Source organism: Xylophilus sp. PBN-3R (assembly GCF_057747805.1).
On sequence record NZ_CM173225.1, the window covers coordinates 4,622,959 to 4,843,912 of the forward strand.

Genomic DNA, 220,954 nt, shown 5'->3' on the forward strand with positions numbered 1-220,954 from the left:
CACCAGGCCGCCGCCCCAGGTCAGGGCGGTCAGCCCGACCAGCATCAGCAGATAGGGCGGGCTCCACCATCCGTAGAAGATCCAGCTGCCCGCCAGCAGCGTCCCGTTGCGCAGGCTGTTCGGTGTGAGCGCATAGGCGATCAGGAACAGCGGGAAGAACAGCAGCAGGAATTCGAGCGATGCAAAGACCATGGGCGATGGAGTCCAGCGCCGCGGGCGCCTGCGGATGGAAACGCGCGTCAGCGCGCGATGCTGTCGGCGGTGAATACGAGTTTGGATACGCCCGGCGCGGTCGGCACCAGCAGCAGGCTGTAGCGTTCGCCGGCCTTCAACGTGCCCAGGTCCACCGGAGCGCCGCGCGGCTTGCCTTCGCAGGTGGGCTGCACGGCGAGTGCGATGGGGTTCACCATGCGCCGCTGCACCGTCTTTTCAGCCACGCCCTTGAACATGGAAACCGCCTTGCCGGCCGTTTCCAGTCCGGCGGCCTTGCATCCGTTGTCGAAGTTGTAGAAGGCGACAGCCGACTTGAGTGCGTTGAAGTCGTCCGGCGATTCGCTGATCACCGCCGTCGAGATGCCCTTGCCGCCTGGGCCCGGCAGTGCGACCAGGGTCGAGAAGGCGCCGGGTTTGGTCTTGACGCTGACCTTGCCGGTCTGGCCGCCGCCTTCGAGCTTGCCGCCGATGTCGGTATTGGGTTTGACCGACAGGTATTCGGATACCGGCGCGCTCAACGGCAGCGGCAGCCGGGCCTTGCCGGACACCACTTCCAGCGGCTGCTCGGTGGCGTTGACGAAACGCACGAATGCGGCGTCCTGTCCGGGGCCTGTGTCGTAGAGCGCGGTGCCGGCAGCTTGGGCGGTTACGCAGCCGGTGGCCGCCAACGCGATCAGGGCGAGCTTTTTCATTTCTTCTTGTTCAGGTCGGGAGCTTCCTGGAGGGCCTTGACGATGGCGGTGCCCCAGGACTTGTAGCCTGAATCGGTGAAATGCTGGCCGTCCACCGTGCGCCATGCGCCGGGCTTCGAGAAGGTGGTCGAGTCGATATAGGTGCAAGGCGCGACGTTGCTCGACAGGAAGGTGTTGACCGTCTTGACGCCTTCGAACGTCTTGCCGAACTTGCCGCCTTCGGTGCCCCAGGCCGGTCCGATCCAGGCGCAGGCGGCGCCGGAGGACGCGATGTCCTTGGTCAGGGCCGACACCTGCTGGTAGGCCCAGGCGCGCGGGTACGGCGACTGCTTGTAGCCGCCGATGGTGTCGCCCTGCACCACGATGATGAGGTCGATCTTTTCCTTGGCGATCACCTCCTTGACCGGCACGGTGGCAGCGGCCGCGCCGATGAAGGTGATGGGGCCTTCGTTCACCCGGTCGGCACCGCCGCAATGGCTCTGCACGACCTTGGTCCAGTCGCCCGGCACCGAGCCGCAGACGCCCAGGCTGTGCACCTTGGCACCGGCCTGCACCAGCGGGACGTGCAGGCTGTCGACCAGGTAGCCGGCATTGGACATGTGGCTGTCGCCGATGATGAGAATGCTGAGTCCGGCGAGGGTGGCGAGCATGGGGATCCTTCAGTTCGTTTCAGCGCGTGGTGCGCGCAGGTGGCAATCCGAAACCGGACGTGTCCGGTGTTTCAGTGGATCGTACCGAACGAGCCGATGCTGCGAAAGGGTTGTCTGCTGACACGGGGGCCGTGCCGGTCGATTGCGGGCGCTCCGGCGGTGGCGCGCTCAGCACCGGGTCGCGTGCCTTCACGGCCTCTGCCGCCCTGGTCAGGTAGGCCACGGCCTGGCCCGGTTTGCCCTGGGCGCGCAGCAGGCGGCCGCGGCCCGCCAGCACGTCGGGGTTCTGAGGTGCCAGCGTTTCCGCCCGGCCGAGGAGCTCGTCGGCGCTGCCGTAGTCGCGCTGCAGGGTGGACAAGCCGGCGGCGCCCACCAGGGTGTTCACGTCGTCCGGGTTGCGGGCCAGCATGTCGCGGTAGATGGCACGCGCCTGCTGATGCTGGCCGGCGTCGTCGTACATGCGGGCCAGAACACCCAGCAGCACCGGGTCCTTCGGCGACGCGGCAAGTGCGGGCCGCAGCACTTCATAGGCTTCGGGCAGCCGTTTTTGCTTGCGCAGGGCTTCGGCCTGCCGGCCGATATAAGCGGTGCGCAGTGCCTGGTAACGGGTCAACTGGTCGCCCACCAGCGGGCTGGCCTGCGAACGGGCCTGCAGTTGTCGGAGCACGTCGGCCAGGCCGCGGTCGTCTTCGACGGCCAGCAGCACGCTGCCATAACGCAGCTGCAGGGCGATGGTGTTGGCGCTGTCGGCCGGGTTGCGTGCCGAGCGCTCGATGGCACCGCGCAGCAGTTCACGGGCGCGGGTGAAGTCGCCCATGTCCACATGACCCTGCGCCACGATCCCCAGCAGGTCGGCGTCGTCGCCCACCCGCGAGGCCGCCTGCGCCAGCAGGGCGTCTGCATCGGCGCGCCGGCCGTCGTGGGCCAGTGCCAGCGCCTGATCGGTCTGCACATGCACCGCGGCGGCGCGCTGCAGGGTGGCGTGGGCCCTGGTGCGGTCGGCCGGCGGAATGCGCTCCAGCAGTTCCAGAACACCCGCCCAGTCGCGTACATCGCCGCGGAACAGGGCGGTGGTGTAGAGCACGTTGACGTCTTTCGGCTTGCGCTCCAGCAGGGACTCCATCTGCCGGCTGCCGCTGGAACGGGCGCCGTTGCGCAATTCAAGGCGCGCCAGTTCGAGGTTCATCCAGCCGTTGTCGGGCTGCAGCTCGACCGCCTGCTGGAATTTCTGCCGGGCATTAGGGTCCTGCCCCTGCGCCGCGAAGGTCCGGCCTTCGGCCAGCGCCACTTCGGCACGCAGCCGGGCGACGTCCAGGCTGGCGCGCTGTTCGGCCGACATGTCGTCGATCATGGCCAGCGCCTCGTCGGGCCGGCCGGTCTTCGACAGGGTGCCGACCAGTCCGCTCAGCGCCTGCATGTCGTCGGGCTCACGCTGCAGCACCTTGCGGTAGATGCGTTCCGCCTCTTCCGGCCGGTCCATGTCGTTGTAAAGACTGGCCAGGCGGTTCTCGGCGTTGCTGTCTTCTTCCTCGAGCTTGATCGTGAGCGCCTGCTTGAGCAGGCGCTCGGCCTCGTCGAAGCGGCCGGCGCTGCGGGCGGTTTCGGCCTGGCCCAGCAGTTCCCAGTAGGTCACGGTGTCGAGCAGGATCTTCCAGCCTTCCTGCCCGTCCAGGTCATACACCCGCTTCAGCAGGACCTTGGCTTCCGAGAAACGCTCCTGCTTGAAACGCAGCAGGCCCAGGCCGCCCACCGCGTCGGCATAACGCGGGTTGATGCGGATGGCTTCAGTGAACTCGGCGTCCGCCTCGGCGTATTTGTTGTTGCGTACCAGCGCATAACCGTCGGCGGTGTGCAGGGCTTCCGGTGCCAGCTTCTTCTCGACGGCGACGGCCGACCGCGCGTTCTGACCGCCACGCGCAGAACCTGTGCGCCCAACGCCCTGTCCGGGGAGCTTGGGCCCCCGGCCGGCCAGCTGTTCGCGCAGTTCGGTGTCGTCCGGGTTGGCTGCCAGGTATTCGCGGAAGATCGGCTGGTAGGCGGCGGGTGGCGGAGAACCCAGCCAGCCCATGGACTGGCGCAGCTGTTCGCCGGCGGCGCCGCCGTCGGGCTTGCGGGATTCGGCCAGCAGGATGCGCATGGCTTCGAGCCGGGTCTTTTCGGTCAGCAGGCGCATGCCGGCCAGGCTGGTGCGGGCCTGGGTATCGTTCGGCGAAGTCCGCAGGATGCGTTGCAGGCCGGCGATCGCCTCGTCGCGCCCGCCGGTCGAATAACCCAGCACCGAGTAGTACTCCACCGCCAGCGGGCCGACCGGCTCGCGGCCCTTGAACAGGGACTTGTATTTGGCGACCGCGTCTTCCATGCGTTTCTGGCGCACCAGCAGGCGGGCATCGTCCAGCTCGGCCTGGCCGGTCGCCGAACCGGTGTCGATGTCCATCTCGAGCGTGGCGAGTTGCGGGCTGTCGGGATGGGCCGCGCGCAGCCGGTCCAGGTAGCTGCGGGCTTCGGCCGGTTTTTTGGCGATGACCGCCAGGCGGCCGAGACCGGCCAGTGCCTCGGCGTTGTTGGCGTCGATCGACAGCAGTTTCTTCCAGGCTTCGGTCGCGCGGTCGGCCTGGCGGGCCTGCCAGTAGCGGCCCTGCTGGACAAGCGCCGATATGGCGGCCTCCGATTGCGGCGGCGGCGCCGCCTGCGCCGATGCCACGCCATGCGCGGACATCAGCAGGGAAACCGCGGCAGCGGCGATCAGTGAACGGGTGTGGCTCTGCATGGCTTTGTCCAGGCCGGCTCGAGTGCGCCGGATCGGGTGAATTGATAGCGCCCATCCAGCCATCCCTGGCCGAACAGCGAGAGCACGACGTCGTAGTACGGCGGCTGGCGTTGCTGTGAGTTCTGCGGCAGCAGCGCTTGCTGGAGACCGTCGATCACCCGCTGGCGCTGGATTTCCAGCGCCCTGGTGGCGCCTGCGGCTCGCAGCATGGGCAGCATGGCTGCGGAGAAACCGAAGGGGCCGGTGCCCTTCGGCACGCCGGTCGAGACGGCGACGGATTCGGGCGGCTGGCCGTTGGCGACGGTCGCCTTCAGCTGGCCGGCGAGTTGCGAGCGCAGCGGTGCAGACAGGGCGTCGGACGGATGCGTGATGCCGGCCCACAGGTAGGTGCGGATCGCGTCGTAGCTGCCGACATCGCCCTTTTCGGGGTGGATGCCGAAGCTGCCCTTGCCGGTGTCGTCGAGCGTGAAGGCGGTCCAGTCGGGCGCGAAGCCCGACGGCCGGGTGATGTTCTCGTACAGCGTCGCGGTGTTGCGCGCCACGGCACCCCACGGCCCCAGTGGCGATGCGGACACCAGGCGGCGCAGCACCGGCGGCGGCTGGTAGCTGGGGTTGAAGGTCCAGCGCTCGGGGTTGTGGTGCACGAAGCCCAGTTCACCGGGCAGCAGCATCGGACCCAGGCCGGGCACGTTGGCGATCTCGCGTTTCTCGACCTCGGCCAGCAGCAGGCGGGCGTCACGTTCGTAGGCCGGCTCTTTCCAGAGGCGTGCGGCCTCCAGCAGCGAATAGGTGAACCACAGGTCGGCGTCGGAGGCCGAATTGGTGTCCAGCACACGCCAGGTGTTGTCCGGTGCCAGGCCCCAGAACCAGGCCGGCAGGCGGCCCTGCACCTGGCCGCCCATCAGGTTGCTGACGGTCCAGCGCCAGAGGCTGTCGAAACGCGGCCGGTCGTTGGCGATCAGCGCAAACAACATGCCGTAGGACTGTCCTTCGGAAGAGCTGTGTTTCTGCGGCGTGCTGGCGTCGATCACACGGCCGTCGGCCTGCACGAAGAAGCTGACGAACGCCTTCCACAGCGGCCAAGGCGCCGTGCAGTCGGGCGCTGCCCAGGCCGGCGCGGTGGCGGCGGCAGACAGCAGCGCAAGACAGTCACGACGCATCACGGCCGGTCAGCTCCCATACGGGGAACGAACCGGGTTGACCGGCATGACCTGCGGGCCCTCGTGCGGACGGAAGGCGTAACGCACGTACAGGCTGCCGGCGTACTGGCGGTAGTCGCGCGAGTTGTCGATGCCGAGGCGGCCGCCCAGGAACCACTGCGGTTCCAGCTGGTATTCGAGTGCGGCGGACAGGCCGTACCCGAGGCCGGTCTTGCTCTGCGCGGCATAGGTGGTGCCGGCGGCGGCCTGCTGGCCGGCGTCGGTCGGGAAGTAGTCGGATGCGTCCTGGCGCAGGTGCTGCACACCCAGCGAACCCTTGACCTGGTACGACAGCCGGCCGGTACGCTGCGCCCATTCGACCGGAATGCCGAGCGACACGAATTGCTGCGGGCTGAAGTAGCCGCCCTGGCCGAAGGTGTAGTAGCCCAGGTTCTTGTCGAAGGCCATGCCGCTCAGCGCCAGGCCGGCGGTCAGGGTGGTGTCGGGCTGCCTGATCAGGCGCCAGTAGACGCCGGCGCCATATTCGCCGCGCGTGTTGGTCGCGACGTCGTGTCCGAGCAGCCGGGCCAGGCCGGCGTAGCCGTAGACACCATAGGTGCCGCGGTCGTAGGTGGCGTCCAGTCGGCCGCCGTTGGCCGAGACACCGCCCCATTCCTGGCCGGTGCGGGCATCGCGGGCGCCGGCGAAAGACAGCACGCTGTCGTTCATCGCGCGGCGCGACAGGTTCATGGTGAAGCTGAGCTCTTCGTTCACCGGCATGCGGTAACGCACGCCGCCGTTGATGTCCGTGTAGCGGAAACCCATGGGCGTGGTGCCGATGTCGACTGCCAGGTTGCCCTGCTCATAGCCCACGCCGACGCCGACGCCGGATTGGTTCTGGGTGCCGGCCGACGCGCCGGGCTGCGCGGTCGCGACCACCGGGCCGCCACCGAAACGGCTGATGCTGTTGAACGACGTGTCGATGGTGCCGGTATGCAGCGCGACCGGCGTGACATGCGCGGTCAGCGTGCCGTCGCCGAGATCCATGCGCAGGCGCATCGGCACTTCGGTGTCGGTCAGCGAACTGGTGCCCTTCTCGCCGGAACGCGAACGCACCACCACACCGACCGACACCTCGGGGACGCCGCGCTGGGCCTGGATGTCGGAGATTTCGCCCTGCAGGTTGCGCAACTGGACCTGTGCCGGGCTTTCGTTGAGCAGCTTGTTGCCGCGAGGCGAATAGGTGTAGTCGGTTGCGGATGCGGCTGTCATCGCCCGGCTGTCGGGCGCCGGCGCTGCGGTCGGCAGGAAGGCACGCGGCGTGGTGCTGTCGACCGCGGGCGCCGGCGTCAGCACCGGGGCCGGGATGACAAAGTCGGTCGCCGTTGCGGCGCCTGCGGGCGCTGCGGCGGTGGCGGTAGCGGTCGTGGCCTTATCGACCGGCAACACCGCTGCCGGCAGGTAGGCGGTGCCGGTCAGCGGCACCGGGGCGGTCCCGGGGGCCGTTACGCCGGCGACCGGCGCCGCAGCCGCGGCCGGCACGTTGCGCTGGATTTCCGCCAGGCGGTTGCGCACGGCGGTGTCGTTGGGGCGCAGGCGCAGGTAGGCCTGGTACAGCGGAATGTCGTCAGCCTCCGGCTGGGCCCAGCCGAGCGCGGCACGCCAGCTGCCGATGGCTTCGCGACCGACGGTGGGGTCGGATGCCAGTTGCGACAGCTGCACGATGCCGCTGCGCAGGGTGTCCTGCTGAGACGACAGCATCTGTGCCAGCGCCAGGCGCGAACGCATGTCGCCGGGCTGTTCGAGCACACGTTGTTCGAGTGCCCGTCGGGCGTCCTGCGGATTGCCCGAAAAATCGGTCACAGGTTGGCGGGAGAGAAGCGCGGTGGCTTCTTTCGCCTGCTGCGCGTTGCGTTTGTTCGCGGCCATTGCAGGCATCGCTGCCAGGGCGCTCAACAGGCACAGAACGAAGGTGCGGCTACGGGGTGGATGCATTTGCTTCTCGCAAGAGACGCTGAAAAAAAGCGACCCGCCGCGTTGCTGGAACACGGCGGGTCAGGTCATGGCCTCAGGACACCAGGCGGTTGCGGGCCCGGGCGCGCAGCACCACGTAGATCACGATCGCCAGCAGTGCCGCACTCAGCAGGCCGACCAGCACCAACAGCAGCGGATTGTTGGCGAGGAAGTACTGCAGATGGGTCAGCGGGCCCAGGCGGCCGACGTGGTAGGTCTGCTCGGCCACCAGGCTGGCGACCTGGTCGCCACGCACGGCGGCGACGCTGCCCTGCACATGCTTGACCAGGTCCGGATCCATCAGCGCATCGACGGTGGTGCCCAGGCTTTCCGGGCTGTTGGCCGAGATCAGCACCACGCTGCGGCCACCGGTCAGCGGCGACTCGAAACCGGAAATCACGCCTTCGGAACCATCGCTGACGAACTTGACTTCCTCGCGCCGGTTTTCCGCGTTCAGGCGGTGCTTCTGGTCCCACCAGTCGAGGAAACGATGGCCCATGTCGGACATCGGGAAGGTGCGGGCAGCCGGGGTGATGGCCGACGGAATCGTGTCGGCCCACTTCTGCAGCAGGGGCTGGTTGGCGCCGGATGCGAACACCAGCAGGTCCTTGTTGCCCACCGTGTCGACACCGGCCGCGCGCGCCACGGTGACGCCGGTGGCCGGGTAGCCACTGGAACGGCCCATCAGGCCCATGACGTCGAGGTAGGCGGTCAGGTCGGCGGCGTTGGCGCCGTCGGGCAGCACCACGGCGGTTTCGGACAGGTCGGCCAGGCGGGTGAACGGGAAACCGGCGTTGCCGAAAGCTGCCAGGTCGGGCATGGCCAGGTAATGCGAGAAACCGGAGATGTCGACGGTCGAGTCGGCGTCGATGGCTCCCTTGACGTTGTCGAGCATCACGTCCTTGCAGAAACCCTGCTTGATGTAGTCGTAGTAGTAGTGGAACTGCAGCTGCGACTGCGAAGGCAGCATGAACATCGGCACACGAAGTTGTTCACGCGCCATCACGGTGCCGTCCTCGGTCGAAGGCAGCAGCGCGCTCAGTGCGGCCGGCACGCCCCGTTCGACCGCGAGCAGCGGGTACGACCGCAGGAACTGCTCGTTGACGTTGATGTTCAGCGAAGACTTGTCAGTGGTCGGACGCGGCGTGTAGCGGTAGCGCAGGTCGACCGGCACGCCCTTCTCGCGCCAGCCGAACAGGTCTGGCGGCACACGGAAGTCCAGGCGGACCAGGTCGGGGGTGTAGCCCGAGACGTTCAGCGTGCGCTGGTCGGCGATTTCACCGAAACGCACCGGGCGGTCGCTGCGCAGCCACGACGGAGCGTCGTAGGGCTTGCGGGGTGCGATGTCCTTCAGCGGTTGCACCTGGGCCACGCGGCCCGACAGCGTGTTGCCACCGACGGCCAGCACATTGGCGGCCACCTTCAGGTCGGCGGCATTGCGGCCCATCACGACCAGCAGCTTGGAGACCGGATCGCGCGGATTGGTGACCATGGCCACGGACGGGCCGGTGGGCACCGGCAGCTCGACGCCCGGAATGCCGGTGTTGCCGGTCATGAAGACCACAGCGGCGCCTTTTTCAGGGATGCCGTCGGGCATGGCCGGGAACTTGGCGGTGCGGTAGCCGGCCAGCGAGCCGAACCACGAGGCGACGGTGCCCGCTGCTTCCAGCGTGGCCGGTTCGGCATTGCCGACGAACACGAAAGGCAGCTTCAGGCCGCGCACGTCGCGGCGGTCGAAGAACGGTGCGGGCAGCAGGTTCAGGTCGTCCGGCAGCGCGATCGGCGCCACGGTGAGTTCGAGCACGCTCTGGTTGGCGATGCTGGCCCACAGGCTGGTGTGCGTCGGGTCTTCGCAGTCCAGGGTGTAGTGGCCGATCAGCTCCAGGTCGAGCCGGTTGAAGTCGGTGATCATCCGCACGGGGATGTTGACCTCGGTCTCCAGGTCGGTGCCGGCCTTTTCGCGCGGCACGGCGATGGTCTGGGCGACTTCCTGGTTCACCCGCACGTTGATGTGCGAGATGTTCGACAGCAGCGCCGGCGAATAGGCGTATTTGAGCTTCAACTTGGCCGACACGACGACTTCGTCGGCCCGCACGCTGAAGGGCACGCCGCCCTGGCCCTGCACGCCGCGCAGCTGCAGCGGATAACCCGCACCCAGCTGCTTCAGCGAAACGGCGTAGGTGCGCTGCGCACCGGGAGGCGCCGGCGGATTGACCGTCGGGCGGCCGACCACGCCTGCGGGCGAGGTCGAGATGTCGTTGGAACTGCCGGCACCGGCGGTGGTCGACGCGTCGGTCGGCTGCGTGCTTTCGGCCTTCTGTACCTTTTCGGCCTTGCGGGCAGTCTTGGCGTGGGCGTCTTGCGTCGGCAGGAGCACCGCGGTGCCGAGTGCCAGCGCGATAGCCGCGGGGAGTACGCCACGGACCAGAGCCGTTCGCACGCGAGGCGTTGTTGCTGTTGTCGGACCCATCAATCCCCCGTCTTCAAAGTTGAGCCTGCGGGCGCTGCGGTCTTCGTGACTCGCACCATGCGCCAGGCGTTGATAAAAAAGATTCCAAAACCGCGGAAACCGATCCGCATGACGCCACCGAAAGCCTTGAGCGGGGTGTCGCGTTCGCCGCGTCCCCAGTTCTGGGCCCAGAGGTCGGCGCGCGCAAAGGTCATCTGCGCCAGCGCCACCTGCTGGATGGTCGTGAGTTCCTCGAAGTGCACGCCGAGCTTGTTGCCGCGGCGGAACACCACCTCGGCCGGGAACGATGCTTCGTCCTGGTCGCGGTAGATCGAGATGTAGATTTTTTCGCCCAGCGGCACGTTGATATCGGAGTTGAGCGCAAGGCCCACGCCGGTCTGCGAGAAGTCTTCGGTGCGGCAGGCGATGACACGGCCGTCGGGCAGTGCGACCGACGCGCGCAGCGAGGCGATCACACGCGGCGTCTTGCGCACCTGGCGACTTTCGGACGCCACCGCGATAGCGGCGCTGAGCATGACGATGTTGTAGATCGTCCAGATCAGGTTGATCGCCAGGGTGGTGTATTGCTCGGCCTGGAATTCGCCGGAAACCACCCGCCAGGTGCCGACCACGATGCCGATCAGGCTGGCCAGCACCAGGATCACGTAGGGCCTGGCGATGTTCCAGTCGAAATACGAATGGTCCACCACGCCGCCCTTGGACGTCACATTGAACTTGCCCAGGCGCGGGTTGATGAATGCGGTGACGGTGGGCCGCAGGATGTACCAGGCCAGCACCGATTCGTAGACCTCGTTCCAGAACGAATGGCGGAACCGTCCCTGCATGCGCGAGTTGGTGATGCCGGCATGCAGCAGGTGAGGCAGCGCGAAGGCCGCGATCATCAGCGCGCTGGCCTGGAACACCTGGGCACTGAAGAACAGGTAGGCCAGCGGCGCGGTCATGAAGATCAGCCGCGGTGCGCCGTAGAAGAAGTGCAGCATCGCGTTGAGATAGCACAGGCGCTGGCCCAGCTTCAGGCCGGGGCCCAGCAGCGGGTTGTCGATGCGGCAGATCTGCGCCATGCCGCGCGCCCAGCGGATGCGCTGTCCGACGTGGCCGGCCAGCGATTCGGTGGCCAGGCCGGCGGCTTGCGGAATCGCCAGGTAGGCGGTGTTCCAGCCCAGCCGGTTCATCTTGAGCGCGGTGTGGGCGTCCTCGGTCACCGTTTCGGTGGCCATGCCGCCGATGGCCATCAGCGGTTCGCGGCGGATCAGCGCGCAGGAGCCGCAGAAGAAGGTGGCGTTCCACAGGTCGTTGCCGTCCTGCACCAGGCCGTAGAACAGCTCGCCTTCGTTGGGAATGGCGCGGAAGGTCTGCAGGTTCTTCTCGAAAGGATCGGGCGAGAAGAAGAAATGCGGCGTCTGCAGCATCGCGAGGTTCTTGTCCTTCAGGAACCAGCCCATGCAGACCTGCAGGAACGAGCGGGTGGGCACGTGGTCGCAGTCGAAGATGCCGACCAGTTCGCCGTTGGTGATCTCGAGCGCGGCGTTGATGTTGCCGGCCTTGGCGTGGCGGTTGTTGTCGCGGGTGATGTAGCCCACGCCGACTTCTTCGCAGAACAGGCGGAATTCCTCGCGGCGGCCGTCGTCCAGCACGAACACCTTGAGTTTGTCGCCCGGCCAGTCCATGCCCATGGCGGTGTAGACCGTCTGGCGCACCACTTCGAGGGGCTCGTTGTAGGTCGGGATCAGGATGTCGACGGTCGGCCAGACGTCGGTGTCGGCCGGCATCGGCAGCGGCTTGCGTTCCAGTGGCCAGGCAGTCTGGAAATAACCCAGCAGCAGCACGGTGAGCGCGTAGAGCTCGGCCAGAACCAGGCCGGTGCCGAAGAAGGTGTCGACAAACCCTTCGAAGCCGGTGGTCTCGGTGATGCGCCAGTAGATGTAGCGCATCGACGCGGTGAGCGAGAACACGATCATGGTCAGCGTCGGCAGCCGGCCCGGCACCCGGCGCAGCATCAGCGCGACGAAGAAGCTGATCGCCGCGAAGATGACCTGGCCCCAGAAGTCCAGCGGCACGGTGAACACCACCACGAACAGCCCGATGCCCACGATCATGGCCACGATGCGGGCGATCGGATGGCGCCAGAGGTCCAGGTCGACGAGCTGGATCATGTTGGTGCGCAGCCGCTGTCGCAGGCTGCGCTGGGGTACCTGGAAATTGTCCTGACTTGTCATTCTGCGAGTGCTCCTGCTTCGAGCCGTGCCAGCACGGTCTGGGCGATTTCCATCAGGTCTGCCGCGGCCTGGCTGTCGCGTGCGTATTCAAAGATGTTCTGGTCATAGGCCAGGGCTTCGGCGACCGCCTGGTCGCGGTGCACGCTGCCGACAAAACGTTCACCGAACTGGCCCCGCATCACCTGCGCCACGTCGGCCGTCAGGCGCCGCGTGGCGTCGCTCTGGTTGATGAGATGCAGGTGGCCGGCGAAACCGTCCCGGTCGCCGGTATGGCTGGCGATGAGGTTTTCCATCATCGGCAGCGCCGAATACGAAGCTGCGTCCGGCAAGGTGACCAGCAGCGCCATGTCGGCGGCGGCGAGTGCCTGGCGCAGGTAGATGGACGGGCCGGGCGGCGTGTCGATGAGCACGACGGCACGCTGCACCATGCCCAGGCTGGCCAGATGCTCGGCGAGCCAGTCGGGGTGGGCGGCCAGGTGGTTTTCGAACAGCAGCCGGTCGTCCTCGTTGATCACGCCGTAGGGCAGCACCGCGACACCGCGGTCGCTGCGCTCGCAACTGGCACGCCAGGGCGTACCGGCGAGGGTGGCGCGCGAAAGCCCGCCGATTTCGCCGGCCGGCAGGCTGAAATGCAGGCGCAGCGCGTTTTGGGGATCCAGATCGGCCACCAGCACCGGATGGCCGGCGAGCGATAACGCCGCCGCCAGGTTAGCGGTGACAGTGGTCTTGCCGACGCCTCCCTTGGCCGACGCGATCGCCAGAATCTTCACGGCTTGAGCAGTCTTCTGAGCAGGGACACTTCGGGGTCGGCCACCGGAGCAGCCGGCTCCGGCTGGCGGGCGAGGCGCGAGAACAGGCCCTGGAGTTCGGTTCCGGCGGGCGCCGGCACCGGGGCAGCGGCCTGGGACACGAATGCCGGGGCGCGTACGGGGATGGGAGCCGCTGCCGGTGAAGCCACGGATGCGGATGCGGGTGCGCCTGCGACCACTTCCACGAAAGTCTCCGGCCGCAGCTCGGGCTCGACGAGGGGACGGGAAGCCGGTTCCGGTGCGGTGACCTGTGTGCGGGCCTCTACCGCGGCGCGCGCGGCGGCGGCCTCGTCGAACACCAGCGGAGCCGGGCCATCGTGCCGGTGTGCTTCACCCATACGCACCGATTCGATCCGCCTGGCTGCATCCTCGGCGCGCACGGTCGCCAGCAGCGGCCAGCGTTCGCGCGACTGGCGGACCACGTTTTCGCGCCCCAGTTCCTTGTAGTTGTCGGCAGTGCCGCCGAACTGCCGGAACAGGTTGGCAATATCGTCAGAACTCATCGGGATATCTCCAGGAACTGCAGGACGGCACCGGTCATGCAGCCTCCAGGCGTAATTCGATCGAACCGGCCGCATCCGGGCCGGTCACATGGCGCACCAGCAGTCCGGCGGCGTGGGATTGCTCGAACCACGCCTGGTAGACGCCTTCGAGGAAGGCAGGCGCCCAGGCGGTCGCCGACGGGCCGAGTGCAGTGAAAAGCGGTGCGCAGAAATGTGAAATCCGCAGGCTGCCATGGGTCTCCGCCAACGCCACCCAGCCCCAGTCCTGCGAAACCCATACGCGGCCCATCGCCAGCTGCAGCTCGTCGAGCGTCTGGCAGGCGGGCAGCGGGTTGGCCCGGGCCAGACGCGCACCGAGCCGACGCATCAACGCCTGCAGATCGACCTCGGACAACTGCTGCGAAAACTCTTCAGCAAGGGCGCGCAGAAAACCTTTCCATTGCCGCGAGCATTGAAGCTCGGCAAAGTATTCGACGACAGCAGGTTCCACGGTTTTGACCATCAGGTGCGCAAGTTGTAACTTCGGCAGACTAAATGTATGCAAAGGTAGGATAGCAGAGCGATTCGAAGCTGTCGCTCGCCTTTCAACACTGTTGTGACAGTGCGTTAACCGAGAACGCGTGTCCGTGGACAATGTCACGATGCCTCAGAACCCCAATATCGGTGCGGACGCTGCGCCGGCCGGTATTTCCGCCCCGCCTGTGACCGAAACGCTGTCGCCGCTCGCGCCCCTGCGTTCGCCGGTTTTCCGCATGTTGTGGATCACCTGGATGGTGGCCAACACCTGCATGTGGATGAACGACGTCGCGGCCGCCTGGCTGATGACTTCGCTGACCACGTCTCCGGTGATGGTGGCGCTGGTGCAGTCGGCTTCCACCCTGCCGGTGTTCCTGCTCGGGCTGCCGAGCGGAGCGTTTGCCGACATCCTGGACCGCCGGCGTTATTTCATCGTCACCCAGATCTGGGTTTCGGCGGTGGCGGCACTTCTGTGCGTCGCGGTGCTTTCCGACGTGATCGGGCCGGGCCTGCTGCTGGGCCTGACTTTCCTGAACGGTGTCGGCCTGGCGATGCGCTGGCCGGTTTTTTCGGCCATCGTTCCCGAACTGGTGCCGCGCGCCCAGCTGCCGGCGGCCATGGGGCTCAACGGCGTGGCCATGAACGCGTCGAGAATCATCGGCCCGCTGGTGGCCGGCACGCTGATCGCGGGCGCGGGCACGCACTGGGTGTTCGTGCTCAACGCCGTGCTGTCGGCGGCCGCGGCGGTGGTCATCACCCGCTGGAAACGTGAACACATCATCAGTCCGCTCGGCCGTGAACGCCTGGGCAGCGCGATCCGCGTCGGCCTGCAGTTCGTGGTGCAGTCGCCACGCATGCGGGCGGTGCTGATCCGGGTGGCCTGTTTCTTCCTGCATTCGACCGCGCTGCTGGCCATGCTGCCGCTGGTGGCGCGCGCCCTGCCGGGCGGCGATGCCGGCACCTTCACCGCGCTGCTGGCGTCGATGGGCATCGGCGCCATCTTCGGCATCCTGGTGATTCAGCCCCGGCTGCGCCGCAAGCTGGGGCGCGACGAGATCGTGCTGGGCGGTACGGTGCTGACCTCGCTGGCCACCATCGGCGTGGCCTTCGCACCCAATATCTACCTGGCAGTGCCCTGCATGATGGTCGGCGGCGGAGCCTGGCTGTGCGCGGCCAATTCGCTTACCACCTCGGCCCAGTTCGCCCTGCCCGACTGGGTGCGCGCCCGCGGCATGGCCATCTGCCAGATGGCCATCATGGGTGCCACGGCGGTCGGTGCAGCGCTGTGGGGCCAGGTGGCCAGTGTCGCCAGCCTGCACATCGGGCTGACGATCGCCGGTGTCAGCGGTGTGCTCGTGATGCTGGGTGTGCAACGTTTCCTGCCCGACCGCAGCCTGATCGAAGACCTGACCCCGTCGCGCGCCTTCAAGGTGCCGGTGGTGGAAATCGCCCCGGAGGCGGGCCGCATCCAGGTGACCATCGAATACATCATCGATCCGGAGCGGGCCGCCGAATTCCGCGAGGTGATGCAGGAAAGCCGCCGCAGCCGCCTGCGCCAGGGCGCGCTGGAATGGCATCTGCAGCGAGACGTGGTCGACCCGCGCATGTATTACGAGCAGGTGACCGATGAGTCATGGACCGAACATCTGCGTCGTTTCGACCGGGTCACGGCTTCGGATGTCGCGCTGCGCGACCGCAAGCTGGCATTCCATGTCGGCGGCAGCCCTCCGGCCATCGCCCGCCGCATCGTGGAGCGCTGATCAGTCGAAGCGCAGCGAGACGCCGGTGACGAACGACGCGTCGCCTTTTTTCAGGCCCACGCCGGGATCGCTGTCGTAGCGGTAGTTGATGCCGGCCGTCAGGCTCAGCGTGTTGGTCATGGCCACCGAAATGCCGGCGTCGAGCAAGGCGCGGTAGGCGCCGGTGTCGGTGAGGTTCGGATAGGCAGTGAACTTCTGGCGCAGCTTGGTGGTGCTGGTCAACTGGTGGCTGGATTCCTCGGCCAGGACCAGTTCGGTACGGCCGTATTCGCCGCGGGTCTGACCCAGCACGCTGACGGGCGTCACATAACTGTCCTGCGTGTAGCCCACGCCGGCCGAAATATCGAAGGTCAGGTCGTCGCTTCGGATCATGTGGCGGCCCACGCCGCCGGCCAACGAATAGCGGTGGGCGATGTTGGACGGCCGGTCGCGCAAGAAGTCGCCCGACCCGAAATAGAAGCTGTGCCGGGAGATGTCCCGGTTGTACTGGGTGCCCAGCAGGTAACGCTGGGTGGCGGTGACGCCGTTGACCTTGCCGTAGTTGCCCTGGCCGCGAAAAGTGAGTTTGTCGTGATCCGATACTCGGGCGGCTTCCCCGGTGGCATTGAACTGTGTGGTGTCGCTGTTGCCGGCCGTCGCGTTGGCACCCGCGGTCAGCAGGTAGCGCCACTTGCCGTCGGGTTTCAGGGTCACCTGGGCGTGCGCGGCGCAGGCAGCCGCAGCGGCGGTGGTCAACAGGAAGAGACTACGCAGGGGCTTGCGCAAGGGCATGGGCCGGGTCCTTTGGGATTGATGCCGATAACCCGCCATGTTGCACTGCGGCAGCCGGTGAGGAGCCGCTCAAGGGTTTTCCCTTTGTGTCAAATCGTTGCGAGACGTTGCCCCCGGCGTCTTGCGATGGCTCCGATCATGCCGATTCCGGTCAGCAGCATGGCGTAGCTTTCGGGTTCTGGGACCTGCGGTGTGGTCGTGAAGTTTCGAAGCTGCAATTCGGATGCGGTTTCATCGTCGAACGCATTTTGAACGCCGACGGTAATGCTGCCGCTGTAGGGCGTCGCAAAAATATAATGCATCCAGCCGGAGCTGCCGAAACTGCCGACCGTCTGAATATCCGAAAGCTGGAGCGTACCGACCGAGGTCGTGAGATATGAATAATCATTGATGATCGGCGCATAGATATCGCCCGCGGTGAATTTCCATTCGAACGAAGCCAGGCTGTTCACCTGTGCACTGATGGAAGAGCTGCCGAGCAGCGTGGCCAGTGTCGGGGTGATCACGCTGGGCGAATTGATACCCGTCGCCAGCGTGAACGTCGTGATATCGAGTGTGGCGGCCTGGGTTATCAGGGGCGCACCGGCCAGGGCCAGTACAAAAGGGACCAGCAGCTTTTTCATTAAATACCTCCATATTGAAATGCATGGACCGTCATCCGGTGGGCGGTGGCGGCAATCGGGTGTTTGCACAAATTCTGAAGTGATTATTCAAATTAAACAGGTTTGCGAGCACTTGCATTTTTGGTAATAAATATGATTGCTTGTAAGAACATGTCTTAAATAATTTTGGTGTATTTCCTACCGTCAGGCGATGTATTGCCGGCCACGATCCGTTCGTTACTCGCAAGTTGGGTGACAACCGCATCCAGCAACGAACTTATTGCGTACACGCCACATGACCTGCCCGCCTTCCCGCCCCCCTTCGTTATCCGCCGCCTGTATCACCTCGTTGCCGCGGCGTGGGCTCCTCGCCGGCGCCGCAGCTTTTCTGTCGGGATGCTCTGCCGTGCAGACGCTGGACGCGTTGGTGCCAGACCACGATTACCGGCTCGATGCCGACCTGCCGTACGGCGACGACGCCCGCCAGCGCGTCGATGTGTACCGGCCCATTCAGGATCCGGGCCCGGGCGCTGCCAAACCACCGCTGGTGGTTTTTTTCTATGGTGGCAACTGGACGAACGGCGAGCGCGGCGACTACCGTTTCGTCGGCGAGGCCCTGGCCAGCGCGGGCGCGGTCGTCGCCATTCCCGATTACCGGCTCAGCCCGGCGGTGCGATATCCGACCTTCCTGGAGGACTCCGCCCGGGCCGTGAAATGGGCGCTGGACCATGCCGGGATGTATGGCGCAGACCCGCAGCGTCTGGTGCTGATGGGCCATAGCGCCGGCGGCTACAACGCGGCGATGCTGGCGCTCGACCCGCGCTGGCTCGGCGCAGTGGGCGTGCCGCAGTCGCAGGTGTCGTCGTGGATCGGGCTTGCCGGTCCGTACGACTTCCTTCCCATCGGCGAACCCATGACGCAGGCGGCCTTCAACTGGCCCGCCACTCCGGCAGATTCCCAGCCCCTGGCGCACGTCACGCCCAAGTCGCCGCCGGCACTGCTGCTGGTGGCAGACAAGGACGAAACCGTCAACCCGGACCGCAACAGCGCCGCCATGGCGAGCCGGCTGCAGCAGGCAGGCGTGGAAGTATGTTTGCGGCGTTATCCAAGGGTCAGCCACGCCACGCTCGTCGGCAGCATGGGCACGCCGCTGCGCTGGCTGGCACCGGTTCGCCGCGACGTGTTGCGCTTTCTGGGCCTGGAGCCTGTAACGCCAAGATAAAAGTAGTGAACGCCAGCGTGCTGGTGTTGGCTAAAATTGCGAGTTACCAGTCGATTACATCGGCTGTATCCCACGCATTTTTCTTCACACCTTCATTCGGAATCCACCCATGGCTCTCGTCTCGATGCGCGAACTGCTGGATCACGCAGCCGCTAACGGCTACGGCATCCCGGCCTTCAACGTCAACAACCTGGAACAAGTCCAGGCAGTCATGGAAGCAGCCAAGGAAACCGGCGCCCCCGTGATCCTGCAGGCCAGCGCCGGCGCCCGCAAATATGCCGGCGAAGGTTTCATCAAGCACCTGATCCAGGCCGCCGTCGAAAGCTATCCCGACATTCCTCTGGTGATGCACCAGGACCACGGCCAGAACCCCGGCGTCTGCCAGGGCGCCATCGACCTGGGTTTCTCGTCGGTGATGATGGACGGCTCGCTCGAAGCCGACGGCAAGACCATCGCCAGCTATGAATACAACGTCGAAGTGACCAAGAAGGTCGTCGACATGGCGCACCGCGTCGGCGTCACCGTCGAAGGCGAACTGGGCTGCCTGGGTTCGCTCGAAACCATGAAGGGCGACAAGGAAGACGGCCACGGCACCGACGCCGTCATGACCCGCGAGCAACTGCTGACCAACCCGGAACAGGCCGCCGACTTCGCCAAGCGCACCCGCATCGACGCGCTGGCCATCGCCATCGGCACCAGCCACGGCCCGTTCAAGTTCACCCGCAAGCCCACCGGCGACATTCTGGCCATCGACCGCATCAAGGAAATCCACGCCCGCATCCCCAACACACACCTGGTGATGCACGGTTCCTCTTCGGTGCCGCAAGAACTGCTGGCGATCATTCGCCAGTACGGCGGCCAGATCAAGGAAACGTATGGCGTGCCGGTCGAGGAGATCCAGGAAGCCATCAAGTTCGGCGTCCGCAAGATCAACATCGATACCGACATCCGCCTGGCCATGACCGGCGCGGTGCGCAAGTTCATGTTCGAGAATCCTGAGAAGTTCGATGCGCGCGAATGGCTCAAGCCAGCCCGCGAAGCCGCCAAGCAGGTGTGCAAGCAACGCTACATCGAGTTCGGCTGCGAAGGCCAGGGCGCCAAGATCAAGGGCGACTCGCTGCAGGTGGTGGCCGGCAAATACGCCCAGGGCGTGCTGGACCCGGTCATCGTCTGATGCGCCCCGGGTTGTCGCAGTCGCCGCGATAATCGACGGCCCGTTGCCACTTCGCAGCGGGCTTTTTTCATTCAGGTTTCTTCCGTAATGACTGCCGACGCACTCCACACCTCCGCCCTCACGTCGCTTCCGCTGCTTGCCCGCGGCAAGGTGCGCGACAACTACGCAGTCGGCGACGACCGCATCCTGATGGTCGCCAGCGACCGCATCTCCGCCTTCGACGTGATCCTCGGCGAGCCGATTCCCGGCAAGGGTGCGCTGCTGACGCAGATGGCGCTCTTCTGGTTCGACAAGCTCGGCCACATCTGCCCCAACCACCTGACCGGCGAAGCACCGGAAAGCGTGGTCAGCGCCGCCGAAATCCCGCAGGTGCGCAACCGCTCGATGCTGGTCCAGCGCCTGAAGCCGGTGCCGGTCGAAGCCGTGGTGCGCGGTTATCTGGCCGGCAGCGGCTGGCAGGAATACCAGCAGAACCAGGCCGTGTGCGGTGTGCCCCTGCCGGCCGGCCTGCGCAACGCGAGCAAGCTGCCCGAACCCATCTTCACGCCGGCCGCCAAGGCGGCGGTGGGCGAGCACGACGAGAACATCGACTACCAGCAGGTGGTGGCCGTGGTGGGCGAAGCGCTGGCTGCCCAGATCCGCGACACCAGCATCGCGCTGTACAAGGCCGCTGCCGCCATCGCCGCCGAGAAGGGCATGATCATCGCCGACACCAAGTTCGAGTTCGGTCTCGACAAGGACGGCCGGCTGGTGCTGATGGACGAAGTGCTGACGCCCGATTCGTCGCGCTACTGGCCCCGGGAAGGCTACGACGCCGCCTTCGCCGCCGGCACCAATCCGCCGAGCTACGACAAGCAGTTCGTGCGCGACTGGCTCGAAGCCGCCCGGGTGCACGGCAAGCCCTGGGACAAGACGCCCCCCGCACCGCGCCTGCCGCAGGACGTGATCGAGAAGACCGCTGCCAAGTACCGCGAAGCGCTGGAACGACTGACGGCCTGACTGGCCTGACCGGGCGTCTATCCGACAGGCCGGTGAGCGGTGGTCCGTCCCTGCATGACGGGCATGGACGGCCCGCAGGACGGAGCCGGACGGGCAAAGTTCGGACGTCACGTCATTCCTGCGTGCCTTTGAAGCACCCTAAACACCGTGTCCAACGAAATGCTCGCATCCACCGGCATCACCGGCCTCGACAACATCCTGGTCGGCGGCTTTCCACCCCACCACCTTTACCTGGTCGAGGGCACGCCTGGTTCCGGCAAGACCACGCTCGGCCTGCAGTTCCTGCTGCAGGGCCGCGAAGCGGGCGAGCGCGGCCTGTACATCACCCTGTCGGAAACCAGTGCGGAACTGCACCTCGTGGCCGCCTCGCACGGCTGGAACCTCGACGGCATCGACGTTTATGACCTGGTGGGCGAAGAGGGGTTGAGCGAAGAGGCCGAGCAGAGCATCCTGCACCCTTCCGAATTCGAGCTGGGCGAAACCACCCGCGACGTGATCGACATGGTGCAGCGGCTGCAGCCCGGCCGGGTGGTCTTCGACAGCCTGTCCGAAATGCGCCTGCTGGCCCAGAGTCCGCTGCGCTATCGGCGGCAGATCCTGGCCCTGAAGCGTTTCTTCGCCAACCGCGGCTGCACGGTGCTGATGCTGGACGACAAGTCGGGCGCACTGGGCGATGTGCAGCTTCACAGCATTGCGCACGGCGTGATCAATCTCGAACAGAATCCCAACGACTACGGCCCCGACAAGCGCCGCCTGCGGGTCGTCAAGCTGCGCGGGGTGAAGTTCCGCGAAGGCGAACACGACTTCAACCTGGCACGTGGCGGCCTGCAGGTGTTTCCGCGACTGGTCGCCAGCGAACATGGCCGGGCATTCGACGAAAATTTCGTCTCCACCGGGACGGTGCTCCTGGACGAACTCCTGGGTGGAGGCCTGGTACCGGGCAGCAATATGCTGCTGACGGGTCCCGCCGGCACCGGCAAGACGACCACCGCCATCAGCTGCGCCATGCACGCCATGCAACGGGGCCACAAGGTGGCCTATTACCTGTTCGACGAGGGCATGGGCACGTTGCGCATGCGTTGCAAGGCACTGGGCCTGGACGTCGACCCCTTCATCGCGTCGGGCCAGTTGCTCATCCGCGCCCTCGATCCGGCCGAGCTTTCTCCCGGCCAGTTCGCCCATGCGGTCCGGGCGGCAGTCGAGAACGACGATGCGCGTGTCGTTGTCATCGACAGCATCAACGCCTACCTGCAGGCCATGCCCGGCGGCAAGTTCCTGCTGCTGCAGATGCACGAACTGCTGGCCTACCTCAACTTGCGGGGTGTGATCACGCTGCTGATTCTTTCGCAGCACGGCGTGGTGGGCGACATCCGTTCGGACGTGGACCTGAGCTACCTCAGCGATGGGCTGCTGCAGTTCCGGTATTTCGAGGCACGAGGCAGCCTGCGCAAGGCCATTTCCGCCATCAAGAGCCGTACGGCGGCCCACGACTCGACCATCCGTGAATTCCGCCTCGGCCCCCAGGGAGTCGAGATCGGTGAGGCTCTCACCGATTTCCAGGGCGTGCTCAATGGGATTCCGCGCTACACCGGCAGCATGTCTCTGCTGGGCGACAGCACGCTGGCCGTGCCGCGTCAGCCTGTTTCGGGATCGTGACCCTTCCATGGAAAACCGGGTCCTGATCCATGCTCCCCGCGGCCGTGACGCCGAGGTGATCCAGCAGGTGCTGGAGGCCCAGGGCATGGAATGCCTGGTATGCCCCGACACCGACTGCCTGCTCGCCGAACTGGCTTCCGAAGCGGCCGCCGCCATCGTCACCGAAGAGGTGCTGAGCGACGGTTTCGACGCTGCGCTGGGGCGGTTCCTGGCCGCGCAGCCGGCCTGGTCCGACTTTCCCTTCGTGGTGATGGCCAACCGCCAGACCGGACGGCGTTCGGCGCAGGCGGTGGCATCGCTGCAGGAACTCGGCAACATCGTGCTGCTGGAAAGGCCGGTCAACCCCGAGACACTCGCCAGCGCCGCCCGTTCCGCGGTGCGCGCCCGCAAACGCCAATACGCCACCCGGCGGCACCTGGCCGCCATCGAGTCGTCCAAACACCTGGTCGACCAGCTCAATGGCGAACTCGAAGGCCGGATCGAGGTGCGCACCGCCGACCTGGCCAGCGCCAACGACCGGCTGATGCGCGAAATCGCCGAACGTGAACGGGTCCAGGCCAGCGTGGTGCAGGGGCAGAAGATGGAAGCCATCGGACGCCTGACCGGCGGCATGGCGCACGACTTCAACAACCTGCTGCACGTCGTCAACATGAACCTGCAGTTCATCGTGCGCATGGCCAACGATCCGCGCCTGGGCGACTACGCCCGCCGCGCGAAGGACGCGGTGGCACGCGGATCGCGCCTGACCGCCCAGTTGCTGTCCTTCGCCCGCGCCCAGAGCCTGGTTCCCAAGCTCAACGATGTGAACACGCTGGTGTCCAACATGAGCGACCTGATCGAGGTCTCGATCGGTTCGCGGGTGAAACTGGCGCTGCAGTTGTCCGAAGCCGCCACGCCGGCCGTGATCGACAGCGGCCAGCTCGAAATGGCCATGCTCAACCTGGCGGTCAACGCGCGTGAAGCCATGGAAGACGGCGGCACCCTCACCATCGCCACCAGCCTGCAGGACGGGCATGTGCGGCTGACTGTCACGGACACCGGCGTCGGCATTCCGGCCAACCTTCTGGCCAAGGTCTTCGACCCTTTCTTCACCACCAAGCCGGTCGGCCAGGGTGCCGGCCTGGGTCTGAGCCAGGTCTACGGATTCGCGCGCCAATCGGGCGGCGGCGCAGAGATCGTGAGCAGCCCCGGCCAGGGCACCACGGTGTCGTTACGTTTCCCGCTGGCCGACGCCGAGGCCGCCGACGCTGCTGCCGAACCGGTGGTCGACAGCACCGAAGGCAGCGCATCCATCGAGGTGCTGGTGGTGGAAGACGACGCCAGCGTGCGCCAGGGCATCGTCGAATGCCTGCGGCTGCTGCGCTACACGGTGCGCGAGGCCCGCGACGGCGCCGACGGCCTGGAGGCGCTGGCCCAGTACCGGCCCGACCTGATGCTGGTCGACTACCTGATGCCGGGCATGAACGGTGCCGAGCTGATCGCCGAAGCGCGACGGATGCATCCGGGCATGCCCATCCTGCTGGCCACCGGTTATGCCGACATGGCGCAGGTCGAAAAAGTGATCGGACGGCAAGCGGTGCTGGCCAAGCCCTTCGACCTGGAAACCCTTGGCGCGGCGGTCGCCACCGAACTGCGCGGCACCGTGCCGGCCCCGCAGGACCGCGACGCGGCCTGAAGGGTCATTCCGCAGTCGCGCCGGAGCGCCTGACCGCGTCGCCCCATTTCACGATCTCGGTCTGGATGAAGCGGTCGAACTCGGCACCGGTGGTCGGCGACGCGATCGACCCGCGTTCGCCGATGAACCGGCTCATCTGCTCGGATTTCAGGATGTCGGTCACCTCTTGGTGCAGGCGCGCCATGACCTCGGGCGGCGTGGCGGCGGGTGCCATCAGCCCCAGCCAGCCCACTGCCTCGAAACCCTTCAGCGCAGGCACTCCGGTTTCGGCCATGGCCGGCACGTCGGGCAACTGCGCCGACCGGGCGGCGGATGTCACCGCCAGCGGCACCGCACGTTTGCTCTGGATCAGGGGCAGTGCGGCGGTGACCGAGTCGACCATCAGAGGCACCTGGCCCGCCATGAAATCGGCCTGCGCCGGGCCACTGCCGCGGTAGGGAATGTGGGTAATGAAGGTGCCGGTGGCCGCCTTGAACATCTCTGCCGACAGATGCTGGGTGCCGCCCACGCCCGCGCTGGCGTAATTGAGTACGCCCGGCTGCGCCTTTGCGCGTTTCACCAGGTCGGGGATGGAGTGGATGCCCGACGCCGGTGTCGCCAGGAACACCAGCGGCACCTTGGCGATGAGCGATATGCCGGCCAGGTCGCGCGGCACGTTGAAAGGCAGCTTCTTGTAGAGCGTGTGGTTGACCGCCATGGCGCTGCCGGCAACCAGCAGCGTGTACCCGTCGGCCGGCGCGCGGGCCACCATCTCGGTGCCGATGTTGCTGCCGGCGCCGCCCTTGTTGTCGACCACCACCGGCTGGCCCAGGCGTTTGCCGAGTTGCTCGGCCAGGGCGCGGGCGAAGATGTCGGTCGCCTGGCCGGGCGGAAAGGGCACGACCATGCGGAGCGGTCGGTCGGGCCAGGTTGCGGCCTGGGAAGTCAGGTTGACGGCCGCCGCCAGTGCGGCCGTGGTGGCCATGCGCAAAAGGGTTTGTCTCTTCATTGTTTTGTCTCCGGTATTCAGCGGTCATGACCCGCGTGTGCGCCTAGCTCAGATGTTTGCCGACGATGCCGGCGAGTTCGAACATCGTCACCTGGTCCTTGCCGAACACTTCACGCAGCTTGGCGTCGGCATTGATGGCGCGTTTGTTGGCGCCGTCCTGCAGGTTGTGGGCCTTGATGTAGTCCCACAGCTTCTTGATGACGGCCGGGCGCGCAACCGGTTCGGCGCCGATGACAGCGGCCAGCGCCGCGCTCGGCGTCGATCCGGCGCTGCCTGCAGCGGGCGTCTTGCGGGGCGCCTTCGGTGCCGCGGTCTTCTTGGCCGCGACCTTCTTGGCCGCGGCCACCTTCTTCGCCGGAGCCTTCGCCGGCACTGCTGCGCCCGCCGCATTCTTGCGTGGCGGGAACTTGCTGGTACGCGGCTCGAATTCGAAGTTCACCTTGCCGGCGGTCGCATCCCAGGCCAGGAAGGCCTTGAAGGCGCGGCGGGTCTTGTTGGAGATGAACTTGTCCAGCAGCTGGGTCTTGCCGCTGTCCAGCAGCAGGCGCATCTGCTCGCGCACGATGGGTTGCTGCAGGATCACCTTGCCGCTCTTGAAGGTGCAGCTGGGCGTGGGCTGGGCGGCGGTCGGAACAGCTTTTTCGCAGACGTAGTTGACGCCGTGTTCATACACGCCGGCCCGGCAGATGGGGCAAGGTCCGATGGCCTCCTGGCCGTGGAAGTCGACCAGCTCGCCGGACTCCTCGGCATTCTTGTCGTCGCCGAAGTCGAACTCCAGTTTCCAGTTCTTCACCTCGTCGTCGAACTTCAGCAGGATTTCGGATGTGAAGGGCCAGCCGGCCTTGGAGCGGAAACCTTCCAGCGGTCCGATCTGATGATTCTTGACGAGGGATTCCGCCTCTGCCACCTCGAAGGTGCGGCCGGCCGGCGACTTGCCGAACGAGAAACCGCAGCCCTCGCGCACCGCCGTGCCCAGGCGGGCCGGTTCGGAATCGGTCGGGATGCCGACGCAGGTGTATCGACGGTAGTTCTCGCGCACCACACCTCCGCAGTTGGGGCAGGGCGCGGCCAGGGTGACGTAGTCGCCGGGCACCGTGTCGCGGTCGTATTCCTTGGCCTTCTGCACGATGCGCTGGGTCATCTGCGCGATCTGCTCCATGAAGGCGTCGCGCGACAGTTCGCCCTTTTCCATCTGGCTGAGCTTGTATTCCCAGTCGCCGGTGAGTTCGGCCTTGGACAGCTCTTCGACCCCCAGGCCGCGCAGCAAGGTCATCAGCTGGAAGGCCTTGGCGGTGGGGATCAGCTCGCGGCCTTCGCGCAGCATGTATTTCTCGGCGATCAGGCCTTCGATGATGGCCGCGCGGGTGGCGGGCGTGCCCAGGCCTTTTTCCTGCATGGCCTGGCGCAGTTCCTCATCGTCGATGAGTTTGCCGGCGCCTTCCATCGCACCCAGCAGCGTGGCTTCGCTGTAGCGGGCCGGCGGCCGGGTCTTCAGGCCCTTGGGCACCACGGTTTCGGCGACCGGCTTTTCGCCCGGCTGCACGCGGGTGAGGATCTTGCTGTCCTTGTTGTCCTTGTCCTCGGCCAGTTCGTCGGCAGCTTCCTTGCCGTAGATGGCGAGCCAGCCCGGCTTCATCAGCACCTTGCCGTCGGAGCGGAAGGCGTAGGGCTTTCCTTCGTGCTGGACCGTGCTGATGCGGGTGGTGACCTGGTATTCGGCGCTCGGGAAGAACACCGACAGGAAACGCCGCACCACGAAGTCATAGAGCTTCTGTTCGGCTTCCGACAGGCCGCTGGGCGCCTGCAGCGTGGGAATGATGGCGAAGTGGTCCGACACCTTGGCGTTGTCGAAGATGCGTTTGGTGGGTTTGACGTAGCCCTGGTCCAGCGCCTGTCTGGCGAAGGGTGCCAGGTGGCGCATGCCGCTGTTGGCCAGCATGCCCATGGTCTCCTTGACCACCGGCAGGTAGTCCTCGGGCAGGGCACGCGAATCGGTACGCGGATAGGTCAGCGCCTTGTGGCGTTCATACAGGCTCTGGGCCAGCGCCAGCGTCGTCTTGGCCGAGAAACCGAAACGGCCGTTGGCCTCGCGCTGCAGCGAGGTCAGGTCGAACAGCAGCGGCGATGCCTGCGTGGTCGGTTTGCTTTCTTCGGTGACGGTGGCGGGTTTGCCGCGGGCTGCGTCGGCGATGGCCTCGGCTTCGCGGGCGTTCCACACCCGGTCGGCGCGCTGCTCGGGATCGGCCACGCCGTCCGGCCCGAGGGGTGGCTTCTTCCACTGCGGGTCGAAATACTTGCCGGCGTATTCACCGGCCTGGGCGGCGAACTGCGCATGGATCTCCCAGTAGTCGCGGCTGACGAACTTGCGGATCTTTTCCTCGCGCTCGACCACCACCGACAGCGTGGGCGTCTGCACCCGGCCGACGGTGGTCAGGAAGAAACCGCCGTCGCGCGAGTTGAAGGCGGTCATGGCACGGGTGCCGTTGATGCCCACCAGCCAGTCGGCCTCGGAACGCGAACGGGCGGCGTCGGCCAGGCCCTGCATCTGCTGCTCGCTGCGCAGGTGGTCGAAACCGTCGCGGATGGCCTGCGGTGTCATCGACTGCAGCCACAGCCGGCGCACGGGTTTGCCCAGCGTGGTCTTGGCGCCGGCCGCGTACTGCTCGATCAGGCGGAAAATCAGTTCACCCTCGCGGCCCGCGTCGCAGGCGTTGATGAAGGCGCTGACGTCCTTGCGGCGGGCCAGCTTGACGACGGCGTTGAGCCGGCTCTTGGTCTTGTCGACCGGCTTCAGGTCGAATCGCGGCGGAATGACCGGCAGGTTGGCAAAACTCCACTTGCCGCGTTTCACGTCGAATTCTTCAGGCGCCTGGATTTCGACCAGATGGCCGACCGCGCTGGTCACCACATAGCCGTCGCTTTCGAAGTGGTCTTCGTGTTTCTCGAACTTGCCTGCCACCGGCGTCAGGGCGCGGACGATGTCTTGCGCCACCGATGGTTTTTCCGCGATCACCAGGGTCTTGCTCATGGATGGATTCTTTTCACTGTCAAGTTGTTCGTTGGCCGGCAAGGATCGGAAGGCGACATCGGTCGCCTGCCTCCTACAATCCGGGCTTCTCGCGCATGCACACGCACGCACGCCTGTGCTTTTTTCAAACTAACAGAGTTTCGGTCATGCCTTCAACCGTCCCCGCCGCTGGCGGCCGCCGCATCCAGACCCGTCGCTCCGGTGTGCACGGCAAGGGCGTCTTCGCGGTACAGGACATCGCCGAGGGCGAAACCCTGATCGAATACGTGGGCGAGGTCATCGGCTGGCAGGAGGCGCAGGACCGCCACCCGCACAACCCCGAAGACCCGAACCATACCTTCTACTTCCACGTCGACGACGACCGGGTGATCGACGCCAACTACGGCGGCAATTCGTCACGCTGGATCAACCACAGCTGCGACCCCAATTGCATCGCCGACGAAGACAACGGCCGCATCTTCATCAAGGCCATCCGGCCTATCGCGGCGGGCGAAGAACTCAATTACGACTACGGCCTGATCATCGAAGAGCGCTACACAAAAAAGCTCAAGGCCGAATATCCCTGCTGGTGCGGCGCCGCCGACTGCCGCGGCACGCTGCTGGCACCCAAGCGCGGTTTCCGCCCCAAGGGCTGAACGGCATGGCGACCGACATCCGGCAGCAGTGGCCGGCCGAGCAGATCTGGCAAGAGGTCTACCCGCTGCTGCCCGACTTCAGCGTCGAGATCTTGCCCGAGGTCGATTCCAGCAACAGCGAACTGATGCGCCGTGCCCGCGCCGGCCGGCACGATCCCGTGCTGCTGGTCGCCGAACACCAGACCGCCGCCCGCGGACGCCTGGGCCGCGAATGGCGCACCGCGCCCGGCAACTCGCTCACCTTCTCGCTCGGCCTGTCGCTGGCACCACGTGACTGGTCCGGCCTGTCGCTGGTGGCGGGTGTGGCCATCGCCGAGGCGTTGCACCCCGACCTGGGCCTGAAGTGGCCCAACGACCTGTGGTGGCAGGACTGCAAGATGGGCGGCATTCTGGTCGAGACATCGGGCGGCGGCGAAGCCGGTGCAGCGCGCTACGTGGTGGTCGGACTGGGCCTGAACATCGTCGCGCCGGCCGTCACCGACGGCCTGCGCACCCCGCCGGCCGGCCTGCGCCAGCTGACCCCCGGCATCACCGCTGAAGCGGCCCTGGGCGCCATCGTGCCGTCGCTGGTGCGCGCCCTGCTCGACTTCGCCGGCCAGGGCTTCGCGCCGTGGCAAGCCCGCTTCGACGCCCGCGACGTGCTGCGCGGCCGCGCGGTGGTGCTGTCCGACGGTCGACACGGCACGGCGGCCAGCGTCGATGCCGACGGCGTGCTGCGGCTGCAGACGGCGGCTGGCCGGGAGGCCGTCCACAGCGCCGAAGTCAGCGTGCGCCCGGCTGCCTCGGCATGAACATGTCCACGCCATGCTGAGACTCATCGCACTGCTGCTGGTGCTGGCCAACGGCGTCTATTACGCCTGGTCGCAGAACGCGCTGCGGGCCTGGGGCCTGGCGCGGCCCACGCAGACGGAACCGCAGCGGACGGCGCACCAGATCCGGCCCGAAGCCCTGAAGCTGCTGAGCGCCGACGAGGCCCGCCGCATGGCCGCTACCGCCGCTACCGCCGCGGAGGCCGCGGAGGCCGCGGAGGCCGAGGTCGTTGCGCAGGCCCCGTCGGCCGGCGAATGCCTGCAGGCCGGCCTGTTCGGCGAGGCCGAGGCGGCCGTGCTGCGCAGCCGCGCCGAAGCCGTGCTGCCGGCGGGCAGCTGGTCGCTGGACACCACCACCACGCCGGCCCGCTGGATCGTCTACATGGGCAAGTACCCCGATCCCGAACAACTGCGCCGCAAACGCAACGAGCTGCGTGCCCTGCATGTCGCCTTCGACGTGACGGGTAACCCGGCGCTGGAACCCGGCCTGTCGCTCGGCAGTTATGCCAGCCAGTCCGAAGCCACCGCCGGCATGGCTGCGTTGGCGCAGCGCGGCGTGCGCACGGCGAGGGTGGTCGAGCAACGGCCGGCGACCAGGGGCATGGTGCTGCACCTGCCGCATGTCGACGAGACCCTGAAACCCGCCGTGCAATCGCTCACACCCGCACTGGCCGGCAAACCGCTGACGGCCTGCGTCTGAGCGTTTGCGGCGACCCTGATCCTGTGGCATCTTCTATTTTCCGGTTGGATCCGGCCAGGAGTTTGGCGATGGCAAATGTTTCCCCCCGATGCACCGCGCTGACGCTGGCCAGCCTGCTGGCCCTGGCGGCCTGTCCCGCCGCACCCGCCGTGGCCGGCATGCTCGAGACCATCCGCAGCTCGCAGGAGATCGTGCTGGCGCACCGGGATGCCTCGGTGCCGTTTTCGTATCTCGACGCCAATTCGCAGCCGGTCGGCTATGCGATGGACATCTGCCTGAAGGTGGTCGATGCAGTGCGGCGCGAACTGGCCATGCCGGCGCTGAAGGTGCGTTACCTGCCGGTCACCTCGGCCAGCCGCATCGGCATCCTGTCGTCGGGGAAGGCGGCGCTGGAATGCGGCTCGACCACCAACACGGCCGAGCGGCGCAAGCAGGTGTCTTTCACCATTCCACATTTCATCTCTGCCGTGCGCCTGCTGGTGCGGTCGGACAGCGGCATCAAGGGCCTGGACGGCATGGTGGGCCGCAAGATCACCGTCACCGCGGGCACCACCACCGTCCCGGTGATCCGCCGGCTCAATGCCGAGCAGGACCTGAAGCTGAGCATCACCGAATCCCGCGACCATGCCGAGGCCTTCGCAGCGGTCGAGGCCGGCAAGTTCGACGCCTTCGCGCTCGACGACGTCCTGCTGTTCGGCCTGCGCGCCAATGCCGCCAGACCGCAGGCTTTCGCAGTGGTGGGCAAGCCGATGAGCGTCGAGCCCTACGCCATCATGTTGCCGCCCGACGATCCGGCTTTCAAGAAGGTGGTCGACCAGGAGATGCGGCGGCTGATCCAGAGCGGCGAGATCAACACCCTGTACCGGCGCTGGTTCCAGCAGGCGATCCCGCCGAAGGGCATCAATCTCGAACTGTCGATGCCTGCAATGCTCAAGGATTCGTTCAGGTTCCCGTCGGACAAGGTCGGGGACCTGGAATGACAAAAGCCCCCCGGGGTGAACCGAGGGGCTTTTCAGTCGGCAAATCCTGATTCGACTTACAGCTTGCCGTCCCAGGCCAAAAGCATGTCGACCATGGCTTCGAGGTCGGCCTGGAGTTTGTCGAACCCCGGCTGAACCACGGCGAAGGTCTTTTCGTTCATGTAGTTCTTGCGGTTGATCTCGACCTGGATGCTGTGCCGGTTCTCGGCTGGCTTGCCATAACGGCGCACCAGTTCCACGCCCTTGTACGGATGGTTGTAATCCACGCTGTAGCCGCGGCCCCGCAAGAACTCGCAGATGCGTTGCGACAGGCGCGGGTCGGCGGTGCTGCCGTCACGGTCGCCGATCACGAAGTCCGCATGGTGCAGGCCCGGAAAATCGGTGGCGTGGCTGGCCGCCACGGCCGGCATCGAGTGGCAGTTGATGTGGATGCTGTGCCCGTGGCGCGCGTGGGCCGCGTCGATGGCGTTGCCGACCGCCGCGTAGTACGGCATCCAGCAACGGTCGATGCGCCCCTGCACTTCGGCGACCGACAGCTGCCGGTCGTAGATCGGCTTGCCGTCGTCGGTGAACTTCCAGATCAGCCCCTTGCCGAGCCGCACCTTGGACAACACCTTCGGATCGGTCGCCACCGGCAGCGGCCAGGGTCCGTCCAGCAGCCCGGTGTCCAGCTCCAGCGTGTCGCGGTTGGCGTCGAGGTAGCTGCGCGGGAACAGCGCCTCGATCCAGGCGACGCCCAGCTCGGGTGCGAAGGCGTAGAGTTTCTCGACGTGGGTGTCCTCCGCGGTGCGCAGGGTCGCCATGTCGCAGCACGAACGGAAGTCGGCCGGGTAGAAGGTGCCGCTGTGCGGCGAGTCCAGAACCAGTGGCGTGCTGCCGGCGGTGCTTTTCACCATCGGTTGTGCGGTGCCGGCGCCGGTGTCACCCGGTTGCGCCTGCTGGTATCGGTGGCGGATCAGTTTCAGGGCTGTGTGCATAAACGATAGGCTGAGTCCGGATTAATCCAGGTGGATCTTGGCGAAAGCGGCGACCTTCTTCATCTTGTCGATCTCGGAAACGATCTGCTTGGAGAAAGCCGCAGGGCTGGTGCCCGACGGATACAGGCCCTGGCCCGCCAGGCGTTGCGCCACGGCGGGTTCGGCCAGCGCCTGGGCGACGGCCTGCTGAATGCGCAGCACCACGGGGGCGGGCGTGCCGGCAGGCGCCACCAGGCCGAACCACGACGGGTCGTTCAGGTTGGCATAGCCCAGTTCGCCATAGGTCGGGACGTCCGGCAGGGCTTCCAGGCGGGCGTTCCACGACACCGCCAGCGCCTTCAGCTTGCCTTGCTTGACATAGGGCAGCGACGAAGCCACCTGGTCGAAGTACACGGCGACCTGGCCAGCCAGCACGTCGTTGAGTGCCGGGCCGGCGCCGCGGTAGGGGATGTGGACCATCGTGGTGCCGGTGACGCTCTTGAAGAGCTCGCCCCACATGTGACCGATGGTGCCGTTGCCCGGCGTCGCGTACGACACCTGACCCGGATGCGCCTTCAGGTACTTCACCAGGTCGGCGAAGTTCTTGATGCCAGGCAGCTCCTGCGGATTGATCACGATGACGCCGGGCGCCTTCACCAGTTCGGTCACGCCGACGGTGTCCTTGATGGGGTCGTAGGGCAGCTTGGCGAACACGGCGGGGTTCACGCCGTGGGTCGACAGGGTGGCGACCGCCAGGGTCAGGCCGTCCGGTGCCGAGCGGGCCAGTTCGGACATGCCGATGGAGCCGCCGGCGCCTGCGCGGTTGTCGATGACCACCGTCTGGCCGAGGATGCGCTGCAGCGGCTCTTGCAGGACACGGCCGCTGATGTCGGTGGCGCCGCCCGGTGGGAATGGAACGATCAGGCGGATCGGTTTACCGGCCTGGGCCCAGGACATTCCAGGGGCGATAGAAGCAGCTGCCAGGGCGGAGAGAAGAAAACGACGTTGCATTGCGCACCTTTCAGGGGATCGAGAGTGGTCCGGAAGACCGTGTCGGGAAGATTAGCGAATTTGCTGCACATTTAGAAGCAACAGCTGTACCTGATAACATTCCAATCAAGAATGAACTTATTGCTCTGACGCCGTCCATGTCGCTGCGCCGCCTCCAGCCGCCCCTGCAGTTGCTGCGGGCTTTTTCGACCGTCGTCCGTTTCGGCGGCGTGTCACGTGCCGCCGAAGCGCTGCATCTCACCCAGAGCGCGGTGAGCAAGCAGGTGCAGGAACTCGAGCGCTGGGTGGGGGTTTCGCTTTTCGAACGGTCGCGCAAACGCCTCGCCCTGACGCCGGCCGGGGAGCGATACGAAAAGGCCGTGCGCGCGCTGCTGGCGCAGCTGGAGGGCGCCACGCTCGAACTGATCACCAGCGGCGGCGAGGGCGGCGCACTGCATCTGTCCGCGCTGCCCACCTTTGGTGCCAAGTGGCTCATCCCGCGGCTGCCGGCGTTTCAGCAGGCCGAGCCGCAGGTCACCCTGCATTTCGTGCCCTTCGTGCACGGCTACGACTTCCAGCGGCCCGAGCTCGACTGCTCCATCCTGTTCGGCGACGGCCACTGGCCGGGTGCGCGTTCGCATTACCTGGCCGGCCACGACGTGGCGCTGATCGCGCCCAACCCCGGCGTGGGGGAAATCACCATCCGCACGGTGCGGGATGTCGCCCGCTGCACCCTGCTGCGCCACGTCACCGTGCCCGATGCCTGGCTGCGCTGGAGCGAGGCCCACGGCGTGGCCGGCCTCGACCCGCTGGCGGGTCCGCAGTTCGACCAGTTCCAGACCATGATCCGCGCGGTGACGGTGGGCATGGGCGTGGCGCTCGTGCCGCGCTGCCTGGTGCAGGACGAGATCACCGCCGGCGTGGTCTGCGAACCCCTGGCCGGTGGCGGCTACCAGAGCGCCCTGGGTTACTGGTTCTGTTACCCGGAAGCCCGGGCGCGGCTGGGCCCGTTGGTGCGTTTTCGCGGCTGGCTGCTCGACCTCGCCGAGGGCGGGCCGCCGCCGCCGTCGCCGCTGGTCACACCGGCGCCGGATTCCCGCTCGCACTGAAGCGGATCGAGAACCGTGTTCCGGGCGGCTGGCGGCGCGGATTGGCGTCTTCGACCGTCACTTCCGCGCCGTGCAGCCGGGCGATCTCCAGCACGATGGGCAGCCCCAGCCCGGAGCCGTCCACACCGGTGCCCAGCACCCGGTAGAAGGGCTGGAACACCAGCTCGCGTTCCGAGGCCGGAATACCGGGCCCGGAATCTTCCACCTGCAGAACCACCACGCCGCTGAAAGCGTCGACCAGCACCCGCACCGTGATGACACCCGGCGCTTGGTCGTTCGACGGCGTGTAGGCGATGGCGTTGTCCACCAGGTTGCTGAGCATCTCGGCGATGAGCGTCGGATTGCCGGGCAGCGTGACCCCCGGCGTTCCCGCCTGCACGCCGTCGTAGCCGAGGTCGATGCGTTTTTCGAGCGCCCGCGGAAACGCGTTGTGCACGACTTCCAGCGTGATCTTCGCCAGGTCGCAGGCGTGGTGCGGCACCGCCGCCTTGCCCGCCACCTCGGCACGGGCCAGCGCCAGCAGCTGGTTGACGGTATGGGTCGCGCGTTTGCTGGCCCGGCCGATCTGCTGGAGCGACTGCTTCAGTTCGTCGGTGCTGGTGCCTTCGCGCTGCGCCAGGTCGGCCTGCATGCGCAGTCCGGCCAGCGGCGTTTTCAGCTGGTGCGCGGCATCTGCCAGGAACCGTTTCTGCGTGGCCACCGACTCCTGCAGCCGCGCCAGCAGACCGTTGACCGAGGCCACCAGCGGCACGACTTCGAGCGGCACGGTCCGGTCGTCCAGCGGGCTCAGGTCTTCCGGACGCCTTGCCCGGATGCGTTGTTCCAGCTGCGACAGCGGCTTGAGCCCGCGTGCCAGGGCCAGCCACACCAGCAGCACCGCCAGCGGCAGGATGGCGAACTGCGGCAGCATCACGCCCTTGATGATTTCGGTGGCCAGCACCGAGCGTTTGCCGCGTGTCTCGGCCACCTGCACCAGCACCTGGACCTGCGGTGCACCGGCTTGCGGCGGCGTGAAACGCACCCAGGTCGACGCCACCCGCAAGGCCAGGCCGCGCAGCTCGGCATCCCGCAGCCGCACCTCGCCGGTCGGCGGGCGCATGTCGTCCTGCAAGGGTGGCAGGGGCAGGTCGCGTTCGCCCGACAGCAGTTCGCCCGCATCGTCGCGCACCTGGTAATAGATGGTGTCGGCATCGTCGGCCCGCAGCAGTTCGCCGGCCGGCTGGGGCAGGTTGAGCTGGGGTTTGCCGTTGCTCAGGTTGACCAGCTGGGCCAGCGCCTGCACGTTGTATTCGAGCGCCCGGTCGAAGGGTTTGTCGGCCAGGCCCTGCGCCACCAGCCAGGTGAGCGCCAGGCTCACCGGCCACAGCAGCAGCAGCGGCGTCAGCATCCAGTCGAGGATTTCGCCGAACAACGAACGCTGCTGCCGTTGAAAGATCACGCCGGGATCTTCTCCAGGCAATAACCCAGGCCGCGCACGGTCGCGATGCGGATCGGGCCGTGCTCGATCTTCTTGCGCAGGCGGTGGATGTACACCTCGATGGCGTTGTTGCTCACCTCCTCGCCCCATTCGCACAGTCGCTCGACCAGCTGGTCCTTGCTGACCAGCCGGCCGGCGCGCTGCAGCAGCACTTCGAGCAGGCCGAGTTCGCGGGCCGACAGTTCCACCATGCGGCCGTCGATGGACGCCACCCTGCCGGCCTGGTCATACACCAGCGGGCCGTGCCTGATGCTGCTGGTGGTGCCGCCCATGCCGCGCCGGGTCAATGCGCGCACACGCGCTTCCAGTTCCTGCAGCGAGAACGGCTTGGCCATGTAGTCGTCGGCGCCGAAGTCCAGGCCCTTGACCCGCTCTTCCACGCCGTCGGCGGCGGTCAGCACCAGCACCGGTAGGCTGGCACCGCGCGCGCGCAGGCGTTTCAGCACGTCGAGGCCGTGCAGCCGCGGCAGGCCCAGGTCGAGGATCAGCAGGTCGAATTCGGCGTGTGCCATCAGCGCGGCGTCGGCTTCGGTGCCGCTCGCCACATGGTCCACCGCCGCTCCGGATGCACGCAAGGATCGCAGCAGGCCGTCGGCCAGCACCTGGTCGTCTTCGGCTATCAGGATGCGCATGTTCGTCTCCTCGTTCTTGTCACCTGATGCTACGGCTGCCGACACCACTTCGGCGCTGGAAAATGCCCTGGCAATCCCTTTGGACCCGTGTTCAGCGGCGCGGCGGCGCGTCTGCGCCCATCACCCGCGACAGCGTGCCGTCGTTTCGCAGTGTTTCGAAGGCGGTCCGGGTGCGCACGGCGATGTCTTCGGGTGTAGCCAGGCTGTATGCCATGTAGAGTTCGACGGCGATGTCGTCCAGCGGCAGCAGTCGGGCCAGGCCGTTGCAATCCGGTTTGGCTTCGGCGCACAGGCCCTTGGCTTCGGACTCGGTCAGCACCACCATGTCGACCTGCCGGAACAGCAGCTTGCGGAGGTTCTCCAGCGGCTGCGACGACACCGCAAGCCGGGTGAAACCACGCTTCGCGAGCGCCAGCTGCCGCACGTCGTCGCGGACCACGCCGATGCTCCAGTTACGGGCGTCGTCGAGTTGCGCCACATGCAGGTCGTTGCGTCCCTGAAGGCCGTACAGGTAGTAGCGGCTGCGCTTGATCTCGCCGACCCAGCGGAAACGGTTCTCGCGTTCGGGCGTGCGGGCTATCAGGTAGATCAGCACGAAAGGCTCGCGCAAGGCCATGTCCTGCGCCCGCGCCCACGGATACAGGTCGATGCGGTAGTCGTTCAGGCCGGCGCGCCTGAGCGTCTGCTCCACGATGTCGGTGGCCGGGCCCGCCACCTTGCCGTTGTTCAGGTAGGAGTTGGGCGTGTTCTCGGTGACCACGTTCAGCGTCTGCGCCAACGAGGGCGCGCAGGCCAGGGCGCAGGATGCGGCCAGCGCCAGCCCCGATGCCAGTCTGGCCAGGTTCGTCAGGGTTCTTTTCATCGGATGCCTTCCGTCGGCGCACTGGCGGACAAGACCCGGTCGCGGCCTTCGTTCTTGGCCCGGTACAGGGCCTGGTCGGCGCGCCGGAAGAGCGCCTCGAAATCCGCGTCCGACGCCGGCTCCAGCGTGGCCAGCCCCAGGCTCAGCGTTACGTTCGGGGAAACGTCCGAAGCCTTGTGCGGTATCGCCAACTGGCTCATTTCCTGGCGCAGGCGTTCGGCCAGCGCCAGGCCGGTGGCGGTGTCGCTGCCGGGCAGCAATATGGCGAATTCCTCGCCGCCGATACGCGCTGCCAGATCGCTGCTGCGCTGGACCACCGCCGCCAGCGCGCCGGCCACCTTGCGCAGGCAGTTGTCGCCTTCGGCGTGGCCGTAGCTGTCGTTGTAGCGCTTGAAGTAGTCGATGTCGCAGAGCAGCAGCGTCAGCGGCTGGTTGCTGCGGCGGGCCCGCTGGAATTCGGCCAGTTTCACCTGGTCGAAGCTGCGCCGGTTGGCCAGGCCGGTCAGGGCGTCGGTGCGCGACAGCGCTTCCAGCCGCTGGTTCACTGCCTGCAGTTCGGCCGTGCGTTCCAGCACCAGTTCCGACAGCCGGTCGCGGTGAGCGGCCAGTTCGTGTTCGAAACGCTGCTGCCGCTCCAGGTAGTCCGACAGGTTGTTCTGCAGCTGGTTGACGCCGGTCACCAGCAAGGCGAGTTCGTCGCCGTTGCGTTCGGGTCGCTCGAGCACCAGCGGGCGTCCGAGCGTCAGCGGCGTCAGTTGTGCCAGGTGGCGCGCGATGCGCCGCACATGCACGGTGACCAGTCGGTGGAACAGCGCCATCACGAGGCTGGCCAGCAGCAGGGACTGCACCGCCTGGGCCACGAAGATGCCCAGCAACTCGTCTCGCAGCTGCCGCCACAGCAGGCCTTCGTCGCCCGAAAGCTGTAGTTCGCCCACCTGTTCGATGCGGCCGGGAAAGGGTTCGTAGGTCAGCGCCGCCTGGTGCCTGGGGGCGACCGAAGAAGCGGTCCAACCGCGCCGCGTGCGTTCGAACACCATCGGCGGGCCGACCGGCAGGCGCAGGGTGATGCGGACCTGGCCCACCGACGGCACCTGCGAAAGGATCTCGGCATAGGTCTCTACCTGGTCGCGGTCGAGGTCCCAGCTGGCTTTGGACAGCGCGCCTTCGTACATGCGTTCCATCATGGAGAGGTCCGCCTCCATGCTCCGGACGCCGGCCTGCCAGGCGGAGAAGGTACGGACCGCCGCGGCCGCCATGGTGAAAAGAAGGCAGAAAGCGAGTGTCGCCAGCATGAGTCGGCTGCCGAGGGATTGGCGGCGCAAACGCAGTTTTTCAGCCATCGCACCCCTGGGATGTCCCTGTGTTCATCGTTTTCCGCTCCCGTGTCTTTTCAACACGTCAGGAGAGTAACTCGGCGCACAGCGCAGCGGAAGACCCCGCGGGCCGTCAACTTTGTGCATAGGCCTCCAGCCCCAGTGCCACCACCGCCGCGACTTCGGCACCGACGCTGGCGCGGAACTCTGCCTCGGCCTGGGCCACCGAACGACGGAAAGCGTCCAGCCAGGCGCGGCCGGTGTCGGTGAAGACCACCAGCCTGGCACGGGCGTCACGCGGATCGGCCTCGCGGCGCACCAGCCCCCAGGCTTCGCACTGGTCCACCAGCGCGCCCATCGCCTGCTTGGTCATGCCGGCGGATTCGGCCAGGTCGGTCAGGCGGGAGCCCTGGAGCGCCAGGTGCCGCGTGATGTGGATATGCGCCGCGCTGACCTGTGAACGCGCCGCCAGGTTGGACAGTGCCAGCGGCACTTCGTCGTCCTGCGCCATCAGGGCCAGCACCCGCGCGTCGAAACGCCGCATCGAATGGCCGAGCAGGCGACCGAGGTGGGATTCGCGCCAGCGATCGTCGGATGCAGCCAGTATGGTGTCGGATGTTTCCATCGGTCAGGTCTCGGTCCAGAAACACAAATGCCAACGAAGAAGGAGGCAACGCACATGCAGAAACCCCATATCGCACACGCCATTTTCGGCGCTGTCTTGGTGTTGTCGGCTGCACTGGCGCAGGCCCGTCCGCAGCTGGTCGGCTCGAGCCCGGCCGACCATGAGGATGTCGAGCCCACGGTCCGCATCACGCTGGACTTCTCGCAGAAACTGCGCCTGCCGGCGTCGGACGCGCTGCTCTTCATGACATCCATGCCCGGCATGAGCCATCACCCGCAGATGGGCATGGCGGTCACCGTAACGCCGTCGGCCGACGGCAGGAGCCTGCTGGTGGTGCCCGACCAACCGCTGCCGCGCGGCACCTATCGGGTCGACTGGAAGGCGGTTTCGGCCGATCGACATCCGGTCAGGGGCCGGGTCGACTTCCGGGTGCCCTGAAAACAGTCTTCAGTTCGGTTTCAATTCGATCTCGACGAACACGAACTCTTCCGTGCCCGGGTTCACCACGTTGTGTTCGACCCCCACCGGCCGCGCATAGGACACGCCGGTGGTCAGCTGCGCGGTCACCGGGCCGTCGGCGGTTTCCAGCAGCAGCGGGCCGGTGGTCTGCGGCACCACCACGTAATACATGCCGTGGCGATGCCAGCCGGTTTCGCCGCCGGGTGGGAACCGCCATTCGGTCACCCGGACCTGCTCGTTGTCGATCTGCACCGTGGGAATGGCGGGAGGTCTCTGCATGCGGGGCTTTCAGGCGGATTCGCCGGCGCTGGACTGCCGTTGTCGTTCACGGCTGTTCACCAGATGGATACGCATGGCGGCGCGCGCGGCTTCGGGGTCGCGCCGCACGATGGCGGCATAGATGTCGTGATGTTCCTGGTGCACCTTCTGCAGGTGCCGTTCGCGTTGCTGAGGGTCCAGCCGCACCGACGACATGCGGGTGCTGGGGATGGCCGCCATGCCCAGCTGGTCCATCAGGTCGCTGTAGTAGCGGTTGCCGGTGGCGTGGGCGATGGCCAGGTGGAAACGGAAGTCGGGCGAAACGGTCTCGCCGACGGTGGACAGGTGGCTGCCGAAGTCGTCGAGCGCGGCGCGCATGGCCAGCAGGTGTGCATCGCTGCGGCGGACGGCGGCCAGGCCGGCGGCGTCGGATTCGACGCTGGTGCGCAATTCGAGCATGGCCAGCAGGTCGTCCAGGTCGGTCACCTCGGGGCGCTGCAGGTTGAACCGGCCTTCGCGGTCGGGTGCCAGCGCGAAAGTGCCGATGCCGTGCTGGGTCTGCACCATGCCGGCGGCGGCAAGCCTCGAAAGCGCCTCGCGCACCACGCCGCGGCTGACACCGAAGCTCTGCATGATGGCCGACTCGGACGGCAGCTTGTCGCCGGCTCGGATGGCACCGCTGCGCAGCTGCTCACCCAGTGTTTCCACCAGCGTCTGGGTCAGGTTGCGACTGCGGCGCGGGCCGTCCGGAAGCTCCGTTTCCTCGGCCTGAAAGGGGGCGGGGGACAGGAGGTTCGGCTGCGTCATGCGGCCGATTTTAGTTCGGCCTCACGGGGCGGCTCGCGGCCGTCCGTGCATCAGCGTGCGTCGCTGAGGGTGGTGTTGTAGGCCACGCCGGCGATGGTCACGTTCTTCAGCACGATGTCGTGTACGTTGAAGGCATACAGCGGGCCGGGCACGGTGGCGCTGGCCGGACCCGCAGCCGACGGGGTGCCGAAATCGCAGTCACTGATCGTCACGCCGGTGATGGCCGGCACGGTGGGCACCGGCAGAGCTCCGTTGTAGTCGGCCGCCACCGGGCCCTGCGCCACGATGGCCTGGAAACACGATGCGGTGACCCCGCCCACCGTCACGTTGCTGGCCTTGACCCGCGAGATGAAGATGTTCTGCACGCTGGCCGGCCGGGTGCGGATGGCGTCCTTCGCCGGCTGGTAGTCGCAGTCGAAGGTGATGATGCCGCCCTGCGAAGCCGAAGGGTTGGCGGCCTTGGCGGTGACCACGCCCAGCGGTACGGTGGCGTTGATCGGGCTACCTGCCAGCAGCGACGATCCGTAGCCCGAAGCGGTGGTGCTGACGCCGTTGGCCAGCGTCACGTTGTCGACGTAGAAATCGCGCACGAAACCGCCGCGGTTCATGTTGGTCTTGATGCGGATGGCGATGTTCAGCGCATTGCTGGCCCAGTAGATGTTGCGCATCTCCAGGTTGCGGGCGTAGATCTTCTCGATGCCCGCGCCCATCTCGCTGCCCAGGGTGATGCCGCCGTGGCCGCTCTGCATGACGCAGTTCTGGATCACGTGGTCCTGCGACGGGCCGTATTCGGTGTCGAGGTTCTTGCCCGACTTGATGGCGATGCAGTCGTCGCCGGTGTTGAACTCGACGTTCTCGCACAGCACGTTGCGGCAGGCGTCGGGGTCGAAACCGTCGTTGTTGAGGCCGGTGCTGTCGGTCAGCACGCCGCGGATCACGACGTTGGTGCAGTTCACCGGATGGTGCTGCCAGAACGGCGTGTTGTTGGTCTGGTAGTTTTCCATCAGCACGTTGGTGCAACCGATGAAGGTGACCATGCAGGGCCGCAGGAAGTGGCCCAGGCCGAAGATGCGCTGCTCGATGGCGACGCCGGCCTCGGACAGGCAGGGCAGGTAGTTCTGGTCCTGCTGCCAGGGCGTGACCGGGTTGGTGAGCAGCGCATACAGCGCGTCGCTGATGCCGGGCACCTTGGTCTTCAGGTCGACGTTCAGGAGGTTGGTCGATGCGGCCGACGGCGTGGCCGTGGCGCTGACAAAACCGTACTGGCCGGCGTTGCCCTTGTAGGTCCACCAGCAGGTGGCGGTGTTGCCGCTGCCGGCGAAGGGAATCATCGCCTGGCCGTTCAGGATCGAGGTGCGGTCTTCGCCCGTAATGGCGATGTTGGTCTGGTTGCGGGCGTAGATGGGCGAGCCGAAATTCAGGCAATCGTTGGACTGCCAGCGGCCGTAATACAGCTTGCCGTTGCTGCCGCAATCGATCGGGCCGTCCTTGGCGTAGTCGGCCGGGTTGTTGCTGAAATAGATCTGGCAGTTGGCGCTCAGGTGGAAGTTGACGTTGCTCAGCAGCACGATCGGGCCTGCGCAATACCAGGTGCCGGCAGGCACCACCACACGGCCGCCGCCGGCCGCGTTGGCAGCTGCGATGGCCGCCAGGAACGCAGGACGGGAATCGAAGGAACCAGGTGCATGGGTCTTGTCGGAACCGGTGCTGACCGGCGACTTGGTGAGGTCGGTATACGAGGTGGTCACCGAGACCACGGTGCAGGGTGTCGCGCCGTAAGCGGTGACTGCGAAATCACGTGCCGGGAACGCCGACTGCGCCACCGACTTGAGCGAAGCCACGATGGCGGTGGCAGCGCCGTAGGTGCCCCAGATCGGGTCCGGGTCGATCACGATGGGGTCGTTGCTGCCGCCGCCGCAGCCCGGCAGGCTGCTGAGCAGCGGTGCGCCCAGCAGGCTGCCGGCGCCGAGCAGGAAACCGCGCCGGCGTGAGGCGAGGCCGGTCGCAGCGTGGATGAATTCGTTTGGGGTTTTCGGGTTCAAGGCAGGTCTCGGCTTTGTTATGGATGGTTTTGAATCACTTGTCCGACAAGTGGCCGCCACTATCTCGCATTGAAACGCTGCAAAGTGCCGGGGTTAACCCTTTAACTGGCCGGCTTTCGAGCTTGGTTGTCCTACGACAAATGGTTTATTTAAGTCAGGCAAACTGACTTAAATATGGCTTTATCAAAAAGTACTGCCACCCTAGAATACTGATCAAGCATCCAGCCTGTTCATACCGACAGCTGGTCGGAATCTCTCCCCCGGGCCCTTGCCTTCTGCCCTTTTGCATCACTGAAAGAAATCTCATGGACGCCAAGACCACCGCCGCCAACGCCGCCGCCGCCGCCGAAAAAGCCAAGGCACTGCAAGCCGCGCTTGCCCAGATCGAAAAGCAGTTCGGCAAGGGAACCATCATGCGTCTGGGCGAAGGCGAAGCCATCGCCGACATCCAGGTGGTCTCCACCGGCTCGCTGGGCCTGGACGTCGCACTCGGCGTGGGCGGCCTGCCGCGCGGCCGGGTGGTCGAGATCTACGGCCCGGAGTCTTCGGGCAAGACCACCCTCACCCTGCAGGTCATCGCCGAAATGCAGAAACAGGCCGGCACCTGCGCCTTCGTCGACGCCGAACACGCACTCGACACCCAGTACGCCCAGAAGCTCGGCGTCAACCTGCAGGACCTGCTGATCTCGCAGCCCGACAACGGTGAACAGGCGCTCGAAATCGTCGACAGCCTGGTGCGTTCCGGCGCGGTCGACCTGATCGTGGTCGACTCGGTCGCGGCGCTCACGCCCAAGGCCGAAATCGAAGGCGACATGGGCGACAGCCTGCCCGGCCTGCAGGCCCGCCTGATGAGCCAGGCGCTGCGCAAACTCACCGCCACCATCAAGAAGACCAACTGCATGGTGATCTTCATCAACCAGATCCGCATGAAGATCGGCGTGATGTTCGGCAGCCCCGAAACCACCACCGGCGGCAATGCGCTCAAGTTCTACGCCTCGGTGCGCCTGGACATCCGCCGCATCGGCACCATCAAGCGTGGTGAAGAAGTCGTCGGCAACGAGACCAAGGTGAAGGTGGTCAAGAACAAGGTCGCCTCGCCCTTCAAGACGGCCGAGTTCGACATCATGTTCGGCGAGGGCATCAGCCGCGAAGGCGAGATCATCGACAAGGGCGTCGAGGCCAAGGTGATCGAGAAATCCGGCGCCTGGTATGCCTACCAGGGCGAGAAGATCGGTCAGGGTCGTGACAACACCCGCGAATTCCTGCGCGAGAACAAGGCGCTGGCCCGCGAGATCGAGAACAAGGTGCGCGAAAGCCTGGGTGTCAGTGCGCTGCCCCCGGTGATCGAGTCGGCTGCACCGGCCGCCGAACCCGCAGCGGCCTGAGCGTAGCGCGTGGCCTTCGGCAACCTGTCGCTCAAAGGCCGCGCGCTGCGTTACCTGTCCGGCCGGGAACATTCCCGCGCCGAACTGCGGCGCAAGCTCGCGCCGTTCGAGGAACAGCCCGGCACGCTGGATGCGGTGCTGGACGAGCTGACCGAAAAGGACTTCATCAGCGATGTCCGTTATGTCGATTCGGTGCTGAACCGGCGCTCGGGTCGACTGGGCGGTGCGCGCATCCGGCAAGAATTGCAGCAGCGCGGCGTCGATCCGGAAGCGGTCACCGAAGCCGTGGCCCGGCTGCGTGATACCGAACTGCCCCGTGCCCTGGAAGTATGGAAAAGGCGATTCGACCATCCGCCCGCCGACGCAGCAGAACGCGGCAAACAGACCCGCTTCCTGATGGCACGCGGGTTTTCCGGTGAGGTGGTGCGCAAGGTGCTGGCCACCGCCGGCCGGGAGCCGGACGACGATTAGTCGACCGTTCCGGCTCCCTAGCTTTCGATCTTTTTCGGCTTCCAGGCGATGAACTGGGGTGCAACCCGGGCGATCACCGGCCCGTTGAAATCCCAGGCCAGGCACGCGCCCATCTGATGCGCGGGCTTGTCGCCTGGATAGTGCTGCGTCACCTCGCCCTTCTGCATGCGTTCCTGCCGGCGGTAGGGGCCAATGGTCTGGTAAGCCACCGTCGCCATCGCCATCAGCAGCTCGCGGATATGCGTGCAGCCGGCGATGCCGCCCATTGCCTGATTGACCGAATGCCGCCAGCCGATGCCGATGCGCGCACCCACCAGCCTGTCGACTGGCAGCGCGGCCGGCTGGCATTCCTCGAACGGCGTGTTGAGCATCACCGCGACGGCGGCATGCACCTTCATGTCGTCGTCCAGGGTCAGGCGTACCTGCATGTGATGGATCGGCTCGCCGGGCTGGCGCAAGGTGCCGCCGGACGAACCGGAGGTATAGGTCTTGGTGTCGCGCAACTCGCCTTCCAGGTCCCAGAGCCCGTCGTCGCGCAGGAAACCACCGGTGGTGACCTGGCGGGTATGCAGATGGCGGCGCGGCGTGGCGGTGGGCAGTGTCTTCATGGGGGGACTCGTCGCGGCAGACGGGATGAGCAGATGTTTTTCTTGAAATCGGGCGCTTCAATCGTCTGACATTAAGACAGAGCGAATTTCGCAGCAGCCAGCCAGGAGAATTTTCGGCTCGCCATGCAAGACCTCCACCGCTTCGGAAACCTCACCGCCATCGCCTGCATCTGCTGCGGGCTGTCGGTCATGTTCAGCGGGATCGTGGCCCGCCGCCTGGTGCCGCTGGCGGCATGGCGCCTGCTGGGCGACCCGGAGCGAAGCTCCGGCGGAGCGGCCGCCCGTTGTGCCTGCCTGATGCTCATGGGCCTGGCATATGGTTTCATCGACTCCTTCAATGCGTTGTTTTTCCTGTCGATGATGGTCGGTTGCACCTTGTGCCTGCCGTTTCTGCTGACCCGTTACCGCGAGATGCGGGCCGCCCATGTGTTGTTCCTGCCGCGTGGCCGGCGCTGGCTGCCGGTCGGCGGCGAGGCCGATCTCCACGACCAGCCGAAGGCCGAACTCCGGGCCGCCCGGCGGCGCCAGAAAGGGCTGTCGTTGCACGACTTCCTGCGCCAGTCGGGTCCCCGCATGCAGCGGCCGACCGCCTTCTGGCCGCGGACGGTGCTGGCAGCGCAGGTGCATGCGCTCGACACGCTGGTGGTGCTGATGATCGCCCTGGCCGCGACGGCCGTTTTCCTGATGCTGCTGGTGGCGCAGACCTTGGCGCAAACGCTCCGGCAGATGTCCTAGGCGCCGTTCGCCTTGAGCGCCAGGTGCGGTGCAAGGTCCCGCCGCGCCTCTTCTTCCAGCAAACCGACCGTCACATCCACGCCCGCATCACGCAGCACCGCGATGCCCTTGCCGTCGTTGCGCGGATCGGGGTCGAGCATCGCGACATGGACGTTCCGGATGCCGCGCTCGACCATCGTTTTTGCACAAGACGGCGTGCGGCCCTGGAACGAGCAGGGCTCCAGCGTGACGAACGCGATCACGTCGTCCAGCGGACCCTGCAGCTGCGCCATGGCGCCGGCTTCGGCATGCGGGTTGCCTGGCGGCTGTGTGAACCCCGACGCGACGATGACGCCGTCGCGCACCAGCACACAGCCGACCGGCGGATTGGGCAGGCAGGCCGGCAGCGCACGGCGGCCTTCGGCCAGTGCGGCCTGCATGAAACGGGTGGCGGTAGTGGCGTCCATGGCGGGCGAGCCTAACGCACCGGCGTTCATCTCCCGACGGGCCCCACGGTTTTGAAGGCTTGGCTAAGCTGCCCCGCTGAACATGCTCCAGCCATCCGAAATCATCCAGGCGACACCGCCGGTTCCTCCCACCATCGGCCGCCACCATGCCCGCCGCCTGCGCGATGTCTACCGTTCCGCCGGCTGGCCCAGCCAGGACCTGGTCGAGGTCGAACTGCTCACCGCCGGCCTGCTGCAGCAGGTGCATGACGAACAGGGCCGGCTGTCGGTCCGGGTGACGCCCGACGGACTGGTGTGGATGACCAAGGCGCTGGCCCGCAACCGCGCCGCTTTCTCGGCCCATGAACTACTGGAAGAACAAGTCGCACGCAGCATGCAACGGGCCGGGCGTATCGTCTGGCGCGGTTTGTCGCTGCGGGCGAGGGTGACCGGCTGCGAGCCCGATCCCGATCACTGGTGCATCGCCAAGCCCGATGTCTTCTCGGTGCGAAACACCTCGGTCGAGGACTACCTCGCGCCAGTGGTCCACGAGATCAAGGTGCGGCGCTCCGACCTTCTTTCGGACCTGCGCAAACCTGCCAAACGCGCCGCCTATCTCGACCTCAGCAGCGAGTGCTGGTACGTGCTGGGCCGCGACGGCAAGGGCAAGGCCATCGGCACGGCGGACGAGATACCCCTCACCTGTGGTGTGATGGTGGCCGAAGGCGACCCCGCATCGCCCCGGCTCGAAGTGATACGGCCGGCGCCGCGCCGGGCCATGACCCTGCCCTTCGGTGTGTGGCTGGCGCTGGCCAAGGCCACGCCCCTGCCGGTGCTGGGCGGCGACGACCAGGGCATGTTGTAGGAAGCTCGCGGCCCGGCATCCGCGGTGCCGTCCGACGGGGACGCGACCTGCCGGGGAGCAAGCTGAGGAGCTATCTTCAAAGGAGCCCTGGATGATCGAAAAACTCGCTACCGTGCATTGGGAAGGTGCTGGCAAGGCCGGCAAGGGCGCCGTCAGCACCGAGTCGCCTGCGTTGAAGAATCAAGCTTACGGTTTCACCACCCGCTTCGAGGGCGGCACCCAGGGAACGAACCCGGAAGAGCTGCTGGCAGCGGCGCATTCCGCCTGTTTCACCATGGCCTTTGCATTCGCTGCCGAGAAAGCCGGTTTTCCGACGAAGGAAGTCGATACCCAAGCCAAGGTCCGCCTGGCGAAAGACGGCGACGGTTTCAAGATCGACCGCATTGCACTGACGCTGGAAGCCGTGGTGCCCAACCTGGACGAGGCCAGGTTTCAGGAACTGGCACAAGGAGCCAAGGCAGGTTGCCCGTTGTCGAAGGCGTTGGCGTCGGTCCCCGAGATCACCCTTACGGCAACACTGAAGACCTGAGGTTCACTATGAAAACGAATTCCCTGATCCGATCGGCCGCCGTGTTTGTGGCCGGCTCATTCATCGGCCTGGCCGCCTTTGCCGCGGACGGCGGCGGCTGCAATGCCAACGAAGCCAGGAACGACCCTGCCGCCTGCAAACGCGAATCCGGCGCAGCCAGCGCAGAGGCCAGAAAAGGCAACCTGACGGCGCCCGGCCCGGCGGCTGCCAGCAATGCATCGGATCGTTGCCGCGCCCTCAGCGGGGGTGAGAAGACCGATTGCCTGAGCCGCACCAGTGGCGGCGGTACCAGCAGCACGACCACGACCAGCGGCAGTGTCGAAGGCGGCGGTCAGATCCGCGAAACCACCACCACGGTGGTCCCGCCGAAGCCCTGATCTGCCGCCCTACGCAGCTCGCTGGTCGGGCTGCGGGGCGCGCCATCGGGTCAGGAGTTCGGCACCCCGCTGGCGGGCAGCGGCCAGGTTGCGGTCCTTCACATGGCCGTAACCCTTGATGGTTTCCGGCAAGCGGGCGATTTCCAGCGCGAGTGCGGTGTCGTGGCCTTTCGCGAGACCGGCCAACAATTCTTCCACCGTCTCGAGATACTCGACGACGAGCGCGCGTTCGGTGCGGCGTTCGTGGGTGTGGCCGAACGGGTCCATGACCGAACCGCGCAGGAACCTGAAGTGCGCCAGCAACCGGAAAGCCGGCAGCATCCAGGGTCCGAAACGCTGCTTCACCGGCTGGCCCTGCGCATTTTTCTTGCCGAGGATGGGAGGTGCGAGGTGGTAGTGCAATTTCACTTCGCCATCGAACATGCCATGCACCTTGGCCAGGAAAGTAGTGTCGGCCTGCAGCCGGGCCACCTCGTATTCGTCCTTGTAGGCCATCAGTTTGAACAAGGACCTGGCGACCGCCTCAGCCAGCGGTGTGCGTTCGCCCTGCTGACGCTCGAAGTCCGCCACCCGCTCGACGACCCTGCGGTAACGCTCGGCATAAGCGGCGTTCTGGTAGGCCGTCAGGAACGCGACCCGACGCGACAGCATCGAACCCAGGTTCTCTCGCTGCTGGAAACTGATGACCTGTGCCGGTGCCACGGCGGCAGACACTGCGGCAGGCCGGTGCGCTGCCTGGCGTCCCCACAGGAAGGCGACCTTGTTGGCTTCGATCGCCACACCGTTCAACTCGATCGCCCGCATCAGTGCGGCGTGGCCGAGCGGAATCCAGCCGCGTTGCCAGGCGTAACCCAGCAACATCGGGTTGACGTAGATGCTGTCGCCCATCAGCCTGGTCGCGCTGCTGTCGGCATCGAAGACGCCCAGCGCAGACGCTCCGACAAGCTCCCCGACCTGCGATGCGCAGGCATCGGCCGGGTTTTGCCAGTCGGCCTGGTGGACGAAGGCGGCGGTGGGCGCGCCATGGGTGTTCAGGGCCACCCGGGTGCGGCCGAGGCGCATGCGTTCGGTGGTTTCCTTCTGCACCGCGACGAGCGGGTCGCACGCCAGGACCAGGTCGGCGGCGGCAGCACCCACGCGGGTGGTCAGGATGTCGTCCTGGTGCGCGGCCAGCAACACATGGCTCCAGGTCGCGCCGCCCTTCTGGGCCAGGCCGGCAGCGTCCTGCGTGACGATGCCCTTGCCTTCCAGATGCGCCGCCACGCCCAGCAGCTGGCCGATGGTGATGACCCCGGTGCCACCTACGCCGGCCACCAAGATGCCCCAGGGCTGGCCCGATCTGTCGGAAAGCAGGGGTAAAGAGGGCTCGGGCAATTCACCCAGGTCGGTTGGCGCCGGGCCCTGGCCTTTCGCCTTTTTCTTCAGGCTGCCGCCGGACACTTCCACGAAGCTCGGGCAGAAGCCCTTCAGGCAGCTGGTGTCCTTGTTGCAGCTGCTCTGGTTGATGGTGCGTTTGCGGCCGAACGGGGTTTCCAGCGGCTCGACCGACAGGCAGTTGCTCTGCACTCCGCAGTCGCCGCAGCCTTCGCACACCAGGTCGTTGATGACGATGCGTGTGGCCGGGTCGGCCAGCGTGCCCCTTTTGCGACGACGGCGTTTTTCGGTGGCGCAGGTCTGGTCGTAGACCAGGATCGTGGTGCCCTCGATCTCGCGCAGTTCGCGCTGGGTGGCGTCCAACTGGTCACGGTGCCGCACCTCCGGATCGCCGGCGATCTTCATGCCCTGGTACTTGCCCGGTTCGTCGGTGACGATGACCAGTTTCTTCACGCCTTCGGCCTGCAGGCTTTGGCAGATCTGCAGCACGCTGTGGCCTTCCGGCCGTTCGCCGACCTGCTGGCCGCCGGTCATCGCGACCGCATCGTTGTATAGGATCTTGTAGGTGATGTTGACGCCCGCTGCGATGGCCTGGCGGATGGCCATCAGCCCGCTATGGAAGTAGGTGCCGTCCCCCAGGTTGGCGAAAATGTGTTTTTCGTTGGTGAAGGGCTGCTGACCGACCCAGGGCACGCCTTCGCCGCCCATCTGGGTAAAACCCAGCGTCTCGCGGTCCATCCAGGTGGCCATGTAGTGGCAGCCGATGCCGCCCATGGCGCGGGAGCCGTCGGGCACCACGGTGCTGGTGTTGTGCGGGCAGCCGGAGCAGAACCAGGGCGTGCGTTCGGCGCCCGCCACGCCGCTGGCGAGCAAGGCCTTGGCAGCAGATTCCTTGGCGTCCAGCACAGCCAGCTGGCCGTGCACCCTGGCGGCGATGTCGCCGCCCGCCGCATCCAGCAGGCCCAGGCGGGCCAGCCGGCGCGCGATGGCGCGTGCGATGAGCGCCGGCGACAGGTCGGCATTGGCACGCAGCAAGGTACCGCTGCTGGGGTTGGGCATGCTCCATTCGCCGCCCGAAAAATCACCGGTCACCTCGTCGAACTTGCCCAGCACGTCGGGCCGTACATCGGGCCGCCAGTTGTAGAGTTCTTCCTTCAGCTGGTATTCGATGACCTGGCGTTTTTCTTCCACCACCAGGATCTCCTGCAGGCCTGTGGCGAAGGCCCGGGTGAGCTGCGCTTCCAGCGGCCACACGACTCCGACCTTGTGCAACCGAATACCGACCTTGCGGCAGGTTTCGTCATCCAGGCCCAGGTCGATCAGCGCCTGGCGGGTGTCATTCCAGGCCTTGCCGCTGGCGATGATGCCGAGCCGGTCGTGCGGCCCTTCGACGGAGGTGTAGTTGAGCTTGTTGGCGCGGATATAGGCCAGTGCGGCATACCACTTGAAGTCCATCAGCCGGGCTTCCTGTTCCAGTGGCGGATCGGGCCAGCGCACATGCAGGCCGCCGGGCGGCATCTCGAAGTCGTCCGGGATGACGATCTTCACCCGGTCCGGATCGATGATGGCCGTGGCGCTGGATTCGACGATCTCCTGGATGGTCTTCAGCCCCGACCACACACCGGCAAAACGGCTCATGGCAAAGGCGTGCAGGCCGAGGTCCAGGATTTCCTGCACGTTGGCAGGGAAGAAAACCGGCAGCCCGCAGGCCTTGAAGATGTGATCGCTCTGGTGGGCGGCGGTGCTGCTCTTGCTGATGTGGTCGTCGCCGGCCACCGCGATGACACCGCCCAGCGGGCTGGTGCCAGCCATGTTGGCGTGCTTGAAGACGTCGGAACAGCGGTCCACACCCGGTCCCTTGCCGTACCAGAGGCCGAACACACCGTCGTATTTCTGCTGCTCGGGTTTGGCATAGGCCAGTGTCTGGGTGCCCCAGACGGCCGTGGCGGCCAGTTCTTCGTTCACCCCGGGCTGGAAGACGACATGCTGGGCTTCGAGGAATTTCTTGGCCTTCCACAAGGCCTGGTCATAACCGCCGAGCGGGGAGCCCCGGTAGCCGCTGACGAACCCCGCGGTGTTATGGCCGGCGAGCAGGTCGCGCTGCCTCTGAAGCATCGGCAGGCGGACCAGCGCCTGCACGCCGCTCATGAAGGCCCGGCCGTGGTCGAGGGCATATCGGTCGTCCAGGCTGGCCTCGGCCAGGGCGCGCCGGACGGATTCGGGCAGGGGGGCGTTCATCGGGATTTGTCTCCAGGTTTGCCGCTTCGCGATACGTGTCGCATGCGGTTCTATGGAATGAGTGTAGGAGTGCTTTCCCGATAGGTGTTTGCGTTCATTGCCCCAAAAATCGGAGTTGAAGAAAGATCCTTTCGCAGAAGGCCATGTCATGGAAACACTTGATCGATTCGACCTGTCCATCCTGCGCGAGCTGCAGGCCGACGCCCGGCTGACCAACGCCGAACTGGCGTTGCGTGTCGGCCTGTCGGCGGCGCCCTGCTGGCGGCGGGTGCGGGCGCTGGAGCAGGCGGGCTACATCCTGGGTTACCACGCCACGCTTAACCGGCAGAAGCTTGGCCTGGGTGTGATGGCCTTCGTACGGCTGGATGCAGAACGCAATTCGGCCGTGGCCATGCAGGCGCTCGAAGAGGCGGTACGGCAGCTGCCGGAAGTCATCAGCTGCCACTACATCAGCGGCACCGGTACCTTCGAGTTGCAGGTGGTGGCCGAAGACCTGGACAGCTTCTCGAAGTTCGCTCTGCAGAAGCTGGCCGGCATCCCGCTGGTGAAGGACCTGCACACCAGTTTTTCGCTGGGGGAAGTGAAGTCGGCGGGCGGGTTGCCGCTGGGGCACCTGGCGCCGCGTTGAGGGGCGCGCATTCAGTGGCGAATGAAAAATTGCCATCGCAGCCCCATTCCGCAAGGCCACAGGGTCAGCTTTATTTGCCACGGCGGACCTGAATCAGAGCGGTTTATCACGCACCCGGTTTCGTGATGAGCCATCGTTGATGGCTTGGCAAGATATTTGAACCCGCGCTCACCGCATCAGCAAGGCCTGCCGCAGCAGCCGTGTCGCACGGTCCCGGATGCGGCCCGGAATATGCCGTGCGGGCACTGGCGGCCGTTGCCGGCTGGCGGCGCAGGCCTGCAAAAAGTCGTCCAGGATGGCCGTGTCGTCGATGGTCGGGTTGTCGCCCTGGCGGTGGAATTCCGGATGCCATTGCGTCGCCGCGATGTAGCCCTTCTCCGGGCCGCCGGTGCGGCGGATGGCCTCCGGCACGCCGTCCGGACGGCTCCAGGCTTCCACCGTGAAACCGTGCGCCAGGCGTTTGATGCCCTGGTGGTGGATGCTGTTCACGCGCGACCGCTGCAAACCCGGGTACAGCTTCGACAGCCGGGTGCCCTGCACGATCTCGATGTCGTGGAAGTTCAGGTCGTAGGTGTCGGCATCGCGGTGGCGCAGCGCGCCTTCGTGCTGGGTCTCGATGTCCTGGTAGAGCGACCCGCCGAAGGCCACGTTGATCAGCTGCAAACCGCGGCACACGCCGAAGATCGGTTTGCCTGCCTGGGCAAAAGCTTCGACCACCGCCAGATCGTAGAGGTCGCGGATGCGGTCGCCGACCCAGGCTTCGCGCAGCGGTTCCTCGCCATAACTGCCGGGCCAGACGTCGGCGCCACCATGCATCACCACACCGTCCAGCCATTCGGCGTAGTGCGCCAGGGTGACGTCGCCGCGAGCGGTTTCACCGGTGGGGCAGGGAACCATCACCACCAGCGCGCCGGCCGACATCAGCCAGTGGGCGATGGACTGCTCGACGTATTGCAGGGTCTTGCCGGTGAACAGGGGACGCGCCGGATCGGCATGCTGAAAGCAGGCCGACAGGCCGATCTTCAAACGGGGCGCAGCGGCGGGGTGGGCTGAAGAAGGCATGGGCTCCAGCCTACCCCTTTGAGTGCCTGCGCTCAACCGCCCGCAACCTCCGGCAACACCTCGCGGCCGGCCGCTGGTTCGTGCATCGGGCAGCCGGTGACCGAACCGCGGAAGGCCGCCGAAGACGGATAGACGCCACGCCGCGCGCGCATCACGCCACCCAGCGGCTGGTGTTCGACGACACCGTGCCAGGGGCTGAACGCCAGGCCGTCGTCGATGGCCTGCGACCGCTCTTCACTCCAGCCGGTCTGGCGCGGAATGCGGATGCGGGCGACGGTGACATACGGGCTCAGTTCCTGCGGCCATTCGACCGAAGCATCCTCGATGGGCATCTTTTCCAGGTCGGTGTTGAGCTGTGCGCGCAGTTCCCATTCGGCATCGTCGTTCGCGGCGAAGAAGGCATTGACCGCGCCGCGCAGGCCGTCCGGATCGTCGGCCATTTCGTCCGGCAGCGGCTTGTCCTTCAGTGACAGCAGCGAAGCCGAGACCGGCGCCACCGACAGCTTGGCGATGTAGTTGCCATAACGCATCGGCACTTGGGTGAAAAACGTTTCTCCCAGCGGTTCGGTCTGCTTGTGGCCGCCCATCGAGATGATCTTGGGGCTTTCGATACCCACCGCGCCCAGCGCCGCGCCGGTTCCGCGCAGCAACACCGACAGTGCACGTTTGCCGCCTTCGGCCTTGTCGGTGGTGGACGCCAGCAGTTTCAGGCTGCGGAGAAAGTGCTTGGCGTCGGGTGCGTTAAAGACCGGACCGTCGACCATCAAAAAGTCCTGCGTGGTGTCGCCTTCCGATCCGGGCAGGCGTTCGCCGTGCACACCCATGATCTTCAGCGACAGCCCGCGCGGCAGCGAAACCCGGTCGTCCAGTTCTTCGGCCGGAGGTGTGGAGAACCGCGCGACCAGGTCGTACCGGCCGGGTGTCGCGAACAGGCCCTGGGCCAGTGCAGGCGGCAGGCCGGGCAAGACCTCCAGGGTTCCGCGCAGCAGGCCGAAGCTCTTGGCGTGCACGCTGCGCAGGCCCTTGCCGGTGTGTTCGGCCATGGTTTTCGACATCGACAGCAAGGTCTCGCGCAGGTCGGTGATGACTTGGGCCTCGTCGTCCGAGATCTGTTCGACCTGGGGCGAATAAGGGACGGGCGTGGGGGTGTCGTAGGTATTCATCCACTGGCTTCTACCGCCCGCATGCGCGTCGCTTTGTAGGTGATTTTCGCGGGCGGGCGCAGGTTTTCAGAAGCCGATGTCGACCGTCAGGCTGTCTTCATAAGACCCGGCCGGAGGCGCTGGCTGGTCGGCATAGATGCGCGCGGTATAGGGCAGCAGCTGGCTGTTCAGGCCGTCGGCGGCGGCGGGGCCGGAGAGACGATCGGCGCCGGTGTCGCGCCAGACGGTGTTGCCCGGTTTGAAGATGTCGTATTGCAGGCGAGCCAGGCCCGACGCCATCTGACGCCGGCCGCCCGGAACCGCGTGGCCGCCGGGTGAGATGCCCACGGTGTAGACCAGTCCCTTGGTACACAGCAGGCCGATGTTCTGGCTCACGGCCGGGAACATGGCGGGCAGCGGCGCGCCGCCGAACTGCACCGGCGGCGCGGTGATGGCGCAGTCGTTGGTGACGTTGAGGCTGAGTGTCAGCGTGCGGGTGATGTTGGTTTCAGAGCTGAGCGTGGCCAGGCACAGGCCGCCGATGGAAGCCAGGCCGCCTTCGCAGATGTTGAGATAGGTCCAGCGCACGGTGACGGTGTCCTGGTAGAGGCCGGCAGGCACGTTGGCGCTGGCGCCGGTGACGATGTTCACCGGCACACGCGAACCGCTGCTGGTGAACAGGGCCAGCACCGCGTTGCCGTTCACGCTGATGAGGGTCTGGCCGGCGCTGAACGGCTGCCCGGTGCCGTTGGTCAACGTGTACGGGATCCTGTCGGTGCCGTTTTTCAGGGAAAGATCGGTAACCGGACTGGTCAGCACCGCGGTGATGGACGGCTGCGGCCCGAGCAGCTGAAGGGGTACGCCGGCGCAGGTGAGCTGCAACTGGCCGCTGCCGGAGACGCCGGGGCCGTTGCGCACCGCGAAAGAGGACAGGTCGGGCAGCGTGCCGCCGGTCTCGCTGAAGCTGCAGGCGATGGCAGGCGAACCCAGGCACAGGACGGGCAGCAGGCCGAGCATTCGTTTCATGGCGAGGGGTCTCCTTCGACGCAGCGCAGGGTACGTTCGCCGGCGCGGTAACGGTCGGCCGTGAAGGTCACGTGGCAGACGCCGGCCGCCGGCCGCAGCACCACGGTGTTGAAGGGCAGCATCTGCGGCAGGTAGGCCACGCCGTCCCAGCCGACCACACTGTCGAGGCCGCTTTCCAGGTGGCGCAGGGCGGTGCCGGCACGCAGCGGGACGCCGTCTGCGTCGAGCAGGAACAGCGTGGCGGATTCAACGGTGCGCACCGGCATCTGCACCAGTGCGCCGGTGCCGCCGCGCACCGCCATCGACCGCACCGGGTCCTGCACGAGGGCGTCGGCAGGCAGGTCGAGGGTGTCGATGCTGTAGCGGCCTTCGAAATAGCCCGGCACCTGCGGCACCAGCAGGTAGCCGTCGGCGTCGGTGCGGCCGATGAGTTGCTGGTCGAAACGCACCGGCACGCCGGGCTGGCCGGTGAAGACCACCGCGAAAGCGTCCGCCACCCGGTTGGTGGCGAACATCCGGCCGTCCATCCAGCCGACCGAACCGCTGGCGCCGGCCCAGCGCGACAGGGCGTCGTCGCTGCCGTAGACGCCGCCCTGCACCAGCATCTCGCGGTTGCGGTATTGCACCGTGCCCTGGCGGTAGTCGGAATTGCCACCGCCGCCGCTCTGGCGGTTGCTTTCGCCCAGCGAACGCGAGATGTTCCAGCCGAATCCACCGTCGGTCGGAATGTTCTGCTGGTAAGCCGCCTGGGCCACCTGCGTGTCGCCGCTGCGCACCGCCGATGCGGTAGCGCTGGCGTTGCGGCCCAGGGTGTAGGTGAGCTGCAGCCGCACCTGGGTTTCCCGGTTTTCCAGGGTGCGGCCGGCGGTGATGGCGATGTAGGCCGATTCACCGACAGGCCGGGTGTAGCTGGCGAAGACCACACGGCTGCGGTCGTTGCCGCTGCCCGCGAGCGTGCCGCCCCGCAGGTCGACGAAACCGGCCGAAAAGGCACCGCGGCCGACTGGAACGGTGGCGTTGACCTGCCGCTGCTGGCGGTACAGCCGATAGCCGTCGGTGGCATAGGTGCTGGCATCGCCGTAACCGGGCTGGCGGTTGATCTGCTGCACCGCCACTCCGCCGCGCTGGCTGTTGTACTGCCAGCCGGCGCTGGTCTGCCAGCCGCTGCCGCCGCCCTGTGAACCGGGAGACGAACCCCGGCTGAGCGAGCCCGACAAGGTGCCGAGCAGCCCCGGCTGCCACACCGCGCCGAGACCGGCCACCATCAAGCCGCGCGCCGCCTGGCCCTGGGCTTCCAGCGTCAGCCCTTCGTTCCAGCCACGCCGCAAGACCGCGGCGGCCAGCGGCTGGCCGTAGTCGAAACTGCGCAGGCCGTAGTTGCGGCGCAGCGCGCCGAGCGAAACCGAATAGTCGGTCAGTCCCGGTTTCAACAGCGTGGTGCTGACATAGAACGGCAGGCTGGTGGCGATCTGCCGGCCCAGCGCGTCGGTGGTGACCACGGTGGCGTTGCCGGCGCCGGTCACGCCCGGCAACTGGTTGAAGGTGAACGGGCCGGGATCGACGTTGCGGCCGGCGGTGCGGAATCCGTTGACGAACAAGTCCACCGAAGATGGCACTGCGGCCTGGCCTGCGAACTGCGGCAGGGGGTAGGTCACCAGGTCGGGCCGGATGCCGAAGTTGCGTCCCCATTGCACGCCGCCCAGCCGCACCGCGCTGGTCCACGGTAGCGCGCCGGTCACCACGTCGCCGATGCTGCGTTCGCTGGCGTCGTCGGTGTCGGGCCGGGTCCATCGGGTGTCGTAGCGCAGCAGGCCGGGCCCGCTGACAGCGCCGCGCCGCAGCACCAGCGTGTTGCTCAGCACCCCGCCGGGGCTGAAGTAACGCTGTTCGCCGAAGGCCGATGTGTACGAGGTGCCGCGCTGGCTGCTGCTGTAGAGGTCGTAGTTGAGCAACAGGCCGGTGCCGCTGACGGCGTTGACCCGGGGGCGCACCGCAAGGCCGCCGATCTGTTGCTGCGGCAGCCATTCGGCCGGCACGCTGAGCAGCAGGCGCTGGTTCTGCGTGTCGTATTCGGTCTGCACACCGGGCAGCGAATCGACGGCCACGCGCCGGTCGGCGACCGCCTGGCGCAGCAGGTGCAGCCGTTGCAGCACGCTGGCGTCGATCTCGTAATGCGGACCGCGCTGGGTGACTTCGACCACTTCGCCGCTGGAGCGGCCGTTGACCACCAGTTCGAGGTAGAGCGGCGTCGGGCCGTCTAGCGCGGCCAGCTGCAGCGGCGGCGGCCCGCTGGCGGCGAGCAGGCGCGGCAGGCAGATGCACACCGCCAGCACCGGAAGCCTGTGCCGCCGGCCGGCCAATTTTTCAGTCCGCGGCACGAGGGATGTCGGCGGTCCGTCCGTTCAGTCCGGCGCGCAGCCTGGCGTTGGGGGGTAGCGGTTTCTCGATGGCGAACCGCATCGTGGCGCCGGCCATCACATAACCCAGCAAGCCGGGGTTGAGTATCTGCACCGACCCGTCGGCTGTGTTCCATTCGACGCCCGTCACCCTTGCATGGGCGTTGCCGGTGTTGCGTAGCACCAGCACCGGCTGGCCCCTTTCGAGCAGCAGGGCCCAGTCGAGTCGGGGTGCGAGGGCGTTGGAGCTGGCGTCGGTCGTGTCCGTGCCGCCTTCCCGGCTGCGGCCGGTGGGCGGCACCGCGCCTGCGCCGTAGACGAACAGGGGCACCGCGTAACGCAGCTGGAGTTTCACCGAAGCACCGGCGGCGTCGGGACCCGGGTCCTGCTCCGACGGTGCGGCCGTCGGCAGTTCGTCGATGAAGATGCGGAACGGCTGTTCGGTGCCGGGCGGCACCGGACGGGTGGCGATCAGCCGCACCAGTTGCCGGCCGCCGGGCGGCACGGTGGCGATGGGCGGGCTGGGCACCACGGCCTGCTGGGGCTGGAAGTCGTCCTCGCCGCGCGGCTGGCTCCACCCAAACACCCGTACCTGCAACGTGGCGGGCCGGGCGCCCTGGTTTTCCAGCCAGAGTGCGGCGGCCTGCTGGCCGGGGGCGATCACCGGGTCGATTGGCCAGATCAGCAAGGGTGTGCCGGCCTGCGCGGTCGACATGAGAACAGCCAGCACCGCTGCAGCTGCGTGACGCAGGAAACTTGTCTTCACCATTCGACGGTCACCTGCACGGTATCGGTGTAGAGCCCTGCCGGCAGGCCGGTGCCGGGCAGGAGGATGGACGCCTGAAGGGGCAGCGCCTGCGGCGTGGCACCGATCGCGATGCCGACCTCGACACCCGGCAGCACAGGTGGGTTGCCGGCCGTGGTGAGCGACACGTTATAGGGCACGAAGGCCGTGCCGTTGGACAGCCGCCGCTGCGTGCCGAAAGCATGCTGGCCGCCGTCGAGCGTCAGCCGCACGTTGGCGCCGGTGGTGCATTGCAGCTGGGCCGATGCGCCCAGCGCCATCGTCTGCGCGCCGGCCACCAGCGCAGAGGTGCCGGTGAAAACAATCTGGCCAAACACCACGCCGGTCACCTGCGCAGGTGCGGCACTGATCAGGCAGCCGTTCTGCACCATGGCGCCGACCAGGAAGTCGGCCTTGGTCGGGATGGTGGCGCCGTCGACCGTCTGCACGAATGCGGCCGATGAAGCCAGCGCGGCGAATGCAGCGATTGCCGGGAATGAGGGCCGCGTGCGGGTACGGATCGCCATCGCTCAGTAGTTGAGGGTGATGAGCAAGGTGTCGGAATAGGTGGCGGCCGGCAGCGCCGCGCCGCTGACCGATTTGTTGACGCGTGCGAACAGCGGCAGGCTGACGGCCAGGCCTGTCAGGGGAATCGCGAGACCGGTGACGGCGGTTCCGAGCGGGAAGGCGTTCAGGAAACCTGCATCCGAATAGATCTCATAGGGCAGGTAGGCGACGATTCCGTTGGCGCTCACGCCCCGCATCGCGCGGCTGCCGACGCCCACGGTGGCGCCTCCCTGGCCGGCGTGCTGGCCGGCGTTGACGGTGAGTGAAATGCCGGTCACATCCGGCGAACACAGCAGCTGGGTGATGCTGCCGCTGACGCCGCCCGATGGCGTGGCGTTCATCACACCGGTGAAAGTGGCCGGCCAGCTGCCGAAATCGAGCGTGCCCAGGTTGATGCCGGTGGTGGCGCCCGGTGCGCCGACCACCAGGCAGCTGGACGCCAGGGTGATGCTGGCAGTGAGCGTGCCGGTGAGCGTGGCCGCCTGGGCGCCCAGCACGGCTGTCGCCCCGAGGGCTGCCGCGGCAGCGCGCCGGATGGCCCGGCTGCGGGTGAATGGGCTGGCGCTCGTCTGGGTCATCTGTCTCTCCCGTCGCAGTGATGAGGTCACAAAACCGGTATCGACGGGGCAGATATGGTCGCGTGTCCAGCCGATGCCCCCTTTATGGCATCAATTCCACAGATTGGTAAGTCTTTGCGCGATCTGGGGGGGTGTTTCAGGGATATTCCTGAGGCCCCTCCAGTGGCTGGGTCAACGAAACGGGCGGCTGAGGAAAGGGGAGCCGGCTTCTCCGAAGCGCCAGGGCATCTCGACGGCGCGGCTGATGCCGATACGCGGACCGGTGGCCAGCACCACCGGATGTGCGTCGCGGGCAGGCAGCAGTTCGAACGGCGCCCGGTCGAGCGCCAGCCCGTCCAGCCGCCGGTCGATACCCAGCGCCTGGCCGAGCTTGCCGGGGCCGGAACACAGCTGGCGCAGGCCCTCCACGCCGCGCCGCTCACGCATGCGGTCGATTCCGTGGGTCGGCTCGATGGCTCGGATCAACACACCGGCGCCGTGGTCGGGTTCGCGGCACACCGTGTTCAGGCACCAGTGGATACCGTAGGAACGGTAGACATAGGCATGTCCCGGCAGGCCGAACATCGACCGGTTGCGGTCGGTGGGGCCGCCGAAGGTGTGCGACGCGGCGTCGGCCTGGTCATAGGCCTCGGTCTCGACGATGCGGCCTCCGACGCCGTCGACCAGCAGCGTGACGCCGATGAGCTGCGCCGCCACGGTCTCGGCCGGTTGCGAGAAGTCGATGCCTGCGATCACGGGTTTGCCGGTTTCGCGGGACTTCAGCTGGCCGTGGGCCAGCGGCCGCCCAGGTTGTTGGTGATGCCGCGAGCCGCCAGCTGCACGGGCAGTGCGTAGGCTCGATCCAGGCGCTCGGTCGGCATGGTCAGGGTGACGGCGCCTGCCAGGTTGCCGTCGGCACCGAACACCGGCGCGGCCAGGCCGGCCAGTTCGGGCACCCGGTCGCCGATCAGCACCACCACCTGTTCGCGGCGGATCTTCGCACCCAGCGTGCGGTCCCCGCCGTGGCCACCCGGACCGGCCTGGGCCGCGGCATAGGCCTGCAGGATGCGGCCGCCGGCACCGCGGTCCAGCGGCAGCAGGTCGCCGGGTTTCTGGTTGTCGCGCACCGGGCGGGGTGAATCGACCCGGTACAGGCACAGCCGCACAGGGCCGTGCGGTACGTAATAGGCCGCGCTTTCCTGGGTGGCGTCGACCAGCGCCTGCAGCGCCGGCATCACCGCCGACTCGAGCGAGAACGAGGCGGCGAAGACGCGGTGCAGCCTTTCGACCTCCGCACCCACCGTCCAGCGGCCGTCGGGCAGGCGCTGCGCCATGTGCGCATGCGCCAGCGACGCCAGCATGCGCAGCACCGTGCTCTTGCTGATACGCGTGCGGCCGGCCAGTTCGGCCAGGCTCAGCATCGGTTGCGATGCGGTAAAGCAGGTCAGCAACGAAAGCGCACGGTCCAGCGTGGCAATGCCGCCTTCGGCAGCGTTCTGGTCGGCAATGGCGGGGACGGCGGGGCGTTTCGGCATGAAGCGGTGGTGTGGCTTGGAAAGGTGGCGGGTTTGACATTCTGCGGGCGGATAAATAGCATAGATAAAATATCGTTCTATCTATACAAAATCGAGACTAAAACATGACCATGTCCCATTTGCCTGTCGTCACCCGCCGCGCGCTGGGTGCCATCCTGCTGCTGGCCGCCACCGCCGCCGGAGCGCAGTCCGCCTACCCGAGCCAGCCGGTGCGCCTGGTCGTGCCATTCCCGCCGGCCGGCGGCACCGACGTGCTGACGCGCCTGGTGATGGCCGAAGTCACGCAGGCCACGCAGTGGAACTTCATCATCGACAACCGGCCCGGTGCGGGCGGCAATATCGGCCTGGACATGGTCGCCAAGGCCAAGAACGACGGCTACACCGTGGGCACTGCCCAGACCGCGAACCTGGCCATCAACCCCAGCCTGTATTCGAAACTGCCGTTCGACACGCTGAAGGACTTCGCTCCGGTGGTGCTGCTGGCCTCGCAGCCGGTGGTGCTGGTGGTGCGGGCCGATTCGCCGCTGAAGACCGTCGCCGACCTGAAGGCGCGGGCAGCCAAACAGCCTTTGAACATGGCATCGCCCGGCACCGGCACCGTCGGCCACATCGCCGGTGAGATGTTCGCCCGCCGCGCCGGCATCCGGCTGACGCATGTGCCCTACAAGGGCGCCGGCCCGGCCATCACCGACCTGATCGGCGGCCAGACCGACCTGTACTTCGCCACGCCGCCGAGCGTGCTGCAGATGATCAAGGGCGGCAAGCTGCGGGCGCTGGCGGTGACGTCGGCCAAACGGATCCCGGCGCTGGCCGATGTGCCGACCATCGCCGAGTCGGGTTACGCCGGCTTCGTGGCCGAGGACTGGAAGGCGCTGGTGGCGCCGGTCGGCACACCCGACGCGGTCATCCAGCAACTCAACAAGGCGACCAACGCCGCGCTGCAACGCCCTGAACTGATCGCCCGCATGCAGGAAGAAGGCACGACGGTGCGCGGTGGAACCTCGGCCGAACTGGGCGCCTTCATCAAGACCGAACACGATCGTTGGGGCGCTGCGGTGAAGGCTTCCGGCGCTCGGGCAGACTGACAAGATGACCGAAACGCGCAACGAATCTCCCAGGCCCGGTCGTCCCCTGCACGGCGTGCGGGTGCTCGACCTGACCAATGTGCTGGCCGGCCCCTTTGCCTGCCATCAGCTGGCTCACCTGGGTGCCGACGTCATCAAGGTCGAAGCCCGGCAGGGCGGCGACCTGGCGCGCCAGCTGGGCGCCGACGCGGCATTGAACAAGTCCTTCATGGGCGCTTCGTTCCTGGCGCAGAACCCGGGCAAACGTTCCATCACGCTCGACCTGAAGCAGCCGCGCGGCAAGGAGATATTCCGCAAGTTGGTGGCCACCGCCGATGTGCTGGTCGAGAACTTCCGCCCCGGCGTGATGCAGCGCCTGGGCCTGGGCTACGAAGCCCTGCTGGAGCACCAGCCCCGGCTGATCTATTGCGCCATTTCGGGTTTCGGCCAGGACGGCCCGTTGCGCGACCTGCCGGCATACGACCAGATCATCCAGGGCATGTCGGGGATGATGAGCATCACCGGCGCGCCCGAGAACGCGCCCTACCGCGTCGGTTATCCGGTGGCCGACACCATCGGCGGGCTGACGGCGGCCATGGCGGTTTCAGCCGCGCTGGCCGACAGACAGCGCAGCGGCGGCAGTTTCATCGACGTGTCGATGCTCGAGGCCGCCATGGCGACCATGGGCTGGGCGGTGTCCAACCATCTGGTGGCCGGCCGTGAACCGAGACCGATGGGCAACGACAATGTCACCGCGAGCCCGTCCGGCACCTTTCGCACCGGCGGCGGCCTGATCAACATCGCCGCCAACAAGCAGGAACAGTTCGAGGCCGTCTGCCGGGTGGTCGGCCGTCCCGAATTGGCGACCGACCCGCGTTTTGCCGAACGCCAGGGCCGGCTGGCGCACCGGGCGGAACTCAAGGCTGAACTGGAAGCCGCCATGACCGGTCACGACGCCGACCACTGGTGGGCCGAATTCAATGCGGTCGGTGTGCCTGCCGGTCCCATCTACACGGTGCCGCAGGCGCTGGAACATCCGCAGATCGCCGACCGCGGGCTGGTCGCGCAGTTCGCGGACGTGCCCGGCGTCGGCCGCGACGTGCGGGTGATGCGCACCGGCTTCAAGCTGGACGGCCAGGCTCCGACCGTGGATTCGCCGCCGCCGATGCTGGGCCAGCACAACGACAGCCTGCTGGCCGAACTGGGTTACGGCGCCGACGAGATCGCCGCCTTCCGCACCGACAAGATCACCTGAGAAACATGCAGGCACCGACATGAGCAGCCACGACTTCATCCAGAAATCCGCCGACCGCGAAGCCGCCGAGAATTGGTGGGCGACCGACATCATCGACATGCAGCCCGGTGTCATCCGCTACCGCGGGTATCCGATACAGGACCTGATCTCCGGCGGCATCGGCCTGCCGCAGATGATCTGGCTGATGACCCGCGGTGAACTGCCCACGAAGGCCCAGGCACGGCTGCTGGACGCTGTGCTGATGTCGGCCGTCGACCACGGGCCGCAGGCGCCCAGCATCGCCATCGCCCGCATGGCCGCGACCTGCGGCGTCGGCCTGAACAACGCCATGGCCAGCGCCGTCAACGTGCTGGGCGACGTGCACGGCGGAGCCGGTGAGCAGGCCGTGGGCCTTTATCGCGACGCGGCGGCGCGCATCGATGCCGGCGCCGGCGAAACCGAGGCGGTCGAGGCGGCGCTGGACGCCTGCATCGCCGAACACGGCAAGTTCATTCCCGGTTTCGGCCATCGTTTCCATCCCGTCGATCCGCGTACCGCCCCGTTGCTGGCGCTGGTCGACGAGGCGGCGGCGCGGGGCGAGGTCTCGGGACGATTCGCCACCATCGGCCGGGCGGTGGAAGACGCCATCGCCCGACGCAAGGGCGGCCGGCGCATCCCCATGAACATCGACGGCGCCACCGCGGTGGTCTATGCCGAACTGGATTTTCCCGCCGAGCTGGCGCGCGGGCTGTTCTGCCTGTCGCGTTCGGTCGGCATCCTGGCCCATGCGTGGGAACAGACCCGGCAGGGCGGCCGCAACAAGGGACCGCTGCCGCGCTCGAACATCCCGGCCTATACCGGCCACCCGCCGCGTCCGGTTCCAGCACAGGCTGAGTGACGAAGGAGTAACCATAAGCGTGGTCTGTCACAAGGCACAATAAAACCATGCTCATTCTTCGCTCCTCGCCTCTCTCTCCTTTTGGTCGCAAGGTTCGTATCGCTGCGGATGTGGCGGGCCTGGCCGACCGGATCCTGGTCCAGGTCGCCGACACCAACAATCCGGTGGACACGCTGCGCGGCCAGAACCCGCTGGGCAAGATCCCGGCGCTGTTACTGGAAGACGGGGAAGCACTGTTCGATTCGCGGGTGATCGTGGAGTATTTCCACGCCATGTCGCCCGATGCCGGTCTGTTCCCCGAAGGTGCGCAGCGCTTTGCCGTGCTGCGCCAGCAGGCCCTGGCCGACGGACTGATGGATGCCTGCGTGCTGCAGGTCTACGAGGCGCGCTACCGGCCCGAAGAACATCGTGTGCAGAGCTGGCTGGACCATCAGCGCGGCAAGATGGAAAGAGCGCTTGCATTCGCCGCCGAGCGTTATGCGGCGATCCGTGGCGGACCGCCCGATGCCGGCGAGATTTCGCTGGCCTGTGCGCTGGGTTACCTGGACCTGCGTTTTGCCGGTGCCTGGCGCGAGCAATATCCGGCGTTGGCCGAATGGCTGGGTGTCTTCGAGGTCCGCACGCCGGCCTTTGCGTTTACCGCACCGACCGCGTGAGGCCGGCCGGGGCTCAAAGCCCGGTGATGAGTTTCAGGTTCTGGACGGCGGCGCCGCTGGCACCCTTGCCCAGGTTGTCCAGCTTGGCCACCACCACCGCATGGCGATGGTCGGTGTTGTGGAACACCCGGATTTCCAGGTTGTTGGTGTCGTTCAGCGATTCGGCTTCGAGCTTGCCGTCGGCGGTGATCGGCATCACCTTGACGAACTGCTCTTCGGTATTGCTGGCGGCGTAATGCGCGGCCAGGGCGTCGTGCAGGTCGGCAGCGCCCGGCTTGCCCGGCAGCAAATCGAGATGCAATGGCAGCTGCACCAGCATGCCCTGGCGGAAGTTGCCGACCGCCGGGATGAATACCGGGCGACGGGTCAGGCCGGTGTTGGCCATGATCTCGGGGATGTGTTTGTGCGACAGGCCCAGCGCATACAGCTCGAAGGGCGCGGCGGTGCCGGCTTCATAGGCTTCGATCATGCTGCGACCACCGCCGGAATAACCGCTGACCGACGGCAGCGAAAGCGGGTGGTCTGCGGGCAGCAGGCCGGCATCGATCAGCGGGCGTACCAGGGCGATGGCGCCGGTGGCGTAGCAACCCGGGTTGGCCACGCGGGTGGCGTTCTTGACGGCTTCCTTCTGGCCGGCGGACAGCTCCGGAAAACCATAGACCCAGCCCGGCGCGACGCGGTGGGCGGTCGAGGCGTCGATGATCTTCGGGCCTGGCTTGCCGGTTTCGGCGGCAAGGGCGTCGACCATGGCGACGGTTTCGCGGGCTGCGTCGTCGTGCAGGCAGAGGATGACCACGTCGGCCTGCGCCAGCAGTTCACGTTTGGCGGCGGGATCCTTGCGGCGGGCAGGGTCGATGCTCAGCAGGCCGATTTCCGGCATCTGTTGGAGGCGCTCGCGAATCTGCAGGCCGGTAGTACCTGCTTCGCCGTCGATGAAGATCTGGGGCATGGCTGAAAAGGTCGCAGAGGTCGCAACGGGCAAGTGGTTCAGAAATACAGCCTATTGCGACTAGATGAAGCCCTTGTGTCAAAGATGCAGGGCGGGGAAACCCCATGATACAGTCGGCGGCTGCCCGGATTGCCGTCGGGCCACAGGCCTCCGGGGCCATTCGAGCCGCCTCCATAGGGGGCCGATGTCGAGAACCGACGGCGCGATGCTCCCATCCCTTCTCCCCAGAGCGAGACCTCATGAAGATTCACGAGTACCAAGGCAAGGAAATCTTGCGCAAGTTCGGCGTGCCCGTCCCTAACGGCATCCCCGCCTTCAACGTGCAGGAAGCGGTCGAAGCCGCTGAAAAGCTCGGCGGCCCGGTCTGGGTCGTCAAGGCACAGATCCACGCAGGCGGCCGCGGCAAGGGCGGCGGCGTGAAAGTTGCCAAGACCATCGAAGACGTCAAGCGCATTTCCGGCGAGATCCTGGGCATGCAGCTGAAGACGCACCAGACCGGCCCCGAAGGCCAGAAGGTCCGCCGCCTCTACATCGAAGACGGCGCCGACATCAAGAACGAACTCTACGTTTCCATCGTCACCGACCGCGCCACGCAGAAGCTGGCGTTCATCGCTTCGAGCGAAGGCGGCATGGACATCGAGGAAGTGGCCCATTCCACCCCCGAAAAGATCATCACCGAGTTCATCGACCCCCTGACCGGACTGGGCGACGAACAAGCCAAGAAGATTGCGGACGCCATCGGCATCCCGGCCGGCTCCACCGCACAGGCCGTCGACATCTTCAAGAAGCTGTACACCTGCTACATGGAAACCGATGCTTCGCTGGTTGAAATCAACCCGCTGAACGTCGACAGCAAGGGCACCATCACCGCCCTGGACGCCAAGTTCAACTTCGACACCAACGCCCTGTTCCGCCTGCCGGAAATCGTCGCCCTGCGCGACCTGGACGAAGAAGACGCTGCCGAAATCGAAGCCAGCAAGTTCGATCTGGCCTACATCAGCCTCGACGGCAACATCGGCTGCCTGGTGAACGGTGCCGGCCTGGCCATGGCCACCATGGACACCATCAAGCTGTACGGCGCCGAGCCGGCCAACTTCCTGGACGTCGGCGGCGGCGCCACCCCGGAGAAGGTCACCGAAGCCTTCAAGATCATGCTGAAGAACCCCAAGGTCGAGGCCATCATGGTCAACATCTTCGGCGGCATCATGAAGTGCGACACCATCGCCACCGGCGTCATCACCGCCTGCAAGGCCGTGAACCTGTCGGTGCCCCTGGTCGTGCGCATGAAGGGCACGAACGAACAGCTCGGCAAGCAGATGCTGGCCGATTCCGGCCTGCCGATCATCAGCGCCGATTCGATGGCCGAAGCGGCCCAAAAAGTGGTTGCAGCCGTTCAGGCCAAGTAAGGAAACAGCGTCATGTCGATCTACATCAACAAAGACACCAAGGTCATCACCCAGGGCATCACCGGCAAGACCGGTCAGTTCCACACGGAAAAGTGCCAGGAATACGCGAACGGCAAGAACGCCTTCGTGGCGGGCGTGAACCCCAAGAAGGCCGGCGAGTCCATCTTCAACATCCCGATCTACGCATCGGTGAAGGAAGCCGCATCGCAGACCGGCGCGACCGTGTCGGTCATCTACGTGCCGCCGGCAGGTGCCGCAGCCGCCATCTGGGAAGCCGTCGAAGCCGACCTGGATCTGGCCATCTGCATCACCGAAGGCATCCCCGTCCGCGACATGCTGATGGTGCGCAACCGCATGAAGGCCAAGGAAGCCGCCGGCGGCAAGAAGACCCTGCTGCTGGGCCCCAACTGCCCCGGCCTGATCACGCCCGACGAGATCAAGATCGGCATCATGCCCGGTCACATCCACAAGAAGGGCCGTGTCGGCGTGGTTTCGCGTTCCGGCACCCTGACCTATGAAGCCGTTGCACAACTGACGGAACTGGGCATCGGCCAGTCGTCGGCTGTCGGCATCGGCGGCGACCCGATCAACGGCCTGAAGCACATCGACGTGATGAAGGCTTTCAACGACGATCCGGAAACCGACGCGGTCATCATGATCGGTGAAATCGGCGGACCCGACGAAGCCGAAGCCGCCCGCTGGTGCAAGGACAACATGAAGAAGCCGGTCGTCGGTTTCATCGCCGGTGTCACCGCCCCTCCGGGCAAACGCATGGGTCACGCCGGTGCGCTGATCTCCGGCGGTGAAGACACTGCCGATGCCAAGCTGGCGGTGATGGAAGAGTGCGGTTTCGTCATCACCCGCAACCCATCCGAAATGGGCCGCCTGCTGAAGGGTCTGCTCTGATCTGAGCAGGCCACTGCGGGAACCGTGGTGTATCTGACATGTGATACGCAAAACTACGCACTTCCCGCAGCGCTCGCGCCGGTAAACTGCCGTGCGCAAAAAAGCGCGCCGGAGATGTCGATATGCATCTCCGGCGCGCTTTTGCATTATTCGCATAATTTATATAACAGGAGCTAAACCGTGGACATGCTTAGTACGCCGGAATTCTGGATCGGCCTCATCAAGATCATCTGGATCAACATCATCCTGTCCGGCGACAACGCGGTGGTGATCGCACTGGCAGCCCGCTCGCTGCCCCCGGCCCAGCAGAAGAAAGCCATCATGTGGGGCTCCGGCGCCGCGGTGGTGCTGCGGATCGTGCTGACCGTGGTGGCCGCCTGGCTGCTCGAGCTCCCGTACCTGCAGATCATCGGCGGCGTGCTGCTGCTGTGGATCGGCTACCAGTTGCTGTCCGAGGGTGAGGAAGAAGAAGGCGAATCGAAGGAATACGGCACCCTGGGCGCCGCCATCCGCACCATCCTGCTGGCCGACCTGGTGATGAGCCTGGACAACGTGATCGCCGTGGCCGCTTCGGCCCAGGGCAACATGGTCTTGCTGGTTCTTGGTCTGGCCATCAGCATTCCGCTGGTGATCTTCGGCAGCACGCTGATGATCAAGCTGATGGAACGGTTCCCCATCATCGTGGTGCTGGGCGCTGCGCTGATCGGCTGGGTGGCCGGCGAGACCATCATGAGCGACGTGTCGCTGCGCGGCGTGCTGGCTGCCAACCCTTGGCTGCACTACGCCGCCGCGGTTGCCGGCGCGGTGCTGGTGGTGGTCGTGGGCAAGGCGGCTGCAGCCCGCGCCAATGCCAAGGCACACAAGGCGCACGGGGCCTGATCCGGCGCGTTCGTAGCTGAGGTTGAAGGCCCGCTGGGGTCGCATCCACGGATGCGGTCCCAGCGGGCTTTTTTGCGTTCGCAACCGACTAATTCGGTCGTTACGAACCATTTCGGGCGGCTACCATTGCCGGCTGCCATGCAATACCAATTCCATGCCCTGACCGATCCGGGGCGCGTCCGAACCAACAACGAAGATGTCGTGCTGCATGACGTGTCCGTCGGCCTCGCGGTCGTGGCGGATGGCATGGGTGGCTATCGTGCAGGCGAGGTTGCCAGCAGCATCGCCGCGGCCTACATGCAGGAGCATTTCGCCACCTGGCTGGCCATCAGCGGCGCAGACGCCAAGAGCCGCGCCATGCGGGGTGCCATGCGGCGTTATGTGCGCTCGGCCAACCAGTCCATCATGGCGGTCGCCGAGCAGCAGCCCGAATGCCAGGGCATGGGCACCACACTGGTGTTCGGTGTGTTCCAGCCGTCGCGGGTGATGATCGGCTCCATCGGCGATTCGCGTTGTTATCGGCTGCGCGGCAACCGCCTCGAGCGCATCAGCCACGACCATTCGGTTCTGCAGGAGCAGATCGACGCCGGCCTGATCGACGAAGGCGAGGCCTTGAATGCGCCCAATCGCAACCTCGTCACCCGGGCGCTGGGGTATCCCGAAAGCGGCGACCTCGACGTCTTCGAACTCGAGCCGGCTCCCGGCGATCTGTACCTGCTGTGTTCGGACGGCCTGACCGACATGATCCCCGACGCCCGCGTCGCCCAACTGCTGCTGGCCTCGACTTCACTGGAATCCCGGGCCGCATCACTGGTGCATGCCGCAAATCAAGCCGGGGGACGCGATAATGTGAGCGTATTGCTGGTTTCGTCGGAAGGCGCGCCGGTCATACGCAGCAGCCGATTTTTTCAATGGCGGCGCTCGTAGGGAATCGCAGGCGATGGTCGTCGGCGGTTGAAAAAATCAGGAGCAGGAGTCGGCGATGGCAAGGATGTTGTTGTCACTGGAAGGTGTCGCCTTGCGCGAAGTCGTGCTGACGAAGGAATACACCACCTTCGGTCGACGTCCCTATAGCGATGTCGTGATCGACAACCTGGCGGTGAGCGGCGAACACGCTGCGGTCCGCCGCGTCGGCCACGAACTGGTCGTCGAAGATCTCAACAGCACCAACGGAACCTTCGTCAACGGTCGGCCGGTGCGCCGGCATACCCTGCGCAACGGGGATGTGGTCGAAATCGGCCGTTACCAGCTGCATTTCGATGGCGAGGGCCAGGTGCAGGCCAGCGCGGCCGCGGTTCCGACGGCCGAGGAATACAGCCAGTCTTCCATCATGTCGTTCCCGGATACCGAGCTGCCGGCGACCTTCTTTCCCGACACTGCCATGGCCGGCGACATGGGCGCTCTGCAGACCGCCAGCATCCGGGTCCTGTCGGGTGCCGCCACCGGCCGGACGGTCGAGTTGGTGAAACTGGTCACCACCATCGGCAAGGCCGGCGTCGGCGTGGCTTCCATCACCCGAAGGCCGCACGGTTACAGTCTTGCGCATGTCGAGGGCGCGGCAGTGCCGACCATCAACGGTTCGGTCGTCGGCCAGGCGCCGGTCATGCTGCGCCATGGCGACACGGTCGAACTGGCGGGCATCCGCATGCAGTTCGCCCTGGGCGCGCCCTGATTCCGCGCCGAGGGGTGCCGGCCGAATCCAGAGCTCGCCTCCGTTCGGGCTGGATGACACGCCACGGGCGCCGTTTCGCCGTGACGCTGGTGCCGGTGCTGCTGGCCCTGGCCCATATCGTCGGGCTGGTCCGGCTGCCCGGCCTGGACGCCGCAGAACGGACCCTGTACGACAGCCGGCTGCGGGCCACCATGCCGGCCGGCCTCGATCCGCGGGTGGTGATCGTCGATATCGACGAACGCAGCCTTTCCGAGGTCGGCCGCTGGCCCTGGGGCCGCGACCAGGTCGCCCGGCTGGTGTACGAACTGTTTGATCGCCAGCAGGCTGCGGTCGTCGGCTTCGACGTGCTGTTCGGCGAACGCGACCGCAGCTCCGGCCTCGACAGCCTGCGTGAACTGGCTGCGGGTGACATGCGATCGCAGCCCGGATTTGCCGACAGGCTGCGGCGGCTCGAATCCCGCCTCGACTATGACCGCCGCCTGGCCGATGCGCTGCGCGACCGACGTGCGGTGCTGGGCTATTACTTCAGCCAGGACTCCGAAGGCGGCCTTCGCGGCGCACTTCCGCAGCCAGTCATTGCGGGTGGTTCGCTGCCGCCGCTGGCGGTGCAGCGCTGGCGAAGCGCAGGCGCCAACATCCCGACGCTGGCGGAGGCTGCGCCGCACGGTGGATTCATGAACTCCATCACCGATCCGGATGGCGAAGTCCGCTCGGTCTCGCTGATCGCAGGGTTCGGCGGCAACTATTACGAATCCCTTGCCCTCGCGATGTACCGCAGCCTGACGGGCAATCCCAGGGTGCTGCCCGCCCTGGTCCCCGGAACAGAGGCCGTGGCGGGCCGACCCGCGCTGTTGCAAAGCCTGCTGCTGGATCGCGACGACAACCCGCAGATCGTCCCGGTGGACGAACGCGCTGCTGCACTGGTGCCCTACCGCGGCGCAGGCGGCACCGGGGGCGGATCGTTCCGGTACATATCCGCAGCAGACGTGCTGAACGGCAAGCTCGACGCCGCATCGCTGTCGGGCAGGATGGTGCTGGTCGGCACCACCGCTCCGGGTCTGCTCGACCTGCGTGTCACCCCCGTGGGAGAGGCCTATCCGGGCGTCGAGGTTCACGCCAACATCCTGTCCGGCCTGCTCGACGGCCGCACGCTTGTCCGCCCCGACTACGAGGCTGGCTACGCGGCTCTCACCACCCTCGCCGCCGGCCTGCTGCTGGCCTTCTGCCTGCCCTTGCTGAGTGTGCCGGTCGGCGTGCTGGCGACCCTGGCCGTGCTCGGCGTGCTGGTCGGCGCCAACCTCTGGCTGTTTGCCGGCGCCGGCCTGGTGGTGCCGCTGGCGGTGCCGCTTCTGGCCGCGCTGGCCGCATTCGCGCTCGATATCGCCTATGGCTATTTCGTCGAGACCCGCTCCAAACGTCAGCTTGCGCGCCTGTTCGGCACCTACGTGCCACACGAACTGGTAGCGGAAATGGTGCGGGAACCGGACCAATACACCATGCGGGCCGACAACCGCGAGATGACCGTCATGTTCTGCGACATGCGCGGATTCACCGCGCTGTCGGAAAGCATGGAACCGCTGGCCCTGCAGGCGCTGCTCAACCGCGTGTTCAGCCGGCTGACCGACGTCATCGGTCAACAGCGAGGCACCGTCGATAAATACATGGGCGACTGTGTGATGGCCTTCTGGGGCGCGCCGCAACGTACCGGCGCCCATGCGCGGCTAGCGGTCGGTGCCGCCATCGGCATGGCGACCGCCATCCGCAAACTCAATGCCGAACACGCCGCGCAGGGTTTGCCGCCCATCCAGATCGGGATCGGCCTGAACACCGGGACGATGTGTGTCGGCGACATGGGCTCGGACATCCGACGCAGCTACACCGTCATCGGCGATGCGGTGAACCTTGCGGCAAGGCTGGAAGGCCTGTGCAGCGTCTACGGCGTAGATTTGGTCGTCAGTGAAAACACCCGTGCCCAGACTGCGGACCACTTTGCATGGCGCGAACTGGACCGTGTCATGGTGAAGGGCAGGCAGCAGGCGGTGACGGTATTCACGGTGGAACCCGCCAATAATCCGGACCCCATCGACATTCGCCCTCAAGGAACTGCATGAAAGTCTGCGTACTGGGCTGCTCCGGCGCGATTGCAAAGGGCCGTTGCACCACATCGTTTCTGGTGGACGAGAACCTGCTGGTCGACGCGGGTACTGGGGTCGGCGAACTCACCCTGCCGGACATGGCCCGCATCGACCATGTGCTGCTGACACACAGCCATCTCGACCATATAGCGGCCCTGCCCCTGATGATGGATGCGGTTGCCGCATATCGAGTCAAACCGCTGCAGGTCCACGCGCTGGCCGAAACCGTGGCGGCTTTACGGGCGCATATATTCAATAATGTGATCTGGCCTGACTTCGAATCCCTTCCATCCGTCGAATCACCGTTCATTCGGTTCCAGATATTCGAAACCGGCGACGTTCTGCACATCGAAGGTAAATCAATCGAGGTACTTCCGGCAGTCCACTCGGTGCCGGCGGTGGGTTTTGCAATATCCGAAAATGCGGGACCCGCCTGGGTTTTCAGCGGCGATACCGGGCGTAATCCAGCTTTCTGGAAACGGGTGAACCAGTTGGACGTCGGCGCACTGGTCATCGAAACCGCCTTCAGCAATGCGGAATCCGAACTTGCACTGCGGAGCCGGCACATCTCGCCCTGCACGCTCGGCGAAGAACTGGCATTGATCGACAGGCCGGGCAGCTACACCGTGTGGATCACCCACACCAAACCAGCGGAGACGGTGTTGATCATGGAAGAGATCGGAAGGCTGAAACGTGGGGTGGGCTGCGTGCATCCGGCACTGGACATTCGGTGGTTGACCGAGGGACAGACCTTCGAGTGGTGACAGTTTTGGCTTCGCTGACTCGACATCGGCACGATATCGATGACAAATTTGTCAGGCCATACCGCCTTTCAGGCGGGCGCGGTGCAAATTGTTACTGGCATGGAAGCTGCGTGGCATGGGGGGCTTGTTCCCCCTTCCATCTGGAGTAAATCTATGACCCGTTCTATTCGGCGCAATGTGCAACAGGGCTTCACCCTGATCGAACTGATGATCGTTGTCGCGATCATCGGTATCCTGGCTGCCGTGGCCCTGCCGGCCTACCAGGACTACACCGTCCGGGCTCGTGTTTCGGAACTGATCCTTTCGGCCAGCAGCGCACGTACTTGCCTGTCCGAATCTTTCCAGGCCAATAGCGCCTTCGTGTCCACCGTGTCGAGCGACTGCGTTCCGGCCACCGGCGGCAAAGTCGGTAGCGCATCCATCGCCACGGCTGCCAGCGGGGTAACCGTGGTTATTGTCGGCAGCTCCAATGTTGGCGGTTCTGCCAGCGTTACGATCAACCTGAGCGGCAGCGCTGCAAGCGCTTCTTCCGGCGGCACCATCAGCTGGACCTGCAGCGGCACCCCCGCCAAGTACGTGCCGGCATCCTGCCGCGGCTGATCGCCCTGGCGATCCTGGAGAAGCCCCTTTGCAGGGGCTTTTTTTTGGCCTGCAGTCCGCTCGAGCGATGGCGGTGGAGGCTGGTCAACTTTGTATGATCGCCAGCAATACTTCTAGGAATGAAATTGGCCGGATTATTCGATTACAGCCAGGAGCGCGCATTTGCGGCCGAACTGGTGGCGCAGATTGTCAAACAGCTTCCGCCCGCCTCCCTGACCGGTGAAAGCATGGGAAAGTTGTCGGTAAACAAGATAACCCGTTCACTGGAGCGTGTTTATCAGGAAACCGGACGACATCTTTCCGATAGAAAGATGGGTTTGCTTCGCCGCTCCATTTTTGCAAATGCATTCAAATGGGGGCTGAATGAAAAGGGTTACCCCCCCAATTTCATCGATATTGCCACCGAAGGCTTGGTCATGGAAATGACGAAAGCAAACAAGAAGTGAGTTCTTTCGTCGTGCGAAGGTTCTGCTGATGTTGAAGTCACTCGTCAAGGGTACGTTTGGAAAATGGTTCGTCGAGGGTTCCAGGCAACGCCGTAAAGAAGAACTGCTGGAATCCATTCAGGTGGCACACAACGCCAGGGAATGGCGCAAGGCCATTTCGCTGGGGCGCGAATATCTGGAGTTGGATCCGCGAAATGTGCGCGTCATGGTCAACTTGGGCCTGCAATTGCTGGAAGTCGGTGAATTACCGCAAGCATATGAGTGTTTTCGATTAGCGCACCTGCTCGACGACTCAGACCTTTATGTCGCCGTCAACTACGCACGCTGCCTGCTGGAAGGCGGCCGTGTGCCCGAGGCAATCGAAAATCTGACCCGTGCGCAGGTTGCCATTCCTGGTTATCCGTATATCAGTGCACATTACGCAGCACTGCAATTCAAGCTTGGCAAGGTTTCGACGGCGGTTTATTACAGCCTGAGCGCCTGGCTGGCGGATTTCGATAACAACCGGGTGCCGGACGCCTACATGTGGCACAGCGCTTATGCCGACCGGGCTGAGCCGATTCTGGCGGCGGAACATCATTTCTGGGCCAGCACACTTTTGCCGCTGACGGAAAAGATGAAGGCCGAGCCGGTTCAGAAGATATTGCAACCCGAACGGAACAAAATCCGCATTGGTTATTGGTCGCCCGATTTTCGCGAACATTCCGTACGATATTTTTTCCGCCCCTTGCTGGAAGGTCATGATCGCGAACGGGTGGAGATATTCCTATATCATGACGCATCTTCATCCGACGCCCAAACCGATGAAGTGCGTGCGCGAGCAGATCAGTTCCACGCTGTCTACGAAAAGTCCGACGAAGAACTGGTGCAGTTCATCAAGTCCCACGACCTTGACGTTCTGGTGGAATTGGCAGGACACACCTCCCACAACCGCTTGTGGCTCCTGCAGGACCGCATGGCAAGAGTCCAGGTGACCGGTCTGGGTTATCCACCGACGACAGGGCTTGCAACCGTCGATGTGAAACTGCTGGACCCTCATCTCACCACACCTGACGACGCATTTTTCTACACCGAACGACCGCTGGTGCTGCCGCATTCGTTCTGGTGTTTCGACCCTCGCGGCGATGCGCCTGAGCAAGCCGATGCACCCGTGCTGGCGGCCGGTTATGTGACTTTCGGATGTTTTGGCAATATCGCCAAGATCAACCGCCCTATGCTGGATTGCTGGGCTGAAATCCTGCGCCGTGTTCCGCGCAGCCGTTTATTGCTGCGTGCCGTCAATTTCACGGATACGACCGTGGTGGCCACCTTCAAGAAGGAATTGGTTGAAGCCGGCATACCGGAGAAACGGTTTTCGCTGCTTCCGCCAGTGGTCAGTGTCGAGTTCTTCAAGTCCTACGAAGAAGTCGACATCGTTCTGGACACCTTTCCGTTCAATGGCGGTACCACGACGTGTTTTGCCACTTATATGGGCGTGCCGGTCATCACGCTCAAGGGTTCTTCGCTCATCAGCCGCATGGGTGCGTCGGTCGTTGCCAATGCAGGAGCACCAGAGCTCGCTGCCAGCACGATCGACGAATATAAACGCAAGGCGATAGCCCTGTCACAGGACGTCGAGTTTCTCAAGCAATACCGCCGGCAATCCCGTGTCCGCATGGGAGAAGGGGCTTTGGGAGACGGCCGCAAGTTCGCCCGTGATTTCGAAGACGCATGCGATGAATTGCTGAGAGAAAAAAAGTCGGACAAACCGACCGCCCGGTGCAATGGAGTCGTGCCATTACCGCCGCAAGAGCTTGTGCGGCGAGCCGCCACAGTGCTGGGGCATGGTCAGTGGAGCGGTGCCAAACGTATTCTTGATTACTGTCTTGCGCATTACCCGGATTTCGCAGGTGCGCACATATTGGCGACTGAAGAACTCACCCGTGAGCAGAAGTTCGCCGAGGCGGCAAGTTATCTCGAAAATCGGCTCGCCGGATTCGTTCCGGTCGATGTGCCCGCTGTGCTGATCAATATCGTCCGGTATCAGATCCTGGCGTCCGATCGCAATGCGGCACTTGAAAACCTCGGCCGCCTGCTCGGCGCCCCGGGCGACGAACAGGAAAAAATGCAGGCGGCGCTGTTCGACGCGTTGTTGCGTGACTCGCAAGCGAATGGTCCTGCAACGGCAAAAACACCCCTGCAGGCCGGACCTCGGATTACCTGTGTGATTCCGTGTGACCTAGAGGCGGCCTACCAGGCGGTGGTGGATCGGCTGCAGCGATGCGACGGTGCGGAATCGGTCAAGTTCGTGCGTTCGCGCGAGGGGCTTCGTATCGACGAATACAAGACAGCCTTGGCCGCGCCGGACGTCGACATCGTCGTCTTCCTGCAGAAGAACATCCAGATCCACAATCCGGCGTTTTTCCTGGAGATTGCCGAGGCGATGGAGATTGCGGATGTCGTCGGGTTTTCGGGAGCGCGTCGGTGGGACCGCCTGGATTGGCGGCTGGATGAGTTCAAGCAGCGATCCTGTGGCTTTACCGCCCCCTGCGGTGAACGGCCGGATTTCTGCGAAGTACGGATTGCCGGTGCAGGCACCGCACGCATCGACAAGGCCATCGCCGTGCTGGAAGGCTGTTTGCTTGCCGTCCGCCCAAAAAAGGTACGCAGCGTTGCTTTCGATAGCGACTTGCTGGAGGCCGAAAGCCTTTTGGAAGAAGCCTGGTCTCATGCAGCGGGCAAGGCGGGAGCACGGCTGGCGGTGCACCGGGGCCTGGGTGTCTTCCTGGACACCACGGTTGCCATGCCGCGCGACTATCTGGTTGCCGCCCGTCTTTCGGTCGTGCAGAACATGAAATTCGACGTTTTTTCCATGGTTCGTCAAGACGGCTCGTTTCTCCAAGCCCCGTGTGCAGATGCGCTTGAAGGTTTCAGTGCGATAGACCGTTATCTCGACCCGGTACAGGGCCGATCCGATCGCGCGCGTCGGTGAAGGCACGCTCGAGCTCGCCGACAAATTCCCTTGAACGGGCCACCAGGGCGTCATGCATGCGGCCCCGCAGTCCGGCGCGGGTTTCTTGCAGAAACGCGTATTGGCCCGACAGGGCAATCGCGCTTTGCACGTATGAATCGAGGTCGGGGCTCGCAAATGTACCTAGGCCCAAGCCGCGCATCATCTGCACACCGACACGGCTGAGCGCCGTGTCGCCCTCCAGGGCGAGTACGGGTACGCCCATCCACAATGAATGGAATGTGGTGGTGCCCCCGTTGTAGGGAAACGTGTCCAGCGCCAGGTCGATCGAATGATGGAGTCGCAGGTAATCGACAGCACTCTTTCGCTCGGCAAAGGCCAGTCGATCCAGCGATACACCGCGTGCGGCGAAAGCTGTACACAGCATCGACATGCTTTGTTCGGTGGCATTCCCGAAAAGCAGGCGGCTCTGAGCGGCAGCCAGCAGTATGCGTGCGGCCGCATCGAGGAAATCCGTCGTGATCTTCGCGGGATTGTTCAGGCACCCAAAGGTGAAAATCCCGCTGTCTCGAGCGGGCAACCGGTTGACTTCGGGGCTTTGCGGATCGGGCTGGAAAACCGCGCCGGTGGAAAGTCTCAAGAGCCGCTCGGAATGACGACGTTCCGCTGTTCCGTCTGGATCGACGCCGCCATCGGTGATACGGTAGTCCATGGCAGACAGTCCGGTGGTGGCCTGGTAGCCGAGCCAGGTCATCTGCACCGGCGCCGGCTTTCTGGCAAACACGGTGAGCCGGTTGTGGCCGGTATGACCCGAAAGGTCCACGAGAACGTCGATACGGTCTGCCCTTATCCGGGCTGCCATCTGCTCGTCCGGCCATTCGGCACAGTCGCGCCAGTGGTCGGCCTGTGCGGCCAGACGTGCCGTCACACCGTCGTGGATAGGATAGGTGTAGTAGCAAAACACCTCGGTCTGCGCCCGGTTCCGGTGGAGCAGCACCGGTTCGAAGAAATAGGTGAGTGCATGCGCCCGGAAATCGCCCGATACGTAGCCGATCCGCAGACGTTCACCTTCGACGCGCACGGTCCGGGTGTGATCCGGCCAGTCGGCCTGGAAAGGCTTTTCGAAGCGTTCTGCAAACCTAAGATGCTCTTCGAACAACGCATCTGGGCTTAGCACTCCGGCGTACTGAAGCGTGAAAAGCAGGTTGCTGTGCCAGGCGGCGTTATCGGGTTCTTGTGAAATTGCCAACCGCAGACAACGGAGCGCTTCTGCGACATGTCCCAGGTGGCGTTCGCAATTGCCAAGGTTGGCGAGCACGGCCGGGTTGTCCGCCACCAACGCGAGGGACCGCCGATAAGCGTGCGCCGCACCGGCGTGGTCGCCTGTTTCGGCCAGCAGGTTGCCTTGGAAAAAGGGCAGTTGCGGGTCATGGGGGAAAAGCGCGACACCGCTTGAAAGCAGTGCATAGGCGTCATCGAGTCGTCCGGTTCGGAACAAGGCCTGCGCTCCGTCACCGTATGCCGGCTGAATCATGGGATTCAACTCCAGTGCCGCCGTCAGCCATTCAGCTGCGCCCGCGTCGTCCCGTCTTGCTACCGCGAGCGTTCCGAGCAGATAGGCAGCATCGGCGTTGGCCGGGTGCCTGGCGAACGACGCCTCCAGTGCGTTGCGCGCTTCCGCATGAGATCCGGATTCCCTTAGGGCATAACCCAGGCGAAGTAAGGCGTCATGGGACGCCGGGTCGAGCGCAAGCGCCGACCGGTAGTGCGTGATGGCATCCGCCAGCGAGCCGGCTGCCAATCGCCTGTTTCCGGCCGAGAGCTCGGCTTCGAGCAGGCCGGCCGTCGACGACGGTGTGGCATGGCTTTCATTGCCGCCGCCGATAGCCGAGCGCAACCGGCCGATGATCTTGCGCAAAGGGTTTGCGCCGGACAAGACCTCAGGAACCCGTAGCAGGGGACATCACGAAGCTGCCGGACTTGCCGCCGTGTTTTTCCAGCACCCTTACGGCGTCCATCACCATCCCCCGATCCACCGCCTTGCACATGTCGTAGATCGTCAGCAGCCCCACCTGCACCGCCGTCAACGCTTCCATCTCCACCCCTGTCGGCCCGAAGGTCTCCACCGTCACCGTGCAAGTGACAGCAGCAGGTGCCGCCGCCTGTATCCCGAACTCCACCGCCACCCGAGTCAACGCCAGCGGATGGCACAGCGGAATCAGGTCACTCGTCTTCTTTGCTGCCTGAATCGCGGCGATGCGTGCCACACCCAGCACATCACCCTTCTTCGCAGTCCCGCTTTCGATCAAGGCCAGTGTTTCGGCCCGCATGACAATCCGGCCGGTGGCGACCGCCACGCGATGGGTCGGCTGTTTGCCGCCGACATCGACCATGTGGGCCTGGCCTTGGGCGTCGAAATGGGTAAGTTGGCTCATGGATGATTCGTCAGATGTGGCTCGCGAAAAGCGGTTTTTGTTCGACGGAAAAGCGAACATTTCATGCCTTCAAGCATCATACGGCGATGCATTTACCGCGAGCCACCCGAGCTTTCCGCGCGCTGTTGTGTGCCACGCTCTGCCTGCCCTTCGCCTTGCCGCCCGCCTGGGGACAGCTTCCCAGCCTGGGCGACGGCGCCGACATGACCGCAGGCGAAGAGCGTCGCCTGGGCGATCGCATCATCCGCGAGTTGTACCGCGACCCCGATTACGTCGACGACCCGGTGCTGGTCGAATACCTCCAGGGCATCTGGGACGAGTTGCTGGCCGCCGCACGCAGCCGGGGCGAACTCAATGCCGAACTGGATGAACGTTTCGCCTGGCGAATCCTGCTCGGCCGTGATCGCAGCGTGAACGCCTTTGCCCTGCCCGGCGGCTACATGGGCGTACTGTGCGGATTGATTTCGGTCGTAGGTTCTCGCGACGAGCTGGCATCGGTGCTGGCACACGAGATGAGCCATGTCACCCAGCGTCACATTTCGCGGCTGATGGCGCAACAGAGCCGCACTTCTCCGCTGTTTCTGGCGGGCATGGTGCTCGGCGCGCTGGCTGCCAGCAGGGCGCCGCAGGCGGCCAATGCGATGGTCACCGGCAGCGTGGCACTGCAGGCGCAGACGCAGCTCAACTTTTCGCGGTCGATGGAGCGAGAGGCCGACCGGGTGGGTTACCTGGTGATGACGCAGGCAGGTTTCGATGGCCGTGGTTTTGCCGGCATGTTCGAGAAACTGCAGCAGGCCTCCGGTTTCAACGACAGCGGCGGTTATCCCTACCTGCGCAGCCATCCGCTGACGTCCGAGCGCATCGCAGACATGCGTTCGCGCCAGCCGCTGGAAGGCGGTAACGGGCCCCGCATCCCCATTGGCAGTTTGGAAGATTCGATCATGTCGGCCCGCGCCCGTTTCGTGTCGCAGCCGGGTGCCGATGCCCTGCGGGGCTGGGCCGCCGAGCCGGGTCTTCCGGGCTTCGACAGCCTGCCCTTCAAGCGCCGCGCCGCATCTCTCTATAACGCAGCGCTGGCCAGTGCCGGCCGCCGCGAAATGCCCGTTGCGCGCGCTCAGGTGGCCCGGTTCGCGGCCCTGGTGACGGACGATCCCAAGGGCGTCCGGCTGGCGCGGCTGCTGGCGGCGGAGGTGGAAATCGCCGGGGGAAACGGCAATCTGGCCCTGGCGGCCCTGGGTTCGATGCCACCTGCCGGTTCACCCGTCGGCCGGCCCGAACTGATGCTGCTGGCGCAGGCTTCTCAGCATGGCGCGGTGGTGCCCGGGCTGGCCGACCGGCTGCAGTCCTGGCTGGCAGCCAAGCCGCAGGACGGTGGTGTGTGGCAGGCCCTGGCCGCGGTGTATCGGCAGGAAAACCAGCCTCTGCGCGCTCTGCGGGCCGAGGCGGAAGTCCAGGTTTCACACATGGACTGGGCGGGCGCGGTGGACCGCTACAAGGCCGGTCAGGAATGGATGCGGCGCAACCGCGGAACCGGGGCCGATTACATGGAGGTGTCGATCATCGACACCCGGTTGCGCGAAGCCGAATCAAGACTTCGAGAAGATGCCGCCGAGCGCCGACTCGATTAACAGGCCGATGGCCGAATAGATCAGCGAACCGATGAGTGCGGCGGCGAATCCGCGGACCTGAAAGCCTTCCAGCACCCCCGACGCGGCCCAGAACATCAATGCGTTGATGATGAACAGGAACAGCCCCAGCGTGATGATGGTGACCGGCAGGGTAAGGACCACCAGCACCGGCCGCAGAACCACGTTGAACAGCCCGATGACAGCCGCGGCGATGAGGGCGGAGCCGAAGCCCTGCACCTGCACGCCGCTGTAGAGATAGGCCACGAACAGCAGGGCGGCCGCGCTGAGCAGCCATTTGAGGATCAGCTTCATGCGCCGCAGGATAGCATCGCGCCCGCCGTCCCCGGGCCCCGCTTATTCGGCGGCCAGCACCAGCATCGCACCCATGCCGGCGACCGCACCGGGCACCGCCCAGCGGCTGGCCGGATCGCGCTGCGGCACCGCATCGCTGACCGGCGCGAGGTCCTGGCCGAACTTGGGGCGGCGCATGTCCAGCACGCGGGCGCCGGGGTATTCGGCCTTCAGTTGTTCGGTCAGCGGTGCCAGCGGGCCCTTGGCCAGCACCGGCACGGCGGTATCGCCCTTGGCGGTCATGAAGGGCATCAGGTCGCCGAAGAACTTGTCGGCCCATTTGGCGCGCCAATTCTCGCGGGCGCTGTGGCTGACCCACTTGCTGATGCGGTGGGTCATGCGCGGCGCGCAGGCCACCACGATCCAGCAGCCGGACGGCGCGAGGCCGCGCGAATCGAGCATCGGCGCGAGGTGCTCTCGGGCATAGGCCAGGTCATCGACATACACGATCATCTTGTCCATGGGAACGACTCCTTCAGGGGTTGAAGACTGCTGCGGCTGCTGGGAAGGCTCGGTCGGAACCGGGCGGCGTGGAAGGGAAAGCTTGGCCATGTGAAGTCCCTTTCTTACTTGGTGACGGGGTTGACCACGTCGGCGGTACGCGCCTGGTCGATACGTTCCGAACCGGGCAAGGCACGGCGGCTCTTGAGCCAGCCCGCGCCCAGCACACCCACGATGGCCAGCACGCAGACACCCCAGTACGCGACCTGGTGGGACGTTTCTTCACCCTTGAAGATGGAGGCCAGCAGGCCTTCGTTGACGATCATCTTGGCAGCGGTGAAGGCCAGCACGGCAGCGCCCAGCTGGATGATCATCGGGAAACGCTGCACCAGTTTCAGCACCATGGTGCTGCCGAAGACGACGATCGGCACGCTGATCACGAGTCCGATGACGACCAGCGTGAAATCACCGTGTGCGGCACCGGCCACACCCAGCACGTTGTCGATGCCCATCAGCGCGTCGGCGATCACGATGGTTCGCATGGCACCCCAGAAGGTACTGGCGCCCGATGCGTGTTCTTCACCGTCGTCGTGGCCCTGATCGGCCAGCAGCTTGTAGGCGATGTACAGCAGGCCCAGGCCGCCGACCAGCATCAAGCCGGGGATCTTGAGCAGCCAGACCACACCCACCGTCATGGCCGAACGCACGACGATGGCACCCACGGTGCCCCAGGCGATGGCCTTTTTCTGCAGATGTGTGGGAAGGCGTCGCGCCGCGAGGGCGATGACGATGGCGTTGTCGCCGGCAAGGACGAGGTCGATCAGGATGATGGCCAGCAGGGCCGACCACCAGGGGGCGGAAAAAAACTCCATGGGAAACACACTCCGGGTTGTTTGGAGATTCGATAACAACCTGGGATGGGGCCGGTGGAGGTGTGCGCAGTCGGCGCTGCTGATGGAGCAATCGCCGGCTGGCTGACACTTCGACCGAACCTGGTCCCAGGTTCGCATCGAAGGTCTTGCTCGGCACCAGAGGCTGGTGCCCGACGAAGCCGGAAGTCTTTTCGGAGACTTCGTATTGACGACTTTGCCGATTTTCCACGCCGCTTGACGGCGTGAAGCGGGAGCTACTCCCCTTCGTGGGCGGATTAGAACATTACCCCGGCGTCATTTGCAATCGTGTTCACCCTGCAATGTTGCGGGGTGTTTCTAGGGAACGCCGGGTTGCCGGATGACCTGGACCGGGCGCTTATCATCGCCCTCCCCATGGCCGCACTGCACATCACCGACATCGAAGCCGCCATCAACTATTGGCGTGCCCGCAGGCCATCACCCGACGGCGTGACCCTGGCTCCCGAGATCCGCGCGCTCGCCGAGGTCTATGCGCTGATGGTGTTCTTCCATGAAGACGAAGTGGCGGAACGGGGTTTCCCGGCCAAGGCCTGGAATGCCTGGATGGGCTGGTACGAAAGCACTCCCGACACCCCATGCATCGCCATCTGCTCGACCAGCCAGGGCGACGAGGTCTGCAAGGGTTGTGGCCGCACCTTCGAGGAAGTGCAGCTGTGGCCGGGCATGGGTGCGGTCGACAAACGTGCCACATGGCGGCGCATCACGCTGGACGCGACGTCATGGCGCTTCAACCGCTATGCGGAACGGGCCGCGGAGGGCCCGACGGAGCCTTAGGCTACTTCCAGCGTTCGCAGGTGATCTCGACCGAACCCTTGTCGTTCGACAGCATCAGCGAGCCTTCCTGGATGGTGGCCTGGATCTGCATGCTGCGTTCGGCCAGCAACGCAAGCTCTTGCGAAGCGGCGGACGGAATACGGAATACCTGCAACTTCTCCAGCCGCGCGACCTTGCTCTCCATGCCCTTCCACCAGATGTCGGCGGAATGGGCGAAGCAGAAAAGCTGGACCGCGTCCGCCTTGCTGCAGGCGCGCATCAAGGGTTTTTCTTCGGGCTGGCCGACCTCGATCCACAGCCGCGTGCGGTTGGTGTAGTCGCGCAGCCAGACATCGGGTTCGTCAGGGTTTGACAGACCCGCGCCGAAACTCAGGGTGCCGTCGCCGCCGAGCGTGCTCTGCAGTGCATGTGCCGACAGCGCCAGCGCCGCCAGCCGCACCATCATGCGTTCGTCGTTCTCGCTGGGATGGCGCGCCAGCGTCAGCTGATGGTCGGCGTAGTAGCCGTGGTCGATGTCGGCGACGGCGAGGTTGGCCTTGAAGATCGTCGATTTGAGTGCCATCGCTTGCGATCAGGCCCGACGCGCCAGCTCGGCTGCCTTGCCGATGTAGCTGGCCGGTGTCATGGCCAGCAGGCGCTCTTTTTCGGTTTCCGGAATTTCCAGCGAACGGATGAGGCCGTGCAGGTCTTCCGGTTTCACCGTCTTGCCGCGGGTGACTTCCTTCAGCTTCTCGTATGCGCCCTGCACACCGTAGCGGCGCATCACCGTCTGGATGGGTTCCGCCAGCACTTCCCACGATGCGTCCAGGTCGTCGTCGATGGCTTCCTGGTTCAGCTCGAGCTTGCCCAGGCCGACGGCCAGCGAGTGGTACGCCAGCACGCTGTAGCCCAGCGCCACGCCCATGTTGCGCAGCACGGTCGAGTCGGTCAGGTCACGCTGCCAGCGGCTGATCGGCAGCTTTTCGGCCAGGTGGCGCAGCAGTGCGTTCGCCAGGCCCAGGTTGCCCTCTGCATTCTCGAAGTCGATCGGGTTGACCTTGTGCGGCATGGTCGACGAACCGATTTCGCCGGCCTTCAGGCGCTGCTTGAAGTAACCCAGGCTGATGTAGCCCCAGATGTCGCGTGCCCAGTCGACCAGGATGGTGTTCAGGCGGGCCACCGCATCGAACAGTTCGGCCATGTAGTCGTGCGGCTCGATCTGGATGCTGTAGGGCTGGAAGGTCACGCCCAGGCCCAGCGGCTCGGGTGTCTCGATGACCTTGCGGGAGAAGGCTTCCCAGTCGAAGTCGGGCCAGGCAGACAGGTGGGCGTTGTAGTTTCCGACCGCGCCGTTCATCTTGGCCATCAGCGCAACGCCGGCGATGCGTTCGCGGGCAGCCACCAGACGCACCACCACATTGGCGATTTCCTTGCCGACGGTGGTCGGGCTGGCGGTCTGGCCGTGGGTGCGGGCCAGCAGCGCGACGTCGGCGTACTGGTGCGCCATGTTGCGCATGGTGGTGATGATGCCGTCGACCGCCGGCAGGATGACCTGTTCGCGTGCCACTTTCAGTTGCAGTGCGTGGCTGGTGTTGTTGATGTCTTCGCTGGTGCAGGCGAAATGCACGAACTCGGCGGCGGCCTGCAATTCGGGCCGGGCTTCGAACTTGGACTTGATCCAGTACTCCACGGCCTTCACATCGTGGTTGGTGACCTTCTCGATGTCCTTGATGGCGACGGCGTCGGCTTCGCTGAAGTTCTTCACCAGTCCCAGCAGATAGGTGCGGGCGCCGGGCGAAAGCGGCTTGAATTCGGCAAAACCGCAATCGGACAGGGCGATGAACCAGGCAATCTCCACCTGCACCCGGCGGTGCATGAAACCTTGCTCGCTCATGAGGGGTCGCAGGTTGGCCAGACGACCGGCATAGCGGCCGTCCAGGGGAGAAAGGGCGGAAATCGCAGAAGCGGCGGCGGGGGAAACGGAGGCTGGACTCATGTCACGGATTGTAGGTGGGCGTATCGGAGTACAGGCAACAGAAGGGCCGTCGATAGAATCGGCCCTATGAAATTGATCGGATCCCTGTCCAGCCCCTACGTACGCAAGGTACGTGTCGTGATGGCTGAAAAGAAGCTGGACTACCAGTTCGTTCCCGCGAATCCGTGGGATTCCGCATCGGCCGTTTCGGCCTCCAATCCGCTCGGCAAGGTGCCTTGCCTGGTGATGGAGGGAGGCGAGGCGGTGTTCGATTCGCGTGTCATCGTCGAATACCTCGACACCCTTTCGCCGGTCGGAAAACTCATCCCGCCTTCGGGCCGCGAACGTGCGGAAGTCAAGACCTGGGAGGCGCTGGCCGACGGTGTACTCGACGCCGGCGTGCTGGCCCGCCTTGAAGCCGGCGGCTTCGACGGCCGCACCGAAAACGAACGTTCGCAGGTCTGGATCGACCGCCAGCTCGGCAAGATGCACGACGGCGTCAGGGCCATGGCCCAGGGCCTGGGCGACAAGCCTTTCTGCAGCGGCATCCATCTCAGCCTGTCCGACGTGGCGGTGGGTTGCTGCCTGGGCTGGCTCGAATTCCGGTTCCCGCAGATCGGCTGGCGTGCCGACCATTCGAACCTGGCGCGTCTGATGGACAAGCTGGCGTTGCGGCCCAGCTTCGCGGATTCGAAGCCGGGCTGAGCCGGCCCGGCGGGCCTTTCAGGCTTTCTGCAGGGTGTATTGCACGACGTCGGTATTGCCTTCGGCAAACGCGGCTTCGCAGTACGCCAGATAGAACTCCCAGGTGCGTATGAACCGTTCGTCGAAACCCTGCGCCATCACCTGGGCACGCGCGGCGATGAAGTTTTCCCGCCAGCGTTTCAGGGTCTCCGCGTAGTCGGTGCCGAAGGCGAAACTGTCCACCACCTTCAGGCCGGCCGCCTCGGCCTGGGCCTCGAAGGCCGAAGGGCTGGGCAGGCAACCGCCGGGGAAGATGTACTGCTGGATGAAATCGGTCGAGCGCAGGTAACGCTCGAACAGCCGGTCGTCGATGACGATGCTCTGGATGCAGGCGCGGCCGCCCGGTTTCAGCAGCCGCGATACCGCGCCGAAGTAGGTCGGCCAATACTCCTTGCCCACGGCTTCGACCATTTCGATGGAGCAGATGGCGTCGTACGGACCGTCCGAAACGTCGCGGTAGTCCTGCAGCCGAAGGGCTGCCGCGGGCACCCGTTCTTTCGCGTATTCCAGCTGCTCGGTGGACAGCGTCACGCCGGTCAGGGAAGCACCGAATTCGGTCACCGCCTTCTCAGCCAGCGCGCCCCAGCCACAGCCGATTTCCAGCACCCTGTCGCCCGGTTTCACGCCGGCCATGCGGAGTGCGCGCCGCACCTTGGCATCCTGCGCGGCCGGCATCGGCTGGGTCAGGTCGCCGTCGAAGCTGGCCGACGAATAGTTCATCGTCTCGTCCAGCCACAGCCGGTAGAAATCGTTGCCCAGGTCGTAGTGCTTGTGGATGTTGCGGCGGCTGTTGTGGCGGGTGTTGCGGTTGAGCAGATGACGCACCCGGTACAGCAGGCGGCCTGCCCAGTTGCCGTAGACCATGTCTTCCACTTCGCGCCGGTTGGCAATCAGCAGCTGCAGCAGGGCGGTGAGGTTGGGGGTGTGCCAGTCGCCGGCAATATAGGTCTCGGCGAAACCGATGTCGCCCGACTTGATGGCTGCCGCGCAGACGTTCCAGTTGTCCAGCGTGACCAGGCCGTTGGCGTCGCCCTCGGCCGCCTGGCCGAACTGGCACAGGCCGGCATCGCCCGGCAGTTGGACTGTGAGCTGGCCGTGGCTCAGCCGTTTCAACAAGGAAAACACCGACCGGGCGGCGGCCGGCGCGTGGCTGGGCAGTCCGAACTCGCCCGGCGATGCGGTGGAGGATGTGGTTCCGGTCATGGTGTTCATGAGGATGTGTACGTGGAAGTCACCTGGCCGGTTTCAGGCCGCCCGCCTGCCGTTGTGGACATGGTCGGCGGTGGCGGCTTGCGAAAGAAAGGTGTGCGTTTGACCGCCAAGCGCACGGCCTGCCAGTGGATGCGCCAGACGATGCCCAGGGTCAGCACCGGAAACGCCAGCAGTGCCTGCCGGACGGTGCGAGCGGTGAGGGGCTGCAGCTCGCCGCCGATGCTGGTCAGCAGCAACGGGCCGGTGTCGTCGTCGTAGTCGATGCGCACCACGGTGCGGGCCGGCGCGTCGGAGCGCATGAAACGGAACCGGTAGCGGCCCTGCACCTGGCAGAAGGGCGAGACATGGAACACCTTGTCGGCGCTCAGTTCGACGCCATAGGCCGGGTGGTCCAGCAGGTAGTTGTGACGCTCGCCGAAGGTGTTGTGCACCTCGGCGACGATGGCGCGCAGGCTGCCGTCGGCCCGGTGGCAATACCAGAAGCTGACCGGCTTGAAGGTATGGCCCCACACACGCGGGAAGCAGTGCAGCCAGGCCTCGCCGGTAGCGTCGACGATGCCATGCGCCGCCAGCAGTTCGTCCAGCCAGGCCACGGTGCCGCCTCCCTCGGGCGAACGGCCGTCGCCGTGGTCGGTTTCGCGGAAGGAAAAGATGCCGCGCCGGTTGAAAGCCAGCGCACCGGCGGCGGCCGGATCGGTGCGCAGGGTGCGCATCGGCAGCATCAGGAAACAGCCGGGATAGACGAATGCATTGGCACGCGGGCGCAGGCGACGGTGGCGAACCTCGCCAGTGCCGATCAGCGGGCGTGCCGGGGCGTTCAAGCAGCGGCCTTCAGGGTGCTGTCCTCCAGCAGGCGGCGTGCGGCTTCCTGGCCGGCGGCGAGGCCGTCCTCGTGGAAACCGTAGCCCGCCCAGGCTCCGCAGAAATAACTGTGCTGCAGGCCTTGCAATGCAGGCAGGTCGGCCTGCGCCCGCACGGCCGCAGCATCGAAAACCGGGTGTTCCCAGTGCCTTTCGGCCAGGACCTTAGAAGGATCGACATCGGCCAGCGGGTTCAGCGACACCACCACCGGCTGCGGCCAGGGCAGCGGCTGCAACTGGTTCAGCAGGTAATGCAGACAGACCCGGGGCGACTGGCCGCCGGCGTTGGCGGGCGGTGCGGCCTCGTAGTTCCAGGCCGACCATGCCGCCCGGTGGCGCGGCAGCACGGACTCATCGGTGTGCAGCAGTGCGCGGTTGGCCTGGTACCGGATGGCGCCCAGCATGGCCGATTCCGCGGCGGTCGGTGCGGCCAGCAGCCGCAGGGCCTGGTCGCTGTGGGTGGCGATGACCACCTTGTCGAAACGTTCGGTGCCGGTGGCGGTGCTGACCATCACGCCTGCCACGTCGCGGTCGATCCGCAGGACGGGAGTGGACAGGCGTTTGTCGGCGATACCCGCCACGATTTTCCTGACGTACTGCTGCGACCCGCCGGCCACGGTGAACCACTGCGGCCGGTCGATCACCTGCAGCAGGCCGTGGTTGTGGCAGAAACGGATCAGCGTGGCGGTCGGGAACTGCAGCATCTGGTCGGTCGGGCAGCTCCAGATGCAGCCCAGCATCGGCAGCAGATACCAGTCACGGAAGGGCATTCCGAAACCGTGCCGGTCAAGGAAGGCGCCCAGCGGTTGCTGCATGTCGGCGCAGTCGGTTGCCGCTTCCGACCGGGCGAGCCGGGTGGCGGTCCTGTTGAAACGCATCAGGTCGCGCAGCATCGACCAGAAGGCCGGCCGCAGCAGGTTGCTGCGCTGGGCGAAGACGGTGGACAGGTTGGTACCGCTCCATTCGAGCGGCGCACGGCCTGCTCGCGGCACCTGCACCGAGAACGACATGTCCGAAGGCACGGTCAGCACGCCGAGTTCCTGGAACAGCGCGATCAGGCGTGGATAGGTGCGTTCGTTGTAGACCAGAAACCCGGTATCGACGCCATGCCGGACCGGATTGCCGTCATGCCCGGGCAGGGTGACGTCGACCGTGTGCGCGTGGCCGCCAAAACAGTCTGCAGCTTCGAACAGTGTGAGGTTGGCTTGACCACGCAGCGCGTGGGCCGCAGCCATGCCGGAAATGCCGGCACCGACGATGGCGACTTTCATGCCGATTCCTCCCTGGAAAACGGCCGGTTCGGCGAATACAAGATTGCTGCGAAGCGCCCCGACACGAAGGAGGGAGGGAGGGAGGAGGAGAAGAGTCGCCTCGGGATTGCAGCCCGGTCACACAGACCGGAAAGGCTTCGCAGCAATAAAAAAGGTGTCCGGACGATGCCGATCAGAAAACATGTGAGCTGCATCGAATCGCGATGGTTCCCGCGTCGCTTGAACACTGCGTAAGTTTTTGTAATCAAGACATGGGTTCCCATGAAACCGATACGCAGCCGGAGGCGGCTTGGATGCAGCCTGGCGCGTCGGCCTGCTTCATGACCGCTTCAGCGCGCCGCGAGCTGCTGCTCGATAGCCTTCACGAAGTCCTTGTCTTCCGGCGAAGTGGTGCTGGCGTATGCCGCCACCGGCCTGCCATCGCGGCCCACCAGATACTTGTAGAAGTTCCAGAGCGGTGTCTTGCCCGTCTGGGCCGCGAGTTCCTTGAACAGCGGGTTGGCGTCCGAGCCACGCACCGCCGTCTTGGTGAACATCGGGAATTTCACGCCGAAGGTGTTCTCGCAGAAATCGGCGATGTCCTTGTTGCTGCCGGACTCCTGGGAAAAGTCGTTGGACGGGAAACCCAGCACCACCAGGCCCCGGTCCTGGTACCGTGCATGCAGCGCTTCCAGGCCCTTGTATTGCGGAGTGAAGCCGCAAAAGCTGGCGGTATTAACGATCAGCAACACTTTGCCTGCGTACTGACAGAGCTCTTGCGGCTTTTCGTCCTGCAGGCGCAGAAAGGTTTTCTGCAGCAGTGCCGGACAGCCGGTCGTGGCGGCTTGTACCGGCTTGAAAAACAGCGCCGCCGGCATCAGCGCTAGCCCCTGCAACACAGTGCGACGGGAAGTTGGAAATGTGTCGAAAGGGTTCATGTTCACTATGTTAGGCGCGATGGTGCGACATTCGACAGCGATCTTTTTCGGCGCTGCAAAACCCGGTATTTCGTATGTCCTTGAATACCTTGGAGTTTTTGGCTGGATGTCCTGCGGGGCTGTTTAAAATCCGGGCCGCGCCTGTCAACTAGGTTTCTCATGCTGTATCCCGAACTTTTCAAACAACTCGAATCAGTCCGCTGGGACATGGACCGCGATATCCCCTGGGATAAGTTCGACGCGTCCCTCTTGTCCGACGAGCAGGCGCAGACGGTGAAGATGAATGCGATCACCGAATGGGCCGCGCTGCCGGCGACTGAAATGTTTCTGCGCGACAACCGTCACGACAGTGATTTCTCGGCTTTCATGTCGATCTGGTTCTTCGAAGAACAGAAACATTCGCTGGTGCTGATGGAGTACCTGCGCCGCTTCAAGCCCGAATACGTGCCGACCGAAAAGGAACTGCACGAAGTGCGTTTCGACTTCGATCCGGCGCCGCCGCTCGAAACCCTCATGCTGCATTTCTGCGGCGAGATCCGGCTGAATCACTGGTACCGCCGCGCCGCCGAATGGCATTCCGAGCCGGTCATCCGCCACATCTACACGACGCTCAGCCAGGACGAAGCCCGTCACGGCGGCGCCTATCTGCGCTACATGAAGCGTGCCATCGCCAAGTTCGGTGACGAAGCCAAGAGCGCCTTCAGCAAGGTCGGCGTCCTGATGGCCAGCGCACGCCGCACCGCACAGGCACTGCACCCCACCAACCTGCATGTGAACAAGGCGCTGTTCCCCAACGACACGGTGCAGAGCCGCATGCCCGATCCGGAATGGCTCGAACACTGGCTGGACAGCCAGATCAAGTTCGACGCCGTATGGGAAACCAAGGTCGGCGAACGCATCCTGCACAACCTGAGCCTGCTGCTGAACCAGAGCTTCAAGACGGTGCAGGAACTGAACCGCTACCGCAAGGAAATCGCGGCCTCCGTCGCGGCCGCCAACCCGGCACCCCAGCCTGCCGCCTGAGCTTGCGGGATGCAGCAAAAAGCGCCTCGTCGAGGCGCTTTTTCTAAGCGGCGGCCCGGATGCTCAGATCAGGGTGAGCATCTTCTCGAGCGAGAACTGAACCTTCACCTCACGGTACGGCAGGCTGGCGGTGATCTTGTGGGTGACCAGGGCGGTGTCCCGCATCGACATCTCGCCGACCGGCATGCCCTGCCGGTTCAGCACCGTGGCCACCCTGGGTGTGGTGCCGGTCCGGCCGCGCCGCAGCACCAGGCCCACCTCGTTGGAAGCCAGGCGCACGAAGGACCCCGGCGGATAGACCCCCATGGCGGTGATGAGGGCCGCGCCGGCTTCATCGACCCGGTGTTCGTCGTCGAAATAACTGGCCCGCATCGCGATGGCCGCAGGCATCGCCCAGCGTGAAACCCGGGGTGACAGCCGGGCAGCGAAGATGTCGGCACGTTCGATCAGCCGCGCCACCCGATCGCCGGGTGTCATGTCGGACAGCTTGCCCGACGGCGGTTCGTGGTGGCGCCGCACGGCTTCGAGCCATACGGCGTCGGTCACGCCCAGCGCTTCGAGCATGTCGGCCGAACGGCTGGAATGGATGGAGATCAGCGCCATCTGCGCCTCGGTCGGCCTGCCGGCCTGCTGGGCCAGCTGGTCCTGCAGTTCGGTCATGCCGATGTTCATCGTCAGGGCGGCCAAACCCAGGGTTTCGACCACCGCGTCGTCCCACTGCAGCACGTCGCGGGCGGCCATGGAGCAGATCACAGCGACCAGTATCGCGTGGGTGGCGCTGTACATGGCGAGCTCGCGCGAGGCGAAATGGATCAACGCGAAGATGGTGGCGTCAGGCTGGTTCTTGCTGCAATGGAGCAGTTCGCCGTACAGCCGCCGCACCTTGGTCAGGAAATCGGGCTGGTCGGTGTTGCGCAGCAGCTGGGTGGCGCGCAACTGCAGTTCCAGCCAGTCGGGCGGGCCCTCGCGCGGCGCCTCCGCCGCCACTGCCGCCTTGGGGCTGATGTGCGCCTGGGCGATCTCGCCGATGGTTTTCTGCTCGCGCATCAGCGTGTCGAGCTGGCCCATGTAGGCGCGCTGGTGTTCCGGCGATTCCTCGATGTCGATGCACAGCGTGCCGGCGCGCGAGACCAGGAATTCAAGCTGGTTGCGGGTGGAGACCACCAGGCCACGGCGGGCGAGCAGGGTTCCGTCCTCCGTCCGGAGTGAAAACGGGAGTGGAATGCCTAGCTTGATGGATTCAGGTCGGAGCGGGATCAGGTTCATGCGGATCGCCGAAGAATTGGCGATTATCTATGTGAAAAGCGCGACATTTCCGCGGTGAAATACCTGTTGCATCTGCCGCCCCCGCAGAGTGCATGCGGGGGCGCGTGTTCATGCCGCCGGTGGGGTCTTGCCCCGCCGCAGCCGCCGGCCGAACCACAGCCCCACGTCGTCCACATAGGTGAACACGGCGGGGATCACCAGCAGGCTCAGCACGGTGGAGGTGATCAGCCCGCCGATCACCGCGACGGCCATCGGCGACCGGAAGCTGGAGTCGGCGCTGCCGGCGCCGATGGCGATCGGCAGCATGCCGGCGCCCATGGCCAGCGTGGTCATGATGATCGGCCGGGCACGTTTGTGGCAGGCGTCGATGAGCGCTTCCCAACGGGTCATGCCGTGTTCGCGTCGCGCCAGGATGGCGTATTCGACCAGCAGGATGGAGTTCTTGGTGGCGATGCCCATCAGCATGATCAGGCCGATCAGCGACGGCATCGAGAAGCTCTTGTGCGCCGCCAGCAAGGCCACGAAGGCTCCGCCCAGCGACAGCGGCAGCGCGGCCAGGATGGTCACCGGATGCAGGAAGTCCTTGAACAGCAGCACCAGCACGATGTAGATGCAAAGAACGCCGGTCAGCATGGCCAGGCCGAAGCTGGCGAACAGTTCGCCCATCACCTCCGCATCGCCCACCTCGGTGACCCGCACGCCGGGCGGCAGGTTGCGCACCGACGGCAAGGCCTTCACCTGCCTGACCGCATCGCCCAGCTGCACGCCGCCGAGCTCGATCTCGAAGTTGATGTTGCGGGCACGGTCGTAGCGCTGGATGACGGCCGGGCCGCCCGAGACTTCCAGCGTGGCCACGTCCCCCAGCAGCACCGGGCCGCGTTTGCCGGGCACCGAGAGGCGCTCCAGCACCGCCAGGTCCTGTCGGGCGCTTTCGTCCAGTCGCACCATGATCGGCACCTGACGTTGCGCCAGGTTCAGTTTGGGCAGGCCGACGTCGTAGTCGCCGACAGTGGCCACCCGCAGCGTTTCGGCGATGGCCGCGCTGGTCACGCCCAGGTCGGCGGCACGGGCGAAGTCGGGGCGCACCGCGATCTCGGGCCGGACCAGGCTGGCGCTGGATGCGATGTTGCCCAGGCCGGGAATGGTGCGCAGGTCGCGCTCCACTGCCTGCGCGGCACTGGCCAGGGCCTGCGGGTCGTCGCCCGCCAGCACCAGCACGTACTTGTCGTTGGCACCGCCCAGGCCCACCTTCAGGCGCACGCCGGGGAGGGTTTCCAGTGCGTCGCGGATCTGGTTCTCGATGACCTGTTTCCTGGGGCGTTCACCGCGCTTGTCCAGCTGGATGGTGAGCGTCGCACGCCGCACCTCACCCGCCACCGGCGCCGCGAAACCATCGCCGCCGGCCGAGCCGCCTCCGATGGTGGTGTAGACGCTGCCGACATGCGTGATGCGGCCCAGCCGCTGGCGTGCGTCCTCGGCCACGGCGCTGGTCTGCGCCAGCGTGCTGCCGGGCTGCAGCTCGATATAGACCTGCGTCTGCGAGTTGTCGTCCGGCGGAATGAAACCGGTCGGCAGCAGCGGGATGAGCGCGATGGAACCGACGAAGAACAACAGCGCCAGCACCATGGTGACGAAGCGGTGCTTCAGGCACCAGCCAACCCAGCGGGTGTAGGCCGCCAGCCAGCGCGGCTCTTTTTCGGCGTCGATGATGGGCTTCAGGATGTAGGCCGCCATCATCGGCGTCAGCACCCGGGCGACCACCAGCGAGGCGAACACCGCCAGCGCGGCGGTCCAGCCGAACTGCTTGAAGAACTTGCCTGCGATGCCGCTCATGAAGGCGGTCGGCAGGAACACCGCGATCAGCGTGAAGGTAGTGGCGACGACGGCCAGGCCGATCTCGTCCGCCGCTTCCATGGCCGCCTGATAAGGCGACTTGCCCATCCGCAGGTGGCGCACGATGTTCTCGACTTCCACGATGGCGTCGTCCACCAGGATGCCGACCACCAGCGACAGCGCCAGCAGCGTGACCACGTTGACCGAGAAGCCCAGCATGTACATGCCGATGAAGGCCGGGATGACCGACAGCGGCAGCGCCACAGCCGACACCAGCGTGGCACGGAAGTCACGCAAAAACAGCCACACCACCAGCACCGCCAGGATGGCGCCCTCGTAGAGCATGTGCATCGAGCCGTCGTATTCGTCGGCTACCGGCTGCACGAAGTTGAAGGCCTCGGTCAGGTGGATGTCGGGATGGGTTTGCTGCAGTTCGGCCAAGGCCTTCTGCACTGCCGCGCCCACTTCGACCTCGCTCGATCCGCGGCTGCGCGCAACCTCGAAACCCACCACCGTCTTGCCGTTCAGCAAGGCGCTGGCACGGCGCTCCGCGACCGTGTCGGTGACGGTGGCCAGCTGGTCCAGCCGCACCCGCCGGCCATCCGACAGCGCCAGTTGCAGCGATGCCAGTTCGGCCGCGCTCTGCACCGTGGCCAGGGTGCGCACCGGCTGTTCGCCGGAACCCAGGTCGGTACGTCCGCCGGCGCTTTCGTTCTGCACCTGGCGCAGCTGTTTCGACACCTCGGCCGCCGTGGCGCCGAGGGATTGCAACCGGCCCGGATCGAGCGAAACCCGCACCTCGCGGTTGACGCCGCCGACCCGGTTGACCGCGCCCACGCCGCGCACCGCCAGCAGCCTGCGCGCCAGCGTGTCGTCGACGAACCAGGACAGGCCTTCCTCGTCCAGCTTGTCCGAACTGATGGCGTAAGCCAGCACCGGCTGGCCCGCCAGGTCGACCTTGGTGATGATCGGATCGCGCAGGTCGGCCGGCAGGTCGGCGCGCACCCGGCCGACGGCGGAACGCACGTCGTCCACGGCTTCCTGCACCGGCTTTTCCAGTTCGAACTGGGCCATGATCGTCACGGTGCCGTCCTGCACCGTGGTGTTGATGTGCTTGAGCCGCTGCAGCGTGGCGATCGAGTTCTCGATCTTGCGGGCCACGTCGGTTTCCAGCTGGCCGGGCGCCGCGCCGGGCAGCAGCGCGGTGACGTTGACCGTGGGCAGGTCGATGTCGGGGAAGTTCTGCACCTTCATCGCGTTGAAGGACAGGATGCCGCCGAAGGTGAGCATGACGAACAGCATCACCGCCGGAATCGGGTTCCGGATGGACCAGGCGGAGACGTTCATTTGGCAGCCCCGTTCGCCACGCGCACCACGTCACGGTCGTTCAGGAAACCCGCGCCCTGCACCACCACCGCCTGGTCGGCCGCCAGTCCGGACACGATCTCGATGCGGTCGCCCAGGCGGCGGCCGGTCGTCACCTTGCGTTGCGAGACGCGGCTTTCGGCGTCGGGCACGAAGACATAACTGAAGGCCTCGCGCACCACGACCGCCTGTTGCGGCACCGTCAGGGCGTCACTCGACCCGAGCTGGAACGTGCCCTTCGCAAACATCCCCGGAAACACCGGCGCACCCGGTTTGCCGGGCGCTCCATACCCCGGCTGGGCCGGCAGGTCGACATACACCAGGCCGTTGCGGGTCTGCGGGTCGACGGTGGGCGCCAGCATGCGCACCGTCCCGTCCAACTCTGCGCCGCTGGCCGCCACCACACGCACCGGCAGCCCGGGCCGGATGCGGCCCAGTTCGGCCGAAGTGACCTCGGCTCGCCATTCGAGCCGGCCGCGCCGCACCATGCGGAACAGCTCGGTGCCGGCGCCCACGACGGCACCGACGGTGGCGGTGCGTGAGGAAATCACCCCGCTGTCGGGCGCCAGCACCTGGGCAAAACCGAGGCGCACCTGCTGCGCGTCGAACACCGCCTTCGCAGCTTCGACACGCGCCTTGGCGGTCTGTTCGGCCGTCATGTACTGGGCGATCTGCGAGGTGCTCAGCGCACCGCTGCGGTCGAGCGTGCGGGCGCGCTCGGCGTTGGCGGCGGCATCGGCCGCGGTGGCCTGCGCTTCCAGCAGCGAGGCCCTGGCCTGTGCCACGTCGGCGCGCGGGGTTTCGGATGCGAACGTGGCCAGCACCTGGCCGGCGCGCACGTTGTCGCCGACGTTCACCTTGACGTCGGTCAGCCGCAGCCCGGCGGCCTGCGAGCCGATCACCGCCTCCTGCCAGGCGGCGATGCTGCCGTTGGCGGTCAGTGCCACCGTAAGCGAGCTTTTTTGCGGCAAGGCGGTCGATACGGTGAGGGCCGGCCGGGCCGTCGGTGCCGGGTCGGCGGCGCGGGCGCTGCGGGTGGCGATCACGCCGCCGACCAGCAGCAGGCTGCAGACGGCCAGGGCCAGGACGGAGGGGCGCAGGAAAAGGGCTTTGCGTTGCATGGCGAAAGTTCTGAAGATGATGGGACGCTCGGTGCGATGACTTGTGGTGCGCGATCAGTGCCCGCCGGCGGCCCGCGGCACGGGGTCGCCCGGCGCCGGGTCGTCGGTGCGCCAACCGCCGCCGACCGCGCGGTACAACGAGATCCAGGCGGCCATGCGTTCGCGCCGGAGGTTGACGCGGGCGGTTTCGGAAGCCAGCGCGGTGCGCCGCACGTCTTCCAGCGAGATCAGGTTGGCCAGGCCGGCGTCGTACCGCGCCTGTGTGCCTTCCAGCGCCTTGCGGTAGCCCTCCGCAGCGGTGTCGGCCGATGCCACGCGGTCGTTGGCGGCCTGCAGGTTGACCAGCGATTCCTCGACCTCGCGCACCGCCTGTCGTGCCTTGGCGTTCAGCTGGGCGGCGGCCTCGTCGTAACGCGCCTGCACCGATGCGATGTTGGCGACATGCCGGCCGCCGTCGAAGATCGGCAGCGACAGGGCGACCGGGCCGACCTGCCAGTTGGTGAAGCCCAGGTCGCGGCCGCCGTAAGACAGCCGGGCCCGCGACACCGAACCCTGCAGCGTGAGCCGTGGATAACGCGCGGCCTCGGCTTCGCCCACTTCGGCGCTGACGGCGGCCACTTCGAGCGCGGCGGCTCGGATGTCGGGGCGCTGCTCCAGCAGGCGGGCCGGCAGCGGCGGCACCATGAACAGCGCGGTCGGCGTGGCGATGTCGGCGGCGGCCGCGATACGCTGGCGCAGCGTGTCCTCGTCCAGTGCGGTCAGGGCGACCAATGCCTTCAGGTTGACCTCGCAGCTGGCGCGCTGCTGGGTCAGGCGGGCGTCACCGTCACCGGCGCTGCCGCGGGCCAGCGCGGCGTCGGCCGGCGCCTGGAAACCGGCCTGCGCCGACAGGTCCGAAAGCCGCGCGGTCTCGTTGCGCGACTTCGAGTCGGACGCTGCCACCGCCAGCAGGCGCTGGCAGTTGCGCAGGGTGTCGAGCTGGTTGGCCACGTCGGCCGCCACCGCCACCCGGGCGTCGTGCCACGAGGCGCGGGCACCCTGCAGCCGGGCCTCTGCGGCGTCGCGGGCGGCAGCGTTGGCGCCGAACAGATCGGTGTCCCAGCTGACCGCCGGTCCGACCTGCGCCTGCGTGGCGACGCCCAGCACCTGAGCATTGAAACCCCGCTGGACGCTGGCGTTGAGATCGGCCGACGGCAGCAACGCCGCGCCGCTGACGATGCGGGTGCTGCGTGCCTGCAGCAGGCGCGAGCGGGCCTGGGCCAACGTGGGGCTGGCCACCTCGGCCGCGTCGATGAGTTCGACCAGCAGCGGGTCGTTCAGCTGCTGCCACCAGTTGCGCATCTCGCCCTGGCTGCCGTCGTGCGGCAAGGTGGCGTGCCAGCCGGCAGGCGCCTGGAGCGGCGGCTGGGCGGGCGGCCGTGCGGTGGCGCAACCGGTCAGGACGGCCATCGCGACGAAGGCGGCGGTCGCCGGCAGCCGCGCGGATCTGAAACGCTGGTTCATGGAATGACTCATCACGGGAGCAGACGGGAGGAAGCTGGAGGGGCTGCAGATGTCGAAGAGCCGCGCCGGGCGCGTTCGGCATCGACCAGCGCCAGTGCGAACACCACCAGCCGCGCCGACCAGGCGTCCAGCGCCTCGTGGGACGCCAGAAGGCTGGGCCGCTCGGTCTCGGCGAGCTCACGCGAGACCATCAGCTGGATGCCCAGGCCGGTGATCGCGATGGCCAGCCGGTGCAAGTCGTCGTCGGCTTGTTTCAGGCCGAGTGCGCGGCACAGCGCGGCGACCAGGCCGGCGTGCTGGTGGGCGTCGCGCGCGCGTTCGGCCTGCCATTGCTCGGTGGGTTCCAGCATTTCGCGCATGTAAAGGCGCATGGCCTGCCGCATGCGGTCGCCCTGCTTGAGCGGCTCGACGAAGCTGTCGTAATAGGTGCGCAGCAAGCTCTCCAGCGACGGATGTTCATCGAAGTCGACCGACGATCCACAGTTGTTGCACAGCTCGCGAAAGGTGGCGCGGTACAGGCCGGCCTTGTCGCCGAAGTAATAGCGGATGGCGGCCAGGTTGGCGCCGGCTGCTTCGGCCAGCGCGCGGGTGGAGGTGCGGGCGAAACCGCGCTCGGAAAACAGGCGCAGGGCGCAGTCGAGCAGGCGACCCCGGGTGGCTCCGGTGTCGCCGGGGGTGGGAGGTGGTGGGTGGTCTGGCGGCATGGCGGGCGATTAAATCACCAATTCAATCGTTTGATTGAATTTAGCCTTCATGTATCGCGGCTTTACGAATGCATCGGATTCGACCGCGATGGCGTGGTTTTTGCGTCGGTCGGTTCTGCCATGTCCATCGTCCCGCGCCCCCAGCCCACACCCCTCAATCTGCGCCAGATCGAGGTGTTCCACGCCATCATGATCACCGGTTCGCTGAGTGAGGCCGGGCGCATGTTGTGTGTGTCGCAACCGGCGGTCAGCCGGGTGCTGGCCACCGCCGAAAGCCGGCTGAAGTTCCTGCTCTTCGAACGGGTGCGGGGCCGGCTGCAGCCCACTCCCGAGGCGCGGCGGCTGTTCTCGGAGGTCGAATCCATCATCGCCGGCGTCGGCCACTTCAACACCCTTGCGCGCAGCCTGGCCGAAGGCAACGAAGGCAAGCTGTGCATCGTCTCGAGCCCGAGCTACAGCGAATGGCTGATGCCGCGCGCCATCGACCGTTTCCGGGCGCGCCATCCGGAAGTCCACATCAACTACCGGCCGCTGCCTTTCGACGCCATGCTGCCGCACATGCTGCTGGGCCGGGCCGACCTGTGCATTTCGTCGATGCCGCCGCCGCCCAGCGCCAACCTGGTCTCCAAGGTGATCGGCGAGGGCAACATCATGTGCGCCATACCGCGCCGCCATCCGCTGGCCCGGCTGGAGGCCGTCACGCCCGCGGACCTGCGCGACCAGACCCTCATCAGCTACGGCAGCGAGACGCCTTTCGGCCAGCTCATCAGCCGTTTCCTGGCGGACGGCGAGGTGACGCCGCACATCGAGATCCGCTCCACACCCGAGGCCCTGGCACTGGTCCGCCAGGGGGTCGGCGTGGCGCTGATCGAGTCTTTCGGTTATGCGGCGTCGCTGTCGGACACCATGGTGCTGCGGCCCATCCGCCCGCAACTCGGCCACCACATCTATCAGATCCATTCGCGCAGCAGCCCGCTGTCGAACCTGGCCAAGGGTTTCCTGGCCACGCTCAAACACCTGCTTGACAAGGAAGAGCTGCTGCCCGAGGCCATGCCGACGGCCCGCCTGGCGGCCTGAGCCTGGCGAGTCGCCGCGCCGGCCAGGCGGTTTCGACGCCAAACCGTGCCCTGGCTCATCACGATTTGGGGAGTGTCCATAACCGAAGGCTATGGATCGGGTTAACCCTGGGATGATGTGTGCGCGCAGTTTCCTTTTCATTTCAAGGACTTGCGACGTTCTTGCGATGCCGGGCCGCCGTCGGGCACCGCGCAGTCAAGGGGCTTTGGAAGCACGCCTGCCGCTTTCATCATTCGGTCCGACGTTCAACCGAAGAGACCGAAATCCCATGTCCAAGCTGATCACCGTGGCCGCCGCCCAGATGGGCCCCCTGCAAAAGGACGAAGGCCGCGACGTCGCGGTCGCGCGCCTGGTTCGCCTGCTCGAACGTGCTCACCAGCGCGGCGCGCAGGTGGTGGTGTTCCCCGAACTGGCGCTGACCACGTTCTTCCCGCGCTGGTACCACGAGGATCTGGACGAGATCGACCACTGGTACGAAACCGAGCTGCCCTCCGCCGCCACGCAACCCCTGTTCGACGCCATCCGCAAGCTGGGGCTGACGGTGTACCTGGGCTATGCCGAAATTTCCTTCGAGGCCGACGAGACCGGCGCGGTGCGCAAGCGCCGCTTCAACAGTTCGGTGGTGATCGCACCCAGCGGCGAAATCATCTTCAAGTACCGCAAGGTGCACATGCCGGGCCATGTCGAATATTCGCCGACCCGTCGGGTGCAGCACCTGGAAAAACGCTATTTCGAAATCGGCAACCTGGGCTTCCCGGTGGTGCGGGCGCCGGTCGGCGACACCCCGGTCAACCTGGGAATGATGTTGTGCAACGACCGCCGCTGGCCGGAGTCGTGGCGCGAGATGGGCCTGCAGCAGGTCGAGCTGGTCATGCTCGGCTACAACACGCCCAGCCTGAACATGGAGAACAAGGGTTTCGAGGCGCACCACCTGCGGGTCTTCCATTCCGAACTGTCGATCCAGGCCGGTTGCTACCAGAACGCCACCTTCGCGGTGGCGGTCGCCAAGGCCGGCGCCGAAGACGGCCACGAATTGCAAGGGCATTCGGTCATCGTCAACCCGCAGGGCGAGGTCATGGCCCGCACCACCACCTGGGACGACTGCCTGGCCGTGGCCGACTGCGACCTCGACATGTGCCGGCTGGGCCGCACCACCATCTTCAATTTCGCCGCCCATCGCCGGGTCGAAGCCTACGGCCGCATCACCGCGCAGACCGGCAGCGTCGAGCCCGCCGTGTGGACCGGACGCTGAACGCCATGACGAGCATCAACCGTCCCCGTCCCCGTCCCGCGGAAAGCATCCGGCACGAGATGCTGGGCGATATGCGTGTCCCGACCTTCGCAGACGTCGAAGCCGCCGCCAACCGCATTGCCGCCCGTGTGCGTCGCACGCCGCTGCTGCGCTCGGCCGCACTCGACTCGCTGGCCGGCGCGCCGGTCTGGCTCAAGCTCGAGAACCTGCAGGTCACCGGCTCATTCAAGGCGCGCGGCGCCTTCAACGCCATGCTGGCCATGCCGGCCGACCAGCGCGCCCGGGGCGTGGTGGCCTATTCGACCGGCAACCATGGCCAGGCCATCGCCACTGCCGCGCAGCAACTGGGCATGTCGGCCACCGTGGTGATGCCGGCCGATGCGCCGGCCAACAAGGTCGCCAAGGCCACGGCACAGGGCGCGAGGGTGGTGCATTACGACCGCCGCACCCAGAGCCGCGAAGACATCGGGATGCAGTTGCTGGCCGAGACCGGCGGCACGCTGGTGCCGCCCGGCGACCATCCGGACGTGCTGGCCGGCCAGGGCACCGTGGCGCTCGAAGCCTTGCAGGACCTGCCGGTCGAAGCCCGCCAGAACCTGGGCCTGTTCGCCGCGCCCTGCGGCGGAGGCGGCCTGATGGCCGGCTGCGGACTGGTGATCGACCGGCTCAGCCCCGACACCCGCCTGGTGGCGGTGGAGCCGGCCGGTTTCGACGATACGGTGCGTTCGCTAGAAGCCGGCGAACGGGTGCCCAACGCGCCCGGCGCCGTCACCCTGTGCGACGCGCTGATGGCAGCCATCCCGGCCGAACTGCCCTATGCGATCAACAGCCGGTTCCTGGCCGGCGCCACCGCGGTGACCGATGCAGAAGTGCGAACCGCAGTGCGTTTCGCGCTGGAAGAACTGCACCTGCTGGTCGAGCCGGGCGGTGCCGTCGCGCTGGCCGCGCTGCTGGCCGGAAAACTGGACCTGCAGGGCCGCGATGCAGTGGTCGTGCTGTCCGGCGGAAACATTGACCTGCCCTTGCTTCAGGACCTGCTGGCGGCCGCCTGAAACCGAATTTTCCGATTCCTTCTTTTCATTCCGAGAGTCCCACCATGTCCATCCTCAAATCCCTGATGGGCCGGCTGGCGCGCTGCGTCGCCCTGCCCGCCGCCGCGCTGCTGCTGGCCACCGGCGCATCGGCCGCCTACCCCGACCGCCCGATCACCATCATCGTGCCCTTCAACGCCGGCACCACACCCGACATCCTGTCGCGCATGGTGGCCGACCAGATGGGCCGCGACATCGGCCAGTCGGTGGTGGTGCTCAACCGTGTGGGTGCCTCCGGCATCATCGGCACGCAGGCGCTGATCAATTCGCCGGCCGACGGCTACACCATCGCCTACGCCAACGTCGCCACGCTGGCCATCAACCAGGGCCTGTATAAAAAACTGCCCTACGACGCCGACAAGCAACTGGCCCCCGTCGCCCTGGCCGGCTACGTGCAGAACGTGCTGGTGGTGCGCCCCGAGCTGGGTGTGAAGACCGTGCCCGAACTCATCGCGCTGGCCAGGAAGAAACCCGGCGCCCTCAGCGTCGGCTCCGGCGGCAACGGCACCACCGGCCACCTGAGCGCCGAGATGTTCAAGTCGATGGCCGGCGTCTTCATGACCCACATCCCCTACAAGGGCGGGCTGGAAGCAGACCTGGCGCTGATCCGCGGCGAGATCGACGTGCTGTTCGAGAACATCACCACCATCGCGCCGTACATCAGCAGCGGCAAGGTCGTCGCCCTGGGTGTCACCGGCGGCAAACGCGACCCGACCCTGCCCAACCTGCCGACCATGGCCGAAGCCGGCCTGAAGGGCTACAACGCCGTCGCCTGGACCGGCTATGTGGCGCCGGCCGGCGTCGACCCGCAAGTGCTGGACTTCCTGAACAAGGCGATCAACAAGGCGCTGAACGACCCGCAGATGAAAAGCCGCCTGGCCAACCAGGCCTTCGAGGTGACCACCGGTCCGCGCAACGCGCTGTTCGACCTGGCGCACAAGGAACGCCCGATGTGGGCGGACGTCATCAAGAAATCCGGCGCTGCTATTGATTGACCTCCCCCAGAAGATGGCGCATTTCGACGTTCTGATCACCTCCGGCACTGTCGTGGACGGCACCGGTGCGCCGCGTTTCCAGGCCGATGTCGGCATCGCCGGCGACCGCATCGCGGCTGTCGGCGACCTGCGCGCGGACACCGCCGCGACGGTCATCGACGCCACCGGCCGCATCGTCGCGCCGGGTTTCATCGACTCGCATACCCACGACGACCGCTACCTGCGCCAGCAGCCGCAGATGCCGGCCAAGCTGAGCCAGGGCGTGACGACGGTCGTCACCGGCAACTGCGGCATCAGCCTGGCGCCGTGGCGACCTGCCGCCGGTCAGCCGGTTCCGCCGCCGCTCAACCTGCTGGGCAACGATGCGGCGGCCTTCCGGTTCGCCACCTTCTCCGAATATCTGGCCGACCTGGAAAGCCATCCATCGGCCGTCAACGCCGCCTGCCTGGTGGGCCACACCACCTTGCGCGTGGCGGCCATGGAAAACATCGACCGCACCGCGAACGAAGCCGAAATCGACTCCATGCGCGGCCTGCTGCGCGAGGCGATGGAAGCGGGCGCCATCGGCATCTCGACCGGCGCGGCCTACCCCGCAGCCATGCCCGCCAGCACCGCGGAGCTGGTCGGAGTCATCGAGGCGATGCGGGGCTACGGCGGTGTGTATGCGACCCACATGCGCGACGAGAGCGACCGCATCTTCGAAGCCATGGACGAGGCCTTCGAAGTCGGCGCCGCGGGCGACGCGCCGGTGGTGCTGTCGCATCACAAACTCATCGGCAGGCACAACCACGGCCGGTCGCTGCAGACGCTGGTGCACATCGCGCAAGCCATGGAACGGGCGAAACAACCGGTCGGCCTGGACGCCTATCCCTACACCGCCGGTTCCACCTTGCTGCGCAAGGACCGGCTGGCGGTGTCGAGCCGGGTCATCGTCACCCAGTCGGTGCCGTTTCCGGAATATGCCGGCCTGGACCTGGACGTCATCGCCGAAAAGATGGGCCTGTCGCCGGAAGACGCGGCGGACCGGCTGCAACCCGCCGGCGCCATCTACTTCCTGATGGACGAGGCCGACGTGCAGCGCATCCTGGCTTTCGGCCCGACCATGATCGGCTCGGACGGACTGCCGCACGACACCGCGCCGCATCCGCGCCTGTGGGGCACCTTCCCACGCGTGCTGGGCCATTACTGCCGGGAGGTGGGCCTGTTCACCCTGGAGCAGGCGGTGCACAAGATGACCGGGCTGACGGCGGACCATTTCCGGCTGCCGGGCCGGGGCAAGGTGTTGCCGGGATGTTTTGCCGACATCACCGTGTTCGATGCCGGCACCGTCATCGACCAGGCGACCTGGGCCGACCCGATGCGCCAGGCGCTGGGCATCGACGCGGTGCTGGTGAACGGTGCCGTCGCCTGGAACGACGGTGCGGCGACGGGTGTTTTCGGCGGGCGGGTGATCCGGCATTCGGACGTCTGAGTTCGCCCCTGCGGCTTTGGCATTGCGGGCAAGTTGTTCTATTTTCCGCCGTCGCGCAAGAAAAGCGTGACCGGGATTGGCGTCCCGCGGTTTTGAAGATCCGCGGTGCTTTGGTGCTGCGGTTGTTCGTTCGTTCCGCTTGGGGCGGCTCGGACGGGAGGGCTCACGCCCTGCCGGAACGCTTCAAAACCACGGTACGCCAACCTGTTCGGCGTTCTCTTTTCCAATCGAGAAAAGAAGAGGCGACCGGATATGCAAAACACGACGTTCAGCTTTCAGGAAATCGACCAGCTCAGTGCATTGCTGCGGCATGTCTGCTCGCTGGCCATCGCCGGTGTGGGTGTGTCCAACGGGTATGGCGGGGCCGAGGTGGCGAGGCCGACCTGCACGACCACATCCGCCTGCTTCGACTCCGCCGAAGACTGGATGCCGCCGGGCCTGGGCTGAAACAGGGCGGCGTGAATGTCAAAAGACATGGCCGGTATTTTTTCTGGCGTCCACGCGACCAACGCCCTACCGATCGAGCCGCTTTTGGCTGACAACGGGCCGGTGCGTCAAACGAGACCATGGGTGCTGCCGAGACAGTGTTTGTTTCCGCGCCGAACAACACTCATGCAATCCAAGCCGATGAAATCCCCGACTCGCCTGCGCTGCGACTTCGAATACGAAGTCTATAGCCCGTGCCACTTCATATTCAATGTTCATGCCGCCAAAAGTCCTGAACAGGATGTACTGGACGAACAGTTGATACTCACGCCCAATGTCGCGTTGCAGGATTCATTCGATTCAGCCACCGGTAATCGCATTTTCAGATGCAACGTCATGCCCGGTGTGTTTTCCCTGCGCTACGACGCCACCGTTCAGATCAATCGTGGGCTGGCCGGAGGCAATGATCACGAGGCGGAAATTTTGAATATTCCCGACCACGCGCTTCACTACCTGATGCCGAGCCGGTTCTGTCCCTCCGACAGCATGAGCCAGGAGGCGCAAAGACTTTTCGGGCATATCTGGAAAGGCCGCCAGCGGGTCGAATACATCTGCCAGTGGATCAGGGACAACATCGATTACCGGATCGGCGCAAGCAACCCGACGACGTCCGCACTCGATGCTTACCAGCAGCGTGCAGGCGTATGCCGAGATTTTGCTCACCTGCTGATCACCTTTTGCCGGGCATTGAATATGCCGGCCCGCCTGGTGGGTGGTTATTGCCATTTTGAAGAACCGCCGCAGGATTTTCACGCAGTGGTGGAAGTCTGGCTGGGGGACAGATGGCTGATGTTCGACCCGACCCAATTGGCGCTTCCGGAGAATATCGTCCGGGTGGCGACCGGTTCGGATGCCAAGAACACGGCTTTCTCGACCGTTTACGGCTCCATGTTCATGACCCATATGCATATCCAGGTGAGCCATGAAGGCGCGCAGCCGTCCAATACGCCTGACCCGATTCAGGCAACCATCCGGCGCGCTTCTTAATCCATCGACGATATTCCTGCATTCAGATCATCTGTTTTAACCACGCTACCGGAAAAATCATGTTCAAACTGATCAAACTTGCCCCGTTGGCCCTGATGGCGTGGCGCTGGTACAAAGCGCAAAAGGCGCAAAAGGCGCAAAAAGCCGCCGCTGGAAACGTCGCAGGTCATGACAGGACGACGTTGAACAGTTTCAATCGACATCGCTGAAAGACTGCAAATACGGAGGATGTCGTGGTCGGAAGGCGTTACGTCGACGGTCAGCCCTCGGCCGCCCGCAGCGCCCGCCGGTACTGCGCGGCTTCTGCCACATGCGCGACCTGCACCGCGTCCACGCAGGCCAGGTCGGCGATGGTCCGTGCCACTCGCAATACGCGGTGGGTGCTGCGCGCCGACCAGCCCAGCTTCACGGCAGTCTTCTGCAGGAAAGCCATGGTCCGGTCGTCCAGCGCGGCATGGATTTCGAGGTCGGCGGTGCGCATCGCGTGGTTCGAGGCGCCCTGCCGGTCCATCGCCTTTTGCCGGCCGGCATGAGCCCTGGCGCGGATGGCGGCGGTGTCCTCGCCGGGCGGTGCCTTCAGCAGGTCGGACGGCTGCAGCGCCGGCACCTCGATCTGCAGGTCGATGCGGTCCAGCAGCGGTCCGGAAATGCGGGCCTGGTAACGCACGATCTGCTCGTGGCTGGAACGGTAGGGGTGTTCGCGTGTGCCCAGGCCGCCGCAGGGGGTGGGGTTCATCGCGGCGATCAGCTGGAAATGCGCCGGAAATTCGGCCCGGCGGGCGGCGCGCGAGATGCTGATGCGCCCGTTTTCCAGCGGTTCGCGCAGGGCCTCGAGCGCCGACCTGGCGAACTCGGGCAATTCGTCCAGAAACAGCACGCCGTGGTGGGCCAGCGAAATCTCGCCGGGCCGGATCGGCGAACCGCCACCGACCAGGGCGACAGCGCTGGCGGTGTGGTGCGGCCCGCGGGTCGGACGAACGCCCCAGTTCGCCAGGTCGAAGCGGCCGGACAGGCTGGCCACGGCGGCGCTTTCCAGTGCCTCGTCCAGCGACATCGGCGGCAGCAGTCCGGCAAAACGCTGGGCCAGCATCGACTTGCCGGAGCCCGGCGGGCCGACCATCAACAGGCTGTGGCCCCCGGCCGCGGCAATCTCCAGCGCGCGTTTGGCGGATGCCTGGCCCTTGACGTCGCGCAGGTCGAGGTAGGTGGGTTGTGCGGCGAGGTCGAGTGGCGCGGGTCGGCACCATCCGTCCACTTCCGGCGCCTGCTCGGCCACCGCCGGTGGCAAGAACTGCCGCACCACGTCCAGCAGGTGGCGGGCACCGAAGATCTCGCGACCCGGCACCAGGGCAGCTTCGCTGGCGCTGGCGGTGGGCAGGGCCAGCCGAACCGAAGGTGATTCGCGCCGCAGGGCCAGCGCCATGGCCAGGGCTCCGCGCACCGGTCGCAACTCGCCCGAAAGCGAAAGTTCGCCGGCGAATTCCCAACCCGCCAGCAGGCTCGCCTCGATCTGCCCGCTGGCCGCCAGGATGCCCAGCGCGATGGGCAGGTCGAAGCGGCCGGAGTCCTTGGGCAGGTCGGCCGGCGCCAGGTTCACCGTGATGCGTTTGTTGTGGGGAAATTCCAGGCCGGCGTTGGCCAGGGCCGACCGAACCCGTTCACGCGCCTCTTTCACCTCCACATCGGCCAGGCCGACCAGGGTGAAGCTGGGCAATCCGTTGGCCAGGTGGACCTCGACCGTGACGGCGAGCGCCTCCAATCCTTGCAACGCCCGGCTTTGCACGATCGCAATCGACATTGGGTTTCCTTATGAAGAAAAGGGGAAACCCGGAATCTAGGGCATAACGGATATGTGGGTGAATATTCACTCAGCCCTCAAAAGGGGCGGCAGGGGGTGCAATGCCCCGGGATGGCGCGGTCTTGTTCACAAATAAGTACAAGATGCACGGTTGACATGGGCTTATGTACGGTCCTGGGGGCATCCCTGTCCACTTCGGGGCTACTTGGCATGGATCGTGCAAATTGCTCGGTGGCAATTTGTCACACACCCCCCAATTTTCACCCCCCGGAGAAGACAGATATGAAGAAAGCCCTGTTCGCGCTTGCAGCCGTTACCGCCGCCGCACTGCCACTGGCCGCCAGCGCCCAGTTGACCGCCAATGTGACGGCGATTTCGAACTACAAGTTCCGTGGCCAGGACCAGGATTCGTCGCGTCCCAACAAGGCTCTGAAACCCGCACTGCAAGGCGGCTTCGACTATGCGTTCGGCGACACCGGCTTCTACCTGGGCAACTGGAACTCGTCTGTCGACTTCGGCGCGGCTGCTCCGAACAACAGCATCGAAAGCGACTTCTACGGCGGCTACAAGATGACTGCCGGCGACTTCGCCCTGGACTTCGGTGCCCTGGCTTACATCTATCCGGGCTACGCCGCTTCCAAGACCGTCGAGCTCTACGGCTCGGCCGGCTGGGGCCCGCTGGTGCTGAAGTATTCGCACACCGTGTCCGACGACTACTTCAACTATGCCGGTGCCCGCACCAGCAACCTGAAGGGCCGCAACACCGGTTACCTGAACCTGGCCTTCGCCCAGGAAGTCGCTCCCGCCACCACCCTGAAGGTCGCCCTGGGCTACACCAACTTCGCCAGCGATATCGCTGCTCCGAACTATGTCGACTACAGCGTCGGCGGCGCTTACGATTTCGGCGGCGGCGTCTCGCTGACGGCCGGCATCGTGGGTGCCACCAAGAAGAACTATTTCGGCGACGTCAACAAGGCGCGCCTGATCGTCGGCCTGACCAAGGCGATGTAAGGACAGTCCGGCGGGCATGATGCCTGCCGGTTCCAAATAAATCGGAGGAAAGTCAATATGAAATTGGTGACAGCGATCATCAAGCCCTTCAAGCTCGACGAGGTGCGTGAAGCCCTGTCGACGATCGGAGTCCAGGGCATCACCGTGACCGAAGTCAAGGGCTTCGGCCGCCAGAAAGGCCATACCGAGCTGTATCGCGGCGCTGAATACGTCGTCGATTTCCTGCCCAAGGTCAAGATCGAAGCCGCCGTGGCCGACGACCTCGTCGAGCGTGTGATCGAGGCCGTCGAAGGCGCCGCCCGCACCGGCAAGATCGGTGACGGCAAGATTTTTGTGTACGACCTGGAGCAGGTCGTCCGCATTCGCACCGGTGAAACCGGCCGCGAGGCTCTGTGATCCGCAGGACGAAAGAAACATCGAAATGAAAAAGATCCTTGCTTCCCTCGTACTCGGCGCAAGCCTGATCGCTGGCGCTTCGTTCGCCATCGCCCAGACGCCCGCCACCCCGACCGGTGAAGGCGCTGCCGCCACTACGTCGACTTCCGCTGCGGCCGCCGATTCGGCCCCTGCCGCCACCGCGCCTGCGGCACCTGCTGCCGCAGCGCCCGCGATGGCTGCTGCCGCTCCCGCCGCCGGTGCAGCGCCCGCTGCCGAAGTGGTTCCGGCCGCCGGCCCCGCACCCGTGCCCAACAAGGGCGATACCGCCTGGATGATGGTCTCCACGCTGCTGGTGCTGATGATGGCCGTCCCCGGCCTGGCACTGTTCTACGGCGGCCTGGTCCGCAGCAAGAACATGCTGTCGGTGCTGATGCAGGTCATGGTCACCTTCTCGCTGATCGTCGTGCTGTGGTTCATCTACGGCTACAGCCTGGCGTTCACCGAAGGCAACTCGTTCGTCGGCGGTTTCGATCGTTTCTTCATGAAGGGCATCTGGGACAACGTCGCGGGCACCTTCGCCAACGGCGCGACCTTCAGCAAGGGCGTGGTCATTCCGGAAATCGTGTTCGCCTGCTTCCAGGCCACGTTCGCCGGCATCACCTGCGCACTGATCGTCGGTTCGTTCGCCGAACGCATGAAGTTCTCCGCCGTGCTGGCCTTCATGGTCCTGTGGTTCACCTTCAGCTACATCCCGATGGCCCACATGGTCTGGTTCTGGATGGGTCCTGACGCCTACACCGGCAAGGACGTGGTCGACGCGATGAACGCCAAGGCCGGCCTGCTGTGGCAGTGGGGCGCGCTGGACTTCGCCGGCGGTACCGTGGTGCACATCAACGCGGCTGTCGCCGGCCTGGTCGGCGCCTTCTGCGTCGGCAAACGCATCGGTTTCGGCAAGGAAGCCCTGACCCCTCACAGCCTGACGCTGACGATGGTCGGTGCCTCGCTGCTGTGGGTGGGCTGGTTCGGCTTCAACGCCGGTTCCGCCCTGGAAGCCAACGGCACCTCTGCCCTGGCCTTCGCCAACACCATGCTGGCGACCGCCGGTGCGGTGCTGACCTGGTGCCTGGGTGAAGCCATGCTGCGCGGCAAGGCCTCGATGCTGGGTGCCGCTTCCGGCGCCGTCGCCGGCCTGGTGGCCATCACCCCCGCTGCCGGCAACGTCGGTATCGGCGGCGGCCTGGTCATCGGCCTGATCTCCGGCTTTGCAGGCCTGTGGGGCGTGACCGGCCTGAAGCGCCTGCTGGGCGCCGACGACACCCTGGACGTCTTCGGCGTGCACGGCGTCTGCGGCATCCTGGGCGCCATCCTGACCGGCGTCTTCAACGCCCCGAGCCTGGGTGGCCCCGGCTTCGTCGCCGACTGGACCACCGCCACCGTCATCACCGCCGCCGACTACTCCATCGCTTCGCAAGTGTGGATCCAGTTGAAGGGCGTGATCCTGACCCTGGTGTGGTCCGGTGTGGTTTCGTTCATCGCCTACAAGCTGGTCGACATGACCATCGGCCTGCGCGTCAGCGAAGAAGCCGAGCGCGAAGGCCTGGACATCACGACACACGGCGAAACCGCCTATCACTAAGACACCCGCCGAGACCCGGGCACGCTCCTTGCATCGTGCCCGTGGCTGCGAACTTGCTTTGTAGCGAGAGTCTCCTTTGGATGTTGGGCCCGCAGCGATGCGGGCCCTTTTTTTTGTGCGGGCCGAAACAGCTGCGGGCTTCAAAGCTGGGTAAGGTGAGGGCATGAACCTGGACTGGACCCCCGCCTTCGACACGCCCGACATCCTGGGCGAATCCCCCTTCTGGCATCCGCTGGAGCGACTGCTCTACTGGGTGGACATCCCCGGCCGCAAGATCCTGCGCGGCGAGCCCGGCGGCGGCCGGCGCGAGGCCTGGGACATGCCTTCCGAGCCCGGCTGCATTGCACCGGTACGGGGTGGCGGCCTGGTGGCAGCGCTGCGCGACGGTGTCTACCGCGCCCGCGCCTGGGGCGGCCCGCTCGAGCTGCTGATGCGTTTCCCGCACGACCCCGCCACCACGCGATTCAACGATGGCAAGTGCGACAACGAGGGCCGTCTCTGGGCCGGCACCCTGTACGAACCCAAGGTCAGGCGCGCGGCCGAGTTGTGGTGCCTGGACATGCGCAGCGGCAAACCCGAAGCCCTGATGAAGGCTCACAACGCCACCACCGCCAATGGCATGCTGTGGACGCCCGACGAAAGCAAGGCGTTCTGGTCCGACACACCGCGCCACCGCATCCACCAGTGGCAGTTCGACGCGGCGCCCGGCGTGCTGCGCCATCACCGGGTGTTCCGGCAGTTTCCGGCGAAACCAGAAGGCTGGACGGCGGAGACCGCCGGAAACTTCGACTACGGCGGCCGTCCCGATGGTGCCGCCATGGACAGCGCCGGTCGTTACCACTGCGCGATGTTCGAAGGCGGCCGCCTGCTGCGGATCGACGCGGACGGCCGGCACGAAGAAAGCCTGCCGGTGCCGGCGGCCTGTCCCACCATGCCGTGTTTCGGCGGCGACGACCTGCGCACCCTGTTCGTCACCACCGGACGCGAGAAACGGCCAGAGATCGAACTGCGCCGCACCCCATGGGCCGGACGGGTGCTGCAGGCGCGGGTCGAGGTGCCCGGCCTGCCGGTCAATTTCTTCGATCCGGGGCCGGCGGGCTGAATCGCGGCGCTCAAATAATTTGAGGGTTGTCCCCGTATAAATTTCAGGCCGTTGCGCAGTGGGGCAACCGTAACATCCGGTGATGCATAGGCCGACCCCACCCGCCCTGAACCACCTCGCCGACCGTGTTCGCGCCGCTGCGGCAGACGCCACGCACCTGCATATCCAGGGCGGCGGCAGCAAGCTTTTCTATGGCAATCCGGTGCGGGGCGAGCCACTCGACACGCGGCCGCTGGCCGGCATCGTCGACTACGAACCCAGCGAACTCGTGGTCACCGCCTGGGCCGGCACGCCACTGGTCGAACTGGAAGCCGCACTGCACGAACATGGCCAGTGCCTGCCTTTCGAACCCCCGCATTTCGGCTCCGGCAGCACGTTGGGTGGCATGGTTGCCGCCGGCCTGAGCGGGCCCGGGCGGGCGAGTGCGGGTGCGGTGCGCGACTACGTACTGGGCGCGCAACTGCTCAACGGCCGGGCCGAGGTGCTCGACTTCGGCGGCCAGGTCATGAAGAACGTGGCCGGCTACGACGTATCGCGCCTGCTGGCGGGCTCGCTCGGCACGCTGGGCGTCATCACCAGGGTGAGCCTGAAGGTGCTGCCGATGCCGCCGGCCGAAGCCACGCTGAAATTTGCCTGCGACCAGGACACCGCACTCGAACTGCTGCACGGCTGGGGCGGCCAGCCACTGCCCCTGAACGCCAGTTGCTGGGTGCAGGAAGACCCGGCGGACGCCGGGTCGGGTTTGCTCTACCTGCGGCTGCGCGGCGCCGTCGCGGCAGTGCAGTCGGCATGCGTCAGGCTGGGCGGTGAACGTATCGCCCCCGACCAGGCCGACCGCGACTGGGCGGCCTGCCGTGACCAGCGCCTGCCGTGGTTCGCCGACCGCGACGCCGGCCAGGACCTGTGGCGGCTGTCGGTGCCGCAGACCGCGCCGGTGCTGTGCGGCGACCTGCCCGCCGCGGTCGGTCCGCTGGTCGAATGGATGGGCGGTCAGCGCTGGTATCGGCTGGCGGCGGGCGATGTGGCGGCCGCGCGCAGGCTGTGTGCCTCGGCCCTGGCGGTCGGTGGACACGCCACGTTGTTCCGCGCTGCCCGGGCCGATGCTGCCGGACGGTTTGCTCCGCTGACGGCGTCGCTGGCCCGCATCCACGCCGCGCTGCAGCAGCAGTTCGACCCGGCGGGCATCTTCAACCGTGGCCGGCTGCAGCCGGTGTCCTGAAAAAAAGAGCCACATGCAGACCAACCTCGCCCCCGAATTCCGCGGCACCGCAGACGGCCTGGAAGCCGAAGCCATCCTGCGCAAATGCGTGCATTGCGGCTTCTGCACCGCCACCTGCCCGACCTACCAGCTGCTGGGCGATGAACTCGACGGGCCACGCGGCCGCATCTACCTCATCAAACAAGTGCTGGAGGGCCAGGCGCCGACCGAGAAGACCCGCACGCACCTGGACCGCTGCCTGACCTGCCGTAATTGCGAAACCACCTGTCCGAGCGGTGTGCAGTACGGCCATCTGGTGGACATCGGCCGGCGCATCGTCGAGGAAAAGGTGCCGCGCAGCGCCGGCGAACGCGCGCTGCGCTGGACCTTGAAGGAAGGCCTGACCTCGCCGCTGTTCGCCCCCGCCATGAAGCTGGGCCAGTCGGTGCGCGGCCTGCTGCCGGAAACCCTCAAGGCCAAGGTGCCGGCGCCGCAAGCCGCGGGCACCTGGCCGAAACGCCGGCATGCCCGGCGCATGTTGCTGCTGGCCGGTTGTGTGCAGCCGGCGATGGCGCCCAACATCAACGCCGCGACCGCCCGGGTGCTGGACGCCTGCGGCATCGAACTGCTGACGGCGCAGCCGGCACGCTGCTGCGGCGCGGTCAAGTTCCACCTCAACGACCAGCAGGGCGGCCTGGACCAGATGCGCGCCACCATCGACGCCTGGTGGCCGCTGCTTGACAGCGGCGAGGCCGAAGCCGTGGTGGTCAATGCATCCGGCTGCGGTGTCACCATCAAGGATTACGGCCACCTGCTCCGCTACGATCCGGCCTATGCCGAAAAGGCGGCCCGGGTTTCCGCCGCGGCGCGCGACCTCGGCGAGTTGCTGCCCGCGTTGCTGCCCACGCTGCGCGAGCGCATCCGCCCGCCGACGTCCGACGATGTGCTGGCCTATCACCCGCCGTGCACCCTGCAACATGGCCAGAAGCTGCGTGGCGGTGTCGAAGCCTCGCTGCGTGCGCTGGGTTTCGACCTGCAGCTGGCGCCGGAAGAATCGCACCTGTGCTGCGGCTCGGCCGGCACCTATTCGGTGTTGCAGCCCGAGCTGGCCAAACCGCTGCGCGACCGCAAGCTGCACCACCTGGGGCGGCTGCAGCCCAAGGCGATTCTTTCGTCCAACATCGGCTGCATCACCCACTTGCAAAGCGGAAGCAAAATCCCGGTCCGGCATTGGATCGAAGTACTTGACGCTGCGTTGTTACCAGTGCCCGAGACCGCCTAAAACCGCGCACCCGTCGGGGGCTGGCATGATTGCGGGTTCGCCCCCGACCTGACCGACCCCGTGAACGACTCCGACAACATCCCGGCCAACCCCGTGCCGGACACCCCCGCAGACGTTGCGCCCGCTGCACCCGCAGTGGCATCCGACACGGCCAGCGCCGGCAAGCGGCCTTCGCGGCGCGGCCGCGGCGGCAAGTCGCAAGCCGGCGGCCGGCCTGCTGCCGCCGGTGGTGCTGCAAACGGCAACAACCGACCGGCCGCCCGCCCGGTGCATCCCGCACTGGAACAGCTGGCCGCGCTGTACCCCAAACACTTCGGTGCCGAATTCCTGCCGCTCAAGCGCGGCATCTTCCAGGACCTGCGCGACGCCCATCCGGACGCCTTCACGCCCGCAGACCTCAAGGAAGCGCTGGGCCAGCACACCCGTTCCACCAAGTACCTGCAGAGCGTCGCGGCCGCCCGTCCGCGCCATGACCTGGCCGGCCAGCCGGTCGAAGACCTGGCGGTCGAACACGTGTACCAGGCCCTCATGGAACTCTGGCGCCGTCGTGGCAACCGCACGCCGGAAGCCGGCAGGCAGGCGCTGCGCGACGAATGGCGCCAGCGCATCGTGCGGGCGTTCGAGGCTTCCGGCCTGACCCGTGATGCCTATGCCGAAAAGGTGCGCACACGCGACGAATCCGCCGGCGCACTGCTGGACGAAGCCCTGGCCGAGTCGGCAGCCCGTGCCGCCCGCGACGAAGCCCTGCTGCGGGCCTTCGAGGCCGGCAACACCAGCGTCGAGGCATTTGCCGACATGTACGGCCTGGACCCCCGCCAGGCACCACGTACGCTGGACGCGGCACGCCGCCGCCGCGAACTTGCTGCCGCGCAGGTCGCCGCCGCCGCGCCTGAAGTCCCGGAAACTCGCGAAGCTGCGGAAGCTTCGGATACACCGCAGGCCTGATCCGGCCCGGTTACAGATGGGTGCGCCGCTTTTGGCGGTGTTTTCCAGAATCGTCTCCTGTGCGGCCCGCACAGCTTCCAGGAGATTTCCGATGCATTCCATTTATTCACGCCTGCTGGCGGCAGCTGCCCTGTGCGGCGCCGCGCTGGCCTGCCATGCCCAACCGGAACCGATTCAGCAGAAATGCGGCGGTATCGGATCGGACGAATCGACCCGTTTCCGCGCCGAGATGAAGGACCATCCGCTGTCGCTGCTGTTCGCGCGGCCGGATGGTGACTATCTGGCCGATGTGCAGGTGAGCCTGGTCGATGCATCCGGCAAGAACCTGCTCGACTGGAAGGCCGGCGGTCCGGTGTGCCTGGTCGACCTGCCGGAGGGGCGTTATACCGTTACGGCCCGGAGCGGCGGGGCGGTGCGCGAACACCAGGTCACGGTCGGCAAGACGCCGGTGCGGGTGGATTTCAGGTTCTAGCGGGAACCGGGGCCGGCGGCAGGGCGCCGGGCCTCAATGGTGATCGTCGTGGCGGGCGATCTGGAGAAGGTGCTCGACCTCTTCCGGGTAGTTCTTCAGGTTGTTCTCGTGCCAGCGCTTGATCATCCACATCATGCCGGCCACCACGATGCCGAATGCAGTGATGGCGCCGAAGGCGGACAGTCCGAACTTGGTCGACACGCTGTAGAAGGCGCCCAGGCCCAGGATACAGGCCTGTTCGTTGAAATTCTGCACGGCGATGGAGCGGCCGGCGCCCATGAGGTTGTGGCCGCGGTGCTGCAGCAGGGCGTTCATCGGCACCACCAGAAATCCGCCGATGCCGCCCAGCAGGATCAGGAAGGGCGCAGCCAGCCAGACGTTGGTGATGAAGTTCATCAGGATCACCAGCACACCCATGCAGATGCCCAGCGGGATCACCCGGGTGGCCATGTCGAGCCTCATGCGCATCGACGCCACTACCGCGCCCACCGCCGTGCCGATGGCGACGACGCCCACCAGCGACGAAGCCTTGGTGGTGCCGTAGCCCAGCGCCGCGGCGCTCCACGCCAGCACGATGTATCGGAGGTTGCCCGACACTCCCCAGAACAGCGTGGTGGTCGACAGGGAGATCTGCCCCAGCCGGTCGCGCCACAGGCGTGAGTTGCAGGTCCAGAAATCAGGCAGCAGCTCGAGTGCGTTGCACCAGAGGCTGCGGTTCATGTCCTTGCGAAGCGGCCGCATCTGTACACCGGTGTGCGGGATGCGGGTGTTGAACCAGGCGGCCAGCATGTACACGAATATCAGCACCAGGATGGCCGCTTCGGGTGCCGTGTCGATGCCGGTGTCGAAATAAGGGATGTCGATGCCGAGCAGCAGGCTGGACACCGGATGGCCCACCAGCTGCCCGCCCAGCAGCACGCCGAGGATGATCGAGCCGATGGTCAGGCCTTCGATCCAGCCGTTGGCCTTGACCAGTTGGGACGCCGGAAGCAGTTCGGTGAGGATGCCGTACTTGGCCGGCGAATATGCCGCGGCGCCCAGGCCGACGATGGCGTAGGCGGCCAGCGGATGGGCGCCGAACAGCATCATCAGGCAGCCCGCCACCTTGATGGCGTTGCTGTAGAACATGACCCGCCCCTTGGGCCGGGCGTCCGCGAATGCGCCAACGAAGGGCGCGAGCACCACATAGAACAGGGCGAACATCGGGACCAGCGCGGCACGCTGCCATTCAGCAGCTCCGGAGGTGCGAAGCAGTTCGACGGCTGCGACAAAAAGAGCGTTGTCTGCCAGCGACGAGAAGAACTGCGCCGACATGATCGTGAAGAAACCGCGTTTCATCGATGGCATGCTGGCCGGCTGCGAGGCCGGCCGGAAATGGGGTGTGACTCTTCGGGTTTCCGGGGGAAGGCGGGTTATAGCATGCAGGCCCTGGACGACCCGGCGCAATGTCCGACCCCGCTGCCGGTGAGTTATCGCCTGCCAGAATGCCGGCCAGCTTTTCAAAGATACCCATTCGTCCCGCACGCCATGCCTCGTCCCATCCTCGCCACCGTCCACGCCGATGCTCTCAGCCACAACCTGGACCGCATGCGCCGGGCGGCGCAGGACGCCCGGGTCTGGGCGGTGGTCAAGGCCAACGCCTACGGCCACGGCATCGAGCGGGTGTTCGACGCGTTTCGTGCGGCAGACGGTTTTGCCCTGCTCGACCTGGCCGAGGCCGAACGCATCAGGGCGTTGGGCTGGCGCGGGCCGGTGATGCTGCTCGAAGGGGTTTTCGAGCCGCGTGACCTGGAGCTCTGTTCGCGCCTCGGCCTGTGGCATGCGGTGCATTGCGACGAACAGATCGACATGCTGGCCGCCCACAAGACCCAGGCGCCGCACCGGGTGTTCCTGAAACTCAATTCGGGCATGAACCGCCTGGGTTTCCCGGCGCACCGCCTGCGTACCGCGTACACCCGGCTTTCGGCACTGCCGCAGGTCGATGAAATCTCTTTCATGACGCATTTCAGCGATGCCGACGGCGCGCGCGGCATCGCCCACCAGCGTGAAGTCTTCCGGCAGACCACCGCCGACCTGCCCGGCGAACGCAGTTTGTGCAACACCGCCGCCCTGCTGCGCCATGCCGGAGACCCGGAAGTGCGCGCCGACTGGGTGCGTCCGGGTATCGGGCTGTACGGCAGCGCGCCTGACTTTCCTTTGAACGACAGCGCCCATTGGCAACTGCAGCCTTCGATGACCCTGTCGAGCCGGCTGATCGGCGTTCAGCAGCTGGCAGCCGGCGACACGGTGGGTTACGGCTCGCGTTTCACCGCCGATGCCGCCATGCGGGTGGGTGTGGTGGCCTGCGGTTATGCGGACGGTTATCCGCGCCTGTGCGACACCGGCACTCCGGTGCTGGTGAATGGCGTTCGGACGCGCCTGGTCGGACGGGTCAGCATGGACATGCTGGCGGTCGACCTCACGCCGCTGCCGGAGGCCGGCGTGGGCACCGAAGTCACCCTGTGGGGCAAGGCTTCCAGCGGCACGGTGCTGCCTATCGATGAAGTGGCCCAGGCCGCCGGCACCATCGCTTATGAACTGATGTGTGCGGTGGCACCGCGGGTGTCCGTGGTATTGGCGTGAATACCTTGAGTGGAGATATTCATATCTCCGCTCGGGATAACCAGCGATGTGACATTCTGATTCGCGAGAAAATGTAGGTAAAACGCTGGCCTTTGCATTGCAGGAATGGCGTTTTGAAGGAATTATGGGCAACAACCGCCGGCAGACATGCTGGCGTGTTGCCGTTATTTTCTTCATGAAAATCGCTCGCTGCGACTCTTGCCATGCTTTCCATCGTTGAACCCGGTTTGCCCTTTCAATCGCAAATGGAATTTGTCTGCGATGCACTCGCCGCCGATTTTGCGCTCGATCATCATTATCGGACGTCGCATCTGAATATGGCTGCGGGCGAAAATTATCCAGGCCGTTTCGTGCGGGGAATGGGCGGCGGCCTGCACGGTGCGTTTCAGGATTCCGACGCGCAGGCGGCACTCGTTCAGAAGCTGGAGATCTTGGGTCAGGAGATGTTCTGCGCGGCTGTTTTCGACTGGCGGCCCAACGGCGGAACCGCCGCGGCCCAGGCCGTGTTGCTGGGTTGCTGCTCGCGTGGGGACGGTTTCATGCATTTTGCGGTCGCCGACGGCGGGCAGGCCGCAATGGATGTCCTGGCCCGCAAGCTGGGTGTCGGTGTTTTCGATCTGCCGCTGCGGCACGATTCGTTGCTGGTGGACATACAGCGGCTGGCACAGCAGGTGCGTGACCATCCGCATATTCGCCTGGTGCTGCTGGACGCTGCCTCGCAATTACGCTGGCAGCCCCTGGCCGAGATTCGGGCTGCATTGCCGCCCGAAATCACACTTGCCTATGACGCGAGCCAGGATGGCGCCCTCATTCTCGGCGGCGTATTACCGCAGCCATTACTCAGCGGCGCGGATATATTGCTGGGCAACACCCATGCCACCATTCCCGGTCCGCAAAAAGGATATATCGCCTTTGCCGATGCCAGCCATTCGATGCTGCCGCCGATATTGAATGAATTGTGTCCCGGCACGCAGGCGACCTGCCATGCAGAATCCATTGCGCCGTTTTATCTGGCGTTGGTTGAAATGCAGATATTCGGCAAGCCCTATGCCGAGCAGGTCGTTCGTAATGCCAGGGCCCTGGCTGCGGGTCTCTATGCCGAGGGCCTGAACGTGAGCGGGCGGACATTCGGTTTCACTGAAACCCATCAGGTCCACCTCGGCATCGGGTCGGCCGATGCAGCCGCGCAGCTGGCATCCGATTCACTGTCCCGAGCCGGCATTCGTTGCAATGCCATCGCCATGCCGGGGACCGCCGGCCACCACGGCCTGTGTTTCGGTGTCCAGGCGCTGACCCGGCGTGGCGTCGACGAAATCGGCATGGCCTACATCGCGCGGCTGATTGTCGATGTGGTGCTGCGCCGCCAGCGCTGCGACGTCGTCCAGCACGAGGTGTCCACTTTCCTGCGGCGTTATCCGTTGCGGCCGCTGCATTTCTCGCTGGATGAACACTACGGTGCGCCGCACGGCCTGCGGCTGCGTGAAGAGGTCGAAGCCTGAAACCCATGAAAAAAGCCCCGCGGGCCGGAAGGCGCGCAGGGCTCGACGCAGAAGCCGTGGATCAGGACATCTGGCGCTGACGGTCGCGCAGCTGTTTGATCTGGTCATGGTTGCGTTGCACGCCGGCCATCTGCTGTTCGACCAGTGCGCGAACGGGTGCGGGCAGCTCTTGCTTGCTGGCCTTGCGATAACTGGCTAGCGCGGCATCTTCGCCACGTTCGGCTTCTTCCAGAAGCGACAGGTCGGTGGCAGTGGTCAGCTTGCTGCGAACCGCCACCCAGCCACGGTGCAGCGCACCGGCTGCGGTGCCGCCGTCTTCCGGCTTGCCGCCCTGGGCGATGACAGCCTGCTGCAGATGGGCGACCGAATCGCGGATTTCCTCGGCCCGGCGGCTGAAGGTCTGCTTCAGTTCCGGTGCTTCGGCACGTTCTGCCAGCTCACGAAAGCCGTATTCGCCGTCGTGCGAGGTTTCGATCAGGTCGTTGAGGGTGTCAATAACGTCGTCGCGATCTGCCATGGTGAACTCCTTGAATGCTTGTCTGTTGGAACGGGTTTCATGGTGGACCGCCGTTTCGGTTCCGGCGTCGGTCATGGGGGCCGTGGCCTGTAGGACATCGAGGCAAGGCCACGAAAGGCGGTCGCCGCCCCGTGTATCAGCCGAAGAAGGCATATCCGACGAAGATGGCGGCGGCCATGCCCGCGAGGTCCGCCACCAGCGCGCATCCCAGCGCGTGCCGCGTGTCGCGCAGGCCGGCGCTGCCCGCATAGACCGCCAGCACATAGAAGGTGGTTTCGGTGGAGCCCTGCATGATGGCCGCCAGCCTGCCGGGAAAGGAGTCGACGCCGTAAGTGGTCATCACGTCGACCATCAGGGCCCGGGCGCCCGAACCCGACAGGATCTTCATCAGGCCGACCGGCAGCGCCGGCAGGAATGCGGTGTCGAGCCCCATTGCCGCCACGCCGGCACCGACGGCGCCCAGCACCGCATCCATGCAGCCGGCGGCCCGGAACAGGGCAATGCCGCAGAGCATTGCCACCAGGTAGGGAACGATCTGGATCGCGACACCGAAACCCTCCTTGGCGCCCTCCACGAACACCTCGTACACCGGCACTCGCCGCCAGGCACCGACGCAGAGAAACAGGGTGATCAGCCCCAGGATGCCGGCCGCGCCCACCACGCCGGCCGCCTGGGCGAACACCGCCGGCGGCAGTCGCGACAGGCCTGCCAGCAGAGCGCCGCCGGTCAGCAGCAGGGCCAGCAGGGGCAGCCACCAGCGCGGTTTCCACAGAGGAAACCGCTGGCACACCGCGACCGCGATGAACCCGGCCATGCAGGACGCACCGGTCACCAGCAGGGTCGGCAGGATGATGGCGGCCGCATCGAAATGCAACACCTTCTGCTGCATCGCGACAGCCTGACGGACGGCGATCACCGAGGTCGGCACCAGCGTCAGCCCGGCGGTGTTGAGCACCATGAACATGATCTGCGCGTCGCTGGCCGTGGTGTTTGCCGTGGTGTCGGTGGCCGTCCGCGGGTTCAGTGTCTGCAGTTCACGCATGGCCGACAGGCCGAGCGGCGTGGCCGCGTTGTCCAGGCCCAGCAGGTTGGCAGACAGGTTCATGGTCATGGCGCCCTGCGCCGGATGACCCGCCGGCACACCCGGGAACAGTGCGCGCAGCAGGGGCGCGGCACGGCGCGCCAGGGCCTCGACCAGGCCGGCGCGTTCGCCGACCTTCAGGAATCCCAGCCACAGCGCCATGACACCGGTCAGTCCGATGGCGATGTCGAAACCGCCTCGCGCGGCATCGAACAGCGCAGCCACCAGGCGGGCGAACACATCGGCGTCGCCGATTGCGAAACGCACGCAGGCGGTGACGATGGCCACCAGGAAGAAACCGAGCCAGACCAGGTTGATGACCATGTGGGAGAACTTTGAAAGGCTTTCGAGGAAAGGCGAAAATCGGCCGGAACAGGTCTCGCCGATTGTCGTGTCCCGACCGGCCTTCTCTCCCTTGCCGTATGTCCGAATCGACCGAACCCGCCAAATCCACCGAATCAGGCCCGCCTTTCGCCTTCGATGCCGCTGCCGATGCACAGGCACGCGCCGACATCGCCGCCCTCGACGCCGGCACCCCCCGCGAGACCGCCATCGTCGATGGCTGCGAAGTGGTTTTTCGTCGCCTGGGCGAGGGCCCGCCGCTGGTGCTGCTGCACGGCGGCCACGGCAGCTGGCTGCACTGGATCCGGAACCTCGATGCCCTGTCGAAAAATCACACGCTGTGGATCGCCGACATGCCCGGTTATGGCGAATCCGGTGTGCCGGAGGGGGAGCAGACGCTGGACCTGATCGTCGATACGCTGGCCGCTGCCCTGGACCAGTTGCTGGGTGACAGCGCCTTCGACATCGCCGGTTTCTCTTTCGGCGGCCTGTGTGCCGCCACCCTGGCGGCGCGCCGGCCGGCGGTGCGCCGTGTCGCCCTGCTCGGCCCCGGCGGCCACGGCCAGCCGCGGCGCGAGCGGCTCGGCATGCTGAACTGGAAAGACCTGCCGTCAGGCGAGGAACGCGACGCCCGGCTGCATCACAACCTGGCGGCACTGATGCTGCACGACACCACGGCCATCGACGCCACGGCGCTGGCGCTGCACCGTGATTCGTGCGTGAAGACGCGTTATCGCAGCAAGAACCTGTCGCGCCGTGGCGCCTTGCTTCCGGCCCTCGAGGTGCTTGCCGCACGTCGGGTGCCGGTACTTCTGGCCTGGGGCGAGTACGACGTCACGGCGGTGCCGTCGCAGGCCGGCCCGGCCATGCTGGCGGGCGCGCCTCAGGCCGAACTGGTCATCGTGCCGAACGCCGGGCACTGGCTGCAATACGAGGCGCCGGAAGCCACCGACCGCCTGCTGCTCCAGTGGCTGGCCTGAAGTCCGGTGCGTCAGGTATCGGCGCTGAAACCGACCGACTTGACGATGCCGCGCCAGCGTTCGGTGTCCGCCTTCAGGGCGGCCGACAGCTGCTCGGGTGAGCTGACCTGCGGTTCCAGGCCGGCGGCGGCCAGGCCTTCGATGGTGTCCTTCTGGGCCACCGCGTTGCGGATGGCGCCGTTGAGCTTCTGCACGGTCTCGGTAGAAGACTTGGCGGGCAGGAAGAAGCCATACCACTCGCTGAACGCCAGGTCCTTGTAGCCCTGCTCGGACAGCGTCGGCACCTGCGGGAAGAACTTGCTGCGCTGGGCGCCGGAAGTCGCCAGCATGCGGCACTTGCCGGCCTGCACGAACTGGATGAATTCGCCGACCGGTCCGCAGACGGCGGGAATCTGGCCGCCCACCATGTCGAGGATGGCGGGCTGGGAACCGCGGAAGGCGACATGGGTCATGTCGACCTTGCCGGCACGGCCGATCAGGATGCCGATGAAATGCGGCGACGAGCCGGCGGCCGGCGAACCGAAGGCGGCGCGCTCGGGTTTGGTCCGGCACCAGGCCAGGTAGTCTGGAATCGTCTTGATGTGGTCGGGCACCGACGGGCCGACCGCGAAACCGTAGTCGAACACGGCCGCGATGGCGACGGGTGCCAGGTCGGCCACCGGGTCGTAGGGCAGCTTCTTGTAAGTGTGCGGATAGATGCCCAGCATGGACATCGGCGTCAGCAGCATGGTGGCGCCGTCGGCAGGCTGGCTCTTGACGTACTGGATGGCGATCTGGCCGCCGGCACCGGTGCGGTTCTCGACGAATGCCGCATGGGCATAACCGGGGTGCAGCTTTTCGGCGATGCGACGGCTGACCGCGTCGGCGGTGCCGCCGGCAGCGAAGCCGTTGACGACACGGGCCGAATCGAGCACGGCGGGTGTTTGTGCCTGTGCAAGGGTCCAGGGCGAGGTCACCAGGGGCGAGACAGCGGCGGCCTGCAGCAGGCGGCGGCGCGGAATGGAAATCATGAAGCGGGCCTTTCGGGGCGGTGCGCGAGACGGCAGGAAAATCAGCCCCGATTGTCTCCGTGCGAAAGGTCGTCGCCTCTCAGGGGAGTCCCGGAGAAACCCGCATGCGGTGGCGTCTCAGCCCGCCGACCCGAAGTCGGTATCCACGAAATCGGCGGCATGCCTGCGCAACACCTTGCCGCGGCTGCGCGCCCACTGGTCCGACGCGGCGCTCAGCAGTTCGGTCACACGGAAGGTGGTTTCGATGCGTTCGCGCCGGTCCAGCGAATGGTTCAGCCTGAGCATCAAGCGGGTGAGCGACACCGAATAACGGTTGCCGGCGCCGAATTCGGCATCCAGCGCAGCCTTGGCGTCGAAAGTGAGGTGCATCACCTGTTCGATCTGGCATCCGTCGGTGCGGGTGAGCAGGGCAACTTTGGCAAGGAGGTCGTCGAAAGTGTTCATAGTGGTTGCCTATCCTCCCATGGGCGCCGGTTGCCAAAAGCTTGATGAACCCATGTTTTAACCCATATTAAGAACACGTGTCCATGTGTATCGCCATCTCCTGCTTGATGACATTTCGCCTTTGTCGGATGGATGGGCAGGCAACGGCGGACGCCATGTCGTCGCCCGTATAGTCGGCCGGTTATGGCCAAGGAAAAATCAAGCTACGTCTGCAGCGAATGCGGCGGAACCAGCGTTCGCTGGCTCGGAAAGTGCCCGCACTGCGGTGCCTGGAACACATTGGTGGAAACCGTCGCGCAACCATCTGCACCGCCGGGCAAGAACCGCTTGGCGCAGCCCACGTTCGCCGCGCTGGCGCCCAGCTCCGAGGTGACCGCGTTATCGGATATCCAGGCAGCGGATGTCGCAAAAGCATCCACCGGAATCGATGAACTCGACCGCGTGCTCGGCGGCGGCATCGTCGAAGGCGGCGTGGTGCTGATCGGCGGCGACCCCGGCATCGGCAAGTCGACATTGCTCCTGCAGGCGCTGGACGCCCTTGAGCGCAGCGGGCTCGAAACGCTGTATGTGACCGGCGAGGAATCCGGCGCACAGATCGCCCTGCGGGCGCGTCGCCTGGGACTCGACGGTTCGCGGGTCAATGTGCTGGCCGAGATCCAGCTCGAGAAGATCCTGGCCACCCTGGACGCGCGCCAACCCTCGGTCGCGGTGATCGACTCGATCCAGACCGTGTATTCGGACCAGCTGACGAGCGCGCCAGGTTCGGTGGCGCAGGTGCGCGAATGTGCCGCCCATCTCACCCGGGCCGCCAAGGCCAGCGGCATCGCCATCGTGCTGGTCGGCCACGTCACCAAGGAAGGCGCATTGGCCGGCCCGCGGGTGCTGGAGCACATGGTCGACACGGTGCTGTATTTCGAGGGTGAATCGCATAGCGCGTTCCGGCTGGTGCGGGCCATCAAGAACCGCTTCGGCGCGGTCAACGAAATCGGCGTCTTCGCCATGACGGAGCGCGGCCTGCGGGGTGTCGCCAACCCGAGCGCCATCTTCCTGAGCCAGCATTCCGAGCCGGTGCCCGGCAGCTGCGTGCTGGTGACGCTGGAAGGCACACGGCCGATGCTGGTGGAAATCCAGGCCCTGGTCGACAGCGGCGGACCCAGTCCGCGCCGGCTTTCGGTGGGCCTGGACCGTGACCGGCTGGCCATGCTGCTGGCGGTGCTGCACCGCCATGCGGGCGTGGCCTGCATGGACCAGGATGTGTTCGTCAACGCGGTGGGGGGTGTGCGCATCAGCGAGCCGGCGGCCGATCTGGCGGTGATGCTGGCCATCTCTTCCAGCCTGCGCGGCAAGGCGCTGCCCAGCGGTTTTCTCGCTTTCGGCGAAGTCGGCCTGGCCGGCGAGGTGCGCCCGGCGCCGCGCGGCCAGGAAAGATTGCGCGAGGCAGCCAAGCTGGGTTTTTCGGTGGCGCTGGTGCCCAAGGCGAATGCGCCCAGGAAACCCATCGAGGGACTGACGGTGCACCCGGTCGAGCGGGTGGAGGAAGCCATCGAGCTGTTGCGCCAGTTGCAGTGATCCCGGGGTAAAGACCGGGGGGCGGGTCGGGCTTTCCAGATGAGAACGATTCTTGTCGCCGTTAGACTGGCCGCCGTTTTCACTCGAACCGGCAAGACAACCATGCATCTCGTTTCCAAAGCCCGCCTGATCGCCTGCGCTGCAGCAGCACTGTTCGCCGCCGCCGGCGTTTCCGCCCACCAGGTGTGGATCGAACAGGACGCCTCCGGCGCCAGGCTGTTCTTCGGCGAGTTCGGCGAGAACCTGCGCGAGGTGTCGCCAGGCCTGCTCGACAAGTTCGGCAAGCCGGTGGTGAAGAAGGTCTCGGCTCAGGGCGTGCAGCAGGCCGATGTCATGAAGACGGCCAGTGCCTTCACCATTCCGCTGCAGGCCGCCAAAGGCGAATCCCTGATCGCCGAAGACGCCACCTATCCGATGTGGGACATCAAGGGCGAAAAACCCGGCAAGGGCATGTACCAGCCGGCTGCCCGCCTGGTGACCGACCTGGCGGCGCAGAAGCCGGTGCTGGCCCTCGATCTGGTGCCGACCGGTGTGGCCTCCGCCGAAACCGCCGAACTGCAGGCCTTCTTCCAGGGCAAGCCCTTGCCCAAGGCCAAGGTGGCGGTGGTGACCGCATCGGGCTGGGCGCAGGAACACCACACCGACGCCGACGGCAAGCTGTCGGTGTCGCTCCCCTGGAAGGGCACCTACGTGATGGAAATCATGCACAACGGCCCTGCCGGCGAACGCGCCGACGGCCAGAAGTTCGACAAGGCCAGCTACGTGACTTCGCTGACCGTGGTGCAGGACACCGGCCTGACGGCCTTGCCGGCACCGCCGGCAGCCAAGCCGAACAAGTAAAAAGGTCGGACAAGGAACGGGATCGCGGGCGCTGCGAAAATACGCGCCATGAAATTGCCCAAGATCCTCGTTCCCATCGGCTGCCTGGCCCTGCTGGCGGTAGCCTTCAACACCTACGGCATGAAAGGCATCGCAGTCGTCGGCGGCGGCCTCGTGATGTGGCTGCTGCTGCATTTCACCCGCATGATGACCGTGCTCAAGCGCGCATCCGACCGCCCGGTCGGTTACGTGGGCAGCGCGGTCATGCTCAATGCCAAGCTCAAGCCGGGCGTCAACCTGCTGCACGTCGTTGCCATGACCCGCGCACTGGGCGAGCAACTCAGCGGCAAGGGCACCGACACCGAAACCTATCGCTGGACCGACGGCTCGCATTCGTACGTGGATTGCGTGTTCGTCTCCGGCAAGCTCAGCACCTGGCAGATGACCCGGCCGGCGGTGGCGGACGAAGCTGACGCTACCAACGCGCCTGCGGCTTCGCCGGCACCGTAAAATGCGCGGCTTTCGCAGCCGTTGGTCGGCTGCACGGCGTATTTGAAGGACCCCGCGCATGACTCTCGTGCCCCCCGCACCCTCGCTTTCCGACCGTGACGGCAAGATCTGGATCGACGGCGAACTCGTCGACTGGCGCGAGGCCAAGATCCACGTCCTGACCCACACCCTGCATTACGGCTGCGGTGTCTTCGAAGGCGTCCGCGCCTATGACACGGTCGACGGCCCGGCGGTCTTCCGCCTGCAGGAACACACCGAGCGCCTGTTCAACAGCGCCAAGATCCTGCGCATGAAGATCCCGTTCACGCAGGATGAGGTCAACGAGGCCCATCGCACGGTCGTGCGCGAAAACGGCCTGAAGTCGGGCTACATCCGCCCGTTGTCGTGGATCGGCTCCGAGAAACTGGGCGTCAGCCCGCGCGGCAATACCATCCACATGATGGTCGCCGCCTGGTCGTGGGGCGCCTACCTGGGCGACGAAGGCATGTCGCGCGGCATCCGCGTCAAGACCAGCAGCTACACCCGCCATCACGTCAACATCACCATGACGCAGGCCAAGGCGGTGAGCAATTACAGCAACTCGATCCTGGCCAACATGGAAGCCCTGGACGATGGCTACGACGAAGCGTTGCTCCTCGATGCCTCCGGTTTCGTGTCCGAAGGTGCCGGCGAAAACGTCTTCATCGTGAAGAAGGGCGTGATCTACACACCAGACCTGTCGGCCGGTGCCCTGAACGGCATCACCCGCAACACGATCATGCACATCGCGGCCGACCTGGGAATCGAAGTGGTGCAGAAGCGCATCACCCGCGACGAGGTCTATATCGCCGATGAAGCATTCTTCACCGGCACGGCCGCCGAAGTGACGCCGATCCGCGAGCTGGACCGCATCGAGATCGGCGCCGGCAGCCGCGGCCCGGTCACCGAAAAAGTCCAGAAGGCGTTCTTCGACATCGTCAACGGACGCAACCCGAAGTACGCCCACTGGCTGACCAAAGTCTGAAAGCAGAGTCCCCACGATGACCAGCCCCGCCTACTTCCCCGCCACCGCCCCCCGCCAGCCCGCCGCCGTCGTCGAACTGGCCGCTGCCGACCTGAACGCCCAGGGTGGTGTCTATTGCCCGAGCCCGACCGCCAACATGAAGCTCTGGAACACCCATCCCAAGGTGTACCTGGACGTCGCCCGCACCGGCGAAGCCAAATGCCCTTATTGCGGCACGCTGTACCGGTTGAAGGCAGGCGAAGTCTTCGCCGGCGGCCACTGACGTTTCAAGCCACGCCCAGCCCCCGCTGACAGGCGACGACCGCATGCGTGTCCTGCATTTCGTCACCGGTGGGTTTTCCGGCGCCACCCAGGTCGCCGTCGATCTCTGCCTGGCGGCACGCGGCGACGGCGGCATGCAGGCCGTGCTGGCGCTGCGCCTGAAGCGCCATACGCCGCCGGGCCGGGTGGAAGCACTGCGGGCGGAAGGCCTGGATGTGCGGCTGATACCGGGCTGGTCGCATGTCGCGACCGTGCTGGCGCTGCGCAGGCTCGCGCTGGAGTTGCGCCCCGACGTGCTGGTGGCCCACGGCTTCAGCGAACACATCTGGGGACGCTACGCCGGCCTGCTGGCGGGTGTGCCGCAGCTGGTGCATGTCGAGCACAACTCGCGTGAGCGCTATACCCGCTGGCGTCTGCGGCAGTCGCGCTGGCTGGCATTACGGACGGCGGCCATCGTCGGTGTCTCCGAAGGCGTGCGCCAGCGGCTGCTGGAACTGGGTTTCCCGGCCGAACGTTGCGTGGCCATCCCCAATGGCATCGATCTCGGCCGTTTTCCCCGCGAAGCCCTGTTGCCGTGGCCGGACCGCGAGCCCATCGTCTGCATGGCATCGCGGTTCGGCCGACAGAAAGACCACGCCACGCTGGTGAGGGCGCTGGCCCAACTGGCCGGGCGGGGCTTGCGGCCCCGGCTCGACCTCGCGGGCGGCGGAAAGGCCCGCATCGCCGAAAAGATCCGGTCCCTGGTGACGGTGCGCGGGCTTTCCTCGCAGGTGCGTTTTCTGGGTTCGGTCGGCGACCTGCCGCAGCGGCTGGTGCGCCAGCAGGTATTCGTGCTGTCGACGCATTACGAAGGCATGCCCCTGGCGCTATGCGAGGCCATGGCGGCCGGCTGCGCCTGCATCGCCACCGATGTGGTCGGCGCGCGCGAGGTGATCGTGGATGGCGAAACCGGCCTTCTGGTGCCGGAGAACGATGCGACCGCACTGGCGGATGCCATCCAGCGCCTGCTGCAGGAGCCGGCCCTGGCTGCGCGGCTCGGAGCTGCGGCACGGCTGCAGGCAGAAAAATCGTTCGGCGCCGAACTGATGCTCAGCCGTTACCGGCAATTGATCGAAGGCCTGCAGCCGCTCTAACCCAGCCGCGGATGGCGTCGGCCGTGCAGCAGATTGCCCACGTTCAGCTGCCATTTCATGCGCAGCTTGCGCAGCCGCGCCATGGGAGACAGATGGTCGATCTGCTGCCAGATGGTGCTGACATCGCTGGTTGAATCCAGCGAAAGCACAGAGGGCGTCACGCCCAGGATGCGCAAGTCGTTTTCCCACCAGAAACGCAGGTCGACATCCACCGGTCGACCGAAAGGCTGCCGCTTTGCCAGCAGTTTCTGCGCACCCGAGCGGCTCACCACATAACCGGCCGTGGTACTCGGCACGCGTCGGTACTGCACCAGTTGCAGCGCGTCCGTCAGCCGGCGGCTGGAGAGCACCTTCTCGTGGTTGCGGCCGATCAGCTTGACCATGTCCCAGGGCACGTCCAATGCCTCGATGGCTCGCAGCGCCTCGGCAAAACCGGGGGCGAGACAGACATCGTCCTCCAGCACCACCAGGGCTGGAGCATGGCTGTCGAGCAACATCTTCCAGGCGGTCAGGTGGCTGGCATAGCAGCCTTTTTCGCCGTTCAGCAAGGATTTGTAATATTGCCGGGCGTTCAAATCAGGGCAATACCAGGCGGCCTGCCGTTCCTCGGGCAAGTCCGCCCACCAGACGGCCGGCAGACGCGAGCCTTCAATACCGCTTTCACGCAGTTGGCCGAGTAAACGTGTTCGACGCTCTGCGTCACGCTCAAGGTTGATAAATACAAGTGGCAGCGTCATTTCGGCTCTCGGAGGCCTTCAGGAGATAATGCGACGCCACCAGCTCGTGCGGCTCCGCCCGGACACTTCACCAGCGGTTTCATTCTGTTCCATCGCCAAGGACAGATAGTTCGCGAAGTCGAGCGGGCGGTGTGCGGACACATCGTCGGCTACCGCAGCCAGTATTTTTTCGTGCGCTGCGTCGCGGGATTCGAAGAGATGGAAAAAGTCGTTGTCACCGTAGAAAGTCCCGATCCCGAAGATGCCTTCGCGACCCAACGCATATTTGGGAATAACGCAGCCGGTCGGTTTCATCAGATGCAGGTGAACGCCCTGCCTGCGGGCTTCCAGCGACAGGGCTTCACCGGCGTCGTGCTCCGCCGAAGAGCGCATGTCCGGGCGCCCCAGCGATTCCCAGACCGACTTTCGAAACGCGAGGAACATCGGGCCGGCATAGATCTCGGTGGTCGGGCGATGGTTGGAAAATTGCGCCAGGCCGAAGATGGCATTTTGCGACGCGATCTGCATCGCCTGCTCCCAGCCTTCGCGCCGAAGCGGAAAGGCGTCCACATCGCAGAACACGACGATGTCGTCGCTGGCCGATTCGGCGATGCGCTGGTTCATCCAGATGCCATGCCGCATCTTGTGGACATGGTCCTGCTGCAGCGGGAGGTCGAGCGCGGCGAACACGGCCCTCTGCCTGTCGAGCACCAGGGCCGAAATGTTGTCCCAGTGCAGGGCGTGCGCGACAGGTTGGCTCATGGTGCGGTGGTGTCCTGCGGCGGCGGGTGCCGCACGGGGGCAGGGATCGTACCGCATCGTTTTCCTGCCGACGCATGATGATTCCGTTGTGGCTTGTGCCAGCGTTGCTGGTTTGTGTCGTCTTGGCATACGCATGTTGCACGCGGCCCATCCGCCGTATCGGTCCGGCGCACGAATGGCTGCTGGCAGATGCCGCGCCGCTGGCCGCGCCGGTGCCGCCAAAGGTCTGGTCCTACTGGCACGACGACCATCCGCCGCTGGTGGTGCGGCTGTGCATCGAGAACTGGAAGGCGCTGAATCCCGGCTACGAAGTGCAGCTGCTCAGCGCCCGCAGCGTGCCGGAGTTTCTGCCTGATGTTCCGCCGACGCTGTCCCGCCTGGGCGCGGCCAAGCAGTCCGACTGGATCCGCCTGGCGCTGCTCGAACGCTACGGCGGCATCTGGCTCGATTCGTCGATCATTCTCACCACCTCGCTCGACTGGATGCTGGCACGTCAGCAGGCGACGGGTGCCGAATATGTCGGTTTCTACCTGGACCGTTATGCGGTCGAGGGTTCCCGTCCGCTGGTCGACAGCTGGTGCATGGCGGCGCCTGCCGGCTCGCCCTTCATCCGCGAATGGCTGGCGCTGTTCCGCGCAGAAGTCGTCGACGGCGAAACCGAGGACTACCTCGACGCGCTGCGCGCCAGTGGCCGGTTCGATGCCGTGGTGCAGAAGCTGGGTTCGCCCAGTTATCACACGGTGCATGTTTGTGCACAGGACTTGCTTGAGCGGGAACCGTCCCGCTATCGGCTGCTGCTGCTGCGCGCCGAGGACAGTGCCTATGCGTTCCAGGCGCGTTCGCGCTGGAAACGACGACGCCTTTATGTACACCTGCTTTTCAATCCGATACCCGAGCCCTGCACGCCGATGATCAAACTGCGCGGCGGCGAGCGGCGCAAGCTCGAACCGTATGTTCGTCTGAAGCTGTTTCGCCGGCAGAGCATCGTCGGCCGCTTTCTTTTCCGCACTTCACCTGAAACCGCATGACTTTCCCCACAGAAGGGTGGCTGCGCTCTCCCATGATCGATTCCCCCCACACCTCGCGTTTCCAGCAACGGATGTCGCAGGCCGCATGCATCAGCCTGGTGGCGTCCTATGGCCTTTTCCCGGTGTTGATGGCGCCGGGGTTCATCGCCACTGCACTGACATTCGTCTTCTGGCTGCTGGCCGGTAATTTCCGCGGCCGTTTCGAGACCATCCGCCGACAGCCGACCGCATGGATCGCCGCACTGCTGTTCGGTGTGGTGCTGGTGTGGTGCCTGCATCCGTCCTCCGACCCGCATTACGTGGGCATGACCCTGCGCAAGTATTCGAAGCTGCTGATGGTGCCCCTGTTCATGAGCCTGCTGGCGGGCATGGCGTGGCGGCGGCGGTGCATGGATGCGTTCGTGCTCGCCATGCTTTTCATTTTGTTCTCGGTCTATGCCGGGGTCTGGGTGGTCGTGCCGTGGTCGGTCAGCAAGGAGACCGGCTGGGGCATCACACACATGGTGGTGGGCGACTACATCACCCAGGGAATCATGATGTGTTTCTTCGCGGTGGTGACCCTGGACCGCGCCAAGGCAGCCGGCATGAACTGGCGCGGCGGCGTCTGGATGGTGCTGACCGTCATGGCGGCGCTCAGCGTGACACACCTGTCCAAGGGCCGCACCGGCTACGTCATGCTGCTCGGCGGCGTGGTGGCCTATCTTTTCATGAGCCTGGACGGCCGTCGGCGCTGGGTGGCCGTGGTGGCGGCGCTGGTGGTCGTGGGCGGCATCCTGATGTCGTCGGTGGCCATCCGCGAGCGCATCGAACTCGGTGTGGCAGAGGCGCAGGGCAGCGACAGCATGCAGACCAACAGCATCGGCGGCCGTGTCACCTTCTGGAAGACCACCGCGCACATGATCGGCCAACACCCGATCGCCGGCTGGGGCACCGGCAGTTATCACCAGCAGTTCTGCCGCCACATCGAACGCGAGGACTGGTGCGAATTCGGCAACTGGCATCCGCACAACCAGTTCCTGTTCTTCTGGATGGAGAACGGCCTGCCGGGCGTGCTGTTCTATGCGGCGCTGGTGTTGTCGCCGCTCTGGGCCGCACGCAAGGCATCGCCCCGCATGCGCGGCATGCTGGTGAGCTTTTCGTGCATCTTCCTGATCGACAGCATGGTGAACGCGGCCATGTGGAGCGCCCGCGAAAACCATTTCTTCGCCTTCATGCTGGCGTTGGTGATGGCCGAAGCCGGCTTCGCCTCGCGCGGTAAGAAGGACGATCCTCAGATTGCTGGCGGAACCTCGAACTGACGGATCCAGTCGGGGAAGGCATAACCCGCAAGATCGTCCGCCGACAGCGGCGTCGTGCTGGCCGCCAGGAACTGCGGCATGGCCGACAGGTCGTCCTGGCCCAGCACGAAGAAACGGGCCGGGTCGTAGAAGGGCAGCAGCTTCACCTGCGGATTGTTGGTGACCAGCTTGCGGTCGAAGAACATCGCCTCCAGGCAGCGGATGGTCAGCCCGGTCTGGTTGGCCTGGACCAGCTCCAACAGGCAGCGTGAACGCCGGATCAGCGCGATGTTCTCGCGGTAGCCGAGCGCATCGCGCCGCACGTCGACCACAGCCGATTCAGGATGCTTTTCGCCCGGCTCGGCGATCACCCGCAGATGGGTTCGCAGGCCTTGCTTGCGCCAGGTCTCGCCGAGTGACTGCAGGCGTGTGAAGCGGTGTTTGTCCTTGCCCAGGAAATAGATGTCGAAGTCTTCCGGCACCGATTCGCTCAGGCCGTCGACCGGCCGGTAGACCTGCTTGATGAGCGTGAGGCCGTAGCGCTGCGCGTCGCCCGGATCGAAGGTGAAGACCCGGAAACCCAGGCCCTTGAGTTGGCGGATGTGTTGCCGCCGGACCCACGGTGTCTGCTGGTAGTCCATCACCGGGTTCCAGGTGAAGACCGACACCCGACGGGTACGCAGGTACTTGCGCACGATACGCAGGTCCTTGATGTTCTCGATGCCGAAGACGAGCACCGAATCGCCGGGCGCTATCGCCTGGAGCTGCTGCAGGTATTCGGCCGGGAACGGGCGGAAGCCGGGCAGCCGGAAGGGCAAAAAGGCGTCCAGCGCCTTCAGCAGCGAATAACCCACGCCCTTGATGCGTCTGGGATGCATCGCCACCCGGCTGCGTTGGTCGGCCGGCAGGCTGTCGAGCAGGAACTCGGTCAGCGTGAATCGGTTGGCAATGATGTGCAGCATGGGTCGAACGGGGTGGTGGGCGGCGGATTCTAGGCACGCCCTGGCCGGCAGCCGGTTCAGCCGTACGCCGGCAGCGACACCACGAACACCGCGCCGCCGCCTTCACGGCCCTCGCAGTGCACCGTGCCCTGGTGCCGCTGGGCAATGGACCTGACCAGCGCCAGGCCCAGGCCCACGCCGCCTTCACGTTCGCTGGCGCCGGGCAGCCGATAGAAGGGTTCGAAAATACGTTCGCGCAGTTCGGGCGGAACGCCAGGGCCGCGGTCGCTTACCCGCAAGACCGCCCGGTCGCCTTCACGGCGTACCGACAACGCGATGTCGCCCTCGGCATAACGGCGGCCGTTTTCAAGCAGGTTGCGCACCACCCGCCGCAGCAGCCGCGCGACACCCCTCGTCTCGACGCTGGTGTTGTCGTTCTCCGCCAGGTCGAGTTCGGCTCCAGCGCGGGCGCATTCCTCCGCGGCCAGGCCGATCAGATCGACCGTCTCCACGGTGCCGATGTCGGCTTCGTCGGCGTCCAGCCGGCTGGCCAGCAGGATCTCGTCGATCAGCTGGTCCAGTTCACCGATGTTGCGGGCGATCTCATCGCGCGCCGACGAACCGCCGGGGTTCATCAGTTCCAGCCCCATGCGGATGCGGGCCAATGGCGAGCGCAGTTCATGCGAGGCGTTGGCCAGCAGGGACTTGTGCGACTGCACCAGGTGTTCGATGCGCTCGGCAGCGTGATTGAAACGCAGCGCCAGGAAAGCCACTTCGTCGGAACCCTGCACCGCCACCCGGGCCGACAGGTTGCCGCGGCCCCATTGCTCCACGCCCTGCTGCAACTTTTCGAGCCGGCGGGTGAGCTTGCGGATGATGGGATAGGTCGCCAGGGCCACCGCCACGCCCACCAGGCCCAGGGTCCAGAAAAAACCGAAGGGTGGTCGGTTCCAGAAGCTGCGTGGCGGACGGGGCAGGTGCACCGTCAGGGTCTCGCCATTCTTCATCGCGACGGCGAATTCGGGGCCGGTGCGGATCTGCGGTCGGCTTTCGCCTTCGGGTTCGTCGCCATCGGGCGGCGGCGGTGGCGGCGCACCCACCGGCGGGCCTTCCGCATGCGGGCCGCGGCGGGGCCGCAAGGCGCCGCTGCCGACCACTTCGCCGGCAGCGTTGCGCACGAAAACTTCCCGCAACGGCGGATCGGACGCCATCTGCCATGCCCAGCCGACCATCAGCGTCAGCACGGCCACCGCCAGCAGCACCGCCAGCCAGATGCGCACATACAGGCGCTGCGCCATGCGCGCGAGCGGCAGCGAGCGGGTCCAGATGGGACGGCGGCGGTCGGCCATGGCTAGTCCTGCTGCTTGGCGAAGACGTAACCCACGCCTCGTACGGTGAGGATGCGTTTGGGGTTCTTCGCATCGACTTCGATGGCCGCGCGGATACGGCCCATGTGAACGTCGATCGAGCGGTCGAAGGCCTCGAGTTCGCGGCCGCGCACGGCTTCCATGATCTGGTCGCGGGTCAGCACACGACCGGCCCGTTCGGCCAGCGCCACCAGCAGGTCGAACTGGTAGCTGGTGACTTCGGCATGTTGGCCGGCCACGGTGACGGTGCGGGCATCGCGGTCGATCTCGAGCGAGCCGAACTGCAGGTTGCGGCTGGCCGATGCCGAGCCTTCGCTGCGCCGGCGCAGGATGGCGCGGATGCGCGCCAGCAGTTCACGCGGCTCGAAGGGCTTGGGCAGGTAATCGTCGGCGCCGAGTTCGAGGCCGATGATGCGGTCCATCGGGTCGCCCTTGGCGGTCAGCATGAGCAGGGGCACCTGTGCCGCATGGCCGCTCAGGCCGCGGATGCGCCGGCACACGTCCAGGCCATCCATGTCGGGCAGCATCAGGTCGAGGATCACCAGGTCGGGCGTAGCGGCTGCGGCATCGCCCTGCAGCTTCTGCAGGCCTTCCGCGGCGGTGCCGGCATGGGTGAATCCGAAGCCGGATTGGGCCAGGTACTCGCCGACCATCTGGGCCAGGCGGGTATCGTCTTCGATCATCAGGAGTTGGGGACTTGGCATGGGTTGATCCTCCTGCGCGGAGCAGTGGGCGGCGTTGTCGCCGCCGTAAAGTTAGGTAAACGGACGCTGCGGCCGGTTCCCCGCGACCGGCGTCGCACGCATCGCCAGGGCTACCAGCAACAGCACCGGTATTCCAAGCAAGGCCGTGCCGACGAAGAAGGAACCGTAGCCGAAACGGTCGACGGCATCGCCCGAAAATCCGGCGATGAACTTCGGCAGCACCACCATCAGCGAACTGAACAGCGCGTACTGCGTCGCCGAATATTTCAGGTTGGTCAGCCCCGACAGGTAGGCCACGAAAGCCGAGGTGGCGATGCCCCCGGCCAGGTTGTCGGCCGCCACCACCAGCACCAGTCCGGTCACGTCGTGGCCGCGGGTGCCCAGCCAGGCGAACAGCAGGTTGGTCAGCGCCGACAGCACCGCGCCCAGCATCAGCACCCGCATCACGCCCAGGCGCATGGCCAATGCGCCGCCGACGAAGGCGCCGACGAGTGTCATGACCACGCCGTACAGCTTGGTGACGGTGGCCACCTCGGCCTTGGTGTAGCCCATGTCCACGTAGAAGGGGTTGGCCATGATGCCCATCACGACGTCGCTGATGCGGTACACGGCGATCAGCGCCAGCACCAGCAATGCCCGGCTGCCATAGCGGCGGAAGAAATCTGCAAACGGCTCGACCAGGGTGCCGCGCAGCCATTCGGCGGCATTGCGTGGTGCGGCCATCTCGCGCGGCGCGGGTTCGGCCGACAGCAGGGTGGTGACGATGCCGACCAGCATCGACGCGGCCATCGCCAGGTAGGCGAAACGCCAGGCCTGCGGCTGATAGCCCTGGGCGTCCGCCAGCTCGGCGTAGGCAGCCAGTGCAAGCACGCCGGCGCCAGCCCAGATCATGGCCAGGCGGTAACCGGTCTGGTAGGTGGCAGCCAGTGCCGCCTGCCGTTCGGCGCCGGCGGATTCGATGCGGAATGCGTCCAGCGCCACGTCCTGCGTGGCGGATGCGAAGGCGGTCGCCAGCGCGCACCAGAACATCGGTTGCAGCGCCAGTTTCGGGTCGTTGAAGGCCATGCCCGCAAGACCTGCCGCCACGCCGCATTGCGCCAGCAGCAGCCAGGCCCGCCGCTGACCCAGCGTGCGGCTCAGCAGCGGCAGCGGCAACCGGTCGACCAGCGGCGACCAGACCCACTTGAAGGCATAGGCCAGCCCGATCCAGCTCAGGTGGCCGATGGACGACCGGTCGACGGAAGCCTCACGCAGCCAGAAGCTGAAGGTGCCGAGCACCAGCAGCAGCGGCAGGCCGGACGAGAAACCCAGCGCCAGCATGCGCAGGCTGGCGGGTTCGGCGTAGACCCGCAGCGTCTGCCGCCAGGAGGGTTTGGGGGCGGCGAAGGAGTCTGGGGACACGGGGGGCGTTGCGGTGGGCGGCATCGGAATGTTCTGGGGGCTGCCTATTATTGGTCGTCGCCCGGGGTGATCGATGCATTTTGTGCGCGCTACCATCGTCGGGTGAGCTCACCGATCCCCTTGCCGACGCTTTTCGCCGACGCCTCGGCCAGCCGCGGCGCGGCCGGCATGGGCAAACGTGCGGACGAGGTCTATGCCCTGCTTCAGCAGGACATCGCCCACTTCCGCCGGGTGCCCGGCGATCGTTTCACCGAGAACGAAATCGCCGCCTGGCTGGGCGTGTCGCGCACACCGGTGCGGCAGGCGCTTTTCAGGTTGCGCGACGAGGGTTATGTCGAACTTTTGTTCCGCAGCGGGTGGCGGGTGCTGCCTTTCGACTTCGCCCGGTTCGCGCAGCTGTACGAACTGCGGCGGGTGCTGGAGATCACGTCGGTGCACCGGCTTTGCGAAGGCGGCCGCACGCCCGGCCACGCGATGCTGGACGCGCTTGCGCACCGCTGGCTGGCACCGCCCGAAGCGCGCACCCTCGACGCGGCCGAGGTGGCCCAGTGGGACGAGGAATTCCATTGCGACATCGTCGCCGCCGCTGGCAACGACGAAATCGCGCGGGTGCATCGCGACGTGACCGAACGCATCCGCATCATCCGGCGACTCGACTTCACCCGTCGGCCGCGCATCGATGTGGTCTACGAGGAGCATCGGCAGATTCTGTCGGCCATCCTGACCAAACGCGGCAACCAGGCCGCGATGCTGCTGCGCGCCCACATCGAGAGCAGCCAGGCCGAGGTGCACAAGATCACGCTGCACCAGGTTCACATGGCGCAGCGCGGGGCGCGGAACCAGGGCTAGAAGAGTTCGAAGGCGATCAGCGCCACCAGGGTCGGGATCGCCGCGCCCATCAGCAACCCGCCCGCGCCGACCGATCCGTCGGCAAACCCTCGCTTCAGCAGGGCGACGCCGGCCGGGTTGGGCGCATTGGCGATCACTGTCAGGCCGCCGCCCGTCACTGCGCCGGCCACCAGGCTGTATTTGGCTTCTTCGGAAATGCCGGAAATCAACGATCCGAGATAGGTGAGTGCGGCGTTGTCGGTGACCGCAGTCAGTGCGGTAGCGCCGAAATACAGCACCCGCGGCGACATGCCCGACACGATCGGCTGCAGCCACCACTGCTGCATGCCGCCCAGCACCACCAGCCCGGCCAGGAAGAACGCCACCAGTAGCGCCTCCTTGATGATCGGCGGGTCCTGATGGCGTTCGTAGGCTTGCAGGAAACCGAGGTAAAGCAGGAACACCCCGAGAAACGCCACCGGGTGATGGGCCAGCAGCACCACCGCGGCCAGGCAGCAGAAATGCACCGCCATCACCGGCAGCGGAACGGTGGCGGCCACCGGTGTGGCGGACGTGTCGCCCAGGTGCCTGCGCAGCAGGACCGTGGCGAAGGTGGCGTTGACCAGCACCGCGATCGCTGCCTTCCAGCCGAAAGTGGCCAGCATGTAGCCCGAATCCCAGGACCAGGCAGCCGCCACCATCAGCACCGGAGGCGCGGCGAACGACGTCAGAGTCCCGCCGATCGACACGTTGACGAAGAGCACGCCCAGCGCCAGGTATTTCATCCGTTCCGGCACCTCGGGCCGGAAGATCCGAGGCGCCAGCATCAGCGCCGCGATGGTCATCGCCGCGGGCTCGGTGATCAGCGATCCGAACAGCGGAACAGCTGCCAGGCCCAGCCAGGCGCTCGCCAGCGCGGTGCGTATCGGCAGCCGGCGCGCGATGGTGTCCACCGTGGCCATCACCGCCTGGAGGACGGGGCGCGATGCGGCGATCACCATCACCACGAACACGAAAAGAGGCTCGGTGTAGTGGCGCGATTCGGCGTATTGCAGCGCCGGCTCGGCACCCGCGACCAGCGCGATGGCCAGCACCAGCACCATGGCCCAGAAACCGAACACCACCTCGACTTCACCGAGCAGGTGGAACAGGCCGGCATGGCGCGGGAAACGTCGGGAAAGGCGCTCGAACTGCCGGGCGGCGAAGGTGTGGACCAGTGCGATGCCGAACAGGCCGGCGGCGATGATCTCGAGGAGGTGTTGAGGGTGGTTCATGGGTCGTGGCAAGGCCGCGTGGCGGCCCGACCAGCGCTGAAACCTGCCGGGCCGACATCCTGTCGACCGAACACCCTGGCTGCGGATTCTAAAGGCTCGACCCCTGTCGGCGAACGGGGCCGACGGGTCCTGCAGGCTACAGCGCGAGGTCGTATTCGATCGTCAGCGGCGCATGGTCGCTGAACTTCACGTCCTTGTAGACAGCCGCGGTGCGTGCCGTCTGCGCGATGGCCGGCGTGGCGATCTGGTAGTCCAGCCGCCAGCCGACGTTCTTGGAGTAGGCCTGCCCACGGTTGCTCCACCAGGTGTAGCAATCGTCGGTGGTGTCGGGGTAGAGCTTGCGGTAGACGTCGACAAGGCCGCCGGTGGTGTCCGTCAGGTGCAGGATCTTGCTCATCCACTCGCGCTCTTCCGGCAGAAAGCCGCTGTTCTTGCGGTTGCCCTTGAAGTTCTTCAGGTCGGCTTCCTGATGGGCGATGTTGATGTCACCGCACAGCACGAATTCGCGGTCGCCCTTCAGCGCCATCAGGATTGGATGCACCTCGGCCAGGAAACGGTACTTGGCCAGCTGGCGTTCCTCGCCCGACGATCCGCTGGGGAAGTAGCAGCTGATCAGCGACAGCTTGCGGGCCGGTGTGTCGAAGCGCAGCTCCACGTAACGGCCCTCCGCATCGAACTCGGGCGAGCCGTAGCCGATGACCACATCGCTGGGTTCGTGCCGGCTGTAGATCGCCACGCCCGAATATCCCTTCTTTTCGGCGAAGTGAAAATGCCCTTTCAGCCCCGCGAGGTGCTCGAAACGGCCGGCGACATCGGCTGCCTGCGCTTTCACCTCCTGCACACAAATACAATCCGGCGCGGTTGCCGAGATCCAGGCTTCCAGGCCTTTGCTGGTAGCCGAACGGATGCCGTTCAGGTTCAGGCTCGTTAATTTGAACAAGGAAATCGTCCCATGGTGGTGGATGGCAATGGCGCTTCGGGCGCAAACGCGGTGGGCCCGCTGGCCCAGGAATTCGTGCAGTTCTGCATCGAGTCCGGCGTTCTGCGGTTCGGTGAATTCAAGACCAAGGCGGGTCGTCTGTCGCCGTATTTCTTCAACGCCGGTTTGTTCGACGACGGCGCCAAGCTGGGCCGTCTGGCGGGATTTTATGCAGACGCCTTGATCGACAGCGGCATCGCGTTCGACATGATCTTCGGCCCCGCCTACAAGGGCATTCCCTTGGCGGCCGCGGTGGCCATCGAACTGGCGCGGCGTGGCGTCAACGTGCCGTTTGCGTACAACCGCAAGGAAGCCAAGGACCACGGCGAAGGCGGCAGCCTGGTGGGCGCGCCGCTCAAGGGCCGCGTGCTGATCATCGACGACGTGATGTCGGCCGGCACCGCCGCGCGTGAATCCATCGCGCTGATCAAGGCTGCCGGCGCGGTGCCGCATGCGATGGCCATCGCGCTCGACCGCCAGGAAAAGGCGACCGAGAACGGCCTGGACGTCGACTACAGCGCGGTGCAGTACGTGCGCAGCCGGCTGGGCATGCAGGTCTGCACCATCGCGCGCCTGGCCGATCTGCTGCAGTACCTGTCGAGCCACGGCTCGGAAGAGGTGGCGGCGCATCACCCGCGGGTCATGACATACCGCCAGCGCTACGGCGTCGACGAGTAGGTCCGGCCTACAAGCGGCGCGGCAACCGGACGACGCAGGTGCGGCGCAGGCCGTCTTAGGGTGGCCACCATGTTCACCCTGACCTGTTTTCTTCCATGAACAAACACCATCTCCGCCTGGCCGCAGCTGCCGGGCTGGGCGCCGCAACCGTCGCCCTGATCGCCGCCTGCGCTTCGAGCAGCGAGAAACCTGACGCGCCGGTGCCGCTGGCGAGCGGTGTCGACATCCAGCGTTACATGGGCGCCTGGTATGTCATCGCGAATATCCCGACCTTTCCAGAGAAGGACGCCACGGACGCGGTCGAGACCTACCGGCTACAGGACGACGGCACCGTCGACATCGACTTCCGGTTCCGCAAGCAGGATGGGGAACTCAAGCATCTGGGTTCCACCGGTTTCGTGTCGAAGGAAGACCCGGCGGTGTGGGGCGTGCAGTTCATCTGGCCGATCAAGGCCGACTACCGCATCGCCTATGTCAGCCCGGACTACAGCCAGACCATCGTGGCGCGCGACAAGCGTGATCACGTGTGGATCATGGCCCGCACCCCCACGCTGACCGAAGCGCAATACCAGGTGTTGCTGAGTCGCGTTGCGGCCATGGGGTACGACAAACGCAAGGTGCAGAAGGTGCCCCAGACACCTGTCCGGACCTTGTAGGGCATCAGCCCAGGCGGGCCTTCAGAATCGCATTGACTTCGGCCGGATTGGCCTTGCCCTTGCTGGCCTTCATCGCCTGGCCGACCAGCGCGTTGAAGGCCTTTTCCTTGCCGGCCCGGAATTGGGCGACGTTGTCGGCATTGGCCGCCAGCACCTCGTCGATGATCTTTTCCAGCGCACCGGAATCGTTCATCTGCTTCAGGCCCCTGGATTCGATCACCGCATCGACGTCGCTTCCGGCGCCGGTCCACAGAGCGTCGAACACCTGGCGTGCAGCGTTGTTGCTGACGGTGCCGTCGGCGATGCGGCCGATCAGCGCCGCCAATTGGGCGGAAGAAACCGGTGCCGAATCGATGCCCGCTTCGCTGGTGTTCAACCGGCGTGACACCTCGCCCATGATCCAGTTGCTGGCCAGTTTCGCCTGTCCGCTGGCCTTGGCCGTGGCTTCGAAATAAGCCGCCATCGCCTTGCTCTGGGTGAGCGTGGCGGCGTCGTATTCGGGCACGCCGAAGTCGGCGACGAAACGTGCGGCCATGGCGCGCGGCAGCTCGGGCATCCGCGACCGCACGCGTTCCACCCATTCAGCCTCGACCACCAGCGGCGGCAGGTCCGGATCGGGGAAATAACGGTAGTCGGCGGCGTCCTCCTTGGTGCGCATGGCGCGGGTCTCGCCGGTGTCGGGATCGAACAGCACGGTGGCCTGCTGGATGGCGCGGCCGTCCTCGATTTCCTCGATCTGCCAGCGGATCTCGAAGTCGATCGCCTGCTGCATGAACTTGAAGCTGTTCAGGTTCTTGATCTCGCGGCGCGTGCCGAGCGGCTGGCCCGGCTTGCGCACCGACACGTTGGCGTCGCAGCGGAAGGAGCCTTCCTGCATGTTGCCATCGCAGATGCCGATCCAGGTCACGATCTTGTGCAGTTCGCGGGCGTAGGCCACGGCTTCGGCGCTGCTGCGCATGTCCGGTTCGGTGACGATCTCCAGCAAGGGCGTGCCGGCCCGGTTCAGGTCGATGCCGCTCATGCCGATGAAGCCTTCGTGCAGCGACTTGCCGGCGTCCTCTTCCAGGTGCGCGCGCACCAGGCGCACCGATTTCTTTTCTTCGCCGAGCAGGAATTCGACCGATCCGCCCTGCACCACCGGGATCTCGAACTGGCTGATCTGGTAGCCCTTGGGCAGGTCGGGATAGAAGTAGTTCTTGCGGGCGAAGACGCTGCGTGGCGCGATGGTCGAACCCAGCGCCAGGCCGAGTTCGATGGCGCGTTCGACCGCGCCCTTGTTCATCACCGGCAAGGTGCCCGGCAGGGCCAGGTCTACCGGTGCGGCCTGGGTGTTGGCCTCGGCGCCGAAAGCGGTCGGGGCGCGGCTGAAGATCTTCGATGCGGTCGACAGCTGGGTGTGGGTCTCGAAGCCGATGACGACTTCATAGCCTTGGACGAGTAACGACGACGACATGGCTTAGATGCCCTCCGGTGCGCGAAGGTGGAAATCGGTGGCTTGCTGGAACTGGTGCGCCGCGTTCAGCAGGCGCGCTTCACTGAAGTAGTTGCCGATGAGCTGCAGGCCCACCGGCATGTTTCCGGCGCCGAAACCTGCCGGCAGGCTCATGCCCGGCAGGCCGGCCAGCGAGGCGGGCAGGGTGAAGATGTCGGCCAGGTAGTTGGCGACCGGGTCGTCGGCGTTGTCGCCGATCTTCCAGGCCACGCTGGGTGCGACCGGGCCGGCGATCAGGTCGCAGGTCGCGAAGGCGGCGCGGAAGTCGTCGGCGATCATGCGGCGGATCTTCTGCGCCTGCAGGTAGTAGGCGTCGTAGTAGCCGTGGCTCAGCACATAGGTGCCGATCATGATGCGGCGCTTCACCTCTTCGCCGAAGCCTTCGGCGCGGGTCATCTTGTACATGTCGAGCAGGTCGGTGTATTTTTCCGAGCGGTGGCCGAACTTGACGCCGTCGAAGCGGCTCAGGTTCGACGAGGCTTCGGCCGGCGCGATGATGTAGTAGACGGGGATCGACAGCTCGGTGCGCGGCAGGGTGACGGGCACCAGCTTCGCGCCCAGGCTTTCGTAGGTCTTCAGCGCTGCGTCCACCGCGGTGCGCACGTCGGGCTGCAGTCCTTCGCCCAAGAACTCTTTCGGCACACCGATCCGCAGGCCTTGCAGCGAGTCGTTCAGCGAGCGTGAATAGTCTTCGGCCGGGCGATCCAGCGAGGTCGAGTCGCGGTCCAGGTCGGGGCCGCACAGGGCCGACAGCAGCAGGGCGCAGTCTTCTGCGCTGCGGGCCATGGGGCCGGCCTGGTCGAGGCTGGATGCATAGGCCACCATGCCGTAGCGCGAGGCGCGGCCATAGGTCGGCTTGATGCCGGTCACGCCGCAGAAAGCCGCCGGCTGGCGGATGGAACCGCCGGTGTCGGTGCCGGTGGCGGCCGGTGCCAGGCGGGCTGCCACAGCCACTGCGCTGCCGCCCGACGAGCCCCCGGCCACGCGGCTGTGGTCCCAGGGGTTGAGCGGGGCGGACGGCGTGTCGTGGCCGACGGCGGGCACCGCGACGGTCTCGTTGGCCGAACCCATGGCGAATTCGTCGCAGCTGAGCTTGCCCAGCGTCACGACGCCTTGCGCCGCCAGCTTCGCGACCACGGTCGCATCGAAGGGCGAGCGGTAGCCGGCCAGCATCTTCGAGCCGGCGGTGGTGGGGAAGTCGCGGGTGACGAACAGGTCCTTGTGGGCCATCGGCACGCCTTCGAGACGGCCGGCGGTGCCTGCGGCGATGCGGGCATCGGCGGCGCGGGCCTGGGCCAGGGTCACCTCGGCGTCGATCGACACATAGGCGGCCAGGTTCCGGTGCCGGGCGGCGCGGTCGAGGAAGTGCTGTGCGGTCTCGACGGCGGAAACGTCGCGGGCGGCGATCTTCGAGGCCAGTTCGGCCACGCCGAGGTCGTGCAGGTCTTTGGAGGAATCAGTCTTGGTCGTCATTTATTCGATCACCTTGGGCACGAGGTACAGGCCGTTCTCGACAGCGGGCGCGCTGCGCTGGCTGTCTTCGCGCGAGGGATAGTCGCCGGGCAAGTCGGGACGCAGGCGCAGGGCCACGTCCTCGAAGGCGGCTACGGGGTGCGCCAGCGGCTCGAGGCCGCTGGTGTCGACTGCCCGCATCTGTTCGACGACCGCGAAAAACGCGTTCAGATGGCCTAGCATCCGATCGCTTTCGTCTTGTTTCAATTCAAGCCGTGCCAAATTGGCGATGCGGCCGATGTCTTGGTGAGTAAGTGCCATGACGGGCGGCGCGATGGGCGCCGGTGCTGAAGTGGATGCTGGAAAGGCCTGTCGGCCCCTGTAGAAGCTCAGGGGCGGCGGACCGCATCGGGTATTATCCCGCCTTCGTCCGGAGGCCCAGCCCGCGCCCCGCGCCGGCACAAAAGGTTAGTGACCGACCCCCTCCGACTCGACCCCCAGATACCAAACAGCAAACCGGCGACGGCAGGCGCACAGCATGTCGTGCCCCCATAGGATTCGTAATGTTTCGAGCTTTTCGCCGGTATTTCTCTACCGACCTCGCCATTGACCTGGGTACTGCCAACACCCTGATTTTCGCCCGCGGCAAGGGCATCGTCCTGGACGAGCCCTCGGTGGTCGCCATCCGCCACGAAGGCGGCCCGCACGGCAAGAAGGTCATCCAGGCCGTCGGCCGCGAAGCCAAGGCCATGCTGGGCAAGGTGCCCGGCAACATCGAGGCCATCCGCCCGATGAAGGACGGTGTCATCGCCGACTTCGTGATCACCGAACAGATGATCAAGCAGTTCATCAAGATGGTGCACCCGCGCACGATGCTCAGCCCGAGCCCGCGCATCATCATCTGCGTACCCTGCGGGTCGACCCAGGTCGAGCGCCGCGCCATCAAGGACGCAGCCGAGGCTGCCGGCGCCACGGCGGTCTACCTGATCGAGGAACCCATGGCCGCCGGCATCGGCGCCGGCCTGCCGGTCAGCGAGGCTTCCGGCTCGATGGTGGTCGACATCGGCGGCGGTACCACCGAAGTCGGCGTGATCTCGCTCGGCGGCATGGTCTACAAGGGCTCGGTCCGCGTCGGCGGCGACAAGTTCGACGAAGCCATCATCAACTACATCCGCCGCAACTACGGCATGTTGATCGGCGAGCCGACGGCCGAAGCCATCAAGAAGAACATCGGCAGCGCCTTCCCCGGCTCCGAAGTCAAGGAGATGGAAGTCAAGGGCCGCAACCTGTCCGAAGGCGTGCCGCGCAGCTTCACCATCAGCAGCAACGAAGTGCTGGAAGCCCTGACCGACCCGCTGAACAACATCGTCTCGGCCGTCAAGAACGCGCTGGAGCAGACACCCCCGGAACTGGGTGCCGACATTGCCGACCGCGGCATGATGCTGACCGGCGGCGGCGCCCTTCTGCGTGACCTGGACCGCCTGCTGGCCGAGGAAACCGGCCTGCCGGTGCTGGTGGCCGAAGAGCCGCTGACCTGCGTGGTGCGTGGTTGCGGCATGGCGCTGGAACGCATGGACCGCCTGGGCAGCATCTTCACGTCCGAATAAGCCCCCCGGTGGATGTGAGTCTCCCGGCTTCCCACTGCGCCTGCGGTTCCGTTTAGTTCGCCACCTCCCGGGGAGGAGGCGCACCGGCCTCGGGACGGCCCGGCGGCCGGTGCCTCGCCGGCCTTCCGGCGGTAGCGCGAACCGTGCCGCTGAGGGTGCCCCCAGTTCGGTCCGGGATGGAACCTTTCCATCGCGTGGGTGCTCACCTATCATGCTGCCGGTTTTCCGTCTCCTCTGGCCAGCCCTGGCCGCGTAACCTCTTCTTGTCCCGCCATGCCCCTGGGAACCCTGGATCGCTCCGCGCCGCCCTTCTTCAAGCAGGGCCCTTCCGCACGATCCACGCTGGCGGTGCTGACAGCGCTTTCATTGCTCCTGATGGTGGCCGATACCCGGCTGGGCATCACGCCGCCGATCCGCGCCGCGGTTTCCACCGCCTTGTATCCGGTGCAATGGCTGGCGCTGCAGCCGGTGCGGCTGGGCCGGCTGGGCTCCGACTACATGGCGACCGTGCGGTCGGCCCAGTCGGTCGAGGACATCGCCCGCAAGGGCATCCTGCAGCAGGCGCAACGTGCCAATCAGGTCGAGGAGCTGCTGCTGGAAAACCGTCGCCTGCGCGACCTGCTGGCGCTGCGGCAGCGGTTGCAGGCGCCCGAGCAGGCGGCCGAGGTGCTGTACGACGCGCCCGACCCCTACACCCGCCGCGTGATCATCGACCGCGGCCAGCTGCAGGGCGTGGCGCTCGGTGCGCCGGTGCTCGACGAGACCGGCGTGCTCGGCCAGGTCACACGCCTGCATCCGCTGCTGGCCGAGGTGTCGCTGCTGATCGACCGCGATTTTTCCATCCCGGTGCTGAACGTCCGCACCGGCGCGCGCAGCGTGGCCTACGGCGATCCGGCCGGCGGCGGTGCGCTCGAGCTTCGGTTCATGCCCGGCAACGCCGATGTGGAAGAGGGCGACCTGCTCACCACCAGCGGCGTCGACGGCGTCTATCCGGCCGGCCTGCCGGTGGCCAAGGTCAGCCATGTCGAGCGCCGTTCCGAATCGGCCTTCGCGCGCATCCATTGCCTGCCGCTGGCGCGCACCCAGGGTGCGCGCCATGTGTTGGTGCTGCAGCCGCTGGGCGAGCAGATGCCGGCGCGGCCACCGGAAGACGCGGCGCCGGTCGAGAACAAACGCCGCCTGTTGCCGCCACGCGTGGTGCCGACGCCATGACCAAAATGCCGGAGGTTCGCCATGGCGCGTAGCCCGCAACAACTGCTGCTGCCGGTCAACCCGGTTTTCATCTGGTCGAGCCTGTTCGTCGGCCTGCTGGTGGCGTTGCTGCCTTTGGGCCGGGTGGCCTGGGTGCCGGATGTGCTGATGCTCATCCTGGTGTTCTGGAGCGTGCACCAGCCCTCGCGTGTGGGCATGGGCATCGCCTTCGTATTGGGGCTGTGCGTGGATGTGCAGCATGCCGCGCTGCTGGGCCAGAACGCGCTCATCTACACCGTGATGGTCTTCCTGGGCGTGAGCCTGCAGCGCCGGCTGCTGTGGTTCGGCATTCCGCTGCAGGCCGTGCAGATGCTGCCGCTGTTCATCGCGGCGCACCTGCTGCAGACGCTGATCCGGCTGGCCCTCGGCGCATCGCTGCCCGGCTGGGGCATCCTGGCCGCGCCGCTGCTCGATTCACTGCTGTGGATTCCGATCAGCGTGGTGCTGCTGGCGCCGCAAAGGCGCACGCCCGACCGCGATGAAAACCGTCCCCTCTGATCGGTAGGCCATGAACGAGATCCGCAGCACCGAGATGGAACTGGCGCGTTTCAAGCGCCGGATCCTGGCCGTCGCTCTGCTGATGCTGCTGTGTTTCGGCCTGCTGGGCAGCCGGCTCGTCTATCTGCAGATCGTGCGCCACGAGGACCTGGCCGAGCAGGCCGAAAGCAACCGCACGGCGGTGGTGCCGATCGTGCCCAACCGCGGCCTCATCCTCGACCGCAACGGCGAAATCCTGGCCACCAACTATTCGGCCTACACACTCGAGATCACGCCTTCGAAGGCGGGTGACCTGGAAGACACCATCGGCCGCCTGAACGCGCTGGTCGAGATCACACCGCGCGACCGTCGCCGGTTCAAAAAATTGATGGAGGATTCCCGCAATTTCGAGTCGGTGCCGATCCGCATCCGGCTGACCGATACCGAAGTCGCCAAGTTCGCCGCGCAGAGCTTCAAGTTCCCGGGCGTGGAGATCAAGGCGCGGCTGTTCCGCAACTATCCCTTTGGCGACCTGGCCAGCCATGTCATCGGCTACATCGGCCGCATCAACCAGCGCGAAAAGGAACGCATCGAGGATTCGGACGATGCGTCCAACTACCGCGGCACCGACCATATCGGCAAGCTGGGCGTGGAGCAGAGCTTCGAACGCCAGCTCCACGGCACCACCGGCGTGGAGCAGATGGAAACGTCGGCGGGCGGCCGCGCGGTGCGCCGGCTGGCCACCTACGCCGCCACGCCGGGCGAGACGGTGGTGCTGTCGATCGACATCAAGCTGCAGCAGATGGTGGAGCGCCTGTTCGGCGACCGGCGCGGCGCGCTGGTGGCCATAGACCCCAATACCGGCGAGGTGCTGGCCTTCGTCAGCAAGCCGACCTTCGACCCCAACCTGTTCGTGGACGGCATCGACCAGGAAAGCTGGTCGGCGCTGAGCGAGTCGCTCGACAAGCCGCTGCTCAACCGGGCCTTGCGCGGCACCTACCCACCAGGCTCCACCTACAAGCCCTTCATGGCGCTGGCGGCGCTGCAGACCGGCAAACGCGGACCCAACGTGGTCATCAACGACCCCGGCTTCTACAACTTCGCGGGCCACCGTTTCGGCAGCCCCGAGGGCAACCTCGGCGGCGTCGACATGCAGCGGGCCATCATGCTGTCGTCCAATGTTTACTTCTACTCGCTGGCCAACGAGATGGGCGTGGACGCCATCCACGACTTCATGGCACCCCTGGGTTTCGGCCAGGTCACCGGCATCGACCTGCCGGGCGAGCTGACCGGCGTGCTGCCCAGCACCGACTGGAAACGCCGGACCTACAAACGGCCGGAGCAGCGCAAGTGGTACGCCGGCGAAACCATTTCGCTGGGCATCGGCCAGGGCTACAACAACTTCACCATGCTGCAGTTGGCGCAGGCGGCTTCCATCGTGGCCGACGGCGGCGTCAAGCACCGGCCTCACCTGGTGCGTGCGGTGCGCGACCCGGTCGCCCGGGTCGATGTCCCGGTGGCGCAGCCAGCGCCGGAAAACATGGGTTACAAGCCCTCCAACATCGACGTGGTGCGTGGCGGCCTGGTGAGTGTGATCACCAGCGGTACCGCACGCGGGGTGTTCGCCGGCGCCGCCTATCAGGCTGCCGGCAAGACGGGTACCGCGCAAGCCGTGACCCAGGCCCAGAACACCAAGTACAACGCCAGGGCGCTGGAAGAACACCAGCGCGATCACGCGCTGTTCATGGGTTTCGCACCGGCGGTCAACCCGAAGATCGCAGTGGCGGTGATCGTCGAGAACGCCGGCTGGGGTGCCGGCGCGGCGGCACCCATCGCCCGCCGGGTCATGGACTACTGGGTGGCCGGCATCTACCCCAGCGAGGACGACATCGCCAACACCCGCATCGGCAAGAGTTCGGCCCCCACGGGTGCCGCACGCAAAGTGGACGACATCCACCTCGCCGCGCCCTGAGGTCGCCGATCAGCCTGCCGTCGGGAGCCGTGCCGGCAGCCAGCCGCGCAGGCTGTTGACGAAGGCCAGGGCCTTCAGGCCGGGCAGGTCCTCCACCCGCAAGACCGCTTCGGTCACCCTTCCGTCGGCCAGCGCCTGGGCCCGGCCCACGCCCGGCAGCAGGCCGGCCGACAGGGGCGGGGTGATCCACCGGCCGTCGGCCAGCCGGGCCGCCACGTTGCCCCGGGTGAATTCGGTCACCTCGCCACGGGCGTTCCACAACAAGGTGTCGAACACCGCCGGGTCCGTGGGCGTGAAGCGGTCGTAATGCGCCCGTCGGCTGGTCTTGTGCAGCAGGAAATCGAAGTGCACATCATCCAAGGGTTGCGCGGCCAGTTGCACCGTGACCGGCGTCGGGGTTTCGCTCATGGCGAAGGCTTCGGCACGGATTTCTGCGGATGCGGCCAAAAGCAGGCGCACCCGCCACAGGCCTTCCGGATGCGCGTCGGCCAGGCGGGCCAGCGCCTGTCGGGCGGTCTCGATGTCGAAACCGAACCCGAAGTGCCCTGCACTCCCCGCCAGCCGTTGCAGATGCCTGTCCGCGCAGCGGTATTCGCCTTGCTCCAGCCGCAGCGTTTCCAGCAGTTCGAAGGGGCGGGAAGCGGCGTGCAGAAAGCCCTGCTTGTTCTGCCATTCGTCCCATTCGCCCTGGGCCTGTGCGTCGATGGTGACGCCGCTACCGATGCCGCATACCGCCTGCCCGCCGCGCAACTGGACGGTGCGGATCGGTACGTTGAAGGTGGCCGCGCCGCCCGGTTGCAGCACACCGACGGCGCCGCAATAGACGCCCCGCGGGCCGTCTTCCAGCGCGTGGATCAACCGGGTCGCACGCACCTTCGGAACCCCGGTCACCGAGCCGCAAGGAAACAGGGCGCCGAACACATCCGAAAGCCGCGTGCCTTCACGAGTCGTCGCGCTCACGTCCGACGTCATCTGCCACACCGTCGGCCAGGCGCGCGCCTGGAACAACCTTGGCACCCGCACCGTATGCGGCTGCGCGATGCGGGAAAGATCGTTGCGGATCAGGTCCACGATCATCAGGTTCTCTGCCCGTTCCTTTTCGGACGCCAGCAGCGTGCGCATCTGTTCGGCGTCTTGCGCGGCACTGGCGCCGCGGGGCGCGGTGCCTTTCATCGGGCGCGAAACGATGCGGCCGTCGCGCCAGTCGAAGAACAGTTCGGGCGACACCGACAGCAGTTGTTCCTCGCCGGTGTCGATGAAGGCGGCGTAGCTCCGCGGCTGCACCCGTTGCAGGGCGTGGAACCAGGCCTCCGCGGCTTCGGCATCGCGCTCGAATCGGCTGCGCAAAGGTGCGGTGAGGTTGATCTGGTAGGTCTCGCCGGCCCGGATGGCCTGGTGGATGCGGGCGATGCGGGCGTCGAATGTGGGACGGTCCAGGGCGGTGGACCATCCAGTGGCGTCGGCGGCGAAGGCGCCGGTCGACTCGGGCCACGGGCCCACCGTGCGAAACACGCCGAACCAGGCCAGCGGACCGTCGGCCGGATGGGTTTCGAAGGCTGCGTCGAACGCAGCGGCGGCTTCATAACGAAGGTAGCCGACGCACCAGGCGCCAGCCCGGGCATGGCGTTCGGCCGCATCCAGCACGACGCGCACCTGGTCGGGTGTGTCGGCGCGCAGCACAGCGGCGCAGTCGTCCAGCGCCACACGCAGGGGCGCACCGTCTTCCTGCAGGAAATCGATCAGTGCGCGGGGCGTGTCTGTCATGGTCAACGCAGGAAGGCGTCGTAGCCGGTTTTCAGGATCAGCAGGGACACCACCACGATGAACATGCCACGCACGAAACCCGACCCGTGGCGCAGGGCGGTACGGGTGCCGACCAGGCTGCCGGCCACGTTGGCCACGGCCATCGGAATGGCGTAGTGCCACCACACCAGGCCTTTCGACGCCAGCAGCAGCAGGGCCGCCAGGTTGGTGGCGGTGTTCAGCAGCTTGGCCGAGGCCGATGCGTGCAGAAAATCATAGCCGAGCAGTCGCACGAAAAAGAACACCAGGAAGCTGCCGGTTCCGGGGCCGAAGAAGCCGTCGTAGAAGCCGATCGCCAGGCCGCCCGTGCAGGCCAGTGTGGTGGCCGCACGGCGCGACAGGTGCGGCACATGGTCTCGCCCCATGTCCTTGCGGGCCAGCGTATAGAGCAGCACCGCGAGCAGGATGAAGGGCAGCAGCCGGCGCAGGGCGTCCGGTGGAAAGTGGGTGAGGGTCCAGGCGCCACCCATCGAGCCGCAGAAGGCCAGCGCGGCGGCCGGCAGCAGCACCGGCCAGGGCATGTCGACACGCCGGGCGAATTGCCGCGCTGCCACGGCAGTGCCCCAGATGCCGCTGGCCTTGTTGGTACCCAACAGGGCCGGCGGCGGAGCGCTGGGGAACAGGGCGAACAGCGCGGGAGTCAGCACCAGTCCGCCGCCACCGACCACCGCGTCGATGAAACCGGCGCCGAGAGCGGCCAGGCAGGCCCAGATCAATTCCATGGAAACTTCTTCAGATGACGAGGAGCAAGGCAGCTGGCGGGCGCGCCCCAAACGGTGGCATGGCGCGGCAAAAATCACCTTGCCGGTGCGTGGGGCTGCATTTTAGAGTGCGAGGGACGAAAAAAAACGCCAGGCAAGCCTGGCGTTGGGGAGTCTGCCCGCATCTCTCTAGGGATGCTCGGGCCGAATATTGATTCTGGTTAGCGCGTTTGTCTCCTCGGGGTCCTCGCTCTTGCAGAGCCTCGGGCCCTGCAGCGAGACGGACTTTAGACCATGCGCGTTTTTAGTGCATAGGGGCTTACCCGGGGCTTACGTCGATTGGGTGCCTCATGAGGAGGATGCGGTAACGGCCCGTCGGCTGACACAATCACGAGGCCAGCCCTCGTAACATGGTCACCCGTCGCTGCGCACCTGCGCCGTGTGGTCTCTTTCTCCCTTCATCTGTCGCCACTTGTCCGTCGAGGAATCTCCGCCCCGCATCGTCCGTGATGCGTCCAGCCCGTCCGCCGGTGTGCGGCTGGAAGGACGCTGGACGTCGGCACAGCTGGGCATCCGGCCAGTCTGGCGTTCGCTCGACGCCGAACTGAAGCGGCTTGGATCCACCCCCGAACCACGCTGGGACCTGGCGTCCATCGAACAACTCGACCACGTCGGCGCGCAACTGCTGTGGACCACCTGGGGCCGCCGCTGGCCGAAGGAGCTCGATGCCACCGACAGCCAGCGCAGCATGCTGGAGCGGGTCGAGCGTTTCAGTGTCGAATCGCCTCCCGAGCCGGCTTTCAGTGTCATGTGCGGCTTCAATTCGCTCGGCCGGCGGGTCGTCGAGGCATTGGGACAGGCGCGCGCCCTCACCGAAATGATCGGCCAGCTGTCGCTCGACCTGATGCGCCTGGTGCGCAAACCCCGCACCGGGCCGTGGCGCGACATTTCGGGTCATCTCTACCAGATGGGCACCACGGCACTGCCCATCACCGCGCTGGTGGGGTTCCTCATCGGCGTGGTGCTGGCCTACCTGATGTCGATGCAGCTGCGCCAGTACGGCGCCGAGTCTTTCATCGTCAACATCCTGGGCATTTCGCTGGTGCGCGAACTGGGGCCGCTGCTGGCCGCCATCCTGGTGGCCGGCCGTTCGGGTTCGGCCATCACTGCGCAGATCGGTGTCATGCGGGTCACCGAAGAACTCGACGCGATGCGGGTCATGGGCATCTCGCACGGCTTCCGCCTGGTGATGCCGCGTTCGCTGGCGCTGGCGGTGGCGATGCCGCTGATCGGTGTGTGGACCATCCTGGCCTCGCTGGCCGGCGGCATGCTGGCGGCCGACCTGGCGATGAACATCACGCCCGCCTATTTCGTCAACGCCCTGCCGCAGGCGGTGAGCCTCCCCAACCTGGGCATCGCGGTGCTGAAGTCGATGGTGTTCGGTGTGCTGATCGCACTCATCGGCTGCCACTACGGCATGCGGGTCGAGCCCAACACCGAAAGCCTCGGCAAGGGCACCACGGCTTCGGTGGTGACCTCGATCACCGTGGTGATCCTGGTCGATGCGTTGTTCGCCATCGTCTTCCGCAACGTCGGCATCTGATGGTCTCGAACATGGAGCAACCCGTCGTCCGAATCGAAGGCCTGGTGACCGCTTTCGGCGAAGGCCGTAGCCGGGTGGTGATTCACGACCATCTCGCACTGAGGGTGATGAAGGGCGAAATCCTTTCGCTGGTCGGCGGGTCGGGCACCGGCAAGACGGTGCTGCTGCGTCAGATGCTGGGCCTCGAAACACCGGCCGAAGGCACGGTCGAAGTGCTGGGTGAGCCTGCGGCGCAGATGGGGCGGCGCGGTGCATCGAGCCGGGTCGGCATGCTGTTCCAGCAAGGCGCGCTTTTCTCGGCCTTCAACGTGCTCGACAACGTGGCTTTCGCGCTGCGTGAACTGGGCACGCTGCCTACCGCTCTGGCGCGCGATGCGGCGATGGTCAAGCTGCAGATGGTCGGCCTGAAACCCGCCGACGCGCTGAAGATGCCGTCGGACCTGTCCGGCGGCATGATCAAGCGTGTTGCCCTGGCGCGGGCGCTGGTCATGGACCCGCCGCTGCTCCTGCTGGACGAACCCACGGCCGGGCTGGACCCCAGCGCATCAGACGATTTCTGCGACCTTCTGCGCTCGCTGCACCAGGAGCTGGGCCTGACCGTGATCATGGTGACGCACGACCTCGACACACTCTTCGCGCTGTCCACCCGGGTGGCGGTGCTGGCCGACCGGAAGGTGATCGCCGACGGGCCGCCGCGCGAGGTGGCGCTGGTCGACCATTCCTTCATCCGCACCTATTTCCAGGGCGAACGCGGACGCCGCGCCATGGCTCCGTTACCACCCCTCTCACCGCCCGCGCCGATGGGCGACAAGGACTGACAGACATGGAAAACAAATCGCACGCGATGGCGGCCGGCATCTTCGTGCTGGTGCTGACCCTCATGCTGATCGGCCTGGCCGTCTGGCTCACACGCGATACCGGCAGCTATCGAGACTACGAACTCAGCACCGGCGACACGGTCACCGGCTTGCAGCTGCAGGCGCCGGTGCGTTTCAAGGGCGTGCCGGTGGGCAAGGTCACCCGCATCGGTTTCGACCCGCAGGTGCCTGGCAACGTGTTGGTGCAGCTGGCGGTGCGCGAAAACACGCCCGTCACGCCCACCACCTTCGCCTCGCTGGCCTACCAGGGCGTGACCGGCCTGGCCTTCGTGCAGCTGGACGACGACGAAAAACCCCAGCCTGTCGTGCTGCCGGGCGAAGACGGCATCGAACGCCTGCCGATCAAGCCGTCGCAGCTGGGCCGGCTGACCGAAAGCGCACCCGCCATCCTGGCCCAAGTCGAGGACGCCACCAAACGCCTGAACGACCTGATGAGCGACGACAACCAGAAACGCATCTCGCTGGCGCTGGACAACATCGGCAAGGCCGCCGGCAATGTGGCGGTGCTGACCGAACGCATGCAGGCCACGCTGACCGACCGGGTCGACCCTGCGCTGGCGGCGATGCCGCGCACGCTGGACCAGGCGACGGTCACGCTGAAATCGCTGCAGGGCGCCGCGGGCGATGTTTCCACCGCGGCGAACCAGATCAGCAGCACGGCGGCCCGGTTGAATGAAAAGGACGGCCCGCTGGACAAGCTCGCCGAGGGCACCGGTGCCCTCGGCCATGCGGTCGACGTGATCGGCACGACCACGCTGCCGCGCATCAACCGGGTGACCGACGACGCCTCGCGCGCCATGCGCCAGCTGAGTCGCACGGTGACCAACATCAACGACAACCCGCAGTCGCTGCTCTTCGGTAACGGCGAGGCACGGCCGGGGCCGGGCGAGCCGGGTTTCGTGCCGCCGACCGCAGGAGCCAACCGCCCATGAAAGCCGCTTTTTTCCGCCATGCCACCCTGGCGTCGATCGTCCTGTCGATGGCTGCCTGTTCGTCGCTGCCCGACAAGCCATCGCGACCGGTTTCATACGACTTCGGCGCGGGCCTGCTGACGCCGTCGGCGCAGGATGTCTCGCGCAGCTTGCCGCCCATCGCGCTGGCCGACATCGACAGCGCGGGGGTGCCCGACACCGCCGCCATCACCTACCGGCTGCTGTACACCGACGCACAGCAACTGCGGCCCTACGCCCACGCCCGCTGGGTATTGCCGCAGGCCCAGCTGGTGCGGCAACGGGTGCGCGAACGGCTGGGTGCCAACCGCCCGGTGCTGGATGCCGACGACCTGCTGTCGCAGAAGCGCATCGAAGGCGATCTTCCGCGCATCCTGCGGCTGCAGCTCGAAGAGTTCAGCCAGGTCTTCAGCGGCCCCGGCCAGAGCGAAGGTGTGGTGCGGCTGCGCGTCACGCTGGTCGACAACTCGCCCCAGGGCGAGAGTTTCATCGGGCAGCGGGTCTTCGTGCTGCGCAGGCCGGCGGCCACTGCCGACGCGGCCGGCGGCGTGCAGGCGCTGACCGCCGCGACCGATGCGGCCGGCGACGAAATCGAGGCCTGGCTGGCCCGGCTGGCGCCCCGCCCGCGTTAATTCCCCAGGCCGGCAGACCGGCCGAGCCTGCGTTAAAACCGCCCCCATCCATTCACAGGAGCATTGAATCCATGGCCTCTTCGACCATTACCCTCACCGCCGCCGACGGCTTCGAATTTTCCGCATACGTCGCCGAACCCTCGGGCACGCCGCGCGGAGCCGTCGTCGTGATCCAGGAGATCTTCGGTGTCAACTCGCACATCCGCTCGGTCGCCGACGGTTACGCCGCGCAGGGTTACCTGGCCGTGGCGCCGGGCACCTTCGAGCGTGTGCAGAAGGATGTGAACCTGGGCTACACCGGCCCCGACATGCAGGAGGGCATGCGCCTGAAAGCGGCGGTCGAGGCGTTGCCGGCGCCGGGTGTGCTGCAGGACATCCAGGCAGCCGTTTCCTATGCAGCCAAGGCGGGCAAGGTCGGTATCGTGGGTTACTGCTACGGCGGCCTGCTGGTGTGGCGTTCGGCCGCGCTGGTGCAGGGCCTGTCGGCAGCGGTGGAGTACTACGGAGGCGGCGCGACCACCGAAGCCGAGATTGCCCGCAAGCCACAAGTGCCGGTCATCGCGCACTTCGCTTCGCAGGACGACCACATCAGCCTGGAAAGCGTCGAGGCGCTGAAGAAGGCCCATCCCGATGTGCCGGTGTATGTCTACGACGCCCACCACGGCTTCAACTGCGACCAGCGCGGTTCGTACGACGCGCCTTCCGCCAAGCTGGCCCTGGAACGCACGCTGGCGTTCTTCAAGACCCACCTGGGTTGATTTTCCGGCCCCGCTTTATCGGGCGGGGCGCGACAGGTACTTCTTGCGCCAGAACCAGGCGATGAGCACCAGGGCGATGGCGCCCATCGAGCCCATCGCCCACCAGAATCCATCCTGCTTGTGCACCAGCGGGATGAACTCGAAATTCATGCCGAAGATGCCGGCGATCAGGTTCAGCGGCAGGAAGATGGCGGTCAGCGTCGTCAGCAACCGCATGATGTCGTTGGTGCGGTTGCTCTGGACGCTGAAATGCATCTGCACCGCGGTTTCGGCGCTTTGTTCCAGGCGGCGCACGTGGTGGACCACCCGCTCGATATGTTCCAGCACGTCGCGGCTGCGCACCATCAGCAGGTCGCGTTCGCGTTCGGCAGGCGGCGTCTTCGGGGCGGGCCAGGTTTCCAGTGCGTCGATCCAGTCCTGCACCGCGGCGCGCTGGTCTTCGCAGATCTCGTCCAGGTGGTGCAGCGCCATGCGGGCATCCAGCAGGGCGCTCCAGTCGGTGAGGCGCGGGCGCGGGCGCAGCAGTTCGGTCTGCCAGTGATCGAGCTGGCGGGTGAGCTCGCGCCGCAGTTCGAGGTAGCTGTCGACCATCAGGTTGACGATGCGCAGCATGAGGTCGGCAGGGCTGGCCGGCGTGCGTGCGCCGGTGGTGCGGGCTTCGGTGGCGTGGCCGGCCAGCAGGCGGGCGGCGAAGGCGTCGCGCACCATGCAGTCCTCCGGGTGGACCGTGAGCAGCACCTGGTCGAACACGGCGAATCCGACCGGCGTCGTGTCGATTCGCCGCAGCACCAGCGGACCGCCGGGCATCAGCGGTGCCGAGGACGGGTCGTCGGCCAGCCGGGCGGTGGTGCCGCTGGTCGATGCGCCGAGTCGCCGGAACACCAGCAGGTCGTATTGCGAGGTGTAGTCGTAATGCGACGGCAGCTGGCGGTTCAACAGGTCGCTGACGTGCAGGTCGACCAGCTGCACGCCGGCGAGACGCTGCAAGGTTTGCTGGATCACGCCGATACCGGCTTCGAGCTCCTTGCGGGTGCAGGCGATCCAGACGAACCCGCCGGGCGGCATGGGGGTGTCGAGGCTGTCGCTTTCCTGGACCCTGCCACCCTGCAACGCAAAGACTCGCATCGGTCGGCCCCTCAGACTTGCTGCTGCCTGATCAGGCGGGCGGCCTGGATCGCGAAATAGGTCAGAACGCCATCGGCGCCGGCCCGCTTGAAGGCCAGCAGCGCCTCGATGGTGGTGGCGTCGCGGTCGAGCCAGCCGTTGGCGAAGGCGGCCTGCATCATGGCGTACTCGCCGCTCACCTGGTAGGCGAAGGTGGGCACACGGAACTCGTCCTTCACCCGGCGCACGATGTCCAGGTAAGGCATGCCGGGCTTGACCATCACCATGTCGGCGCCTTCGGAGATGTCGAGCGCCACCTCACGCAGCGCCTCGTCGCTGTTGCCCGGGTCCATCTGGTAGGTCATCTTGTTGCCCTTGCCCAGGTTCTTGGCGGAGCCGACGGCATCGCGGAACGGTCCGTAGAAGGCGCTGGCGTACTTGGCGCTGTAGGCCATGATCCGCGTGTGGATGTGGCCGGCTTCTTCGAGGGCGGCGCGCACCGCACCGATGCGGCCGTCCATCATGTCGCTGGGCGCCACGATGTCGACACCGGCCTCGGCCTGCACCAGCGCCTGGCGCACCAGCATCTCGATAGTGATGTCGTTGATGACGTAGCCGTGTTCGTCGAGCAGGCCGTCCTGGCCATGGCTGGTGTAGGGATCGAGCGCGACGTCGGTCATCACGCCCAGTTCCGGGAAACGGGCCTTGAGGGCACGCACCACGGTCGGGATCAGGCCGTCGGGGTTGGTGGCCTCGATGCCGTCGGGTGTCTTGATGGCCGGGTCGATCACCGGGAACAGCGCCATCACAGGGATGCCCAGCGCGACACATTCCTCGGCGACCGGCAGCAGCAGGTCGAGGCTCAGGCGTTCGACGCCGGGCATGGAGGCGACGGTCTCGCGGCGCTGCTGGCCATCCAGCACGAAGACCGGGTAGATCAGGTCATGGGCGGTCAGGCTGTGTTCGCGGACCAGCTTGCGGCTGAAGCCGTCGCGGCGCAGGCGGCGTGGCCGTGACAGGGGATAGGGCGTAGGTGCGTGGTGCATTCGAAGACTCGCGGTCGGTGCAGGAGAAGAGCCCGGAGGCCGTGCCAGGATTGCAACACAGCCCCCGGCCCGAGGGCGTTACTGGGGAATTTCCCCGGTTGTGGCGCCTGGGGCGCTTTGCTAGATTCGCCCCCGGACGGCCCGGCCGTTCCCCGCTTTTCCTCCCTGAGCGGGTGCCGATTCGTGCGGTGACGCCGATGAGGCTTCCCAGACCCGGCGCCGCCTTCGGACGAGCCGGGTTTTTTTTGTGCGGCCCGGTTTGCCTACACTCGAGCCCATGCTCATGCTCTGGATCAAGTCGCTTCACATCGTTTTCATCGCCAGCTGGTTCGCCGGGTTGTTCTATCTGCCGCGGATCTACGTGAACCTGGCACAGGTATCGCCCGAATCCACCGCCGAACGTGACCGCCTGCTGGGCATGTCGGTCCGCCTGCTGCGTTTCACCACCATCCTCGCCGTGCCCGCGCTGGCCTTGGGTACCTGGCTGTTCATGGTCTACGGCATCGGCCGAGGCCAGGGCTGGATGCATGCCAAGCTGTTCGTGGTGCTGCTGGCCATCGGTTACCACCATGCCTGCTGGAGCCTGCTGCGCAAGTTCCGCGCGGGCCGCAACCAGCGCAGCGCGCGCTGGTACCGCTTCTTCAACGAAGTGCCGGTGCTGCTGCTGCTGGCGGCGGTGATCCTCGTGGTGGTCAAGCCTTTCTGAGGCGGCCGTGGCGTCCGTCGATCTGCCACCCCGGACCCGTACCGCCGCCGGGCCGCTGGCGCTGGCCTACATGGCGCTGATCGCGTACGCCAGCCTCTATCCGTTCGGCGAATGGCGTGACCAGGGCATCGTGCCTTGGGCTTTTCTGTGGGCACCGCTGCCTCGCTGGTGGACAGGTTTCGATGTCACCGCGAATGTGCTGGGTTACGGGCCGCTGGGTTTCCTGCTGGCGCTGGCGGCCTTGCGTTCGGGCCAGGGCGTGCGCGGCATCGTGCTGCTGACGGCTTGTGCGATGTTCTTTTCGCTCACCCTCGAAACCATGCAGAGCTACCTGCCGACGCGGGTGCCGTCCAATGTCGACCTGGCGCTGAATTCCGCCGGCGCGTTCGGCGGCGCTGCCCTGGCGTGGGGGCTGGAGCGCGTGGGCGCGGTGGCCAGCTGGGCGCGGCTACGCGAACGCTGGTTCATCGCCGATGCGCGCGGCGCCATCGTCCTGCTGGCGCTGTGGCCGATGGCGCTGCTGTTTCCGGTGGCGGTGCCGTTCGGCCTGGGTCAGGTGCTGGAACGGCTGGAAGACGCCGCCGCCGATCTGTTCGACGACACCCCTTTCCTGGACTGGCTGCCGATCCGCGAGATCGACCTGCAGCCGCTGGTGCCCGGCGCCGAGCTCCTTTGCGTGGCACTGGGCCTCCTGGTGCCCTGCCTGATGGCTTATTCGATCGCCCGCCACTGGCGCCTGCGGGTCGGCATGGGGCTCGGCGCGCTGGTGGTCGGCGCAATGGTGACGGCGCTTTCTTCGGCCCTGAGCTACGGGCCGGTGCATGCATGGGAATGGCTGACCTTGCCGGTAAAGGTGGGGCTGGCGCTCGGCGTGCTGCTGGCGGCGGCCTGCCTGCGCCTGCCGCGCCGGGCCTGCGCCGCGGTCGCGCTGCTGGCGGTGGTCTGGCATCTCAATGTTTTGAACCAGGCACCCACCAGCGCCTATTTCTGGCAGACCCTGCAGACCTGGGAACAGGGCCGGTTCATACGGTTCCATGGGCTGGTGCAATGGCTCGGCTGGCTCTGGCCTTTCGGTGCGCTGGTTTACCTGCTGTTGCGGGTTTCCCGGCGGGAGCGCGTCACCGTGCCGCCTGCTGCCTAGAATCGCCGGCATGAGCCAAAACACCCACGAAGCCCCCGATCTGCCAGGCGAGGCGCACTACTACAAACACCACGTCTTCTTCTGCCTCAACGAACGCCAGAACGGCGAGGACAGCTGCGCGCTGCACGGCGCCAAGGAAGGCTTCGACCACTGCAAGAAGCAGGTCAAGGCCGCCGGCCTGGCCGGCGTCGGCGGGGTGCGGGTGAACAAGGCGGGCTGCCTCGATCGCTGTGCAGGCGGGCCTGTCGCGGTGGTCTATCCCGAAGGTGTCTGGTACACCTTCGTCGACAAGTCCGACATCGACGAAATCGTCGAATCGCATCTGAAAAACGGCCGGCCCGTCGAGCGACTGCGCCTGCCGGCGGACGTGGGAAGGTGATCCCGGTGAATGCACAGACCGAAGCCCTGCAACTGACAGGCGGCGCCGGCCTCATCGAGGCCGCGCGTGACCAGCCACCGGCGGGCGTCGAACCCCGGGGCACGGTGGTGATCGCCCATCCGCATCCGCTGTTTGGCGGCACCATGGACAACAAGGTGGTACAGACCATGGCGCGTGCCTTCGTCCAAAGCGGCTGGACGGCGGTACGTTTCAATTTCCGCGGCGTAGGTGCCAGCGCCGGAACCTACGACGAGGGACGCGCCGAAAAGGAAGACATGCTGGCGGTGGTCCAGCAGGTGGCACCCCAAGGCCCGCTGGCTTTGGCCGGCTTCTCGTTCGGATCGTTCGTCTGCAGCCACGTGCTTGAGGCCTTGTGGGCCGGCCGTTCACCCGAGAAGATCGTTTTCGTGGGCACCGCGACCACCCGTTTCAAGGTGGCGAACCTGCCGGTGGATGCTCACGAACGCACGTTGGTGATCCACGGCGAATCGGACGACACGGTTCCTCTGTCCGACGTGATCGACTGGGCGCGCCCGCAGACGCTGCCGGTCACAGTCGTCCCGGGTGTCGGCCATTTCTTTCATGGCCAGTTGCCCCTGCTGAAAAGCCTGGTGGTGCGGCATTTGTCGGCGGTAGGGGGCTAGGCGCGTCAGGGGCGACCGCAGTCGGCCGACACGGAGTCTTACGTCTGGCGTGACGAATGGCGCCAGGGGCTCGCGGATAATTCCGGACGGTTTTCGAAAGGGGCTCGCCGGTCCCGTTTGCGACCGTGGTACTCGATCACGTCAGCTTTCTGCCATTCGCCCATGTCCCGTTTTCTGTCCGCGCTCAGGGCGTTCGTCCTGGTCGCCCTGGCCGCATCCTTCGGCTTTCTTGCCCAGGCAGCGCCTGCGCCGCCGGAAGTGGCCGGCCGGTCCTATCTGCTGGTTGACGTCACGGCCGATCAGGTTCTGGCGCAGAAGGACATCGACCTGCCGGTCGAACCCGCTTCGCTGACCAAGCTGATGAGCGCCTACCTGGTGTTCGACGCGCTCCGTTCCCGCAAGATCACCCTGCAGCAGACCTTCCCGGTGAGCGCCAAGGCCTGGAAGATGCCGGGTTCCCGGATGTTCATCGACCCCAAGATGCAGGTTCAGGTGGAAGACCTGCTCAAGGGGATGATCATCCAGTCCGGCAACGATGCCACCGTGGCGCTGGCCGAAGGCGTGGCGGGCAGTGTCGAGCGTTTCGTCCGGATGATGAACGACCAGGCCAGGGTGCTGGGCATGAGCCGAACCGTCTACAAGAATCCGGAAGGGTTGGCCGAGGCCGGGCACACCACCACGGCGCGCGATCTTTCCGTCCTGGCCACCCGGCTGATGCGCGACTTCCCGGAAGACATCGGTTATTTCGCCATCAGGCAGTACCGCTATTCCGGTACACCCGCCGCCAATGGCAGCAACCGCAACCTGCTGCTATTTCGCGATCCGACCGTCGACGGACTGATGACGGGCCGTACCGACGCGGCTGGTTATTGCCTCGTGGCCACCGCGCACCGCGAGATGCCGAACGTGGGAACCCGCCGTCTGCTGGTGGTCATTCTGGGCGCAGCCAGTGAAAGCGCGCGGGCCAGCGAAGGCCAGAAACTGTTGAACTGGGGCTATACCGCTTTCGAGTCCGTCAAGCTGTTCGATGCCGGCCAGCCGGTGGTCAGTCCGCCGGTGTGGAAGGGCACGCAGAACGCGCTCGCGCTGGGTCAACCCGGTGCCATCGTGGTGGCGGTGCCGGCGGGGTCCTCGGGCAAGGTCAGGATCGATGTGTCGCGACCCGATCCATTGGTCGCGCCATTCGCCAAGGGCCAGAAGGTCGGAACGTTGCGTGTCACGGCGGGAGACCAGCCCCCGTTAGAGGTGCCGCTGGTGGCGCTGCAGGAAGTGCCGCAGTCCGGCGTGCTGGGTCGCAGCTGGGACGCGATCCGGCTTTGGATCAAGTAATCGGCCGCCCGTAGCGGGGGCCTGGCCAGCCTTCAGTGGTGGTTGCACAAAAAGCCGGCACTGTCGTATACTGGCAGGCTTTTCGGAAATTTGCCGAAGGGTTTCACGTTTTCGGTTTCAGAACGTTTTGGGACGTTCAGAGATTTCAATCTGGGTTTTAACCAATGCCAACCATCAACCAGCTCGTGCGTCAGGGGCGTGAGGTCGAAAAGACCAACTCCAAAAGCCCCGCGATGCAAAACTCGCCGCAACGCCGTGGCGTTTGCACCCGTGTCTACACCACGACCCCCAAGAAGCCCAACTCGGCTCTGCGTAAGGTCGCCAAGGTCCGTCTGACGAATGGCTTTGAGGTCATCTCGTACATCGGCGGTGAAGGCCACAACCTGCAGGAACACAGCGTCGTGCTGGTTCGCGGCGGTCGTGTCAAGGATCTGCCAGGCGTGCGTTACCACATCGTCCGCGGTTCGCTCGATCTGCAAGGCGTCAAGGATCGCAAGCAATCGCGCTCCAAGTACGGTGCCAAGAAGCCCAAGGCCAAGTAAGCCCTGCGTTTCAAAAGTCGTTTTCAGGTGCTGTTTTCCGCGTGGCGCGGAGATGCAGCGTAGTGACCCGATGTTCCGGGTCGAGTAAGTGAGAGTTCTGTATGACTCTCGCGGTGTCCGCCAAGGATGCCAACTGAAGCAATTCAAGAGGTGAAAAATGCCACGTCGTCGCGAAGTCCCCAAACGTGAAATCCTGCCGGATCCCAAGTACGGCAACGTCGAACTCTCGAAGTTCATGAACGTGATCATGGAAGGCGGCAAGAAGGCCGTCGCCGAGCGCATCATCTACGGTGCCCTCGACCTGATCGAAAAGAAGAACCCTGACAAGGACCCCCTGGAAGCCTTCGTCGTTGCCATCAACAACGTCAAGCCCATGGTCGAAGTGAAGTCCCGCCGCGTCGGTGGTGCCAACTACCAGGTGCCCGTCGAAGTGCGTCCGGTTCGCCGCCTGGCACTGTCGATGCGCTGGATCAAGGAAGCCGCTCGCAAGCGCGGTGAAAAGTCCATGGCCCAACGTCTGGCCAACGAACTGCTGGAAGCCACCGAAGGCCGTGGCGGTGCGATGAAGAAGCGTGACGAAGTGCACCGCATGGCAGAAGCCAACAAGGCCTTCAGCCACTTCCGCTTCTAAGAACTGTCACAGCCGTCTTCCACAATAGACTGGCCGGAAGCCCGATCCACCTGCTTTTGCGGTGGGCGGGCTTCCGTCCGTTAACGGAGTAATTTTTATGTCCCGCAAGACCCCCATCGAGCGCTACCGCAACATCGGTATTTCTGCGCACATCGACGCCGGCAAGACCACCACGACCGAGCGCATCCTGTTCTACACCGGCGTGAACCACAAGATCGGTGAAGTGCACGACGGCGCTGCCACAATGGACTGGATGGAACAAGAGCAAGAGCGTGGCATCACGATCACCTCGGCCGCCACCACCTGCTTCTGGAAGGGCATGGCGCAGAACTACGACGAACACCGCATCAACATCATCGACACCCCGGGCCACGTCGACTTCACCATCGAAGTCGAACGCTCGATGCGTGTGCTCGACGGTGCGGTCATGGTGTACGACGCCGTCGGCGGCGTGCAGCCCCAGTCGGAAACCGTCTGGCGCCAAGCCAACAAATACCGCGTGCCCCGTCTTGCGTTCGTCAACAAGATGGACCGTACCGGCGCCAACTTCCTGCGCGTCCGTCAGATGATGGTCGACCGCCTGAAGGCCAATCCCGTCGTCATCCAGATCCCGATCGGTGCCGAAGAACACTTCCAGGGCATCGTCGATCTGGTCAAGATGAAGGCCATCATCTGGGACGAAGATAAGGGCGTCACCTTCCAGTACGGCGAGATTCCGGCGAACATCGTCGACGTCTGCAACGAATACCGCGAAAAGCTGGTCGAAGCCGCCGCCGAGTCCAGCGAAGAGCTGATGAACAAGTACCTCGAAGGCGAGGAACTGACCGAAGCCGAAATCAAGCTGGCCATCCGTACGCGCACCATCGCCGGCGAAATCCAGCCGATGCTGTGCGGCTCGGCCTTCAAGAACAAGGGCGTGCAGGCCATGCTCGACGCCGTGATCGACTACATGCCGGCTCCGACCGACATTCCGCCGGTCTCGGGTACCGATGAAGACGAACAGCCGGTGGTCCGCAAGGCCGACGACAGCGAGAAGTTCTCTGCCCTGGCTTTCAAGCTGATGACCGACCCGTTCGTCGGCCAGCTGACCTTCGTGCGTGTGTACTCCGGCGTCCTGACCAAGGGCGACAGCGTGTACAACCCGGTCCGCGGCAAGAAGGAACGTATCGGCCGTATCGTGCAGATGCACGCGAACAACCGGGAAGAAGTCAGCGAAATCCGCGCCGGCGACATCGCTGCCTGCGTCGGTCTGAAGGAAGTCACCACCGGCGAAACCCTGTGCGACCCGACGGCCATCGTGACCCTCGAACGCATGGTGTTCCCGGAATCGGTGATCTCGCAGGCCGTCGAGCCGAAGACCAAGGCCGACCAGGAAAAAATGGGCATCGCGCTGCAGCGCCTGGCCCAGGAAGATCCTTCTTTCCGCGTGAAGACCGACGAAGAATCCGGCCAGACCATCATTTCCGGCATGGGTGAGCTCCACCTGGAAATCATCGTGGACCGCATGAAGCGCGAGTTCAACGTGGAAGCCAACGTCGGCAAGCCGCAAGTGGCCTACCGCGAAACCATCCGCAAGACCGTCGAAGAAGCCGAAGGCAAGTTCGTGCGTCAGTCGGGCGGCAAGGGTCAATACGGCCACGTCGTGCTGAAGATCGAGCCCAACGAGCCGGGCAAGGGCATCGAGTTCGTCGACGCCATCAAGGGCGGTGTGGTTCCTCGTGAATTCATCCCGGCCGTGGAAAAGGGCATCAACGAAGCCGTGACGCAGGGCGTGCTGGCCGGTTACCCGGTTGTCGACGTCAAGGTCACGCTGCACTTCGGTTCGTACCACGACGTGGACTCGAACGAACTGGCCTTCAAGATGGCTGCCATCTTCGGTTTCAAGGAAGGCTGCCGCAAGGCTGGTCCGGTCATCCTGGAACCCATGATGGCTGTCGAAGTCGAAACCCCGGAAGACTACGCCGGCAACGTGATGGGCGATCTGTCCTCGCGTCGCGGCATGGTCCAGGGCATGGACGACATGGTCGGTGGCGGCAAGGCCATCAAGGCCGAGGTCCCGCTGTCGGAAATGTTCGGCTACTCGACCACCCTGCGCTCGATGTCGCAAGGTCGTGCGACCTACACGATGGAATTCAAGCATTACTCGGAAGCCCCGCGTAACGTCGCCGAAGCCATCATGGCCTCGCGCGCCAAGTAATCGGCCGCTGTCCGGCCCTTCGGGGTCGGATCTTTTTTTGTCTGCGATCCGGTGCCGCTTTGTCCCCCGTGCGAAGCGAATCAGCAATCGAATGCAGACGTTAAACCTCACACGGGGAAGCTCTTTGGAGAAAAGTAATGGCAAAAGGAAAATTCGAACGGACCAAGCCCCACGTCAACGTGGGCACCATCGGTCACGTCGATCACGGCAAGACCACGCTGACGGCTGCGATCGCAACCGTTCTGTCGAAGAAGTTCGGCGGCGAAGCCAAGGCTTACGACCAGATCGACGCAGCGCCTGAAGAAAAGGCCCGCGGCATCACGATCAACACCGCCCACGTCGAGTACGAAACGGCCAACCGCCACTACGCTCACGTCGACTGCCCCGGTCACGCCGACTACGTCAAGAACATGATCACCGGCGCTGCCCAGATGGACGGCGCCATTCTGGTGTGCTCGGCCGCTGACGGCCCGATGCCCCAAACCCGTGAACACATCCTGCTGGCTCGCCAGGTGGGCGTGCCTTACATCATCGTGTTCCTGAACAAGTGCGACATGGTCGACGACGCCGAGCTGCTCGAGCTGGTCGAAATGGAAGTGCGCGAGCTGCTGGACAAGTACAGCTTCCCAGGCGACGACACCCCCATCATCCACGGTTCGGCGAAGCTGGCCCTGGAAGGCGACACCGGCAAGCTGGGTGAAGAAGCCATCATGGCCCTGGCCAACGCGCTGGACACCTACATCCCCACGCCCGAGCGCGCTGTGGACGGTGCCTTCCTGATGCCCGTCGAGGACGTGTTCTCGATCTCCGGCCGCGGCACCGTCGTGACCGGTCGTATCGAGCGCGGCATCGTCAAGGTCGGCGAAGAAATCGAAATCGTCGGTATCCGCGACGTGCAGAAGACCACCGTCACCGGCGTGGAAATGTTCCGCAAGCTGCTGGACCAGGGCCAGGCTGGCGACAACGTCGGCCTGCTGCTGCGCGGCACCAAGCGTGAAGACGTCGAGCGTGGCCAGGTTCTGTCCAAGCCCAACTCGATCAAGCCGCACACGCACTTCACCGCTGAAGTCTACGTTCTGTCGAAGGACGAAGGCGGCCGTCACACGCCGTTCTTCAACAACTACCGTCCGCAGTTCTACTTCCGCACGACCGACGTGACCGGTGCCATCGAGCTGCCGGCCGACAAAGAAATGGTCATGCCTGGCGACAACGTGTCGATCACCGTCAAGCTGATCAACCCGATCGCCATGGAAGAAGGCCTGCGCTTCGCTATTCGCGAAGGCGGCAAGACCGTCGGCGCCGGTGTCGTGGCCAAGATCATCGCCTGATCGTCAATAGAAATCAGGAGATATCACCATGTCCAAGCAAATGATCCGCATCCGCCTGAAGGCTTTCGATTACAAGCTGATCGACCAGTCCGCAGCCGAGATCGTCGACACCGCGAAGCGCACCGGCGCGATCGTCAAGGGTCCCGTGCCCCTGCCGACCCGCATGAAGCGTTTCGACATCCTGCGCTCGCCGCACGTCAACAAGTCCAGCCGTGACCAGTTCGAAATCCGTACGCATCAGCGTCTGATGGACATCGTGGATCCCACCGACAAAACGGTTGACGCACTGATGAAGCTCGATCTGCCTGCGGGCGTCGACGTCGAGATCAAGCTGCAGTAAACCGTGACCGGTTCGCCGGTTGCTTGACTGCAAAAAAACCCCGCCCGGTGACAACGCCGGGCGGGGTTTTTCCATTTGTGCAGCATCTGCTTGTTGCGTAGGCAAAAGCAGCGTGCTAACATCGGCGGCTGCGCAAATTTTGGGCACTGCTTGCATGCCTGAGGTAAATTGCGCGGATTTTATTAACCTTCTCTCATCCATGCCGCTCGGCTATTCGGCCGACGGTCCTTGGAACGTAGTCGCCAATTGCAGTGGCTTCGGTGGGAGTTTTGGAGAAAAACCATGAGTCAAAGCAACTCCCTCGGGTTGCTGGGCCGCAAGGTGGGCATGATGCGCCTCTTCACTGATGACGGCGATGCAGTGCCTGTCACGGTGGTGGACGTGTCCAACAACCGCGTGACCCAAGTCAAGGCCCAAGAAACTGACGGCTATGTTGCCTTGCAAGTGACGTTCGGTGCCCGCAAGGCATCGCGTGTCACCAAGCCACAAGCTGGTCACCTGGCCAAAGCCGGTGTCGAAGCCGGTGAGATCGTGCGCGAATTCCGCGTCACGAGCGAAACCGCTGGTCAATACACCACTGGTGGCGTTCTGAAGGCAGAAGTGCTCTTCACCGTCGGCCAGCAAGTGGACGTGCAAGGCACCTCCATCGGCAAGGGCTTCACCGGCACCATCAAGCGTCACAACTTCAAGTCGCAGCGCGCGTCGCACGGTAACAGCCGTTCGCACAACGTTCCCGGCTCGATTTCGATGGCGCAGGATCCAGGTCGTGTGTTCCCAGGCAAGAAAATGTCCGGCCACCGCGGCGACGTCACCACCACTGTCCAGAATCTGGATGTGATCCGTGTCGACGAAGCTCGCCAGCTGCTGATGATCAAGGGTGCAATCCCCGGCGCCAAGAACGGTTTCGTCACCGTGCGCGCGGCCATCAAGGCCAAAGCTGCTGACAAGGGAGCGAAGTAATGGAACTCGAACTCCTGAACGAACAAGGCCAGGCTTCGAAATTCGAAGTGCCTGAAACCGTTTTCGGCCGTGCCTACAACGAAGACCTGATCCATCAGATCGTCGTCGCCTACCGTGCCAATGCACGCCAGGGCACCCGTGCACAGAAGGACCGTGAACAGGTCCATCACAGCACCAAGAAGCCGTTCAAGCAAAAGGGCACCGGTCGCGCTCGTGCCGGTATGACCTCTTCGCCGATCTGGCGTGGGGGCGGTCGCGCCTTCCCGAACAGCCCGGATGAGAACTTCACCCAGAAGATCAACAAGAAGATGTACCGCGCCGGTATGGCTTCGATCTTCTCGCAGCTGGCCCGCGAAGGCCGTCTGGTGGTCGTCGATTCCCTGACTGTCGATTCGCCCAAGACCAAGGCACTGGCTGCCAAGTTCAAGGCGCTGAACGTCGAGTCCGTGCTGGTGATCGCCGAAGAAGTGGACGAAAACCTGTACCTGGCATCGCGCAACCTGACCAACGTCCTGGTTGTCGAGCCGCGTTACGCTGACCCGGTGTCGCTGGTGCACTTCAAGAAAGTGCTCGTGACCAAGGGTGCGGTCGAGAAGCTCAAGGAGATGTTCGCATGAGCCGCGTCAACCCTACTCCCGCACAGCGCACCTTCGCCGAAGGCCGCCTGCTGTCCGTCCTCGTCGCACCCATCGTGTCTGAAAAAGCCACGTTGGTCGGCGAAAAGTCCAATGCTGTGACCTTCAAGGTCCTGCAGGACGCCACCAAGCCCGAGATCAAGGCTGCAGTCGAACTGCTGTTCAAGGTCGAGGTCAAGGGTGTCTCCGTGCTCAACACCAAGGGCAAGGCCAAGCGCTTCGGCAAGTCTTTCGGTCGCCGCGACAACGTGCGTAAAGCATATGTCACGCTGCAGCCGGGCCAAGAGCTGAACCTGTCCGGGGAGGCTGCGTAATCATGGCTGTCATCAAGATGAAACCGACCTCGCCCGGCCAACGTGCCGTGGTCAAGGTCACGCGTGATCACCTGTACAAGGGTGCTCCGCACGCTCCGCTGCTGGAACCACAGTTCCAGGCAGCCGGCCGTAACAACAACGGTCACATCACCATTCGCCATCGCGGCGGCGGCCACAAGCATCATTACCGCGTTGTCGACTTCGTTCGCAACAAGGACGGTATTCCTGCCAAGGTCGAACGTATCGAATACGATCCGAACCGTACCGCGCACATCGCCCTGGTGGTGTATGCAGACGGCGAGCGCCGCTACATCATCGCTCCGCGCGGTGTGGAGCCGGGTGCTTCGCTGATGTCCGGCTCGGAAGCTCCGATCCGTGCAGGCAACACCCTGCCGATCCGCAACATCCCGGTGGGTTCGACCATCCACGCGATCGAAATGCAGCCCGGCAAGGGCGCGCAGATCTGCCGCTCGGCTGGCACCTCCGCGACGCTGCTGGCTCGCGAAGGCATCTACGCTCAGGTCCGCCTGCGCTCCGGTGAAGTCCGCAAGATCCACATCGAATGCCGCGCCACCATCGGTGAAGTTGCAAACGAAGAACACAGCCTGCGCCAATTGGGCAAGGCCGGTGTCAAGCGCTGGATGGGTATCCGCCCGACCGTTCGTGGTGTCGCCATGAACCCGGTGGATCACCCGCACGGTGGTGGCGAAGGCCGCACCGGTACCGGCATGGCACCTGTGGATCCATGGGGTAACCTGACCAAGGGCTACCGCACCCGCAATAACAAGCGCACGCAGTCCATGATCGTGTCGCGCCGCAAGAAGTAAGGATTGACAAATGACTCGCTCTCTTAAAAAGGGTCCGTTTGTTGACCATCACTTGGTGGCCAAGGTCGACAAGGCCGTCACCAACAAGGACAAGAAGCCGATCAAGACCTGGTCGCGTCGCTCCATGGTTCTGCCCGATTTCATCGGTCTGACCATTGCGGTCCACAACGGCAAGCAACACGTGCCGGTCTATATCACGGACCAGATGGTGGGCCACAAGCTGGGCGAATTCGCCCTGACGCGCACCTTCAAGGGCCACCCTGCGGACAAAAAAGTCCAGAAGAAGTAAGGAGAAGACATGTCCGAAACACGTGCAGTCCTCCGTGGCGTTCGCCTTTCCGTCGACAAGGGCCGGCTCGTTGCCGACCTGATCCGCGGCAAGAAGGTCGATCAAGCCCTGAACATCCTGGCCTTCACCCAAAAGAAGGCAGCCGGCATCGTCAAGAAGGTCCTGGAGTCCGCCATCGCGAACGCCGAACACAACGACGGCGCTGATATCGACGAACTGAAGGTCAAGACCATCTACGTCGAGCAAGGCACCACGCTCAAGCGCTTCACCGCTCGTGCAAAAGGCCGCGGCAACCGCATCAGCAAACCCACGTGCCATGTGTACGTGACGGTCGGCAACTAAGGTTCGGAAGAAATATGGGACAGAAAATCCATCCTACCGGCTTCCGCTTGTCGGTCAGCCGTAACTGGGCCAGCCGCTGGTACGCGAGCAACCGTGATTTCGCCGGCATGCTCGGTGAAGACATCAAGGTTCGTGAATACCTGAAGGCCAAGCTCAAGAACGCCGCGGTTTCCCGCGTGCTGATCGAGCGTCCCGCCAAGAACGCCCGCATCACCATTTTCTCGGCTCGTCCGGGTGTGGTGATCGGCAAGAAGGGCGAAGACATCGAGAACCTGAAGAAGGAACTCGCTCTGATCCTGAAGGTGCCGGTCGCCGTCAACATCGAAGAAGTGCGCAAGCCAGAAATCGATGCCAAGCTGATTGCCGACTCGATCACCCAGCAGCTCGAAAAGCGGATCATGTTCCGCCGCGCCATGAAGCGTGCCATGCAGAACGCCATGCGTCTGGGTGCCCAAGGTATCAAGATCATGTCTGCCGGCCGTCTGAACGGCATCGAAATCGCACGTACCGAGTGGTACCGCGAAGGCCGCGTGCCGCTCCACACCCTGCGTGCCGACATCGACTACGGTGTCTCGGAAGCCAAGACCACCTACGGCGTCATCGGCGTCAAGGTCTGGGTCTACAAGGGCGACACGCTGGGCCGCAACGATCTGCCCGCAGTGGTCGAGCCTCGCGACGAGGAACGTCGTCCGCGTGGTCCGCGTCGTGATGGCCGTCCGGGCGATCGTCCTGGTTCCGACCGTCGTGGTCCTGGCGCCGGCGCTCCCCGCCGCGACGGTGGCCGCACGTTCGGTGGCAACACCGCGCCTGCCGATGGCAGCGACAAGCCCGCCGGTGCCGGCGGTGCCGTCGATCCCTCTACCGTTAAGCGCGTCCGCAAGGTAGCCGCGCCCGCTGCAGCAGCGGACGGTGCAAAGGCTGAGTAATCAGCCGCTTAAGGAAGAAATAACATGCTGCAACCCGCTCGCCGCAAGTTCCGCAAGGAACAAAAAGGCCGCAACACCGGCGTTGCCACCCGAGGTAACTCGGTGGCATTCGGTGACTTCGGCCTGAAGTGCACCGACCGCGGCCGCCTCACGGCACGTCAACTCGAAGCCGCACGTCGTGCGATTTCGCGTCACGTCAAACGTGGTGGTCGTATCTGGATTCGTGTGTTCCCCGACAAGCCGATCTCTACCAAGCCCGCAGAAGTGCGGATGGGTAACGGTAAGGGTAACCCCGAGTACTACGTCGCTGAAATCCAACCCGGCAAGATCGTTTTCGAGATCGTCGGTGTTCCAGAAGAACTGGCCCGTGAAGCGTTCAAGCTGGCTGCTGCCAAGCTGCCGCTGCGCACCACGTTCGTCGCACGCCAACTCGGCGCCTGATCAGGAGAATGGAAATGACCAAAGCTGCTGACCTGCGCCAAAAAGACGTTGCCGGCGTGGAAGCCGAAATCAAGGAACTGCAGAAGGCCCATTTCAGCCTTCGTATGCAGAAAGCCACGCAACAACTCACGAACGTTCGTTCGCTGCGCGTCACGCGCCGTGACATCGCCCGTGCCAAGACCATCCTTGCTGAAAAGCAAGCCGCCAAGTAAGGAGCCGACATGACGGAAGCTAAAAAATCCCTCAAGCGCACCTTGGTTGGCAAGGTGGTCAGCGACAAGCGTGCAAAGACCGTGACCGTGCTGGTCGAACGTCGCGTTAAACACGAGATGTACGGCAAGATCGTTGCCAAGTCGAGCAAGTACCACGCTCATGACGAAACCGGCGAGTTCCACACGGGTGATACCGTGGAAATCACCGAAAGCCGTCCGATCTCCAAGACCAAGAACTGGGTTGTGACCCGTCTGGTCCAGAAGGCGATCCTCGTCTAAGACGAGCTGGTCCACTTCTGTGTACCCCTGAAAACGGCCCACCTCGTGTGGGCCGTTTTTCATTTCCGAAACGTTTTTTAATCAAGAAGGAAATCTCATGATCAAGGTTGGCGACAAACTGCCCGCGGGCACCCTGATGGAATATTCGGAAGTCGAAGGTGAAGGCTGCAGCATCGGCCCCAATGCAGTCGACATCGAAAAGGCTTCGGCTGGCAAGACCATCGCCATTTTTGCGGTGCCGGGCGCCTTCACGCCGACCTGTTCGGCAAAACATGTTCCGGGTTTTGTCGAGAAGTCGGCCGAGTTCAAGGCTGCCGGTGTCGATGAGATCTGGTGCCTGGCGGTGAACGATGCTTTTGTCATGGGCGCCTGGGCCCGGGACCAGAAAACCGGCGACAAGGTGCGCATGATGGGTGACGGCAGCGGCCAGTTCGCGACGGCAGTGGGCCTGACGCTCGACCTGCAGGCCAAGGGCATGGGGCTGCGCAGCCAGCGTTATTCGATGCTGGTGAAAGATGGCGTGGTCAAAAGCCTGAACGTCGAGGCCGCAGGCAAGTTCGAGGTCAGTGACGCTGTGACTCTGCTGGACCAGGCCAGGGCTGCCTGATCTCGCGATGCGTGTGCGGGGCGCCTCAGTTCAGAGTTCGGCTTTGAGGTAATGCGCCCCCGCAATGGGGTTGTGATAGTAGGGCGGGATTTCCTCGAACCCAAGGTCGGCATACAGCACGCGAGCGGATTCCATGTCGTCCAGCGTGTCGAGTAACACGTGGGCATAACCGCCGCGTCGGGCCAGATCGAGGGTGGCTTCGGCGAGTTGCCGTCCCAGACCGAAACCGCGGAAGGCACGTCGCACGTAGAGGCGCTTCATTTCGCAGGCGTTGGCATAGTCGGAAACATCCAGTGGCCGCAATGCGCTGCAGCCGGCTACTTCGCCGTCGACCAGGGCCAGCAGCAGCCCGCCGCGTGGCGCGATGTATTCGCCGGGAAGCGCCGCCAGTTCGGCATCGACTTCCTGGAAGCTAAGGTCGACCCGCAGACTGGCGACGTATTCCCGAATGATGATTCGGGCCGCTTCCAGTTGATCCGGAGTTGCAGGCGAGATGAGACGAATCTCTGGTTTGGACACAGGCGCTGGGCGAGTGATCGGGCAAGCCGAGGGAAATGCAGTTTAGCGGTGTCGCCGCCAGACAGGAAAACCTCAGGCGGCGAGCAGCTTTTCGATCAGCCGATGCAGTTCGGCGAAATCGGGTTCGCCGACATAACGCTTGACGATATCCCCGCGCTTGTCGACCAGGTAGGTGGTGGGCGTGAGTTGGACGTCGCCCCAGGCCTTGGCAACCGCTCCGGTGTTGTCGATCGCCACCTTGAACGGCAGCTTTCGGGTTTCTGCGTAGTTGACGACGTAGGCCGGCGGGTCGTAGCTCATGGCCACCGCCAAGGTGTCGAAACCTTGCGCCTTGTACTTGTCGTAGGTGGCGATCACCCTCGGCATTTCTGCTACGCAGGTCACACAGCTGGTGGCCCAGAAATTTACCAGCGTCACCTTGCCCTTCAAGTCATCGGTGCTGCGTTTCGATCCGTCCAGCAGCACGAAAGTCGAACTGGGCGCGGCGGATGCACCGCCACTCCAGAACACGGCGCCACCCAATGCAAGCACGGTGACAGCAGCGATGGCGTAGAAGGTCTTTTTCATGGCGATGAGCGGAGAAGTCCGGCGAGTTTAGGACCTACGGCCGAATCCTGCAGACGAGGGGCATGGCGATAATCCCGCATGTCACATGTGTTCCTTCGAATCGCCTGCCTGTTGCCGATCCTGGGCGTCACGGCCTGCAGTCCACCGATGAACTGGCGCGAGGTTCATCCGTCATCAACCCGGCTGAAGGCCTTGATGCCATGCAGACCCGATGAAGCGGTGCGTACCGTCACACTCGACGGCACCCAGGTACAGATGCACCTGGCGGGCTGCGATGCCGGCGGCGCCACCTTCATCATCGGCTGGGCCTCCGTCAGCCGGAGCCGGCTAGGTTCGATGCTGGGTGCCTGGCAGGATTCGACGCTGTCGCTGGCCGGTATCGCATCCGGACCGGACGCGCCCGCCGGCACGCGTTTCGTGCCGGCCGGAAGCCTCGCCCTGCCGCAGGCCGTCCGGCTGCAGGCGACAGGTCTTTCGCCCGAGGGCGGAGCGCTGCCGCTGGACGCGGCCTGGTTCGCGGATTCCGGCGGTCCCTCGGCCCTCGAAGGGCAGGCGCTATTTGCGGCGATCTACCGCGCGCCGTCCGAGTCGGTTGCTGCGGCCAGCTTCTTCTCCAGCCTACGCCTTCGCTGACGGCCTCGCCGCCGCCATAATGGTGCGCTGCTCCCGCACGCTCCATGACCAACCGTATTTTCCTGATCGCCCACGCTCCCCTGGCCCACGCACTGCGCCAATGTGCCCTGCATGTGTTTCCCGACTGCGGAAAGGGCGTCGTGGCGCTGGACGTCCAGCCCAACGTTTCGCCCGAAGAGACACTTGCATCGGCCCGCATCATCATGGACCAGCACCGCGGTGGCGGGACCTTGGTGCTGACCGATGTGTTCGGTGCCACGCCGAGCAACGTGGCCCAGCGTCTGGTCGATGGCATTCATTCCAAACTCGTCACCGGCGTCAACCTGCCCATGCTGCTGCGCACCGTCACCTACCGCCACGAACCGCTCGATGCACTGGTCTCGCGTGCGGTGGTCGGCGGTACCCAGGGCGTGATGCAGGTGGCCATCACCGCGCCGCAAAACCAGGCTCGCAGAAAACATGATCCAGACCACTATCACCATCAGCAATAGGTTGGGCCTGCATGCCCGCGCTTCGGCCAAGCTCACCAAGCTTGCCGGCAGCTTTCCCTGCGAAGTCTGGATTGCCCGCGGCGAACGCCGGGTCAATGCCAAAAGCATCATGGGTGTGATGATGCTGGCCGCCGGCATGGGCTCACAGGTGGTGCTTGAAACCAGCGGCTCCAGCGAGCAGGAAGCCATGGATGCGCTGGTGGCCCTGATCAACGACAAGTTCGGCGAAGGCGAATAAGGGCCTGCCATGACCTTTGCCGTCCACGGTCTCGCGGTTGCCCGGGGCATCGCCATCGGGCGTGCGGTGTTGGTCGCGTCCAGCCGCATCGATGTCGCCCACTACTTCGTCGAGCCCGAGAAAGTCGGCGCCGAGATCGGTCGTCTGCGCGATGCCCGCAATGCGGTGATGGAAGAGATCCAGCGGCTGCAGGTCAACCTGTCCCAGATGAGCGCCAAGGACGCACCGCAGGAGCTTTCCGCCATCCTGGACGTGCACCTGATGCTGCTTGAGGACGAAGCCCTCGAAGAGGGCGTCAAGCACTGGATCACCGAGCGGTTCTACAACGCCGAATGGGCCCTGACCACCCAGCTCGAACTGGTCGCACGGCAGTTCGACGAAATGGAGGACGCCTATCTGCGCGAACGCAAGGCAGACCTGGAACAGGTCGTCGAACGCATGCTGCGTTTCATGCGCGGCGTGGCATTGCCGGTCGCGCCGCCACCCACGAGGCCCGCACGCAACCAGGACCTGCAGCTTGCCGATACGGCCGATGTGCCGCTGGTGTTGATCGCCCACGACCTGTCGCCTGCCGACATGCTGCAGTTCAAGCAAAGCGTGTTCGCGGGTTTTGTCACGGATGTCGGCGGCCGCACGTCACACACCGCGATCGTGGCGCGCAGCATGGACATCCCGGCGGTGGTCGGCGCGCGTGGCGCCAGCCAGATGGTGCGCCAGGACGACTGGGTGATCATCGACGGCGATGCCGGCCTGATGATCGTCGATCCGTCGCCCATCATCCTGGCCGAATACGGCTTCAAGCAACGCCAGGGAGAGCTCGAACGCGAGCGTCTGGCGCGGCTGCGGCACACGCCTGCCATCACACGCGATGGCGAGCCCGTCGAACTGCTGGCGAATATCGAATTGCCCAACGACGCAGTGGCCGCCGTCAAGGCAGGAGCGGCCGGCGTCGGGCTGTTCCGGAGCGAATTCCTGTTCATGGGACGTCACGGCAAACTGCCTGACGAGGACGAGCAGTTTGCCGCCTACCGGCTCGCGGTGTCTAACATGGAAGGCCTGCCCGTCACCATCCGCACCGTGGATGTGGGAGCCGACAAGCCACTGGACGAAACGCGCCGCGACGACGCCCACCTGAACCCGGCCCTGGGCCTGCGGGCGATCCGCTGGAGCCTCGCCGATCCGGCCATGTTCCGCACCCAGCTGCGCGCCATCCTCAGGGCCTCGGCTTTCGGCCCGGTGAAGATGCTGATTCCGATGCTGGCGCACGGCAGCGAGATCCGTCAGACCATCGCCCTGATCGACCAGGCGCGCGCAGAGCTCGACAACGCCGGCATCACTTACGGCCGTCCCGAACTGGGCGCCATGATCGAGATTCCGGCGGCTGCACTGTCGCTGCCGCTGTTCCTGCGTTATTTTGACTTCCTGTCGATCGGTACCAATGATCTGATCCAGTACACGCTGGCCATCGACCGCACCGACGAATCGGTCGCGCATCTGTACGACCCACTGCATCCGGCGGTGTTGCGCCTGGTGGCCGACACCATCAGCGCATGCCGGCGGGCCGGAAAGGGCGTCAGTGTGTGCGGCGAAATGGCGGGCGACGTCGCCATGACCAAGCTGCTGCTGGGCCTGGGCCTGCGCAGTTTTTCGATGCATCCCGCGCAGATCCTGTCGGTCAAGCAGGAAGTACTGCGGGCCGACGCATCACGCCTGGAGCCCTGGGCCGAAAAAGTCTTGAGCGCCGAGGATCCCCTGGCCGCCATGACCGCGGGATAAACCCCGGTTTGCCGGCGCTCAGACGCCGGCTGCGTGCGCCTGTTCGTCGGCGTGGTAGCTGGACCGCACCATTGCACCGACGGCCGCGTGGCTGAATCCCATCTCGTAGGCCTTTTCCTCGAACATCTTGAAGGTGTCCGGGTGCACGTAGCGGCGCACGGGCAGGTGCGAATTGGAAGGCGACAGGTACTGGCCGATGGTCAACATGTCGATGTCGTGGTCGCGCATGTCCTGCATCACCTGCAGGATTTCTTCGTCGGTTTCACCAAGGCCCACCATGATGCCGCTCTTGGTCGGCACATCCGGGTGCAGCGCCTTGAACTTCTTCAGCAGGTTCAGGCTGAACTGGTAGTCGCTGCCCGGGCGGGCTTCCTTGTACAGCCGCGGCGCGGTTTCCAGGTTGTGGTTCATCACGTCCGGCGGCGCTGCCTTCAGGATTTCCAGTGCGCGGTCGTCGCGGCCGCGGAAGTCCGGCACCAGGATCTCGATCTGCGTGCTGGGCGACAGCTCGCGGATGTTCTGGATGCATTCCACGAAATGCCCGCTGCCGCCGTCGCGCAGGTCGTCGCGGTCGACGCTGGTGATCACCACGTACTTCAGGCGCAGCTGCGCGATGGTGCGCGCCAGGTTGAGCGGCTCGTCCTTGTCGAGCGGGTCGGGCCGGCCGTGGCCGACGTCGCAGAACGGGCAGCGGCGGGTGCATTTGTCACCCATGATCATGAAGGTCGCCGTGCCCTTGCCAAAGCATTCGCCGATGTTGGGGCAGGAGGCTTCTTCGCAGACCGTATGCAGCTTGTTGGCGCGCAGGATCTCCTTGATCTCGTAGAAGCGGGTGCTGGGGCTGCCGGCCTTGACGCGAATCCAGTCGGGCTTCTTGAGTTGCTCGCCCTGCACCACCTTGACCGGGATGCGGGAAAGTTTTGCCGCTGCCTTCTGCTTGGCCAGGGGGTTGTAGGTGTCGAGGGTTTGGACCTCGCGTACGACTTCGGTAGTGCTCATGGCGGCTTGGCGGAACGGTCAGGGCGTCAGGTAGACACCCAGCTTGCCGGCCAGCACATGTGCGGCCTCGTCCCAGGTGGCGGATACGCCGATTGTAGAAAGGTCCACGGTCCGGAGTCCGGAATAGCCGCAGGGGTTGATGCGCTGGAAGGGTTCCAGGTCCATCGCGACGTTCAGCGCCAGGCCGTGGTAAGTGCTGTGGCGGCTCACCTTGATGCCCAGCGCCGCGATCTTCCCCAGTCCGCGAAAGCGGTCGGATTCAGGCGCGGGGCCGGTCAGTGCGGCATGCGAGAACGGATCGTCCAGCCTGACGTAGATGCCGGGAGCACCGGCTACCCGGTGCCCGGTGACGCCGAAATGGCGCAGCGTGGCGATCACCGATTCCTCAAGCCGGAACACATATTCCTTCACGAAGAATCCGGCACGTTTGAGGTCGATCAGCGGATACGCCACGACTTGGCCTGGCCCGTGATAGGTCACCTGGCCGCCGCGGTTGGTGGCCACTACCGGGATGGCGCCCGGTGCCAGCACATGGTCGGCCTTGCCGGCCACGCCCTGGGTGAAGACCGGGTCGTGCTCGCAGATCCACAGTGCGTCCGCGGCCTCGGCTGTGCGCTCGGCGGTGAAGGCCTGCATGGCGAGACAGGTCGATACGTAATCGACCCTTCCCCGCACGGCGGGAATCAGCATTGCGGGCGGCGGCCTCAGAGAACGACCTTGACCATCGAATGCGACGAAAGGGCACGGTACAGGTCGTCCAGCTGTGCGCGGCTGGTGGCGGTGACGGTGATCGTCACGCCCAGGTACTTGCCGCCGCTGCTGTCGCGCAGCTCAATGGTGCTGGCGTCGAAGAACGGGTCGAACTGTTTGGCGGTGGCCGTCACGGCGTGCACGAATCCCTCGACGTTCTCGCCCATCACCTTGATGGGAAACAGCGAGGGATAGTCGATCAGCGAATCCTTGCGGGCGACCGGGTCGGTGGTGTTTTCAGGCTGGTCCATGGTGATGTCCTCGAGACGGTTTCAAAGCGGTTGGCGGCGCGGCAGGCGTTGCGTCTGGCCGATGGCGAGCGTGCCGAATTCATCGGGGGCCATGCCTGAGGAGCGGGTGGCCCGGGCCAGGTCGATGGGCGCCTGGTCGGATGGTTCGTCGGTCAGGTTGAAGGTGCCCCAGTGAACGCCGATGCTGTGCTTGGAGTTCACGTCGCGGTGGATGCGGACTGACTCCTCCGGGTTCACATGCTGCTCGGACATGAACCAGCGTGGCTTGTACGCGCCGATGGGTATCAGCGCGAGGTCGAAACCTCCGCCCTGCGCAGCCGTGTGGCGTGGTGCGAAATGGGCGCCGATGTCGGCGAAGTCACGCGAATAACCGGTGTCCCCGGCAAACCAGAAGTGGAAGTCCGGCGCCAGCAGCGCATAACCACCCCACAAGGTCTTCAGGCGGTCGCCCAGGCCGCGGCCGCTCCAGTGCTGTGCGGGTGTCAGCGTCACCTCGGCAACCGCGCCGTCGCGTTCGATGCGATGGGTGTCGAACCAATCGAGTTCCACCGCGTCGGCCACGCCGTGTGAACGCATCCATGCGGCCAGGCCCAGCGGCACGATGAACAGCGGCGGGCCGCCCGCCTGTGCCGCCAGGGCACGTACCGAAGCCTCGTCGAGATGGTCGTAATGGTTGTGGCTGATCATCACCAGGTCGATATGCGGCAGCTGCGCCATGGACAGGCCCGGTGGCTGCAGGCGTTGCGGACCGATGAAAGATAAGGGCGATGCGCGCTCCGAAAAAACCGGGTCGGTCAGCACCTGCAGGCCGTGTCCGCCCAGCGGAATCTGCAACAGTGAAGTGGCATGGCCGATGAAGGTGACGCTGGGCTGCATGTCCTTGCCGGCCGCTGCATTGGTCAGAATGAATGCCAGGTCGGGCGCCACGGTCGGCGGTAATGTCTGCGCTGGGGGCGGCAGGTCTTGCCGCCATGCATTCCAGCGCCAGCGAATCAGGTCGCCGATGCCGCGCGGCTCGAACTCCACGTACCGGTTCTGAAAACCATCGGGACGATGGTGTGGTTTGCTCGCGTCGAAGTAGGGGTTCACGTTCTGGCATCCGGCAAGGAGAATCGGCGCCGCAAAAACCAGCGCTGCAATCAGGCTGAATCGGGGCGCGACGGAACGCAAGGTGCGCAGTGGGGGCATGCAGAAAGAGGTGTGCAAGGCGGGTGCCAACCAGTCATTGTCGTTGCACAAAACCGGCTTCAGGCCATGCCAATCCCGATAACCTGCTCGGACATGGCGGGACGGTTCGTGGTTCTACCTATAATCAATGGCTTTGCCGAACTTTTGCAAACCGTAACAGGCCTGAAAGAACATGAGACCTGTGACCGATTTTGATGAAGTAGAGGCAGATGTCCCGGATTTCAAGCCGCTGACCGCCGAGCAGGCGCAGCAGCTGCGAGAACGCCATCCACCCGTTTCACCGTGGTGGGTCATCCTGGGACAAGCCGCGGTAGGTGGGCTGGTCGCGTTGGCGGCATGGCGCATCACCGGCGAAACCCGTACGGGGTGGTCGGCAGCCTGGGGCGCGCTGACGGTGGTGCTACCCGCCGTCGTGTTCGCGCGGGGCGTCACCCGCCGACGGGCGGGAGCGAATCCGGCGGCCGCGGTGGCCGGGTTTCTGGGATGGGAATTCGTCAAGATTGCGCTGACGCTCGCTTTGCTGGCCTTGTCACCCAAGGTCGTGCCCGGCTTGAGCTGGCTGGCCCTGGTGGTCAGCCTCGTCGCAACGATGAAGACCTGGTGGCTGGCATTTCTGATAAGGGCTGTCTTTCGCAGGAAGGCAGCCGACAAGGCTTTGAATACAAGCGCCCGTGCGGTGGGCAATAAGGATTGACTTGAATGGCTGCTGAAGAACACGGACAAACTGCTGGTCAGTACATCGTTCACCACCTGCAGCATCTGCAGAACGTGAAGCAGGGAAAGATCGTCGATTTTTCCGTCATCAACTACGACTCGATCATCGTCGGCGGCCTGCTCGGCCTGTTCGCGGTCTTCGTGCTCTGGCTGGCGGCCCGCAAGGCGACCTCCGGTGTGCCGGGCCGTTTCCAGGCTGCGGTCGAGATGCTGGTCGAAATGGTCGACAACCAGGCCAAGGCCAACATCCGCAACGCCGAAAGCCGCAAGTTCATCGCTCCCCTCGGCCTGACCGTCTTCGTCTGGATCTTCCTGATGAACGCCATGGACATGCTGCCGGTCGACCTGCTGCCCAAGCTGTGGGGCCACGCCTACGAAGCCCAGGGCATGAGCGCCCATGAAGCCTTCCTGCGTGTGGTGCCGACCGCCGACCTTTCCACCACACTGGGCCTGGCCCTGGCCGTGCTGGTGCTGCGCTTCTGGTACAGCCTGAAGATCAAGGGCGCCGGCGGCTGGGCCCACGAACTCGTCTCGGCGCCGTTTGGCACCAGCAAGAACCCTATCTTCGCGATCATCCTGGGTGTCATCAACCTGGTGATGCAGGTCATCGAATACACCGCCAACACCGTCTCGCACGGCATGCGGTTGTTCGGCAACATGTACGCCGGCGAGCTGGTGTTCATGCTGATCGCGCTGATGGGTGGCGCCGCCGCGCTGTCGATCTCGGGCACGTTGCTGCCACTGGGTCACATCATCGCCGGCACCATCTGGACGCTGTTCCACATCCTGGTGATCACGCTGCAAGCCTTCATTTTCATGATGCTCGCGCTGATCTATCTCGGCCAGGCCCACGAACATCACTAAGCAAGTCAGGCAAGCCGAGGGGTGGTTTCCGACCACCACCGAGGCTGCCGGTTTTCACTCTCGCTACCCGTTTCTTTTTTCTCTAACCAACCTCTCCATCTCAAGGACTCATCATGGAAAACGTTCTCGGCTTCGTCGCACTGGCTTGTGGTCTCATCGTCGGCCTGGGCGCTATCGGCGCCTCCATCGGTATCGCCATCATGGGCGGCAAGTTCCTCGAATCGTCGGCTCGCCAGCCTGAACTGATCAACGAACTGCAAACCAAGATGTTCATCCTGGCCGGCCTGATCGACGCTGCATTCCTGATCGGCGTCGCCATCGCCCTGCTGTTCGCTTTCGCCAACCCCTTCGTTGTCGCCTAAGCCCGTTCGACGTCTTTCTAGAAAGGTGTTGCCGTGAGCATCAACGCGACCCTGTTCATCCAGGCGATCGTCTTCCTGATCCTGGTGTTCTTCACGATGAAGTTCGTGTGGCCGCCGATCTCGAAGGCCCTCGACGACCGTGCCCAGAACATCGCCGAAGGCCTCGCTGCCGCCGACCGTGCCAAGTCCGACCTCGTCGCTGCCAACCAGCGCGTCGAGAAGGAATTGTCCGAAACGCGCAACGTGACCGCTACGCGCCTGGCTGACGCCGAACGCCGCGCCCAGGCCCTCATCGAGGAAGCCAAGGCGCGCGCCACCGAAGAAGGCAACAAGATCATCGCCGCCGCCCGCGCCGAAGCCGAACAGCAATCCATCCGTGCACGCGAATCGCTGCGCGAAGAAGTTGCGGTGCTGGCCGTCAAGGGTGCCGAGCAGATCCTGCGCAAGGAAGTGGACGCCACCGTCCACGCTGACCTGCTCAGCCGCCTGAAGACCGAGCTGTAAGGACGCACGACATGGCCGAAATCGCCACCATCGCGCGCCCCTACGCCGAAGCGCTGTTCCAGGCCACGCCTGCGGACCAGCTCGACGCCGCCCTTGCCTGGGTCGACGAACTCGGCGCCATTGCGGCCAACCCGCAAATGGCGCAGTTCTCCGACGACCCGAAGGTCGATGCCGCCCAGGTCTTCGACGTGATCGCCGGTGTGGCGCGCACGCCCCTGACCGATGCCGCCCGCAATTTCCTGCGTGTCGTCATCGACAACGGCCGACTGTCCGCGCTGCCCGAAGTGGCTCGCCAGTTCCGTGCCCTGCGCAATAGCCAGGGTGGTTCGTCCGACGCCGTCGTCTACAGCGCTTTCCCCATCGGGGAAGCCGCTCTGGCCGAACTCGGCGCCACGCTTCAAAAGCGTTTCGGCCGTCCGCTGAACCTCAGCGTGGTGATCGACCAGTCGCTCATCGGTGGCGTTCGCGTCGCCGTCGGCGACGAAGTGCTCGACACCTCGGTGCGTGCCCGCCTCGACCAAATGAAGGCTGCCCTGGCCGCGTAAGCGGTCCAGGACTCCCGCAACCCCAAAGACAAGGAAAGAGTCATGCAACTCAATCCCGCAGAAATTTCAGAACTGATCAAGAGCCGCATCGAGGGGCTCGCGGGCAGTGCCGACATTCGGAACCAGGGCACTGTCGTGTCCGTGACCGATGGCATTTGCCGCATCCACGGCCTGTCCGACGTGATGGCCGGTGAAATGCTCGAATTCCCGGCTAACGCCGACGGTCAGCCTACCTACGGCCTGGCCCTGAACCTCGAGCGCGACTCGGTCGGTTCGGTGATTCTGGGCGAGTACGAACACATTTCCGAAGGCGACGTTGTCAAGTGCACCGGCCGCATCCTGGAAGTGCCGGTCGGCCCGGAACTGCGTGGCCGCGTGGTCAACGCCCTGGGCCAGCCGATCGACGGCAAGGGCCCGATCAATGCCAAGATGACCGACGTCATCGAGAAGGTCGCACCGGGCGTGATCGCCCGTAAATCGGTCGACCAGCCCCTGCAGACCGGCCTGAAGTCCATCGACTCGATGGTGCCGATCGGCCGCGGCCAGCGCGAGCTGATCATCGGTGACCGCCAGACCGGCAAGACGGCCGTGGCGATCGACGCGATCATCAACCAGAAGGGCCAGAACGTCACGTGTATCTACGTGGCCATCGGCCAGAAGGCCTCGTCGATCAAGAACGTGGTGCGCTCGCTGGAACAAGCCGGTGCCATGGACTACACCATCGTGGTCGCTGCCTCCGCTGCCGAATCGGCCGCCATGCAGTACGTGTCGGCCTACTCGGGCTGCACCATGGGCGAGTACTTCCGCGACCGCGGCGAAGACGCGCTGATCGTGTATGACGACCTGTCCAAGCAAGCCGTGGCCTACCGCCAGGTCTCGCTGCTGCTGCGCCGCCCGCCAGGCCGCGAAGCCTTCCCCGGCGACGTGTTCTATCTCCACAGCCGCCTGCTGGAACGTGCCGCCCGCGTGAACGCCGACTACGTCGAAGCCTTCACCAAGGGAGCCGTCAAGGGCAAGACCGGTTCGCTGACGGCACTGCCGATCATCGAAACGCAAGCCGGCGACGTGTCCGCCTTCGTTCCGACCAACGTGATCTCGATCACCGACGGCCAGATCTTCCTGGAAACCTCGCTGTTCAACGCCGGCATCCGTCCTGCGATCAACGCAGGTATTTCGGTGTCGCGTGTCGGTGGCGCTGCCCAGACCAAGGTCATCAAGGGCCTGTCCGGCGGTATCCGTACCGACCTGGCCCAGTACCGTGAACTGGCTGCGTTCGCGCAGTTCGCTTCCGACCTGGACGAAGCCACCCGCAAGCAGCTCGACCGTGGCGCCCGCGTCACCGAACTGCTGAAGCAGCAACAGTACAGCCCGCTGTCCATCAGCCTGATGGGCGCCACGCTGTTCGCGGTGAACAAGGGTTTCATGGACGATATCGAAGTCAAGCAGGTCTTGCCTTTCGAACACGGCCTGCACCAGTTCCTGAAGTCCAGCCATGCCGCACTGCTCGACAAGATCGAAGCAGCCAAGGCCATGGACAAGGACGCCGAAGCCGAACTGACTGCTGCCGTCACCGCTTTCAAGAAGTCGTTCGCCTGATCGCGGCCGACATCTAAAGAAGCACAGGAGCACTTATGGCAGCAGGCAAGGAAATCCGCGGCAAGATCAAATCGGTGGAAAACACCAAGAAGATCACCAAAGCCATGGAAATGGTGGCCGCCTCGAAGATGCGCAAGGCGCAGGACCGCATGCGCGCCGCTCGCCCCTACAGCGAAAAGGTGCGCAACATCGCGGCCCACCTGGGACAGGCGAATCCGGAATACGTGCATCCGTTCATGAAGACGAACGACGATGCCAAGACCGCCGGATTCATCGTGGTCACCACCGACAAGGGCCTGTGCGGCGGCATGAACACCAACGTGTTGCGTGCGGTCACCGCGAAGCTGCGTGAACTGCAAACGCAGGGCACCAAGGCTGAAGCAGTGGCCATCGGCAACAAGGGCCTGGGCTTTCTCAACCGCATCGGCGCGCACGTGGTCAGCCACGTCACCGGCCTGGGCGACACGCCGCATCTCGACCGCCTCATCGGGCCGGTCAAGGTGCTGCTCGACGCCTACGCGGAAGGCAAGCTCTCGGCCGTCTATCTCTGCTACACCCGTTTCATCAACACGATGAAGCAGGAATCGGTCGTCGAGCAGCTGTTGCCGCTCGCCGCCCCGGTGGCGGACGACACGGCAGGCAAGCCCAGCTGGGACTACATCTACGAGCCGGACGCCCAGGGCGTCATCGACGAACTGCTGGTGCGCTATGCGGAATCGCTGGTGTTCCAGGCAGTCGCCGAAAACATGGCTTCGGAGCAGTCCGCACGCATGGTGGCCATGAAGGCCGCGACCGACAACGCCGGCAGCGTGATCGGTGAGCTGAAGCTGGTCTACAACAAGACCCGCCAGGCCGCGATCACCAAGGAACTCTCGGAAATCGTCAGCGGCGCCGCCGCTGTCTGATCGCCGGGTCCCTCACCCCTATTTGGAGCAAACAATGGCTCAAACGCAAACTCTCGCAGGCACCCAGGGCAAGATCGTCCAGTGCATCGGCGCCGTGGTCGACGTGGAATTTCCGCGCGACAGCATGCCGAAGATCTACGACGCGCTCAAGCTCGAAGGCACCGCGCTGACCCTGGAAGTGCAGCAGCAACTCGGCGACGGCGTCGTGCGCACCATCGCGCTCGGCTCGTCCGACGGCCTGCGCCGTGGCCTGATGGTCACCAACACCGCGGCCGGCATCACCGTGCCGGTCGGCAAAGCCACCCTCGGCCGCATCATGGACGTGCTGGGTTCGCCCATCGACGAACGTGGCCCGGTCAGCGAGGAACTCACCGCCACCATCCACCGCAAGGCTCCCGCGTACGACGAACTGTCGCCGTCGCAAGAGCTGCTGGAAACCGGCATCAAGGTGATCGACCTGGTCTGCCCGTTCGCCAAGGGCGGCAAGGTGGGTCTGTTCGGTGGCGCCGGCGTCGGCAAGACCGTGAACATGATGGAACTCATCAACAACATCGCCAAGGCTCACTCGGGCCTGTCGGTGTTCGCTGGTGTGGGTGAACGTACCCGCGAAGGCAACGACTTCTATCACGAGATGGCCGACTCCGGCGTCGTGAACCTGGAGAACCTGGAAGAGTCCAAGGTCGCCATGGTCTACGGCCAGATGAACGAGCCGCCGGGCAACCGCCTGCGTGTGGCCCTGACCGGCCTGACCATCGCCGAGTCGTTCCGCGACGAAGGCCGCGACGTGCTGTTCTTCGTGGACAACATCTACCGCTACACCCTGGCCGGCACCGAAGTGTCCGCACTGCTGGGCCGCATGCCTTCCGCCGTGGGCTACCAGCCCACCCTGGCCGAAGAAATGGGCCGCCTGCAAGAGCGCATCACCTCGACCAAAGTCGGTTCGATCACCTCCATCCAGGCCGTCTACGTGCCTGCCGATGACTTGACCGACCCGTCGCCGGCCACCACTTTCGCCCACCTGGATTCCACCGTGGTGCTGTCGCGTGACATCGCTTCGCTGGGTATCTACCCCGCGGTCGATCCGCTGGACTCGACCAGCCGCCAGCTGTCGCCCGACGTCGTCGGCGAAGAGCACTACGCCGTGGCCCGCGCCGTGCAGGGCACGCTGCAGCGCTACAAGGAACTGCGCGACATCATCGCGATCCTGGGCATGGACGAACTGGCCCCCGAAGACAAGCTGCTGGTTTCGCGCGCTCGCAAGATCCAGCGCTTCCTGTCGCAGCCGTTCCACGTTGCCGAAGTGTTCACCGGTTCGCCGGGCAAGTACGTGCCTCTGGCTGAAACCATCCGTGGTTTCAAGATGATCACCGCCGGCGAGTGCGATCACCTGCCCGAGCAGGCGTTCTACATGGTCGGCACCATCGACGAAGCCTTTGAGAAGGCCAAGAAGCTGGCTTGAGCTGGAAAGGCGGTTGCCTGAGCGCCGCCGCCATTCCCGCCTGACCCCTTCTAGCGAACTCCAAGGAATCACAGATGGCCAACACCATTCACGTCGACGTCGTCAGCGCAGAAGAGTCGATCTTCTCGGGCGAAGCACGCTTCGTCGCGCTGCCGGGTGAATCCGGCGAGCTCGGCATCTTCCCGCGCCACACTCCGCTGATCACCCGCATCAAGCCGGGCACGGTGCGCATCGACATGGCCGACGGCACCGAAGAGTTCGTCTTCGTGGCTGGCGGCATTCTCGAAGTGCAACCGGACGTGGTCACCGTCCTGTCCGACACCGCCATCCGCGGCAAGGACCTGGACGAGGAAAAGGCGAATACCGCCAAGGCTGCCGCCGAAGAGGCGTTGAAGAACGCCAAGAGCGACCTGGACCTGGCACAGGCGCAGTCCGAGCTGGCCGTCATGGCCGCTCAGATCGCCGCACTGCGGCGGTTCCGCGACAAACGCTGATTTCCCGCTTCAGCCGCCTTCTCAAAGAAAGCCACCTCCGGGTGGCTTTCTGCTTTTCGGGCGTCGGGGCGCTGTTGCCATTTGTTCCCGATGCGGGACCGGGCGGCATCAAGATGCTTCCAACATGGAACTCATCGTCGCCCGCCCCGAAGGCCTCTACTGCACCGCCGGCGATTTCTACATCGACCCGTGGAAACCGGTCGGCCGTGCCGTCATCACCCATGCACATTCCGACCATGCCCGTGTCGGTCACGGCCACTACCTGGCGCACACCGACAGCGAAGGCACGCTGCGAGCCCGGCTGGGGGTCGACATCCCGCTGCAGACCCTGGCTTACGGTGAAGCCATCGTCCACAACGGCGTGCGGATTTCGCTGCACCCGGCGGGCCATGTGCTGGGTTCGGCCCAGGTGCGGCTGGAGCATGGCGGCAGGGTTTGGGTGGCGTCCGGCGACTACAAGCTCGAGAACGACGGCACCTGCGCGCCATTCGAGCCGGTGCGCTGCGATACCTTCATTACCGAATCGACCTTCGGCCTGCCCATCTACCGCTGGCCCGAGCAGCCGGTGCTGTTCGCCGAAATCGACGCCTGGTGGCGCGCCAACGCGACGGCCGGCAAGGCGTCGGTGCTGTTCTGTTATGCCTTCGGCAAGGCACAGCGCATCCTTCATGGCGTAGACAGCAGCATCGGCCCCATCGTGGTCCACGGCGCCGTCGACCCGCTCGACGCGGTGTACCGGGCGGCCGGTGTGAAGCTACCCGAAACCATGAAGGTGACCGACCCCGGCGTCAATGCCGCACTGCTAAAGACCGCGCTGGTGCTGGCGCCACCCTCGGCCCAGGGAACCCCCTGGATCAAGCGGTTCGGCCACTATTCCGATGGTTTCGCCAGCGGCTGGATGCAGCTGCGCGGCACCCGCAGGAGGCGCGGCGTCGACAAGGGATTCGTGATGTCGGACCACGCCGACTGGCCGGGACTGCAACACGCCATCGGCGCTACCGGAGCCGAATGTGTCTACGTCACGCACGGAAGCGTGGCGGTGATGGTGCGCTGGCTGGAAGAACAAGGTCTGGACGCACGTTCCTTCAAGACCGAATACGGCAACGAAGACGACGAAGGCAGCCCAGCACCGACCCCCGCCGAGGCCGCTCCATGAAGGCGTTCGCCGCGCTTTACCGGGCGCTCGACGCCACCACCTCCACGCTGGCAAAACAGTCGGCCCTGCAGCGATACCTGCAGGTGGCCGCGCCCGCGGATGCCGCCTGGGCCGTCTATTTCCTGGCCGGCGGAAAACCTCGCCAGCTGGTTCCCACCAGGCTGCTGCGCGAGATCGCTCGCGATGCGGCGGGGCTGCCCGAATGGCTGTTCGCCGAAAGCTACGACGCCGTCGGTGACCTGGCCGAAACCATTTCACTGCTGCTGCCGCCTCCCACCGAAGCGGCGCACGACCTCGGCCTGGCCGAATGGATGGTCGGGCACCTGCTGCCGCTGCGCAAGACCGCGCCGGAAGCCCTGCCAGCGGTGCTGCGGGCCCAGTGGGCGCTGCTGGAGGCCCCTGACCGGCTGGTGTATTTCAAGCTCATCACCGGCAGCTTCCGGGTCGGGGTATCGCGTCTCCAGGTCACGCAAGCGCTGGCCGCGACGGCAGGCCTGGACCCGAAACAGGTGGCACAGCGGCTGATCGGCTACACCGCCATCGGCGGCCAACCCGCAGCTGACGATTACCTCCGCCTGATCGCACCGGCCTCCGAAGGCGAGACCGACCGCCAGACCAGCGGCCATCCGTATCCCTTTTTCCTGGCCCATCCGCTGGCCTTGCCGGTCTCCCAGTTCGATGCCGCCATCGGTCTTCCAGCGCGCTGGCAGGTCGAGTGGAAATGGGACGGTATCCGCGCCCAGCTGGTGCGCCGGGCGGGCGACGTGTGGGTATGGTCGCGCGGCGAGGAACTGGTGACCGACCGCTATCCCGAACTGCGTGAACTGGGCGGTGCGCTGCCCGACGGCACCGTACTCGACGGCGAGATCGTCGTCTGGCGGGACGGTCGTGTGCAGCCCTTTGCCGAGCTGCAGAAACGCATCGGCCGCAAGACCATCGGTCCGAAGATGCTGCGTGAACTGCCGGTGGTGCTGCTGGCCTACGACCTGCTGGAAGAGGACGGCATCGACCTGCGCGCCCGGCCGCAGCAGGAGCGCCGCGCCCGGCTGGACGCGCTGGTCGCCCGCACGCCGCATGCCCATCTGGTGGCGAGTCCCCTGCTGACCGGCAGCGACTGGGCGGCCCTGGCCGTGCAGCGAGAACAGGCGCGGTCGATGGGTGTCGAAGGAATGATGCTGAAGGCGCTGGACGCGCAGTACGGCGTCGGCCGTACCAAGGATGTCGGCACCTGGTGGAAATGGAAGATCGACCCGCTGTCCATCGACGCGGTGCTGATCTATGCGCAACGCGGCCACGGCCGGCGCGCCAGCCTGTACAGCGACTACACCTTCGCCGTTTGGGATGCGCCGCAGGGCGACGCGCCCCGCAACCTGGTGCCTTTCGCCAAGGCCTATTCGGGGCTCACCGATGCCGAGATGGCGCGGGTGGACGCGGTCATCCGCAGGACCACCGTCGAGACCTTCGGCCCGGTGCGCAGCGTCAGCCCGACGCTGGTGTTCGAACTCGGTTTCGAAGGCATCGCCCGCAGCAGCCGCCACAAGAGCGGCATCGCGGTGCGGTTTCCGCGCATGCTCCGCTGGCGCGAGGACAAACCGGTCGACGAGGCCGACACCCTGCAGACGCTGGCCGCGCTGTTGCCGCACTCCGATCCCTGATGCGCCGACGCCGTTAGCGGTCCGCGACTAGAAATCGACTGAATCGACCGCTGCCAGGCCGGCCGCAAACGTCTCCACCAGCGCCATCAGCTGCTGCCTTTCGGACCCTTCGGACATGGCTTCGATATCGGCGCGGGACCGTCGCAGGTCTTCGCCCAATGCTGTGAGGCGGTCGGCCGTCATCGGCCGCTCCGCGCAGAGGTCGATGTCGTGCCGGAGCCGGCGCACCGCCAGTGGCATGCTGGCCTGCAGCACGTCGCCTGCCAGCGTTTTCCGGAATGCTTCCAGGTCGCCGCGGTAGTCGATCCGGCTGAGGTCGGCGGGGTCGATGCGGGTCATGGCGAAATGCACCAGGCGCAACAGGTACCACGGGTTGCGCAGCACCGCCTGCATGACGACCCGGTGCTGTTCGGTGGCCGACCCGGGCGGCTTGTCGGTGAACAGGGCGCTGGCGACACCGGGCTCCATCAACAGGTTGTGCAGCATGGCGCTCGCGAACTCGACGCAATGCGGGTCGAGTTCGCTGTCCACCGGCGGTTCGGCCGGTGCGCCCATGGCAGCCAGCCGGTGGCCCGCCACCACCAGCGAGGCGGCGAGTTTGTGACGGTCGTTCTGCACCTGTTCGAAATGATGGCGCGCATTCTTCGCATAGGTCAGGTCGTGCCAGTAGCGCGACGGCAGGAAGTTGCTCAGCCGGGTGTTCCAGCTGCGCCGCGAAATATTGCGCGCGGTGCTCCAGCGGATGCGGTCCTGCTGCGGCATGAAACGGGTGTCGGGCAGCTTCCGGAGCTTGCGGTCGATGCGTAATTTAAGCTGTGTCGCACCCGCGTTGCTGCGCAGGAAGGCGGCCACCGCGTCGGGCGAAACCAGCCCCGTGCCCCAGTGATCGGTGCTGGCCTGGAAATGCCGGCGGTCTGCGGTGCTGGCACCTGCCAGGCTGTCGAAGGAAGGGTCGTCGACCGCGAAGCCCGCCTGGAAAGACTGGATCTGGCTGCTCGACTGGAAGGTCGTCGGATTGGTTGCCGGCTGTGCCACGTTCATCAGGCCGGTGGCCAGCGGCCCGGCAAGGCTGCCCAACTTCGGCTGGAAACCGTTTGCCTCGAGCATCGACAATTCGATGCCGTGAGCCTGCAGGTCCTGCGCAGCGTCGGGGTCGAGTTTGTCCAGCGTGAATGTGCCCGCGTGTGCACTGCCGGCCTGCGCGATGGCCAGGCCGCCGCCCGCGAGCACCACCAGCGCGGCCGCCGCACCCCGGAAGGTGACCGGCACCACCTGCCCCGCAAAACGCGCCGTGCCCCGTGTGAAGGCAATGAACGCCAGGTCGTTGTTGGTACGGTAGTGCCGCGAAAACTGGCCTGCGTTGGAGAAATGGGCGAGTGATCCGCCGATGACACCGAGAGGGTCCCGGATGTCGCCGAACTTGCCCGCCTGGAGCGCCAGCAGGTCGTTGTGGACGATGCGCATGGCGCGCCCGCGTTCTTCCACCTCGGCCGCCTGACGCACGTGGTTTTCCCTCAGCGTCGCGACCTGGTAAGGGCGCAGGGTGGAAACGTCGAGATGGTGCGGCTGGTCGCCCTCGGAAAGCAGGTCGGCCGCACGCAGTTGCAGGTCGAGGCCGGCTAGCCAGAGTTCGGTCTGGTCGTCCGCATGCGGCGTGCGCAGTGCGGTCTTCAAGGATTCGAGTTCACCCGAAGACACCTTGAAGCCTGACTCGTCGCGGTGGCGTGCCACGTGACGGTCGAACGCCTCGCGTGCCAGCGTTCGCAAGCGGGCGAGTGCGGTCCGGGCTGGTATCGCGCCGGTTGCGTCGGGGAAGAAACGCAGGTTCTTCCGCCGGTATCGATAGGACTCGCGGACACCGTAACTTTCGCGGTCTTGCAGATATTCATCGGCACGATCCTGGATCGACGCGTTCGGTTGGCGCAATACCTCCTGGGCCGCCTGTGCGGTGGTGGCAACCACTCTCTTCGAGGCTTCGTGGGTGGCGAGCAGGGCCTGGTGTTTACGCACGGCGGTGGCTTCGTGCATGGCATCCAGCGACTGCCCGGCCAGCTCTGCGGCGAAACGCGGTTGGTCGTTCTCGACCGGATCCTGTTCCAGCGCGTGCAGCATGTCGAAGCCCATCTGCGCCTGGCGTGCGCTGCCCAGTACCAGCTCTTTCTCCCAGACGGCCCGCAAGCTGTACAACAGCTGGTCCATGCGCCGCTTATGCAGTGGCACATGGTTGGCCAGCAAGGCTTTTTCGATCTGCGCGATGTGCCGGTCGCGGTCGCCTGTCAGGGCCTGGGCGTCGGGTGAACGCATCAGCCGGTAGAGATGGGAATCGGTCTGCGCCTCGCGGTCTTTACGGTACCAGGCGATCGCCCCGGCATCGCGCGAAATCGAACCCGCGGCCAGGGACGCGGCCGTGAATGCGGCCGCCGCACCCAGACCTGCCACCGGTGTCGCCGCAGCGGTCGCCGCGCTGATGCCGAAGAATGCGGCGACGCCGATCGCCAGCTGCACCACCAGCCCGACCACTGCATTGACCAGCAGGCCCCGGTACTGCGCCGACAGTAAACCCTTGGAGTCGAACAGGCCCTGTTCCATGAGCCCGGATGCCTGCAGCAGGGACTGGATGAGCGCGCTGAAATCGACCCCGCCGGCATGCATGGCGGCGGCGTCCGGCGCCATCAGCGCGGCCAGTGCCTGGCGTTCGAGCCCGGTTTCCTTCAGCAGCTCCTCGACATGCCCGCGGACACGCGTGGCGATGGTGGAAACGTTTGCCGGCGGCTGTTTGCCGGACCGGCGGTGGATGGCTTCGATCAGGCTTTCGATCACCGTGCGCCGCGCCGCTTCGCTCATCTCGGCGCCATGCGGCGCAAGGTTCTGCAATGCGGGAAGTTCGTCCGCGAAGCTGTGCAGCAGCTGAGCGATTCGCAGGGGTGCGGGCACGGCCTGGTCCAGTCCGCCGGTGTCGCGGCCCATCATGAAATCGTGGTAAAGCGCAAGCGCGGACAGTTCGGGCGCCAGGGCAGTGCGGGCCTGCTGGCCGTAGCCGAGGATGGATTCGATGCGGTGGACCGTCATCCGGCAGGCCTTGGCCGCGGCGTTGCCCGGGCGGGTATAGGCCTGTAGCGCGTCCATGCCGATCTCGTGGACCGTGGTGCCGAGCTTGCGCTGGTTCCAGTAGGTCTGGGGGTCCACGATGGGTTTGGGCATGGTGGCGGAGTCGAAGGGTTTCAGATCGCCGGACGCTGCGCCGGTCGCGCCTGCGCTGGCCTGCGCCGTGACCGCCGTCACGTACTGCAGCACGGCCGCCGACGCCACCGTCAACGCCGTCCCCACAGGCCCGCCGATCACGCTGAATGCGGCGCCGGCCAGCCGGGCGCCCGACGCCCACAGCGCGCCGGGCAGAAGCACCGTCTTGTAGTACTCGATGTTGGTGTTCTCGCGCACCTGTTCGCTGAGGGAGTTGAAGCCGAACTCGCCGCCGTTGCGCCGCCGGAAGTCGTCGAACAGCTCGCTGCGGGCCTTGTCGACCTGTTTGCTGGTGCGACTGGTTTCGCGGTCGACCAGCTTCTGCACCGACTGCGCTGGGCTGCCGGCCGGCAGCGCGGCCGCGGCGGCTTTCAGGCGTTTCATGGCGTCGATGTGGATGCGGTCGAACTCATGCTGGCCGGCGGGTGCCAGTTCGGCGAGCAGTTCCGCGGCCCGGCGGGCTTCGGTCGCGGTGGGTCTGACGATGCCGTCCATGGTGTCGGCCGCCAGCTTGAGCAACAGGTCGTTCGTCTCCAGCACACCCATGTCGGCGAGCGGCCGGTGCCGGAGCATGCGGGGCGCCGTCTGCTCCAGCGCACGGTTGAGCGCGGAGTCCGGGTTGCCCAGGTCCATCATCTCGGCGACCAGTTTCGAACGGGTGCGGGTCAGTTCCATGTCGTCACCCGAAACCAGGTTCCAGAGCGCTCCGCCGGCCTTCTGCGCATTGCGCTTGAGGTTGGTCAGGAAGGCGTCGTCCATGTGTTCGAGCACCTGGTCCCGGATGCGGCGCACCAGCGAGGGGGTCCATTGCGCAAGCACCACCTCGCGCGGCGTGACGCCGTCGGGCAGGGCTGTGGGTCCGTGCAGGCCCGCCAGGGGCGGCCTGCGCTGTTGAAGGGCGGCCAGGCAGGCCTCGTTGCGGCGCATCACCCGGATGAGCGACGGCGACACCAGCGCCACTTTCGATGCGATGGTGGCGCTGGCCTGGTGAAATGCACGCATTCCCTTTCGGCGCCTTGCGTTCAAGTCGGGCTTGTTGAAGCCGGTCTCGGGAAACCGGCTGTCCAGCACGGGCAGCGGAAACACCCGGACCCAGCGGGAATCGATCGATTGCGTCAGCTGGAGGGTGGCCTTTCGCACCGGCGAAACGTCCGCCTCGGACGGCGCCTGCTGATGGGCGGCGGTCCGTGCAGCGCCAAACACCTCCGCCAAGGCGGATGCCAGGTCGGAGTCGGCGAGGCCGGAACCCAGCTGCTGTTCCAGCCGGCGCGCCGACTGCAGCAGCTGTGCGGCGTCATGGTCGTGGGCAGCGACGCAGAAGTCGCCGATCGCCTGGATATCCTGGGCCTGGATAGGCGACACAGCGGCCGATCCTGTGCCGGGAGGCCTGAAGTTCGGCATGGCCGGCAGATACTTGCGTCTGGGTGCCAGCAAATGCATGGGCAGCTGGGTCTGCGTACCCGGCTGTACGCCGGAGGCAGCATGGGGCGCCAGGTCCGGGAAGTCTTCGATGTTGCGGTCCTTTGCGGTCGATGACCCTTGTGCGAAATGCGGCGTCTTCAAAAGCGTGTTATCGAGCATTTTTTGTCTCCAGTGGCCCGGTGGATGGTTCGCCTGCATCGCGGAGAAAACAGGCGCTTGGGCGAAGCGAGACGCTGCGTTGCGAAGATGCCGCCATCTCGGCAAACGAATGGACGACGCGGCCACGGATCTGGTCAGGCGGCAAACAAGTCCTACACCTTCCCGCTCGGCGTGCCGACGCACTGCGTGCGGGCGCACGACACAATGCTTTGATGACCTCATCGACCGGCCCGACTGCGGCGCGCCGTGCTGTCGCCGGCTGGTTCGCCGACCGCGGCTGGAAGCCGTTTCCCTTTCAGAAGGATGTCTGGAAAGCCTTGCAGTCCGGACGTTCCGGCCTGCTGCATGCCACTACCGGTGCGGGCAAGACCTATGCGGTCTGGCTTGGCGCGGTACAGGCGTTTGCGGGCCTGCAATCGAAAGACGATGCCGAGATCTCGCCCGTCCCGCGGCGCCGGCAGAATCGTTCGGTTCCCCTCACGGTCTTGTGGATCACGCCGATGCGGGCCCTCGCGGCCGATACGCTGGCCGCCTTGCGCCGCCCGCTGGACGACCTCGCCGGCCAGCATCCGGGCCTCGCGAACTGGACCGCGGGCGCCCGCACCGGCGACACCGAGAGCGGTGAACGCAGCGCGCAGTCGCGGCGCCTGCCGACCGTCCTGGTCACCACGCCGGAAAGCTTCACCCTGCTGATCGCCCGCGCCGATGCGCACGAGGTGCTACGGGGCGTGCAGCTGGTGGTGGCCGACGAATGGCATGAACTGCTCGGCAACAAGCGGGGGGTGCAGCTGCAGCTGGCCATCGCCCGCCTGCGCGGCTGGAACCCGGCGCTGCGGGTGTGGGGCATGTCGGCCACCTTGGGCAACCTGCAGGAAGCGATGGACACCTTGCTGGGTCCGCGTCGGCCGGGGGACGAAGGCGTTCTGGTGCAGGGGAAGATCGACAAGCGCCTGATCGTCGACACCCTGCTGCCCGAAAACGCGGCCCGTTTCAGCTGGGCCGGCCACCTGGGGCTGCGCATGCTGCCGCAGGTGGTGAAAGAGCTGGACCAGTCCGGCACCACGCTGGTTTTTGTCAATGTGCGGTCGCAGGCCGAGCTCTGGTACAAGGCCATCCTCGAGGCCCGGCCGGACTGGGCGGGTGTGCTGGCCATCCACCACGGCTCGCTCGACCGGGGTGTGCGCGAATGGGTCGAACAGGGCCTGAAGATCGGGTCGCTGAGGGCGGTGGTGTGCACCAGCAGCCTCGACCTGGGGGTGGACTTCCTGCCGGTGGAACGGGTGCTGCAGATCGGTTCACCCAAGGGCGTCGCGCGGCTGTTGCAGCGTGCCGGCCGGTCGGGCCATGCGCCGGGCAGGCCGTCGCGCATCACGCTGGTGCCGACGCACAGCCTGGAGATCGTCGAGGCGGCGGCGGCCCGCGCCGCCATCCGCGCCGGCCATGTCGAGCGGCGCGTGTCGCCGCATCAGCCTGTCGATGTACTGGTGCAGCACCTGGCCACGGTGGCGCTGGGCGGCGGCTTCGAGCCGGACGCGCTCTACGACGAGGTCAGGCGCACCGCGGCCTACCGCGCGCTGCCGCATGCAGTGTGGGACTGGTGCCTGGACTTCGTGTCCCGCGGCGGACCGTCGTTGGCCGCCTACCCCGACTACCAGCGGGTGAAACCCGACGAACACGGCATCTGGCGCCTGACCGATCCGCGCCTGGCGCGGCGACACCGCAGCAATATCGGCACCATCGTCAGCGATGCGTCGATGGTGGTGCAGATCAAGAACGGCGCCCGCCTGGGCACCATGGAAGAAAGTTTTCTTTCGCGCCTGCAGGCCGGCGACTGCTTTCTGTTCGCCGGCCGGGTGCTCGAGATGGTGAAGATCGAGCAGATGACGGCCTATGTGAAACGTGCCACCGCCGGCCGGCCCACGGTGCCGCGCTGGAGCGGTTCACGCATGGCCATCTCGACCGTGCTGGCCGAATCGCTGGTGGAACAGATGGCGCTGGCGGCGGCGCATCGTTTCGATTCGCCCGAGTTGAAGAACGTGCGGCCGCTGCTGGAAGTGCAGGAGCGCTGGTCGGCCCTGCCCACGCCCGGCACGCTGCTGGCCGAAACCCTGAAGACCCGGGAAGGCTGGCACCTGTTCGTCTACCCCTTCGGCGGCCGACATGCGCATATCGGACTGGCCAGCCTGTTCGCCTGGCGCGCGGCCCAGCAGGAGAAAGGTACCTTCTCGATCTCGGTCAACGACTACGGCCTCGAACTGATCAGCCCCACGCCGCGCGACTGGGCGGGCCTGCTGCCGGATCTGATGTTCCTGCCCGACGACCCGTCGGCCCTGCTGCAGGAAGTTCTGGCCAGCCTGAACGCCACCGAGATGGCACGCCGGCGGTTTCGGGAGATCGCGCGGGTGTCGGGCCTGATCTTCCAGAGCCATCCCGGCGAGCGCCGCAGCAACCGTCAGCTGCAGGCATCGGCCCAGCTGTTCTTCGAGGTCTTCCAGAAATACGACGACAGCAACATGCTGCTGCGCCAGGCCGACGAAGAGGTGTTGAGCCAGGAGCTCGACATTGCACAGCTGCTGGGCAGCCTGCGCAAGATGCAGACGCAGGAACTGGTGGTGAAACACCTGGAGCGGCCCAGTCCTTTTGCGTTCCCCCTGATGATCGAGATGTTCCGCGAGAAGCTCACCAACGAAAACCTGGCCGACCGGATTGCCCGTATGGTGCTGCAGCTGGAAGACGCGGCCGATGGACGGGAGCCGGATGCGCAGGTGCTGGCTGAAAAGCAGGCCCGGCGTCCACGCAACGGGCCGCCGCGTACCCAGCCGGCCGAACCGCCCAGTGCGCAGGAGCAGGCGGCGGCGGCGGAAATCAAACGCGACCTGGACTTTTCATTGACGCCGGTCGATGCCGGCGCGCCGCGCAAGCCCCGCCGTGAACGCAAGCCCTCCCGACCGTTGCCCCTGCTTTGACGACGGGTCAGCCGCGGCGATGCACCGTGTCGGCCCGCTCTTCACGGTAGGACGCATATGCCTCGGCGAACCTCATCACCGTCAATGCCAGTTCTGAGCGCATGGTCCTGGCGCGTTCCAGTTCCACCTGCAGGGCCGAGGTGAATATCCAGTTGCCGAGAGGCCCGGACGCCGGAAGACACTGATCTTCGGAAAATCCCACGTCGTGCTGCACTGCCCGGTGCACCCAGTCGCAGACAGCGTCTTCCAGCTCATCGCCGCAGAGGTCGGACCGGTGCGATTCGCAGCTGATGACACCCCTGCGTGTGCCGGATTCGTCGCGGATGGTGGCGGTCCACAGGCACTCGTCGAATCGGGCTTCGAACGGATAACGCCGACCGTTTTTATAGGCTTCGGAACGGAACGACTGGAGTTCTGACATCGTGGGTTCCCGGGAAACGCAGCCCCGCAGTATCCGGTTGGGTGACGCCTCATGTTTCATGTCGGGATGCTGTCTGACAAATGGGGCGCCAGCGCGTGAACCAGTTCCGGGAATTCCCGCATGGGATGGAAATGGCCGCGGTGGGCCAGTTCGTGATATTCGCTCTGCAGCTGTTCGTGGACGAAACGGGCTTCCTCGATCGGGATCAGCGGGTCGCTGGGCGAGTTGAACTGCACGATCCACTGCTGGTTGGCACGGATGGCGGGCCAGTCCCAGGGCTGGTCGAAATAGCCGCTGATCTTTTCGTCCTGCAGACCGAGGGTGGTGTGGTAACCGGCCACCAGCACCGATCCGAGGATGCGGTGTTTTTCCGCATGCCGCATCGCGGCGATGGCGCCCGACGACCAGCCGACGAGCAGCGTGTTTTCGTCCGGGCCGAGGGATTCGAGGTAGGGCAGCCAGTACTCCGCGCGGGCCAGCACCGCGTCGGGCCAGGTGCCGGTGGAGATCACTTCGCAGCCGCGTTGCCTAAGCGCGTCGGCCACCGAGGGAAACCATTCGTCGTGGGTCGAACCGCCGCCGTTGCCGGGAATGAAGATGGCTTTTTTCATGGCCCCGATGCTAGGTCGAAACATGGGTTCTTCGTGTCGCTGGCCTAATGGCGAACGTGTCTTCCGTACTCGACTCCTGCACCGTCACCATCGCCGGCCAAGACCTCCACCTGTTGCCCGACCCGGCCCTGTGGTGGCCGGAGGGCGAGACGCTTTTCATCGCCGACCTGCACATCGGCAAGGCGGCGGTGTTCCGCGCGCGCGGCCTGCCGGTGCCGGCGGGCACCACCGGTTCGGACCTGCAGCGGCTGGATGCCTTGCTGTCCCGCCAGGCGGCGCGACGCCTGGTGGTGCTGGGCGACTTCCTGCATGCGGCCGAATCGCGCACACCGGCGGTGCTGGCCGCGCTCCAGGCCTGGCGCCTTGCCCATGCCGACCTGCAGATCGTGCTGGTGCGCGGCAACCACGACAGCCATGCGGGCGACCCGCCGGCTTCGCTGGGTATCGAGGTGGTTGACGAACCGTGGCCGCTGGGTCCGTTCGCCTGCTGCCACCATCCGCAACGGCAGGCCGGCCGGCAGGTCCTGGCGGGACATGTGCATCCGGCCGTGAGGTTGCGTGGGCCAGGGCGCGACAGCCTGCGCCTGCCGTGTTTCAGCCATGCGCCCGGCCTGACCCTGCTGCCTGCCTTCGGTGGTTTCACCGGCACCCATGTGCTGGCGGCGGCGCCGGGTCAGCAGCTGTTCGCGGTGGGCGACGGCCGGGTCTGGCGGCTGCCCGGCCTGGCACCCTGACTGTCCCGGACCAGGCTCAGTCCAGCAGCGGATCGCCCTGCAGCACCGGCGCGTCGGGCAGTTCGTTCGGCCGGTCGCGCGCACCGTCGTGCGCGGGGAAATACGCCAGCAACAGCGCGCTGACGTCGTCCAGCGCATGGCCCAGACCGTCCTCGTAACGGCCCGCCCCGAAGGCGTCGCCCATACGCGCCACCAGATGTTGCCAGTGGCCCGGGTTCACGTGATTCAGGCCGCGGTCGGCGACGATCTCGATGGCATGGTCGGACAGCAGCAGATAGATCAGAACACCGTTGTTTTCTTCGGTGTCCCACACACGCAGCTTGCCGAACAGGGTCACCGCACGTTCGCGCGGCGTGGCATCGCGCCACAGGTAGCTGGTGGGCAGGCCGGCTTCGATGCACATGCGGATCTGGCCTGTGTGGCTCTTTTCGCTGGCGGCCACGCGGGCCTGCAGGCGGCCCAGCAATTCAGGCGGCAGGGCCTTGCGGATGTCGCGTTCGTCACGCCAGCGGTGGCGCACGATGCGCGCGAGTTTCGAGAAAATATTCGCCATGACCGCTTACCCGCCTACCAGTCGCCCGATGCGCCGCCGCCACCGAAGTCGCCGCCGCCACCGGATCTGAATCCACCCGTACCACCACCGGAGCGGCCGAGGCCGCCGCCGAAGACATTTCCCAGCCCGCTGCCCGCCACCACGCCGCCGGGGAAACGGCTGCTGCCGCTGCGCTGCCAGGGACTGTTCCAGGACAGCATGCTCACGCCCCAGGCGAGCAGTGCCGCGACGCCTGCGGCCACGATGCTCCAGGTGAACAGGAAGGCCAGCCCACCCACCGCGCCGGCCGCCACGACGGCACCCAGCCGCCGGCCGATGACCCGGCGCAGCACGCCGCCCAGCAGCGGCACGGCCACGAAAAGGAACACCGCCAGATCGAACCACTGGAAACCCTGCTGGTGCGGCGCTCCCGGGCCGTCGTCGCCATCGAGCGAGGCCTGGGCGGCGTCCGGACCCGGCGGGTTCGGCGAAGGCAAGGCTTCGGCGCGTATGCGTGTCTCCAGCCGGTCGAGCGCGCCGGTCAGCCCGCCCACGTAGTCGCCCACCCGGAATGCCGGGGTGATGGCTTCGTCGATGACTTCCTTGGCCGCCAGGTCGGGAACGGCGCCTTCCAGCGCCTTTGCCACCTCGATGCGCACCTTGCGGTCGCGTTTGGCGACGATCAGGATCAGGCCGTCGCCGATGGCGCGGCGGCCGATCTTCCAGGTGTTGCCCACCCGGTTGGCATAGGCGGCGATGTCTTCCGGTGCGGTGGTCTGCACCATCAGGATGGCGACCTGCGAACCGGTCGCCTGCTCGAAATTCACCAGTCTCGCCTCTAGCGCACTCTTCTGGCGGGCGTCGAAGGTGTTGGTGTTGTCGGTGACATGCATCGACGGCGCCGGGATGGGCTGCAGTTTCTGCGCCTGCGCCAGCGGAGCCCACAGGCCCAGCAAAAATACCGCGACCAGGGCCCAGGAAGGCGCCCCGCCGCAGCGGAAGAACGAATACGGGAAAAAGCTCAAACCTTCGGACTCCTGTCAGCGCGCGGGCTGCGGCGTAGCGCCGAAATCGACGGTTGGGGCCTTGCCGCTCTGGGCTTCGCCGCTGGCCGTGAAGGCCGGTTTGGGTGCGTAGCCGAAGATGCGGGCAGTGATGTTGCTCGGGAAGCTGCGGGCTTTCACGTTGTAGGCCTGCACCGTCTGGATGTAGCGGTTGCGCGCGACGGTGATGCGGTTTTCAGTGCCTTCCAGCTGTACCCGAAGATCGCGGAAACTCTGGTTTGACTTGAGGTCGGGATAGGCTTCCGACACCGCCAGCAGCCGCGACAGCGCACTGCCCAGTTGGCCCTGCGCCTGCTGGTAACGCTCGAATGCCTGCGGATCCTTCAGGGTCTCGGGTGTGACCTGGATGGAGGTGGCGCGCGAACGGGCCTCGATCACCTGGGTGAGGGTGTCCTGCTCGAACTTGGCCTCGCCCTTGACGGTGGCGACCAGGTTGGGCACCAGGTCGGCACGGCGCTGGTACTGGTTCTGCACTTCGCTCCAGGCGGCGTTGGACTGCTCGTCCAGGCTCTGGAAATCGTTGTAGCCGCAACCGCCGAGCAGCGCGGCGAGTGAGGCGATCAGAAGGGTGGAAATCAGGTTTCGCATGGGCGCTCCGGCCTTGGCCGGCAAGGGCTGGAATAAACCGGAAGTCTGACACAGGGTATGCCCCCGACTCGTAGGCCTTCTGCATCAACTGGTATCGGCGCGGCGGCAGCGGATATGCTCGCTTTTTCCCTCACTCGCTCCACTCCGACCGATGCGCAGCAACCGTATGAAATCCACCGCCACGGTGGGCGGCCGTCCCGACGACGTCGAGGCGCAGTTCTATGAGGCACTTCGCAGCGGCGACCTGGCTCGTTTGATGGCTTGCTGGGCCGACGAGGACGACATCGTGTGTGTGCATCCCGGCGGGCCGCGCCTGGTGGGCGCGGGGCAGATCCGGGCCAGCTTCGAGGCACTGTTCACACGGGGCACGCCCCAGTTGCGCATCGAGGATGTACACCGGGTGGAAAGCCTTTCGAGCAGCGTGCACAGCGTCATCGAGAAGATGACCGTCGAATTGCCGGACGGCCCGCGCGAAGGTTTCGTGGTCGTCACCAACGTCTTCCACAAGACCGCCCAGGGTTGGCGCCTGGTGGCCCACCACGCCACGCCGGGGGCGGTGGGCGAAGCGCCCCCCCGGTCCGAAGCGCACCAGACGCTGCACTGAACGCCGGCGACCGTGCAGGTTCTCGACCGGTACCAGGCCCCCTGGTGGCTGCCCGGAGGCAATCTACAGACGGTGTGGTCTGCGGTGGCGGCACGGCGCGGCGACGGCAAGCCGCCAGCCTATCGCCGGGAGCAATGGACCACCCGCGACGGTGACTTCATTCATGTCGATTTCGCTGTCGACCGCCGGGATCTGCAGGCCGGCCCGCGTCCGTTGCTGGTGCTGTTCCATGGGCTCGAAGGGTCCTCGCACAGCCATTATTCGGAAGCGTTCGCCGCGGTGGCGGCAACTTCCGGATGGGCATTTGCCGTGCCGCATTTCCGCGGCTGCGGCGGCGGGCTCAACCATGCGCCGCGGGCCTATCACTCCGGCGACTACGAAGAAATCGGCTGGATGCTCGAAAGCCTGCAACAGGCGCACGGCGGCGGCCCCTTGCTGGCGGCCGGTGTGTCCCTGGGCGGCAATGCCCTGCTGCGTTGGGCCGAAGAAGCCGGCAACGGTGCGGCGAAGGTCGTGCAGGCGGTGGCGGCGGTGTGTTCGCCGATCGACCTGCGTTCCAGCGCCATGGCCATCGGCCGGGGCTTCAACCGGCAGGTCTACACCCGCATGTTCCTGTCGAGCATGAAGCCCAAGGCGCTGGCCAAGCTGGTGCAGCACCCGGGCCTGTTCGACGGAGCGGCGCTGCGTGCGGCTCGTGACCTGCACGCCTTCGACGATGTGTTCACTGCGCCCCTGCACGGGTTCAGGGATGCCGAGGATTACTGGGCACGTTGTTCGGCCGCGCCGCGCCTGGGCGACATCCGGCTGCCGGCGCTGGTGCTCAATGCGCTCAACGACCCTTTCGTGCCGGCCGGCCCCTTGCCAGGGCAGGTCGCCGGCGATTGGGTCCAGCTGGCGCGGCCTGCGCAGGGTGGGCATGTCGGTTTCCCGCAGGGGCGCCGGCCGCCAGGCGATGTCAACGCCATGCCCGTAGCGGTCTGCGAATGGCTGGCCGGACACATCCGCTAGCGTTCGGCTGCGTCGACCGACACAGAATTGCCCCATGGACGATCTCGTCAGACAAGCGATGGCCAAGTGGCCCAACGTGCCCGACTGCTTCGGCTGGCTGGGCCTGGACGCGCGCGGCGACTGGTACATGCGCGACGACGCTGTACAGGCGTCCGGTCCGTTTCCGGGCAGCCCGCAAAGCCGGGGATCGGTGTTGCGCCACGAGAAACTGGTGGGTTTCATCAACCGCAACTACGCGGGCGACGAGCAAGGGCGCTGGTTCTTCCAGAACGGGCCGCAGCGTGTGTATGTGGAACTGGAAGCGGCGCCCTATGTCTGGCGAGTGGCGCCCGATTTTGTGGTGACGGCCCATACCGGCCAGCCGGCGGGGTCGGTGCAGGCGTCGTGGGTGGACGAATCAGGCAGGCTGTACCTGCAGACCGCGCTGGGTTGCGGCCTGGTGCACACACTCGACATGCTGTTTGCCGCCGACGCGGTGGAACTGGGGCTTTGGGAGCCGGTCGACCTGACCGCCGAAGCACTGGCCTTGCACTGCGGTTTCCAGCGGCATCCCCGACCCTGAGCGGTCCGGCTTATTTGGCGGCCGGTGCGGGTGTCGCCGCTGCTGCGGGCGCTGGCGCAGCCGTATCCGCCGGAGTTGCGGACGCCGCGGCCGCATCGCCGGCCGGTGCGGCTTCCGGTTTTTTGGGTACCGGGAAACTGGCGCCGCCCGCATTGGCCATGTAGACCACCGCACGACCGATTTCCAGGTCCTCGAAGTCGCCGCCGCCCTGCGCCGCCATGGCGCCCTTGCCGTGCAGGGCGGATTGCAGCAGTGCCGCGTAGCCGTGCACGATGCGGGGAGCCCAGTCTCCCTTGTCGCCATATTTGGGTGCTCCCACCATGCCGGTGCTGTGGCAGGTGGTGCATTGGGCCTTGAAGACTTCCTCGCCGGTTTTCAAAGGGCGGTTGGCATCGCGGATCTCGACCGAGCCGACGCGCTGGATGCGGCTCTCGACGCCTTTTTGCAGCTCGGCATCGCTCAGGCCGGCGGCCGGTTTGTTGGCTGAAATGACATAGGTCACCAAACCGATGATCGCGAAGATCGGCACCACGAAAGAGAAGAAAACCGCGGCAAGCAACTGCTTGGGGTTCTTGATCGGACCGGTATGCGCGTCTACGACGTTTTCCTGGTGTTCTCGGTGTCCGGCCTGATTTGTCTCGCTCATGGGCTTGGCGTCCTCAGCTTTTTATCGGGGGCGGTTGCGGGAAATGGTCCCGGAACCAGCCGACGATTATAGGGAGGCCCCCCCTCCGCGAGGCCTGCGGAAAGGGGGGGTTTCCCATGAGCGCGGGTGCCTTTTTAAGGCGTTGCCGGCGTGATGGGGACCACGGTAGGTGCCATCGCGGCCTGGTCGGTCCAGCCGCCGCCGAGCGCCTTGTACAGCGCGATCTGGTTCTGGCGCTGCAGCAGGCGGGTCTGCACCACCTGTTGCTGCGCGGTGAACAGCGAACGCTGGGCATCGAGCAGGTCGAGGTAGCTGGCCACGCCGTTGCGGTAGCGCAGGTCGGACAACTCGAAACGGCTGGATTCCGCGGTTGCCTGCGCCTGAAGCGCGCGTAGCTGTTCGGCTAGCGTGGCTTCACCGGCCAGCGCGTCGGACACTTCGCGGAACGCGGTCTGGATCGACTTCTCGTACTGCGCCACAGCGATCTGGCGACCCGCACGCGAGGCGTCCAGGGTGGCCTGGTTGCGGCCCGCATCGAAGATCGGCAACACCAGCGAAGGCGCAATGCTGAAGGCTCCACTGCCGCTCTTGAACAGCCCCGACAACTCGTTGCTGGCGGTGCCGGCCTGGGCGGTCAGGGTGATGCGCGGGAAGAACGCGGCGCGAGCCGCGCCGATGTTGGCGTTGGCTGCGATCAGCTGCTGCTCGCTCTGGCGGATGTCCGGGCGGCGCTGCAGCAGGTCTGACGGCAGCCCCGCCTGCAGCATCGGGAACGGAGCAGCGTCGGCCAGGCGGTTGCCGCTCAGGCTGGCGCGGATGTCGGTCGGCAGCGGCTGGCCGATCAGCAGCACCAGGGCGTTTTCGTCCAGGGCGCGCTGGCGTTGCGCCTGCGCCAGCGTGGCGCGGGCGGTTTCGGCCAGCGATTCGGCCTGGCGGAAATCCAGGGCCGAGGCCACGCCGTTGTCCAGCCGCAGCTTGGTCAGGCGTACCGAGTCTTCGCGGGTGGCGACGGTGCGGCGCGACAGGTCGAGCAGTTCTTCGTCGGCCAGCAGCGACAGCCATCCGTTGGCGACCGAAGCCACCAGGCTGGTCTGCGTGGCGCGGCGTCCTTCCTCGCTGGCGAGGTAGGTTGCCAGAGCCTGCTCCTTCAGGCTTTGCAGCCGGCCGAAGAAGTCGATTTCCCAGGCGGTGACTGCCAGGCCGACCTGGAAGCTGTTGGTCAGGTTGCCGTTGACCGTATTCGGTGCGCGGCTGGCATTGGCGGCCAGGCCTACCGAGGGGTACAGGTTGGACCGGCTGATCTGGAACTGCGCGCGGGCCTGCTCGATGTTGAGCGCCACCACCTGCAGGTCGCGGTTGCCTTGCAGCGACAGGCCCACCAGGCGGACCAGGCGGGGATCGGCAAAGAACTGCTCGTAGCTGATGTCGGTGGCCACCACGCCGCCGCTCGCCGGCGCCGGCGCGCCGTCGATCGAAGGTGCGGGCGGGAAGGCCGACTCGACTGGCGCGGCCGGGCGTTCGTAGGTCGGGATCAGGCTGCAGCCCGACAGCAGCAGTGCGGCAGCGATGGCCGCCAGGGCGAGGGGCGTTTTACGCATGGTCATGTCCGTCCTTGGATGCGGGCGTCGGTTCTTCGCCGACACCAGCGTCTTTCGCGTGGGCCGCATACATCTGCTGCTGCCGTTTACTGCCCTTGAACAGGCCGCGCACCACCACGAAGAAGATGGGCACGAAGAACACCGCCAGCGCGGTGCCGGTGATCATTCCGCCGATCACGCCGGTGCCGATGGCACGCTGGCTCGCCGAGCCCGCGCCGCTGGAAATGGCCAGCGGCAGCACACCCAGCATGAAGGCCAGCGAAGTCATCACGATCGGGCGGAAACGCAGGTGGGCAGCGGCCAGCGCCGATTCGACGACGCCCTTGCCGGTGGCCTGCAGGTCCTTGGCGAACTCGATGATCAGAATCGCGTTCTTCGAGGACAGGCCGATGATGGTGATCAGCCCCACCTGGAAGTACACGTCGTTCGAATAGCCGCGGAACAGGGTCGCCAGCAGCACGCCGATCACGCCGAGCGGCACCACCAGGATCACCGACAGCGGGATGGACCAGCTCTCGTACAGCGCGGCCAGGCAGAGGAAAACCGCCAGGATCGCGAAGCCGTAGAGGATGGAGGCTTGCGATCCGGCCAGCTTTTCTTCGCGGGTCAGGCCGGTCCACTCGAAACCGAAGCCTGCCGGCAGCTGCTTGGCGAACTGTTCCATTTCCTTGATCGCGTCACCCGAGCTGTAGCCCGGAGCGGCCGCGCCGTCGATACGCATGGCCGGATAGCCGTTGTAGCGCACCGTCTGGGTCGGGCCGGTCACCCAGCGTGTGGTCGCGAAGGTCGACAGCGGAACCGCCTTGCCCTGCGTGTTGACCGCATTGAGCTTGAGCAGGTCTTCGGGTTGCATGCGGAAAGGCGCGTCGGCCTGCACCACAACCCGTTGCAGACGACCCTGGTTGGGGAAGTCGTTGACGTAGCTCGAACCCAGAGCGGTCGACAGCGCGGTGTTGATGGCCGCGAAATCGACACCCAGCGCCTGGGCGCGGTCCCGGTCGATGTCCAGCCGCAGCTGCGGTGCGTCTTCCAGGCCGTTGGGGCGGACCTGCGTCAGCACCTTGGACTTCGAAGCCATGCCCAGCATCTGGTTGCGCGCCGCCAGCAGGGCGTCGTGGCCCTTGCCGCCGCGATCCTGCAGCCGGAAGGTGAAGCCGGTGGCGGTGCCGAGTTCCGGAATCGCCGGCGGCGACAGCGGATAGATGAACGCGTCGCGCACACCCGACAGGGCACCGAAGGCACGTCCCGCCAGCGCCTTGGCGCTGTGTTCTGCGCCGTCACGTTCGTCCCAGGGCTTGAGCGTCACGAAGGCGAGCGCCGCGTTCTGGCCCTGGCCCGAGAAGCTGAAGCCCAGCACGCCGACCATGCTGCGCACTTCAGGTTGCTTGAGGATGAAACCCTCGACCTGCTCGATGACCGAGCGGGTGCGTTCCTGCGTCGCGCCCGAGGGCAGCTGCACGTTGACGATGATGTTGCCCTGGTCTTCGTCCGGCAGGAAGGAAGACGGCAGGCGCAGGTAGACCACCACCAGCACGCCGACGATGGCGGCATAGATGATCAGGTAGCGGGCGGCGCGCTTGAGCAGGCGCGACACCATGCTTTCGTAGCCCTTCGCCGTGCGTGTGAAGCCGCGGTTGAACCAGCCGAAGAAACCCTTCTTCTCGTGGTGGCTGCCCTTTTCGATGGGCTTCAGCAGCGTGGCGCACAGTGCAGGCGTCAGCGACAGGGCCAGGAAGGCCGAGAAGCCGATGGAGGTCACCATGACTGCCGAGAACTGGCGATAGATGTTGCCGGTCGAGCCGCTGAAGAAGGCCAGCGGCACGAACACCGAGATCAGCACCACGGTCACGCCGATGATGGCGCCGGAAATCTGGCCCATCGCCTTTCGGGTGGCCTCCAGCGGCGGCAAGCCTTCCTCGGACATGATCCGCTCGACGTTCTCCACCACCACGATGGCATCGTCCACCACGATGCCGATCACCAGCACCATGCCGAACATGGTCAGCACGTTGATCGAGAAACCCAGCGCCAGCAGTGCGCCGAAGGTGCCCAGCAGGGCGACCGGCACCACCACCGTCGGGATGATGGTGTAGCGGATGTTCTGCAGGAACAGGAACATCACCAGGAACACCAGCACGATGGCTTCGACGAGGGTCTCGGCCACCTGCTTGATGGAGATCTTCACGAAGTCCGAGCTGTCGTACGGGATGTCCCACTTGATGCCCGACGGGAAGAACGGCTGCAGTTCGCCCATGCGTTTGCGCACGGCGGTGGCGGTGGCCAGCGCATTGCCGCTGGGTGCCAGCTGGACGCCGATACCGATGGCGGGTTTGCCGTTCAGGCGCGCCGACGTGGCGTAGGCCTGCGCGCCCAGCTCGATGCGGGCGACGTCCTTCAGCTTGACGGTCGAGCCGTCGGTGTTGGCGCGCAGCACGATGTTGCCGAAAGCCTCGACACTCGACAGCTGGCCGGTCACCACCACGGTGGCGGAAATGCCCTGGCCCGAAATCGCCGGCAGGTCGCCGATGGTGCCGGACGCCACCTGTGCGTTCTGGTTGCGGATGGCGGTGGTGACGTCTGCGGCCGACAGGGTGAAACCGGTCAGCTTGGCCGGGTCGATCCAGATGCGCATCGAGCGTTCGGTACCGAAGAGCTGTGCCTGGCCGACGCCGGAAATCCGCTGGATTTCAGGCACCACGTTGCGCGACGCGTAATCGCCCACGCCGAACACGTCGGTCGCCGGATTGTCCGACGACAGGATGACGAACATCAGGAAGTTCGAGCGCGACTTGTCGACCCGCACACCCTGCTGCGTCACCGCGGCCGGCAGCCGGGGCGTCGCGCGCGACAGGCGGTTCTGCACATCCACCTGCGCCAGGTCGGGATTGGTGCCCGGCTCGAACGATGCGGTGATGGTGCCGGTGCCGTCCGCCTGGCTGACCGACTCCATGTAGATCATGCCGGGCGAGCCGTTCAGCTCGCGCTCGATCACGCTGATCACGCTGTCTTCCAGCGTCTGGGCCGACGCGCCGGGATAGGCAACGGTGACCACGATGGCGGGTGGCGCGACCGTGGGGTATTGCGAGATCGGCAACTGCGTGATCGAGACCGCGCCGAGCACGATCAGGAACAGCGCGATCACCCAGGCGAAGATCGGCCTGTCGATAAAGAACTTTGCCATGCAGGCGCTCCCGGGTTACTTGGCTGCCGGGGCGGGTGCCGCGGCAGGGGCTGCAGGCGCGGCTGCGCCGGGGGCTTGCCAGGGCACTGCCTTGACAGGTGTGCCCGGCGGGGCCATCTGCAGCTTCTGGAAGCCGTCGACCATCACCTGGTCGCCCGCCTTCAGGCCGTCGGTGACAACCCAGTTGGCGCCTTTGGAGCCGCTGATCTTGATCTGGCGCGGCGTGATCTTGCCGTCGGCACCGACGATCGACACGGTGTCGGAAGCCTGGGTACGCGTGACGGCCTGCTGCGGCAGCAGCACTGCGTTCTGCACCTGCGCCTGCTCGATGCGCACCCGCACGTACAGGCCCGGCAGCAGCACGCCGCCCGGGTTGGGCACTTCGGCGCGCAGTGTCATCTGACCGGTGGTGGCGTCGACGGTGAGGTCGGTGAACAGCAGCTTGCCGGTCTGCGGCAGGATGGTGCCGTCTTCCTGGACGATCTGCACCACGGCAGCCTCGGAGCCGGCGGCGCGCTGGATCTTGCCCTTCTGCATGGCGTCGCGCAGGCGCGAAACCTCGGCGACCGACTGCGTGAAGTTCACATACACGGGGTTGATCTGCTGGATCACGGCCAGCTGGGTGGCTTCACCCTGGCCGACCAGTGCGCCTTCCGTCACCAGCGAGCGGCCGATGCGGCCCGAAATGGGGGCGGTGACCTGCGCGTAGCCCAGCGAGATCTGCGCGGTGGAAACACTGGCCTTGGCCACGGCCACGTCTGCCGCCGCCTGCTTTTCGGTGGCCTGTGCGTTGACGTAGTCCTGCTTGCTGATGGCGTTGACCTCGACCAGCGGCTTGTAGCGCTGCACGGTGGCGCTGGCCTGCGACAGGTTGGCCTCGGCGCGCTGCAGCGAGGCAGCGGCGCTTTGCGCGGTGGCGGCGTAGGGCGCCGAGTCGATCTGGTACAGCACCTGGCCGGCCTTCACGTCGCTGCCTTCGGCGAACAGGCGCTTTTGCAGGATGCCGGCGGCGCGGGCGCGAACCTGGGCGATGCGCGAGGCTTCGACGCGGCCCGGCAGTTCGGTCTCGATGCCGACGACACCCGGCTGCACCGTGACCACGCCGACCTGTGGCGGTGGCATGCCGCCGCCCGGGGGCGCGGCTGCGGGGGCTTCATCTTTCTTGCCGCAGGCCGACAGGGCGAGCGTGACGGCCAGCGCCAACGACAGCGCACCGGACATGGCCGGGAACGGGGCTTTCCACGAAACAGACATGGAGGGTCCTTCCAGAGACGGGGGAACTAGGAAAAAAGAGGGGGCGGACAGCGCCGTGTGGCGACCCGCATGCATAAACCGCACCGTAGCGCATGGTTACGGTCAGGGAAAACGCGAGTATACATACAATGGTGAATGTAAAAATGGCCGCAGTCCTGCGGCCTGTCCTCGCCATTCGAAGCCTAAAACTGTAACTCGCAACATGGTCCGCCGCACCAAGGAAGAAGCCCTGCAAACCCGTAGCCAGTTGCTGGACGCGGCCGAGCAGTTGTTCCATGCGCAGGGCGTTTCACGAACCTCGCTGCAGGAAATCGCGGTCGCTGCGGGCACCACCCGCGGCGCCATCTACTGGCATTTCAAGGACAAGGCCGACCTGTTCAACGCCATGATGGAGCGCGTCACGTTACCGCTTGAAGAAACCATCCAGGATCTGGGCGACGATCCGCTGACCGACCCGGTGACCGACATCCAGGTGTCGGTCAGAAAGGCGTTGATGCTGATGAAGAACGATCTGCAGATGCGCAGGGTGTTCGAGATCGCCACTCACCAGGTCGAATACGTGGAAGAACTCACGGCGGTGAAAGAACGCCACCTGCGGGTGCGGGCCGACTGCCTGGCCAAGATCGAGCGCGGCGTGAGACAGGCCTCGCTGCGCCACGGCATCGCACTCGAACTGCCGGCCGATGCAGCCGCCCACGGCCTGCACGCCCTGGTCGACGGGCTGATCCAGAACTGGCTGCTCGACGTGAATGCATTCGACCTGGTCGATTGCGGCGTTCGTTCGGTCGACGTCTACCTGAGGGGCCTGGGCTTTGTGGTGACGCCTAAATCGCCTGCTGCCGCAGGAGCGATTGCCGAATAGGCCATAATCTCGCTCTTTGGTGCAAAGCCAAAGATGTGCGGCTGTAGCTCAGTGGATAGAGTATTGGCCTCCGAAGCCAAGGGTCGTGGGTTCGATCCCCGCCAGCCGCACCACCTTCCAACCCTTGCAGGTCCTTGATTTGCAAGGGTTTTTGCGTTTATGGACTCGTGCGGGTTTTTTCCTGGGGAAGTGCTGGGGGAAGTAATGCCACCGCCGTTACACGTACAGCTACTTTCGAGCGCCTGGGCTCCGCATTGTTCGGGGAACCTTCTTGCTGGTCACTGCAAGGGGTTTGACTGACAAATATTTTTGCGCAGACGTAAAAAAGCCTGCCGAAGCAGGCTCGTTGACAGCTAGCGAGCGCCTATGCGGCGAGCGCCTGTCCGTGCGATGAGGCACGCGCACGCGTGAGGATTACGTGTTTTAAAAGCGGTTTAGCAGACTCTGCAACGTTACGAACGTGCACGCGGCGCTTGAACGTGTCAAAGCCAAGGCGCGACACCAGGCCGCCGAAGCATTGGTCTGCGAAAGATGGCGTCGGAGGGCGCTGGCCAAAGTCGATAACAACCTGTTGGTGCGATTCCAGCACCGCAAGCACCTCTTCCAAAAAGGCCTGCCCGTTAGGCCGTGTAGCCATCCTGGTGCCAAGTTTTTCGAGATTCAGCTCAAAGGTCGTAGTCGTAGTCGTAGTCGAAGTCGTCATCTGCATACCCCCGTACTGGTGGCCAGCTTTGATAAACCCGTTGTGTGCTTAGAGGAGTTGTAGTGTTGAACTCAACAACAACAAGAGTTCCTTTCCATCCTACCTTGCTCACACCCTCATTGAGCATACCGTTACTTATATGACACCACTCGGTGCCGGACCAAACCAACATACTTCCACGGTTTTGCTCGGCTAGTTGGCGAGCAAGAGCTAGGCCATAGCCAGCATGGCCTCCGTCAAGCTTGCTACTTGCGCCAAGTTCCGTCGCCAGCGTGCAGCAATTTTCGGTCTTCGCTCTTTCCTTAAATTCTTCTCTGTCCGCTGCTTCGAACGATGTCCTTATGCCCATGCCCATGTCGGCAATGGCGACCTGGACCAGATCGCCCCGTGGCCAGAACTGCGCACAAGCAAGCCCGTGGAGGTCACCTCCAATCCCTGCGTGCGAAAAGCAGTTATCAATTAACTCGCTTAGGGATGTGGAGAGACTGCTGCAACTCTCGTCATCCATCTTGGCGCGGAGGGCGATCTGCGCAACTCGTGCAGAACATTCCTCGACATGCGTCCGGGATCTCAGCGGCTCGATAGGCAAGAATTTGCCAGTAGCGTCATGTTCGCGAACACGCCGCGGTGGCCGGATGCCAACCGCCTCCCAAAGGTGCATCCGCGACGCGTACCCCATCAAGCTGTCAGGCACGACCACCTCAGCCGCGCCCTCCGATTTCAACGTTAGGGCAAGCGAGATGAAATGGAACGGCCGGAGGAACTCTGGAGAAACGCAGGTTTTAGTTTCAACCAACTGCTCCAAGTTCTCCAGCCAGGAATGGACCTCGCTTAATGTCGTGTGCCTCACTTGACCGCCTTTTTTCTGCGAATGATCATCCTACTTCCTGGAATGTATGCATCCCGGGTGGTCAGGCCTCATTCCTCGCGGGCAAAAATGGCGGTTTGGGTCGGATAAAGCTCTCCAGCCGGTTCTGCTCGCGCTCGTTCTCGCCGTTGTCCAGCCACTTCGAATAGGTCTTCAGGAACAGTTCGACCGAGTGCCCCATCTGCTTGGCAGCGTAGGCCGGCTTGTTGCCCGCCATCAGCAGCATGGTCGCGTACGTGTGGCGGGCGGTGTTCGGTGGCCGGTACCGGATGCCCAGGGCCTCCAAGGCCGGCTTCCAGTACACCTGGAGATAGGCCTTCGCGACATACCAGGGTTTGCCGCTACGCGGGTTCAGCCATACCGTCTCGGCCTCGGCGTGGCTGTCCTTGGCGGCCGGCGGCGGCGTGGCGCCCGCGTTGGGCAGCCGGAACACGTTCTCTCCGACTTGGTCGGGCTTGTCGAGCAGGTCGCACTGACGCTTGAGCGCGGCCAAAGCCCGGGAGTTCAGGTCGACCAGTCGGATGGTGTTCGTCTTGGTGGGCTTGCGCCGGCCGTGCACCACCGCCTCGCAGATCTGCACCACTCGCTTGTTCCAGTCGATGGAGCCACGCCGCAGCGCGATCATCTCACTTGAGCGAACGCCCACGAAGAAGCGCCACTCGAACATGTTCGCGACCCAGGGGTGGTAGTGCTCGTGCATGTAGGCCACGATGCGCTCGACCTCGTCCAGGTCAAAAGGGTCCGGACCGGTCTTCTGGTACGCCACAGCGCTGACGCCCTCGCAGGGGTTGGTTTTGATGAGGCCGTCCCGGACGGCGAGAGTGAAAGCGGACATGAGCACCTGCAGGTAGTTCTTTTGGGTCTTGCCGGAGATCTCTTTGCGAGAGAGCGCACGGCGGATGTCGCTGTGCACGACGGTTTCGAGTGGCTTCTCGCCCAGCTGCTTCGGCAGCTTCGGGTCACCCTTCCAATAGTTGATGGCGGTGATGTAGCCGCGGCGAGTGGCGTACTCGACCTTCTGCAGGCTCAGCCAGGTATCCAGGTGATGGGCGAGCGTTCCCCCGCGGCCAACCGTGCCGGCCTCCGGGAAGTACTTCTCCATGCTGAACGCCCCGGCGCGCACCAGCGCACGGATCTCGGCCACCAGGCGGCCGGCGTATTTGATGTTGGCGGCCGTCGGCGCCATCGGGACGCCGTTGACCATCAGCGTCTTGCGCTTCAGCCCTCCCTCCGCCGTGAAGTTAATTCGGATGCTGGCCGCCCGAACTTCTACACCCCGCACAGTTGCCATGCCGCGACTCCTTTTCTGTCGATGAATATCCGGCCGTCCGGGGTGCGAATCCACTCGCGGCGCTCCAGCCACACTCCCGCACCGATCTTGTTGCGGATGGCTTTCTGGGTATAGCCACTGATGGACGAGAACATCGGGATGGTCACGAAGCGTTCCGGCTCGACCAGCACGACGGCCTGTTCTTCCGGCCGCGGCGCCGGCGCGGGTGGTGCTGATTGCTGGGTGGGGCGGGCCGGCACCGCGCGAAGCAGCCTGGGCGGGGTGAGATCGGCAATGGTCACGGCCGGCCCTCCAGCTGCAATGCGCGCTCGTCCGTAGGTTGGCCAGCGCCACGGCGCGTGGGCGCGGCAGCAGCGACGCCGACGCAGAGGGGCCGAATCTCCGCTGCCCCGGGCATTTCGGCGATTTGCTCTCGCCATTCGTCGAGCTCGTTGGCCGGCACGGGGAGCCACGGGCCCCAGGGCGCAGTGGCGCGTTCCCGCAGGCGGTATTGCCAGAGGACCGGCGCGGCGCGCAGCCGGGCGGACGCCAGGCCGGCACGGACCGCGCGCTCGACGTCGACGGTCAGGTCGGCGCCGGGCAGCAAGCCCAGCAGGTCGCCGATGCGGCGCAGCGTGTCGGCGAGCGGGGGCTCGACCGCCTCCCTTTTGAGTTGGTTGCTGGGCGTATCCTCACGAATGAGGGCGCGCAGCTGCTGGGCGGCGGCCTTGAACACTGCGGCCTCGGCCAGGAACAGCATGTCGCCGGTGCTGGACTCGACGTCCGAGGCATACCGCTCCCAGCTCTCAGCCAGACCGGCCGGCGTCTTCGCGTGGGTGGTGCTGGGCCAGCTCATGCTGCTACTGCCTTCCGCGCCGACACGGCCGAAATCTTCTGGGCTAGTGGAACTTTAGGGGCGGGCTGCACGGCTTGCCCCTTCCGCTTATTGGCATGGGCGATCTTTGCGCGGACTGAACGCTCCTGCCGCTCGACAGCCTGTTCAGCTTCGTCGTGTTGGGCCATGCGGTCTGACTGCGCAATCCTCTCTTTCAACCAACGGTCGAAGTTCGCATTTCTTGCGAAGTACACCAGCGCTTCTTCTACGACAGCGGCCATTCCGGCAGCCACATTCGCACGGCTCCTTCCGCGGACTTTTACCGCGTCCTTCCAGCTTCCGTGAGCGGCTTCGGCAAAAGCTTCTGCGATGCCGAGGTGATGCCGACGCGGCTCCGTGAGTTCCTTCAGGTTGGAAAGCATCTCGAGCATGAGGGCCTCGCCTCGTCCCACCCCGCGGTAATAAGTCTCCGGCTGCACGTCGAACTTGTTGAAGGCAATCACCCGACCTTTTGCGGTCTCGGTCGTGCTGCGCCATGGCACCAGGTCATGCGGCTTCCTAACAGTCCCGTCGTCCATCGGGATGATGGTTTCGACCGCTTCCCGCCGGCTGCGGTGAATGATTGAAATTTGCGCGCCAGCGTCTTCGAGAGCCTCGTCCGAGGCGGGAATGCCGTTTTCGAGAAAGATATTGGCACCGAGCGCGTCGGCCATAACTTCAGCGGCTCTCCGCATTACAAGCAACGCATTTGCCTGGGCAGAGTGAGTGTGCAGGTCCATGGTGAAGCGGACTTCCTGCTGCCTTTTCCCAAAGCTGTACTCGCCGGTGCGCTGGTAAACGAAAGCCGCAACGGGCACGCTGCGCTTTTCGCCTGGGACATGCTTGTCCGAAAAGGGCGTACTCACCCTAGACCACTCGAGACCCGCCTTGTCGCCCGCCTGCTGCAATTGGTTGAGGTCCCAGCCGAGCGTTGCAACGCTCTTCAGGACAAGGGTGAAAGTGTCCGGCGCTGCTGCTGTCTCCAGGGCGGCTTCATTCTTCATTGCGGCCGAGGTGGGGCCTGCCTTAAAATTCGGCATGATTCGTTCCTTGAAGGGGTTCTGGGTCAAGAAGTCCGCCCGGTTAGCGCCAGGCTTTCTTCGCTAGGAGGGTCTGCAGTTAGCGCTGCAGGCCCTTCGCCTTTTCAGGGGGTAGCGTCGGGTCGGACGCGCTGTCTGACGCCGGTGCGTCAAGAGCGCGAGACTGCTCCAGTCGCATGTTGATTTCGCCAGTGAGGGTGCGGTGTCCCTCCGCCGCCTTGGCACGCAGGTAGTCCTGCAGGTCATCCGGAAGCCTCACAGCAACGTTAGGTTTTTGTTTCTTAGTCATGTTGAGTTGAAGGTACTGGTCGGTATCAGGTAGTATTGAACAGTTATGGGCCCATTCTGCCTACTGTTCGCTACTTGTCAATACTGTTTAGGACTATTTCTTATGCTTGACAACACAGGCATTTCTCAGCGCTTGGTCAAGGCGCGCTCAGGACACGGGTGGAGCCAGGCTGACCTTGCAGAGGTGAGCGGCGTGGCCGCTGCGCAGATCTCACGGTATGAGCAGGGCCGCAGCAAGCCACGGACGGAGGTCCTCGCACGCCTAGCCAAAACCCTCGCCGTAAGTTTTGACTGGCTGGCCTTTGATAAGGGGCCGGCTGAGG

Annotated in this window: 217 protein-coding genes and 1 tRNA gene (2 of these 218 running past the window's edge); 120 read left to right on the top strand and 98 right to left on the bottom strand. The window is 65.6% G+C overall.

Features of this window, described 5'->3' with window-relative positions:
- The 11 genes from AC3ANW_RS21900 to bcsD form a co-directional block, all read right to left on the bottom strand.
- On the bottom strand, positions 1-192 hold the 5' end (the start) of the coding sequence (locus AC3ANW_RS21900; RefSeq protein WP_488342932.1) for an MBOAT family O-acyltransferase. It extends 1,215 nt beyond the left edge of the window; the window shows 192 of its 1,407 coding nt (coding positions 1-192); it begins with the start codon at positions 190-192; its stop codon lies off the left edge, out of view.
- 47 nt (positions 193-239) lie between these two features.
- A complete protein-coding gene (locus tag AC3ANW_RS21905; RefSeq protein WP_488342933.1) occupies positions 240-905 on the bottom strand; it encodes an alginate O-acetyltransferase AlgF in 666 nt (221 codons plus the stop codon).
- Complete coding sequence (locus tag AC3ANW_RS21910; protein ID WP_488342934.1) at positions 902-1,555, bottom strand: SGNH/GDSL hydrolase family protein; 654 nt, start codon at positions 1,553-1,555, stop codon at positions 902-904. Before AC3ANW_RS21910 ends, AC3ANW_RS21905 begins: the two co-directional genes overlap by 4 nt.
- Before the next feature lie 19 nt (positions 1,556-1,574).
- The gene (locus AC3ANW_RS21915; RefSeq protein WP_488342935.1) at positions 1,575-4,322 is read right to left on the bottom strand and encodes a tetratricopeptide repeat protein; all 2,748 of its coding nucleotides are present in this window, start codon (positions 4,320-4,322) and stop codon (positions 1,575-1,577) included.
- The gene (gene bcsZ / locus AC3ANW_RS21920) at positions 4,298-5,482 is read right to left on the bottom strand and encodes a cellulose synthase complex periplasmic endoglucanase BcsZ (protein ID WP_488345488.1); all 1,185 of its coding nucleotides are present in this window, start codon (positions 5,480-5,482) and stop codon (positions 4,298-4,300) included. The genes AC3ANW_RS21915 and bcsZ overlap by 25 nt, the downstream gene beginning before the upstream one ends.
- Positions 5,483-5,491: 9 nt before the next feature.
- Positions 5,492-7,456 (bottom strand): cellulose synthase subunit BcsC-related outer membrane protein, encoded by a 1,965-nt coding sequence (locus tag AC3ANW_RS21925; protein ID WP_488342936.1) that lies wholly within the window; start codon positions 7,454-7,456, stop codon positions 5,492-5,494.
- Positions 7,457-7,529: 73 nt separating this feature from the next.
- A complete protein-coding gene (gene bcsB / locus AC3ANW_RS21930) occupies positions 7,530-9,914 on the bottom strand; it encodes a cellulose biosynthesis cyclic di-GMP-binding regulatory protein BcsB (protein ID WP_488342937.1) in 2,385 nt (794 codons plus the stop codon).
- Between the two features lie 29 nt (positions 9,915-9,943).
- A complete protein-coding gene (gene bcsA, locus AC3ANW_RS21935; protein ID WP_488342938.1) occupies positions 9,944-12,160 on the bottom strand; it encodes a UDP-forming cellulose synthase catalytic subunit in 2,217 nt (738 codons plus the stop codon).
- Entirely contained in the window at positions 12,157-12,930 is a 774-nt protein-coding gene (gene bcsQ / locus AC3ANW_RS21940) for a cellulose biosynthesis protein BcsQ (protein ID WP_488342939.1), read from the bottom strand. Before bcsQ ends, bcsA begins: the two co-directional genes overlap by 4 nt.
- Complete coding sequence (gene bcsP, locus AC3ANW_RS21945) at positions 12,927-13,472, bottom strand: cellulose biosynthesis protein BcsP (protein ID WP_488342940.1); 546 nt, start codon at positions 13,470-13,472, stop codon at positions 12,927-12,929. Before bcsP ends, bcsQ begins: the two co-directional genes overlap by 4 nt.
- A 34-nt stretch (positions 13,473-13,506) precedes the next feature.
- On the bottom strand, positions 13,507-13,962 hold the full coding sequence (gene bcsD / locus AC3ANW_RS21950; RefSeq protein ID WP_488342941.1) for a cellulose biosynthesis protein BcsD: 456 nt from the start codon (positions 13,960-13,962) through the stop codon (positions 13,507-13,509).
- Between the two features lie 151 nt (positions 13,963-14,113).
- Between bcsD and AC3ANW_RS21955 the strand changes: the two genes are divergently transcribed.
- Positions 14,114-15,748, top strand: coding sequence for an MFS transporter (locus AC3ANW_RS21955; RefSeq protein ID WP_488342942.1), 1,635 nt, complete (start codon positions 14,114-14,116; stop codon positions 15,746-15,748).
- Here AC3ANW_RS21955 and AC3ANW_RS21960 read toward each other — a convergent pair whose 3' ends face one another.
- Together AC3ANW_RS21960 and AC3ANW_RS21965 are read right to left on the bottom strand one after the other, a co-directional pair.
- The gene (locus AC3ANW_RS21960) at positions 15,749-16,519 is read right to left on the bottom strand and encodes a DUF481 domain-containing protein (protein ID WP_488342943.1); all 771 of its coding nucleotides are present in this window, start codon (positions 16,517-16,519) and stop codon (positions 15,749-15,751) included.
- 89 nt (positions 16,520-16,608) lie between these two features.
- The gene (locus AC3ANW_RS21965) at positions 16,609-17,142 is read right to left on the bottom strand and encodes a PEP-CTERM sorting domain-containing protein (RefSeq protein WP_488342944.1); all 534 of its coding nucleotides are present in this window, start codon (positions 17,140-17,142) and stop codon (positions 16,609-16,611) included.
- A 385-nt stretch (positions 17,143-17,527) separates the two neighbouring features.
- Between AC3ANW_RS21965 and AC3ANW_RS21970 the strand changes: the two genes are divergently transcribed.
- The 5 genes from AC3ANW_RS21970 (at position 17,528) to AC3ANW_RS21990 (ending at position 23,847) form a co-directional block, all read left to right on the top strand.
- A complete protein-coding gene (locus AC3ANW_RS21970; RefSeq protein WP_488342945.1) occupies positions 17,528-18,343 on the top strand; it encodes an alpha/beta hydrolase in 816 nt (271 codons plus the stop codon).
- A 109-nt stretch (positions 18,344-18,452) separates the two neighbouring features.
- The gene (gene fba / locus AC3ANW_RS21975; protein WP_488342946.1) at positions 18,453-19,517 is read left to right on the top strand and encodes a class II fructose-bisphosphate aldolase; all 1,065 of its coding nucleotides are present in this window, start codon (positions 18,453-18,455) and stop codon (positions 19,515-19,517) included.
- 87 nt (positions 19,518-19,604) lie between these two features.
- Positions 19,605-20,516, top strand: coding sequence for a phosphoribosylaminoimidazolesuccinocarboxamide synthase (locus AC3ANW_RS21980; RefSeq protein WP_488342947.1), 912 nt, complete (start codon positions 19,605-19,607; stop codon positions 20,514-20,516).
- A gap of 159 nt (positions 20,517-20,675) precedes the next feature.
- Positions 20,676-22,172 carry an ATPase domain-containing protein gene (locus AC3ANW_RS21985; RefSeq protein WP_488342948.1) on the top strand — a complete coding sequence of 499 codons (1,497 nt, stop codon included), beginning with the start codon at positions 20,676-20,678 and terminating at the stop codon, positions 22,170-22,172.
- A gap of 7 nt (positions 22,173-22,179) precedes the next feature.
- Entirely contained in the window at positions 22,180-23,847 is a 1,668-nt protein-coding gene (locus tag AC3ANW_RS21990; protein ID WP_488342949.1) for a response regulator, read from the top strand.
- 4 nt (positions 23,848-23,851) lie between these two features.
- Here the strand turns inward: AC3ANW_RS21990 and AC3ANW_RS21995 are convergent, their stop codons facing one another.
- Together AC3ANW_RS21995 and AC3ANW_RS22000 are read right to left on the bottom strand one after the other, a co-directional pair.
- Positions 23,852-24,835 (bottom strand): tripartite tricarboxylate transporter substrate binding protein, encoded by a 984-nt coding sequence (locus tag AC3ANW_RS21995; protein ID WP_488342950.1) that lies wholly within the window; start codon positions 24,833-24,835, stop codon positions 23,852-23,854.
- Positions 24,836-24,878: 43 nt separating this feature from the next.
- Positions 24,879-27,863: a DNA topoisomerase III gene (locus AC3ANW_RS22000; RefSeq protein WP_488342951.1), complete on the bottom strand. Its 2,985-nt coding sequence runs from the start codon at positions 27,861-27,863 to the stop codon at positions 24,879-24,881.
- A gap of 146 nt (positions 27,864-28,009) precedes the next feature.
- On the opposite strand from AC3ANW_RS22000, the gene AC3ANW_RS22005 reads away from it, so the two are divergent.
- The 4 genes from AC3ANW_RS22005 to AC3ANW_RS22020 all read left to right on the top strand — a co-directional run bounded on the left by AC3ANW_RS22005 (position 28,010) and on the right by AC3ANW_RS22020 (position 30,987).
- Positions 28,010-28,498: an SET domain-containing protein gene (locus AC3ANW_RS22005; RefSeq protein WP_488342952.1), complete on the top strand. Its 489-nt coding sequence runs from the start codon at positions 28,010-28,012 to the stop codon at positions 28,496-28,498.
- A gap of 5 nt (positions 28,499-28,503) precedes the next feature.
- Positions 28,504-29,289: a biotin--[acetyl-CoA-carboxylase] ligase gene (locus tag AC3ANW_RS22010; protein WP_488342953.1), complete on the top strand. Its 786-nt coding sequence runs from the start codon at positions 28,504-28,506 to the stop codon at positions 29,287-29,289.
- Between the two features lie 13 nt (positions 29,290-29,302).
- Positions 29,303-30,007 (top strand): SPOR domain-containing protein, encoded by a 705-nt coding sequence (locus tag AC3ANW_RS22015; RefSeq protein WP_488342954.1) that lies wholly within the window; start codon positions 29,303-29,305, stop codon positions 30,005-30,007.
- 68 nt (positions 30,008-30,075) lie between these two features.
- Positions 30,076-30,987, top strand: a complete 912-nt coding sequence (locus AC3ANW_RS22020; RefSeq protein WP_488342955.1) for an amino acid ABC transporter substrate-binding protein — start codon at positions 30,076-30,078, stop codon at positions 30,985-30,987.
- Positions 30,988-31,043: 56 nt separating this feature from the next.
- Here AC3ANW_RS22020 and AC3ANW_RS22025 read toward each other — a convergent pair whose 3' ends face one another.
- Together AC3ANW_RS22025 and AC3ANW_RS22030 are read right to left on the bottom strand one after the other, a co-directional pair.
- A complete protein-coding gene (locus AC3ANW_RS22025; protein ID WP_488342956.1) occupies positions 31,044-31,964 on the bottom strand; it encodes an N-formylglutamate amidohydrolase in 921 nt (306 codons plus the stop codon).
- A gap of 21 nt (positions 31,965-31,985) precedes the next feature.
- Positions 31,986-32,954: a tripartite tricarboxylate transporter substrate binding protein BugE gene (locus tag AC3ANW_RS22030; protein ID WP_488342957.1), complete on the bottom strand. Its 969-nt coding sequence runs from the start codon at positions 32,952-32,954 to the stop codon at positions 31,986-31,988.
- Between the two features lie 137 nt (positions 32,955-33,091).
- Here AC3ANW_RS22030 and AC3ANW_RS22035 point away from each other — a divergent pair, with 137 nt between their 5' ends.
- On the top strand, positions 33,092-34,042 hold the full coding sequence (locus AC3ANW_RS22035; RefSeq protein ID WP_488342958.1) for a LysR substrate-binding domain-containing protein: 951 nt from the start codon (positions 33,092-33,094) through the stop codon (positions 34,040-34,042).
- Here the strand turns inward: AC3ANW_RS22035 and AC3ANW_RS22040 are convergent.
- The 5 genes from AC3ANW_RS22040 to AC3ANW_RS22060 form a co-directional block, all read right to left on the bottom strand.
- Positions 34,011-35,429 (bottom strand): sensor histidine kinase, encoded by a 1,419-nt coding sequence (locus tag AC3ANW_RS22040; protein ID WP_488345489.1) that lies wholly within the window; start codon positions 35,427-35,429, stop codon positions 34,011-34,013. The genes AC3ANW_RS22035 and AC3ANW_RS22040 overlap by 32 nt on opposite strands.
- A gap of 47 nt (positions 35,430-35,476) precedes the next feature.
- The gene (locus AC3ANW_RS22045) at positions 35,477-36,151 is read right to left on the bottom strand and encodes a response regulator (protein WP_488342959.1); all 675 of its coding nucleotides are present in this window, start codon (positions 36,149-36,151) and stop codon (positions 35,477-35,479) included.
- Between the two features lie 91 nt (positions 36,152-36,242).
- The gene (locus tag AC3ANW_RS22050; protein WP_488342960.1) at positions 36,243-37,013 is read right to left on the bottom strand and encodes a substrate-binding periplasmic protein; all 771 of its coding nucleotides are present in this window, start codon (positions 37,011-37,013) and stop codon (positions 36,243-36,245) included.
- Entirely contained in the window at positions 37,010-38,305 is a 1,296-nt protein-coding gene (locus AC3ANW_RS22055; RefSeq protein WP_488342961.1) for a GGDEF domain-containing protein, read from the bottom strand. The genes AC3ANW_RS22050 and AC3ANW_RS22055 overlap by 4 nt, the downstream gene beginning before the upstream one ends.
- Positions 38,306-38,459: 154 nt before the next feature.
- The gene (locus AC3ANW_RS22060) at positions 38,460-38,951 is read right to left on the bottom strand and encodes a MarR family winged helix-turn-helix transcriptional regulator (RefSeq protein WP_488342962.1); all 492 of its coding nucleotides are present in this window, start codon (positions 38,949-38,951) and stop codon (positions 38,460-38,462) included.
- 54 nt (positions 38,952-39,005) lie between these two features.
- Here AC3ANW_RS22060 and AC3ANW_RS22065 point away from each other — a divergent pair, with 54 nt between their 5' ends.
- Complete coding sequence (locus tag AC3ANW_RS22065; protein ID WP_488342963.1) at positions 39,006-39,389, top strand: copper resistance protein CopC; 384 nt, start codon at positions 39,006-39,008, stop codon at positions 39,387-39,389.
- 9 nt (positions 39,390-39,398) lie between these two features.
- Here AC3ANW_RS22065 and AC3ANW_RS22070 read toward each other — a convergent pair whose 3' ends face one another.
- The 3 genes from AC3ANW_RS22070 to AC3ANW_RS22080 are packed head-to-tail and all read right to left on the bottom strand — an operon-like array spanning position 39,399 to position 42,517.
- Positions 39,399-39,689 (bottom strand): cupin domain-containing protein, encoded by a 291-nt coding sequence (locus AC3ANW_RS22070; protein ID WP_488342964.1) that lies wholly within the window; start codon positions 39,687-39,689, stop codon positions 39,399-39,401.
- Between the two features lie 9 nt (positions 39,690-39,698).
- On the bottom strand, positions 39,699-40,475 hold the full coding sequence (locus AC3ANW_RS22075; RefSeq protein WP_488342965.1) for a FadR/GntR family transcriptional regulator: 777 nt from the start codon (positions 40,473-40,475) through the stop codon (positions 39,699-39,701).
- A gap of 50 nt (positions 40,476-40,525) precedes the next feature.
- On the bottom strand, positions 40,526-42,517 hold the full coding sequence (locus AC3ANW_RS22080; RefSeq protein WP_488342966.1) for a glycoside hydrolase family 28 protein: 1,992 nt from the start codon (positions 42,515-42,517) through the stop codon (positions 40,526-40,528).
- A gap of 305 nt (positions 42,518-42,822) precedes the next feature.
- On the opposite strand from AC3ANW_RS22080, the gene recA reads away from it, so the two are divergent.
- Positions 42,823-43,902 carry a recombinase RecA gene (recA, locus tag AC3ANW_RS22085; RefSeq protein ID WP_488342967.1) on the top strand — a complete coding sequence of 360 codons (1,080 nt, stop codon included), beginning with the start codon at positions 42,823-42,825 and terminating at the stop codon, positions 43,900-43,902.
- Positions 43,903-43,911: 9 nt separating this feature from the next.
- Positions 43,912-44,373: a recombination regulator RecX gene (gene recX / locus AC3ANW_RS22090; RefSeq protein ID WP_488342968.1), complete on the top strand. Its 462-nt coding sequence runs from the start codon at positions 43,912-43,914 to the stop codon at positions 44,371-44,373.
- Positions 44,374-44,390: 17 nt separating this feature from the next.
- On the opposite strand, the gene AC3ANW_RS22095 is transcribed toward recX, so the two are convergent.
- A complete protein-coding gene (locus AC3ANW_RS22095) occupies positions 44,391-44,981 on the bottom strand; it encodes a DUF2889 domain-containing protein (RefSeq protein WP_488342969.1) in 591 nt (196 codons plus the stop codon).
- Between the two features lie 123 nt (positions 44,982-45,104).
- Here AC3ANW_RS22095 and AC3ANW_RS22100 point away from each other — a divergent pair, with 123 nt between their 5' ends.
- A complete protein-coding gene (locus AC3ANW_RS22100) occupies positions 45,105-45,716 on the top strand; it encodes a hypothetical protein (protein WP_488342970.1) in 612 nt (203 codons plus the stop codon).
- Here AC3ANW_RS22100 and AC3ANW_RS22105 read toward each other — a convergent pair.
- Entirely contained in the window at positions 45,713-46,162 is a 450-nt protein-coding gene (locus AC3ANW_RS22105; protein ID WP_488342971.1) for a bifunctional diaminohydroxyphosphoribosylaminopyrimidine deaminase/5-amino-6-(5-phosphoribosylamino)uracil reductase RibD, read from the bottom strand. The genes AC3ANW_RS22100 and AC3ANW_RS22105 overlap by 4 nt on opposite strands.
- An 82-nt stretch (positions 46,163-46,244) precedes the next feature.
- Here AC3ANW_RS22105 and AC3ANW_RS22110 point away from each other — a divergent pair, with 82 nt between their 5' ends.
- The 3 genes from AC3ANW_RS22110 (at position 46,245) to AC3ANW_RS22120 (ending at position 47,912) form a co-directional block, all read left to right on the top strand.
- Entirely contained in the window at positions 46,245-47,006 is a 762-nt protein-coding gene (locus AC3ANW_RS22110) for a hypothetical protein (protein ID WP_488342972.1), read from the top strand.
- Between the two features lie 91 nt (positions 47,007-47,097).
- Positions 47,098-47,535: an OsmC family protein gene (locus AC3ANW_RS22115; RefSeq protein ID WP_488342973.1), complete on the top strand. Its 438-nt coding sequence runs from the start codon at positions 47,098-47,100 to the stop codon at positions 47,533-47,535.
- 8 nt (positions 47,536-47,543) lie between these two features.
- Complete coding sequence (locus AC3ANW_RS22120) at positions 47,544-47,912, top strand: hypothetical protein (protein WP_488342974.1); 369 nt, start codon at positions 47,544-47,546, stop codon at positions 47,910-47,912.
- Between the two features lie 9 nt (positions 47,913-47,921).
- Here AC3ANW_RS22120 and AC3ANW_RS22125 read toward each other — a convergent pair whose 3' ends face one another.
- Complete coding sequence (locus AC3ANW_RS22125; RefSeq protein ID WP_488342975.1) at positions 47,922-51,524, bottom strand: indolepyruvate ferredoxin oxidoreductase family protein; 3,603 nt, start codon at positions 51,522-51,524, stop codon at positions 47,922-47,924.
- Between the two features lie 148 nt (positions 51,525-51,672).
- Here AC3ANW_RS22125 and AC3ANW_RS22130 point away from each other — a divergent pair, with 148 nt between their 5' ends.
- Positions 51,673-52,152, top strand: a complete 480-nt coding sequence (locus AC3ANW_RS22130) for an Lrp/AsnC family transcriptional regulator (RefSeq protein WP_488342976.1) — start codon at positions 51,673-51,675, stop codon at positions 52,150-52,152.
- Between the two features lie 168 nt (positions 52,153-52,320).
- Here the strand turns inward: AC3ANW_RS22130 and AC3ANW_RS22135 are convergent, their stop codons facing one another.
- The 9 genes from AC3ANW_RS22135 to AC3ANW_RS22175 form a co-directional block, all read right to left on the bottom strand.
- A complete protein-coding gene (locus AC3ANW_RS22135; protein WP_488342977.1) occupies positions 52,321-53,214 on the bottom strand; it encodes a gamma-glutamyl-gamma-aminobutyrate hydrolase family protein in 894 nt (297 codons plus the stop codon).
- A gap of 32 nt (positions 53,215-53,246) precedes the next feature.
- The gene (locus AC3ANW_RS22140) at positions 53,247-54,377 is read right to left on the bottom strand and encodes a catalase family protein (protein WP_488342978.1); all 1,131 of its coding nucleotides are present in this window, start codon (positions 54,375-54,377) and stop codon (positions 53,247-53,249) included.
- Positions 54,378-54,443: 66 nt separating this feature from the next.
- Positions 54,444-55,382, bottom strand: coding sequence for a Csu type fimbrial protein (locus AC3ANW_RS22145; protein WP_488342979.1), 939 nt, complete (start codon positions 55,380-55,382; stop codon positions 54,444-54,446).
- Entirely contained in the window at positions 55,379-57,715 is a 2,337-nt protein-coding gene (locus AC3ANW_RS22150; protein ID WP_488342980.1) for a fimbria/pilus outer membrane usher protein, read from the bottom strand. The genes AC3ANW_RS22145 and AC3ANW_RS22150 overlap by 4 nt, the downstream gene beginning before the upstream one ends.
- 31 nt (positions 57,716-57,746) lie before the next feature.
- Positions 57,747-58,547, bottom strand: coding sequence for a fimbrial biogenesis chaperone (locus AC3ANW_RS22155; protein WP_488342981.1), 801 nt, complete (start codon positions 58,545-58,547; stop codon positions 57,747-57,749).
- On the bottom strand, positions 58,541-59,089 hold the full coding sequence (locus AC3ANW_RS22160) for a spore coat protein U domain-containing protein (protein WP_488342982.1): 549 nt from the start codon (positions 59,087-59,089) through the stop codon (positions 58,541-58,543). Before AC3ANW_RS22160 ends, AC3ANW_RS22155 begins: the two co-directional genes overlap by 7 nt.
- Before the next feature lie 3 nt (positions 59,090-59,092).
- On the bottom strand, positions 59,093-59,707 hold the full coding sequence (locus AC3ANW_RS22165) for a spore coat protein U domain-containing protein (protein ID WP_488342983.1): 615 nt from the start codon (positions 59,705-59,707) through the stop codon (positions 59,093-59,095).
- Between the two features lie 171 nt (positions 59,708-59,878).
- Complete coding sequence (locus AC3ANW_RS22170) at positions 59,879-60,442, bottom strand: DNA-3-methyladenine glycosylase (RefSeq protein ID WP_488342984.1); 564 nt, start codon at positions 60,440-60,442, stop codon at positions 59,879-59,881.
- A 23-nt stretch (positions 60,443-60,465) separates the two neighbouring features.
- A complete protein-coding gene (locus AC3ANW_RS22175) occupies positions 60,466-61,221 on the bottom strand; it encodes an IclR family transcriptional regulator (RefSeq protein ID WP_488342985.1) in 756 nt (251 codons plus the stop codon).
- A 110-nt stretch (positions 61,222-61,331) separates the two neighbouring features.
- On the opposite strand from AC3ANW_RS22175, the gene AC3ANW_RS22180 reads away from it, so the two are divergent.
- From AC3ANW_RS22180 to AC3ANW_RS22195, 4 genes are read left to right on the top strand one after another with little or no spacing between them, the layout of a single operon-like run.
- A complete protein-coding gene (locus tag AC3ANW_RS22180) occupies positions 61,332-62,306 on the top strand; it encodes a Bug family tripartite tricarboxylate transporter substrate binding protein (RefSeq protein ID WP_488342986.1) in 975 nt (324 codons plus the stop codon).
- Between the two features lie 4 nt (positions 62,307-62,310).
- A complete protein-coding gene (locus AC3ANW_RS22185) occupies positions 62,311-63,540 on the top strand; it encodes a CaiB/BaiF CoA transferase family protein (RefSeq protein WP_488342987.1) in 1,230 nt (409 codons plus the stop codon).
- Positions 63,541-63,559: 19 nt separating this feature from the next.
- Complete coding sequence (locus AC3ANW_RS22190; protein WP_488342988.1) at positions 63,560-64,417, top strand: citryl-CoA lyase; 858 nt, start codon at positions 63,560-63,562, stop codon at positions 64,415-64,417.
- A 47-nt stretch (positions 64,418-64,464) separates the two neighbouring features.
- A complete protein-coding gene (locus AC3ANW_RS22195; RefSeq protein ID WP_488342989.1) occupies positions 64,465-65,073 on the top strand; it encodes a glutathione S-transferase family protein in 609 nt (202 codons plus the stop codon).
- A 13-nt stretch (positions 65,074-65,086) separates the two neighbouring features.
- Here the strand turns inward: AC3ANW_RS22195 and argC are convergent, their stop codons facing one another.
- Positions 65,087-66,022, bottom strand: a complete 936-nt coding sequence (gene argC, locus AC3ANW_RS22200) for an N-acetyl-gamma-glutamyl-phosphate reductase (protein WP_488342990.1) — start codon at positions 66,020-66,022, stop codon at positions 65,087-65,089.
- Positions 66,023-66,261: 239 nt separating this feature from the next.
- Here argC and sucC point away from each other — a divergent pair, with 239 nt between their 5' ends.
- From sucC to AC3ANW_RS22250, 10 genes are all read left to right on the top strand, one after another.
- Positions 66,262-67,428, top strand: a complete 1,167-nt coding sequence (gene sucC / locus AC3ANW_RS22205) for an ADP-forming succinate--CoA ligase subunit beta (protein ID WP_488342991.1) — start codon at positions 66,262-66,264, stop codon at positions 67,426-67,428.
- A gap of 12 nt (positions 67,429-67,440) precedes the next feature.
- The gene (gene sucD / locus AC3ANW_RS22210) at positions 67,441-68,334 is read left to right on the top strand and encodes a succinate--CoA ligase subunit alpha (protein WP_488342992.1); all 894 of its coding nucleotides are present in this window, start codon (positions 67,441-67,443) and stop codon (positions 68,332-68,334) included.
- Positions 68,335-68,514: 180 nt separating this feature from the next.
- Complete coding sequence (locus AC3ANW_RS22215) at positions 68,515-69,213, top strand: TerC family protein (protein ID WP_488342993.1); 699 nt, start codon at positions 68,515-68,517, stop codon at positions 69,211-69,213.
- A gap of 138 nt (positions 69,214-69,351) precedes the next feature.
- Positions 69,352-70,140: a Stp1/IreP family PP2C-type Ser/Thr phosphatase gene (locus tag AC3ANW_RS22220; protein WP_488342994.1), complete on the top strand. Its 789-nt coding sequence runs from the start codon at positions 69,352-69,354 to the stop codon at positions 70,138-70,140.
- A gap of 55 nt (positions 70,141-70,195) precedes the next feature.
- Complete coding sequence (locus tag AC3ANW_RS22225) at positions 70,196-70,885, top strand: FHA domain-containing protein (protein WP_488342995.1); 690 nt, start codon at positions 70,196-70,198, stop codon at positions 70,883-70,885.
- A gap of 53 nt (positions 70,886-70,938) precedes the next feature.
- Positions 70,939-72,996: a CHASE2 domain-containing protein gene (locus tag AC3ANW_RS22230; RefSeq protein ID WP_488342996.1), complete on the top strand. Its 2,058-nt coding sequence runs from the start codon at positions 70,939-70,941 to the stop codon at positions 72,994-72,996.
- Positions 72,993-73,784: a 3',5'-cyclic-nucleotide phosphodiesterase gene (locus tag AC3ANW_RS22235; protein ID WP_488342997.1), complete on the top strand. Its 792-nt coding sequence runs from the start codon at positions 72,993-72,995 to the stop codon at positions 73,782-73,784. The genes AC3ANW_RS22230 and AC3ANW_RS22235 overlap by 4 nt, the downstream gene beginning before the upstream one ends.
- Positions 73,785-73,937: 153 nt before the next feature.
- On the top strand, positions 73,938-74,384 hold the full coding sequence (locus AC3ANW_RS22240) for a pilin (protein WP_488342998.1): 447 nt from the start codon (positions 73,938-73,940) through the stop codon (positions 74,382-74,384).
- A 119-nt stretch (positions 74,385-74,503) separates the two neighbouring features.
- Positions 74,504-74,830 carry a hypothetical protein gene (locus tag AC3ANW_RS22245; RefSeq protein WP_488342999.1) on the top strand — a complete coding sequence of 109 codons (327 nt, stop codon included), beginning with the start codon at positions 74,504-74,506 and terminating at the stop codon, positions 74,828-74,830.
- A gap of 28 nt (positions 74,831-74,858) precedes the next feature.
- Complete coding sequence (locus AC3ANW_RS22250; protein ID WP_488343000.1) at positions 74,859-77,801, top strand: O-linked N-acetylglucosamine transferase, SPINDLY family protein; 2,943 nt, start codon at positions 74,859-74,861, stop codon at positions 77,799-77,801.
- Here the strand turns inward: AC3ANW_RS22250 and AC3ANW_RS22255 are convergent.
- Together AC3ANW_RS22255 and moaC are read right to left on the bottom strand one after the other, a co-directional pair.
- Positions 77,740-79,698, bottom strand: coding sequence for an O-linked N-acetylglucosamine transferase, SPINDLY family protein (locus AC3ANW_RS22255; RefSeq protein ID WP_488343001.1), 1,959 nt, complete (start codon positions 79,696-79,698; stop codon positions 77,740-77,742). The two genes, AC3ANW_RS22250 and AC3ANW_RS22255, sit on opposite strands and share 62 nt — an antisense overlap.
- A gap of 22 nt (positions 79,699-79,720) precedes the next feature.
- The gene (moaC, locus tag AC3ANW_RS22260) at positions 79,721-80,215 is read right to left on the bottom strand and encodes a cyclic pyranopterin monophosphate synthase MoaC (RefSeq protein ID WP_488343002.1); all 495 of its coding nucleotides are present in this window, start codon (positions 80,213-80,215) and stop codon (positions 79,721-79,723) included.
- A gap of 86 nt (positions 80,216-80,301) precedes the next feature.
- Between moaC and AC3ANW_RS22265 the strand changes: the two genes are divergently transcribed.
- Positions 80,302-81,843, top strand: a complete 1,542-nt coding sequence (locus AC3ANW_RS22265) for a M48 family metalloprotease (protein WP_488343003.1) — start codon at positions 80,302-80,304, stop codon at positions 81,841-81,843.
- Here the strand turns inward: AC3ANW_RS22265 and AC3ANW_RS22270 are convergent.
- From AC3ANW_RS22270 to AC3ANW_RS22280, 3 genes are all read right to left on the bottom strand, one after another.
- Entirely contained in the window at positions 81,802-82,155 is a 354-nt protein-coding gene (locus AC3ANW_RS22270; protein ID WP_488343004.1) for a phage holin family protein, read from the bottom strand. The two genes, AC3ANW_RS22265 and AC3ANW_RS22270, sit on opposite strands and share 42 nt — an antisense overlap.
- Positions 82,156-82,197: 42 nt before the next feature.
- Positions 82,198-82,656 carry a hypothetical protein gene (locus AC3ANW_RS22275; RefSeq protein WP_488343005.1) on the bottom strand — a complete coding sequence of 153 codons (459 nt, stop codon included), beginning with the start codon at positions 82,654-82,656 and terminating at the stop codon, positions 82,198-82,200.
- A 104-nt stretch (positions 82,657-82,760) separates the two neighbouring features.
- Positions 82,761-83,507 (bottom strand): TerC family protein, encoded by a 747-nt coding sequence (locus AC3ANW_RS22280; protein ID WP_488343006.1) that lies wholly within the window; start codon positions 83,505-83,507, stop codon positions 82,761-82,763.
- 393 nt (positions 83,508-83,900) lie between these two features.
- Between AC3ANW_RS22280 and AC3ANW_RS22285 the strand changes: the two genes are divergently transcribed.
- Entirely contained in the window at positions 83,901-84,320 is a 420-nt protein-coding gene (locus AC3ANW_RS22285) for a DUF3717 domain-containing protein (protein WP_488343007.1), read from the top strand.
- 1 nt (position 84,321) lies between these two features.
- Here AC3ANW_RS22285 and AC3ANW_RS22290 read toward each other — a convergent pair whose 3' ends face one another.
- Both AC3ANW_RS22290 and purB read right to left on the bottom strand, forming a co-directional pair.
- A complete protein-coding gene (locus tag AC3ANW_RS22290; RefSeq protein WP_488343008.1) occupies positions 84,322-84,882 on the bottom strand; it encodes a YaeQ family protein in 561 nt (186 codons plus the stop codon).
- 9 nt (positions 84,883-84,891) lie between these two features.
- Positions 84,892-86,295: an adenylosuccinate lyase gene (purB, locus tag AC3ANW_RS22295; RefSeq protein WP_488343009.1), complete on the bottom strand. Its 1,404-nt coding sequence runs from the start codon at positions 86,293-86,295 to the stop codon at positions 84,892-84,894.
- A 66-nt stretch (positions 86,296-86,361) separates the two neighbouring features.
- Here purB and AC3ANW_RS22300 point away from each other — a divergent pair, with 66 nt between their 5' ends.
- Entirely contained in the window at positions 86,362-86,979 is a 618-nt protein-coding gene (locus AC3ANW_RS22300) for a glutathione S-transferase family protein (RefSeq protein WP_488343010.1), read from the top strand.
- 18 nt (positions 86,980-86,997) lie between these two features.
- Here AC3ANW_RS22300 and AC3ANW_RS22305 read toward each other — a convergent pair whose 3' ends face one another.
- From AC3ANW_RS22305 to AC3ANW_RS22320, 4 genes are all read right to left on the bottom strand, one after another.
- Positions 86,998-88,230, bottom strand: coding sequence for a class I SAM-dependent methyltransferase (locus AC3ANW_RS22305; RefSeq protein WP_488343011.1), 1,233 nt, complete (start codon positions 88,228-88,230; stop codon positions 86,998-87,000).
- A complete protein-coding gene (locus tag AC3ANW_RS22310) occupies positions 88,227-89,051 on the bottom strand; it encodes a DUF1365 domain-containing protein (protein WP_488343012.1) in 825 nt (274 codons plus the stop codon). The genes AC3ANW_RS22305 and AC3ANW_RS22310 overlap by 4 nt, the downstream gene beginning before the upstream one ends.
- The gene (locus tag AC3ANW_RS22315) at positions 89,048-90,361 is read right to left on the bottom strand and encodes an NAD(P)/FAD-dependent oxidoreductase (RefSeq protein ID WP_488343013.1); all 1,314 of its coding nucleotides are present in this window, start codon (positions 90,359-90,361) and stop codon (positions 89,048-89,050) included. The genes AC3ANW_RS22310 and AC3ANW_RS22315 overlap by 4 nt, the downstream gene beginning before the upstream one ends.
- A 329-nt stretch (positions 90,362-90,690) precedes the next feature.
- Positions 90,691-91,218, bottom strand: a complete 528-nt coding sequence (locus AC3ANW_RS22320; RefSeq protein WP_488345490.1) for a glutathione peroxidase — start codon at positions 91,216-91,218, stop codon at positions 90,691-90,693.
- 219 nt (positions 91,219-91,437) lie between these two features.
- On the opposite strand from AC3ANW_RS22320, the gene AC3ANW_RS22325 reads away from it, so the two are divergent.
- The gene (locus tag AC3ANW_RS22325) at positions 91,438-92,301 is read left to right on the top strand and encodes a ferritin family protein (RefSeq protein WP_488343014.1); all 864 of its coding nucleotides are present in this window, start codon (positions 91,438-91,440) and stop codon (positions 92,299-92,301) included.
- Between the two features lie 63 nt (positions 92,302-92,364).
- Here the strand turns inward: AC3ANW_RS22325 and AC3ANW_RS22330 are convergent, their stop codons facing one another.
- The 5 genes from AC3ANW_RS22330 to AC3ANW_RS22350 all read right to left on the bottom strand — a co-directional run bounded on the left by AC3ANW_RS22330 (position 92,365) and on the right by AC3ANW_RS22350 (position 100,093).
- Positions 92,365-93,567, bottom strand: coding sequence for an HD-GYP domain-containing protein (locus AC3ANW_RS22330; protein WP_488343015.1), 1,203 nt, complete (start codon positions 93,565-93,567; stop codon positions 92,365-92,367).
- A 108-nt stretch (positions 93,568-93,675) separates the two neighbouring features.
- Positions 93,676-96,747, bottom strand: a complete 3,072-nt coding sequence (locus tag AC3ANW_RS22335) for an efflux RND transporter permease subunit (protein ID WP_488343016.1) — start codon at positions 96,745-96,747, stop codon at positions 93,676-93,678.
- Positions 96,744-97,886 carry an efflux RND transporter periplasmic adaptor subunit gene (locus AC3ANW_RS22340; RefSeq protein WP_488343017.1) on the bottom strand — a complete coding sequence of 381 codons (1,143 nt, stop codon included), beginning with the start codon at positions 97,884-97,886 and terminating at the stop codon, positions 96,744-96,746. The genes AC3ANW_RS22335 and AC3ANW_RS22340 overlap by 4 nt, the downstream gene beginning before the upstream one ends.
- Before the next feature lie 54 nt (positions 97,887-97,940).
- The gene (locus AC3ANW_RS22345; protein ID WP_488343018.1) at positions 97,941-99,389 is read right to left on the bottom strand and encodes an efflux transporter outer membrane subunit; all 1,449 of its coding nucleotides are present in this window, start codon (positions 99,387-99,389) and stop codon (positions 97,941-97,943) included.
- 11 nt (positions 99,390-99,400) lie between these two features.
- Positions 99,401-100,093 (bottom strand): TetR/AcrR family transcriptional regulator, encoded by a 693-nt coding sequence (locus AC3ANW_RS22350; RefSeq protein WP_488343019.1) that lies wholly within the window; start codon positions 100,091-100,093, stop codon positions 99,401-99,403.
- Positions 100,094-100,213: 120 nt separating this feature from the next.
- Between AC3ANW_RS22350 and AC3ANW_RS22355 the strand changes: the two genes are divergently transcribed.
- From AC3ANW_RS22355 to AC3ANW_RS22390, 8 genes are all read left to right on the top strand, one after another.
- On the top strand, positions 100,214-101,170 hold the full coding sequence (locus tag AC3ANW_RS22355; RefSeq protein ID WP_488343020.1) for a LysR family transcriptional regulator: 957 nt from the start codon (positions 100,214-100,216) through the stop codon (positions 101,168-101,170).
- 268 nt (positions 101,171-101,438) lie between these two features.
- Positions 101,439-102,422, top strand: a complete 984-nt coding sequence (locus AC3ANW_RS22360) for an N-carbamoyl-D-amino-acid hydrolase (RefSeq protein WP_488343021.1) — start codon at positions 101,439-101,441, stop codon at positions 102,420-102,422.
- 5 nt (positions 102,423-102,427) lie between these two features.
- A complete protein-coding gene (locus AC3ANW_RS22365; protein WP_488343022.1) occupies positions 102,428-103,474 on the top strand; it encodes a threonine ammonia-lyase in 1,047 nt (348 codons plus the stop codon).
- A 44-nt stretch (positions 103,475-103,518) separates the two neighbouring features.
- Positions 103,519-104,508 (top strand): Bug family tripartite tricarboxylate transporter substrate binding protein, encoded by a 990-nt coding sequence (locus AC3ANW_RS22370; protein WP_488343023.1) that lies wholly within the window; start codon positions 103,519-103,521, stop codon positions 104,506-104,508.
- A gap of 13 nt (positions 104,509-104,521) precedes the next feature.
- Positions 104,522-105,979: an N-acyl-D-amino-acid deacylase family protein gene (locus AC3ANW_RS22375; RefSeq protein WP_488345491.1), complete on the top strand. Its 1,458-nt coding sequence runs from the start codon at positions 104,522-104,524 to the stop codon at positions 105,977-105,979.
- 252 nt (positions 105,980-106,231) lie between these two features.
- Positions 106,232-106,426 (top strand): hypothetical protein, encoded by a 195-nt coding sequence (locus AC3ANW_RS22380; protein WP_488343024.1) that lies wholly within the window; start codon positions 106,232-106,234, stop codon positions 106,424-106,426.
- A gap of 27 nt (positions 106,427-106,453) precedes the next feature.
- On the top strand, positions 106,454-107,452 hold the full coding sequence (locus tag AC3ANW_RS22385) for a transglutaminase-like domain-containing protein (protein ID WP_488343025.1): 999 nt from the start codon (positions 106,454-106,456) through the stop codon (positions 107,450-107,452).
- A gap of 59 nt (positions 107,453-107,511) precedes the next feature.
- Entirely contained in the window at positions 107,512-107,661 is a 150-nt protein-coding gene (locus AC3ANW_RS22390; protein ID WP_488343026.1) for a hypothetical protein, read from the top strand.
- Positions 107,662-107,711: 50 nt separating this feature from the next.
- Here AC3ANW_RS22390 and AC3ANW_RS22395 read toward each other — a convergent pair whose 3' ends face one another.
- On the bottom strand, positions 107,712-109,250 hold the full coding sequence (locus AC3ANW_RS22395) for a YifB family Mg chelatase-like AAA ATPase (RefSeq protein ID WP_488343027.1): 1,539 nt from the start codon (positions 109,248-109,250) through the stop codon (positions 107,712-107,714).
- A gap of 282 nt (positions 109,251-109,532) precedes the next feature.
- Here AC3ANW_RS22395 and AC3ANW_RS22400 point away from each other — a divergent pair, with 282 nt between their 5' ends.
- The 8 genes from AC3ANW_RS22400 to AC3ANW_RS22435 all read left to right on the top strand — a co-directional run bounded on the left by AC3ANW_RS22400 (position 109,533) and on the right by AC3ANW_RS22435 (position 117,274).
- Complete coding sequence (locus AC3ANW_RS22400; protein WP_488343028.1) at positions 109,533-110,261, top strand: TorF family putative porin; 729 nt, start codon at positions 109,533-109,535, stop codon at positions 110,259-110,261.
- A 57-nt stretch (positions 110,262-110,318) separates the two neighbouring features.
- Positions 110,319-110,657, top strand: coding sequence for a P-II family nitrogen regulator (gene glnK / locus AC3ANW_RS22405; protein WP_213954512.1), 339 nt, complete (start codon positions 110,319-110,321; stop codon positions 110,655-110,657).
- Between the two features lie 25 nt (positions 110,658-110,682).
- Entirely contained in the window at positions 110,683-112,275 is a 1,593-nt protein-coding gene (amt, locus tag AC3ANW_RS22410) for an ammonium transporter (protein WP_488343029.1), read from the top strand.
- Positions 112,276-112,438: 163 nt separating this feature from the next.
- Positions 112,439-113,377: an SMP-30/gluconolactonase/LRE family protein gene (locus AC3ANW_RS22415; protein ID WP_488343030.1), complete on the top strand. Its 939-nt coding sequence runs from the start codon at positions 112,439-112,441 to the stop codon at positions 113,375-113,377.
- An 82-nt stretch (positions 113,378-113,459) separates the two neighbouring features.
- A complete protein-coding gene (gene glcE, locus AC3ANW_RS22420; protein ID WP_488343031.1) occupies positions 113,460-114,596 on the top strand; it encodes a glycolate oxidase subunit GlcE in 1,137 nt (378 codons plus the stop codon).
- Between the two features lie 13 nt (positions 114,597-114,609).
- A complete protein-coding gene (gene glcF, locus AC3ANW_RS22425) occupies positions 114,610-115,857 on the top strand; it encodes a glycolate oxidase subunit GlcF (protein ID WP_488343032.1) in 1,248 nt (415 codons plus the stop codon).
- A gap of 60 nt (positions 115,858-115,917) precedes the next feature.
- The gene (locus AC3ANW_RS22430; protein ID WP_488343033.1) at positions 115,918-116,802 is read left to right on the top strand and encodes a ProQ/FINO family protein; all 885 of its coding nucleotides are present in this window, start codon (positions 115,918-115,920) and stop codon (positions 116,800-116,802) included.
- Between the two features lie 91 nt (positions 116,803-116,893).
- Complete coding sequence (locus AC3ANW_RS22435) at positions 116,894-117,274, top strand: peptidase associated/transthyretin-like domain-containing protein (protein WP_488343034.1); 381 nt, start codon at positions 116,894-116,896, stop codon at positions 117,272-117,274.
- A gap of 33 nt (positions 117,275-117,307) precedes the next feature.
- Here AC3ANW_RS22435 and lplT read toward each other — a convergent pair whose 3' ends face one another.
- Positions 117,308-118,612, bottom strand: coding sequence for a lysophospholipid transporter LplT (gene lplT, locus AC3ANW_RS22440; protein ID WP_488345492.1), 1,305 nt, complete (start codon positions 118,610-118,612; stop codon positions 117,308-117,310).
- 189 nt (positions 118,613-118,801) lie between these two features.
- Here lplT and alr point away from each other — a divergent pair, with 189 nt between their 5' ends.
- The gene (gene alr / locus AC3ANW_RS22445; protein ID WP_488343035.1) at positions 118,802-119,896 is read left to right on the top strand and encodes an alanine racemase; all 1,095 of its coding nucleotides are present in this window, start codon (positions 118,802-118,804) and stop codon (positions 119,894-119,896) included.
- A 359-nt stretch (positions 119,897-120,255) separates the two neighbouring features.
- Positions 120,256-121,395 (top strand): PLP-dependent aminotransferase family protein, encoded by a 1,140-nt coding sequence (locus tag AC3ANW_RS22450; RefSeq protein ID WP_488345493.1) that lies wholly within the window; start codon positions 120,256-120,258, stop codon positions 121,393-121,395.
- 61 nt (positions 121,396-121,456) lie between these two features.
- Here the strand turns inward: AC3ANW_RS22450 and AC3ANW_RS22455 are convergent, their stop codons facing one another.
- Entirely contained in the window at positions 121,457-121,912 is a 456-nt protein-coding gene (locus tag AC3ANW_RS22455; protein ID WP_488343036.1) for a PA2169 family four-helix-bundle protein, read from the bottom strand.
- Between the two features lie 136 nt (positions 121,913-122,048).
- Entirely contained in the window at positions 122,049-123,317 is a 1,269-nt protein-coding gene (locus AC3ANW_RS22460) for a nucleoside recognition domain-containing protein (RefSeq protein ID WP_488343037.1), read from the bottom strand.
- Between the two features lie 98 nt (positions 123,318-123,415).
- On the opposite strand from AC3ANW_RS22460, the gene AC3ANW_RS22465 reads away from it, so the two are divergent.
- The gene (locus AC3ANW_RS22465; RefSeq protein ID WP_488343038.1) at positions 123,416-124,315 is read left to right on the top strand and encodes an alpha/beta fold hydrolase; all 900 of its coding nucleotides are present in this window, start codon (positions 123,416-123,418) and stop codon (positions 124,313-124,315) included.
- An 11-nt stretch (positions 124,316-124,326) separates the two neighbouring features.
- On the opposite strand, the gene AC3ANW_RS22470 is transcribed toward AC3ANW_RS22465, so the two are convergent.
- Both AC3ANW_RS22470 and AC3ANW_RS22475 read right to left on the bottom strand, forming a co-directional pair.
- Complete coding sequence (locus AC3ANW_RS22470; protein ID WP_488345494.1) at positions 124,327-125,322, bottom strand: Bug family tripartite tricarboxylate transporter substrate binding protein; 996 nt, start codon at positions 125,320-125,322, stop codon at positions 124,327-124,329.
- 120 nt (positions 125,323-125,442) lie between these two features.
- On the bottom strand, positions 125,443-125,769 hold the full coding sequence (locus AC3ANW_RS22475; RefSeq protein WP_488343039.1) for a hypothetical protein: 327 nt from the start codon (positions 125,767-125,769) through the stop codon (positions 125,443-125,445).
- Between the two features lie 183 nt (positions 125,770-125,952).
- Here AC3ANW_RS22475 and radA point away from each other — a divergent pair, with 183 nt between their 5' ends.
- The 6 genes from radA (at position 125,953) to AC3ANW_RS22505 (ending at position 131,064) form a co-directional block, all read left to right on the top strand.
- On the top strand, positions 125,953-127,338 hold the full coding sequence (radA, locus tag AC3ANW_RS22480) for a DNA repair protein RadA (RefSeq protein ID WP_488343040.1): 1,386 nt from the start codon (positions 125,953-125,955) through the stop codon (positions 127,336-127,338).
- Between the two features lie 102 nt (positions 127,339-127,440).
- Complete coding sequence (locus tag AC3ANW_RS22485; RefSeq protein ID WP_488343041.1) at positions 127,441-128,178, top strand: DUF4198 domain-containing protein; 738 nt, start codon at positions 127,441-127,443, stop codon at positions 128,176-128,178.
- A gap of 48 nt (positions 128,179-128,226) precedes the next feature.
- The gene (locus AC3ANW_RS22490; RefSeq protein WP_488343042.1) at positions 128,227-128,667 is read left to right on the top strand and encodes a glycerate kinase; all 441 of its coding nucleotides are present in this window, start codon (positions 128,227-128,229) and stop codon (positions 128,665-128,667) included.
- Positions 128,668-128,725: 58 nt separating this feature from the next.
- Positions 128,726-129,670 carry a branched-chain amino acid transaminase gene (locus tag AC3ANW_RS22495; protein WP_488343043.1) on the top strand — a complete coding sequence of 315 codons (945 nt, stop codon included), beginning with the start codon at positions 128,726-128,728 and terminating at the stop codon, positions 129,668-129,670.
- Positions 129,671-129,686: 16 nt separating this feature from the next.
- Positions 129,687-129,932: a zinc-finger domain-containing protein gene (locus AC3ANW_RS22500; RefSeq protein ID WP_488343044.1), complete on the top strand. Its 246-nt coding sequence runs from the start codon at positions 129,687-129,689 to the stop codon at positions 129,930-129,932.
- A gap of 43 nt (positions 129,933-129,975) precedes the next feature.
- A complete protein-coding gene (locus AC3ANW_RS22505) occupies positions 129,976-131,064 on the top strand; it encodes a glycosyltransferase (RefSeq protein WP_488343045.1) in 1,089 nt (362 codons plus the stop codon).
- Here AC3ANW_RS22505 and AC3ANW_RS22510 read toward each other — a convergent pair.
- Positions 131,061-131,801, bottom strand: coding sequence for a glycosyltransferase family 25 protein (locus AC3ANW_RS22510; protein ID WP_488343046.1), 741 nt, complete (start codon positions 131,799-131,801; stop codon positions 131,061-131,063). The two genes, AC3ANW_RS22505 and AC3ANW_RS22510, sit on opposite strands and share 4 nt — an antisense overlap.
- Before the next feature lie 18 nt (positions 131,802-131,819).
- Positions 131,820-132,470, bottom strand: a complete 651-nt coding sequence (locus AC3ANW_RS22515) for a hypothetical protein (RefSeq protein ID WP_488343047.1) — start codon at positions 132,468-132,470, stop codon at positions 131,820-131,822.
- Between the two features lie 194 nt (positions 132,471-132,664).
- Here AC3ANW_RS22515 and AC3ANW_RS22520 point away from each other — a divergent pair, with 194 nt between their 5' ends.
- A complete protein-coding gene (locus tag AC3ANW_RS22520; protein WP_488343048.1) occupies positions 132,665-133,570 on the top strand; it encodes a glycosyltransferase family 32 protein in 906 nt (301 codons plus the stop codon).
- Positions 133,571-133,602: 32 nt separating this feature from the next.
- On the top strand, positions 133,603-134,868 hold the full coding sequence (locus AC3ANW_RS22525) for an O-antigen ligase family protein (protein ID WP_488343049.1): 1,266 nt from the start codon (positions 133,603-133,605) through the stop codon (positions 134,866-134,868).
- Here AC3ANW_RS22525 and AC3ANW_RS22530 read toward each other — a convergent pair.
- The 4 genes from AC3ANW_RS22530 to AC3ANW_RS22545 are packed head-to-tail and all read right to left on the bottom strand — an operon-like array spanning position 134,841 to position 139,284.
- Complete coding sequence (locus AC3ANW_RS22530; RefSeq protein ID WP_488343050.1) at positions 134,841-135,809, bottom strand: WaaS/CpsH family glycosyltransferase; 969 nt, start codon at positions 135,807-135,809, stop codon at positions 134,841-134,843. The genes AC3ANW_RS22525 and AC3ANW_RS22530 overlap by 28 nt on opposite strands.
- Positions 135,810-135,865: 56 nt before the next feature.
- Complete coding sequence (locus tag AC3ANW_RS22535; RefSeq protein WP_488343051.1) at positions 135,866-137,137, bottom strand: ATP-binding protein; 1,272 nt, start codon at positions 137,135-137,137, stop codon at positions 135,866-135,868.
- A gap of 2 nt (positions 137,138-137,139) precedes the next feature.
- A complete protein-coding gene (locus AC3ANW_RS22540) occupies positions 137,140-137,859 on the bottom strand; it encodes a response regulator (protein WP_488343052.1) in 720 nt (239 codons plus the stop codon).
- Between the two features lie 51 nt (positions 137,860-137,910).
- Positions 137,911-139,284 carry an AmpG family muropeptide MFS transporter gene (locus tag AC3ANW_RS22545; RefSeq protein ID WP_488343053.1) on the bottom strand — a complete coding sequence of 458 codons (1,374 nt, stop codon included), beginning with the start codon at positions 139,282-139,284 and terminating at the stop codon, positions 137,911-137,913.
- A gap of 78 nt (positions 139,285-139,362) precedes the next feature.
- Between AC3ANW_RS22545 and AC3ANW_RS22550 the strand changes: the two genes are divergently transcribed.
- Complete coding sequence (locus AC3ANW_RS22550; protein WP_488343054.1) at positions 139,363-140,109, top strand: GntR family transcriptional regulator; 747 nt, start codon at positions 139,363-139,365, stop codon at positions 140,107-140,109.
- Here AC3ANW_RS22550 and AC3ANW_RS22555 read toward each other — a convergent pair.
- Both AC3ANW_RS22555 and AC3ANW_RS22560 read right to left on the bottom strand, forming a co-directional pair.
- The gene (locus AC3ANW_RS22555; RefSeq protein WP_488343055.1) at positions 140,106-141,362 is read right to left on the bottom strand and encodes a putative Na+/H+ antiporter; all 1,257 of its coding nucleotides are present in this window, start codon (positions 141,360-141,362) and stop codon (positions 140,106-140,108) included. The two genes, AC3ANW_RS22550 and AC3ANW_RS22555, sit on opposite strands and share 4 nt — an antisense overlap.
- A 136-nt stretch (positions 141,363-141,498) precedes the next feature.
- Positions 141,499-142,302 carry an exodeoxyribonuclease III gene (locus tag AC3ANW_RS22560; RefSeq protein WP_488343056.1) on the bottom strand — a complete coding sequence of 268 codons (804 nt, stop codon included), beginning with the start codon at positions 142,300-142,302 and terminating at the stop codon, positions 141,499-141,501.
- A 12-nt stretch (positions 142,303-142,314) separates the two neighbouring features.
- Between AC3ANW_RS22560 and pyrE the strand changes: the two genes are divergently transcribed.
- Both pyrE and AC3ANW_RS22570 read left to right on the top strand, forming a co-directional pair.
- Entirely contained in the window at positions 142,315-143,019 is a 705-nt protein-coding gene (pyrE, locus tag AC3ANW_RS22565) for an orotate phosphoribosyltransferase (RefSeq protein WP_488343057.1), read from the top strand.
- Between the two features lie 95 nt (positions 143,020-143,114).
- Complete coding sequence (locus tag AC3ANW_RS22570; protein ID WP_488343058.1) at positions 143,115-143,675, top strand: lipocalin family protein; 561 nt, start codon at positions 143,115-143,117, stop codon at positions 143,673-143,675.
- A 4-nt stretch (positions 143,676-143,679) separates the two neighbouring features.
- Here AC3ANW_RS22570 and gatB read toward each other — a convergent pair whose 3' ends face one another.
- Genes gatB through gatC form a run of 3 tightly spaced genes read right to left on the bottom strand, consistent with a single transcriptional unit; the run spans position 143,680 to position 146,940 of the window.
- Positions 143,680-145,128 carry an Asp-tRNA(Asn)/Glu-tRNA(Gln) amidotransferase subunit GatB gene (gatB, locus tag AC3ANW_RS22575; RefSeq protein WP_488343059.1) on the bottom strand — a complete coding sequence of 483 codons (1,449 nt, stop codon included), beginning with the start codon at positions 145,126-145,128 and terminating at the stop codon, positions 143,680-143,682.
- Positions 145,129-145,131: 3 nt separating this feature from the next.
- Positions 145,132-146,640 (bottom strand): Asp-tRNA(Asn)/Glu-tRNA(Gln) amidotransferase subunit GatA, encoded by a 1,509-nt coding sequence (gatA, locus tag AC3ANW_RS22580; RefSeq protein WP_488343060.1) that lies wholly within the window; start codon positions 146,638-146,640, stop codon positions 145,132-145,134.
- Entirely contained in the window at positions 146,641-146,940 is a 300-nt protein-coding gene (gene gatC, locus AC3ANW_RS22585; protein WP_488343061.1) for an Asp-tRNA(Asn)/Glu-tRNA(Gln) amidotransferase subunit GatC, read from the bottom strand. It lies immediately after the preceding gene.
- A 242-nt stretch (positions 146,941-147,182) separates the two neighbouring features.
- On the opposite strand from gatC, the gene AC3ANW_RS22590 reads away from it, so the two are divergent.
- The 4 genes from AC3ANW_RS22590 (at position 147,183) to mrdA (ending at position 151,926) form a co-directional block, all read left to right on the top strand.
- Positions 147,183-148,226, top strand: coding sequence for a rod shape-determining protein (locus AC3ANW_RS22590; protein WP_488343062.1), 1,044 nt, complete (start codon positions 147,183-147,185; stop codon positions 148,224-148,226).
- A gap of 273 nt (positions 148,227-148,499) precedes the next feature.
- On the top strand, positions 148,500-149,438 hold the full coding sequence (gene mreC, locus AC3ANW_RS22595) for a rod shape-determining protein MreC (RefSeq protein WP_488343063.1): 939 nt from the start codon (positions 148,500-148,502) through the stop codon (positions 149,436-149,438).
- A gap of 21 nt (positions 149,439-149,459) precedes the next feature.
- Positions 149,460-149,975 (top strand): rod shape-determining protein MreD, encoded by a 516-nt coding sequence (gene mreD / locus AC3ANW_RS22600; protein WP_488343064.1) that lies wholly within the window; start codon positions 149,460-149,462, stop codon positions 149,973-149,975.
- A 10-nt stretch (positions 149,976-149,985) separates the two neighbouring features.
- Positions 149,986-151,926 (top strand): penicillin-binding protein 2, encoded by a 1,941-nt coding sequence (gene mrdA, locus AC3ANW_RS22605; RefSeq protein ID WP_488343065.1) that lies wholly within the window; start codon positions 149,986-149,988, stop codon positions 151,924-151,926.
- Positions 151,927-151,935: 9 nt separating this feature from the next.
- Here mrdA and pabB read toward each other — a convergent pair whose 3' ends face one another.
- Both pabB and AC3ANW_RS22615 read right to left on the bottom strand, forming a co-directional pair.
- A complete protein-coding gene (pabB, locus tag AC3ANW_RS22610; RefSeq protein ID WP_488343066.1) occupies positions 151,936-153,690 on the bottom strand; it encodes an aminodeoxychorismate synthase component I in 1,755 nt (584 codons plus the stop codon).
- Positions 153,691-153,692: 2 nt separating this feature from the next.
- Positions 153,693-154,451 (bottom strand): sulfite exporter TauE/SafE family protein, encoded by a 759-nt coding sequence (locus AC3ANW_RS22615; RefSeq protein WP_488343067.1) that lies wholly within the window; start codon positions 154,449-154,451, stop codon positions 153,693-153,695.
- 451 nt (positions 154,452-154,902) lie between these two features.
- Between AC3ANW_RS22615 and AC3ANW_RS22620 the strand changes: the two genes are divergently transcribed.
- The 5 genes from AC3ANW_RS22620 to AC3ANW_RS22640 all read left to right on the top strand — a co-directional run bounded on the left by AC3ANW_RS22620 (position 154,903) and on the right by AC3ANW_RS22640 (position 159,251).
- Positions 154,903-156,033, top strand: a complete 1,131-nt coding sequence (locus AC3ANW_RS22620; RefSeq protein ID WP_488343068.1) for an MlaE family ABC transporter permease — start codon at positions 154,903-154,905, stop codon at positions 156,031-156,033.
- 11 nt (positions 156,034-156,044) lie between these two features.
- Positions 156,045-156,851 carry an ABC transporter ATP-binding protein gene (locus AC3ANW_RS22625; RefSeq protein WP_488343069.1) on the top strand — a complete coding sequence of 269 codons (807 nt, stop codon included), beginning with the start codon at positions 156,045-156,047 and terminating at the stop codon, positions 156,849-156,851.
- 5 nt (positions 156,852-156,856) lie between these two features.
- Entirely contained in the window at positions 156,857-157,843 is a 987-nt protein-coding gene (locus AC3ANW_RS22630) for an MlaD family protein (protein ID WP_488343070.1), read from the top strand.
- Positions 157,840-158,493 carry an ABC-type transport auxiliary lipoprotein family protein gene (locus tag AC3ANW_RS22635; RefSeq protein WP_488343071.1) on the top strand — a complete coding sequence of 218 codons (654 nt, stop codon included), beginning with the start codon at positions 157,840-157,842 and terminating at the stop codon, positions 158,491-158,493. Before AC3ANW_RS22630 ends, AC3ANW_RS22635 begins: the two co-directional genes overlap by 4 nt.
- A gap of 71 nt (positions 158,494-158,564) precedes the next feature.
- Positions 158,565-159,251 (top strand): dienelactone hydrolase family protein, encoded by a 687-nt coding sequence (locus AC3ANW_RS22640; protein WP_488343072.1) that lies wholly within the window; start codon positions 158,565-158,567, stop codon positions 159,249-159,251.
- Between the two features lie 15 nt (positions 159,252-159,266).
- Here AC3ANW_RS22640 and AC3ANW_RS22645 read toward each other — a convergent pair whose 3' ends face one another.
- A complete protein-coding gene (locus tag AC3ANW_RS22645) occupies positions 159,267-160,376 on the bottom strand; it encodes a magnesium transporter CorA family protein (RefSeq protein ID WP_488343073.1) in 1,110 nt (369 codons plus the stop codon).
- Positions 160,377-160,387: 11 nt separating this feature from the next.
- Positions 160,388-161,401 (bottom strand): porphobilinogen synthase, encoded by a 1,014-nt coding sequence (gene hemB, locus AC3ANW_RS22650; RefSeq protein WP_488343074.1) that lies wholly within the window; start codon positions 161,399-161,401, stop codon positions 160,388-160,390.
- A 283-nt stretch (positions 161,402-161,684) separates the two neighbouring features.
- Here hemB and AC3ANW_RS22655 point away from each other — a divergent pair, with 283 nt between their 5' ends.
- From AC3ANW_RS22655 to AC3ANW_RS22755, 21 genes are all read left to right on the top strand, one after another.
- The gene (locus tag AC3ANW_RS22655; protein ID WP_488345495.1) at positions 161,685-162,107 is read left to right on the top strand and encodes a CopD family protein; all 423 of its coding nucleotides are present in this window, start codon (positions 161,685-161,687) and stop codon (positions 162,105-162,107) included.
- Positions 162,108-162,177: 70 nt separating this feature from the next.
- Positions 162,178-163,248, top strand: coding sequence for a VanZ family protein (locus AC3ANW_RS22660; RefSeq protein WP_488345496.1), 1,071 nt, complete (start codon positions 162,178-162,180; stop codon positions 163,246-163,248).
- 10 nt (positions 163,249-163,258) lie between these two features.
- Positions 163,259-163,627, top strand: a complete 369-nt coding sequence (locus AC3ANW_RS22665; RefSeq protein WP_488343075.1) for a (2Fe-2S) ferredoxin domain-containing protein — start codon at positions 163,259-163,261, stop codon at positions 163,625-163,627.
- Positions 163,628-163,632: 5 nt separating this feature from the next.
- A complete protein-coding gene (locus tag AC3ANW_RS22670; protein WP_488343076.1) occupies positions 163,633-164,271 on the top strand; it encodes an alpha/beta hydrolase in 639 nt (212 codons plus the stop codon).
- Positions 164,272-164,433: 162 nt separating this feature from the next.
- A complete protein-coding gene (locus tag AC3ANW_RS22675; RefSeq protein ID WP_488343077.1) occupies positions 164,434-165,600 on the top strand; it encodes a D-alanyl-D-alanine carboxypeptidase family protein in 1,167 nt (388 codons plus the stop codon).
- A 164-nt stretch (positions 165,601-165,764) separates the two neighbouring features.
- Positions 165,765-166,142 (top strand): 30S ribosomal protein S12, encoded by a 378-nt coding sequence (gene rpsL, locus AC3ANW_RS22680; RefSeq protein WP_318632581.1) that lies wholly within the window; start codon positions 165,765-165,767, stop codon positions 166,140-166,142.
- A gap of 157 nt (positions 166,143-166,299) precedes the next feature.
- The gene (gene rpsG, locus AC3ANW_RS22685) at positions 166,300-166,773 is read left to right on the top strand and encodes a 30S ribosomal protein S7 (RefSeq protein ID WP_055837645.1); all 474 of its coding nucleotides are present in this window, start codon (positions 166,300-166,302) and stop codon (positions 166,771-166,773) included.
- Positions 166,774-166,870: 97 nt separating this feature from the next.
- Positions 166,871-168,970 carry an elongation factor G gene (gene fusA / locus AC3ANW_RS22690; protein WP_488343078.1) on the top strand — a complete coding sequence of 700 codons (2,100 nt, stop codon included), beginning with the start codon at positions 166,871-166,873 and terminating at the stop codon, positions 168,968-168,970.
- Positions 168,971-169,107: 137 nt separating this feature from the next.
- Positions 169,108-170,298, top strand: a complete 1,191-nt coding sequence (gene tuf / locus AC3ANW_RS22695; RefSeq protein ID WP_488342597.1) for an elongation factor Tu — start codon at positions 169,108-169,110, stop codon at positions 170,296-170,298.
- A 28-nt stretch (positions 170,299-170,326) separates the two neighbouring features.
- Positions 170,327-170,638 carry a 30S ribosomal protein S10 gene (gene rpsJ, locus AC3ANW_RS22700; protein ID WP_160552852.1) on the top strand — a complete coding sequence of 104 codons (312 nt, stop codon included), beginning with the start codon at positions 170,327-170,329 and terminating at the stop codon, positions 170,636-170,638.
- Positions 170,639-170,920: 282 nt separating this feature from the next.
- On the top strand, positions 170,921-171,598 hold the full coding sequence (gene rplC, locus AC3ANW_RS22705; RefSeq protein ID WP_488343079.1) for a 50S ribosomal protein L3: 678 nt from the start codon (positions 170,921-170,923) through the stop codon (positions 171,596-171,598).
- The gene (gene rplD, locus AC3ANW_RS22710) at positions 171,598-172,215 is read left to right on the top strand and encodes a 50S ribosomal protein L4 (protein ID WP_488343080.1); all 618 of its coding nucleotides are present in this window, start codon (positions 171,598-171,600) and stop codon (positions 172,213-172,215) included. The genes rplC and rplD overlap by 1 nt, the downstream gene beginning before the upstream one ends.
- Complete coding sequence (rplW, locus tag AC3ANW_RS22715; protein WP_488343081.1) at positions 172,212-172,547, top strand: 50S ribosomal protein L23; 336 nt, start codon at positions 172,212-172,214, stop codon at positions 172,545-172,547. The genes rplD and rplW overlap by 4 nt, the downstream gene beginning before the upstream one ends.
- 2 nt (positions 172,548-172,549) lie before the next feature.
- On the top strand, positions 172,550-173,374 hold the full coding sequence (rplB, locus tag AC3ANW_RS22720; RefSeq protein WP_488343082.1) for a 50S ribosomal protein L2: 825 nt from the start codon (positions 172,550-172,552) through the stop codon (positions 173,372-173,374).
- Between the two features lie 10 nt (positions 173,375-173,384).
- A complete protein-coding gene (gene rpsS / locus AC3ANW_RS22725; protein ID WP_488343083.1) occupies positions 173,385-173,663 on the top strand; it encodes a 30S ribosomal protein S19 in 279 nt (92 codons plus the stop codon).
- Between the two features lie 9 nt (positions 173,664-173,672).
- Positions 173,673-174,005 (top strand): 50S ribosomal protein L22, encoded by a 333-nt coding sequence (rplV, locus tag AC3ANW_RS22730; RefSeq protein ID WP_488343084.1) that lies wholly within the window; start codon positions 173,673-173,675, stop codon positions 174,003-174,005.
- Positions 174,006-174,019: 14 nt separating this feature from the next.
- A complete protein-coding gene (gene rpsC, locus AC3ANW_RS22735) occupies positions 174,020-174,931 on the top strand; it encodes a 30S ribosomal protein S3 (protein ID WP_488343085.1) in 912 nt (303 codons plus the stop codon).
- A 24-nt stretch (positions 174,932-174,955) separates the two neighbouring features.
- A complete protein-coding gene (rplP, locus tag AC3ANW_RS22740; RefSeq protein ID WP_318632573.1) occupies positions 174,956-175,372 on the top strand; it encodes a 50S ribosomal protein L16 in 417 nt (138 codons plus the stop codon).
- A gap of 14 nt (positions 175,373-175,386) precedes the next feature.
- Complete coding sequence (rpmC, locus tag AC3ANW_RS22745; protein ID WP_488343086.1) at positions 175,387-175,584, top strand: 50S ribosomal protein L29; 198 nt, start codon at positions 175,387-175,389, stop codon at positions 175,582-175,584.
- Between the two features lie 9 nt (positions 175,585-175,593).
- Positions 175,594-175,863, top strand: coding sequence for a 30S ribosomal protein S17 (rpsQ, locus tag AC3ANW_RS22750; RefSeq protein WP_488343087.1), 270 nt, complete (start codon positions 175,594-175,596; stop codon positions 175,861-175,863).
- A 97-nt stretch (positions 175,864-175,960) separates the two neighbouring features.
- Entirely contained in the window at positions 175,961-176,470 is a 510-nt protein-coding gene (locus AC3ANW_RS22755; RefSeq protein WP_488343088.1) for a redoxin family protein, read from the top strand.
- A 30-nt stretch (positions 176,471-176,500) separates the two neighbouring features.
- Here AC3ANW_RS22755 and AC3ANW_RS22760 read toward each other — a convergent pair whose 3' ends face one another.
- Positions 176,501-176,989 (bottom strand): GNAT family N-acetyltransferase, encoded by a 489-nt coding sequence (locus AC3ANW_RS22760; protein ID WP_488343089.1) that lies wholly within the window; start codon positions 176,987-176,989, stop codon positions 176,501-176,503.
- 72 nt (positions 176,990-177,061) lie between these two features.
- Positions 177,062-177,556, bottom strand: coding sequence for a TlpA disulfide reductase family protein (locus AC3ANW_RS22765; RefSeq protein WP_488343090.1), 495 nt, complete (start codon positions 177,554-177,556; stop codon positions 177,062-177,064).
- Between the two features lie 195 nt (positions 177,557-177,751).
- On the opposite strand from AC3ANW_RS22765, the gene AC3ANW_RS22770 reads away from it, so the two are divergent.
- From AC3ANW_RS22770 to ptsP, 4 genes are read left to right on the top strand one after another with little or no spacing between them, the layout of a single operon-like run.
- Positions 177,752-178,189, top strand: a complete 438-nt coding sequence (locus AC3ANW_RS22770; RefSeq protein ID WP_488343091.1) for a hypothetical protein — start codon at positions 177,752-177,754, stop codon at positions 178,187-178,189.
- Between the two features lie 44 nt (positions 178,190-178,233).
- Positions 178,234-178,680, top strand: coding sequence for a PTS sugar transporter subunit IIA (locus AC3ANW_RS22775; RefSeq protein WP_488343092.1), 447 nt, complete (start codon positions 178,234-178,236; stop codon positions 178,678-178,680).
- Positions 178,649-178,918 carry an HPr family phosphocarrier protein gene (locus AC3ANW_RS22780; RefSeq protein WP_488343093.1) on the top strand — a complete coding sequence of 90 codons (270 nt, stop codon included), beginning with the start codon at positions 178,649-178,651 and terminating at the stop codon, positions 178,916-178,918. The genes AC3ANW_RS22775 and AC3ANW_RS22780 overlap by 32 nt, the downstream gene beginning before the upstream one ends.
- Positions 178,919-178,927: 9 nt before the next feature.
- Complete coding sequence (gene ptsP, locus AC3ANW_RS22785) at positions 178,928-180,694, top strand: phosphoenolpyruvate--protein phosphotransferase (RefSeq protein ID WP_488343094.1); 1,767 nt, start codon at positions 178,928-178,930, stop codon at positions 180,692-180,694.
- Positions 180,695-180,712: 18 nt separating this feature from the next.
- Here ptsP and lipA read toward each other — a convergent pair whose 3' ends face one another.
- From lipA to AC3ANW_RS22805, 4 genes are read right to left on the bottom strand one after another with little or no spacing between them, the layout of a single operon-like run.
- Positions 180,713-181,693, bottom strand: coding sequence for a lipoyl synthase (gene lipA / locus AC3ANW_RS22790; RefSeq protein WP_488343095.1), 981 nt, complete (start codon positions 181,691-181,693; stop codon positions 180,713-180,715).
- A gap of 18 nt (positions 181,694-181,711) precedes the next feature.
- Positions 181,712-182,383: a lipoyl(octanoyl) transferase LipB gene (gene lipB, locus AC3ANW_RS22795; RefSeq protein ID WP_488343096.1), complete on the bottom strand. Its 672-nt coding sequence runs from the start codon at positions 182,381-182,383 to the stop codon at positions 181,712-181,714.
- A 14-nt stretch (positions 182,384-182,397) separates the two neighbouring features.
- Complete coding sequence (locus AC3ANW_RS22800) at positions 182,398-182,694, bottom strand: YbeD family protein (RefSeq protein WP_488343097.1); 297 nt, start codon at positions 182,692-182,694, stop codon at positions 182,398-182,400.
- Positions 182,695-182,715: 21 nt separating this feature from the next.
- Positions 182,716-183,882, bottom strand: a complete 1,167-nt coding sequence (locus AC3ANW_RS22805; protein WP_488343098.1) for an MBL fold metallo-hydrolase — start codon at positions 183,880-183,882, stop codon at positions 182,716-182,718.
- A 172-nt stretch (positions 183,883-184,054) separates the two neighbouring features.
- On the opposite strand from AC3ANW_RS22805, the gene AC3ANW_RS22810 reads away from it, so the two are divergent.
- The 11 genes from AC3ANW_RS22810 to AC3ANW_RS22860 all read left to right on the top strand — a co-directional run bounded on the left by AC3ANW_RS22810 (position 184,055) and on the right by AC3ANW_RS22860 (position 194,136).
- Entirely contained in the window at positions 184,055-184,576 is a 522-nt protein-coding gene (locus AC3ANW_RS22810) for an ATP synthase subunit I (protein ID WP_488343099.1), read from the top strand.
- 5 nt (positions 184,577-184,581) lie between these two features.
- Positions 184,582-185,460, top strand: coding sequence for a F0F1 ATP synthase subunit A (gene atpB / locus AC3ANW_RS22815; protein WP_488343100.1), 879 nt, complete (start codon positions 184,582-184,584; stop codon positions 185,458-185,460).
- Positions 185,461-185,573: 113 nt separating this feature from the next.
- Positions 185,574-185,822 (top strand): F0F1 ATP synthase subunit C, encoded by a 249-nt coding sequence (atpE, locus tag AC3ANW_RS22820; protein WP_318632558.1) that lies wholly within the window; start codon positions 185,574-185,576, stop codon positions 185,820-185,822.
- Positions 185,823-185,855: 33 nt separating this feature from the next.
- On the top strand, positions 185,856-186,326 hold the full coding sequence (locus tag AC3ANW_RS22825) for a F0F1 ATP synthase subunit B (protein WP_488343101.1): 471 nt from the start codon (positions 185,856-185,858) through the stop codon (positions 186,324-186,326).
- A gap of 11 nt (positions 186,327-186,337) precedes the next feature.
- Complete coding sequence (locus AC3ANW_RS22830) at positions 186,338-186,871, top strand: F0F1 ATP synthase subunit delta (protein WP_488343102.1); 534 nt, start codon at positions 186,338-186,340, stop codon at positions 186,869-186,871.
- Between the two features lie 42 nt (positions 186,872-186,913).
- Complete coding sequence (atpA, locus tag AC3ANW_RS22835) at positions 186,914-188,467, top strand: F0F1 ATP synthase subunit alpha (RefSeq protein ID WP_488343103.1); 1,554 nt, start codon at positions 186,914-186,916, stop codon at positions 188,465-188,467.
- 35 nt (positions 188,468-188,502) lie between these two features.
- Positions 188,503-189,372 carry a F0F1 ATP synthase subunit gamma gene (atpG, locus tag AC3ANW_RS22840; RefSeq protein ID WP_488343104.1) on the top strand — a complete coding sequence of 290 codons (870 nt, stop codon included), beginning with the start codon at positions 188,503-188,505 and terminating at the stop codon, positions 189,370-189,372.
- Positions 189,373-189,406: 34 nt separating this feature from the next.
- Positions 189,407-190,831, top strand: coding sequence for a F0F1 ATP synthase subunit beta (atpD, locus tag AC3ANW_RS22845; RefSeq protein ID WP_488343105.1), 1,425 nt, complete (start codon positions 189,407-189,409; stop codon positions 190,829-190,831).
- Positions 190,832-190,905: 74 nt separating this feature from the next.
- Positions 190,906-191,325, top strand: a complete 420-nt coding sequence (locus AC3ANW_RS22850) for a F0F1 ATP synthase subunit epsilon (protein WP_488343106.1) — start codon at positions 190,906-190,908, stop codon at positions 191,323-191,325.
- Between the two features lie 124 nt (positions 191,326-191,449).
- On the top strand, positions 191,450-192,481 hold the full coding sequence (locus tag AC3ANW_RS22855) for a ligase-associated DNA damage response exonuclease (protein WP_488343107.1): 1,032 nt from the start codon (positions 191,450-191,452) through the stop codon (positions 192,479-192,481).
- A complete protein-coding gene (locus AC3ANW_RS22860; RefSeq protein ID WP_488343108.1) occupies positions 192,478-194,136 on the top strand; it encodes an ATP-dependent DNA ligase in 1,659 nt (552 codons plus the stop codon). Before AC3ANW_RS22855 ends, AC3ANW_RS22860 begins: the two co-directional genes overlap by 4 nt.
- A gap of 27 nt (positions 194,137-194,163) precedes the next feature.
- Here the strand turns inward: AC3ANW_RS22860 and AC3ANW_RS22865 are convergent, their stop codons facing one another.
- Positions 194,164-198,957 (bottom strand): hypothetical protein, encoded by a 4,794-nt coding sequence (locus tag AC3ANW_RS22865; protein WP_488343109.1) that lies wholly within the window; start codon positions 198,955-198,957, stop codon positions 194,164-194,166.
- 212 nt (positions 198,958-199,169) lie between these two features.
- On the opposite strand from AC3ANW_RS22865, the gene AC3ANW_RS22870 reads away from it, so the two are divergent.
- Positions 199,170-201,923 carry a ligase-associated DNA damage response DEXH box helicase gene (locus tag AC3ANW_RS22870; protein WP_488343110.1) on the top strand — a complete coding sequence of 918 codons (2,754 nt, stop codon included), beginning with the start codon at positions 199,170-199,172 and terminating at the stop codon, positions 201,921-201,923.
- 7 nt (positions 201,924-201,930) lie between these two features.
- On the opposite strand, the gene AC3ANW_RS22875 is transcribed toward AC3ANW_RS22870, so the two are convergent.
- Positions 201,931-202,344: a hypothetical protein gene (locus tag AC3ANW_RS22875; RefSeq protein WP_488343111.1), complete on the bottom strand. Its 414-nt coding sequence runs from the start codon at positions 202,342-202,344 to the stop codon at positions 201,931-201,933.
- Positions 202,345-202,400: 56 nt separating this feature from the next.
- Positions 202,401-202,955, bottom strand: coding sequence for an RBBP9/YdeN family alpha/beta hydrolase (locus AC3ANW_RS22880; protein WP_488343112.1), 555 nt, complete (start codon positions 202,953-202,955; stop codon positions 202,401-202,403).
- 47 nt (positions 202,956-203,002) lie between these two features.
- Here AC3ANW_RS22880 and pdeM point away from each other — a divergent pair, with 47 nt between their 5' ends.
- Positions 203,003-203,689 carry a ligase-associated DNA damage response endonuclease PdeM gene (gene pdeM, locus AC3ANW_RS22885; RefSeq protein WP_488343113.1) on the top strand — a complete coding sequence of 229 codons (687 nt, stop codon included), beginning with the start codon at positions 203,003-203,005 and terminating at the stop codon, positions 203,687-203,689.
- Positions 203,690-203,705: 16 nt separating this feature from the next.
- Here pdeM and AC3ANW_RS22890 read toward each other — a convergent pair whose 3' ends face one another.
- From AC3ANW_RS22890 to AC3ANW_RS22900, 3 genes are read right to left on the bottom strand one after another with little or no spacing between them, the layout of a single operon-like run.
- Positions 203,706-204,242 carry a TPM domain-containing protein gene (locus tag AC3ANW_RS22890; RefSeq protein ID WP_488343114.1) on the bottom strand — a complete coding sequence of 179 codons (537 nt, stop codon included), beginning with the start codon at positions 204,240-204,242 and terminating at the stop codon, positions 203,706-203,708.
- A 14-nt stretch (positions 204,243-204,256) separates the two neighbouring features.
- Positions 204,257-205,246 carry a TPM domain-containing protein gene (locus AC3ANW_RS22895; protein ID WP_488343115.1) on the bottom strand — a complete coding sequence of 330 codons (990 nt, stop codon included), beginning with the start codon at positions 205,244-205,246 and terminating at the stop codon, positions 204,257-204,259.
- Positions 205,247-205,261: 15 nt separating this feature from the next.
- A complete protein-coding gene (locus AC3ANW_RS22900; RefSeq protein WP_488343116.1) occupies positions 205,262-205,873 on the bottom strand; it encodes a LemA family protein in 612 nt (203 codons plus the stop codon).
- Positions 205,874-206,039: 166 nt separating this feature from the next.
- Between AC3ANW_RS22900 and AC3ANW_RS22905 the strand changes: the two genes are divergently transcribed.
- From AC3ANW_RS22905 to AC3ANW_RS22915, 3 genes are read left to right on the top strand one after another with little or no spacing between them, the layout of a single operon-like run.
- Entirely contained in the window at positions 206,040-206,477 is a 438-nt protein-coding gene (locus tag AC3ANW_RS22905) for a YybH family protein (protein ID WP_488343117.1), read from the top strand.
- Between the two features lie 12 nt (positions 206,478-206,489).
- On the top strand, positions 206,490-207,485 hold the full coding sequence (locus tag AC3ANW_RS22910; RefSeq protein WP_488343118.1) for a YheT family hydrolase: 996 nt from the start codon (positions 206,490-206,492) through the stop codon (positions 207,483-207,485).
- Between the two features lie 34 nt (positions 207,486-207,519).
- Positions 207,520-208,047: a DUF2946 family protein gene (locus AC3ANW_RS22915; protein WP_488343119.1), complete on the top strand. Its 528-nt coding sequence runs from the start codon at positions 207,520-207,522 to the stop codon at positions 208,045-208,047.
- A gap of 10 nt (positions 208,048-208,057) precedes the next feature.
- On the opposite strand, the gene AC3ANW_RS22920 is transcribed toward AC3ANW_RS22915, so the two are convergent.
- The 4 genes from AC3ANW_RS22920 to AC3ANW_RS22935 form a co-directional block, all read right to left on the bottom strand.
- Complete coding sequence (locus tag AC3ANW_RS22920; protein ID WP_488343120.1) at positions 208,058-208,693, bottom strand: c-type cytochrome; 636 nt, start codon at positions 208,691-208,693, stop codon at positions 208,058-208,060.
- Between the two features lie 134 nt (positions 208,694-208,827).
- Positions 208,828-210,297 (bottom strand): efflux transporter outer membrane subunit, encoded by a 1,470-nt coding sequence (locus tag AC3ANW_RS22925; RefSeq protein WP_488343121.1) that lies wholly within the window; start codon positions 210,295-210,297, stop codon positions 208,828-208,830.
- Positions 210,284-213,472, bottom strand: a complete 3,189-nt coding sequence (locus AC3ANW_RS22930) for an efflux RND transporter permease subunit (protein ID WP_488343122.1) — start codon at positions 213,470-213,472, stop codon at positions 210,284-210,286. The genes AC3ANW_RS22925 and AC3ANW_RS22930 overlap by 14 nt, the downstream gene beginning before the upstream one ends.
- A gap of 15 nt (positions 213,473-213,487) precedes the next feature.
- Positions 213,488-214,726: an efflux RND transporter periplasmic adaptor subunit gene (locus AC3ANW_RS22935; RefSeq protein WP_488343123.1), complete on the bottom strand. Its 1,239-nt coding sequence runs from the start codon at positions 214,724-214,726 to the stop codon at positions 213,488-213,490.
- 202 nt (positions 214,727-214,928) lie between these two features.
- Here AC3ANW_RS22935 and AC3ANW_RS22940 point away from each other — a divergent pair, with 202 nt between their 5' ends.
- A complete protein-coding gene (locus AC3ANW_RS22940) occupies positions 214,929-215,588 on the top strand; it encodes a TetR family transcriptional regulator (RefSeq protein ID WP_488343124.1) in 660 nt (219 codons plus the stop codon).
- 37 nt (positions 215,589-215,625) lie between these two features.
- Positions 215,626-215,701 (top strand) — tRNA-Arg (locus AC3ANW_RS22945).
- Between the two features lie 251 nt (positions 215,702-215,952).
- On the opposite strand, the gene AC3ANW_RS22950 is transcribed toward AC3ANW_RS22945, so the two are convergent.
- The 7 genes from AC3ANW_RS22950 to AC3ANW_RS22980 form a co-directional block, all read right to left on the bottom strand.
- Complete coding sequence (locus AC3ANW_RS22950) at positions 215,953-216,297, bottom strand: STAS-like domain-containing protein (protein WP_488343125.1); 345 nt, start codon at positions 216,295-216,297, stop codon at positions 215,953-215,955.
- A complete protein-coding gene (locus AC3ANW_RS22955) occupies positions 216,254-217,096 on the bottom strand; it encodes an ATP-binding protein (RefSeq protein WP_488343126.1) in 843 nt (280 codons plus the stop codon). Before AC3ANW_RS22955 ends, AC3ANW_RS22950 begins: the two co-directional genes overlap by 44 nt.
- A 106-nt stretch (positions 217,097-217,202) precedes the next feature.
- Complete coding sequence (locus tag AC3ANW_RS22960) at positions 217,203-218,450, bottom strand: Arm DNA-binding domain-containing protein (RefSeq protein ID WP_488343127.1); 1,248 nt, start codon at positions 218,448-218,450, stop codon at positions 217,203-217,205.
- Positions 218,429-218,731, bottom strand: coding sequence for an excisionase family protein (xisR, locus tag AC3ANW_RS22965; RefSeq protein WP_488343128.1), 303 nt, complete (start codon positions 218,729-218,731; stop codon positions 218,429-218,431). The genes AC3ANW_RS22960 and xisR overlap by 22 nt, the downstream gene beginning before the upstream one ends.
- Positions 218,728-219,285 (bottom strand): hypothetical protein, encoded by a 558-nt coding sequence (locus AC3ANW_RS22970; protein WP_488343129.1) that lies wholly within the window; start codon positions 219,283-219,285, stop codon positions 218,728-218,730. Before AC3ANW_RS22970 ends, xisR begins: the two co-directional genes overlap by 4 nt.
- Positions 219,282-220,373: a hypothetical protein gene (locus AC3ANW_RS22975; RefSeq protein WP_488343130.1), complete on the bottom strand. Its 1,092-nt coding sequence runs from the start codon at positions 220,371-220,373 to the stop codon at positions 219,282-219,284. The genes AC3ANW_RS22970 and AC3ANW_RS22975 overlap by 4 nt, the downstream gene beginning before the upstream one ends.
- A gap of 49 nt (positions 220,374-220,422) precedes the next feature.
- Positions 220,423-220,632: an Arc family DNA-binding protein gene (locus AC3ANW_RS22980; protein WP_488343131.1), complete on the bottom strand. Its 210-nt coding sequence runs from the start codon at positions 220,630-220,632 to the stop codon at positions 220,423-220,425.
- A 102-nt stretch (positions 220,633-220,734) separates the two neighbouring features.
- Here AC3ANW_RS22980 and AC3ANW_RS22985 point away from each other — a divergent pair, with 102 nt between their 5' ends.
- Positions 220,735-220,954, top strand: the 5' portion of a protein-coding gene (locus AC3ANW_RS22985) for a helix-turn-helix domain-containing protein (protein ID WP_488343132.1). The gene runs 200 nt beyond the window's last position; 220 of the gene's 420 nt are visible here — the first part of the coding sequence; it begins with the start codon at positions 220,735-220,737; the stop codon falls past the right edge of the window.

What these genes read in the sequence shown, in the direction of transcription:
- atpB (WP_488343100.1), top strand. Translation starts at nt 184,582, where the DNA reads ATGGCTGCTGAAGAACACGGACAAACTGCTGGTCAGTACATCGTTCAC.
- AC3ANW_RS22870 (WP_488343110.1), top strand. Translation starts at nt 199,170, where the DNA reads ATGACCTCATCGACCGGCCCGACTGCGGCGCGCCGTGCTGTCGCCGGC.
- AC3ANW_RS22220 (WP_488342994.1), top strand. Translation starts at nt 69,352, where the DNA reads ATGCAATACCAATTCCATGCCCTGACCGATCCGGGGCGCGTCCGAACC.
- AC3ANW_RS22540 (WP_488343052.1), bottom strand. Translation starts at nt 137,859, where the DNA reads ATGCCAAGTCCCCAACTCCTGATGATCGAAGACGATACCCGCCTGGCC.
- AC3ANW_RS22535 (WP_488343051.1), bottom strand. Translation starts at nt 137,137, where the DNA reads ATGGCCGACCGCCGCCGTCCCATCTGGACCCGCTCGCTGCCGCTCGCG.
- AC3ANW_RS21910 (WP_488342934.1), bottom strand. Translation starts at nt 1,555, where the DNA reads ATGCTCGCCACCCTCGCCGGACTCAGCATTCTCATCATCGGCGACAGC.
- AC3ANW_RS22005 (WP_488342952.1), top strand. Translation starts at nt 28,010, where the DNA reads ATGCCTTCAACCGTCCCCGCCGCTGGCGGCCGCCGCATCCAGACCCGT.
- ptsP (WP_488343094.1), top strand. Translation starts at nt 178,928, where the DNA reads ATGACCTTTGCCGTCCACGGTCTCGCGGTTGCCCGGGGCATCGCCATC.
- AC3ANW_RS22880 (WP_488343112.1), bottom strand. Translation starts at nt 202,955, where the DNA reads ATGAAAAAAGCCATCTTCATTCCCGGCAACGGCGGCGGTTCGACCCAC.
- AC3ANW_RS22385 (WP_488343025.1), top strand. Translation starts at nt 106,454, where the DNA reads ATGGCCGGTATTTTTTCTGGCGTCCACGCGACCAACGCCCTACCGATC.
- rpsL (WP_318632581.1), top strand. Translation starts at nt 165,765, where the DNA reads ATGCCAACCATCAACCAGCTCGTGCGTCAGGGGCGTGAGGTCGAAAAG.
- bcsP (WP_488342940.1), bottom strand. Translation starts at nt 13,472, where the DNA reads ATGAGTTCTGACGATATTGCCAACCTGTTCCGGCAGTTCGGCGGCACT.
- AC3ANW_RS22050 (WP_488342960.1), bottom strand. Translation starts at nt 37,013, where the DNA reads ATGAAAAGAACCCTGACGAACCTGGCCAGACTGGCATCGGGGCTGGCG.
- atpG (WP_488343104.1), top strand. Translation starts at nt 188,503, where the DNA reads ATGGCAGCAGGCAAGGAAATCCGCGGCAAGATCAAATCGGTGGAAAAC.
- AC3ANW_RS22040 (WP_488345489.1), bottom strand. Translation starts at nt 35,429, where the DNA reads ATGCTGACGCCGCTGCTGCTGCTGTGGCCGGTGAGCCTGGCGCTCACC.
- AC3ANW_RS22325 (WP_488343014.1), top strand. Translation starts at nt 91,438, where the DNA reads ATGCTGTATCCCGAACTTTTCAAACAACTCGAATCAGTCCGCTGGGAC.
- AC3ANW_RS22810 (WP_488343099.1), top strand. Translation starts at nt 184,055, where the DNA reads ATGAGACCTGTGACCGATTTTGATGAAGTAGAGGCAGATGTCCCGGAT.
- AC3ANW_RS22330 (WP_488343015.1), bottom strand. Translation starts at nt 93,567, where the DNA reads ATGAACCTGATCCCGCTCCGACCTGAATCCATCAAGCTAGGCATTCCA.
- mreC (WP_488343063.1), top strand. Translation starts at nt 148,500, where the DNA reads ATGCCCCTGGGAACCCTGGATCGCTCCGCGCCGCCCTTCTTCAAGCAG.
- bcsA (WP_488342938.1), bottom strand. Translation starts at nt 12,160, where the DNA reads ATGACAAGTCAGGACAATTTCCAGGTACCCCAGCGCAGCCTGCGACAG.
- AC3ANW_RS22300 (WP_488343010.1), top strand. Translation starts at nt 86,362, where the DNA reads ATGAAATTGATCGGATCCCTGTCCAGCCCCTACGTACGCAAGGTACGT.
- AC3ANW_RS22395 (WP_488343027.1), bottom strand. Translation starts at nt 109,250, where the DNA reads ATGTCGATTGCGATCGTGCAAAGCCGGGCGTTGCAAGGATTGGAGGCG.
- AC3ANW_RS21965 (WP_488342944.1), bottom strand. Translation starts at nt 17,142, where the DNA reads ATGAAAAAGCTGCTGGTCCCTTTTGTACTGGCCCTGGCCGGTGCGCCC.
- AC3ANW_RS22100 (WP_488342970.1), top strand. Translation starts at nt 45,105, where the DNA reads ATGCAAGACCTCCACCGCTTCGGAAACCTCACCGCCATCGCCTGCATC.
- AC3ANW_RS22415 (WP_488343030.1), top strand. Translation starts at nt 112,439, where the DNA reads ATGAACCTGGACTGGACCCCCGCCTTCGACACGCCCGACATCCTGGGC.
- AC3ANW_RS22435 (WP_488343034.1), top strand. Translation starts at nt 116,894, where the DNA reads ATGCATTCCATTTATTCACGCCTGCTGGCGGCAGCTGCCCTGTGCGGC.
- AC3ANW_RS22855 (WP_488343107.1), top strand. Translation starts at nt 191,450, where the DNA reads ATGGAACTCATCGTCGCCCGCCCCGAAGGCCTCTACTGCACCGCCGGC.
- AC3ANW_RS22160 (WP_488342982.1), bottom strand. Translation starts at nt 59,089, where the DNA reads ATGGCGATCCGTACCCGCACGCGGCCCTCATTCCCGGCAATCGCTGCA.
- AC3ANW_RS22250 (WP_488343000.1), top strand. Translation starts at nt 74,859, where the DNA reads ATGTTGAAGTCACTCGTCAAGGGTACGTTTGGAAAATGGTTCGTCGAG.
- AC3ANW_RS21925 (WP_488342936.1), bottom strand. Translation starts at nt 7,456, where the DNA reads ATGCATCCACCCCGTAGCCGCACCTTCGTTCTGTGCCTGTTGAGCGCC.
- AC3ANW_RS22195 (WP_488342989.1), top strand. Translation starts at nt 64,465, where the DNA reads ATGCTCATTCTTCGCTCCTCGCCTCTCTCTCCTTTTGGTCGCAAGGTT.
- rpsQ (WP_488343087.1), top strand. Translation starts at nt 175,594, where the DNA reads ATGACGGAAGCTAAAAAATCCCTCAAGCGCACCTTGGTTGGCAAGGTG.
- AC3ANW_RS22930 (WP_488343122.1), bottom strand. Translation starts at nt 213,472, where the DNA reads ATGGCAAAGTTCTTTATCGACAGGCCGATCTTCGCCTGGGTGATCGCG.
- fba (WP_488342946.1), top strand. Translation starts at nt 18,453, where the DNA reads ATGGCTCTCGTCTCGATGCGCGAACTGCTGGATCACGCAGCCGCTAAC.
- AC3ANW_RS22645 (WP_488343073.1), bottom strand. Translation starts at nt 160,376, where the DNA reads ATGCGAGTCTTTGCGTTGCAGGGTGGCAGGGTCCAGGAAAGCGACAGC.
- AC3ANW_RS22830 (WP_488343102.1), top strand. Translation starts at nt 186,338, where the DNA reads ATGGCCGAAATCGCCACCATCGCGCGCCCCTACGCCGAAGCGCTGTTC.
- AC3ANW_RS22175 (WP_488342985.1), bottom strand. Translation starts at nt 61,221, where the DNA reads ATGCCGAAACGCCCCGCCGTCCCCGCCATTGCCGACCAGAACGCTGCC.
- bcsZ (WP_488345488.1), bottom strand. Translation starts at nt 5,482, where the DNA reads ATGCGTCGTGACTGTCTTGCGCTGCTGTCTGCCGCCGCCACCGCGCCG.
- rplB (WP_488343082.1), top strand. Translation starts at nt 172,550, where the DNA reads ATGGCTGTCATCAAGATGAAACCGACCTCGCCCGGCCAACGTGCCGTG.
- AC3ANW_RS22345 (WP_488343018.1), bottom strand. Translation starts at nt 99,389, where the DNA reads ATGAACCAGCGTTTCAGATCCGCGCGGCTGCCGGCGACCGCCGCCTTC.
- AC3ANW_RS22755 (WP_488343088.1), top strand. Translation starts at nt 175,961, where the DNA reads ATGATCAAGGTTGGCGACAAACTGCCCGCGGGCACCCTGATGGAATAT.
- rpmC (WP_488343086.1), top strand. Translation starts at nt 175,387, where the DNA reads ATGACCAAAGCTGCTGACCTGCGCCAAAAAGACGTTGCCGGCGTGGAA.
- AC3ANW_RS22335 (WP_488343016.1), bottom strand. Translation starts at nt 96,747, where the DNA reads ATGAACGTCTCCGCCTGGTCCATCCGGAACCCGATTCCGGCGGTGATG.
- AC3ANW_RS22475 (WP_488343039.1), bottom strand. Translation starts at nt 125,769, where the DNA reads ATGAACACTTTCGACGACCTCCTTGCCAAAGTTGCCCTGCTCACCCGC.
- AC3ANW_RS22525 (WP_488343049.1), top strand. Translation starts at nt 133,603, where the DNA reads ATGATCGATTCCCCCCACACCTCGCGTTTCCAGCAACGGATGTCGCAG.
- gatC (WP_488343061.1), bottom strand. Translation starts at nt 146,940, where the DNA reads ATGGCACTTACTCACCAAGACATCGGCCGCATCGCCAATTTGGCACGG.
- AC3ANW_RS22850 (WP_488343106.1), top strand. Translation starts at nt 190,906, where the DNA reads ATGGCCAACACCATTCACGTCGACGTCGTCAGCGCAGAAGAGTCGATC.
- AC3ANW_RS22900 (WP_488343116.1), bottom strand. Translation starts at nt 205,873, where the DNA reads ATGCGAAACCTGATTTCCACCCTTCTGATCGCCTCACTCGCCGCGCTG.
- AC3ANW_RS22275 (WP_488343005.1), bottom strand. Translation starts at nt 82,656, where the DNA reads ATGGACAAGATGATCGTGTATGTCGATGACCTGGCCTATGCCCGAGAG.
- radA (WP_488343040.1), top strand. Translation starts at nt 125,953, where the DNA reads ATGGCCAAGGAAAAATCAAGCTACGTCTGCAGCGAATGCGGCGGAACC.
- AC3ANW_RS22285 (WP_488343007.1), top strand. Translation starts at nt 83,901, where the DNA reads ATGGCCGCACTGCACATCACCGACATCGAAGCCGCCATCAACTATTGG.
- AC3ANW_RS21990 (WP_488342949.1), top strand. Translation starts at nt 22,180, where the DNA reads ATGGAAAACCGGGTCCTGATCCATGCTCCCCGCGGCCGTGACGCCGAG.
- AC3ANW_RS22135 (WP_488342977.1), bottom strand. Translation starts at nt 53,214, where the DNA reads ATGCCTTCTTCAGCCCACCCCGCCGCTGCGCCCCGTTTGAAGATCGGC.
- AC3ANW_RS22280 (WP_488343006.1), bottom strand. Translation starts at nt 83,507, where the DNA reads ATGGAGTTTTTTTCCGCCCCCTGGTGGTCGGCCCTGCTGGCCATCATC.
- recA (WP_488342967.1), top strand. Translation starts at nt 42,823, where the DNA reads ATGGACGCCAAGACCACCGCCGCCAACGCCGCCGCCGCCGCCGAAAAA.
- AC3ANW_RS22510 (WP_488343046.1), bottom strand. Translation starts at nt 131,801, where the DNA reads ATGACGCTGCCACTTGTATTTATCAACCTTGAGCGTGACGCAGAGCGT.
- AC3ANW_RS22555 (WP_488343055.1), bottom strand. Translation starts at nt 141,362, where the DNA reads ATGAACCACCCTCAACACCTCCTCGAGATCATCGCCGCCGGCCTGTTC.
- pyrE (WP_488343057.1), top strand. Translation starts at nt 142,315, where the DNA reads ATGGTGGTGGATGGCAATGGCGCTTCGGGCGCAAACGCGGTGGGCCCG.
- pabB (WP_488343066.1), bottom strand. Translation starts at nt 153,690, where the DNA reads ATGACAGACACGCCCCGCGCACTGATCGATTTCCTGCAGGAAGACGGT.
- atpE (WP_318632558.1), top strand. Translation starts at nt 185,574, where the DNA reads ATGGAAAACGTTCTCGGCTTCGTCGCACTGGCTTGTGGTCTCATCGTC.
- AC3ANW_RS22495 (WP_488343043.1), top strand. Translation starts at nt 128,726, where the DNA reads ATGACTCTCGTGCCCCCCGCACCCTCGCTTTCCGACCGTGACGGCAAG.
- atpA (WP_488343103.1), top strand. Translation starts at nt 186,914, where the DNA reads ATGCAACTCAATCCCGCAGAAATTTCAGAACTGATCAAGAGCCGCATC.
- sucD (WP_488342992.1), top strand. Translation starts at nt 67,441, where the DNA reads ATGTCGATCTACATCAACAAAGACACCAAGGTCATCACCCAGGGCATC.
- gatA (WP_488343060.1), bottom strand. Translation starts at nt 146,640, where the DNA reads ATGACGACCAAGACTGATTCCTCCAAAGACCTGCACGACCTCGGCGTG.
- purB (WP_488343009.1), bottom strand. Translation starts at nt 86,295, where the DNA reads ATGAGTCCAGCCTCCGTTTCCCCCGCCGCCGCTTCTGCGATTTCCGCC.
- AC3ANW_RS22340 (WP_488343017.1), bottom strand. Translation starts at nt 97,886, where the DNA reads ATGCAACGCAAAGCCCTTTTCCTGCGCCCCTCCGTCCTGGCCCTGGCC.
- AC3ANW_RS22125 (WP_488342975.1), bottom strand. Translation starts at nt 51,524, where the DNA reads ATGAACGCCCCCCTGCCCGAATCCGTCCGGCGCGCCCTGGCCGAGGCC.
- gatB (WP_488343059.1), bottom strand. Translation starts at nt 145,128, where the DNA reads ATGTCGTCGTCGTTACTCGTCCAAGGCTATGAAGTCGTCATCGGCTTC.
- atpD (WP_488343105.1), top strand. Translation starts at nt 189,407, where the DNA reads ATGGCTCAAACGCAAACTCTCGCAGGCACCCAGGGCAAGATCGTCCAG.
- AC3ANW_RS22915 (WP_488343119.1), top strand. Translation starts at nt 207,520, where the DNA reads ATGGACGATCTCGTCAGACAAGCGATGGCCAAGTGGCCCAACGTGCCC.
- AC3ANW_RS22490 (WP_488343042.1), top strand. Translation starts at nt 128,227, where the DNA reads ATGAAATTGCCCAAGATCCTCGTTCCCATCGGCTGCCTGGCCCTGCTG.
- AC3ANW_RS21995 (WP_488342950.1), bottom strand. Translation starts at nt 24,835, where the DNA reads ATGAAGAGACAAACCCTTTTGCGCATGGCCACCACGGCCGCACTGGCG.
- AC3ANW_RS21985 (WP_488342948.1), top strand. Translation starts at nt 20,676, where the DNA reads ATGCTCGCATCCACCGGCATCACCGGCCTCGACAACATCCTGGTCGGC.
- rplD (WP_488343080.1), top strand. Translation starts at nt 171,598, where the DNA reads ATGGAACTCGAACTCCTGAACGAACAAGGCCAGGCTTCGAAATTCGAA.
- AC3ANW_RS22315 (WP_488343013.1), bottom strand. Translation starts at nt 90,361, where the DNA reads ATGAAAGTCGCCATCGTCGGTGCCGGCATTTCCGGCATGGCTGCGGCC.
- AC3ANW_RS22615 (WP_488343067.1), bottom strand. Translation starts at nt 154,451, where the DNA reads ATGGAATTGATCTGGGCCTGCCTGGCCGCTCTCGGCGCCGGTTTCATC.
- AC3ANW_RS22505 (WP_488343045.1), top strand. Translation starts at nt 129,976, where the DNA reads ATGCGTGTCCTGCATTTCGTCACCGGTGGGTTTTCCGGCGCCACCCAG.
- AC3ANW_RS22805 (WP_488343098.1), bottom strand. Translation starts at nt 183,882, where the DNA reads ATGCCCCCACTGCGCACCTTGCGTTCCGTCGCGCCCCGATTCAGCCTG.
- AC3ANW_RS22355 (WP_488343020.1), top strand. Translation starts at nt 100,214, where the DNA reads ATGTCCATCGTCCCGCGCCCCCAGCCCACACCCCTCAATCTGCGCCAG.
- AC3ANW_RS22665 (WP_488343075.1), top strand. Translation starts at nt 163,259, where the DNA reads ATGAGCCAAAACACCCACGAAGCCCCCGATCTGCCAGGCGAGGCGCAC.
- AC3ANW_RS22905 (WP_488343117.1), top strand. Translation starts at nt 206,040, where the DNA reads ATGAAATCCACCGCCACGGTGGGCGGCCGTCCCGACGACGTCGAGGCG.
- AC3ANW_RS22290 (WP_488343008.1), bottom strand. Translation starts at nt 84,882, where the DNA reads ATGGCACTCAAATCGACGATCTTCAAGGCCAACCTCGCCGTCGCCGAC.
- AC3ANW_RS22270 (WP_488343004.1), bottom strand. Translation starts at nt 82,155, where the DNA reads ATGAAGCTGATCCTCAAATGGCTGCTCAGCGCGGCCGCCCTGCTGTTC.
- AC3ANW_RS22775 (WP_488343092.1), top strand. Translation starts at nt 178,234, where the DNA reads ATGACCAACCGTATTTTCCTGATCGCCCACGCTCCCCTGGCCCACGCA.
- AC3ANW_RS22095 (WP_488342969.1), bottom strand. Translation starts at nt 44,981, where the DNA reads ATGAAGACACTGCCCACCGCCACGCCGCGCCGCCATCTGCATACCCGC.
- AC3ANW_RS22675 (WP_488343077.1), top strand. Translation starts at nt 164,434, where the DNA reads ATGTCCCGTTTTCTGTCCGCGCTCAGGGCGTTCGTCCTGGTCGCCCTG.
- rplC (WP_488343079.1), top strand. Translation starts at nt 170,921, where the DNA reads ATGAGTCAAAGCAACTCCCTCGGGTTGCTGGGCCGCAAGGTGGGCATG.
- AC3ANW_RS22145 (WP_488342979.1), bottom strand. Translation starts at nt 55,382, where the DNA reads ATGAAACGAATGCTCGGCCTGCTGCCCGTCCTGTGCCTGGGTTCGCCT.
- AC3ANW_RS22055 (WP_488342961.1), bottom strand. Translation starts at nt 38,305, where the DNA reads ATGCTGGCGACACTCGCTTTCTGCCTTCTTTTCACCATGGCGGCCGCG.
- rplV (WP_488343084.1), top strand. Translation starts at nt 173,673, where the DNA reads ATGTCCGAAACACGTGCAGTCCTCCGTGGCGTTCGCCTTTCCGTCGAC.
- glnK (WP_213954512.1), top strand. Translation starts at nt 110,319, where the DNA reads ATGAAATTGGTGACAGCGATCATCAAGCCCTTCAAGCTCGACGAGGTG.
- AC3ANW_RS22155 (WP_488342981.1), bottom strand. Translation starts at nt 58,547, where the DNA reads ATGGTGAAGACAAGTTTCCTGCGTCACGCAGCTGCAGCGGTGCTGGCT.
- AC3ANW_RS22350 (WP_488343019.1), bottom strand. Translation starts at nt 100,093, where the DNA reads ATGCCGCCAGACCACCCACCACCTCCCACCCCCGGCGACACCGGAGCC.
- AC3ANW_RS22030 (WP_488342957.1), bottom strand. Translation starts at nt 32,954, where the DNA reads ATGCAACGTCGTTTTCTTCTCTCCGCCCTGGCAGCTGCTTCTATCGCC.
- AC3ANW_RS22400 (WP_488343028.1), top strand. Translation starts at nt 109,533, where the DNA reads ATGAAGAAAGCCCTGTTCGCGCTTGCAGCCGTTACCGCCGCCGCACTG.
- AC3ANW_RS22185 (WP_488342987.1), top strand. Translation starts at nt 62,311, where the DNA reads ATGACCGAAACGCGCAACGAATCTCCCAGGCCCGGTCGTCCCCTGCAC.
- AC3ANW_RS22590 (WP_488343062.1), top strand. Translation starts at nt 147,183, where the DNA reads ATGTTTCGAGCTTTTCGCCGGTATTTCTCTACCGACCTCGCCATTGAC.
- AC3ANW_RS22165 (WP_488342983.1), bottom strand. Translation starts at nt 59,707, where the DNA reads ATGACCCAGACGAGCGCCAGCCCATTCACCCGCAGCCGGGCCATCCGG.
- AC3ANW_RS22935 (WP_488343123.1), bottom strand. Translation starts at nt 214,726, where the DNA reads ATGTCTGTTTCGTGGAAAGCCCCGTTCCCGGCCATGTCCGGTGCGCTG.
- AC3ANW_RS22640 (WP_488343072.1), top strand. Translation starts at nt 158,565, where the DNA reads ATGGCCTCTTCGACCATTACCCTCACCGCCGCCGACGGCTTCGAATTT.
- AC3ANW_RS22865 (WP_488343109.1), bottom strand. Translation starts at nt 198,957, where the DNA reads ATGCTCGATAACACGCTTTTGAAGACGCCGCATTTCGCACAAGGGTCA.
- AC3ANW_RS22530 (WP_488343050.1), bottom strand. Translation starts at nt 135,809, where the DNA reads ATGCTGCACATCATTGCCAACCGATTCACGCTGACCGAGTTCCTGCTC.
- AC3ANW_RS21955 (WP_488342942.1), top strand. Translation starts at nt 14,114, where the DNA reads ATGCCTCAGAACCCCAATATCGGTGCGGACGCTGCGCCGGCCGGTATT.
- AC3ANW_RS22120 (WP_488342974.1), top strand. Translation starts at nt 47,544, where the DNA reads ATGAAAACGAATTCCCTGATCCGATCGGCCGCCGTGTTTGTGGCCGGC.
- AC3ANW_RS22190 (WP_488342988.1), top strand. Translation starts at nt 63,560, where the DNA reads ATGAGCAGCCACGACTTCATCCAGAAATCCGCCGACCGCGAAGCCGCC.
- AC3ANW_RS22950 (WP_488343125.1), bottom strand. Translation starts at nt 216,297, where the DNA reads ATGCAGATGACGACTTCGACTACGACTACGACTACGACCTTTGAGCTG.
- AC3ANW_RS22780 (WP_488343093.1), top strand. Translation starts at nt 178,649, where the DNA reads ATGATCCAGACCACTATCACCATCAGCAATAGGTTGGGCCTGCATGCC.
- AC3ANW_RS22800 (WP_488343097.1), bottom strand. Translation starts at nt 182,694, where the DNA reads ATGGACCAGCCTGAAAACACCACCGACCCGGTCGCCCGCAAGGATTCG.
- AC3ANW_RS22765 (WP_488343090.1), bottom strand. Translation starts at nt 177,556, where the DNA reads ATGAAAAAGACCTTCTACGCCATCGCTGCTGTCACCGTGCTTGCATTG.
- AC3ANW_RS22545 (WP_488343053.1), bottom strand. Translation starts at nt 139,284, where the DNA reads ATGCCGCCCACCGCAACGCCCCCCGTGTCCCCAGACTCCTTCGCCGCC.
- AC3ANW_RS22060 (WP_488342962.1), bottom strand. Translation starts at nt 38,951, where the DNA reads ATGGAAACATCCGACACCATACTGGCTGCATCCGACGATCGCTGGCGC.
- AC3ANW_RS22370 (WP_488343023.1), top strand. Translation starts at nt 103,519, where the DNA reads ATGTCCATCCTCAAATCCCTGATGGGCCGGCTGGCGCGCTGCGTCGCC.
- AC3ANW_RS22390 (WP_488343026.1), top strand. Translation starts at nt 107,512, where the DNA reads ATGTTCAAACTGATCAAACTTGCCCCGTTGGCCCTGATGGCGTGGCGC.
- AC3ANW_RS22180 (WP_488342986.1), top strand. Translation starts at nt 61,332, where the DNA reads ATGTCCCATTTGCCTGTCGTCACCCGCCGCGCGCTGGGTGCCATCCTG.
- AC3ANW_RS22235 (WP_488342997.1), top strand. Translation starts at nt 72,993, where the DNA reads ATGAAAGTCTGCGTACTGGGCTGCTCCGGCGCGATTGCAAAGGGCCGT.
- AC3ANW_RS22130 (WP_488342976.1), top strand. Translation starts at nt 51,673, where the DNA reads ATGGAAACACTTGATCGATTCGACCTGTCCATCCTGCGCGAGCTGCAG.
- AC3ANW_RS22970 (WP_488343129.1), bottom strand. Translation starts at nt 219,285, where the DNA reads ATGAGCTGGCCCAGCACCACCCACGCGAAGACGCCGGCCGGTCTGGCT.
- AC3ANW_RS22020 (WP_488342955.1), top strand. Translation starts at nt 30,076, where the DNA reads ATGGCAAATGTTTCCCCCCGATGCACCGCGCTGACGCTGGCCAGCCTG.
- amt (WP_488343029.1), top strand. Translation starts at nt 110,683, where the DNA reads ATGAAAAAGATCCTTGCTTCCCTCGTACTCGGCGCAAGCCTGATCGCT.
- AC3ANW_RS22070 (WP_488342964.1), bottom strand. Translation starts at nt 39,689, where the DNA reads ATGCAGAGACCTCCCGCCATTCCCACGGTGCAGATCGACAACGAGCAG.
- AC3ANW_RS22625 (WP_488343069.1), top strand. Translation starts at nt 156,045, where the DNA reads ATGGAGCAACCCGTCGTCCGAATCGAAGGCCTGGTGACCGCTTTCGGC.
- AC3ANW_RS22570 (WP_488343058.1), top strand. Translation starts at nt 143,115, where the DNA reads ATGAACAAACACCATCTCCGCCTGGCCGCAGCTGCCGGGCTGGGCGCC.
- AC3ANW_RS21905 (WP_488342933.1), bottom strand. Translation starts at nt 905, where the DNA reads ATGAAAAAGCTCGCCCTGATCGCGTTGGCGGCCACCGGCTGCGTAACC.
- AC3ANW_RS22920 (WP_488343120.1), bottom strand. Translation starts at nt 208,693, where the DNA reads ATGAGCGAGACAAATCAGGCCGGACACCGAGAACACCAGGAAAACGTC.
- AC3ANW_RS22485 (WP_488343041.1), top strand. Translation starts at nt 127,441, where the DNA reads ATGCATCTCGTTTCCAAAGCCCGCCTGATCGCCTGCGCTGCAGCAGCA.
- AC3ANW_RS22380 (WP_488343024.1), top strand. Translation starts at nt 106,232, where the DNA reads ATGCAAAACACGACGTTCAGCTTTCAGGAAATCGACCAGCTCAGTGCA.
- AC3ANW_RS22960 (WP_488343127.1), bottom strand. Translation starts at nt 218,450, where the DNA reads ATGGCAACTGTGCGGGGTGTAGAAGTTCGGGCGGCCAGCATCCGAATT.
- AC3ANW_RS22770 (WP_488343091.1), top strand. Translation starts at nt 177,752, where the DNA reads ATGCCATGCAGACCCGATGAAGCGGTGCGTACCGTCACACTCGACGGC.
- lplT (WP_488345492.1), bottom strand. Translation starts at nt 118,612, where the DNA reads ATGAAACGCGGTTTCTTCACGATCATGTCGGCGCAGTTCTTCTCGTCG.
- AC3ANW_RS22305 (WP_488343011.1), bottom strand. Translation starts at nt 88,230, where the DNA reads ATGAACACCATGACCGGAACCACATCCTCCACCGCATCGCCGGGCGAG.
- hemB (WP_488343074.1), bottom strand. Translation starts at nt 161,401, where the DNA reads ATGCACCACGCACCTACGCCCTATCCCCTGTCACGGCCACGCCGCCTG.
- AC3ANW_RS22245 (WP_488342999.1), top strand. Translation starts at nt 74,504, where the DNA reads ATGAAATTGGCCGGATTATTCGATTACAGCCAGGAGCGCGCATTTGCG.
- AC3ANW_RS22875 (WP_488343111.1), bottom strand. Translation starts at nt 202,344, where the DNA reads ATGTCAGAACTCCAGTCGTTCCGTTCCGAAGCCTATAAAAACGGTCGG.
- AC3ANW_RS22890 (WP_488343114.1), bottom strand. Translation starts at nt 204,242, where the DNA reads ATGGCGAATATTTTCTCGAAACTCGCGCGCATCGTGCGCCACCGCTGG.
- sucC (WP_488342991.1), top strand. Translation starts at nt 66,262, where the DNA reads ATGAAGATTCACGAGTACCAAGGCAAGGAAATCTTGCGCAAGTTCGGC.
- AC3ANW_RS22630 (WP_488343070.1), top strand. Translation starts at nt 156,857, where the DNA reads ATGGAAAACAAATCGCACGCGATGGCGGCCGGCATCTTCGTGCTGGTG.
- AC3ANW_RS22265 (WP_488343003.1), top strand. Translation starts at nt 80,302, where the DNA reads ATGCATTTACCGCGAGCCACCCGAGCTTTCCGCGCGCTGTTGTGTGCC.
- fusA (WP_488343078.1), top strand. Translation starts at nt 166,871, where the DNA reads ATGTCCCGCAAGACCCCCATCGAGCGCTACCGCAACATCGGTATTTCT.
- rpsG (WP_055837645.1), top strand. Translation starts at nt 166,300, where the DNA reads ATGCCACGTCGTCGCGAAGTCCCCAAACGTGAAATCCTGCCGGATCCC.
- AC3ANW_RS22010 (WP_488342953.1), top strand. Translation starts at nt 28,504, where the DNA reads ATGGCGACCGACATCCGGCAGCAGTGGCCGGCCGAGCAGATCTGGCAA.
- AC3ANW_RS22940 (WP_488343124.1), top strand. Translation starts at nt 214,929, where the DNA reads ATGGTCCGCCGCACCAAGGAAGAAGCCCTGCAAACCCGTAGCCAGTTG.
- alr (WP_488343035.1), top strand. Translation starts at nt 118,802, where the DNA reads ATGCCTCGTCCCATCCTCGCCACCGTCCACGCCGATGCTCTCAGCCAC.
- AC3ANW_RS22015 (WP_488342954.1), top strand. Translation starts at nt 29,303, where the DNA reads ATGCTGAGACTCATCGCACTGCTGCTGGTGCTGGCCAACGGCGTCTAT.
- AC3ANW_RS22110 (WP_488342972.1), top strand. Translation starts at nt 46,245, where the DNA reads ATGCTCCAGCCATCCGAAATCATCCAGGCGACACCGCCGGTTCCTCCC.
- argC (WP_488342990.1), bottom strand. Translation starts at nt 66,022, where the DNA reads ATGCCCCAGATCTTCATCGACGGCGAAGCAGGTACTACCGGCCTGCAG.
- AC3ANW_RS22225 (WP_488342995.1), top strand. Translation starts at nt 70,196, where the DNA reads ATGGCAAGGATGTTGTTGTCACTGGAAGGTGTCGCCTTGCGCGAAGTC.
- glcE (WP_488343031.1), top strand. Translation starts at nt 113,460, where the DNA reads ATGCATAGGCCGACCCCACCCGCCCTGAACCACCTCGCCGACCGTGTT.
- rpsC (WP_488343085.1), top strand. Translation starts at nt 174,020, where the DNA reads ATGGGACAGAAAATCCATCCTACCGGCTTCCGCTTGTCGGTCAGCCGT.
- AC3ANW_RS22240 (WP_488342998.1), top strand. Translation starts at nt 73,938, where the DNA reads ATGACCCGTTCTATTCGGCGCAATGTGCAACAGGGCTTCACCCTGATC.
- AC3ANW_RS22465 (WP_488343038.1), top strand. Translation starts at nt 123,416, where the DNA reads ATGTCCGAATCGACCGAACCCGCCAAATCCACCGAATCAGGCCCGCCT.
- AC3ANW_RS22035 (WP_488342958.1), top strand. Translation starts at nt 33,092, where the DNA reads ATGTCGCTGCGCCGCCTCCAGCCGCCCCTGCAGTTGCTGCGGGCTTTT.
- AC3ANW_RS22075 (WP_488342965.1), bottom strand. Translation starts at nt 40,475, where the DNA reads ATGACGCAGCCGAACCTCCTGTCCCCCGCCCCCTTTCAGGCCGAGGAA.
- rpsS (WP_488343083.1), top strand. Translation starts at nt 173,385, where the DNA reads ATGACTCGCTCTCTTAAAAAGGGTCCGTTTGTTGACCATCACTTGGTG.
- AC3ANW_RS22365 (WP_488343022.1), top strand. Translation starts at nt 102,428, where the DNA reads ATGACGAGCATCAACCGTCCCCGTCCCCGTCCCGCGGAAAGCATCCGG.
- AC3ANW_RS22860 (WP_488343108.1), top strand. Translation starts at nt 192,478, where the DNA reads ATGAAGGCGTTCGCCGCGCTTTACCGGGCGCTCGACGCCACCACCTCC.
- glcF (WP_488343032.1), top strand. Translation starts at nt 114,610, where the DNA reads ATGCAGACCAACCTCGCCCCCGAATTCCGCGGCACCGCAGACGGCCTG.
- AC3ANW_RS22230 (WP_488342996.1), top strand. Translation starts at nt 70,939, where the DNA reads ATGACACGCCACGGGCGCCGTTTCGCCGTGACGCTGGTGCCGGTGCTG.
- mrdA (WP_488343065.1), top strand. Translation starts at nt 149,986, where the DNA reads ATGAACGAGATCCGCAGCACCGAGATGGAACTGGCGCGTTTCAAGCGC.
- AC3ANW_RS22105 (WP_488342971.1), bottom strand. Translation starts at nt 46,162, where the DNA reads ATGGACGCCACTACCGCCACCCGTTTCATGCAGGCCGCACTGGCCGAA.
- pdeM (WP_488343113.1), top strand. Translation starts at nt 203,003, where the DNA reads ATGGCGAACGTGTCTTCCGTACTCGACTCCTGCACCGTCACCATCGCC.
- AC3ANW_RS21960 (WP_488342943.1), bottom strand. Translation starts at nt 16,519, where the DNA reads ATGCCCTTGCGCAAGCCCCTGCGTAGTCTCTTCCTGTTGACCACCGCC.
- AC3ANW_RS22045 (WP_488342959.1), bottom strand. Translation starts at nt 36,151, where the DNA reads ATGCGCATCCTGATAGCCGAAGACGACCAGGTGCTGGCCGACGGCCTG.
- tuf (WP_488342597.1), top strand. Translation starts at nt 169,108, where the DNA reads ATGGCAAAAGGAAAATTCGAACGGACCAAGCCCCACGTCAACGTGGGC.
- AC3ANW_RS22500 (WP_488343044.1), top strand. Translation starts at nt 129,687, where the DNA reads ATGACCAGCCCCGCCTACTTCCCCGCCACCGCCCCCCGCCAGCCCGCC.
- rplW (WP_488343081.1), top strand. Translation starts at nt 172,212, where the DNA reads ATGAGCCGCGTCAACCCTACTCCCGCACAGCGCACCTTCGCCGAAGGC.
- AC3ANW_RS22320 (WP_488345490.1), bottom strand. Translation starts at nt 91,218, where the DNA reads ATGCCGGCGGCGCTGTTTTTCAAGCCGGTACAAGCCGCCACGACCGGC.
- AC3ANW_RS22360 (WP_488343021.1), top strand. Translation starts at nt 101,439, where the DNA reads ATGTCCAAGCTGATCACCGTGGCCGCCGCCCAGATGGGCCCCCTGCAA.
- AC3ANW_RS22065 (WP_488342963.1), top strand. Translation starts at nt 39,006, where the DNA reads ATGCAGAAACCCCATATCGCACACGCCATTTTCGGCGCTGTCTTGGTG.
- AC3ANW_RS22655 (WP_488345495.1), top strand. Translation starts at nt 161,685, where the DNA reads ATGCTCTGGATCAAGTCGCTTCACATCGTTTTCATCGCCAGCTGGTTC.
- AC3ANW_RS22635 (WP_488343071.1), top strand. Translation starts at nt 157,840, where the DNA reads ATGAAAGCCGCTTTTTTCCGCCATGCCACCCTGGCGTCGATCGTCCTG.
- AC3ANW_RS22115 (WP_488342973.1), top strand. Translation starts at nt 47,098, where the DNA reads ATGATCGAAAAACTCGCTACCGTGCATTGGGAAGGTGCTGGCAAGGCC.
- AC3ANW_RS22660 (WP_488345496.1), top strand. Translation starts at nt 162,178, where the DNA reads ATGGCGCTGATCGCGTACGCCAGCCTCTATCCGTTCGGCGAATGGCGT.
- AC3ANW_RS22460 (WP_488343037.1), bottom strand. Translation starts at nt 123,317, where the DNA reads ATGGTCATCAACCTGGTCTGGCTCGGTTTCTTCCTGGTGGCCATCGTC.
- AC3ANW_RS22925 (WP_488343121.1), bottom strand. Translation starts at nt 210,297, where the DNA reads ATGACCATGCGTAAAACGCCCCTCGCCCTGGCGGCCATCGCTGCCGCA.
- AC3ANW_RS21915 (WP_488342935.1), bottom strand. Translation starts at nt 4,322, where the DNA reads ATGCAGAGCCACACCCGTTCACTGATCGCCGCTGCCGCGGTTTCCCTG.
- moaC (WP_488343002.1), bottom strand. Translation starts at nt 80,215, where the DNA reads ATGAGCCAACTTACCCATTTCGACGCCCAAGGCCAGGCCCACATGGTC.
- AC3ANW_RS22980 (WP_488343131.1), bottom strand. Translation starts at nt 220,632, where the DNA reads ATGACTAAGAAACAAAAACCTAACGTTGCTGTGAGGCTTCCGGATGAC.
- rpsJ (WP_160552852.1), top strand. Translation starts at nt 170,327, where the DNA reads ATGTCCAAGCAAATGATCCGCATCCGCCTGAAGGCTTTCGATTACAAG.
- AC3ANW_RS22455 (WP_488343036.1), bottom strand. Translation starts at nt 121,912, where the DNA reads ATGGCAGATCGCGACGACGTTATTGACACCCTCAACGACCTGATCGAA.
- rplP (WP_318632573.1), top strand. Translation starts at nt 174,956, where the DNA reads ATGCTGCAACCCGCTCGCCGCAAGTTCCGCAAGGAACAAAAAGGCCGC.
- AC3ANW_RS22375 (WP_488345491.1), top strand. Translation starts at nt 104,522, where the DNA reads ATGGCGCATTTCGACGTTCTGATCACCTCCGGCACTGTCGTGGACGGC.
- AC3ANW_RS21980 (WP_488342947.1), top strand. Translation starts at nt 19,605, where the DNA reads ATGACTGCCGACGCACTCCACACCTCCGCCCTCACGTCGCTTCCGCTG.
- AC3ANW_RS22025 (WP_488342956.1), bottom strand. Translation starts at nt 31,964, where the DNA reads ATGCACACAGCCCTGAAACTGATCCGCCACCGATACCAGCAGGCGCAA.
- AC3ANW_RS22140 (WP_488342978.1), bottom strand. Translation starts at nt 54,377, where the DNA reads ATGAATACCTACGACACCCCCACGCCCGTCCCTTATTCGCCCCAGGTC.
- AC3ANW_RS22000 (WP_488342951.1), bottom strand. Translation starts at nt 27,863, where the DNA reads ATGAGCAAGACCCTGGTGATCGCGGAAAAACCATCGGTGGCGCAAGAC.
- AC3ANW_RS22450 (WP_488345493.1), top strand. Translation starts at nt 120,256, where the DNA reads ATGGGCGGCGGCCTGCACGGTGCGTTTCAGGATTCCGACGCGCAGGCG.
- mreD (WP_488343064.1), top strand. Translation starts at nt 149,460, where the DNA reads ATGGCGCGTAGCCCGCAACAACTGCTGCTGCCGGTCAACCCGGTTTTC.
- lipB (WP_488343096.1), bottom strand. Translation starts at nt 182,383, where the DNA reads ATGCTGATTCCCGCCGTGCGGGGAAGGGTCGATTACGTATCGACCTGT.
- lipA (WP_488343095.1), bottom strand. Translation starts at nt 181,693, where the DNA reads ATGAGCACTACCGAAGTCGTACGCGAGGTCCAAACCCTCGACACCTAC.